General features: G+C 65.5%; 181 protein-coding genes, 5 tRNA genes and 17 pseudogenes (1 of these 203 only partly in view). 96 read left to right on the forward strand and 107 right to left on the reverse strand.

Annotated elements, in window-relative coordinates:
• From OL239_RS18215 to OL239_RS18345, 28 genes and pseudogenes are all read right to left on the reverse strand, one after another.
• Positions 1–112: the beginning of an EscU/YscU/HrcU family type III secretion system export apparatus switch protein gene (locus tag OL239_RS18215; RefSeq protein ID WP_442864320.1), read on the reverse strand. It extends 965 nt beyond the left edge of the window; the window shows 112 of its 1,077 coding nt (coding positions 1–112); its start codon is at positions 110–112; the stop codon falls past the left edge of the window.
• Positions 113–162: 50 nt separating this feature from the next.
• A pseudogene (locus tag OL239_RS18220) lies at positions 163–920 on the reverse strand (flagellar biosynthetic protein FliR).
• 1 nt (position 921) lies between these two features.
• A complete protein-coding gene (gene fliQ, locus OL239_RS18225; RefSeq protein WP_268910065.1) occupies positions 922–1,197 on the reverse strand; it encodes a flagellar biosynthesis protein FliQ in 276 nt (91 codons plus the stop codon).
• On the reverse strand, positions 1,197–1,979 hold the full coding sequence (fliP, locus tag OL239_RS18230; RefSeq protein WP_268911819.1) for a flagellar type III secretion system pore protein FliP: 783 nt from the start codon (positions 1,977–1,979) through the stop codon (positions 1,197–1,199). Before fliP ends, fliQ begins: the two co-directional genes overlap by 1 nt.
• A 71-nt stretch (positions 1,980–2,050) precedes the next feature.
• Complete coding sequence (locus OL239_RS18235; RefSeq protein ID WP_268910066.1) at positions 2,051–2,512, reverse strand: FliO/MopB family protein; 462 nt, start codon at positions 2,510–2,512, stop codon at positions 2,051–2,053.
• Positions 2,513–3,208 (reverse strand): flagellar motor switch protein FliN, encoded by a 696-nt coding sequence (fliN, locus tag OL239_RS18240; RefSeq protein ID WP_268910067.1) that lies wholly within the window; start codon positions 3,206–3,208, stop codon positions 2,513–2,515.
• Positions 3,205–4,113 (reverse strand): flagellar motor switch protein FliM, encoded by a 909-nt coding sequence (locus tag OL239_RS18245; RefSeq protein ID WP_268910068.1) that lies wholly within the window; start codon positions 4,111–4,113, stop codon positions 3,205–3,207. Before OL239_RS18245 ends, fliN begins: the two co-directional genes overlap by 4 nt.
• A gap of 65 nt (positions 4,114–4,178) precedes the next feature.
• The gene (locus tag OL239_RS18250; protein ID WP_268910069.1) at positions 4,179–5,048 is read right to left on the reverse strand and encodes an OmpA/MotB family protein; all 870 of its coding nucleotides are present in this window, start codon (positions 5,046–5,048) and stop codon (positions 4,179–4,181) included.
• Positions 5,045–5,851 (reverse strand): motility protein A, encoded by an 807-nt coding sequence (locus tag OL239_RS18255; protein ID WP_268910070.1) that lies wholly within the window; start codon positions 5,849–5,851, stop codon positions 5,045–5,047. Before OL239_RS18255 ends, OL239_RS18250 begins: the two co-directional genes overlap by 4 nt.
• Entirely contained in the window at positions 5,851–6,177 is a 327-nt protein-coding gene (locus OL239_RS18260; RefSeq protein ID WP_268910071.1) for a flagellar FlbD family protein, read from the reverse strand. The genes OL239_RS18255 and OL239_RS18260 overlap by 1 nt, the downstream gene beginning before the upstream one ends.
• A 144-nt stretch (positions 6,178–6,321) precedes the next feature.
• Positions 6,322–7,488: a flagellar hook protein FlgE gene (locus OL239_RS18265; RefSeq protein WP_268910072.1), complete on the reverse strand. Its 1,167-nt coding sequence runs from the start codon at positions 7,486–7,488 to the stop codon at positions 6,322–6,324.
• Between the two features lie 12 nt (positions 7,489–7,500).
• Positions 7,501–8,049: a flagellar hook assembly protein FlgD gene (locus OL239_RS18270; protein ID WP_268910073.1), complete on the reverse strand. Its 549-nt coding sequence runs from the start codon at positions 8,047–8,049 to the stop codon at positions 7,501–7,503.
• Positions 7,944–8,801: a flagellar hook-length control protein FliK gene (locus OL239_RS20355; protein WP_442864176.1), complete on the reverse strand. Its 858-nt coding sequence runs from the start codon at positions 8,799–8,801 to the stop codon at positions 7,944–7,946. Before OL239_RS20355 ends, OL239_RS18270 begins: the two co-directional genes overlap by 106 nt.
• Positions 8,802–9,594: 793 nt before the next feature.
• Positions 9,595–10,281 carry a C40 family peptidase gene (locus tag OL239_RS18275; protein WP_268910074.1) on the reverse strand — a complete coding sequence of 229 codons (687 nt, stop codon included), beginning with the start codon at positions 10,279–10,281 and terminating at the stop codon, positions 9,595–9,597.
• Positions 10,278–10,712 carry a flagellar FliJ family protein gene (locus OL239_RS18280; protein WP_268910075.1) on the reverse strand — a complete coding sequence of 145 codons (435 nt, stop codon included), beginning with the start codon at positions 10,710–10,712 and terminating at the stop codon, positions 10,278–10,280. Before OL239_RS18280 ends, OL239_RS18275 begins: the two co-directional genes overlap by 4 nt.
• Positions 10,709–12,078 (reverse strand): annotated as a pseudogene (locus OL239_RS18285) (FliI/YscN family ATPase). Before OL239_RS18285 ends, OL239_RS18280 begins: the two are co-directional and overlap by 4 nt.
• Entirely contained in the window at positions 12,075–12,689 is a 615-nt protein-coding gene (locus OL239_RS18290) for a FliH/SctL family protein (RefSeq protein ID WP_268910076.1), read from the reverse strand. The pseudogene OL239_RS18285 and the gene OL239_RS18290 overlap by 4 nt, the downstream one beginning before the upstream one ends.
• A complete protein-coding gene (gene fliG, locus OL239_RS18295; RefSeq protein WP_268911820.1) occupies positions 12,679–13,677 on the reverse strand; it encodes a flagellar motor switch protein FliG in 999 nt (332 codons plus the stop codon). Before fliG ends, OL239_RS18290 begins: the two co-directional genes overlap by 11 nt.
• Positions 13,678–13,766: 89 nt before the next feature.
• Positions 13,767–15,371: a flagellar basal-body MS-ring/collar protein FliF gene (fliF, locus tag OL239_RS18300; RefSeq protein WP_329609296.1), complete on the reverse strand. Its 1,605-nt coding sequence runs from the start codon at positions 15,369–15,371 to the stop codon at positions 13,767–13,769.
• An 11-nt stretch (positions 15,372–15,382) separates the two neighbouring features.
• Positions 15,383–15,688: a flagellar hook-basal body complex protein FliE gene (gene fliE / locus OL239_RS18305; RefSeq protein ID WP_268910078.1), complete on the reverse strand. Its 306-nt coding sequence runs from the start codon at positions 15,686–15,688 to the stop codon at positions 15,383–15,385.
• Positions 15,688–16,080: a flagellar basal body rod protein FlgC gene (gene flgC / locus OL239_RS18310; protein ID WP_268910079.1), complete on the reverse strand. Its 393-nt coding sequence runs from the start codon at positions 16,078–16,080 to the stop codon at positions 15,688–15,690. Before flgC ends, fliE begins: the two co-directional genes overlap by 1 nt.
• Entirely contained in the window at positions 16,077–16,421 is a 345-nt protein-coding gene (locus OL239_RS18315) for a flagellar basal body rod protein FlgB (RefSeq protein WP_268910080.1), read from the reverse strand. Before OL239_RS18315 ends, flgC begins: the two co-directional genes overlap by 4 nt.
• A 181-nt stretch (positions 16,422–16,602) precedes the next feature.
• Positions 16,603–16,947, reverse strand: coding sequence for a hypothetical protein (locus OL239_RS18320; RefSeq protein WP_268910081.1), 345 nt, complete (start codon positions 16,945–16,947; stop codon positions 16,603–16,605).
• Positions 16,937–17,371, reverse strand: coding sequence for a flagellar export chaperone FliS (gene fliS / locus OL239_RS18325; RefSeq protein ID WP_268910082.1), 435 nt, complete (start codon positions 17,369–17,371; stop codon positions 16,937–16,939). The genes OL239_RS18320 and fliS overlap by 11 nt, the downstream gene beginning before the upstream one ends.
• Positions 17,368–17,967 (reverse strand): flagellar filament capping protein FliD, encoded by a 600-nt coding sequence (gene fliD, locus OL239_RS18330; protein ID WP_268910083.1) that lies wholly within the window; start codon positions 17,965–17,967, stop codon positions 17,368–17,370. The genes fliS and fliD overlap by 4 nt, the downstream gene beginning before the upstream one ends.
• Before the next feature lie 2 nt (positions 17,968–17,969).
• Positions 17,970–18,728 carry a flagellar cap protein FliD N-terminal domain-containing protein gene (locus OL239_RS18335; RefSeq protein WP_268910084.1) on the reverse strand — a complete coding sequence of 253 codons (759 nt, stop codon included), beginning with the start codon at positions 18,726–18,728 and terminating at the stop codon, positions 17,970–17,972.
• A 132-nt stretch (positions 18,729–18,860) separates the two neighbouring features.
• Complete coding sequence (locus OL239_RS18340) at positions 18,861–19,766, reverse strand: flagellin N-terminal helical domain-containing protein (RefSeq protein WP_268910085.1); 906 nt, start codon at positions 19,764–19,766, stop codon at positions 18,861–18,863.
• Between the two features lie 127 nt (positions 19,767–19,893).
• On the reverse strand, positions 19,894–20,721 hold the full coding sequence (locus tag OL239_RS18345) for a sigma-70 family RNA polymerase sigma factor (protein WP_268910086.1): 828 nt from the start codon (positions 20,719–20,721) through the stop codon (positions 19,894–19,896).
• A 214-nt stretch (positions 20,722–20,935) separates the two neighbouring features.
• Between OL239_RS18345 and flgN the strand changes: the two genes are divergently transcribed.
• The 6 genes and pseudogenes from flgN to OL239_RS18370 all read left to right on the forward strand — a co-directional run bounded on the left by flgN (position 20,936) and on the right by OL239_RS18370 (position 24,123).
• Positions 20,936–21,241, forward strand: a complete 306-nt coding sequence (gene flgN / locus OL239_RS19830) for a flagellar export chaperone FlgN (protein WP_329609297.1) — start codon at positions 20,936–20,938, stop codon at positions 21,239–21,241.
• Positions 21,238–21,426: a hypothetical protein gene (locus tag OL239_RS19835; protein ID WP_329609298.1), complete on the forward strand. Its 189-nt coding sequence runs from the start codon at positions 21,238–21,240 to the stop codon at positions 21,424–21,426. The genes flgN and OL239_RS19835 overlap by 4 nt, the downstream gene beginning before the upstream one ends.
• An 11-nt stretch (positions 21,427–21,437) precedes the next feature.
• A pseudogene (locus OL239_RS18355) lies at positions 21,438–21,506 on the forward strand (hypothetical protein); the annotation flags it as partial.
• A gap of 107 nt (positions 21,507–21,613) precedes the next feature.
• A complete protein-coding gene (flgK, locus tag OL239_RS18360; protein ID WP_268910087.1) occupies positions 21,614–22,840 on the forward strand; it encodes a flagellar hook-associated protein FlgK in 1,227 nt (408 codons plus the stop codon).
• Positions 22,841–22,843: 3 nt separating this feature from the next.
• Positions 22,844–23,731, forward strand: a complete 888-nt coding sequence (gene flgL / locus OL239_RS18365) for a flagellar hook-associated protein FlgL (RefSeq protein WP_268910088.1) — start codon at positions 22,844–22,846, stop codon at positions 23,729–23,731.
• On the forward strand, positions 23,728–24,123 hold the full coding sequence (locus OL239_RS18370; RefSeq protein ID WP_268910089.1) for a flagellar assembly protein FliW: 396 nt from the start codon (positions 23,728–23,730) through the stop codon (positions 24,121–24,123). Before flgL ends, OL239_RS18370 begins: the two co-directional genes overlap by 4 nt.
• Positions 24,124–24,189: 66 nt before the next feature.
• Here the strand turns inward: OL239_RS18370 and OL239_RS18375 are convergent, their stop codons facing one another.
• The 7 genes and pseudogenes from OL239_RS18375 to OL239_RS18405 all read right to left on the reverse strand — a co-directional run bounded on the left by OL239_RS18375 (position 24,190) and on the right by OL239_RS18405 (position 30,479).
• Positions 24,190–25,026 carry an aldo/keto reductase gene (locus tag OL239_RS18375; protein WP_268910090.1) on the reverse strand — a complete coding sequence of 279 codons (837 nt, stop codon included), beginning with the start codon at positions 25,024–25,026 and terminating at the stop codon, positions 24,190–24,192.
• 103 nt (positions 25,027–25,129) lie between these two features.
• A complete protein-coding gene (locus OL239_RS18380) occupies positions 25,130–25,603 on the reverse strand; it encodes a hypothetical protein (protein WP_268910091.1) in 474 nt (157 codons plus the stop codon).
• 5 nt (positions 25,604–25,608) lie between these two features.
• Positions 25,609–26,355 carry a bacterial proteasome activator family protein gene (locus OL239_RS18385; RefSeq protein WP_268910092.1) on the reverse strand — a complete coding sequence of 249 codons (747 nt, stop codon included), beginning with the start codon at positions 26,353–26,355 and terminating at the stop codon, positions 25,609–25,611.
• Between the two features lie 43 nt (positions 26,356–26,398).
• On the reverse strand, positions 26,399–26,659 hold the full coding sequence (locus OL239_RS18390; RefSeq protein ID WP_268910093.1) for a hypothetical protein: 261 nt from the start codon (positions 26,657–26,659) through the stop codon (positions 26,399–26,401).
• Positions 26,660–26,872: 213 nt separating this feature from the next.
• The gene (locus OL239_RS18395) at positions 26,873–27,031 is read right to left on the reverse strand and encodes a CstA-like transporter-associated (seleno)protein (RefSeq protein ID WP_442864321.1); all 159 of its coding nucleotides are present in this window, start codon (positions 27,029–27,031) and stop codon (positions 26,873–26,875) included.
• 35 nt (positions 27,032–27,066) lie between these two features.
• Positions 27,067–29,357: pseudogene (locus OL239_RS18400) on the reverse strand (carbon starvation CstA family protein).
• A gap of 144 nt (positions 29,358–29,501) precedes the next feature.
• Positions 29,502–30,479 (reverse strand): NAD(P)H-quinone oxidoreductase, encoded by a 978-nt coding sequence (locus tag OL239_RS18405; protein WP_268910095.1) that lies wholly within the window; start codon positions 30,477–30,479, stop codon positions 29,502–29,504.
• A gap of 63 nt (positions 30,480–30,542) precedes the next feature.
• On the opposite strand from OL239_RS18405, the gene OL239_RS18410 reads away from it, so the two are divergent.
• Positions 30,543–30,630 (forward strand) — tRNA-Ser (locus OL239_RS18410).
• A gap of 215 nt (positions 30,631–30,845) precedes the next feature.
• Here OL239_RS18410 and galK read toward each other — a convergent pair.
• From galK to OL239_RS18435, 5 genes are read right to left on the reverse strand one after another with little or no spacing between them, the layout of a single operon-like run.
• Positions 30,846–32,045 carry a galactokinase gene (gene galK / locus OL239_RS18415; protein WP_268910096.1) on the reverse strand — a complete coding sequence of 400 codons (1,200 nt, stop codon included), beginning with the start codon at positions 32,043–32,045 and terminating at the stop codon, positions 30,846–30,848.
• A complete protein-coding gene (gene galT / locus OL239_RS18420) occupies positions 32,042–33,157 on the reverse strand; it encodes a galactose-1-phosphate uridylyltransferase (protein WP_268911821.1) in 1,116 nt (371 codons plus the stop codon). The genes galK and galT overlap by 4 nt, the downstream gene beginning before the upstream one ends.
• A 33-nt stretch (positions 33,158–33,190) precedes the next feature.
• Positions 33,191–34,153 (reverse strand): carbohydrate ABC transporter permease, encoded by a 963-nt coding sequence (locus OL239_RS18425; protein WP_268910097.1) that lies wholly within the window; start codon positions 34,151–34,153, stop codon positions 33,191–33,193.
• Position 34,154: 1 nt separating this feature from the next.
• Positions 34,155–35,108, reverse strand: coding sequence for a carbohydrate ABC transporter permease (locus OL239_RS18430; RefSeq protein WP_268910098.1), 954 nt, complete (start codon positions 35,106–35,108; stop codon positions 34,155–34,157).
• 10 nt (positions 35,109–35,118) lie between these two features.
• Positions 35,119–36,444, reverse strand: coding sequence for an extracellular solute-binding protein (locus tag OL239_RS18435; RefSeq protein WP_268910099.1), 1,326 nt, complete (start codon positions 36,442–36,444; stop codon positions 35,119–35,121).
• A gap of 211 nt (positions 36,445–36,655) precedes the next feature.
• Between OL239_RS18435 and OL239_RS18440 the strand changes: the two genes are divergently transcribed.
• The 3 genes from OL239_RS18440 (at position 36,656) to OL239_RS18450 (ending at position 44,393) form a co-directional block, all read left to right on the forward strand.
• Positions 36,656–37,621: a LacI family DNA-binding transcriptional regulator gene (locus tag OL239_RS18440; protein ID WP_268910100.1), complete on the forward strand. Its 966-nt coding sequence runs from the start codon at positions 36,656–36,658 to the stop codon at positions 37,619–37,621.
• 133 nt (positions 37,622–37,754) lie between these two features.
• Positions 37,755–39,647, forward strand: coding sequence for a glycoside hydrolase family 2 protein (locus OL239_RS18445; RefSeq protein ID WP_268910101.1), 1,893 nt, complete (start codon positions 37,755–37,757; stop codon positions 39,645–39,647).
• A gap of 252 nt (positions 39,648–39,899) precedes the next feature.
• Positions 39,900–44,393 carry an ExeM/NucH family extracellular endonuclease gene (locus OL239_RS18450; protein ID WP_268910102.1) on the forward strand — a complete coding sequence of 1,498 codons (4,494 nt, stop codon included), beginning with the start codon at positions 39,900–39,902 and terminating at the stop codon, positions 44,391–44,393.
• 122 nt (positions 44,394–44,515) lie between these two features.
• Here the strand turns inward: OL239_RS18450 and OL239_RS18455 are convergent, their stop codons facing one another.
• Positions 44,516–45,463, reverse strand: coding sequence for a zinc-binding dehydrogenase (locus tag OL239_RS18455; RefSeq protein WP_268910103.1), 948 nt, complete (start codon positions 45,461–45,463; stop codon positions 44,516–44,518).
• A 156-nt stretch (positions 45,464–45,619) separates the two neighbouring features.
• Positions 45,620–47,374, reverse strand: coding sequence for an aa3-type cytochrome oxidase subunit I (gene ctaD, locus OL239_RS18460; RefSeq protein WP_268910104.1), 1,755 nt, complete (start codon positions 47,372–47,374; stop codon positions 45,620–45,622).
• A gap of 224 nt (positions 47,375–47,598) precedes the next feature.
• Here ctaD and OL239_RS18465 point away from each other — a divergent pair, with 224 nt between their 5' ends.
• The 5 genes and pseudogenes from OL239_RS18465 to OL239_RS18480 all read left to right on the forward strand — a co-directional run bounded on the left by OL239_RS18465 (position 47,599) and on the right by OL239_RS18480 (position 51,662).
• Positions 47,599–49,092, forward strand: coding sequence for an aldehyde dehydrogenase family protein (locus tag OL239_RS18465; RefSeq protein ID WP_268910105.1), 1,494 nt, complete (start codon positions 47,599–47,601; stop codon positions 49,090–49,092).
• 142 nt (positions 49,093–49,234) lie between these two features.
• A pseudogene (locus OL239_RS20360) lies at positions 49,235–49,648 on the forward strand (alpha/beta fold hydrolase); the annotation flags it as partial.
• Between the two features lie 50 nt (positions 49,649–49,698).
• On the forward strand, positions 49,699–50,115 hold the full coding sequence (locus OL239_RS18470) for a hypothetical protein (RefSeq protein WP_268910106.1): 417 nt from the start codon (positions 49,699–49,701) through the stop codon (positions 50,113–50,115).
• 177 nt (positions 50,116–50,292) lie between these two features.
• Positions 50,293–50,805, forward strand: a complete 513-nt coding sequence (locus OL239_RS18475) for a VOC family protein (protein ID WP_268910107.1) — start codon at positions 50,293–50,295, stop codon at positions 50,803–50,805.
• A 38-nt stretch (positions 50,806–50,843) separates the two neighbouring features.
• Positions 50,844–51,662, forward strand: a complete 819-nt coding sequence (locus OL239_RS18480; protein ID WP_268910108.1) for a MerR family transcriptional regulator — start codon at positions 50,844–50,846, stop codon at positions 51,660–51,662.
• Between the two features lie 34 nt (positions 51,663–51,696).
• On the opposite strand, the gene OL239_RS18485 is transcribed toward OL239_RS18480, so the two are convergent.
• From OL239_RS18485 to OL239_RS19845, 4 genes are all read right to left on the reverse strand, one after another.
• Positions 51,697–52,269 carry an MFS transporter gene (locus tag OL239_RS18485; RefSeq protein WP_268910109.1) on the reverse strand — a complete coding sequence of 191 codons (573 nt, stop codon included), beginning with the start codon at positions 52,267–52,269 and terminating at the stop codon, positions 51,697–51,699.
• Positions 52,263–52,868, reverse strand: coding sequence for an MFS transporter (locus tag OL239_RS18490; protein WP_268910110.1), 606 nt, complete (start codon positions 52,866–52,868; stop codon positions 52,263–52,265). The genes OL239_RS18485 and OL239_RS18490 overlap by 7 nt, the downstream gene beginning before the upstream one ends.
• A gap of 167 nt (positions 52,869–53,035) precedes the next feature.
• Positions 53,036–54,217, reverse strand: coding sequence for a hypothetical protein (locus OL239_RS19840; protein WP_329609299.1), 1,182 nt, complete (start codon positions 54,215–54,217; stop codon positions 53,036–53,038).
• Between the two features lie 93 nt (positions 54,218–54,310).
• Complete coding sequence (locus OL239_RS19845; RefSeq protein ID WP_329609300.1) at positions 54,311–55,063, reverse strand: FAD/NAD(P)-binding protein; 753 nt, start codon at positions 55,061–55,063, stop codon at positions 54,311–54,313.
• A 144-nt stretch (positions 55,064–55,207) separates the two neighbouring features.
• Between OL239_RS19845 and OL239_RS18500 the strand changes: the two genes are divergently transcribed.
• The 4 genes from OL239_RS18500 to OL239_RS18515 all read left to right on the forward strand — a co-directional run bounded on the left by OL239_RS18500 (position 55,208) and on the right by OL239_RS18515 (position 59,063).
• A complete protein-coding gene (locus OL239_RS18500) occupies positions 55,208–55,555 on the forward strand; it encodes a hypothetical protein (protein ID WP_268910111.1) in 348 nt (115 codons plus the stop codon).
• A 19-nt stretch (positions 55,556–55,574) separates the two neighbouring features.
• The gene (locus OL239_RS18505) at positions 55,575–57,695 is read left to right on the forward strand and encodes a prolyl oligopeptidase family serine peptidase (protein ID WP_268910112.1); all 2,121 of its coding nucleotides are present in this window, start codon (positions 55,575–55,577) and stop codon (positions 57,693–57,695) included.
• 113 nt (positions 57,696–57,808) lie between these two features.
• Positions 57,809–57,896, forward strand: a tRNA-Ser gene (locus tag OL239_RS18510).
• Positions 57,897–58,040: 144 nt separating this feature from the next.
• The gene (locus tag OL239_RS18515; protein ID WP_268910113.1) at positions 58,041–59,063 is read left to right on the forward strand and encodes an aldo/keto reductase; all 1,023 of its coding nucleotides are present in this window, start codon (positions 58,041–58,043) and stop codon (positions 59,061–59,063) included.
• A gap of 59 nt (positions 59,064–59,122) precedes the next feature.
• On the opposite strand, the gene OL239_RS18520 is transcribed toward OL239_RS18515, so the two are convergent.
• On the reverse strand, positions 59,123–59,881 hold the full coding sequence (locus OL239_RS18520; protein WP_268910114.1) for a hypothetical protein: 759 nt from the start codon (positions 59,879–59,881) through the stop codon (positions 59,123–59,125).
• A gap of 87 nt (positions 59,882–59,968) precedes the next feature.
• On the opposite strand from OL239_RS18520, the gene OL239_RS18525 reads away from it, so the two are divergent.
• Together OL239_RS18525 and OL239_RS18530 are read left to right on the forward strand one after the other, a co-directional pair.
• On the forward strand, positions 59,969–60,793 hold the full coding sequence (locus OL239_RS18525) for a crotonase/enoyl-CoA hydratase family protein (RefSeq protein WP_268910115.1): 825 nt from the start codon (positions 59,969–59,971) through the stop codon (positions 60,791–60,793).
• An 83-nt stretch (positions 60,794–60,876) separates the two neighbouring features.
• A pseudogene (locus tag OL239_RS18530) lies at positions 60,877–61,503 on the forward strand (FadR/GntR family transcriptional regulator); the annotation flags it as partial.
• A gap of 303 nt (positions 61,504–61,806) precedes the next feature.
• On the opposite strand, the pseudogene OL239_RS18535 reads toward OL239_RS18530, so the two are convergent.
• Positions 61,807–63,998, reverse strand: a pseudogene (locus OL239_RS18535) (RecQ family ATP-dependent DNA helicase).
• A 169-nt stretch (positions 63,999–64,167) separates the two neighbouring features.
• On the opposite strand from OL239_RS18535, the pseudogene OL239_RS18540 reads away from it, so the two are divergent.
• Together OL239_RS18540 and OL239_RS18545 are read left to right on the forward strand one after the other, a co-directional pair.
• Positions 64,168–65,573, forward strand: a pseudogene (locus OL239_RS18540) (phosphomannomutase/phosphoglucomutase).
• Between the two features lie 5 nt (positions 65,574–65,578).
• Positions 65,579–66,046, forward strand: coding sequence for a hypothetical protein (locus tag OL239_RS18545; RefSeq protein ID WP_268910116.1), 468 nt, complete (start codon positions 65,579–65,581; stop codon positions 66,044–66,046).
• A 101-nt stretch (positions 66,047–66,147) separates the two neighbouring features.
• Here the strand turns inward: OL239_RS18545 and OL239_RS18550 are convergent, their stop codons facing one another.
• The gene (locus OL239_RS18550) at positions 66,148–67,950 is read right to left on the reverse strand and encodes a phosphoenolpyruvate carboxykinase (GTP) (protein ID WP_442864322.1); all 1,803 of its coding nucleotides are present in this window, start codon (positions 67,948–67,950) and stop codon (positions 66,148–66,150) included.
• 396 nt (positions 67,951–68,346) lie between these two features.
• Between OL239_RS18550 and OL239_RS18555 the strand changes: the two genes are divergently transcribed.
• Positions 68,347–68,419, forward strand: a tRNA-Arg gene (locus OL239_RS18555).
• A 122-nt stretch (positions 68,420–68,541) separates the two neighbouring features.
• On the opposite strand, the gene OL239_RS18560 is transcribed toward OL239_RS18555, so the two are convergent.
• Positions 68,542–69,324 (reverse strand): FAD-dependent oxidoreductase, encoded by a 783-nt coding sequence (locus tag OL239_RS18560; RefSeq protein WP_268910118.1) that lies wholly within the window; start codon positions 69,322–69,324, stop codon positions 68,542–68,544.
• The gene (locus OL239_RS18565) at positions 69,294–69,752 is read right to left on the reverse strand and encodes an FAD-dependent oxidoreductase (protein ID WP_268910119.1); all 459 of its coding nucleotides are present in this window, start codon (positions 69,750–69,752) and stop codon (positions 69,294–69,296) included. The genes OL239_RS18560 and OL239_RS18565 overlap by 31 nt, the downstream gene beginning before the upstream one ends.
• 145 nt (positions 69,753–69,897) lie before the next feature.
• On the opposite strand from OL239_RS18565, the gene OL239_RS18570 reads away from it, so the two are divergent.
• Positions 69,898–71,430, forward strand: coding sequence for a dihydrolipoyl dehydrogenase family protein (locus OL239_RS18570; RefSeq protein WP_268910120.1), 1,533 nt, complete (start codon positions 69,898–69,900; stop codon positions 71,428–71,430).
• Positions 71,431–71,477: 47 nt separating this feature from the next.
• Here OL239_RS18570 and OL239_RS18575 read toward each other — a convergent pair.
• The 3 genes and pseudogenes from OL239_RS18575 to upp all read right to left on the reverse strand — a co-directional run bounded on the left by OL239_RS18575 (position 71,478) and on the right by upp (position 74,092).
• A pseudogene (locus OL239_RS18575) lies at positions 71,478–72,000 on the reverse strand (SixA phosphatase family protein).
• Positions 72,001–72,058: 58 nt separating this feature from the next.
• On the reverse strand, positions 72,059–72,922 hold the full coding sequence (locus tag OL239_RS18580; protein WP_268910121.1) for a winged helix-turn-helix domain-containing protein: 864 nt from the start codon (positions 72,920–72,922) through the stop codon (positions 72,059–72,061).
• 534 nt (positions 72,923–73,456) lie between these two features.
• A complete protein-coding gene (gene upp / locus OL239_RS18585; RefSeq protein WP_268910122.1) occupies positions 73,457–74,092 on the reverse strand; it encodes a uracil phosphoribosyltransferase in 636 nt (211 codons plus the stop codon).
• A gap of 106 nt (positions 74,093–74,198) precedes the next feature.
• Here upp and tadA point away from each other — a divergent pair, with 106 nt between their 5' ends.
• The 4 genes from tadA to OL239_RS18600 all read left to right on the forward strand — a co-directional run bounded on the left by tadA (position 74,199) and on the right by OL239_RS18600 (position 75,375).
• A complete protein-coding gene (gene tadA / locus OL239_RS18590; protein WP_442864177.1) occupies positions 74,199–74,669 on the forward strand; it encodes a tRNA adenosine(34) deaminase TadA in 471 nt (156 codons plus the stop codon).
• A 60-nt stretch (positions 74,670–74,729) separates the two neighbouring features.
• Positions 74,730–74,921, forward strand: a complete 192-nt coding sequence (locus OL239_RS20365; protein WP_442864178.1) for a pyridoxamine 5'-phosphate oxidase family protein — start codon at positions 74,730–74,732, stop codon at positions 74,919–74,921.
• Positions 74,873–75,214 (forward strand): pyridoxamine 5'-phosphate oxidase family protein, encoded by a 342-nt coding sequence (locus OL239_RS18595; RefSeq protein ID WP_442864323.1) that lies wholly within the window; start codon positions 74,873–74,875, stop codon positions 75,212–75,214. Before OL239_RS20365 ends, OL239_RS18595 begins: the two co-directional genes overlap by 49 nt.
• Before the next feature lie 73 nt (positions 75,215–75,287).
• Positions 75,288–75,375: transfer RNA gene (locus OL239_RS18600), tRNA-Ser, on the forward strand.
• Positions 75,376–75,470: 95 nt separating this feature from the next.
• Here OL239_RS18600 and OL239_RS18605 read toward each other — a convergent pair.
• From OL239_RS18605 to OL239_RS18615, 3 genes are read right to left on the reverse strand one after another with little or no spacing between them, the layout of a single operon-like run.
• Positions 75,471–76,463: a phosphatidate cytidylyltransferase gene (locus OL239_RS18605; RefSeq protein WP_268910123.1), complete on the reverse strand. Its 993-nt coding sequence runs from the start codon at positions 76,461–76,463 to the stop codon at positions 75,471–75,473.
• A complete protein-coding gene (locus OL239_RS18610; RefSeq protein WP_268910124.1) occupies positions 76,460–77,200 on the reverse strand; it encodes a lysophospholipid acyltransferase family protein in 741 nt (246 codons plus the stop codon). The genes OL239_RS18605 and OL239_RS18610 overlap by 4 nt, the downstream gene beginning before the upstream one ends.
• Positions 77,197–77,892 (reverse strand): CDP-alcohol phosphatidyltransferase family protein, encoded by a 696-nt coding sequence (locus OL239_RS18615; RefSeq protein ID WP_268910125.1) that lies wholly within the window; start codon positions 77,890–77,892, stop codon positions 77,197–77,199. Before OL239_RS18615 ends, OL239_RS18610 begins: the two co-directional genes overlap by 4 nt.
• Positions 77,893–78,016: 124 nt before the next feature.
• On the opposite strand from OL239_RS18615, the gene OL239_RS18620 reads away from it, so the two are divergent.
• The gene (locus OL239_RS18620) at positions 78,017–78,469 is read left to right on the forward strand and encodes a hypothetical protein (RefSeq protein WP_268910126.1); all 453 of its coding nucleotides are present in this window, start codon (positions 78,017–78,019) and stop codon (positions 78,467–78,469) included.
• Positions 78,470–78,917: 448 nt separating this feature from the next.
• Here the strand turns inward: OL239_RS18620 and OL239_RS18625 are convergent, their stop codons facing one another.
• Positions 78,918–79,469 (reverse strand): hypothetical protein, encoded by a 552-nt coding sequence (locus OL239_RS18625; RefSeq protein WP_268910127.1) that lies wholly within the window; start codon positions 79,467–79,469, stop codon positions 78,918–78,920.
• 144 nt (positions 79,470–79,613) lie between these two features.
• Here OL239_RS18625 and OL239_RS18630 point away from each other — a divergent pair, with 144 nt between their 5' ends.
• On the forward strand, positions 79,614–79,889 hold the full coding sequence (locus OL239_RS18630) for a hypothetical protein (RefSeq protein ID WP_268910128.1): 276 nt from the start codon (positions 79,614–79,616) through the stop codon (positions 79,887–79,889).
• A 33-nt stretch (positions 79,890–79,922) separates the two neighbouring features.
• Here OL239_RS18630 and OL239_RS18635 read toward each other — a convergent pair whose 3' ends face one another.
• The 4 genes from OL239_RS18635 to OL239_RS19855 form a co-directional block, all read right to left on the reverse strand.
• A complete protein-coding gene (locus OL239_RS18635) occupies positions 79,923–80,756 on the reverse strand; it encodes a GAF and ANTAR domain-containing protein (protein ID WP_268910129.1) in 834 nt (277 codons plus the stop codon).
• Between the two features lie 118 nt (positions 80,757–80,874).
• On the reverse strand, positions 80,875–81,363 hold the full coding sequence (locus tag OL239_RS18640) for a DUF4383 domain-containing protein (protein ID WP_268910130.1): 489 nt from the start codon (positions 81,361–81,363) through the stop codon (positions 80,875–80,877).
• Between the two features lie 253 nt (positions 81,364–81,616).
• Positions 81,617–82,108 carry a patatin-like phospholipase family protein gene (locus tag OL239_RS19850; protein ID WP_329609301.1) on the reverse strand — a complete coding sequence of 164 codons (492 nt, stop codon included), beginning with the start codon at positions 82,106–82,108 and terminating at the stop codon, positions 81,617–81,619.
• Positions 82,105–82,494 carry a patatin-like phospholipase family protein gene (locus tag OL239_RS19855; RefSeq protein WP_329609302.1) on the reverse strand — a complete coding sequence of 130 codons (390 nt, stop codon included), beginning with the start codon at positions 82,492–82,494 and terminating at the stop codon, positions 82,105–82,107. The genes OL239_RS19850 and OL239_RS19855 overlap by 4 nt, the downstream gene beginning before the upstream one ends.
• Before the next feature lie 78 nt (positions 82,495–82,572).
• Between OL239_RS19855 and OL239_RS18650 the strand changes: the two genes are divergently transcribed.
• The 13 genes and pseudogenes from OL239_RS18650 (at position 82,573) to OL239_RS18700 (ending at position 96,919) form a co-directional block, all read left to right on the forward strand.
• Positions 82,573–83,028: a 23S rRNA (pseudouridine(1915)-N(3))-methyltransferase RlmH gene (locus OL239_RS18650; RefSeq protein ID WP_268910131.1), complete on the forward strand. Its 456-nt coding sequence runs from the start codon at positions 82,573–82,575 to the stop codon at positions 83,026–83,028.
• 107 nt (positions 83,029–83,135) lie between these two features.
• The gene (locus OL239_RS18655; RefSeq protein ID WP_268910132.1) at positions 83,136–83,834 is read left to right on the forward strand and encodes a YcnI family protein; all 699 of its coding nucleotides are present in this window, start codon (positions 83,136–83,138) and stop codon (positions 83,832–83,834) included.
• Between the two features lie 124 nt (positions 83,835–83,958).
• The gene (locus OL239_RS20370; RefSeq protein WP_442864179.1) at positions 83,959–84,537 is read left to right on the forward strand and encodes a DUF4232 domain-containing protein; all 579 of its coding nucleotides are present in this window, start codon (positions 83,959–83,961) and stop codon (positions 84,535–84,537) included.
• A complete protein-coding gene (locus OL239_RS18660; RefSeq protein WP_268910133.1) occupies positions 84,480–84,614 on the forward strand; it encodes a hypothetical protein in 135 nt (44 codons plus the stop codon). The genes OL239_RS20370 and OL239_RS18660 overlap by 58 nt, the downstream gene beginning before the upstream one ends.
• 423 nt (positions 84,615–85,037) lie before the next feature.
• Complete coding sequence (locus tag OL239_RS18665; RefSeq protein ID WP_268910134.1) at positions 85,038–86,642, forward strand: HNH endonuclease signature motif containing protein; 1,605 nt, start codon at positions 85,038–85,040, stop codon at positions 86,640–86,642.
• Positions 86,643–86,726: 84 nt separating this feature from the next.
• A pseudogene (locus OL239_RS18670) lies at positions 86,727–91,208 on the forward strand (DNA glycosylase AlkZ-like family protein).
• A complete protein-coding gene (locus OL239_RS20375; RefSeq protein ID WP_442864180.1) occupies positions 91,148–91,789 on the forward strand; it encodes an Lhr family helicase in 642 nt (213 codons plus the stop codon). Before OL239_RS18670 ends, OL239_RS20375 begins: the two are co-directional and overlap by 61 nt.
• Positions 91,790–91,917: 128 nt before the next feature.
• A pseudogene (locus OL239_RS18675) lies at positions 91,918–92,726 on the forward strand (Fpg/Nei family DNA glycosylase).
• Positions 92,727–92,946: 220 nt separating this feature from the next.
• Complete coding sequence (locus OL239_RS18680) at positions 92,947–93,408, forward strand: MarR family winged helix-turn-helix transcriptional regulator (RefSeq protein WP_268910135.1); 462 nt, start codon at positions 92,947–92,949, stop codon at positions 93,406–93,408.
• A 91-nt stretch (positions 93,409–93,499) separates the two neighbouring features.
• On the forward strand, positions 93,500–94,438 hold the full coding sequence (locus OL239_RS18685) for an RluA family pseudouridine synthase (RefSeq protein ID WP_268910136.1): 939 nt from the start codon (positions 93,500–93,502) through the stop codon (positions 94,436–94,438).
• Positions 94,439–94,493: 55 nt separating this feature from the next.
• The gene (locus tag OL239_RS18690) at positions 94,494–95,831 is read left to right on the forward strand and encodes a hypothetical protein (protein ID WP_268910137.1); all 1,338 of its coding nucleotides are present in this window, start codon (positions 94,494–94,496) and stop codon (positions 95,829–95,831) included.
• Between the two features lie 159 nt (positions 95,832–95,990).
• On the forward strand, positions 95,991–96,644 hold the full coding sequence (locus OL239_RS18695; protein WP_268910138.1) for an NADP-dependent oxidoreductase: 654 nt from the start codon (positions 95,991–95,993) through the stop codon (positions 96,642–96,644).
• On the forward strand, positions 96,644–96,919 hold the full coding sequence (locus OL239_RS18700) for a zinc-binding dehydrogenase (protein ID WP_268910139.1): 276 nt from the start codon (positions 96,644–96,646) through the stop codon (positions 96,917–96,919). The genes OL239_RS18695 and OL239_RS18700 overlap by 1 nt, the downstream gene beginning before the upstream one ends.
• On the opposite strand, the gene OL239_RS18705 is transcribed toward OL239_RS18700, so the two are convergent.
• The 4 genes from OL239_RS18705 to OL239_RS18720 form a co-directional block, all read right to left on the reverse strand.
• Positions 96,916–97,221, reverse strand: a complete 306-nt coding sequence (locus tag OL239_RS18705) for a hypothetical protein (protein ID WP_268910140.1) — start codon at positions 97,219–97,221, stop codon at positions 96,916–96,918. The two genes, OL239_RS18700 and OL239_RS18705, sit on opposite strands and share 4 nt — an antisense overlap.
• Positions 97,222–97,320: 99 nt before the next feature.
• Positions 97,321–97,827, reverse strand: a complete 507-nt coding sequence (locus tag OL239_RS18710) for a hypothetical protein (RefSeq protein ID WP_268910141.1) — start codon at positions 97,825–97,827, stop codon at positions 97,321–97,323.
• Between the two features lie 147 nt (positions 97,828–97,974).
• Positions 97,975–99,225, reverse strand: coding sequence for an acyl-CoA dehydrogenase family protein (locus tag OL239_RS18715; protein ID WP_268910142.1), 1,251 nt, complete (start codon positions 99,223–99,225; stop codon positions 97,975–97,977).
• Between the two features lies 1 nt (position 99,226).
• The gene (locus tag OL239_RS18720; RefSeq protein ID WP_268910143.1) at positions 99,227–100,000 is read right to left on the reverse strand and encodes a 3-hydroxyacyl-CoA dehydrogenase; all 774 of its coding nucleotides are present in this window, start codon (positions 99,998–100,000) and stop codon (positions 99,227–99,229) included.
• A 334-nt stretch (positions 100,001–100,334) separates the two neighbouring features.
• Here OL239_RS18720 and OL239_RS18725 point away from each other — a divergent pair, with 334 nt between their 5' ends.
• Together OL239_RS18725 and OL239_RS18730 are read left to right on the forward strand one after the other, a co-directional pair.
• Positions 100,335–100,673 carry a hypothetical protein gene (locus OL239_RS18725; RefSeq protein ID WP_268910144.1) on the forward strand — a complete coding sequence of 113 codons (339 nt, stop codon included), beginning with the start codon at positions 100,335–100,337 and terminating at the stop codon, positions 100,671–100,673.
• A complete protein-coding gene (locus OL239_RS18730; RefSeq protein WP_268910145.1) occupies positions 100,658–101,362 on the forward strand; it encodes a glycoside hydrolase family 76 protein in 705 nt (234 codons plus the stop codon). The genes OL239_RS18725 and OL239_RS18730 overlap by 16 nt, the downstream gene beginning before the upstream one ends.
• A 90-nt stretch (positions 101,363–101,452) precedes the next feature.
• Here the strand turns inward: OL239_RS18730 and OL239_RS18735 are convergent, their stop codons facing one another.
• Together OL239_RS18735 and OL239_RS18740 are read right to left on the reverse strand one after the other, a co-directional pair.
• Positions 101,453–102,331, reverse strand: a complete 879-nt coding sequence (locus OL239_RS18735; protein WP_268910146.1) for a class II glutamine amidotransferase — start codon at positions 102,329–102,331, stop codon at positions 101,453–101,455.
• A gap of 137 nt (positions 102,332–102,468) precedes the next feature.
• Positions 102,469–103,098, reverse strand: a complete 630-nt coding sequence (locus tag OL239_RS18740) for a YdeI/OmpD-associated family protein (protein ID WP_268910147.1) — start codon at positions 103,096–103,098, stop codon at positions 102,469–102,471.
• 121 nt (positions 103,099–103,219) lie between these two features.
• Between OL239_RS18740 and OL239_RS18745 the strand changes: the two genes are divergently transcribed.
• A complete protein-coding gene (locus OL239_RS18745) occupies positions 103,220–103,759 on the forward strand; it encodes an NUDIX hydrolase family protein (RefSeq protein WP_268910148.1) in 540 nt (179 codons plus the stop codon).
• A gap of 60 nt (positions 103,760–103,819) precedes the next feature.
• Positions 103,820–104,691: pseudogene (locus OL239_RS19860) on the forward strand (DUF6707 family protein).
• On the opposite strand, the gene OL239_RS18760 reads toward OL239_RS19860, so the two are convergent.
• The gene (locus tag OL239_RS18760) at positions 104,688–105,752 is read right to left on the reverse strand and encodes an FUSC family protein (protein WP_268910151.1); all 1,065 of its coding nucleotides are present in this window, start codon (positions 105,750–105,752) and stop codon (positions 104,688–104,690) included. The pseudogene OL239_RS19860 and the gene OL239_RS18760 overlap by 4 nt on opposite strands.
• 240 nt (positions 105,753–105,992) lie before the next feature.
• Here OL239_RS18760 and tgt point away from each other — a divergent pair, with 240 nt between their 5' ends.
• Positions 105,993–107,261 carry a tRNA guanosine(34) transglycosylase Tgt gene (gene tgt, locus OL239_RS18765; protein WP_268910152.1) on the forward strand — a complete coding sequence of 423 codons (1,269 nt, stop codon included), beginning with the start codon at positions 105,993–105,995 and terminating at the stop codon, positions 107,259–107,261.
• Between the two features lie 27 nt (positions 107,262–107,288).
• Here the strand turns inward: tgt and OL239_RS18770 are convergent, their stop codons facing one another.
• Both OL239_RS18770 and OL239_RS18775 read right to left on the reverse strand, forming a co-directional pair.
• Positions 107,289–107,555, reverse strand: a complete 267-nt coding sequence (locus OL239_RS18770) for a hypothetical protein (RefSeq protein ID WP_268910153.1) — start codon at positions 107,553–107,555, stop codon at positions 107,289–107,291.
• 206 nt (positions 107,556–107,761) lie between these two features.
• Positions 107,762–108,502, reverse strand: coding sequence for a queuosine precursor transporter (locus OL239_RS18775; RefSeq protein ID WP_268910154.1), 741 nt, complete (start codon positions 108,500–108,502; stop codon positions 107,762–107,764).
• Between the two features lie 273 nt (positions 108,503–108,775).
• Here OL239_RS18775 and OL239_RS18780 point away from each other — a divergent pair, with 273 nt between their 5' ends.
• The 3 genes from OL239_RS18780 to OL239_RS18790 all read left to right on the forward strand — a co-directional run bounded on the left by OL239_RS18780 (position 108,776) and on the right by OL239_RS18790 (position 110,852).
• Positions 108,776–109,033 carry a TetR/AcrR family transcriptional regulator gene (locus tag OL239_RS18780; RefSeq protein WP_268910155.1) on the forward strand — a complete coding sequence of 86 codons (258 nt, stop codon included), beginning with the start codon at positions 108,776–108,778 and terminating at the stop codon, positions 109,031–109,033.
• A 29-nt stretch (positions 109,034–109,062) separates the two neighbouring features.
• Positions 109,063–109,905, forward strand: a complete 843-nt coding sequence (locus OL239_RS18785) for a hypothetical protein (RefSeq protein WP_268911823.1) — start codon at positions 109,063–109,065, stop codon at positions 109,903–109,905.
• Between the two features lie 101 nt (positions 109,906–110,006).
• Positions 110,007–110,852, forward strand: a complete 846-nt coding sequence (locus OL239_RS18790; RefSeq protein WP_268910156.1) for a hydroxymethylpyrimidine/phosphomethylpyrimidine kinase — start codon at positions 110,007–110,009, stop codon at positions 110,850–110,852.
• A 185-nt stretch (positions 110,853–111,037) separates the two neighbouring features.
• Here the strand turns inward: OL239_RS18790 and OL239_RS18795 are convergent, their stop codons facing one another.
• The 4 genes from OL239_RS18795 to OL239_RS18810 all read right to left on the reverse strand — a co-directional run bounded on the left by OL239_RS18795 (position 111,038) and on the right by OL239_RS18810 (position 114,237).
• Positions 111,038–112,246, reverse strand: coding sequence for a polysaccharide pyruvyl transferase family protein (locus OL239_RS18795; protein WP_329609423.1), 1,209 nt, complete (start codon positions 112,244–112,246; stop codon positions 111,038–111,040).
• The gene (locus tag OL239_RS18800) at positions 112,177–112,461 is read right to left on the reverse strand and encodes a hypothetical protein (RefSeq protein ID WP_268910158.1); all 285 of its coding nucleotides are present in this window, start codon (positions 112,459–112,461) and stop codon (positions 112,177–112,179) included. The genes OL239_RS18795 and OL239_RS18800 overlap by 70 nt, the downstream gene beginning before the upstream one ends.
• A complete protein-coding gene (locus OL239_RS18805) occupies positions 112,458–113,417 on the reverse strand; it encodes a glycosyltransferase family 2 protein (protein ID WP_268910159.1) in 960 nt (319 codons plus the stop codon). Before OL239_RS18805 ends, OL239_RS18800 begins: the two co-directional genes overlap by 4 nt.
• A gap of 694 nt (positions 113,418–114,111) precedes the next feature.
• On the reverse strand, positions 114,112–114,237 hold the full coding sequence (locus tag OL239_RS18810; RefSeq protein WP_268910160.1) for a hypothetical protein: 126 nt from the start codon (positions 114,235–114,237) through the stop codon (positions 114,112–114,114).
• A 36-nt stretch (positions 114,238–114,273) separates the two neighbouring features.
• On the opposite strand from OL239_RS18810, the gene OL239_RS18815 reads away from it, so the two are divergent.
• Positions 114,274–117,636, forward strand: a complete 3,363-nt coding sequence (locus OL239_RS18815; RefSeq protein WP_268910161.1) for a S8 family serine peptidase — start codon at positions 114,274–114,276, stop codon at positions 117,634–117,636.
• A gap of 158 nt (positions 117,637–117,794) precedes the next feature.
• Here the strand turns inward: OL239_RS18815 and OL239_RS18820 are convergent, their stop codons facing one another.
• Positions 117,795–118,694 (reverse strand): Fpg/Nei family DNA glycosylase, encoded by a 900-nt coding sequence (locus tag OL239_RS18820; RefSeq protein ID WP_268910162.1) that lies wholly within the window; start codon positions 118,692–118,694, stop codon positions 117,795–117,797.
• Between the two features lie 9 nt (positions 118,695–118,703).
• Positions 118,704–120,251 carry a helix-turn-helix transcriptional regulator gene (locus OL239_RS18825; protein ID WP_268910163.1) on the reverse strand — a complete coding sequence of 516 codons (1,548 nt, stop codon included), beginning with the start codon at positions 120,249–120,251 and terminating at the stop codon, positions 118,704–118,706.
• A gap of 147 nt (positions 120,252–120,398) precedes the next feature.
• On the opposite strand from OL239_RS18825, the gene aceA reads away from it, so the two are divergent.
• The 4 genes and pseudogenes from aceA to OL239_RS18845 all read left to right on the forward strand — a co-directional run bounded on the left by aceA (position 120,399) and on the right by OL239_RS18845 (position 125,835).
• Positions 120,399–121,712, forward strand: a complete 1,314-nt coding sequence (gene aceA / locus OL239_RS18830) for an isocitrate lyase (RefSeq protein ID WP_268910164.1) — start codon at positions 120,399–120,401, stop codon at positions 121,710–121,712.
• A 48-nt stretch (positions 121,713–121,760) separates the two neighbouring features.
• A complete protein-coding gene (gene aceB / locus OL239_RS18835; RefSeq protein ID WP_268910165.1) occupies positions 121,761–123,392 on the forward strand; it encodes a malate synthase A in 1,632 nt (543 codons plus the stop codon).
• A 239-nt stretch (positions 123,393–123,631) separates the two neighbouring features.
• Complete coding sequence (locus OL239_RS18840) at positions 123,632–125,107, forward strand: amino acid permease (protein WP_268910166.1); 1,476 nt, start codon at positions 123,632–123,634, stop codon at positions 125,105–125,107.
• 12 nt (positions 125,108–125,119) lie between these two features.
• Positions 125,120–125,835: pseudogene (locus tag OL239_RS18845) on the forward strand (DsbA family oxidoreductase).
• Between the two features lie 73 nt (positions 125,836–125,908).
• On the opposite strand, the pseudogene OL239_RS18850 reads toward OL239_RS18845, so the two are convergent.
• Positions 125,909–127,140: pseudogene (locus OL239_RS18850) on the reverse strand (ROK family transcriptional regulator).
• Positions 127,141–127,369: 229 nt separating this feature from the next.
• Here OL239_RS18850 and OL239_RS18855 point away from each other — a divergent pair.
• The 3 genes from OL239_RS18855 (at position 127,370) to OL239_RS18865 (ending at position 130,491) form a co-directional block, all read left to right on the forward strand.
• A complete protein-coding gene (locus OL239_RS18855) occupies positions 127,370–128,110 on the forward strand; it encodes a sugar phosphate isomerase/epimerase family protein (protein WP_268910167.1) in 741 nt (246 codons plus the stop codon).
• Positions 128,107–129,216, forward strand: a complete 1,110-nt coding sequence (locus tag OL239_RS18860; protein WP_268910168.1) for a Gfo/Idh/MocA family protein — start codon at positions 128,107–128,109, stop codon at positions 129,214–129,216. Before OL239_RS18855 ends, OL239_RS18860 begins: the two co-directional genes overlap by 4 nt.
• Before the next feature lie 96 nt (positions 129,217–129,312).
• Entirely contained in the window at positions 129,313–130,491 is a 1,179-nt protein-coding gene (locus OL239_RS18865; RefSeq protein WP_268910169.1) for a Gfo/Idh/MocA family protein, read from the forward strand.
• 2 nt (positions 130,492–130,493) lie between these two features.
• Here OL239_RS18865 and OL239_RS18870 read toward each other — a convergent pair whose 3' ends face one another.
• Entirely contained in the window at positions 130,494–131,180 is a 687-nt protein-coding gene (locus OL239_RS18870) for a LytR C-terminal domain-containing protein (RefSeq protein WP_268910170.1), read from the reverse strand.
• A 5-nt stretch (positions 131,181–131,185) separates the two neighbouring features.
• Positions 131,186–131,485, reverse strand: a complete 300-nt coding sequence (locus OL239_RS18875) for a type II toxin-antitoxin system VapB family antitoxin (RefSeq protein WP_152222701.1) — start codon at positions 131,483–131,485, stop codon at positions 131,186–131,188.
• 171 nt (positions 131,486–131,656) lie between these two features.
• Between OL239_RS18875 and OL239_RS18880 the strand changes: the two genes are divergently transcribed.
• Complete coding sequence (locus OL239_RS18880; RefSeq protein WP_268910171.1) at positions 131,657–132,565, forward strand: hypothetical protein; 909 nt, start codon at positions 131,657–131,659, stop codon at positions 132,563–132,565.
• 34 nt (positions 132,566–132,599) lie between these two features.
• Here the strand turns inward: OL239_RS18880 and OL239_RS18885 are convergent, their stop codons facing one another.
• Entirely contained in the window at positions 132,600–133,472 is an 873-nt protein-coding gene (locus OL239_RS18885) for a LysR family transcriptional regulator ArgP (protein WP_268910172.1), read from the reverse strand.
• Between the two features lie 71 nt (positions 133,473–133,543).
• On the opposite strand from OL239_RS18885, the gene OL239_RS18890 reads away from it, so the two are divergent.
• Positions 133,544–134,140, forward strand: coding sequence for a LysE/ArgO family amino acid transporter (locus tag OL239_RS18890; protein ID WP_268910173.1), 597 nt, complete (start codon positions 133,544–133,546; stop codon positions 134,138–134,140).
• Between the two features lie 8 nt (positions 134,141–134,148).
• Here the strand turns inward: OL239_RS18890 and OL239_RS18895 are convergent, their stop codons facing one another.
• Genes OL239_RS18895 through OL239_RS18910 form a run of 4 tightly spaced genes read right to left on the reverse strand, consistent with a single transcriptional unit; the run spans position 134,149 to position 138,776 of the window.
• The gene (locus OL239_RS18895) at positions 134,149–135,552 is read right to left on the reverse strand and encodes a hypothetical protein (RefSeq protein WP_268910174.1); all 1,404 of its coding nucleotides are present in this window, start codon (positions 135,550–135,552) and stop codon (positions 134,149–134,151) included.
• Positions 135,549–136,484, reverse strand: a complete 936-nt coding sequence (locus OL239_RS18900) for an ABC transporter ATP-binding protein (RefSeq protein ID WP_268910175.1) — start codon at positions 136,482–136,484, stop codon at positions 135,549–135,551. Before OL239_RS18900 ends, OL239_RS18895 begins: the two co-directional genes overlap by 4 nt.
• Entirely contained in the window at positions 136,481–137,665 is a 1,185-nt protein-coding gene (locus OL239_RS18905; RefSeq protein ID WP_268910176.1) for a FecCD family ABC transporter permease, read from the reverse strand. Before OL239_RS18905 ends, OL239_RS18900 begins: the two co-directional genes overlap by 4 nt.
• Positions 137,646–138,776, reverse strand: a complete 1,131-nt coding sequence (locus OL239_RS18910; RefSeq protein WP_268910177.1) for an ABC transporter substrate-binding protein — start codon at positions 138,774–138,776, stop codon at positions 137,646–137,648. Before OL239_RS18910 ends, OL239_RS18905 begins: the two co-directional genes overlap by 20 nt.
• Positions 138,777–139,097: 321 nt before the next feature.
• Between OL239_RS18910 and OL239_RS18915 the strand changes: the two genes are divergently transcribed.
• Positions 139,098–140,129: an isopenicillin N synthase family dioxygenase gene (locus OL239_RS18915; RefSeq protein ID WP_268910178.1), complete on the forward strand. Its 1,032-nt coding sequence runs from the start codon at positions 139,098–139,100 to the stop codon at positions 140,127–140,129.
• A gap of 280 nt (positions 140,130–140,409) precedes the next feature.
• Here the strand turns inward: OL239_RS18915 and OL239_RS18920 are convergent, their stop codons facing one another.
• The 4 genes from OL239_RS18920 to OL239_RS18935 all read right to left on the reverse strand — a co-directional run bounded on the left by OL239_RS18920 (position 140,410) and on the right by OL239_RS18935 (position 142,330).
• Complete coding sequence (locus tag OL239_RS18920; protein WP_268910179.1) at positions 140,410–140,844, reverse strand: HAAS signaling domain-containing protein; 435 nt, start codon at positions 140,842–140,844, stop codon at positions 140,410–140,412.
• The gene (locus tag OL239_RS18925) at positions 140,841–141,101 is read right to left on the reverse strand and encodes a PadR family transcriptional regulator (protein ID WP_329609425.1); all 261 of its coding nucleotides are present in this window, start codon (positions 141,099–141,101) and stop codon (positions 140,841–140,843) included. Before OL239_RS18925 ends, OL239_RS18920 begins: the two co-directional genes overlap by 4 nt.
• Before the next feature lie 145 nt (positions 141,102–141,246).
• Positions 141,247–141,648 (reverse strand): hypothetical protein, encoded by a 402-nt coding sequence (locus OL239_RS18930; RefSeq protein WP_268910180.1) that lies wholly within the window; start codon positions 141,646–141,648, stop codon positions 141,247–141,249.
• 76 nt (positions 141,649–141,724) lie between these two features.
• The gene (locus OL239_RS18935) at positions 141,725–142,330 is read right to left on the reverse strand and encodes a class I SAM-dependent methyltransferase (protein ID WP_268910181.1); all 606 of its coding nucleotides are present in this window, start codon (positions 142,328–142,330) and stop codon (positions 141,725–141,727) included.
• Positions 142,331–142,607: 277 nt separating this feature from the next.
• Here OL239_RS18935 and OL239_RS18940 point away from each other — a divergent pair, with 277 nt between their 5' ends.
• The 3 genes from OL239_RS18940 (at position 142,608) to OL239_RS18950 (ending at position 144,407) form a co-directional block, all read left to right on the forward strand.
• Entirely contained in the window at positions 142,608–143,030 is a 423-nt protein-coding gene (locus OL239_RS18940; protein ID WP_268910182.1) for a TetR/AcrR family transcriptional regulator C-terminal domain-containing protein, read from the forward strand.
• A gap of 93 nt (positions 143,031–143,123) precedes the next feature.
• Complete coding sequence (locus OL239_RS18945; RefSeq protein WP_268911824.1) at positions 143,124–144,146, forward strand: NADPH:quinone reductase; 1,023 nt, start codon at positions 143,124–143,126, stop codon at positions 144,144–144,146.
• 132 nt (positions 144,147–144,278) lie between these two features.
• Entirely contained in the window at positions 144,279–144,407 is a 129-nt protein-coding gene (locus OL239_RS18950; RefSeq protein WP_268910183.1) for a hypothetical protein, read from the forward strand.
• Positions 144,408–144,492: 85 nt separating this feature from the next.
• Here OL239_RS18950 and OL239_RS18955 read toward each other — a convergent pair whose 3' ends face one another.
• Both OL239_RS18955 and OL239_RS18960 read right to left on the reverse strand, forming a co-directional pair.
• Entirely contained in the window at positions 144,493–145,041 is a 549-nt protein-coding gene (locus OL239_RS18955) for a hypothetical protein (RefSeq protein WP_268910184.1), read from the reverse strand.
• A gap of 330 nt (positions 145,042–145,371) precedes the next feature.
• The gene (locus OL239_RS18960; RefSeq protein ID WP_268910185.1) at positions 145,372–146,220 is read right to left on the reverse strand and encodes a helix-turn-helix transcriptional regulator; all 849 of its coding nucleotides are present in this window, start codon (positions 146,218–146,220) and stop codon (positions 145,372–145,374) included.
• A 217-nt stretch (positions 146,221–146,437) separates the two neighbouring features.
• Between OL239_RS18960 and OL239_RS18965 the strand changes: the two genes are divergently transcribed.
• From OL239_RS18965 to OL239_RS18995, 7 genes are all read left to right on the forward strand, one after another.
• Entirely contained in the window at positions 146,438–147,298 is an 861-nt protein-coding gene (locus OL239_RS18965) for an SDR family oxidoreductase (protein ID WP_268910186.1), read from the forward strand.
• Between the two features lie 70 nt (positions 147,299–147,368).
• Entirely contained in the window at positions 147,369–148,442 is a 1,074-nt protein-coding gene (locus tag OL239_RS18970) for a DNA polymerase IV (protein WP_268910187.1), read from the forward strand.
• 241 nt (positions 148,443–148,683) lie between these two features.
• Positions 148,684–150,132, forward strand: coding sequence for a basic amino acid/polyamine antiporter (locus OL239_RS18975; protein ID WP_268910188.1), 1,449 nt, complete (start codon positions 148,684–148,686; stop codon positions 150,130–150,132).
• A gap of 37 nt (positions 150,133–150,169) precedes the next feature.
• Positions 150,170–150,709: an arginine deiminase family protein gene (locus tag OL239_RS18980; RefSeq protein ID WP_268910189.1), complete on the forward strand. Its 540-nt coding sequence runs from the start codon at positions 150,170–150,172 to the stop codon at positions 150,707–150,709.
• Positions 150,688–151,425, forward strand: a complete 738-nt coding sequence (locus OL239_RS18985; RefSeq protein ID WP_268911825.1) for an arginine deiminase family protein — start codon at positions 150,688–150,690, stop codon at positions 151,423–151,425. Before OL239_RS18980 ends, OL239_RS18985 begins: the two co-directional genes overlap by 22 nt.
• Positions 151,425–151,784, forward strand: coding sequence for a hypothetical protein (locus tag OL239_RS18990; RefSeq protein ID WP_268910190.1), 360 nt, complete (start codon positions 151,425–151,427; stop codon positions 151,782–151,784). Before OL239_RS18985 ends, OL239_RS18990 begins: the two co-directional genes overlap by 1 nt.
• Positions 151,748–152,542, forward strand: coding sequence for an AI-2E family transporter (locus tag OL239_RS18995; protein WP_268910191.1), 795 nt, complete (start codon positions 151,748–151,750; stop codon positions 152,540–152,542). Before OL239_RS18990 ends, OL239_RS18995 begins: the two co-directional genes overlap by 37 nt.
• A gap of 21 nt (positions 152,543–152,563) precedes the next feature.
• On the opposite strand, the gene OL239_RS19000 is transcribed toward OL239_RS18995, so the two are convergent.
• A complete protein-coding gene (locus OL239_RS19000; RefSeq protein WP_268910192.1) occupies positions 152,564–153,499 on the reverse strand; it encodes a phosphatase PAP2 family protein in 936 nt (311 codons plus the stop codon).
• 77 nt (positions 153,500–153,576) lie between these two features.
• On the opposite strand from OL239_RS19000, the gene OL239_RS19005 reads away from it, so the two are divergent.
• The 3 genes from OL239_RS19005 (at position 153,577) to OL239_RS19015 (ending at position 156,162) form a co-directional block, all read left to right on the forward strand.
• The gene (locus OL239_RS19005) at positions 153,577–153,897 is read left to right on the forward strand and encodes a hypothetical protein (protein WP_268910193.1); all 321 of its coding nucleotides are present in this window, start codon (positions 153,577–153,579) and stop codon (positions 153,895–153,897) included.
• A gap of 17 nt (positions 153,898–153,914) precedes the next feature.
• On the forward strand, positions 153,915–154,676 hold the full coding sequence (locus OL239_RS19010) for a YdcF family protein (RefSeq protein WP_268910194.1): 762 nt from the start codon (positions 153,915–153,917) through the stop codon (positions 154,674–154,676).
• Between the two features lie 100 nt (positions 154,677–154,776).
• Positions 154,777–156,162, forward strand: a complete 1,386-nt coding sequence (locus tag OL239_RS19015) for an acetamidase/formamidase family protein (protein WP_268910195.1) — start codon at positions 154,777–154,779, stop codon at positions 156,160–156,162.
• 105 nt (positions 156,163–156,267) lie between these two features.
• On the opposite strand, the gene OL239_RS19020 is transcribed toward OL239_RS19015, so the two are convergent.
• The 9 genes and pseudogenes from OL239_RS19020 to OL239_RS19875 form a co-directional block, all read right to left on the reverse strand.
• On the reverse strand, positions 156,268–156,735 hold the full coding sequence (locus tag OL239_RS19020) for a hypothetical protein (protein WP_268910196.1): 468 nt from the start codon (positions 156,733–156,735) through the stop codon (positions 156,268–156,270).
• Positions 156,732–156,854 (reverse strand): hypothetical protein, encoded by a 123-nt coding sequence (locus tag OL239_RS19025; RefSeq protein WP_268910197.1) that lies wholly within the window; start codon positions 156,852–156,854, stop codon positions 156,732–156,734. The genes OL239_RS19020 and OL239_RS19025 overlap by 4 nt, the downstream gene beginning before the upstream one ends.
• Positions 156,855–157,148: 294 nt before the next feature.
• Positions 157,149–157,282: pseudogene (locus OL239_RS19030) on the reverse strand (VOC family protein); the annotation flags it as partial.
• A gap of 91 nt (positions 157,283–157,373) precedes the next feature.
• A complete protein-coding gene (locus tag OL239_RS19035) occupies positions 157,374–158,081 on the reverse strand; it encodes an EAL domain-containing protein (RefSeq protein WP_268910198.1) in 708 nt (235 codons plus the stop codon).
• A 99-nt stretch (positions 158,082–158,180) separates the two neighbouring features.
• Positions 158,181–158,834, reverse strand: coding sequence for a maleylpyruvate isomerase family mycothiol-dependent enzyme (locus tag OL239_RS19040; RefSeq protein WP_268910199.1), 654 nt, complete (start codon positions 158,832–158,834; stop codon positions 158,181–158,183).
• A gap of 193 nt (positions 158,835–159,027) precedes the next feature.
• Entirely contained in the window at positions 159,028–160,533 is a 1,506-nt protein-coding gene (locus OL239_RS19045; protein ID WP_268910200.1) for a tripartite tricarboxylate transporter permease, read from the reverse strand.
• 1 nt (position 160,534) lies between these two features.
• Positions 160,535–161,110, reverse strand: coding sequence for a tripartite tricarboxylate transporter TctB family protein (locus OL239_RS19050; protein WP_268910201.1), 576 nt, complete (start codon positions 161,108–161,110; stop codon positions 160,535–160,537).
• A complete protein-coding gene (locus tag OL239_RS19870) occupies positions 161,110–161,520 on the reverse strand; it encodes a Bug family tripartite tricarboxylate transporter substrate binding protein (RefSeq protein ID WP_329609426.1) in 411 nt (136 codons plus the stop codon). The genes OL239_RS19050 and OL239_RS19870 overlap by 1 nt, the downstream gene beginning before the upstream one ends.
• A gap of 77 nt (positions 161,521–161,597) precedes the next feature.
• A pseudogene (locus tag OL239_RS19875) lies at positions 161,598–161,921 on the reverse strand (tripartite tricarboxylate transporter substrate-binding protein); the annotation flags it as partial.
• Between the two features lie 437 nt (positions 161,922–162,358).
• Between OL239_RS19875 and OL239_RS19060 the strand changes: the two are divergent.
• On the forward strand, positions 162,359–162,778 hold the full coding sequence (locus OL239_RS19060) for a universal stress protein (protein ID WP_329609304.1): 420 nt from the start codon (positions 162,359–162,361) through the stop codon (positions 162,776–162,778).
• A gap of 310 nt (positions 162,779–163,088) precedes the next feature.
• Here the strand turns inward: OL239_RS19060 and OL239_RS19065 are convergent, their stop codons facing one another.
• Complete coding sequence (locus OL239_RS19065; RefSeq protein WP_268910202.1) at positions 163,089–163,790, reverse strand: SDR family oxidoreductase; 702 nt, start codon at positions 163,788–163,790, stop codon at positions 163,089–163,091.
• A 104-nt stretch (positions 163,791–163,894) separates the two neighbouring features.
• Between OL239_RS19065 and OL239_RS20380 the strand changes: the two are divergent.
• Positions 163,895–164,032 (forward strand): annotated as a pseudogene (locus tag OL239_RS20380) (MerR family DNA-binding transcriptional regulator); the annotation flags it as partial.
• A gap of 282 nt (positions 164,033–164,314) precedes the next feature.
• On the opposite strand, the gene poxB reads toward OL239_RS20380, so the two are convergent.
• Entirely contained in the window at positions 164,315–166,033 is a 1,719-nt protein-coding gene (gene poxB / locus OL239_RS19075) for a ubiquinone-dependent pyruvate dehydrogenase (RefSeq protein WP_268910204.1), read from the reverse strand.
• A 1,097-nt stretch (positions 166,034–167,130) separates the two neighbouring features.
• Positions 167,131–167,445 (reverse strand): hypothetical protein, encoded by a 315-nt coding sequence (locus tag OL239_RS19080; RefSeq protein ID WP_268910205.1) that lies wholly within the window; start codon positions 167,443–167,445, stop codon positions 167,131–167,133.
• 134 nt (positions 167,446–167,579) lie between these two features.
• Here OL239_RS19080 and OL239_RS19085 point away from each other — a divergent pair, with 134 nt between their 5' ends.
• The 5 genes from OL239_RS19085 to OL239_RS19105 all read left to right on the forward strand — a co-directional run bounded on the left by OL239_RS19085 (position 167,580) and on the right by OL239_RS19105 (position 170,860).
• Complete coding sequence (locus OL239_RS19085; protein WP_268910206.1) at positions 167,580–168,200, forward strand: DUF998 domain-containing protein; 621 nt, start codon at positions 167,580–167,582, stop codon at positions 168,198–168,200.
• 62 nt (positions 168,201–168,262) lie between these two features.
• Positions 168,263–169,192 carry an acetamidase/formamidase family protein gene (locus tag OL239_RS19090; RefSeq protein ID WP_268910207.1) on the forward strand — a complete coding sequence of 310 codons (930 nt, stop codon included), beginning with the start codon at positions 168,263–168,265 and terminating at the stop codon, positions 169,190–169,192.
• Positions 169,193–169,321: 129 nt separating this feature from the next.
• On the forward strand, positions 169,322–169,492 hold the full coding sequence (locus tag OL239_RS19095) for a hypothetical protein (protein ID WP_268910208.1): 171 nt from the start codon (positions 169,322–169,324) through the stop codon (positions 169,490–169,492).
• Between the two features lie 356 nt (positions 169,493–169,848).
• Positions 169,849–170,619 (forward strand): hypothetical protein, encoded by a 771-nt coding sequence (locus OL239_RS19100; protein ID WP_268910209.1) that lies wholly within the window; start codon positions 169,849–169,851, stop codon positions 170,617–170,619.
• Positions 170,620–170,641: 22 nt separating this feature from the next.
• Positions 170,642–170,860 (forward strand): hypothetical protein, encoded by a 219-nt coding sequence (locus OL239_RS19105; RefSeq protein ID WP_268910210.1) that lies wholly within the window; start codon positions 170,642–170,644, stop codon positions 170,858–170,860.
• A gap of 313 nt (positions 170,861–171,173) precedes the next feature.
• Here the strand turns inward: OL239_RS19105 and OL239_RS19110 are convergent, their stop codons facing one another.
• Complete coding sequence (locus tag OL239_RS19110; protein ID WP_268910211.1) at positions 171,174–171,452, reverse strand: hypothetical protein; 279 nt, start codon at positions 171,450–171,452, stop codon at positions 171,174–171,176.
• A gap of 455 nt (positions 171,453–171,907) precedes the next feature.
• On the opposite strand from OL239_RS19110, the gene OL239_RS20385 reads away from it, so the two are divergent.
• The 13 genes from OL239_RS20385 to OL239_RS19175 all read left to right on the forward strand — a co-directional run bounded on the left by OL239_RS20385 (position 171,908) and on the right by OL239_RS19175 (position 186,430).
• On the forward strand, positions 171,908–172,087 hold the full coding sequence (locus tag OL239_RS20385; RefSeq protein WP_442864324.1) for a KUP/HAK/KT family potassium transporter: 180 nt from the start codon (positions 171,908–171,910) through the stop codon (positions 172,085–172,087).
• A 684-nt stretch (positions 172,088–172,771) separates the two neighbouring features.
• The gene (locus OL239_RS19120) at positions 172,772–173,146 is read left to right on the forward strand and encodes a hypothetical protein (RefSeq protein ID WP_268910212.1); all 375 of its coding nucleotides are present in this window, start codon (positions 172,772–172,774) and stop codon (positions 173,144–173,146) included.
• Positions 173,147–173,303: 157 nt separating this feature from the next.
• On the forward strand, positions 173,304–173,987 hold the full coding sequence (locus OL239_RS19125; protein ID WP_268910213.1) for a hypothetical protein: 684 nt from the start codon (positions 173,304–173,306) through the stop codon (positions 173,985–173,987).
• 20 nt (positions 173,988–174,007) lie between these two features.
• Positions 174,008–175,330 (forward strand): DUF4041 domain-containing protein, encoded by a 1,323-nt coding sequence (locus tag OL239_RS19130; protein WP_268910214.1) that lies wholly within the window; start codon positions 174,008–174,010, stop codon positions 175,328–175,330.
• An 850-nt stretch (positions 175,331–176,180) separates the two neighbouring features.
• Positions 176,181–176,420, forward strand: coding sequence for a DUF2188 domain-containing protein (locus OL239_RS19135; protein ID WP_268910215.1), 240 nt, complete (start codon positions 176,181–176,183; stop codon positions 176,418–176,420).
• A 195-nt stretch (positions 176,421–176,615) separates the two neighbouring features.
• Positions 176,616–178,118, forward strand: coding sequence for a DUF3375 domain-containing protein (locus tag OL239_RS19140; RefSeq protein ID WP_268910216.1), 1,503 nt, complete (start codon positions 176,616–176,618; stop codon positions 178,116–178,118).
• A complete protein-coding gene (locus tag OL239_RS19145) occupies positions 178,111–178,323 on the forward strand; it encodes a hypothetical protein (protein WP_268910217.1) in 213 nt (70 codons plus the stop codon). The genes OL239_RS19140 and OL239_RS19145 overlap by 8 nt, the downstream gene beginning before the upstream one ends.
• A complete protein-coding gene (locus OL239_RS19150; RefSeq protein WP_268910218.1) occupies positions 178,275–178,961 on the forward strand; it encodes a DUF4194 domain-containing protein in 687 nt (228 codons plus the stop codon). Before OL239_RS19145 ends, OL239_RS19150 begins: the two co-directional genes overlap by 49 nt.
• Positions 178,958–182,311 (forward strand): ATP-binding protein, encoded by a 3,354-nt coding sequence (locus tag OL239_RS19155; protein ID WP_268910219.1) that lies wholly within the window; start codon positions 178,958–178,960, stop codon positions 182,309–182,311. The genes OL239_RS19150 and OL239_RS19155 overlap by 4 nt, the downstream gene beginning before the upstream one ends.
• 88 nt (positions 182,312–182,399) lie before the next feature.
• The gene (locus OL239_RS19160) at positions 182,400–182,573 is read left to right on the forward strand and encodes a hypothetical protein (protein ID WP_268910220.1); all 174 of its coding nucleotides are present in this window, start codon (positions 182,400–182,402) and stop codon (positions 182,571–182,573) included.
• Positions 182,574–182,671: 98 nt separating this feature from the next.
• A complete protein-coding gene (locus OL239_RS19165) occupies positions 182,672–183,580 on the forward strand; it encodes an oxygenase MpaB family protein (protein ID WP_268910221.1) in 909 nt (302 codons plus the stop codon).
• Between the two features lie 806 nt (positions 183,581–184,386).
• Positions 184,387–185,586 carry a DUF222 domain-containing protein gene (locus tag OL239_RS19170; protein ID WP_268910222.1) on the forward strand — a complete coding sequence of 400 codons (1,200 nt, stop codon included), beginning with the start codon at positions 184,387–184,389 and terminating at the stop codon, positions 185,584–185,586.
• 154 nt (positions 185,587–185,740) lie between these two features.
• A complete protein-coding gene (locus OL239_RS19175; protein WP_268910223.1) occupies positions 185,741–186,430 on the forward strand; it encodes a DsbA family protein in 690 nt (229 codons plus the stop codon).
• Positions 186,431–186,569: 139 nt separating this feature from the next.
• On the opposite strand, the gene OL239_RS19180 is transcribed toward OL239_RS19175, so the two are convergent.
• Positions 186,570–186,657, reverse strand: a tRNA-Ser gene (locus tag OL239_RS19180).
• Positions 186,658–186,724: 67 nt separating this feature from the next.
• Positions 186,725–187,378 (reverse strand): TMEM175 family protein, encoded by a 654-nt coding sequence (locus tag OL239_RS19185; RefSeq protein ID WP_268910224.1) that lies wholly within the window; start codon positions 187,376–187,378, stop codon positions 186,725–186,727.
• Between the last annotated feature and the right edge of the window lie 125 nt (positions 187,379–187,503).

Below are 187,503 nucleotides of genomic sequence, written 5' to 3' on the forward strand. Positions count from 1 at the left end.
GCGCCCCGCGGTCAATAGTCATGGGCATCATCACCGCCGCCATACCCACCCCCACCCATGCGGTGAGATCCTCTGAGCGGGACAGCTGCCCTTTGGAGCGCACCTCCTTCATGCGTTTAGGGGTGGCCTGCTCAGTGCGTTCGCCGGTACCTTCCTCCGCCACTAGCCAACCCCCGTCAGAGCCCGCACGATTTGCTGCACGATGGCAGACACGATGCGGGGCAGGGCAACGAACACGACTCCGGCCAGGGTCAGCGTCAGGAAGATCTTCAATGGAAAGCCAAGGGCGAACGCGTTCAGGGCCGGCGCCACGCGCGTGAGCAGCCCCAGCCCGGCATCCGCCAGAAAAAGGACTACGAGCAGCGGTCCGGCGATCTGCACCGCTGCCACGAACATCTGGGAGACCCCCGCCGCCAGGGCCGAGACCGGGCTCGCCAAATCGATGCCGCCGCCCAGCGGCAAGGCCGTGAAACTGCGCACCAGTCCGCCGATAATCAGCTGGTAACCGTCCGATGCGAACAGCAGCGCCAGTGCCGCCATTTGGAAAAGCCGGGTGAACTGGGCTCCGTTGACCATGGACTGGGGATCGAACCCCTGGGCCAGACTGAACCCGCCGAACAGGTCGATCAGGTTTCCCGCGGACTGCAGTGCGGAGAAAATGACCAGCACCAGGAAACCCAGCACAAATCCCACGCCCAGTTCCAGGACCAGCGCGGTGAAGTACGCTGCCGTCCCCAGCGAGGTGTAGCCGTCACTGGCCACCGGAGCGACCGCAAGGGCCAGGCCAATGCCGAGCATGGCTTTGACCCGTGCGGGGATCGCGTTGTAGGAAAAGGGGGCGCCACCACCAGGAACGCGACCATTCGCGCACCGGCCAGCATGACGGCTTCCAGCCATTCCTGGTTGACGCTGATGCCCATCTCAGCCGCCGCCCAGCAGCTGCGGAATCTTGGCGAACATTTCGTTGGTGAACGAAACCATCTCCGCAATCATCCAGTGGCCGCAGACCAGCAGGGCAACCCCGACAGCGATGGCCTTGGGCACGAAGGACAGCGTGACTTCCTGGATTTGGGTGATGGACTGCACCAGCGACACGGCGAACCCCACCACAAGGGCGGTAATGAGCACGGGTGCCGACAGCTTGGCCGCGATCCAAAGCCCCTGCAGACCGATGTCGAGGACGGCGTTGGTATCCATCAGGTGCCGCCCTGATAACTGTTGACCAGGGACGTGATGATCAGTCCCCACCCGTCAACGAGGATAAAAAGCAGAATCTTGAACGGCAGGGAGATCATCACCGGCGGCAGCATCATCATGCCCATGGACATCAGCGCCGCCGAGACCACCAGGTCAATCACGAGGAAAGGAATGAAGATGACAAAACCGATGATGAAGGCGGCGCGCAGCTCCGAAATCATGAACGCGGGAATCAGCGTCAGCAGCGGGACGTCCTCAGGGCTATCCGGGTTTTCACGGTCCGCGGCGCGGGTCATCAGCGCCACGTCCTCTTCCCGGGTATGAGCGAGCATGAACTGCCTCAGCGGGCCTGATCCGGTGTCAAGGGCGCCCTCGAAGGTGAGCTCGCCGTTCAGGAACGGCTGCACGGCAAGGGTGTTAATCTCCGTCAGGACCGGAGCCATGATGAACAGGGACAGGAACAGGGCCAGTCCCGCCAGCACCTGGTTCGGCGGGATCGACGGCAGGGACAGTGCGTTGCGGGTCATGGCCAGCACCACGAAGATCTTCGTGAACGAGGTCATCATCAACAGCAGTGCCGGAGCCACTGAAAGCAGGGTGATCCCGATCAGCGTGACCACGGCGGTGGACGGGCCGCCGTCGGCGCCGTTGATGTCGATGCTCAGGCCTTCGCCGTCGTCGGGCGCGGCAGGGTCGGTGGGGGCCGCGGGATCGGCGGGCGCTGACGGGTCGAAGGTCACGGCGTGGGATGGGGCCGCGGCGGCCAGCGAGAGTGCCAGCATGACGACGAAGACGAGCAGAATGATCGAGAGGAACCCGATCAGCCGTGGCTGCGGCCGGCGGTAGGCGACACTCACCCGTTCCTGCCCCGGCGAAGTGCAGCGGCGCCCTGCCGCCACGTGGCCGGCGAGAGCACTGATCCTGCGAGGAGCGAACTGCCCTCCGGCTGCTGCCCGTTCAGGGCATGGGCAGGGCCCTCGGCACGGCGGCGCGGCCCCGTACGGCGGACCGGGCCGCCGGAGCTTGCAGCTTCCAAATACGTCTCGAAAGGAAGATCCTCGGGCTTCTCCGCTTCGGAGGTGTGGAGTACATTCACCGAGGCTTCGGTGACTCCCAGGAGAAAGCGCTGTCCGCCGGTCTCCACCACCACCACCGATGCTTTGGGAGTGATGGCCTGCCGGGTCACCACCTTCACGAGGGGTTCTGCTCCGGACACCCGTGCGTCCCGGGTGATCCTTCGCTGGAACCACCAGACCAGGGCCAGGACCGCGCCGAGCGAGACCAGGACCCGGAGGATGAGGGCGGCGGTTTCCACCTAGCTAAGCCCTTCGGCAACGTCGAGGATCTTGGTGATGCGAACGGCGTAGTCCTGGTCAATGACCACCACCTCGCCGTTGGCGATCAGACGCCCGTTCAGGAGGATGTCCGCGGGCGCTCCTGCGGAACGGTCGAGTTCGACCACCCGTCCCGGTTCCAGGTTCAGGACATCCCGGACGGCCATCCGGGTGTGGCCAATGGCCACGGTCAACGCCATTTCGACGTTGTTAATGCGGCTCAGCTTGCCGGCCAGCGCGGCGTCGCTGCCGATTCCGTGGGGAGTATCGCGCAGCCGGATGGCGAACCAGCCGGCACGGCCCTCCGGTGCGTGCAGTTCAAAAATCACGGTGGACGGGTGGCTGAAAAGCGCTGAAGCGTCATCGATCCTGGTGTCACCCAAGACACCGACGCCGAGGGTCGAGCCCGCCGCCTCCAAGGCGGGACGCAGGATATCGGCTTCCGAGAGCAACGGCGACGTGGAACCGGCAACGTCGGCGAGCGGCGTGCTGCTGTCCAGTACCAGCGCCAGGTCCGCGGACTCGGAGCCCACGAAGGAAGCAGTGACGGCCGCGGCTGTCTCTTCCATCGGCACGCCGACGCCGGGGTAGGGCAGCGGCTCCAGCACGATCGAAGTGGGAAGCAGGCGGACAAGCGCTGAGGCGGCGTCCGTGTGCAGGGATGTGGGGATGCTCATGTATTACTCTCCTCGGTACTGACGATGACGCCGGCAAGGCGTGAACCGCTGGATCCCGCAGCCGCCTGGGCCAGCCGGTGGCCCCCGACGGTTACGTTCAGCGGGCGGTGGCGGGCGTGTCCCAGATTCAGGACATCTCCGACGGCAAGGTTCAGGACCATTGCCGGTTTCACCGGAATCGAATCCAACTGCAGCAGGACCTCCACCGGGACGTGGGCGAGCTGTCCGCGGATAAGTTCCGCCGGGGCTGCGGATGAGCCGGTGTTTCCCACCGGGTCAAGCTGCGGCAGCAGCGCTGCAGCGGGAATGGCCACGGTTGCCGGGACCGCGTTATCCCCCACCACCATTTCGAACCTTGCCACGATCATGGGGTCGGCGGAGGCAGCTGCCTGCGCAAACTGTGAGTTGTATTGGATGGAGGCGGGCGTCATCGGCGAGCGCAGGAGCGTCCCCAGAGCGTAGTGCAGCCCGTCCAGCGCGTCGTCCATGATGCGTTCCAGGAGCGCCTGCTCGATTTGGGTAAACTTCCGCTCCGGGGTTCCCTGAGCTCCGCTGGCACCGAGCATGTGTCCCACCCAGGACAATGCTGCCGCGGTGGGGAACTGGATGACAGCCTTCGCCCCAACGTTGGGAACATTGAACAGAACCATGCCCGTGACAGCCGGAAGCCCCGCGGCGTATTCGTCGTAGCTGAGAATCTCGACCCGCTCACTGGTTACTTGGGACAGCACCCTGACTTTGGCTGTCAGTTGGGTGCCCCACTGCCTGCCGAACGTGTCAAAGGCCATTTCCAGTACCCGGGCATGCTCGCGGGCAAGAGTGGTGGGACGGCGGAAATCGTAAGCCTCCGGAGAGGCGGCGTTTGCGGGCACGCCAAGGGCAGTTGTTTCATGATGGACCGTCACAGGTGCCACTATCGGCACCGCCACCGGCTCCGTAAGCCGTTAGACCCTGCTTTCGGCGGACGGGACTACTGCTGGGCGGCGGGCGCTTGTCCGGAAACGATGCCCGGAATTAGTTGCCGGACCTCTTCTGTTTGTCCGGAAAGCACCACTATGTCCACCCGGCGGTTCTGCGCCAGCTCCTCAGCGGACGTGCCCGACGTCAGCGGCCGGGATTCCCCATACCCCACGGCTCGAACCCGGCTGAACTCGACTCCCGATTCCTCCACCAGGTAACGCAGCACCTTCACGGCACGGGAACTGGACAGTTCCCAGTCCAGGGCATTGTCGGTGATCTGGCGGACCTGGGCGGTGTGCCCCTCCACCGAGGCGTGATAAGCGGTGGGAGCGACGATGGGGCCAATGGTCTGCAAAACCTGCACGGCCTGGCCCGTGAGATCGGCGGCGTCGGGGGCGAAGAACATTTCCGAGCTCACCAGGCGGATGGTCAGCCCGCGGTCATCAATTTCAAACCGTACGGTGTCGTCCAGTCCCTGCTCCTGGAGACCGGCCCTGATGCGCTCCTGGAGCAGGGACAAATCCTGTACCTCCGCGGCGGCCAGGGCGGCCGGGTCCGCCGCGTCCGGAATTTCCAGTTCCGCTTCTCCCGCCCCGGGCAGAGCGGCATCCGGCTCCAGGGCTTCTTTGTCATCCACCTGCTCCGGTGAGGCAATGACACCGACGGCGGTGTCCACGGTGTTGGACTCAACCACGCCAAAGCCGGTGGCCAGGGAATCCCGAAGCTGTTCAAACTTCTGCTGGTCCACGGTGGACATGGCGAACAGGACGATGAACATGCACATCAGCACCGTCACCATGTCCATGTACGACGCCATCCACCGTTCGTCCGGGTGGCTGTCCTCATCCTCTTTGGGACGACGGCGCCGCGGGGCGCTCATGCCGCCTCTTTGCCGTCTTTGAGGCTGGAGTCTTTGGGCTCTTTGGCACCAGTCAGAGCGTGGGCCGGAACCATGGCCCGCAGCCGCTCGCCGAGCAGCCTCGGCTGGCTCCCCGCCTGCAGTGCCAGGACGCCCTCCATCAGCAGCACCATCTCATCGGCTTCCAGATCCGCCAGCCGCTTGAGCCGGGTGCTGATCGGAAGCCACAGGAAATTGGCGGAGAGCAAACCCCAGAGGGTGGCCACGAAAGCGGTGGCGATCATGGGTCCCAGTGTTGCGGGAGTGTCCAGGTTTTCCAGAACGTGCGTCAGGGACACCACGGTGCCGATGATGCCGATTGTGGGCGCGTAGCCGCCCAGCGCGTTGTAGAACTTGACAGGTACCTTGTCCGTCGCCGTCTTGGTGGCAATCTCATCTTCAAGCAGCACCCGCAGCTCCTCACCGTCGGTGCCGTCGGCAATATTCTGGAGGGCTGTTCGCATAAAAGGGTTGGTTGCTTCGCCGGCATCCTGTTCCAGCGACAGCAGACCCTCGCTGCGGGCCTTTTCTGCCAGGGAGACCACTGAGGAAATCGTCTCCCGTGGATCCGGGGTTCGGCCCGTGAAGGCCCGGGGCAGTGCCTTGATGGACAGGATGAAGTCTTTGAGCGTGCCGCCGGCCAGGCCCACGGCCAGAGTTGCCCCGAACACCAGGATCATGGGTGCCGGGATGAGGATGGACGTGAGGTGTGCTCCCTCAAGGGTGATCATCGCAAAGAGTGATCCAAAGGCCAGGAGCAGCCCGATGATTGTTGCGGGATCCATTACATTTTCCTTGGACGAAGTGGCGCGGTACCGCCGTCCGTCCGGCTCCCGCCGGACGGTGGGGTGTTGGACGGGCCGGGGACCAGTCCGAGTGCCGGTCCCGGGCGGACGTCGCCGCCGCCGCCGGCGGGAATATCCCGTGCCATGGAGATGACCCGTGCCCGGTAGGCGGCTATCAGTTCAATGACCTCGGCCAGAGTCTCAGTCACAATATATTTGGCGCCGTCGACCATCACGAGAGTGGTGTCCGGGGTGGAGTGAATCCGCTCGATGAGGTCCGGATTGATGGCAAACCGGGCATCGTTCAGCCGCGTTAGAACAATCATGAGCCCGTCCCGGTTGAGTGGCTGGCTTCAGGAGCCATCACTTCTACATTCGGCTTCCCGGCCCTCTTCGTTAGGAACGGCGAGCTTTCCGCCTGGACGGAAGCCCCACCGGCCCGTTTTCAGCAGGCCGGTGAGGCGGATCGCTTATCGCTTGAGGTTCGTCAGTTCCTGCAGGACTTCATCTGAGGTCGTGATGATTCGGGCGTTCGCCTGGAACCCCCGCTGGGCAACGATCAGGTTGGTGAATTCCTGTGAAAGGTCCACGTTGGACATTTCCAGGGAGCCGGCGGTCACGGCACCGTTCCCGCCCGCACCCGGTCCGCCGATGACGGCCGCGCCGGAGTTTGCCGTTGCGGCGTAAGAAGAGCCGCCGACCTTTTCCAACCCCGACGGATTGGTGAATCCGGCAAGCACGATGCGGCCCAGGGCCTGCTTGGATCCGTTGGAGAAGGAACCAATGAGGGTGCCGTCCGCTGCCATGGACCAGGAATCGAGGGTGCCTGCGCTGCGGCCGTTCTGGGCGGTCACCGCCACGGTGTCGACGTCGGCGTAACCGGTGATGCCGGAGAGGTCCACGGCGACGCCGTCGACGGTAAGGGTGGGGTTGGCGGGCCCGGTCAGCTTGCCCTCGGAGAAGGTCAGGGAGACGGGTGCTGCCCCGTCAGCGGACACATCCCATCCATCCTCAGTGCGCGCAAACGTGACCGGCACCGACGAGGAATTGCCGTTGGCGTCGAAGACTTCAAGGTCACGGACAAGCGTGGTGCCCGGCTCGGAGTCCTCGGGCAGGTTTCCGGCCAGCGCGGCGGTGGTGGTCGCCGCTGCCGGCGCAATGGCTCCCGAAGGAACCGTGATGTCGGTGAGCGCTCCGCCGGTGGCAACTACGCCGTCGGTGGCTCCCCAGCCCTGGACCAGGCTGCCGTCGGCCGTGACCAGGCGGCCGCTGGCATCAACGTTGAAGGCTCCCGCACGCGTGTACTGGGTCTGTCCGCCCTGCCGGGTGACAAAAAAACCGTCGCCGTCGATCATCAGGTCGGTGCCGCGGCCGGTTGCCTGCGCCGAGCCCTGGGCGAAATTGGTGCTGATCCCGGCGACCTGCACGCCGAGCCCCACCTGGGAGGGATTTCCACCGCCGGCGTCGGCGCCCGGGGCTGTGGCGCCCTGGGTGAGCTGTGACAGGGTGTCCTGGAACTGCACTGCAGTGGCTTTGTAGCCGGCGGTGTTGACATTGGCGATGTTGTTGCCGGTGACGTCAAGCATGGTCTGGTGCGAACGAAGTCCGGATATGCCGGAGTACAGGGAACGGAGCATGGGAAACGCCTTTCAACTACTGGGAAGGGGGGATGGGGAGGAACCGGACGGTGCGGCAGGGGCTTCCCCGGGATCCGGCGATGGAGCCGGAGGTGTTTCGGGGGATGGGTCAGGAGATGTTCCCGGCGCTGGTTCGGCTGGTGGGACGGCGGTGGCATCGACAACGCCGGAAATCCAGTCGAGCTGGATTTCCTTGCCGCCCACAGTGACGGCGGGCACGGCGTTGACGAAGGAGACCGAGGTCGCGACTCCGGTCACTTCGACGCCGTCCGGGCCGGTGTAGCTAACGGTCCGGCCGATCAGGGCTGCGGCGGAGGTCCTCATCTGCAGGGAGAAGTTCTCCTCGTCCAGCCCGGCCATGGTGGTCAGCTGCTCCATCATGGCCAGTTCCGTGGTTTGGGAAATCATTTGATTGGTGTCCATGGGTGAGCTGGGGTCCTGGTTGCGCAGCTGCGTCACCAGAAGGTGCATAAAGACCTCACTGTCCATGGTCTGTTTCGGATCACGCGGTGCTCCGGCGGCATAAACGCCGCTGGAGGGTGACACTGCCTCAATGGGCACGGGTGTTTCTCCTTAGTGTGTTCATGCCATGACGTCCAGGGCAGTGGTCCCGCCGCCGGTGACCCCGGAGCGTTGGAGTGGTGTGTCAGCAGGCCGGCCGGCTCCCCGGGAGCCTCTGCGGCTTCCTCGCGGTGGGAGGAAGCCGCCCGGCCGCTGCGGTCCTCTGCCTGCGCCGCACTGCCTCCCGACCCGTTCCCCGGGTGGTTCTGGTCCGAGAGTGTGAGGGTCGCAGGCATCCCGGCGCCGCCGCCGGCAAGATCCCGCCGCAGATCCGCGAGAATGTGCCGCAGCGCTTCCCGCGCCGTCTCCGTGGGCGCAAACATTTCCACGCGCACTCCCTCGCTGCTGATCAGGGCACGGACGGTCACGGGCCCCAGGTTCTCCGGAGTGACGCTGAGCGTCATCACGTGTTCCCCGGGCGCCGCGGCAGCCAGCCGAACCAAAGGCTGGGAAACCTGGTTCAGCAGCTGCGGCGAATGGACGGCGGGTGCGGGTACGGCGGCTGGGACGGCGGCTGGGAAAAAGGATGCCCCTGCGGGAGCGGGGACACCAACCGGCGGTTGCACCACTGATCCGTCCGTGGTCTGGACCTCCAGTCCGGCATACCCGGTGCCGGCGCCGGCGGAAACCGGTGCCGTCCGCGCGGTTCCACCCGGAGTCCGGGGTCTGCACTTGGAGCAGCCCCCGCCTGCACGGGGTGCCCGCCTGCACGGGGGTGCCCGGGGCAGGCAAAGGCGTGGCGGAGGCCGCACCGGACTGCTCTGACGCGGCCGGCGGTTCCGGCGTGCTTGGCCCGGTGACAACTGCAGGGGCCTCCGCAGTCCCGGTTCCCGCGGCGCGGTGACCAGGGACGGGGTTCGCTGCCGGGTGCGTTGGGAGGGCCGGCGGCGCGGTGCCCAAAGACGTTGCGGCCGTGCCGGGTACTGCGGCCGGCTCGGTTGTGGCGTCCGGGACCGGTGAAGGAACGGGAACAGCGGCGGAACCCGGCGGTACGTGATCCTGCGAACCAGCAGATGGCGGCATTCGTCCCGGTACCGTTACGGATGCGTCCGCCGGAGCAGCGGCAGCCGGCGCGGTTGGGAGAGGCAATGAACCCGGTACCGGCGTGTTTCCCTCCGGGCCAGGGGCGGTGAGGGAAAGCTGCGAAACGCCGGGAACCGAAGCGGGAACATCCAGGGACGCGGGAGATGTCTCCGCCAAGTTGGCTCCGGCACCCAGGAGTTCAGTGGGCACGTACTGTCGGGAACGCCAGTCGATCAGCGACCGGGCAGGGTGCTGCCAGCTTCCGTCCCCGGGCCCATATCGGCTTCGGACGCGGGTGCCTCCTGCACGTTACCGGTGCCGGTTGCTCCGGCATCGGTGCCGGCAGCCGAGGCATGCTCCGCCGGCGTGCCGGGAGCTGAAACCGTCCCGGCGGAGAGGTCCCGCACCGCGGCGGCAAAGGCGGCCGCCGTGGCGGGGTCACTTTGCCGGACGATGCAGGGCGGCCGTAGTCACCGCGGTGATGTGTTCCAACAACAAGCGGGGCCGCGCCAGCGTGCGTGCTCATGAGAATGCTCCTGTCAGGGAGGCCTGTGCCGCGCGGGCGGCCGCCACGACGTCGGCCACCGGCGCAGGAGCAGCCCCGGCAGCCTCGGCCGGCAGGATTCGGCGGATGGTCGTCAGGTTGGCGTCCGTTTCCCAGGCATCGCGGATTTGGATGGTCTGCCCGGGCTGTGGAGCGTCCACGGCCTTGCCGTTGCCCAAATAGATCGCCACGTGGCCGCCGTCGTGGCTGATCAGCAGGTCACCGGGCTGGGCCTGCGCTATCGAAGGCACTTCGGTTCCGGAGTTCATCTGGTCCCAAGTGACCCGGGGCAGCGAATATCCCAGGTCTTTGTAAACGTTCTGGACGAAGGAAGAACAATCCAGCCCGACAGCCGGGTCATTTCCGCCCCACACGTACGGCAGGCCCAGGTACTTTTGCACGGCGTCCAGGACTTTGCCGGAGGCGGCCGTTCCTCCGGTCCCGGCTGCCGTGGCTGCCGTGGCCGCGGCCGCCGGCTGCGTACCGGTGCCCGTCAGCGCCGCCAGGGTCGAGGCAAAGTCGCTGCCGTTCCCGCCGGCGCTCCCCGCCGCGGCGAGGACTCCCGGGGACGCTGCTGCCGGGGCTGCTGCCGCAGGTACGGCGGAGAGCTGCTGCAGCGTGCTGCGGATTTCCGCTACGCGTCCTATCGCATCGGTCATGCTCATGGCATAGCTTCCTTCTGCCGGCGCTGCCAGGCGGTTCCCGCGAGTTCGTCCAGAACGGTTTGTTCTGCACGCAAATCTTCGGCGGCCACGACACCGGCGTGCCGTGCCTCCAGTTTTTCCAGCCCAACCGACTCCGCCCGTGCAGCGGAGAAGGCGGCCTGCGCCGCGGCGGCCTCGGCGGCGTGCCGGGATCCCAGGGCTGCAAGGTCCGCCAGCATGGCCCGCGAGGAGGCCCGGGCTGCCGAGACGGCATGCAGCGTCGCGCTGTCTGTCGCCGCCAGGGGGCTCTCCGTCAGCGCCTGATAGACGCCCGCATGCTCGGCGGAGGTTTCCCGTACCCGGGCATTGGCTGCTGCGAGCTTTCCCGCTGCAGCTTCTTCCTGAAGCCGGCGCAGCCGGAGCAGCCCGGCCAGGGGAAACGTCCGGTTCATCGCTGTCCCTCCAGCATCCGGGTCAGCTGATGCAGTTGGTTCCACGCGGAGTCAGCAGGGTCTGCTCGTCCATCCCCTGCTGCAGGAACCTGTTGATCGCATCCTGGTGGTCCACTGCGGCGTCCACCAACGGGTTCGAGCCGCGCTGGTAGGCGCCAACGTCCAGCAGATCCTGGGCTGCCCGGCGCGCGGCCAGAACCTTGCGGAGCATTCCGGCCGCCTGGCTGTTCTCCCGGGCAGTCACCCGGGAGGCAACCCGGGAAATCGATCCCAGGGCGTCCACGGAGGGAAAGTGTCCGGACACGGCCAGCTTCCGGTCCAGCACGACGTGGCCGTCAAGAATGGAGCGGGCAGCATCAGCAATCGGCTCATTGTGGTCGTCGCCGTCGACCAGGACCGTGTAGATTCCCGTCACCGAGCCCTGTGCGCCGGTGCCGGCCCGCTCGAGCAGCCGGGCCAGCAGGGAAAACGTGGACGGCGGATAGCCGCGCGTTGCGGGCGGCTCCCCTGCGGACAAGCCAATTTCACGCTGCGCCATCGCCACACGGGTCAGGGAGTCCATCATCAGCACGACGTCGGAGCCGCCGTCGCGAAAAGATTCTGCGATGCGGGTCGCCAGGAAAGCGGCGCGCAGCCGAACCACTGCGGGCTCATCGGAGGTGGAGACAACGACGACGGAGCGGGCCAGACCTGCCGCGCCAAGGTCATCTTCGAGGAATTCGCGGACTTCGCGCCCGCGCTCCCCCACCAGGGCAATCACGGACACTTCGGCGTCCGTGCCCCGGGCAATCATGGACAGCAGTGAGGACTTCCCGACACCCGACCCGGCGAAGAGCCCCATACGCTGGCCCTTACCAACGGTCGTCAGCGTGTCCATCACCCGGACGCCGAGCTGCAGCGGGGTGGTAATCCGCGTCCGCTGCATGGCGTGCGGGCTTTCATTGTCGAGCGGCACTTTGGGTCCGCTGGCGATCGGCCCCTTGCCGTCAATGGGGTTTCCCAGCCCGTCAATGACGCGGCCCAGCAGCTGGCTTCCGGTGGGAACCAACAGAGGCCGGCCCAGCGACCGGGCGGCGGTTCCCGCCGACAATCCCACCATTCGTCCGTACGGCATGCAGCGGATGCCGTCGCGGGATGCCGCAACAACCTCGGCTTGGATGGCGGATGTGCCTTCCCCGATGGTGACGACGTCGCCAACTCCGGCATCGAGGCCGGTGATGTCCAGGCCCAGACCCAGGACGGACGTCACGGAGCCCACGCGGATGGGAGCGGCTGCCCGCACTGCGTCCCTGAAACCCGGCGGACGCCGGTCGGTTGCCTGATCGCCGAAGGCCGGCACGGCGCCCGCACCGGCAATGACCGTCATCGTGCGTCCGTCAAGAGTGCGGACCGGGCGCGCTCCACGGCGGAGGCCAGTGTGGCGTCGAGGTAGCCGTGGGTGAAGTCGGTGACGGCGTCACCGGGGCTTAGCATGGGGTCCGCTTTCAACCGGACGTCCGCAGTGGAAATTGTTTCCAGATCCAGGGCTGCCAGGTCACGCGGATGCAAACGCACCGAACGTATCTCGCTGTGGGGCACGCCGCTCAGGGCCCGGGCAAGTGCTGCCCGGGCAGAGGTTTCGGAGTCTTTCAATTCCTGGCCCAGCAGCGCTTCAGCCAGCTCGACTGCCGCGGCCGCGAGATCGTGCTGAAGTGTCTCTGCCGCCGGGAGCACCGCCTGTTCCAGGCTGCGCACAGCCCGGTTCAGGACGTCAACGGCACGGTGAATTTCAGTCCGCCCCGCTGCCAGGGCTGCTTCATGCTCGGCGAGCAGCCGCGACCGGACCAACTCGGTTTCGGCTGCGGCAGCCCGCAGCCCGGCAGCATAGCCGGCGGCGTGTCCGCGTACCTGCTCCTGCAGGCTGCCCCGCGGAGAGGTCACGTCCTCCAGCGCAGGGTACTGCATGCGGGAATAGGCCGGGGCAGGTTCAGCTGACATATTCGTCCTCATCCGTGTGGTGGACCGTGATGATGCCCTGGCCTTCAAGGTCGCGGATGACGCGCACGATGGTGGCCCGCGCTTCCTCGACCTGCGAGAGCCGTGCCGGGCCCGAGGCGTTGATCTCGTCGTCGAGCATCTCCCGGTTGCGTTCGGACACGTTGCTTCGGATGCTGTCGGTAACGTTGTCGGGGGCACCCTTCATCGCCAGCGCCAGAATGCTCACGTCGATGCCCCGCAGGATGAGCTGGACGTCCCGGCGTTCCAGCTTCACCAAGTCTCCGAAGGTGAGCATCCGCGAACGCACTTCCTCTGCCAGGTCGGGGTCGCGTGCTTCCAGCGCGTCCAGGAGGGCCCGCTCCGTGGCTGCGTCCGCCCGGTTGATGATGTCCACCAGCGGCTGGATGCCGCCGATGGCATTTGCTGAGTCACGTGCCGCTCCAACGGCGGCGGCGCGGTCCCGGAGCGTGTCTGCGACGATTCGGACGGCTTCCGGGGTTGCCCGGGACATTGTGGCAATAGCCTGCGCGACGTCGGCGCGCATGGTGCTTCCCAGTCCCGCGAGGATGGCCGAGGCGTGCTGCGGCCGCAGGTGGGCCAGCACGAGGGCCACGGTCTGGGCGAGTTCGCCTTCCAGGAGGGCAACGATTTGGGCAGGTTCCGCCCGTTCCAGGAAATCAAAGGATGCCCCTGCCAGCGAGGAGGCCAGCCGGTCCATAACGCCCGAGGCGCGTTCACTGCCGAAGGAAGCTTCGAGGATTCCCATGGCAACATCCCGCCCGCCGTGGGCCAGATGCTTGCCCTCGGCAGTTAGTTCGTGGAAATCCAGCAGGACGCGTTCCGCGACGTCCGGTGACACCCTGCGCATCCTGACAATTTCGGCGGCGATTTCCTGGGCTTCCGCTTCAGTGAACTGCTTCAGGACACCGGCTGCGCGGCCGGTGTCCATCTGCATCAGCACGATGGCGGCCCTGCGCGCGCCGCTCATGACAGCGACGGCTGCGGCCGCCGGGTCGATGGCGGCATCAGGGATCTCGGCCACGGCGGTGGTTACCGGGGCAGCGGCTGAGGACTCACTCATGCCTGCTGTCCTTCATCCATGAAGGTCCGCAGGTATTCCGCCGTGCGGGCGGGGTCCTGGCCGGCCAGGACATCCACTTCCGCCCGCTTGCGTTCCGTGGAGTCCTTAGCCGGCGGCAGCACGGGCAGTCCGGCAGTGTCGGTGGGGATGCTGATGGCAGTGGTGGCAGGCTCGCTGCGGCCGATCATCGCCAGTTTCGCGGGCGGCGCCAGCGGATCAAGTTCGGGCAGTTCGCCGATGTCGATGGCTTCCCGGTTCTGGCGGCGGGACCGCATGGCGTAGAAAACCATGGCAGCCAGCACGGCCAGCACGATTCCGGCGGTTCGGATGATGTTGTTCACGAGCTGGGCCCGGCGCTCTTCATCAGCGGCTTCCGCCGCAGCGGCCAGTGCGTCCTGGGCTTCGGCGGCGCCGCCGGTGTTGAAGGCCACCATTTCCACGGTGAGCTGGTCTCCGCGGTCCGCGTTGATGCCCGCGGCCGTTGCCACGAGGGCTTCGACGTTGTTCAGGTTCAAGCCGGCCGCTGCCTCGGTGTTCAAGGCAACGGAGACGGTTTGCCGGTTCAGGGCGCCGGCCGGGATGTCCCGGGTTTCCGTCACCTTGTTGACTGCATTGTTGCGGGTGCTCGTCTCGGAGTTGAAGGTACCGTCGCCGGCTCCGTCGTCGGGGACGGCTATGTTGTCCGGGCCCAGGACACCGGCAGCGCCGCCTGCGTTCCCGCCCGTATAGGCCTCCGTGGTGGTGGCCTCATTCAGCGCCGGAGCGTTCTCCGGACTCGCGAAGGACTCCTCCACCCGGTTGGCGGATTCATAACTCATGTCCGCAGCCACAGCCACGGTGGCGTTGCCGGGACCCACAACGCGGTCCAGCATGGTCTGCACCGAGGCGCCCACGCGTTCTTCATAGTCTGAGGACTGCTTGTCCGCTGAACCGGTGGCTCCAACGCCTACGGCTGAGAGGACGGTGCCGGCTGAATCGATGACAGCCACGTCTGTGGCATCCATGCCGTCAATCGAGGCCGAGGTCAGATGGACGATGGCCTGGATCTGATCTGTGCCCAGGGTCACGCCGTTGTCGGTCTCCACGAATACCGAAGCTGTCGGGTCCGCCTTTTCGGAGACGAAGACCGTGTCTTCCGGAATGGCGAGCTGGACGCTGGCTGCTTTGACGCCGTCGAGCGCTCCCACCGTCTTGGCAAGTTCGCCCTCCAGCGCCCGCTTATACGTGACGGACTGCTGGAATTCGGAGGAGGTGACGCCCATATCGTCCAGGAGCGAGTAGCCGCCGGTGGACGACGCCGGAAGGCCGGCGCCGGCCGCCTTCAGCCGCTGGTCATAGACGTCAGCTTCCGGCACCAGGACGGTGCCGCCGCCGCTGGCAATCTCGTACGGGACGCCGTCGGTCTTGAGCTGCTCCACGATGGTGTTCGCGTCCGCTGCTGACAGTCCCGAAAAGAGCGGGGTGTAGGCCGGTTTGCTGGCCCAGCTGACCAGCAGGGTAATTCCCAGCGCCAAGACGGCGACGCCGATGATGGTGATGGTTTTCTGCGCCAGCGAAAAGCCGCGCACCGTCGCGCCGATGCGGCCGAATGCGGCGTTCATGGACCCCGCCATCAGGCCTGCATCCGCATGATCTCGTTGAAGGCGTCAACGGCCTTGTTGCGCACCCCTGCCACCAGCTCAAGGGTCAGCGCTGAACGCGTGGACGCAATGGACGCACTGTGAATGTCCTCGAGGTCCCCGGTCACGGCCTGCACCGCAAGGGTCTTGGAGGCAGACTGCAGCTGCGAAATGTTGTCCACAGCTCCCGTCAGGGACGCCGCGAAGGCCGAGCCGTCCGTGGCTGCCGTTGCGGGTACGGCGTCGAGATAACTGGTGGGCGTCACGCCGGAGACGGCGGGAAGAGGGGGAACGGGCATCAGGATCGTCCAATCTGAAGGGCTGCTTCGTAGGTGGCCTTGGCCCGGTCCACCACGGCGGCGTTCGCTTCGTAGCCCCGCTGCGCCAATATCAGGCTGCTCATTTGTTCAGACATGTCAATGTCGGGATACCGGACGTAACCGTCCGCGTCGGCCAGGGCGTGGTCCGGCTGGTAGACCATCCGGCCCTCGGCATCGCCGTATTCCACGCCGGACACGTACACGCCGCTGACGTCCTGGCCTTCCTGAGCCACCACGTAACGGGCCTGGAACGCGGCGCCGTCGGTGCTGGAGACGTTGTTGGCGTTGGCCAGGTTGTCCGAAACGGCGTCCAGCCATTTACGGTGCGCGGTCAGCCCGGTGGCGGCTATTCCGATGGCGTCAAAGGTCACGAGGAGGTCCTCAGTGCAGTGCGCAGGGAATTCGCTTCTCCACCCACAGCCTGTGTGGCGAATTGGTACCGCAGCACAGTGTCGATATTGGAAAGGGTTTCAGTGTCGAGATTGACGTTGCTGCCGTCCAGTCTGGTGGGCTCCATCGACCGTTCAGTGGTGGCTTCTGCAACACCGGAACCGGCACGAACGGATTTGGCGAGTGCGTCTTCGAAACTCACCCGCTGGGCTTGGTAGCCGGGCGTATTAACATTGGCAATGTTGTTGGCAATGGTGCGCTGGCGCAAAGCCAATCCGTCCAGGGCGCTTTGCAGCGCAATTGAGGACACGGAATCGAACACGGAAAACCCGCTTCTCGCTGAGGGACTGTGCGGCCGATCCGTGGCCTGGAAATGAGCATTCCTTGCTCGGTAATGGTTATCGGCGCCTCAGCTGGCTATGTAAGTAGTTTTTTCCGAGTAGTTTTGCCGGGCATTACAAGCAATTTAGTAAGCCGTATGAGTACTTTTGCGGAAGAGGAATCTATCCTGCCACATCCAAATAGACGGCGGCGCTCGACGGGCCGGGGACGCTGCTGATTAACGCCGACTGCCGCCGGTTTTTCCGGGACTCTCCGCGGAGCTGAACGTAGGCCTTTTCCTGGGCCAGGGCCAGCATGCGGGAACGGGACGCGAACTCAACCGGCATCGGCCCGAGGTTGGCCGGCGGCTGCCAGCTGAGGGCCAGTTCCCGGGCCTTTTCGGAAACCCCGGCCGAATTGGAGAAGGCTTCCAGGTTGTCTTCGAGTTCGGTGAGTACGCGTTCCCACAACGCCAGGTTCGCTGCGTCCTCGGCTGAAAGTCCGGGTCCGACCGCTTCAGCCGACACCGAGTGTTCCTCCTGCAGTGTGCGGGGTGGAAACCTGCGCGGGCACCTGAGCGGCAGCTTCATGCCAGGCCAGCCGCAGCGGTTCCAGCAGGTCGATGCACTCACGGGTGCGTTCGGCGCTGCGGTGGATGTTGGCGTCCATCATGGTGGTCAGGCAGTAGGCATAGAGTGCCTTGAGGTTCTCGGCCCCGTCCCACACGTCCGTCTTCAGCGTGCCGGTCAGTTCCGACACGATGGCCTGGGCATGCACCAGGTTTTCCGATGCCACCGGCCAGTTGCCGGACTGCTGGGCGGCTTCGGCACGGCTCAGGTCCAGCAGGAGCCGGTCGTAGAGCATAGTCAGCAGCCGTGCGGGCGTGGCGGACAAAACAGCATTGCGGGCGTACTCGGCGCGCTTGGCGGCCAGTCCGTAGGTCAAACTCATTTCTTGCTCCCTGAAGAGAAGTTTAGTGAATCGATTTGGGAGGTTAGCCATTCCTGCTGGGACTGCAGCTGGCCCAGCTTTACTTCCAAGTTGGACCACACGCTCTGCAGGGTGGACTGACGTGATGCGAGCCTGCGGTCCCAGTCCTCGATCTGCGTGGTCAGGGATCGGACTTCGGATTCCTGGCCCGTGATCCGCTGCGTGATGGTGCCATCGTATTTGTCCGATGCCAGTTTGCCGGCCGCTTCCACCCGGCCGGCAATGGTCTGCAGCGTCGCCTGGGTCTTGCCCGGATCGGCGGCCAGGGCTGCGGCGAACTTCTCGGCGTCGAATTCCACCGTGCCGTCCTTGGTGATGACAATGCCGATCTCCGACGGCGAGCGTCCGTCCACCGGAGAGGTGGCAGCGGACATCATGCTCTGCTTGATATCGCGGATGCCGGAGTCGCCGGTGAAGAGCCCGCCCGTGGCCTTCGTGGAGCCGGAGGACGTAGACGTGGTGACCGCTGAGTTCCGGTTCACGAAGGAGAAAAGATCAACAAGCCCGGCGACCAGCCCCGCGGCGACGTCGGTGATTGCCTTGTCATCCCGGACCACGGTCAGGGTGACGGGAGTTTCGAGGCTGAGCTGACCGTCACGTCCACGCCGGGCATTAACCCGGTGAAGGTGTTTGTGGCCGAGGAGATGGTGGTTTCCGCGCCCGGCACTCCGGCCCAAAGCGTAACTTCGGCATTCTGCGCGGCCTTCAGGGGCATTCCTCCGCCTGCGGTGCTGAACGGGTCGGTTCCGTTGGAAGTCAGGCTGAAGGCGGCGTCCGCTCCGGTTGCTGTCGAGGTGAGCTGGATGCGGTACTGAGCTGCACCGGTGTCATCGACTCCGGCGGCGATCTTGACCGCGGTGACGCCTTTGTTGGACTTATTGACTTCGGAGACCACCTCGTCGAGGGATTTCCCGCCGACGTTCAGGGTGGTGCTGGTACCGGCCGCATTGATGGTGATTTCCGTGGCGTCAGTGGGCCAGGACGTCAGTGCTCCGGAGAGGCTGACCTGGGCCGAAGCGGTCTGCTTCACCACCATATCCAGTGATCCGGCGGCGGTGCCGGTGGTGGTGACGGCGGTGACTTTGTCCGAGCTGCTGGCGGCGGAGAAAAGATCGGTGCCGGCCGGCTTGGCGACCTTGCCGGCGGCTTCTGCCAAGGCGGCCATTCTGGTGTTCAGCTGCTGCAGTGCGCTGACGAAGGTCTGGTTGGCCGCAACCTTGGACTTCAGGATGTTCTGCGGGCGCGCCTCAATCTGCATGAGACTGGCGATCATCTCACTGGTCTTCAGACCACTGATGAGGCCGTCGATTCCTACCATGTGTGCTGATCTCCTGGGACGGATGCGGATGAGGCAGGAGATGAGCCGGCGGCGGAGAGTGTGAGGTCCAAGTCAGTTTCTCCGCCGCCGGCGGTCATTTACCTGCCGGTGCTGCTGTTAATGCTGTTACTGCTACTGCAGGAGCTGCATCACGCCGGAGTTCATCTGATTGGCCTGGGACAGCATTGCGGTGCCGGCCTGGGAAAGGATCTGCGAGCGGGTGAAGTTGGCCATTTCCGAAGCCATGTCCGTGTCGCGGATCCGGGATCCGGCGGAGGACAGGTTCTCGATGGACACGTTCAGGCTCTTGATCGTGGATTCCAGGCGGTTCTGGGAAGCACCAAGCTCCGAGCGCTGGCTGGAGATGGCTCCGATCGCCGCATCCAGGTCCTTAATCGTCTGGCTGGCCTCGGCTGAGGTAGCAACGTTGAATGCAGCCGCCCCGTCCGTGGCGTCTGCGAAGGAGGCCGCGGTGCCGCCAGCGGCGGGTGTCGTCATCAGGCTGGTGGTGACGTTCCCCAAATCAACCTCAATGGTGTCGGAGGTACCGCCACCTGCCCCGACCTGGATGCTGATCTTGGATGAGCCATTTGTCGCGTCATCACCCGGAATGGCTTGGCCGTTGAGCAGCTGAATACCGTTAAAGTTGGTCCCTGAAACGATGCGGTTGAGTTCCTTGCCGAGCTCGTCCGCTTCAGTCTTGATCGCCTCGCGAGACTCCTCGTTGTTCGAGTCGTTACCGCCCTGCACCGCCAGGTCGCGCATACGGTTCAGGATGGAGTGGACCTCGGTCAGGGCGCCTTCAGCGGTCTGGATGACGCTGATGCCGTCCTGGGCGTTGCGTGCTGCCTGAGTCATACCGGAGACCTGGTTCTTCAGGCCTTCCGAGATGGCCAGACCGGCTGCATCGTCAGCTGCACGGTTGATGCGCAGGCCGCTGGAGAGCTTTTCCAGGGACTTCGACTGTTCATTCTGGTTCAGCGTCAGGTTGCGGTACGCGTTGTTTGACGCAGTGTTGGTGTTGATTGTGAAACCCATGATGTATTCCTCCGTGAGTGGGCTGTACTGACCGGCCCATCCATGGGCCGGCACCCATAGCTATCGGCGGAGGATCACCGGGTGTTAGGAGTTCCGGACAGTTGTTTTTCCGCTGCTGCCCAAAAGGCTAGGCAGGCATCCTGCCGGAATCCGTCCGCGGGGAATGCGCCGGGAAGTGCTGGCGGGTAATGCCGCCAATCGTTCGGTCCGCCATGGTGGACAAATACGCGGCCCGGCGCGCCGGTGCGATGCGGGACGTGGCGGCGGGGACGACGTCGTCGTCCGCGTAGTGGGCGCCCAAGCCGTCGCGGAGAAGACGCACTGCTTCGGCACGCTGCTGGGACACCGCGCTGTGGGTGGCCCCCAGCTCGGCAGCAAGGTCCTTGACGCTGCGGTCCTGGAAGTACACCTGTTCCACGATGTACCGCATTTTCTCCGGCAGGGCAGCGATGGCTGCCTGCAGGTATTTCAGCTTTTCCGTTCCCAGGAGGGAACCTTCCGGAGAGGGCAGTGCGGTCGGAAGAAAATCAGTAGTGGCTTCATCGAGGCTGGACACTGTCCGGGAAGCGTCCGCCAGGGCATCCCGCACCACCGCCGGCTCCACCCCCAGGGCGGAGGCGATTTCAGCCACTTTCGGCGCGCGGCCCAGCGCGGCGGTCAGGGTTTCCTTGACCGCAAGGGTTTCCTTGATCCGCTTCCGTGCCGTTCGGGTGGCCCAGTCCACCGAGCGCATTTCATCGGCAAAAGCGCCAATAATACGGCGGCGGGCATAAGCCCCGAACGGGACACCCAGGTCAGGATTATAGGAATCAGCAGACATGACGAGTGCCACCGATCCCGCCGACGCGAGGTCATCCCGCGAGAGGTGTGTTGCTTTTGCGCATGTTTCAGAGACAAGATAACCAACCAGTGGAAGATTTTCGACCACTAGGCGGTTGCGTTCGAGATGATTCAATTTTGCGGACCCCCAAGCCCTTGTGACAGACATAAATACCTGGCACATGGCTTAGGGCTGAGACCACTAATAGAACCCCACGCGCGAGCGTATACCGTGAAAGATACCACTAACATTGCCGGCCCGGATGCCGATAGTGACTGGCAACGGACGAATCGTTATGTTTTCCCGAAAATACTGGACAGTGAAGATCAATTTAAGGAGGTGAGTGGAGATGGGTACCCAGAAATTGTCTGCACTTCTCTGGGAAGAACGCGAGTTGCTGGAGCTGCTCGTATTCAAGCTTGAAGAAGAACAGCTCCTGCTCACCTCCGGCAAAAGCCGCTGGCTGCAGCATGCCACCCGGGAAGTCGAACAGGTCCTGGAACGGCTGCGTGCTGCCGCCCTCGGGCGCGCGGTCGCCGTCGCCTCCCTGGCCGGGGACTGGGGCACCGCGGAAGATGCGACGCTTCGCGAGCTGGTGGCAGCGGCTCCCCCGGACCGTGGACCGAGATTTTTGCCGCCCACCTGCAGGCCATGACGGACCTGACCGTGAAAATCCGCGAGCTGCGGGATGTTAACGAACAGTTCCTGCGGGCGGCCGCGAGGTCGGCGCAGGAGACCCTGGCCGGACTGGATGCAGGTAACGGCACCTACACGGCATCGGGCGCCACCACCGCGTCCACTCCGGGTGCCCGCCTCGTCGACCAGCAACTTAAGCGCTAAGGACACTCTTAATGAGTACATTCAGCGGACTGAACACCGCATACACGGCGCTGACAGCTGCCCGCCGGGGACTGGACGTCATCGGGCAGAACGTAGCCAATGCCAATACGCCCGGCTACACCCGCCAGCGGTTGGAAACGTCAGCCACTGCTCCCCTTTCAGCCACGGGGTTCAGCACGGCCCCCGGGTGGGGCAGGGCGTCACGGTGGACGGCATTGCCCGGCTCGGGAGCATGCAGCTGGACGCGCGTGTTCGGGCCACCACCGCGGTATCGGGTTTTTCGGCAGTCCGCGCCAATGCGCTTTCCGCCCTGGAGGTCAGCCTCAACGAACCCGGCGACAACGGCATCTCGGCGTCCCTGGACGATTTCTGGGCCGCATGGCAGGGCGTATCGAACAAACCGGGCGACCCGGCCGCAGCGGAAGTCCTCCTTAATGAAGCCGCGACCGTGGCCAGCCGCATCTCCTCCGGGTATCTCTCCGTAGCCAACCAGTTCAAGGACGTGCGCTCGGACCTGACCTCCATGGCAGATGAACTGAACACCGCCGGAGCGCAGCTTGCCGGGCTCAACGGAGCGATTCGTTCCGCGCTATCCAACGGCGGCTCCGTTAACGAGCTCCTGGACCAGCGGAGCGCCCTGGCCTCCACTGTGGCCGCCCTGGCCGGCGGAACCGTCCGCGAGGGCGCCGACGGGATGGTGGACATCCTGGTGGACGGGAACGCCTTTGTCACCGGCGAGGTCTTCCGGCCGGTCGAAGTTACCGGAGGAACGGCATTGGGCGGCGACCCTGTCCGGTTGGTGTGGAGCCACCGGGCCGGAGATTCCGTGGCGCTGTCCAGCGGGGAAATGGCGGGCGCCCTGAGCCTGCTGGCACCCGGCGCTGACCTGGCCAAGGCTGCCGCCTCCTATAACTCGCTGGCTGAAAAGCTCGCGTCAACGGTCAACGCAGTGCACCGCACCGGAACCGCTCCCGGGGACGGAACACCGGGCAGCACCACCGGGCTGGACTTCTTTGGCCTCGACGCCGGGCAGCCGGCGCTGAGCCTGCACATCATTCCGGCCAATGCGTCCGGAATTGCCGCCGGAAACGGCACCGGCGGGTTCGACGGGTCCATCGCGGATAAGATCTCCCAGCTGGGAACCTCCGCCGACTCCCCGGACAAAATGTGGTCGGCCTTCGTCTCGGGTACGGGCGCCGCAGCCCGCAGCGAACTGCAGCAGGCCAGGCTCGCCGGCGTTGCCGCATCATCCGCCGTCGGGCTGCAGCTGGCCAACTCCTCCGTGGACATGGACGAGGAAAACATGAACCTGCTGGCTTACCAGCACGCCTACCAGGGTGCCGCGCGCGTCATGAGCGCCATTGACGAGATGCTCGACACCCTGATCAACCGCACCGGAATTGTTGGAAGGTAACCCTTGATCACCCGCACCACCAACCAGACCCTGGCCCGCAGCGCCCAGCAGAACCTGCAGGCCAACATGTCACGCATGGCCAAGCTGCAGGAACAGGTCTCCTCCTCGACCGCCATCACCCGGCCATCGGACAATCCTGCCGGGACTGCTGATGCCCTGAAGGTGCGGGCGGAAATCCGGGCCAACGCCCAATACAGCTCCAACATCAGCGACGCCGACGGCTGGCTCACCACGGTGGACTCCGCCCTGGACAACACCACCGACCTTTTGCGGCGCATCAAGGACCTGGCGCTCCGCGGCGCCAGCGCCGGGCTGTCCCCGGCTAACAAGGACGCCGTCGCCAGCGAGTTGGAGGGCCTGAAGCAGGACCTGTTGAAGGAAGCCAACACCACCTTTGCGGGGCGAAACGTGTTTGCCGGAAACTCCGATGCCAAGGGAGCCTTCACCGTTGAAGGCAGCGAATACGTCCATCACGGCACCGGAACCGGGGTAATGCGCCGGGTCGACGGCGGAGCTCCGGTCCGGGTCGACGCCGACGGCGCCGCTGTCTTCGGCACCGGACCGGCGTCCGTTTTCGCCCTGGTTGATTCCCTCGCCAAAGACCTGCGCTCCGGCGCGGATCTCACGGAACACTTAGTCGCCATCGATGCACGGGCGAACACCGTCCTGTCGCGCCACACCGAGGTGGGCGTACGCCATGCCGGAGTCCTAAAGGCCCGGGACACGAACCTGGACCAAACCGTCAGTTTGGAAGCCCGCCGCTCGGGGATCGAGGACCTGGACACTGCCAAGGTCATCCTGGACCTCAAACTGCAGGAGCTTTCCTACCAGACGGCCCTTTCCGTCACCGCACGGGCGCTGCAGCCCACCCTCATGGATTTCCTGCGATGAGCATTTCCGTGAGCTTCACGGCGCCGCCGCCCGGCTTTGCCCCGGAGATCGACTTCACCATGTCCGCCGTGGAAGGGGCCGAAGGGCTGTATTCGCTGCTCTCGAAGGAGCATTCCGGCGACACGGGCGGACTGCGGATCTTCGTACTTGACGCCGCCGTTTACCTGCCCTCATACCAGCCCGACATCACCGAGGAGCAACGGCTGCAGCTTGGCCTCACCGACGCAGCCGACGCCCAGGTCCTCATCGTGGCCAACTCCACGGAAGCCGGCACCACCGTCAATCTGCTGGCCCCCATCGTCCTGAACACGCGAACGAACTCCTGCGCGCAGGTGATCCTCGAAGGGCAGGACTGGCCGGTCCGCATCCCCCTGGACGCCGTCGCAGCGTAACGGGACCCAGAGACGCAAAAGGCGCACGCCCTGCAGGGCGTGCGCCTTTTGCGTTACTTCCGGAGCTTAGGCGAAGTCGGCCGTGGCCGGATCCGCCCCGTAGCGGGTGCCGTTGTCGAGGGCGCTGATCGCGTCGATGTCCTCGTCGCTCAGCTTCAGGTCCAAGGCGGCCCAGTTTTCCTTGATGCGGGATTCCGTGACGGACTTGGGGATGACGATGCTGCCCAGGGCCAGGTGCCAGGCGATGACCACCTGTGCCGGAGTGGCGCCGTCGTACTTCGCGGCAATCTCGGCCAGCTTCGGATCCTCGAGCAGGCCCTTGCCGGAGCCCAGCGGGGACCAGGACTCGTGCAGGATGTTGTGCTCGGCCTCGAAGGCGCGCAGCTCGGCCTGGTTCAGGTACGGGTGCGTCTCGACCTGATTCAGGACCGGCACCACGCCGGTGGCGTCGATGATTTCCTGCAGGGCCTCAATGGTGAAGTTGCAGACACCAATGGACTTCACGCGGCCCTGCTTCTGCAGTTCCACCAGTGCCTTCCAGGTGTCCACGTACTTGTTCTGCTTCGGCTGCAGCCAGTGGATCAGGTACAGGTCCAGGGTTTCCAGGCCCAGGCGCTCCATGGAAGCGTCGAACGCCTTCAGGGTTTCTTCGTAGCCCTGGTCCGCGTTCCAGACCTTGGTGGTGATGAACATGTCCTCGCGGGGAACCGGGGTGGCGGCAATGGCACGGCCGACGCCGGCCTCGTTGCCGTAGATCTTGGCGGTGTCGATGTGGCGGTACCCGGCGTCAAAAGCCTGGCCAACAACCTTTTCGGCCACTGCATCCTCGACCTGCCACACTCCGTAGCCAAGCTGGGGAATGGTGTTGCCGTCATTGAAAGTCACAAGCGGTGAAGTAGTCATTCGCCTATCCTTGCAAACCACCGGCCGAAATCCGCTTTCGGTGACGCCTCTATGCTGGACGCGAAAAAGTCCGGCCCTTATTCCCGCTTCGCGCGGAAATTTTCTACGTATTCTGCGGGGCGTCCGCGGCGGCTTTCAGCGCTCGTTCCGCCTCAAGCACGTCTTCGGCCACCAGTGCGGCGCGGCGGTGGACGTTTTCCAGGCCGGCGGAGGCAAAGCCCCACCGTTCGCCTTCCAGCCGGGACATGGCCGCCGCCTCGGCGGTGGCTGCCAGGGAGTTGCCGCTGCGCGAAAGCGCCCGGTGCACCGCGATGAGCGAGCCGGGGATATCCTGGCCGTTGCTGGGCAGGCGCCGCTGCGCGCTGACGCACACTTCACGGACGCGGGGCAGCAGTTCGGCCAGTTTGTTGGCAACCGAGACCAGCTCGTTGTACACGGCGTCGTCTTCCACGCCTTCCAGCATCTGGTGGTAGCGGTCCAGCCCGCGGGTGAAGCGGTCGTGGGCCCGGCGCCACACGCCCTTGCCCAGCTGGGTGTCATCCTTCCGCCCCTGCCGGGCGGCTGCAAAGAGTGCCATGGGTCCTACAGGTACTGGCCGGGACCGGCGTGCGGCTCGGTCTGGGAGGAGGAAGGGCGGGGCTGTCCGGCCGGGTCGGCACGCCGGGGCTCGCCGTTGTCACCGATGACGACGCCGGGGGCAAGGACGGTGCCGGGCGGCAGCTGGCGCAGCTGCAGCCTCGACGCCATTTGCTGGTTGGCCGTTTGCTGGGCGGCGATTGCGGTTTGAATGCCGCGGAACAACCCCTCCAGCCAGCCGACCAACTGGGCCTGGGCGATGCGCAGTTCGGCATCGGTGGGCACGGTTTCGTCCAGGAACGGAAGATTCACGCGGTGCAGTTCCTCGACCAGTTCAGGGGCAAGCCCGTCCTCCAGTTCCCGGAGCGAGCGTTCGTGGATTTCGGCCAGGCGGTTGCGCGCCGCGTCGTCCAGCGGCGCGTTGCGGACTTCTTCGAGAAGCTGCTTGATCATGGTGCCGATCCGCATTACTTTGGCGGGTTCATCCACCAGATCGCGCAGCTTTGCCGGGCCGGAGCTGCCTTCGCCGCTGCGGCCGGAACCGCCCGCATCCGGGCCGCCGGCAGGCAGTGCGGGTTCGTTGCCCTTGGGATCCGCTTGGGACCCGCTACCGGTTGTTGCCCGGGTGCTTACCGGCGGATTGCTCGACGGCGTTTGGCCGGCCGCGCCGGTTTCGGCGGGGTGCGCCGCAGTGTCGGAACCGGGCGCAGGCGCTACATCCGGCCGGGCGGCGGATCCGTTCTCGTCAGTCATGCGTTAATGCTCTCATGGTTGGGGTGCAAAGCCGGGGGCTGCGTCAGGTTTGGCCTTCCTCTGCCCGCGTTTTCGCGTATTCGCCGGCCGGGCTGAGCCCCGCCACCTGCTGCCCGGCGTTGAGCTGGCCGGCCGTATAGTGCCGCTCATCGAATTCCGGTCCGCCCGGATGTTCCTCTTCCGGCAGGTTGACGTCGTCGGCGAGGTGCTCGTCCTCGTTGTCCGCCGGGGGTGCCGGCAGGCTGATGTCTTCACGCAGGTGATCGTCCTGCGGCAGGTCACTGAAGTGCTGGTGTTTTCCCATCCTCCACCGTAGGCACCATGGCTGGCTCCCCTCAAGCTCCGGCAACAAAACAACATACAGCCGCCCGGCCCGTATGGCCGGGAACGACGGCGGCACCCGGGCGGGCGCCGCCGTCGTTCCCGGCCGGGTGCACAGCGCACCCGGCCGGACTGTGCCCTGCCGGCTACTGTGCCCGCTACTGTCCCGGCTACTGTCCCGGCTGTGCGCCGCGGGCTAGCAGCAGCGCCCCTCGGGGCTGGAGTCCTGCCGGTCCATCTTGTCCTTCCAGAACTCCCGCTCGTTGAGCAGCGGAGCGCTGCAGCCGGAGGACTCGTGGAAGGTGACATATTTGCGGTACGCGTCCTCCCCCATGACATCACGGAAAAACCGCACGAACCCCCGCAGCCCGTCTTTCACCGCCGCCGTGCTCATGAGTGCGCTTTCCGCACCGTTTTGCGGTCCGCCGGCAGCGCGTCCCACTGCGCCTCGATCTCCTTCTCCCCCGGCGTTGCCAGGAAGCCTGCCGGAGCAAATACGCGGGAGGCCACGGCCGGATCTTCGGCGCTGGGGCGCCTCCGGACCGGTAGGAGCGGATGCTCGCGATGACGGCAGTGATGATGACAATAATCGCCAGTGTCACGAACACGATGGACAGCGTGCCCTGGATGAAGGTGTTGCGGACAACGGCTTCCATGGCCTCGACCGTCGCCGCGGTGCCGAAGCTCGTCTCGCCCCGCTCCAGCGCCCCCTTGAAGGCGTTGTGCTGGGCCCAGTAGCCGACGGCCGGGACGGGGCTGAAGATCTTGTACATGGAGGCGGTGATGGTCACCACGGACGCGAAGGCCAGCGGCAGCACCACGATCCAGATGTACTTGAAGACGTTCTTCTTGGCGAGGATGGCCAGGCAGATGGCGAGCGCAATTGCTGCCAGCAGCTGGTTGGCGATTCCGAAGAGCGGGAACAGGGTGTTGATCCCGCCCAGCGGGTCCGTGACCCCCATGATCAGGATCGACCCCCAACCTCCCACCATCACGGCCGTACAGATCCATGCTCCGGTCCGCCAGCCGGTGTCGCGGAACTTCGGGATGAAGTTGCCGATGGAGTCCTGCAGCATAAACCGGGCCACGCGGGTGCCGGCGTCGACGGCTGTGAGGATAAACAGCGCTTCGAACATGATGGCGAAGTGGTACCAGAACGCCATCATCGAAGACCCGCCGATCAGGCTTTGCATGATCTGGGCCAGGCCGACGGCGAGGGTCGGCGCGCCGCCGGTGCGCGAGACGATGGATTCCTCGCCCACGTTTGCTGCCATGTTGGTGAGCATGTCCGGGGTGAGGCTCACTCCGGCCAGGCCCAGGCTGTTGACGAATGCGACGGCGCCTTCCACGGTGCCGCCGGTGGCGGCGGCGGAGGAGTTCATCGCGAAGTAGATGCCGCGGTCGATGGAGATGGCCGCCACCAGGGCCATGACGGCCACGAAGGATTCCATCAGCATGCCGCCGTAGCCAATGAAACGGGTCTGCCGTTCCTTTTCAATCATCTTGGGCGTGGTGCCGGAGGCAATCAGGGCGTGGAACCCGGACAGGGCGCCACAGGCGATGGTCACGAACAGGAACGGGAACAGCGGACCGGCGACAACCGGGCCGTTGTCGGTGGAGGCGAACTCGCTGATCGCCGGAACCGTGATTTCGGGCCGCACGATAATGATGGCCACCGCCAGCATGACGATGGTGCCCACCTTCATGAAGGTGGACAGGTAGTCGCGCGGGGCGAGCAGCAGCCAGACCGGCAGCACAGCGGCGATGAAGCCGTAAATGATGATGCCCCAGGCAATGACTGTCTTGTCCAGGGTCAGGGCGTCGCCCAGTGCGGTGTCGGCGATCATGCCGCCGCCGATGATGGCCAGCAGCAGCAGGACAAAACCGATGATGGACACCTCGGTGACCTTGCCCGGGCGCAGGAAGCGCAGGTAAACACCCATGAACAGTGCGATCGGGATGGTCATGCCCACGGAGAAGACACCCCACGGGCTTTCCGCCAGGGCGTTCACGACCACGAGTGCCAGGATGGCGACGATGATGATCATGATCGTCAGCGTGGCGATCAGGGCAGCGGTTCCGCCCAAGCGTCCGAGTTCCTCGCGGGCCATCTGGCCCAGCGAGCGCCCGCCGCGGCGCATGGAGAAGAACATGACCAGGTAATCCTGGACGGCACCGGCCAGGACGACGCCGATGATGATCCAGATGGTGCCGGGCAGGTAGCCCATTTGTGCGGCCAGGACCGGGCCGACCAGGGGCCCTGCGCCGGCGATGGCGGCGAAGTGGTGGCCGTAGAGCACCCGGCGGTCGGTGGCGGCATAGTCCTTGCCGTCGGCCTTGTACTCCGCGGGGGTGGCGCGCAGGTCATTGGGCTGCAGGAGCTTGCGCTCAATGAACTTGGAGTAGAAACGGTACGCAATGAAGTAGGTGCAGACTGCCGCGAAGACGAACCAGATGGCGTTGACGGTTTCCCCGCGGACCAGGGCCAGCATGTACCAGCTGACCCCGCCGAGGAGGGCAATCCCGGCCCACACGGCTATCTTCAGCGGGGTCCAGCGGCGGTCTTCGGCGTCGGCGGTTTCGGGGTCCAGCGCCACCGGCGGCAGATCGGGATCCTGCACCAGGACGTCACTGTCCTCAGGCTGTCCCGGGGCGGCCCGGCGCCCGCGATTCTCACTCATAGGGGTCCCTTTGCTTGCGGTACAACTCGGAAAAGGCCGGGCAGTGAAACCGGCCCCGGAGGCGGAAAACCCGCACTCTTGCCCCCGAGATTAGCAGTGCGGGTGTGATGCACTCCACAAGCACCCGTCCGCCGGGCGGAACACTTAGGTCGTGAGGAGGATTTTGCCGGTGTGGCGGCCGGAATCGAAGTACTCATGGGCGGCGCCGGCGTCGGCCAGCGGGAAGGTTTCGTCCACGAGGGGACGGATTTTCCCCGCCTCGACCAGCGGCCAGACGTACTGCTGAACCGCCTGCATAATGGCTGCTTTCTCTTCGGCCGGACGGGACCGCAGCGTAGTTCCAATCACCGCGAGCCGCTTGCGCATCACCTGGTTAAGGTCGATTTCCGCCTTGGTGCCGCCCTGCAGTCCGATAATCACCAACCGGCCGGAGACCGCCAGCGCTTCCAGGTTGCGCTGCAGGTACTTGGCGCCCATCACGTCCAGGATCACGTCGGCTCCGCGGCCGCCGGTGGCCTCCCGCACCCGCTCCACAAAGTCCTCGTCCCGGTAGTTGATCAGCACCCGGGCACCGAGGGACTTCGCCAGTTCCAGCTTTTCCGCCGAGCCGGCCGTCACCAGGGGCACGGCCCCGAACGCGGCCACCATTTGAATCGCCATCGTGCCGATGCCGCCGGCGCCGCCGTGGATCAGGACGGAGTCCCCCTCCGTGACCCCGGCCGCCATGAACAGGTTGGAGAAGACAGTGGCGGCCGTTTCGGGCAGCGCGGCGGCGGTCACGAGGTCCATCCCGGCGGGAACCGGAAGGACTTGGCCGGCCGGAACGTTCACCTGCTCGGCATAGCCTCCGCCGGTGAGCAGGGCGACGACGTCGGCTCCCACGGCGAGCCCTTCCACTCCTGCGCCCACTGCGGCAACCCTGCCGGATACCTCCAAGCCCGGGTACTCCGAGGCTCCGGCGGGTACGGGATAGTGGCCCTGCCGCTGCAGTACGTCGGCCCGGTTGAGGCCGGCTGCCGCCACGTCGATGAGCACTTCCCCCGGTCCGGGAACCGGCGCCGGCACGTCCTGCAGCTGCAGGGCTTCCGGGCCTCCGGGCGTAGTGATGACAACTGCTCTCATTCTGTCCTCCACGGCGTTGCTGAGATTTTGGTGAATTGCGGCTTTCTGACAGACTACTAGCGGGGAAGGTTGTCCGAGCGGCCGATGGAGCTGGTCTTGAAAACCAGTGTGCGGTAACCCCGTACCAAGGGTTCGAATCCCTTACCTTCCGCGCAGAACACAAAAGCGGGCCCTTGAGGGGCCCGCTTTTGTGCTGTCGGCGGGCGGGTTCCCGGCGGACAGCATCGACATGACGGCCGGCACCTTCTGTGAGGATGAATTCGAGCAGTTCGCGGGGCAGCCATTCGCCAAGTCTCAATGGCGCTGCCGTCCTAAAGGCTGGCAGCGCCTTGGTCTTGTTTTACAGTTCCCGCAGCGGGGCGGCCCTCATACCCGGCCTGCACCGGCAGCGGGAAGAACCGTGAAAAGAACGGGCTCCCGGAATCCCCGGCCCTGGAACGCGGCCAGCACCGCGGTGCGGACCTGTTCCTCATCAGCACATCTGATCAGAGCAATGGCCGAACCGCCGAATCCACCGCCGGTCATCCGCGCGCCGAGGGCACCGGCGGTGAGTGCTGCTTCCACGGCCAGGTCCAGCTCCGCACAGGACACTTCGAAGTCATCGCGCAGGGAGGCGTGGGATGCCGTCAGCAGCTGTCCGAGTGTGTCCATCCTGCCGGCCTGCAGCTCTGCGGCCGTTTGCCCTACCCGCCGGTTTTCGCCCAGCACGTGCCGCACCCGGCGCCGGGTCTCAGCATCAAGTCCCGACAGATCAGCATCCGCTGGCACGTCCCGCAGCGAGTCCGCTCCCAGCACGGCAGCACCGTGTTCGCAGGAGGCGCGGCGGGCGCTGTATCCGCCGTCGGAATGGCTGTGCGCCACCCGGGTGTCCATCACCAAAACTGCCAGACCGTGCTCGGCCAGCGGAAGCGGCACCGTTTCCGCTGCCAGGCTGCGGCAGTCCAGGAAGAGCGCACTGCCTTCGCGCCCCATCAGCGACGCTGATTGATCCATGATGCCGGTGGGCGCGCCCACATATCGGTTCTCGGCGTACTGAGTTAAGCGGGCCATGTCAGCGTGCTCCAGTTCCAGACCGAGCAGATCATTCAGCGCCACAATCACTGCCACTTCCACTGCGTGTGAGGAGGACAGCCCGGCGCCCACGGGAACGGTGGAATCCAGCAACAGGTCGAATGCGGGCACCGGGAACCCCGCGGCCTCCAGGGCATAGACCACGCCCGCCGGATAAGCGGCCCACCCCTCGGTGGAACCCGGGGTCAGCCCGTGGATGCTGAACTCCTCACGGGACAGGCCGTGGCCCTTGGGCGCGTATCTTGAGGCGAGGCGCACGACGCCATCCGGCACCTCCGGGTCGCGGCCCGGCGGGCGCAGCCGCACAGCTGCCAGGGCGCTGCGGTCGATCGCAAACGGCAGCACAAAGCCATTGTTATAGTCGGTGTGTTCACCGATCAGGTTCACGCGCCCGGGAGCCCGCCACACGCCGTCGGGCTCCGAGCCGTAAATTTCAGCGAACTGTCCGGTCAAAATTTGCGCGCGGGATTGGACCGCCTGGACTGCAGCACTCATACCCGGACCGCCCGTAGGCATGCCGCGGTCTGTTCCGCGTCGGTGTCGTTGATAAAGGCGCCCATAGCGGCCTCGGAACCCGCCAGGAACTTCAGTTTGTCCGCTGCCCGGCGCGGACTGGTCAGCTGCAGGTGCAGCCATCCGGCCTCCCGGTCTGCATCATTGACGGGAGTCTGGTGCCACGCCGCAATGTAGGGGGTGGGGGTGTCATACAGCCCGTCTACGCGCTGCAGCAGGTCCACATACATACCGGCGAGCTCATCGCGTTCGGCTCCGGAGAGCGCGGCCAGATCCGGAACCTGACGGTGCGGAACCAGATGGAGTTCCAGCGGCCAGCGGGCGGCATAGGGCACGTAGGCGGAAAAGTGCTCCCCCTGCAGCACCATCCGGTCCCCGGCCTCGGATTCGTCCTCCAGCAGCTCACCCATCAACGGCCGGCCGTGGGCCGCAAGATGCCGGCGTGAGCGTTCCGCAAGCCGCGCAGCGTGCGGGGCGGCGTAAGGGTAAGCGTAAATCTGTCCATGCGGATGGTGCAGGGTGACGCCGATGTCCTCGCCCCGGTTCTCGAACGGAAAAACGTGCGCGATGCCCGGCATCGCGGAGAGCTCCTGCGTGCGCTGCGCCCAGGCCTCCACCACGGTGCGCGCCCGTTCGTAAGGCAGCGAGGCGAACGAGGCCTGGTGCTCAGGCGTGAAGACCACCACCTCGCACCGCCCGAATGCCGGTGAGGGTGTGCCCCACAACTGCCGGCCGCCGTCGTCGTCCGGCAGCGTACCCAGCGCCGGTCCGAGGGAGGGGAAACGGTTTTCGAAGACCACCACGTCAAAGTCCTCGGCCGGAATTTCCGAAAGCCGCTCCGCCGTGCCCGGGCACAGCGGGCACTGATCCGCCGGCGGCAGATAGGTCCGGGCCTGCCGGTGGGCGGCAACCGCCACCCATTCCCCGCTCAAGCGGTCAAAGCGCACCTCGCCGTTGCCCGGCCGGTCCTCCAGCGGTCGCGTGTCGGTCCCCGGCTGCGCGGGACGTCCGCCCCGGTCAGTGAAGAACAGGGCCTCGCGGCCGTCGGCCAGCCGGTGGCGGTGCGGCGCAACGGGTGCCGGGTCCGCCGTCACCGGTGCCGGTGGAGAGAAAGTCCACTGGGACACTTATTGGCCTCCCATTCCCGAGGTGGCGAATCCGCGGATGATGTGGCGCTGGAAGAGCATAAAGACGATCAGGAGCGGCAGTGCTCCGATCATCGCGCTTGCCATTTCGGAGGCGTACTGCACACCGTAGGCGTTTTTCACCGTACCCAGCCCCACGGGGATCGTCATGATCTCCGGGGAATTGGTCACGATGAACGGCCACAGGAAGTTGTTCCAGGCGCTGATGAAGACAAAGATCGAGACCGCCGTAAGGATGGAGCGGGAGAGCGGCAGCACCACGGAGTAGAACACCCGGAAGTCGCTTGCCCCGTCCAGCCGGGCCGCTTCCTCCAGTTCCACCGGAATCTGGTCGAAGAAGTTCTTCATCACGATCACCATCAGCGGCATCACCACCTGCGGCAGGGCGACGCCCAGCAGCGTGTCTGAAAGCCGCAGGGCAATCATCTGGTCAAACAGGGGAACAATGAGGATCTGCGGCGGGACCATCAGCGCGGCGATGGTCAGCACAAACAGCCAGCGCCGGCCGCGGAATTTCTGCCGGGAGAAGGCATACGCCGCCAGCGCGGAGATGGTTACGGTAATCACCGTGACCAGGGTGGAGACCAGGACCGAGTTCCAGATCCACAGGGGAATGTCCCCGGCGGCCAGGACGCTGCGGTAGGCATCCGCCGTCCATCCGCCCTCGGGCCAGAACTGCAGCGGCGCAGCGGAGACATCGGCCTCGGATTTGAAGGACGAGAGCACTGCCCAAGCCATCGGCAGCGCCCATAGGGCGGCCAGGACGGCAACCACGGTGTATGCCGCGGCGCGGCCCTTCCTGCCGGGGCCAAGGGTCAGGGTGCGCAGGTGTTCTGCTTCCCGCTTTTTCTGGACCCGGGCGCGGGTGCGGGCGTCGACGTCGGGCCCGCCGGGTTCCCGGCCGGAGCCGGCCGGTGCGGTTGCCGCTGTGGTGGACGTAGCCATGTCAGGAGTCCTTCCGCTTCGCGAACCACATCTGGACCAGGGAGACCAGAACAATCAGTGCGAAGAAAATGTAGGAGGTCGCGGAGGCGTAGCCGAGCCGGTATCCGGTGAACCCGGCGTCGTAGATGTACTGCAGGATGGAGCGGGTGGCGCCGTTGGGGCCGCCGGCTGTCAGCAGGAAAATCTGGTCAAAGACCTTCAGCGAGGCGAGCGCCTGCAGCAGGATGATCAGTCCGGTGGTGCTTTTCATCATGGGCAGCGTGATGGAGAACAGCCGCCGCCAGGTGCCGGCACCGTCCAGCTGGGCCGCCTCATAGAGGTGGTCCGGGATGTTCTGCAGGGCGGAGAGGTACAGCAGGAAGTTGAAACCCACCGTCCACCACAGGGTGACCAGGGCAATGGACCACATGGCCACCTGGTCATCGCTGAGCCAGCCGACCTGGTTGATGCCGAACCGGTCCAGCAGGCCGTTGATCAGCCCGAAGTCATTGGTGAAGAGGAACGCCCAGATGGCGGTCACCACCGAGACCGGCAGCAGGAACGGGGCGAAGAACGTCAGGCGCCACAGCCACTGTCCCCTGAGGCCGGTATACACGAGGTAGGCCATGGCGAAGGAGACCAGGATCAGCGGCACCGAGGAGATGACGGTAAAGAACAGGGTGTTGCCCAGGCTGGACCACATCTGCGGGTCGGTGAGGGCCTCGGAGTAGTTGGAGAGCCCGGCAAACGAGGATTCGTCATTGACCAGGGACCGGTTGGTAAGGCTCATCCAGAGCCCGTAAAGAATCGGCCACACAAGGAAGAGTGCGAAGAAGAACAGATACGGGGCCAGGAACCAGTATCCGGTCCGGGACGGGGCCGGCTGCTTACCGGGCCGCCGCCGGGGCGCAAGGCCTGTTCCGGCTGCGGCCGGGGGACGGGGAGTGCTGGCGGGGCTGTTGGTAGTGGTTGTCATAGCTGGCTCCTCACGCAGTCGGGTTCGGGGCGGCGAGGAAACGGTCCATGGCAGAGAGCATGCCGCCGACGGCGTCCATTGGTTTCTTCAGTCCGCGGAAGGCATCGGCAAGGGCCTGGGACATCTGGTTCTGGAAGTCGGTGCCCGCTCCCGCGAACCACGCGGGCGGGTCAAACACCACGTTCGCACCGGCGGCGGCGTAGTCGGACTGCGGCCGCAGGTCCCGGTATTCGGCGGTTTCCTGTGCCGGGAGGTAGGCCGGGATGTGCCCGGCGGTACCCCACTGCGGCCCGCCGTCGCGGATGACCGAGGTGACGAATTCGTAGACCGAGCGACGGTGCTCCGCGGTCATGGACCGCTGCCGCGGCAGCACGTAGCTGTGCGAATCGGCGTATGCGGCGGGTGTGCCGAACATGGTGGGCATCGGCATGGCACCGAGGTTGGGCACGGCGGCGCCCAGGCCTGCGACTTCCCAGACACCGGAAAGGATCATTCCGACCCGTCCGCCGTTGAAGGCCGCCAGGCCGCCCTCATAGTCCAGGCTCTCCGTCAGTGCCTTGCCGTCCATCCAGGACGCCACGGATCCGATTACCTGCGCGGCTTTGTCCTCGTCCAGTCCGGCCTTCCCGCCGGGCTCGAGGCTCCATTCGCCGCCGGTCTGCCGGTACAGGCCCCAGAACAGCCGCCAGGCCTGTGCGGTATCCATTAGGTAGCCAAAGCTGATTCCGTACCCGCCGGTGACTTCCGCGAGTTTGATCCCCGCCTCGTGCAGCTGCTCCGGGGAGGAAATGTCCATGGTTCCGTCGCTGGCCAGCACTCCGGCCCGCTCGGCCAGGTCCCGGTTGAAGAAGGAAATGAAGGGGTGGGTGTCCAGGGGCAGCGAGTACAGCTTGTCCTCATACTTGCAGGACTCCCACACCGCCGGCGCGAAGTCCTTCTCGCTCACGCCCAGCTCTGCCAGCAGGTCCGTGTCCCACGGCTCCAAAAGACCGCCGGGTGCGTAGCCGGGCATTCGGGAAAGGTGCATGATGGCGGCGTCCGGAGGCTGCTGGGAGGCCGAGCTCATGGCGAGCTTGGTGTAATACGGCGAGCCCCAGGAAAGCGTGGTCGGCTCGACGCTGAGCCCGGTCCGTTCCCGGATGTCCGCGATGATGCCGCGCATGTTCGCGCCGTCGGATCCTTGGAAGGGGTCCCAGACAGTCACCGGTGTCCGGCTGCCGCCGTTCCCGCCCGGGCTGGCGCCGCAACCGGCCACTGCACCCACGCCGGCTGCCGTGACGGCAGCGGCCAGTGCTCCCCGCAGGAACTGCCTGCGGTCCGGATATCTGGTGTTCATCCTGCTCCATTCCTGGCCTTCGGTGCCGGCTCTTCGTTGAGGACAGACGCTGTGGTGAGCTGAACCACATGACGTGGATTCTAACGTTAGCAATCGGCAACCGTCTACTCTTGGTGTCGAAGCAATGAAATACCCGGCCCGGAACCTCGGGGTCCAACAAGGGAAGGGAACCGGCAAGTGAAGCGTGTGGGGATCAAGGAAGTCGCCGAGCGTGCGGGGGGTGTCCTGGAAGACCGTCTCCAACGTGATGAACAACCGCCCGGTGGTGCACCCGGAAACCCGCGCGCGCGTGCTGCAGGCCGTCGAGGAGCTGGGCTACACACCCAACCTGATCGGCCGCCAGCTGCGCCAGGGCTCCACCCGGGCCATTGCACTGGTGGTGCCGGACCTGCACAATCCCTACTTCGGCGTGCTGGCCCAGACACTGGAGCATGCAGCCAAGCAGCGCGGCTACACCATTTCCATCGAAATCTCCGGCGGCACGGTGGACATTGAACAGCACTATCTGCACGGCTGGCACGGCCGGCTGTTCGACGGCCTGATCTTCTCACCGTCAGCAGTGACCGCCGAGGCCATTGCCAAACGTACGGATCCCACCCCGCTGGTGCTCCTGGGCGAACGCATCATCAGCACCGACGTGCCCCACGTAGCCATCGATAATGTCGCCTCCAGCGTGGATCTGGTCCGCCACCTGGTAGAGGGCGGACGACGCCGGATCGCCTTCGTGGGCGCCGACAGCACCGGGGGCATCTCCACCGGCAGCCAGCGGTTCGAAGGCTACAAGGCGGCCCTGCGGTTTGCCGGCCTGCCCTTCGACCCCGCCCTGGTGGCGGCAACCGGCTCGTGGTTCCGCCAGGACGGTTATGACCTCGGGCAGCAGATCCTGGCTGCACCGGAGGTGGACGCGATTGTCTGCGCCAATGATTTGCTCGCCGTCGGCGCTCTGGCGGCGGCACGCGACCTGGGCCGGCAGGTTCCCTCCGACCTGGCGCTGGTGGGCTGGGACAACATCGACGAGGTCCGCTACACCTCCCCCGGACTGACGTCCGTGGCCCCGGATCTCGAGGCGCTGGCGGAGGCTGCACTGGATTCGGTACTCGGGGAGCTGACCGGCGAGGTGGTCATTCCCCACCGCGTGGTGGAACGGGACTCCTCCGCTCCGGCCGTTCGGGCCTGACCCGCCGCCCTCGCTGCACTCAGCCCGGCCGTGGCGGGACGGCATCTGCCGGGTGCAAAATTCTAACGTTGCAATATTGGCGCCCCTGCGGTTGACTGGGATCACAATTTTCACGCCGCCTGAAGGATGTTCCATGACCCTCCCCGCGTTTGACCCTCCCGTGACCGCTACGGATGTTCCCCGCCCCGAACACCCCCGGCCGCAGTTTGTGCGGAAGAACTGGGTGAACCTCAACGGTGCCTGGGACTTCGAGATTGATCGAAGCGACTCGGGACTGGACCGCGGCCTGCTGGAACGGCCCCTCAACTCGACCATCACCGTTCCCTTCGCACCCGAAGCAGAGCTCTCGGGCATCGGCGACACCGATTTCATGGATGCCGTCTGGTACCGCAGGAGAATCACCGTTCCGGCCGGCTGGACCGGGCTGCGCCCCATCCTGCACTTCGGCGCCGTGGACTATGACGCCACGGTGTGGGCCAACGGCACCGAAGTCGCCCGGCACCGCGGCGGGTTCACCCCCTTTGACGCGGATCTCTCCGGCATCGCAGCGCCCGGCGACGACGTCGAAATCACCGTCCGCGCCCGTGACCTGCACGGCGAGGTCCAGGCCCGCGGCAAGCAGGCCACCTGGTACGCCAACACGCACTGCCAGTACACCCGCACCACCGGAATCTGGCAGACGGTCTGGCTGGAGGGTGTTCCTCCCACGGCGGTAACCCGCATCCAGGTCACCCCGAACCTCGCCGGCCGCAGCTTCTCCGTCACCGCACCGCTGAGCGCCAACCTGCCCGGCGGCACACTGACGGCAACCCTCACCGACACCGACGGACGCACGGTCGCGGAAGCATCCGTGGGCACTGCCTACGATCTGGCTCCCTCGCTGGTGCTCACCGTGCCGGCAGAAGACGTGCGGATCTGGGATGTGGGTGATCCGCAGCTTTACGGACTCGAGATCTCGCTGCGCAACGGCGGTGCCGAGGTGGACCAGGTTCGCAGCTACACTGCACTGCGCTCGGTCGGCATTGACGGCAATTCCTTCCGGCTCAACGGCCGGCGGGTTTTCCAGCGGCTGGTCCTGGACCAGGGCTACTGGCCGGAATCGCTGATGACAGCGCCCTCGGACCAGGCGCTGATCGATGACATTGAGCTTTCCCTCGCCGCAGGGTTCAACGGCGCCCGGCTGCACCAGAAGGTCTTCGAAGAGCGGTTCCTCTTCCACGCCGACATGCGCGGCTATCTGGTCTGGGGCGAATTCGGGGACTGGGGTGTCTCCGGCCAGGGCCCGATGGGCGCCAACCAGAAGCCCGACGCCTCCTTCATCTCACAGTGGCTGGAGGCGGTACAGCGGGACATCAACCACCCCTCGATTGTGGGCTGGTGCCCGCTCAACGAGACCCATCAGGTGCTGCATGACCGCATCACGGTGCTCGACGACGTCACCCGCGCCATGTTCCTGGCCACCAAGCTGGCCGATCCTTCGCGTCCGGTGATCGATGCGTCCGGCTACTCGCACCGCGTGCCGGAGACCGATGTGTACGACTCGCACTCCTACGAGCAGGATCCGGAGGCCTTCCGTACGGAGCAGCAGGGTCTTGCCGAGGGCAGGCCATTCCTGAACCGGCCCGCCACGCTGGGCGAAATCGGTCTGCCCCACGGACAAACCGAGTACTCCGTTCCGTACGCCGGCCAGCCCTTCTTTGTCTCCGAATACGGCGGCATCTGGTGGAACGAAAAGGAAGCTGCCCAGGCGGAGCAGGAGCGCAAGGCCGTCGGCAGCGACCAGGCCGATTCATGGGGCTACGGCGACCGTGTGCGGTCCGAGGAGGAGTTCTACGCCCGGTTTGCCGGGCTGACCAATGTTCTCCTTGATGACCCCAACATGTTCGGTTATTGCTACACACAGCTGACGGACGTTTTCCAGGAAAAGAACGGACTGTACGACTTCAAGCGCGGGGACAAGTTCGACGTCGACCGGCTCCGGCGCATTCAGCAGCGGACCGCTGCCTATGAGCAGCGCACGGACTGAATCAGCTCCCTGTCAGCAAAGTGCTGTCGGCCCCAGTAGGCCGGCAGCACTTTTTTGTGTGGTGCACGTGGTTTTCCTGCTTCCCCGCCGGTTCGCTCAGCCGTTCTTTTCTCCCGTCCACCTCCAGTACACCCGTTCGTAACGCAGGACACATAGTATTACGAGCGTCACTCGCGTTACCCCCCCCCACTGCTGCCGGCTACCCGGCGGCGTTACCGTCGGCTGGCATCAGCTGACCAAGGAGCATGAGGCATGAGACCTTCAACCTGGAAGGCGGCCCTGGGAGCAACCCTGTCCGCCGGCCTGCTGGCGGCGCCAATGACGGCGCTTCCGGCCTATGCGGAAAACAGTACGGCAGCTGCCCCGGGCATCATCATCAACGAGGCCTACCTCAGCGGCGGCAGCGCCAACGCACCGTTCGCCAATAAGTTCGTGGAACTGTACAACCCGACCGGCGCAGACGTCAGCCTGGACGGCTGGTCGCTGCAGTACCGGTCAGCGGGCTCGACGGCGGCACCCACCGGCCTCGGTGCCCTCAGCGGCACGATTCCCGCCGGCGGCTATTACTTGGTTTCCGGTGCGTCCAACGGTGCCGCAGGCGCCCCGCTGCCGGCGGCGGACGCTGCCGTTGGAGCCAGCTTCAGCGGCTCCGGCGGCACCCTGATCCTCTCCAACCAGGCGACCCGGGTGGAACCGCTGCCCACCGGATCGGTTACCGGCGGCGGCGGCGTGGTGGACCTGCTCGGCTACGGCACCTCCAATACCTTCGAAACGGCTGCGGCCGCTGCCCCGGCCGGCAACACCGACCCCAAATCCCTGAACCGCACCGGGTTCACCGACTCGAACAACAACGCGGCCGATTTCACGCTCAGCGCCGACGTCACCCCCACGGGAACCGGAGGAACGGCACCGGTTGATCCCGGGCCCGAACCAACGCCGGATCCTTCCCCAACCCCTCCCGTCGATCCACCCGCGGGTGCTGTGCCGATCGCCGAGATCCAGGGCACCGGCGACGCCAGTCCCCTGATTGGCCAAACCGTCACCACCCGGGGCAAGGTCACCGGCGTCTATCCCACCGGCGGCTTCAACGGCTACTACCTGCAAACCCCTGGAACCGGCGGCACGCTCGACCCGGCCACCCACACCGCCTCGCACGGCATCTTCGTGTTCTCCGCCGACACCGTCGGTTCCGTAGCCGCGGGCGACTACGTCGAAGTCACCGGCACGGTCGGCGAGTACTACGGCCTCACCCAGCTCACGGTCTCCGCCGGCGCCATGACCCCGCTCAGCGAGCCGGCCGAGGAGGTCAAGCCCGCCGCGGTGGCGTGGCCCGCCTCCGACGCCGAACGCGAAGCCCTGGAAGGCATGCTCCTGGCACCGCAGGGCAGCTTCACCGTCACGGACAACTATTCCCTGAACCAGTACGCCGAAATCGGCCTCGCTGCCGGCGACGCGCCGCTGGTCCAGCCCACCGCGGTGGCTGCCGTCGGCACCCCCGAGCACGCCGCCGCCGTCGCCGACAACGCGGCACGCGCCGTCAAGCTCGACGACGGAGCCGGGACGAATTTCCTCAGCGCCGCCAACCAGGGAATCCCGCTGCCGTACCTGACGCTGGATAATCCGGTGCGCATAGGTGCAGCCGTCACCTTCACCACCGGCGTCATCCTGGACTTTCGCAACAGCGCCTGGAAATTCCAGCCGCTGACCGCCCTCACGGCAGCCAATGCCGCGGAGGCGGTCCCGGCGTCGTTCGAGCCCACCCGCACAGCGGCACCCGAAAGCGTCGGCGGCAATTTGAAGCTGGCCTCCTTCAACGTGCTCAACTACTTCAGCACCACCGGCACGGATCTCATCGGGTGCACCTACTACACCGACCGCGACGGCGCTCCGCTCACCGTGCGCGGCGGCTGCGACGCCCGCGGTGCCGCCAACGCGGAAAACCTCGAGCGGCAGCAGGCCAAGATCGTTGCTGCGATCAACGCACTGGGCGCAGACGTGGTGTCGCTGATGGAGGTGGAAAACTCCGCCGTGTTCGGCAAGGACCGCGATGAAGCGCTGGCTAACCTGACCGCCGCGCTGAACGAGCAGGTGCCCGGCACCTGGGATTATGTCCGCTCCCCCGCGGACCTTCCCGAAGCCGAAGACGTTATCCGCACCGCCTTTATTTTCCGCACCGCCGCAGCCGAGCCGGTGGGTGAATCCGTCATCCTGAATGACGAAACAGTGTTCTTCAACGCGCGTGAACCGCTGGCGCAGGCCTTCAAGCCCGCCGGCGGCGAGGACGGCTCCACCATCCTGGCCGTCAGTAACCACTTCAAGTCCAAGGGCTCGGCCCCGGCATCGGGCGAAAACGCCGACACCGGGCAGGGCGGCTGGAATGCAGACCGCGTCCGGCAGGCCCGCGCGCTGGCCGCCTTCGCGGACACAGTTTCGGAAGATGCCGGCACGGAGAAGGTGTTCCTGCTGGGCGATTTCAACTCCTATGCCGCCGAAGACCCAATGAACGTCCTGGCCGAGGCCGGCTACGTGAATTTGGGCAAGGCCACCGGCAAGCACTCCTACGCCTTCAGCGGGCTGGTCGGCTCCCTCGACCACATCCTGGCCTCTGAGGAAGCAGCGGAAGCCGTCACCGGCGCCGACATTTGGAACATCAACTCGGTGGAGTCGGTGGCGCTGGAATACAGCCGCTACAACACCAACGCCACCAACTACTACGCGCCGGATCCGTACCGCTCCTCGGACCACGATCCCATCCTCGTCGGGCTGGACCTGAGCCCGGCCGGAACCGAAACCGCGGAACTGAACCTGCTGAACATCAACGATTTTCACGGCCGCATTGATGCCAATACGGTCAATTTCGCCGGAACCGTCGAACAGCTCAAGGCCGCCGCACCCGAGGGCAGCTCCGTGTTCCTCTCCGCGGGCGACAACATCGGAGCGTCCCTGTTCGCTTCCTCCGTCCAGCAGGACCAGCCCACGCTGGACGTGCTGAACGCGCTGGGCCTGCGGGCCTCCGCGGTGGGCAACCACGAGTTCGACGCCGGTTACACCGACCTGACGGACCGGGTGAATCCCGCTGCGGACTTCCCGTATCTGGGGGCCAACGTGTATCTCAAGGGCACCACCACGCCTGCGCTGGACGAATACACGCTCCTGGACGTCAACGGCGTTTCCGTGGCCGTCATCGGCGCCGTCACCGAAGAGACCTCCACGCTGGTCACGCCCGGCGGAATTGCCGCGCTGGAGTTCGGCGATCCCGTGGAAGCCGTCAACCGCGTAGCCGAAAAGCTGCAGGCCGACGGAGAAGTGGACGTCATCATCGCCGAGTACCACGAGGGCGCCGGCAGCGGCACCCCCGACGGCGCCACGCTGGACCAGGAGCTGGCCGGCGGCGGGGCATTCGCCGAGATCGTCAACGGCACCAGCTCGCTGGTGGATGCCATCTACACCGGGCATACGCACAAGCAGTACGCCTGGGATGCCCCCGTTCCCGGCGTCGACGGCAAGACCCGTCCGGTGCTGCAGACCGGTTCCTACGGCGAGTTCGTCGGCCAGATCACCCTGGATTACAACCCGGCAACGGATGAGGTGCTGTCCTACACCGCCGTCAATGTTCCGCGGACCACGGAAAGCGCCGATGCACTCGTCGCCGCGTATCCCGCGGTGGCAGAGGTTCGGTCCATTGTGGACGCAGCACTGGCCTCCGCCGCGGAGATCGGAAACCAGCCGGTCGGTGCGGTGACAGCTGACATCACGACGGCGTTCAACGGCACCGTCCGCGACGACCGCGGTTCGGAATCCACGCTGGGCAATCTGGTGGCCGATTCCCTGCTGAGCACCCTGTCCACGCCCGAGCGGGGCGGCGCCGAAATTGGCGTCACCAATCCCGGCGGGCTGCGGGCCGAGCTGTACTACGGCGACGACGGCGTGATCACCTACGCCGAAGCCAACGCCGTGCTGCCGTTCGTCAACAATCTCTGGACTACTACGCTCACCGGCGCCCAGCTGAAAACGATGCTGGAGCAGCAGTGGCAGCCGGAGGGCGGATCACGTCCCTTCCTGGCGCTGGGATTGTCCGACAACGTCACCTACACCTACGACCCGGCGCAGGCTGCAGGATCCCGGATCCTGACCGTCACCGTCAACGGCGAGGCCTTGGACCCTGCTCGCGAGTACCGGGTGGGCACCTTCAGCTTCCTGGCCCAGGGCGGCGACAACTTCACGGTGTTCACTGAAGGCTCCGACACCCGGGATTCGGGGCTGGTGGACCGCGACGCCTGGATCAGCTACCTCGAAGCGAACAGCCCGCTCTCGCCGGACTTCGCCCGGCAGGGCGTGGTGGTGCAGGGCGCTCCGGCCACGGCGGCCGCCGGTGCCGCGGTGTCCTTCACCGTTTCCGGCCTGGATCTGACCTCGCTGGGCAGCCCGGCCAACACCGGTCTTGCCGCCAGCTGGGTCAATGCTGCCGGAACCGCAACCGCCCTCGGCACGGTGCCGGTGGCCAGCGGCACGGCCACGGTGAACGTGACCCTGCCGGCGGCGGCTTCCGGGCCCGGCACCCTGGTGCTTACCGCGGAGCCGTCCGGAACCGCTGTGACACTTCCCGTGACGGTCGAGGGTTCCACCGTTTCGCCGGCTCCGGTGTGCGTGGCTCCGGTTCCGCCGCAGGGTTGGTGGGACATCCGGGGCTGGGTCCGGTACGCCCTGGAATGGGCGAGGTACCTGATCTGCCTCAGCGGGCGGTAATCCCTCCGCCTGCATGAAGCCGCTCGAAAGGGCAGAAAACGGCACCGTCCGGGAGTATCTCCCGGACGGTGCCGCTCTTTCGTGTCGGGATCTGCGTTACCTGCGGGGCCCTGCGGGGAGGTTCAGTCCCCGAAACGGGCAACCAGACGCCCGAGGACCTGGTTGTTCTTCAACCGCTCCAGGCCGCCGGCGATCTGATCGAAGCCGATTTCCTCATAACCGGGACGGATTTCGCCGCGGTGCATCAGGTCGAAGACCTCCTCGATGTCCTCCACGGTTCCGCCGAGGGAACCCTCAATGGTCTTGCCCAGGATGGAGTTGGTGGCCACAGTGAAGGTGGGCCGGCCGAGGCCGACCTGCACCACTTTGCCGCCGCGCTTGATGGCGTTCACGGCCTTCTGCGTGGTGTCGAAACCGGCGTAGTCCACGATCAGGTCGAAGGTGCCCACAGGGCGCGCGCTGGAGGGATCCATCCACTCCGCGGCGTCTTTCACGCAGGAGACGGCTCCTACCTCCTTGGCCGCTGGCCAGGCCTCTTCCTTCATTTCCGCCACGTGAACTTCGGCACCGGCCAGCACCGCGGCACGCGCTCCGATCTGCCCCAGTCCGCCAAAACCGATTACGCCCACCTTCATGCCTTTGGCTGCCCCGCCCACCTTGATCATGGCGGGGTAGGAGGTCATACCGGCGTCCGTGGCGAGGGCGGCGAGGGAGAGGTCCATTCCGTCCGGGACGCGGGCGAGGTCGCGGTAGTCGGCCGCGAGTTTGTCCGCAAACCCGCCGGGGGTGAACATACCCAAAGGCGGCTGAACGCCGGAGGAGTTCACACCCACGACGTCGCCCACCTTAAACCCGGTGACTTCCGAACCCAACGCCGTAATGACGCCCGCGTTCTCATGGCCCTGTGTCATTGGCAGGAACGGCATGGCCTGGTCGCCCACCTCCATGTACATCACATCGGAGTGGCACAGGCCTGCGGCCTTGACGTCGATAATAACCTGCGTGGGTCCCGGGGCGGGTTCCGGAACTTCGTTCAGCTGGATGGGCTTCTGGTCCCCATGTACTGCCAAGCCTTCATGACTGGTGTCCTTTCCGGCGGGGTCGAGGGCGACGGACCCCGCATGCGCGCCGTGGCCGGCACGTTTCCTTCGAGACCCTCGGTTCCAGTCTAGAACCGCACAGCAGGCACTCCCGCCGGTCCACCCGCACTGGTTGTGCTCAGACAGTTAGCCGCGCGGGTCCGGATCGTTTGGCTTCTCGCTGCCCATGTCCGCGGCACCAAAGACCTTCACTACCGGGTTGTCGGTCTCATTGTTGGGCCGCGGCTTGAGCTCGGGATGGTGCAGGTCCAGCGCCGGACGTTCGGACCGGATGCGCGGCAGGGACGTGAAGTTGTGGCGCGGCGGCGGGCAGGAGGTTGCCCATTCCAGTGAGCAGCCAAAGCCCCAGGGATCGTCAACTTCCACTCTGCGGCCCCGCCGCCAGGTAATGAACACGTTCCAGAAGAACGGAATCAGGGAGGCGCCCAGGAGCATGGACGCGACCGTGGAGAGCTGGTTCATGCCGGTGAAGCGGTCCTCCACCAGGTAGTCGGCGTAGCGCCGGGGCATCCCGGATACGCCCAGCCAGTGCTGGATCATGAACGTGCCGTGGAAGCCCAGGAACAGCATCCAGAAGTGGATCTTGCCCAGGCGTTCGTTGAGCATCTTGCCGGTGAATTTCGGCCACCAGAAGTAGAAGCCGGCGAACATGGCGAACACGACCGTCCCGAAGACCACGTAGTGGAAGTGGGCGACGACGAAGTAGGTGTCGGACACCTGGTAGTCCAGCGGCGGGGAGGCCAGGATGATGCCGGTCAGCCCGCCGAACAGGAACGTGATCAGGAACCCGATGCTCCACAGCATGGGAGTCTCGAAGGTAATCGATCCCCGCCACATCGTGCCGATCCAGTTGAAGAACTTCACGCCGGTGGGCACCGCGATCAGCATGGTCATGAGGGCGAAGAAGGACTGCATGACGGCGCCCGTGACGTACATGTGGTGTGCCCAGACGGTCACGGAAAGGGCGGCAATGGCCAGGGTGGCAAACACCAGTCCCTTGTAGCCGAAGATCGGTTTTCGGCTGAAGACCGGAAGCACTTCGGAGATAATCCCGAAGAACGGCAGCGCGATGATGTAGACCTCCGGGTGGCCGAAGAACCAGAACAGGTGCTGCCACAGGATGGATCCGCCGCGTTCCGGGTCAAAGATCTGCGCGCCGAACCGGCGGTCGGCGCCCAGCGCGAACAGGGCCGCGGCCAGGGGCGGGAAGGCCATCAGGATCAGGATGGCGGTGACGAGCGTATTCCACGTGAAGATGGGCATCCGCCACATCGTCATTCCCGGAGCCCGCAGGCAAATGATGGTCGTGACGAAGTTGACCGCGCCCAGGATCGTTCCGAATCCGGACAGCGCCAGCCCGAACACCCACAGGTCCCCGCCAATGCCGGGCGAAAACGTGGTGTTCGACAGCGGCGCATAGGCTGTCCATCCGAACGACGCCGCCCCCTGCGGAGTGATGAAGCCGGCAACGGCAATGCTGCTGCCAAAAAGGAAGAACCAGAAGGCCAGCGCGTTCAGCCGGGCGAATGCGACGTCGGGGGCACCGATCTGCAGCGGCATGATGACGTTCGCGAACCCGGCGAAAAGCGGCGTCGCGAACATCAGGAGCATGATCGTGCCGTGCATGGTGAACAGCTGGTTGTACTGCTCCTTGGTCTGCAGGATTTGCATGCCCGGTTCGAAGAGTTCGGCGCGGATGATCAGCGCCATGACCCCGCCCACGCAAAAGAACACAAACGAGGCAATCAGATACATGTAGCCGATCGTCTTGTGGTCCGTCGAGGTGATCCAGTTAACGATGATGCGGCCCCGGGACAGGGGCACCACCCGCGGAGGTACGAACGTTCCGGAATCGTCTGCGGTGTATTTGAGCGTCGACATTGGATGCCATCCCTTGGGTACATCGGCCAGAACATCGTGCTGCCGGCGCTCCCCGGAATCCGCCGTATTTTGTATCGTAGGTCTCCTCTTTCCCCGTCGTCCAGAGACCGCGGGCGATGCGTTTCCCGGCCGCCGGTGATCATGCTGTTCCCGGAACCCGGGAATGAAACGGGGGCGGAGCCTGTTGCACCCGGGACAGACGTCGAGATTTCAAGGAGATGCTCATGACAACGCAGATTGAGTCCACCGCTTCCGCCCTCACCGGGTGGATCCCCGCCCAGCAGTACATCGCAGGGCAGTGGCGTGACGGACGTTCCGAGCGGACCCTCACCAACACCAGCCCTTTTGACGCCGCTGAGCTGATGAGCATCCGGCAGGCCTCCCGGGAGGACCTGGATGAGGCCTACACTGCCGCCGCGGCGGCCCAGCAGGACTGGGCGGCGCAGGCGCCGTCGGCGCGCCGCGCCGTCCTGGAACGTGCGGCGGAAATCTTTGACGAGCGACGTGAGGAGATCATTGCCTGGCTTGCCGCCGAGTCCGGCAGCACCGTGGTCAAGGCCAATATTGAAGTTGATTCCGCCCGTGCCATCACCAAGGAATCCGCGACCTTCCCGCACCGTGTGTCGGGAAGGATCCTGGAATCCGATACGCCGGGCAAGGAATCCCGCGTGTACCGCGGTCCGCTGGGTGTGGTCGGCGTCATCAGCCCCTGGAACTTCCCGCTGCACCTGTCCCAGCGCTCCGTGGCACCGGCGCTGGCGCTGGGCAACGCCGTCGTCCTCAAGCCGGCTTCCGACACCCCGGTGACCGGCGGCCTGATGATCGCCCGCATTTTCGAGGAAGCGGGCCTGCCCGCGGGAGTGCTCAGCGTCGTCGTCGGCGCCGGGTCCGAAATCGGTGACGCCTTCGTGGAACACCCGGTCCCGTCCTTCATCTCCTTCACGGGTTCGACGCCGGTGGGCAAGAACCTCGGCGCGCTGGCTGCCAGCGGCCCCACACTGAAGCACGTGGCCCTGGAACTCGGGGGCAACAGCCCGTTTGTGGTGCTGGCCGACGCGGATGTGGACCAGGCCGTCAAGGCTGCCATCATGGGCAAGTTCCTGCATCAGGGCCAGATTTGCATGGCGGTGAACCGGATCATTGTCGAGGACGCCGTGTACGACGAATTCGTGGAAAAGTTCGCCGCCCATGCCAGGACGCTGAAGTCCGGTGATCCCCGGGACCCGCAGAACTCCGTGGGACCGATCATCAATGCCAAGCAGCTGGAGGGCCTGCAGAAGAAGATTGAGCTGGCCCGTGAGCAGGGCGCACGGCTGGTGGTGGAGGGTGAAACCAACGGCCGGGTTCTCTCGCCGTACGTCTTCGCCGACGTCACCAAGGACATGGAGCTCTTCCAGGAAGAGATTTTCGGTCCGATCGCGGGCATCATCCGCGCTGCCGACGCCGAGGATGCCCTTTCGCTGGCCAATGCCAGCGATCTCGGGCTGGCCAGCTCGGTCTTCACCTCCAACCTGGACGCCGGTGTTCTGTTTGCCCGCCGCATCAAGGCGGGCATGACGCACGTCAACGACATCCCGGTCCAGGATGAAGCCCATGTTGCTTTCGGGGGCGAGAAGAACTCCGGGCTTGGCCGCTTCAACGGTGATTGGGCGATCGAGGAATTCACCACCGACCACACAGTGACCCTGCAGCGCGAATCCCGCCAGTACCCCTTCTAACCGGCAGCACCTGTTCCGGTCAGTGCTGAAAGCTGAAAGGATGCCGTCCCGGCACATGTCCGGGGCGGCATCCGGCGTTTGGGCCGGCTGCACCCCGCCTCCGGTTGAAACGCCCGTCACGATGCAGACGAAAGGAACACCGATGCAGGCAAACAGGCAGTGGACGGTGGAGAACGACGGCGCCCGGCTGGCAGTGTCCGAGTACGGACTCCCGGCAGCCCCAGGCACGCCAACCGTCCTGCTGGTCCACGGTTATCCGGATGACCACACCGTCTTCTCCAGCGTCATTGAGGACCTGGCGGCGGACCACAGGGTCCTTGCCTACGACACGCGCAATGCGGGCGCCTCCCGGGTGGATGACCAGCCGGAAAATCCGCTGGCTCCGTACCGGCTGCCCCTGCTGGTCTCCGACCTCTACGCGGTGGTGGCGTCAGCGGGTGCCGGACCCGTCCACTTGGTGGGCCATGACTGGGGATCCATCCAGTGCTGGGCCGCGGTTCGTGATTCCCGGGCGGCGGATGAGATCCTCAGCTTTACCAGTATTTCCGGACCCGACCTTGGCCACCTGCGGCGGTGGTTTGCAGACTCGCTGCGCACTCCCCGGCGGTGGCTGCTGGCGGCAGGCCAGGGCCTGCGCAGCACCTATGTCAGCTGCCGGTCCTGCCGGAACTGCTGTGGCGGCTGCTGGGACCCCGCTACGCCGTGCGTGCCGGTACCAGCGCCGAAACCGCAACCGGCAACGCGGTCCGCGGGCTGCAGTTGTACCGCGCCAACCTGCTCGGGTCCGGCGTACCCGTCCGCGGCTTTCCGCCGCTCATTGAGGTGCCGGTGCACGTGATGGTTCCGCTGCACGACCCGTTCCTGTCCCCGCGGCTGACCGACGGGCTGCGCGAGGAGGTGCGGGACCTGCGCATTAGCCCCGTTGACGGGGGCCACTGGTGGCCCACCGAAAACAGCGACGCGTTCTGCCGGTTGCTGCGGCAAACCACCATCCCGCCGGGGCCGCCGAATAAGCCGGGGTAGAGCAAACGCGCCGTTGTGGGTTTTCGAGTGTCGAGCTCATGCCCCTCCGGCCCGCCGAGTGTCGAGACGATGCGCGAATGCTTCGCTGGAACCAGCACGACCGCGACACTCGACCGGGCCAAGCAGACCGAAAAGTCCCCTTGACCCTTCCCCTGCGTCAAGGTGGAGGCTGGGTGCATGAACGAAAACTACAACGCCTTCGACATCAGTCCCGTCCCGCCCCGGGGTCCGTCGGCGGTTTCCCCCGGGGTGTACCGCGGCATCTACGGAATGCCGATGTTCGTCACCCTGCCTACCCGCGATCTGGAAGCTTCAGTGGACTTCTGGACCCGGGGCCTGGGCTTCATCGACCTGTTCACCATTCCCGGCCAGCTCACTCATGTGCGCCGGTGGGCGTTCCAGGACGCCCTGCTGGTTCCCGCCGGGGACGCGGCAGCGGAGGGTCCCGGCCCGATGACCGTCAGTTTCGCCTGCATCCTGGCTGAGATTGACGGCATCGCCGAAGCGTGTGCGGCACTGGATCCGAAGAGCGTAACCGGGCCGCGGAGTACTCCGTGGAACACCGTCGACCTCGAAGTGACCACGCCCGAGAAGACGCGGGTTATCTTCACGGCCGGGCGTGAGCTGGATCCGCACAGCGCACAGGCCGAAGACCTCCGGTCCATCGGGATTGACGTCCCGGGTCGATGACCCCCGCGAATCCGGAACAGGCCTGCAAGACTACAGGCATGAGCACAGCAGCCAACAGCAACGCCGCGGCTCCGGGCGGACAGACGGTCGGCGCGGTGGCCTCGCTGACAGGGGTCACGATCCGGACCCTCCATCACTGGGACTCGGTGGGACTGGTGAATCCGTCCGGACGGAGCCGCGGCGGGTACCGGCTCTACTCCGCGGCCGATGTGGACCGGGTCCGCCGCATTCTCCTTTACCGGGAACTCGGCATGCCGCTGCCGCGCATTGGTACGATCCTCGACGCAGCGGAATACGCACCGGGGGCGTCCCTGCAGCAGCTGCGTGCCGATCTCCTTGACTCCATTTCACGCCTGGAAACCACGGTCGAAGCCGTGGACCGGATGATCGAGGCTGCCGACGGCGGGATCCGCCTTTCCCCCGGTGAGCAGGTTGCTGTCTTCGGCAGTGCCTGGCAGCCGTCCTGGGTGGCCCGGGCCCGGGACCGCTGGGGCACCACGGACCAGTGGGCGCAGTACGCGGAGCGGTCAGCGGTTATGACAACGGCGGACTGGACCCGCAACGCGGATAGCGCCTCCGCTCTCACGCAAGCCCTGGCGGAAGCCATGAGCGCCGGCGTCGTGGCGGGCAGTCCCGAAGCGAACACCCTGGCTGAGCGCCACCGGGAATGGATCAGCGGGTACTTCGCCTGTTCACACTCCATGCAGGTGTGCGTGGCCCGGACGTATACCGCCGACGAAGGATCCGCTGCCTACTACGATGCCACCGCCCCGGGCCTCAACCGCTGGCTGCGGAACGTTATCGATGCCAGTGCGGCCGCGGCCGGCGTCGATCCCGAAACCGCGGTTTGGGAGTAGGCCATTTCCGTGCCTGCTCCGTACCGCATCTGCCTCACGGACCCGGAACAGCCGGTGATTCTTCGGCGGGGACATCAGCGACGCCAAGCCGCCGGATCGCCCACGGCCCCAGCACGGCGCCGCAGAGGATCAGCGCAGCGGAAACCAGGCAGGCGGCCTGCCAGGAACTGAACTCGTAGAGCACACCGGCAGCGATGGCACCGACAGCTCCGCTGAGCAGGCCCACGGCCGTATAAACACCCATGGCCGTGCCAACACTGTCCGGTGCCGCCTCGGCAACCACGGCCTGCTCGATCGGCATCAGCACCGCCCAGGCCACCCCGCTCAGGATCCACAGCACCGAGATCAGCACCGGGCTCGCAGCCCACGCCAGTGACACGGCAAAGATTGCACTGAAAACCGACGCGGCTATCACCGCCCGACGGCGCCCTGCGCGGAGGACGACTTTGTGCAGCAGGGGCGGCAGGACCATCAGGGCAATGGCCCCGGGCAGAAAAACGTAGGCGGCCTCAATGACCCCCAGACCGAATCCCCGCTGCAGGTGCAGCAGCAGGAGGATGGACACGGCAGCCTCAGCCGCGGTGGTAGTGGCTGAAGCAATCAGCATCGGCCGTACCCGCCGGGCAACAGCCCCGGCCCCTTGGCCGGTGTCCCAGCTCCCGATGCTCCGCCGGTTTCATTGGCGCCACTGGCACGGGCGGGGCTGGTGAACAAAACGGCCGCACCGATGAAGCACGCTGCACCGCATGCAGCGAGGACCGGAGCGAAAAGGCCCGTTTGGCCCAGCAGCATCAGCCCCGCCACGAAAGCGATCCACGATCCCGTGGCCTGCACGGACATCAGCCGGGCGAAAACACCGGAGTCGGCGGCCAGCCGTTCGCTCACTATGGCCCGCAGCGCCACCCACAGGACGGCACCGCCGATGCCGCCCAGCACGGCGGCTGCAAAGGCCATCGACAGGGAGCCTGCCACTGCATATCCCAAACAGGAGAGCCCGTAGATCACTGCGCCTATGGCAGCAATGGTGCGCCGCTCCCGGCTGTCGGCCAGCCGGCCCGCCACCGGACGGACAACCACTGAGACCAGCAGTTCAACCGCGATCAGGAGTCCCACCTGGGACGCTTCGATTCCCAGGGCAATGCCGGCCCAGAGGGGGATCAGGAAATCGATCAGCTCGGCGGGCCCGTTGGTCAGTCCGGCAGCCAACAGCGCAGACCGTTCGCGCCGCAGCGCATTCCGCGGTTCCCCCGGTACCGTTTGTGCAGGCATCGCCAAGCATAGGGAAGCACATGACCCCCGGCAAGGACCGGATTCCCACCCGCCGCGGGGCATGGCTGCCCGCTCCCGGGCAGGAAAACCCTCGGCGGCGGGGATCAGTGCGCGCTGCGAACGCCTGCCCGCAGGTGCTCATCCGCTTTATTGCTCCCGCCCGTCCGGCCTTTTCGCGGCCCGGCGCCGGCGGCGGACGCCAGGATGGCCGCGGCTATGTCATCGGCGTCCCGCAGGGTGCGGGCGCCGGCGCCCGCCGGTGAGCCGGCTTCGGCGGCAATGGCGGTGCCCCACTGCACCGATGAAAGCTGGAGCCCCAGCACGTAGAGGTCCTCCTGCGGCTCGCCGCTGATCCCCACGGGACGGTACGGCGGCAGGGTGACGTCCAGCCCGGGGGTGATCACCGCTGTTCCATCCGCTGCCATCATGACTTTCGGCCGGGCCAGGCCGTCGCGCAGCAGCCCGCCAAGCAATGGAGAAATGTTCCGGTCCACCCGGTTCGGCGGCATCATGGCCTCCACCAGCGTCCGCGCCGCATATTCAGTCCCGGACCAGGGCGAAACCCCGGTGAACACGCCGCGGGCTTCGTCGATGTCGAAGCGCGGATCCGGACCGATAAAGTGCACGACGCCGGCCCGTACCAGGGCTGCCAGCTGTTCGATGCGCTCGGGCGGAGGTCCGCTGGCCAAGCCTTCAACCAGCGGCTCGAACCAGCCCCGGAGTTCGGAAAGCCAAGACGCGTCAGCGAGTCCGCCGTCGGCCACGATGGATTTCAGCAGGGTCCGGCCGGCGTTCAACGCACCGATGGCCATCTTCAGCGGATCATCTTCCCCGGCAGCCGACCCGGCGGCGTCGTCCTCCAGGTAAGCCAGCACCGCGTCGTCCAGATCCCGGTCACCGCGGTAGGGACGCCGGCCCAGGGGCTGGGCCAGTGCTTCGAGGTTGGTGCGCCGTGCCGCCGGAACGAAGCGGTCCAGGACCTTTTCCTTGGCCGGATCCCACTCGGGGCCGGGAAGGTCCAGGGCCGCACGCAGCTCCTTAAGGAACAGCTCAGCCGGTTCCAGCAACTCATCGGCAGCCACCCGCGCCATTGTGGAGTAGTAGGCCCAGACCGCATCCCGGTGCAGCAGCGGCCAAAGGTCGTGGTCGAAACCGGGCAGGATGCCCTGCTCCTTGAAGGCGGCCGCCGCTTCCGGCGTGAAGTACCGCAGCCGCACGCTGCGCGGCACGTAGGAGTCAAGCTTTGCCTTCGCCCGGTACGGTGTTCCCCGCCGCGAAGCAGCCACGAGGACCGGCTCCCGTCCGCTGGGTTCATACCGCAGCGCGCCCTGCCGGGCCGCCGGGGATGAAGCGGCCGCCGCGGCCGGTCGTCACCTGGATCATGATGTCGAAAAAGTTGAGTCCGAGTCCGCGGACGAGCACCGGTTCCCCGCGGGGAACACGCTGAAGTCCACGTCCGAGGGCACCGCGGGAGGCAGGTAGCGCAGGTCATGGCGGTCCGCGGCGTCCCGCAGCCGGTCCTGGTCCGCGCTCAGCGCTGCAGGCAGATGGCCCAGGGCGAGCACGACGGCGTCGGCGTCCAGCGGGTCTTCGCCGGCCACTTCCAGCGACCAGCCTGAGCCGGTTTCCGGCCGGGTGAGGCTGAGGACTTCAGACCGGACATGCCTCAGGGCCACGCCGGCGGCGAGCGCGGCGTCGGCGAGCCGGGCAAAGGTCCATTCGAGGTACCGGCCGTACACGGCACGGCTCGGGAAGGACCCCGGTGTCAGCCCGGCCAGTTCCTCCCGGTCGGCAGCCGGCAGTTCCACACCGGCGGCGGTGTCCGCCATCAGCATCCTCCACTGGTCGAAGGACAGGCCGGACGGCGACGCGGGCAACTCGGCGGCTGTGGCACCGGCCGGAACCACGGTGGGAAAGAGGCAAGGCGTGTTCATCAGGAACAGCCGGGACTGTCCGGTGCGCCACACATGGCCCGGGCCGGGGTTGAACGGGTCAATGACCGCGATGTCCAGGGCGGGCCGGTCCTGCTCCGGCAGCGCCAGGTAACCGGCCAGGGTGCGTTCCACTACAGAGATACCGCGCGGACCCGCTCCGATCACGGCCACTTTGAAGCTCTGCGTGGTATTGGTCATGCTTCAAGAGTATCTGCCCGGTAGCCCTGCCCTTTCGGCGGCCGGGCAAAACCCGCAGCTTCGCTTGATGTACGGCGGGGATCACCTATCGTGGTCCGAACTACCGCCCTCCGCCACGGGTCCGCCCGGAAAGGCAGCATCATCATGGCTCCTTCCGACACAGCCCTTGCCCTTTTGCACGATGTTGCCGCCGCGCTGCAGCCGGACGGCCCCGTGACGGTTGGCACCATGTTCCGCAGTCCGGGATTGCGCACCGGTGGGGAGATCGTGGCTTTTCTCGGCTCCGATGACACGTTCATTGTGAAGCTTCCCCGGGACCGGGCCGCAGGCCTCGTCCGCGCCGGCACCGCTGAACCGGTCACCATGGGAAAACGCACCATGCGGGAGTGGATCGTCATTCCCGCGGCCGGCAGCCCCGCTGCCACGCGGGTTGTCTGGACCGGCTTTGCGAGGGAAGCCCTGCTGTATGTCCTGGGCACCCGCTCCCGGTAACCGCCCCTAGGATGGGCACATGACTTCCTCGACTCCTGACCTGCCCGCCGGCCCCGGTGCCGATGATGAGTTCCTGTGGTTGGAGGACATCTACGGGGACAAACAACTGGACTGGGTACGCGCCGAGAACAAGGTCACGGAGGATCTGCTCTCGGATACCGGCTTCGAGCAGACCGAACAGCGTTTGCTGGAAGTCCTGGATTCCACCGACCGGATTCCCATGGCGGCCAAGCGCGGCGGGCACTACTACAACTTCTGGCGCGATGCCGAGCATCCCAAGGGCCTGTGGCGGCGCACCACCTGGGAGAGCTACTGCACGGATGACCCGCAGTGGGAGATCCTGCTGGACGTGGACGAGCTGAGCCGCACCGAGGGCACGGAGTGGGTTTGGGGCGGCTCCGCGTTCCTGCGCCCCACCGGCGGCGGCCCCTACCGCCGGGCGCTGGTGGTCCTGTCCCCCGACGGCGGCGACGCCGCGCGCTACCGTGAGTTCGACGTCGTCGACCGCGCCTTTGTCCCCGGCGGCTTCGACATTCCGGCAGCAAAGAACCGGATCACCTGGGCGGGGCCGGACGAGCTCTATGTGGGGACCGATTTTGGTCCGGGCTCCATGACCACCTCCTCCTATCCGCGCACCAGCAGGATCCTGCACCGCGGCATGGACCTGGCGGACGCCGAACCGTATTTCGAGGTCCCGGAAGACCACATGATGGCGGTGGTGGCGCATGACCAGACGCCCGGCTTTGAACGCGACCTCGCCGTGGACATCGTGGACTTCTACAACAGCTCCACCTTCCTGCGCCGCGACGGGCAGTGGGTGCGCCTGGATGTTCCGCTGGACGTGACTCTGGACGTGCACCGGCAATGGCTGGTGCTGCGCCCGCGCACGGACTGGCAGCTGGGCGAAACCGTGCATGCAGCCGGATCCCTGCTGGCAGTCGAACTGGAGGCCTTCCTCGCCGGCAGCCGTGACCTGGTGACACTGTTCACCCCCGACCCCGCCACCTCGCTGCAGTCCTGGAGCTGGACCCGGGACTACCTGCTGCTGAACCTGCTGCGTGACGTTTCCTCGCAGATTTCGGTGCTGGATCCGGCCAACGGATGGAAGGCCTCAGTGCTGGAAGCCTGCCCGCCGCTGCACACCGTGGATGCATACGCCGTTGATGACGAGGACGAGGAAGCGGGCAACGACTACTGGCTGATCAGCACCGGGTTCCTCACGCCGTCCACGCTGTCCCGCGGAACCCTGGGCAGCTCCGGCAGCGCCGCCGCGGCGGTGAAGGAGTCGCCGTCGTTCTTTGATACGGCCGGGCTGACTGTGGAGCAGCACTTTGCGGTTTCCGCCGACGGCACCCGGGTGCCCTACTTCCAGGTGGGTCCGAAGGACCTGGTGCTCGACGGCGGCAACCCCACGCTGCTGAACGGGTACGGCGGTTTTGAACAGGCCCTGACCCCGGCCTACAGCGGAGTGGTGGGCCGGGGATGGCTGGAACGGAACTTCACCGACGGGCAGGGGGTGGAACGTTCGGGCGTGTACGTGCTGGCCAACATCCGCGGCGGCGGAGAGTACGGTCCCGAATGGCACCGTGCAGCGCTGCGGGAGAACCGGCACCGCGCCTATGAGGACTTCGCCGCCGTCGCCCAGGATCTGATGGACCGCGGCGTTACCTCCCGGGCGCATCTGGGCTGCACCGGCCGCAGCAACGGCGGGCTGCTGGTGGGAAACATGCTCACCTCTTATCCGCACCTGTTCGGCGCCGTATCCTGCGGTGTGCCGCTGCTGGACATGCGCCGCTACACCAAACTGTCCGCCGGCTACTCCTGGATCGCCGAATACGGTGATCCGGACGATCCGGAACAGTGGGAGTTCGTGAAGACCTTTTCGCCCTACCACCTGCTCAAGCAGGACGACTACTACCCGCCCGCGCTGATCTGGACCGCAACCAGTGATGACCGCGTGGGACCGGTGCAGGCCCGGAAGATGGCTGCCCGGATGAAGGCCCTGGGCGTGCCGAACGTGTGGTTCCACGAGGCCCTCGAGGGCGGCCATGCCGGAGCATCGGACAACCGCCAGGCTGCCCGGATGCATGCCATGTCCTACGAATTTCTGTGGGAGGCCCTGACCGGACGGCTGGGGTGAACCGGCGAGCCGCGAACCGGTGCACCGCCGCGTTCCGTTCCGTGACGTTTTGCTCTTACCCGTCCCTTATGGGTAGTCTTGTCAGGCTGGCAGCGGAAGCTACCAGGGCATTTGGAGACGTGCCAGAGCGGCCGAATGGGCTTCACTGCTAATGAAGTGTGGGCCTAAAGCCCACCGGGAGTTCAAATCTCCCCGTCTCCGCGCTAAGACCCCCGGGCAACCGGGGGTTTTTTTGTCCCCGGATCCGGACGTGTTCCCGTGCCCCGCACCACTTTCCCGGCTATGTTAGGGCCAGACAGCAGGCAGCTTCTTCGCTGCTGCTCCGCCAACTTTAGGGACCCTTCCATGGAAATGCGCTTACTGGGCCGCAGCGGCACCGTCGTCAGCACGTACGCACTCGGAACCATGACCTTCGGCAACGAATCCGATCAGCGGGTTTCGCATGATTTGTTGAACTCATTCGTGGAAGCCGGCGGCAACTTCATCGACACGGCGGACGTCTACACCGCCGGCACATCCGAGGAAATCATTGGCCACTGGCTCCAGGCCCGCCCCGAGGCGGCCCGGAATATCGTTCTGGCCACCAAGGGCAGGTTTCCGATGGGCGTGGGGCCAAACGATCTCGGAAACTCCCGCCGGCACCTGCGCACGGCGTTGGACGCCTCGCTCAAACGCCTCGGAGTGGACCACATCGACCTGTACCAGCTGCACGCCTGGGATCCGCTGACCCCGCTGGAGGAAAGCCTCGGCTTCCTGCAGGACGCCGTCACCGCCGGCAAGATCAGCTATTACGGGCTCTCCAACTTCACCGGCTGGCAGCTGACCAAGGCAGTGTTCACGGCGCGGACGCACGGCTGGAATGAGCCCGTAACCCTGCAGCCGCAGTACAACCTGCTGGAACGCGAAATCGAGTCCGAAGTGGTTCCCGCGGCGCTCGACGCCGGACTGGGCCTGCTGCCCTGGTCACCGCTCGCCGGCGGCTGGCTCACCGGAAAATACCGCCGCGAAGCGGTCCCCGCCGGCAAGACCAGGGTGGGCGACAACCCCGCCCGCCAGTTCCAGGGCTGGGACCTGCGCAGCAGCAACGACCGCACGTGGCAGATCCTTGACGCGCTAAAAGCCGTTGCTGCCGCCCACGGTGCAAGCTCGGCCCAGGTTGCCCTCGCGTGGCTTGCCGCGCAGCCGGGGGTCACTTCAGTGATTCTTGGCGCCCGCACCGTCGAACAGCTCACCGACAACCTGGGCGCGGCCTCGCTTCGGCTTTCCGATCCGGAGCTTCAGCGCCTCACCGACCTCAGCCGTCCGGCGGTGGGTAATTATCCGTACGGGGCCGACGGGCAGCACCAGAGGTCCCGGCCACTGGATTGAGCAGCTGGGACGGGCAGGTTGGGCAGCCGGGGCCGGATGCTGCTAGAAGTCTTCGGGCCTCAGGTTTTTGACCCACTTGCTGATCTCGTCTTCTTCCGGTGCGGCCGGCTTTTGCCGGCCGGTCCGCCCTGCTGGCCGGCCGGACCAGCGGCACTTTTCGACGAGGAAGTGTTGTCCGGGCCGGCGCCGGATGCCTGGGCGGCACCGGAACCGGAGCCGGCAGCGGCTGGTCCACCGGCAGCGGCTGGTCCGGCCGGAGCGGCTGGTCCGGCCGGACCAGCCGGGCCGGACGCCCTGCCGTCTTTACCCGCGCCGGAACCCTCGGCCCCGTTACTGCGGGACGCGGGAGTACCTTGACCTGCCTCATCGGAACCCGGTGAGGCGGGAGCCGGCGTGCCGGCGGCCCCTCCGGCCGGACGCGGCGGTTGGAACGGCTGGGGGTGCATGGCCAGGTTCTCCACGGCGGCGGCGGAGGCGCGCACCCCCAGCCCGGTGAACTGCGCATACAGTTTGACGGCCGCGATGGGGTGGCCCTGGGCGATGGCGGCGTACACCTGCTGGTGCTGGACGGCGTTGAGCTTGGCATTGGCTTCGCGGGCTGCCTCTGCCGACGTCCGCGCTCCGGCCGGTGCTGCTTTGGCGCCGGATGCTTTGCGCGGTGCCTTCTGCGGCTTTGCCGTACGCTGCCGGTCCTGCTCGGCGCCCTCCGCTCCGGCGGTCTCACCGGATGCGGAGTTTTTCCGGCGCTGGGCCCGGACCACCAGGAAATTGACCACGACAATGGCCACGACAAACAGAACAATCACCAGAAACTCCATACCTCGATCCTAGCTTCGCCCGCGGCACCCGCGCCTTTCCCCCGGTATATTGACGTGCAGCCCCGACCGCCGACCAACGGAGACGCCATGAGTTCCTTCCCTTCCCTGCGTTCGCTGCGGGTTCACGTTGCCGGAGGCATCGCGGAGGTTGAGCTCACCGGCCCCGGAAAAGGCAACGCCATGGGCCCGGATTTTTGGAAAGAGCTCCCGGAAGTTTTTGCTGCCCTCAGCGATGATGACAGTGTCCGCGCGGTCCTGCTGTTCGGTTCCGGCGGAAACTTCAGCTATGGCCTGGACCTGCCGGCCATGGCGCCTGTTTTTGCTCCGCTGCTTGCCGTCTGCGGAATGGACGCACGGCTCCGGGAGGATTTTCGGCGCAAGATCCGGGATATGCAGGAGGCGGTCAGCTCCCTGTCAAAGTGTTCCAAGCCGGTCATCGCAGCGGTGGACGGCTGGTGCATTGGAGGCGCAATTGATGTCATTACGGCCGCTGACATTCGCATTGCCGCGCCCACGGCCACCTTCAGCGTCCGTGAGGTCAAGGTCGCCATCGTTGCCGATTTGGGATCCCTCCAGCGGCTGCCCGGCATCATTGGCGAAGGCCCGGCCCGCCACCTCGCGCTGACCGGGGAAGACTTCGACGCCGGCCGGGCCCACCGCCTGGGCTTGGTTACGGAGGTGGCCGACGACGTCGTCGGCCGCGGCCGCGAGCTGGCAGCGGCGGTTGCCGCTAATCCTCCGCTCGTGGTCCAGGGCGTGAAGCACGTAATGAACCACGGCCGGGAACCCTCCGTCCAATCCGGGCTGGACTACGTTCAGGTGTGGAACGCGGCGTTCCTGGCCAGCCGCGACTTTAACGAGGCGGCCACGGCGTTTGCCGAACGCCGTCCCGCTGTCTTTACCGGAGACTGACGCCGGAGCACCCTGGTTTCAGGCCGGGCACAGCATGCCCACGCGTGGCCGGGACAGTGGCCGCGGGCGCTTAAGATAGTCGGGTGGCCGTTACCGATGAAGCAATCACCAAGATCAAGGAAATGCTCATCAGCGGGCAGCTGAGGGCCGGTGACCGGCTGCCGCCGGAGAATGAGCTGAGCGATCAGCTGGGTTTGTCCCGGAGCTCGCTGCGGGAAGCCGTCAAGGCCCTCGAACTGATCCGCGTCCTGGATGTTCGGCGCGGCGACGGCACCTACGTAACCAGCCTGGAGCCCGGACTGCTGACCGAAACCATGGGCTTCATGGTCGAGATTCATCAGGAATCATCCGCACCCGAACTCCTGGAAGTCCGGCGCATCCTGGAACCCGGCGCGGCCGCCCATGCCGCGGCCCGCATTAACGCCCGGGGACTGGCTGCACTTCAGACCTGTCTCGATGCCGTTCCCGCACAGGCAACGGCAGCCCAGCTGGCGGCCCACGACTTCGCCTTCCACTCACAGATCGCCCGGGCCTCCGGCAATCCTTATCTGGCGGGAATGCTGGATTCCCTTACCGGCAGCACGCTGCGGCTGCGCACCTGGCAGCGGATTATGGAAGCCGGGGCGGTATCCGCCGTCCTGGAAGAACATGCCGCCATCCTCGAGGCGCTGACGCTCGGCGACGCCGATCTGGCGCGCTCTTTGATGACGGTTCACGTGGCGTCCGCTGAACGCTGGCTGCGCCGGCCGCCCGCAGCGGTTCTCCAGCCTGCGGAGACTGCACCGGCGGGCCAGCCGCCTGCCGTGCGCGCTGTGGCGCGCACCAAAGTCCGCAAGCAGCCGCGGGCGCCCCGAACCCTTCCGGCGCGCACCCCGCCGCGGCGGGCCGCAGCGCCAGAGCCCCCGGCACCGGCTGGGAGGGCACCGGGAGCGTCTCCCGTGCAGAGCCGGCCCGCGCCGCAGATTGCTCGGATCGCTCCCGAGCCTGCCCTGTACGAACTGTTCGCTATGCCTTCAGCGCCAGCACAAAGGCAGCACGGAAGCCGCGCCGGCCTGCCTAAGTACCCGCCCTGCCTCGGTGATGGTCCAGCGGCTGTCGGCGAAGTCGTCCACCAGCAGAACCGGGCCGGGATTGGCGGCAAACCAGGCTGCTCCTTCTTCAGGGACCGCAAACTGGTCCCACACGGCGGCCAGCCGGAACGCACTGTTTCCGCCGGAACCCCCCGCCGGCCCGCCGTGCGGGAGCTCCAGCGCCCCCAAATACGGGATCCGGCCGAGGGAGGAGATGCCCTGGGCTAGAGAGCCGACCAACTGCGGACGTGACCGCGACGGAATGCTGACCACTGCAACCGGCCGTTCCTCCCAGCCCCATTGGGCGAGCACCTGCACGCAGCCCTTCAGCAGTGCGTCATCCGCTGCGGTGTCTCCGGCATCGGGAGCGAAAATCTCCCGCAGCCGTCCGCCCCAGCCGAGGTCCGTCAGGCGCGCCAGTGCCCGGCCGGTGGACAGGGCCGCGTCCGGTTTGATTTTTCCTTGACCGGCACGCCCAGCCGGTCCATGCCGGAGGGGTACATGCCGCGCGGGTCCACGTCCACTCCAACCCGGCTGAGCGCCTGGTCGGCATGATCGGTGGCTTCCACCGCCACATCGCCGGAGAACCAACGGCCGGCGCAGTTGTCGCAGCGCCCGCACGGCGCTGCAGCGGGATCGTCCAGCTGCAGGGACAGGAATTCCATCCGGCAATCCGTGGTGCTTTCATAGTCCAGCATGGCCTGCTGTTCTCGAACGCGGGCTGCCGAAATGCGCTCGTACCGCTCCCGGTCATAGCTCCACGGCTGCCCGGTGCCGCGCCAGCCGCCGGACACCCGTTCCACGGCGCCGTCCACCGCGAGGACCTTTAACAGGAGTTCCAGCGGGGAACGTTTCAGGTTCACCCGCGTTTCCAGGGCTCCGGTGGACATCACGGCCCCCGAAGCCAGTTCCGTCAGGACAGCGTTGGCCGGCCCCTCCGCGGGCATGGAGGAGGTGGCGAAGTACTCCCAAATGTCCTTGTCCTCGGTCCCGGGCAACAGCAGCACGTCGGCGCTGGGGGTGCCCCGGCCCGCCCGCCCCACCTGCTGGTAATACGCCACGGGAGAAGACGGAGCGCCCAAATGGACGACGAAGCCCAGGTCAGGCTTATCGAAGCCCATCCCAAGGGCGCTGGTGGCCACCAGTGCTTTCACCTCGTTGTTCTTCAATGCCGCTTCCGCTTGCTCCCGGTCCGCCGGGTCCGTGCGGCCGGTGTAGGCAAGCACGGGATGTCCGGCCTTCTGCAGCAGCCTCGCGGTGTCTTCGGCTGCGGATACCGTCAGGGCGTAAATAATGCCCGAACCGGGGAGCTCGTCGATGTGGGTCAGGAGCCAGCCGAGGCGGGCCTTGGGCGTGGGCAGCCGCAGCACTCCCAGGCGCAGGGACCGGCGTGCCAGCGCTCCGCGGATGGTGAAGACATCTTCGCCGCCGGAGGCCAGCTGCTCCTCGACGTCCTTTACCACCCGGGAATTGGCGGTGGCGGTGGTGGCGAGCACCGGCACCGAGGCCGGCAGCTGCTCGATCAGACTGCGGATACGGCGGTAGTCCGGGCGGAAGTCATGGCCCCAGTCCGAGATGCAGTGCGCTTCATCGATCACCAGGAGCCCGGAGCGGCGGATCAGTTCCGGCAGATGGGTTTCCCGGAAGCCGGGGTTATTGAGGCGTTCCGGGGAGACCAGCAGCACGTCCACTTCATCTGCTGCGAGCTTGGCCGAAATGTCCTGCCATTCCAGCTGGTTGGCGGAGTTGATCGCTACGGCACGGACACCTGCGCGGGCTGCGGCTGCCACCTGGTCCCGCATGAGGGCCAGGAGCGGCGACACGATCAGGGTCGGTCCGGCGCCACGGGCCCGCAGCAGCAGGCTCGCCACGAAGTACACAGCTGACTTGCCCCACCCGGTGCGCTGGACCACCAGCGCCCGCCGGCCGCCCGAAACCAGTGCCTCAATCGCTTCGTACTGCCCCTCGTGGAATTCGGCGGCCTCGTTGCCGACCAGCGCCCTGAGCAGGCCGGTGGCTTCGATCCGAAGCGCGGGGTCCGCCCCTGCGGGACCTCCGGTGGGAGCGCCGTCATTAACCTGCGCTGCTTCCGGCTCGGAGGACGGAGAATTTGGGGTGTCATGCTGGAATTCCATACCTTCCACTATTCCAGCCGCCGCTGACGATTTCCTCCAGGACGGCAAACCCCTGTGGAGACCGGCGGCTCCGCGGACGGCCTGTGGATGCCCGCGGTTTGCCGGGCCTGCGGCGGATATCCGGAGGCCGAAAGCCGGGGGATGGAAAACTGGCCTATAGACTGTCCGGGTGACTAGTGCATTCGATCTTTCCGCGTCCTTTAAGGCCTATGACGTCCGCGGCGTCGTCGGCGAGACCATCACCCCGCAGATCGTCAAAGCAGTCGGCGCCGCTTTTGTCGACGTGCTTGACCTTGCCGGTTCGACGGTGCTGGTGGGCGGCGACATGCGTCCGTCCTCCCCCGAGTTCATCAAGGACTTTGCGGCGGGAGTCACCATGCGCGGCGCCGACGTGCTCCTGCTGGACCTCATCTCCACTGACGAGCTCTACTACGCCTGCGGCGCCTGAATGCCGCCGGAGTGACGTTTACGGCAAGCCACAATCCGGCGCAGTACAACGGCATCAAGATGTCCAAGGCCGGAGCAGTCCCCATCTCCTCCGAAACCGGGCTCCACGAAATCCAGGCCCTGGCCGAGCAGTACCTGAACGAGGGCGCCATCCCCGCGGTGAAGACGCCGGGCCGGATCAGCGTCCGCGACATCCTCCGGGACTACTCCGAGTACCTGCGCAGCCTCGTGGACCTCCGCGGCATCCGTCCGCTGAAGGTCGTGGTCGACGCCGGCAACGGCATGGCCGGCTTGACCACCCCGGCGGTCCTTGGCGACACGATGCTGCCGGCCCTTCCGCTGGAAATTGTCGACCTGTACTTCGAGCTGGACGGGTCCTTCCCGAACCATCCGGCCAACCCGCTCGAACCGGAAAACCTGCGCGACCTGCAGGCAGCCGTCGTCGAGCACGGCGCGGATCTGGGCCTGGCATTCGACGGCGACGCCGACCGCTGCTTCGTGATCGATGAAAAGGGTGACCCGGTCAGCCCCTCGGCGATTACGGCGCTCGTCGCCCGCCGCGAGATTGCGCGGGCCAAGGCTGCCGGCGAACCCACGCCGGTCATCATCCACAACCTCATTACCTCCCGTGCCGTTCCCGAACTGGTGGAGGCCGACGGCGGCCGCGCCGTCCGCACCCGTGTTGGCCATTCCTTCATCAAGGCCCAGATGGCGGAGGAAGGCGCCGTGTTCGGCGGCGAGCACTCCGCGCACTACTACTTCCGCGACTTCTACAACGCTGACACCGGCATGCTCGCAGCCATGCACGTCCTCGCCGCGCTGGGAGAACAGAGCCTGCCGCTCTCGGACCTCGCCCGCGAATACGAGCCGTACTTTTCCTCCGGCGAGATCAACTCCGAACTCTCGGACGTTCCGGCGGCCGTTGCCCGGGTCCGGAGCGAATTCGAGCGCGGCGGCGTCACCGTGGACGCGCTGGACGGATTGACTTTCACCTCGGATGACGGACAGTGGTGGTTTAACCTCCGCGCGTCGAACACAGAACCCTTCCTTCGGCTCAACGCCGAAGCCGAAGACCTCCCCACCATGGTGCGGGTCCGCGACCGCGTACTTGAACTAGTTAGGAACTAAACCCAATGGCTGATGTTGAACTGAACGGCGCAGAGCCCTCCGCCCAGGTCCAGGAGGACCTGAATTCCCTGCTCGGCACCGCGCTGGGCGTCGCGCAGGAGCAGCTTGAGGCGCAGGGCGCTTTCCTGCCGGCCGCCCTGGTTGTGCAGAACGACGGCGAGCTGCGGATGATTGCCGTTGCACCCGAGGAAAGCGACGAAGACCTCGACGCCGACGCCATGATCGATGACATTTACCAGGTGCTGGGTGAGCAGAAGGCGGACAACCGTGCCGCTGCCGTGTTCTCAGACATCCACCTGCCGGATGAGGCGACGGACGCCATCCACGTAGTGGCTGAGCACTCCGAGGGTGTCTGCATTTCAGCGATCCAGACCTACTCCGAAACCGACGGCTCCTGGACCTTCAATGAACCGCAGTGGGAGTCCGGCGACCGGCTCGTCTGGGGAACCGACGAGGCTGCCGACGAGGCCTAAACGCCCCGCACGCCGAAAAAGGCCGGCGGTACCGCGCATCTGCGCAGTACCGCCGGCCTTTTCTTGCTTTAGTACCGGCTGGCTTGATTTAGTACCGGCCCTTAGGCGGCCGCAAAACGCTCCTTGAGCGTCTGCAGCTCGGCCACCAGGTCCTCCGGCAGGGACTCACCGAACCGGGCATACCACTCCTCGATGCCGGCGAGCTCCTTTTTCCATTCCTCGGGGTCGACGCGGACGGCGGCGTCCACGTCCGCCGGGCTCATGTCCAGGCCGCTCAGGTCCAGGGACTCTCCGGTGGGCACGTATCCGATCGGCGTTTCCACGGCGTCGGCGGTTCCTTCGATCCGCTCGATGACCCACTTGAGCACGCGGGAGTTGTCGCCGAACCCGGGCCAGGCGAAGCCGCCGTGAGCCGTGCGACGGAACCAGTTCACCAGGAAGATCTTGGGCAGCGTCTCCTGGTTGGCCTTGCCGCTGAGGGTAATCCAGTGCCGCAGGTAGTCGCCGGCGTCGTAGCCCATGAACGGAAGCATGGCCATCGGATCGCGGCGCACCACGCCCACCTGGCCGGCTGCGGCCGCAGTGGTCTCCGAGGACAGCGTGGAGCCCATGAAAATGCCGTTGGTCCAGTCGCGGGACTGCGTGACCAGGGGCACCGTGGTTTTGCGCCGGCCGCCGAAGAGGATGGCGGAAACCGGAACACCGTCCGGGGAATGGTATTCCTCGGCCAGCATGTCGATTTGGTCGATCGGCGTGCAGAAGCGGGAGTTCGGGTGCGCGGCGGGATGCCCGGCCTCCGGCGTCCACTCGTTGCCGAGCCAGTCGGTCAGGTGTGCGGGAGCCTCATCCGTCATGCCCTCCCACCAGACGCCGCCGGTGTCGGTCAGCGCCACGTTGGTGAAGATGGAATTGCCCTTGGCGATGGCACGCATCGCGTTGGGGTTGGTGCTCCAGCCGGTGCCGGGAGCGACGCCGAACAGGCCCGCCTCCGGGTTGGTGGCGCGCAGTTCGCCGTTGTGCCCGAAACGCATCCAGGTGATGTCGTCACCGAGGGTCTCGACCTTCCAGCCCTCAATGGTGGGATCCAGCAGCGCGAGGTTGGTCTTTCCGCAGGCGGACGGGAAGGCCGCTGCGACGAAGTAATCCTTCTTTTCCGGGCTGGTGAGCTTCAGGATCAGCATGTGCTCGGCGAGCCAGCCCTCATCGCGGGCCATGATCGAGGCGATGCGCAGGGCGTAGCATTTCTTGCCCAGCAGGGCGTTGCCGCCGTAGCCGGAGCCGTAGGACCAGATGGAGCGGTCTTCGGGGAAGTGCACAATCCACTTTTCGTCGCTGCAGGGCCAGGCGACGTCGGTGTCGCCCTCGGCCAGCGGTGCTCCGACGGAATGCAGTGCGGGCACGAAGAACGCGTCCAGCTCTTCCATCTTGCGCAGAACATCGGTGCCGATGCGGGCCATGATCCGCATCGAGGCGACCACGTAGGCGCTGTCGGTGATTTCGACGCCGAACTTGGGATCCTCGGCTTCGAGGTGACCCATCACGAAGGGAATGACGTACATGGTGCGTCCGCGCATGGAGCCGGAGAACAGGCCGTCCAGCTTGGCCCGCATCTGCGACGGTTCCATCCAGTTGTTGGTGAAACCTGCGTCATGCTTTTTCTCGGAGCAGATGAAGGTCTGCTCCTCGACGCGTGCCACGTCCTTGGGATCGGAGAACGCCGCGAAGGAGTTCGGGAACTCTTCGGGGTTCAGCCGGACCAGGGTTCCGGCGTCGACCAGTTCATCGGTCAGCCGCTTGTTTTCCGCCTCGGATCCGTCGACCCAGTACACGCGGTCGGGCTGCGTCAGCTCGGCTACCTGCTGAACCCAGGCCAGCAGGGCCTCGTGGGTGGTCGGGGCTCCCATGGAGGCCTCCGGTGTATTGCTGTCCAAATGGCTCGGAGCAGCGTTTTTGCCGCTCTCATCGAGAACTAGCTGACGCGCGTCATCGCCCATGACTCTTCCCTTCGTTGGGTCAGTGGTGTGATTGGAATGCTAGTTGTCGGCGTGCCGGCGGCTGCGGCTGGAAAGGTAGTACCTATAATGGCGGTCATGCGCTGTTTGCCTAGAATTCAACAAACTCGTGCGGCCCGGAACACGCTGATGTGACAAACGTCATATAGACCGGTCTAGTTGTCGGACGTCACGTCCGGCGATTAGGCAGCTCTCAGAAACTGGGCTATAGTTATTTACGGCCAAACAGCCACGGACAAACTTTGACGGAAAGCCTGAACGGGCTGGAACTTCAAAAATAATCCAAATGCGTGCGTAGCTCAACGGATAGAGCATCTGACTACGGATCAGAAGGTTGGGGGTTCGAATCCCTTCGCGCGCACCGGTAAAACCCGGTCTGAACAGTAGAAATACTGGTCAGACCGGGTTTTTCTTGCCCTGGAGACGCCCGGGGCCCACTGATCCGAGCTTCTTCCCCGCTTCTTCCCCGGGTTCCGCCGCCCCTTAGCGCGCCAGCTTCCGGAGGTCGACGGCGGGGTCCGCCAGCAGAGTGGGGTCCACCGGGATCCGGCGGTCGATGATGCGGCGCGCCGCCCGGACGGTGAAACCGCCGTCGATGGCGGCACATCCTGCCATCCGTCCGTACTCATCCAGCAGGAAAGCTGCGGCGGGCAGGCCGTCCTTTTCCCGGATGACCATGAGGCCCGCCCCCGCCATCGACCCCGCGCCCTCCACGCGGACTCCGTGCCGGTCGGACCAGAACCACGGGGCGCCGTGGACGGGCAGCTCCTGGCCCAGCAGTGCAGCAGCGGCCGTCGCGCCGGTGTTCCGCGCATGTTCCCAGTGTTCGGCCCGGCGCAGGAGCGTTCCGTCGGGCAGCCGGACGCGGGCGGCATCGCCGACGGCGTAGATCTTCGGGTGACTGGTGCGCTGGTGTCCGTCCACCAGGATGCCGTTGTCCGTGTCCAGGCCCGCAGCAGCGGCCAGGCCCGTTTCCGGCACGGCGCCGATCCCCGCCAGCACCAGGTCCGCATGGACGGCGGAGCCGTCCGCCAGGGTAATGCAGTGCTCCTGCCCCTCTGCCGTGACGGCCGCAGGGAACCCGGTCAGGACCCGGATCCCGCGCTCCCCATGCATCCGGTGCAGCCGGCGCGCCAATGCGGGCCCCACAGCTGGCACCAGCGGCGGATTAACCGGATCGATCAGCGTGATCTCCGCTCCGAGCGCCAGCGCTGCTGATGCGGTCTCGGCTCCAATCAGCCCCGCACCCATAACGGCCAGCCGCACGCCGGGGAAAGCCGCTTCCGCAGCGCGTCCGCATCACCGCGGTTCCTCAAGGCGAGCACCGTTTCCAGCTCACCGCCGGGAATATCAGGTTTGCGGGCGGCGGCACCGGTGGCCAGCACTATCCTGTCGGCAGCCAGTTCCCGCCCGTCTTCCAGCAGCACAAGCCCCTCGTCCGGATTCAGGGCTGCTGCCCGCGCGCTGACGACCTCGATGCCCTGCCCCAGGAACCAGTCCGCTCCGGCCAGCAGGATCTGCTCCCTGCTGCGGGTGCCGAGCAGGTAGTCCTTGCTCAGCGGAGGGCGGTCATAGGGCAGACCCTCCGGATCGATGATGCTCAGCCGTCCGCCGAAGCCGCGGGCGCGCAGCTCACGGGCCGTGGCAAATCCCGCCACGCCCCCGCCTGCAATGAGGACGGATTCAAGGGCCATAATTTTGTTCCTAGCTAACGCAGTGGGCAGTCCTACCAGCCTAGGTGCTGACCTCCCCGTTTCCCGCGGCGGCCGCCCCACCCGCCTCCCGCCGGCGCCCCGCGGAAGGGTTTCGCATTCCCGCCCCGCGTGCCAAGCTCTGTGCATGACTGAACAGGACGGCACGGAACCGGACAGCACCGGAAATGGCAGCACAGGACACAGGGAGGCCGGGCGCCGGGACGCGGATGACACATCACGCCCGCGGCGCCTGGAGACCGACGTCGTCGTCCTGGGCGGAGGTGCGGTGGGTGAGAACGCCGCGGACCGGGTGGTGCAGGACGGACTTGAGGCAGTGCTCGTGGAGCCTGCCCTGATCGGCGGCGAATGTTCCTACTGGGCCTGCATGCCGTCCAAAGCACTGCTGCGGCCCGGAACTGCACTAGCTGCCGCGAGATCCGTGGCCGGCTCCCGCGAGGCTGGGACCGGAATGCTGGATGCGCAGGCAGTGCTCGACCGCCGGAACAGCTTCACTTCCCACTGGAACGATTCCAGCCAGGCGGAATGGGTGGAGGGCGCCGGCATTGGGCTGGTGCGCGGCCGGGGCAGGCTGACCGGTCCCCGCGAGGTGACTGTTGACTACGACGACGCCGGCACCACCACCATCGTTGCCCGCCGCGCCGTCGTGCTCGCCACCGGTTCCGTCCCTACTCCGCCTCCGCTGAAGGGCCTGGACGGGGTCGAATATTGGGGCACCCGGGAGGCGACCTCGGCGCAGGAGGTGCCGCCGCGGCTGATCGTGTTTGGCGGCGGAGTCTCCGGCACCGAGCTCGCGCAGGCGTGGGCACGGCTGGGGTCCCGGGTGACCCTGGTGGCCCGGCACGACATCCTGGACTCCTATCCGGAGCAGGCCCGCGAGCTGGTCAAGGCGGGCCTGGTGTCCGACGGCGTGGATGTGCGCACGTTTACCGCAGCGGATTTTGTGCGCGGCACGGCTGACGGTGGCGTGGAATTGTGCCTGCAGGACGGTTCGGTGCTTTCCGCTGACCGGCTGCTGGTCTCCACCGGGCGGGCGCCGGCCCTGGCTCATCTGGGGCTGGAAGAACTGGGCCTGGAGGAACTGGACATGGACAGCGGGCGGCTGGAGTCGGACGACTCGGGCCTCGTGCGGGGCACTGACTGGCTTTATGTGGTGGGGGACGCTGCGGGAAAGGTGCTGCTGACCCACCAGGGCAAGTACGAGGCACGTGCCGCGGGTGCGGCGATATCGGCCCGTGCCCGCGGAGAGCTGGCTCCCGCCGCGGCTCCACGGGCCTGGAGCCGGGAAGCGTCGACGGCGAACCATGTCGCCGTGCCGCAGGTGGTCTTCACCGATCCGGAAATCGCCATGGTCGGCCGGACTGCGGAGCAGGCCCGGGCCGGCGGCGTCAATGTTTCGGAGACCTCGCTGGAGCTCTCGGTTGCCGGTTCATCGCTGTATGCCGACGATTACCGCGGCTGGGCGCAGATGGTGGTGGACGAAGACCGCAGGGTGGTTGTGGGCATGACCTTTGCCGGTCCCGGAGTCTCCGAGCTCCTGCATGCGGCGACCATTGCCATTACCGGCGAAGTGCCGCTGGAACGGCTGTGGCACGCCGTTCCCTCGTACCCCACGATTAGCGAGATCTGGCTGCGGCTGCTGGAGAAATACGGACTGTGAGTCCGGCACGGCCTGCGAACGGCCCCGGCGCCGGTTAGGCCGCTCCGTCAGGCCCGCCGGACGATGAAGTCTGTGATCCAGGCATCCCGCCCGTCGAGTTCGGCCCACGGTTTGGCCGATTCCATGACGGTCAGCCCGGACGTGGGATAGTCGGTGGCCATCTCCATTACCGCGTCCTCGTTCGACTCCACGGAGGCCAGCCGCATCGCGAGGTCCTGCACGCCCGGAAGATGGGTGATCACCAGCAGGCTGGTCACCGTTTCCGGAACATTGTTGATCACGCTGAGGATCTGCGCTGCGGCGGCGTTGTACAGGCTGTCTTCCAGCTTGGGGTTGGCCCCTTGTCGCCCAGCTCCTCGCAGATCCAGGTGCAGGTCTGCCGGGTGCGGAGGGCGGACGAACACAGGATGAAATCCGGAATGGAGTTGTTTTCCACCATCCACCGTCCGGCCAGCGGGGCGTCCCGGTGGCCGCGGCTGGACAGCGGCCGTTCGTGGTCGGAGACGTCCCGGGCCAAGCCGCCTTCGCGTGCCGCAGGAGCATCAGCTTTTTCAGGTGGTGGCCGCTCATGGGCCCAGTCTATCGGCGGTGCCGGCACCCGGTTTCCGGGCGCGGCACCGCCGATCCGTCAGATGCTGTATTCGGGCGCTGCCCAGACCACAACCTCGGGGTGCTCGTAAAAGCGGTACCCCTGACCGCGGACGGTCCGTACAGTGTTTGCCAGCCGGCCGAGCTTGGACCGCAGCCGCCGGATGTGGACGTCAATGGTCCGTTCGTTCGGCACTTCTTCGGCGTTGCGCCACAGTCCGGCCAGGAGCTCTTCGCGGCCCACGGTCCTCGCGGCGTTCTCCACCAGGTAATTGAGCAGCTCGAATTCCTTGAAGGTCAGGTTCAGGGTGTCGCCGTCAAGGTGCACTTCCCGGCGGGAAAGATCGATCAGAACTCCGGACGGGCGCGGAGCGCTCTGCGCCTGCACCGGTGCCGAAGCTTCCGGCCGGGGGCGGCGCTGGGCGGTGGGATCGCCCAGCGCCTGGCGGACGACGTCGATATCGGCTCCCGGGGCCTCTGCCGGTGCCAGCGCTACGGCTGCGTGGCTTTGCGCGCCGGGGCAGAGCGACTGAATGTAGGCACGGACTTCCTGGGCCAGTTTCGTCAGGGATGTTCCGTTGGCCGCTGCCGTGTCTTCATCGAGTCCGACATAGATGACGAACCCGCGGGCAACCGTGTCGTTGCTGACGGACTGGGGGCCGGGAATCCCGTTGGGCGTGACAACAGCCGTTGGCGCCGTCATGGGCGATGCGTCGCTGGCCTGGACTACCGGCTGCAGCGGCCGGGCCAACTGCTGACCAAACCCCTGAATCCCGTATTGGGCTCCGTACGTCGCACCGCCATACGGGCGGGGAAAGTCCCCTGCTGCACCCGGCTGAACGGCACCGGCCCGGTTCTGCGCATTGCGCAGTGAAATGTGTACGTACCCTGATGCTACTGACATGTTGCAACCTCAATGTGAATGACCGTCATCACGCTCGAATGCTGGGGGTGTGCCCGGGTCGAGATGGCGCAGTTTTCGCCCGTCGTTGGGCCTGAGTGGTGCCTGAGAAATGGGGGTGGGTAACTCAGGCGTGCATTCGACAACAGCACGTCTTCCCGCCGGCGGGGCCGGTGGGAAGGACTGCGACAGGTGCTGCCGTGTGGATGTTCACATTACGGATTATTGCATGTAACAAAGGCGTACACGCAAGTAATAATGCGGATGTTGTCTCACCATGCGGACGGAAACGCAGTAAAAGTGATGCACCTCACAGGATGCGGCGGAAAAATACGTCCCGGGACCACCCCGCGGTCAGCGCCCGGGAAGTTCGGGATTTCCGGCACGGTACGGGCGTGCAAACCCCGCAGGTGTCGGCTAATTCGACGCCGCGGGCACGAAAAAGCACCCGTCGGTAAGTAATCTTACAAACAGGTGCGAGTCAAGCACTGCGAGAGGTGTCCACATACTGGACACCTCTCTTGTTTTTCGGCGGATCTAGTCGACGACGCCGTACAGCCGGTCGCCGGCGTCACCCAGGCCGGGAACGATGTAGGACTTTTCGTCCAGCCGCTCATCAATCGAGGCCAGCACGATGGTGACGTTAGCGTCGGCCAATTCCTGCTCCAGGATTTCCAGCCCCTCGGGGGCGGCCAGCAGGCAGATGCACGTAATGTCTGCGGCGCCGCGCTTGAACAGGAATTTGATGGCCTCGCGGAGGGTCCCGCCGGTGGCCAGCATGGGGTCCAAAACAAAGACCTGGCGTCCGGTGAGGTCATCCGGAAGCCGCTCGGCATAAGTAATCGCCTCGAGGGTTTCCTCATTGCGGGCCATGCCCAGGAATCCGACCTCGGCGGTGGGAACCAGACGGGTCATGCCTTCAAGCATGCCCAAGCCGGCGCGGAGGATCGGAACCACCAGCGGGGTGGGCTTGACCAGGCCCGTGCCTACCGCTGACGTGACCGGAGTCTCGATCTGTACGGGCTCAACGCGAACGTTGCGGGTGGCTTCATAAGCCAAAAGAGTGACGAGTTCTTCCGTGAGCTGTCGAAACACCGGCGAGGGGGTGTTTTTATCCCGGAGAACGGTGAGTTTGTGGGCAACAAGGGGGTGATCCACTACAAGTACGCGCATGCTTCAAAACTACCATTCCGGAGGGGCCGCCCCCCTCTGCGGCAGCCCTGCCCGCCGGCGGCGGCGAACTGCGGGAAGACGTGGGGATCTGCGGGAAGATAGGACCATGATGCCCCCTACAGCGCAGCATGAAGCGTGGATGGACCTTGCCCTTGCCGAGGCCCGCACAGCCCTCTCCACCGGGGACGTGCCGATCGGCGCCGTCGTTATTGGTCCGGACGGGACCGTCATTGGCACCGGACGCAACGAACGTGAGGCTAGCGGTGACCCCACAGCGCACGCGGAAGTGGTGGCCATCCGCCAGGCCGCAGCCGCTGTGGGCGAATGGCGGCTCGAAGGATGCACCCTGGTGGTAACCCTCGAGCCCTGTGCCATGTGCGCCGGCGCGATTGTGCTGGCGCGGATTCCGCGGGTGGTGTTCGGTGCCTGGGATGAGAAGGCCGGAGCATCCGGTTCGGTTTTCGACATTCTCCGCGAACGCCGGCTGAACCATTGGGTGGAGGTCTTTCCCGAGGCCCGGGAGGCGGAGTGCGCGAAGCTGCTTACTGACTTTTTCGGCTCTCGGCGATCAGGCTGACAGCTGCGGGATTCATACGTAGGCTTACTAATTCAGACCCCGAATCCAAGGAGTTTCTCAATGAGTGCAGATCAGGACGGACTGGATACAGTCGTCAAAATCCTCGAACACGCCAAGATTGCGCAGCTGACCACAGTGGATGCCAGAGGTCATCTGGTGAGCCGTCCGCTGGAGCTGCAGGAAACGGATTCCGAGGGAAACCTCTGGTTCTTCACGCAGGACCCTCCCCCAAAGCTGACGAGATTCGCATGAATCCCAACGTGAACGTCTCCGTTCATGACTCCAAGGGCTACCTCTCCATCAGCGGCACGGCGTCCATCACCAAGGACGAGGCCAAGATCGAAGAACTGTGGAAGACATCGGCAGCCGCCTGGTTTGAAGCGGGCCGCGAGGATCCCTCCATCGCCCTGATCAAGGTCGACTCGGACACGGCCGAATACTGGGCCTCCGACGAACCCCGGGTGGCCAGCATGTTCAAGATCGCGAAGAGCGCCGTCACCGGGGACACCCCCAACATCGGCAGGAACGACGTCGTCGACCTCTAGTTCCTCCCCCTGCCGAAGGCGTGGAACCGGCCGTTTTGGGACCCGGCGCTTTAGCCGGTAAGGTTGACGCGTTGGTGACGTGTCCGAGCGGCCGAAGGTGCAACACTCGAAATGTTGTTTGGTGAAAGCCAACGTGGGTTCAAATCCCACCGTCACCGCCAACTGAAAAAGACCCCGCTTCCCTTGTAAATCAAGGGAAGCGGGGTCTTTTGCTTTGCCGAGAGCAGGTCCAGCGGTCTCGCAGCAGTAACCGATGTCAGGTGTAGAAGAAGCGCACGGCATGGAAGAAGACCGGTGCCGCAAAGCAGAGCGAGTCCAGGCGGTCCATGATGCCGCCGTGACCGGGGATGGTGGAGCCGAAGTCCTTGATGCCGCGGTCGCGCTTGATGGCGGACATCACCAGCCCTCCGGCGAAGCCCATCACGCAGGAGATGAAAGCCAGGAGCGCGGCCATCAACGGGGTGAACGGTGTGACCCACCATAGGGCAGCCCCCAGGGCGGTGGCCGAAAGCACTCCCCCGATGAACCCTTCCCAGGTCTTGTTGGGACTCACGCTCGGCGCGATCGGGTGCTTCCCGAGCGTCTTGCCCCACACGTACTGCAGCACATCGGATCCCTGTACCACGATCAGCAGGAACAGCAGCAGCTGCGCGCCGGTAGCCCCGCCGGTCCCGGGCGCCGAACCTTCGGCCGCATCCCGGCCTGCCTCCATGGCTACGGGAAGCTGCAGGAGCGCCGGGGCGTAACTCAAGGCATAGACGCACACCATCAGCGCCCACTGAATGGCCGCGGTCCGCTGCAGAAACCCGGTGGTCTGCCCGGCGAGTGCATTGCGCGCCGGCAGGAAGAGGAAGGCATACACCGGGATGAAGACACTGAACATGCCGTACCAGTGTTCCCACAGGAACCAGTAGTGCACCGCGGGGATGATGAACACCAGCCACACGAGCACTTTGTGGTCGCCGCGGCCGGTCGGTGAGATGGTGATGAACTCGCGCAGCGCCAGAAGCGACAGCAGCAGGAACAGCACAATCGTCACCGTCTCGCCGGCTGCCAGGACAGCGCCTATCAGGGCGACCATCAACCACCACGCGTTGATGCGCTGCTTCAGGTTCACAATGGTGCCCGTGGTGCCCAAGCGGCGGCCCAGAAGCCACGCGATCACGGTGGCTAACACCAGAACAACGACGACGCCGCCGAGGAGTTTCAGCGACGACGCGTCCAGCAAACCCAGTTCCCAGCCGCTCACAGGTCGTCCTGCCGGGCCTGGCTGTGAGAGTCCGGGACGCCGTCGTCCTGTCCAGGGGTATCTGTGGATTGCGGGCCTTGATGCTTAGCCAGGCTTTCCACGAGAACCTCCCGGGCGCGGGCCAGGAACGTCTGCCTGTCCTCATCAGGATCAAGGTGAAGGGGCTCGCCGAAGATGACAGTCGAGAGGTGCGGCACCGGGATCACCTCACCTTTGGGCAGGATCCGTCCCAGGTTGGCGAGCGTCACGGGGACCACCGGCACCTCGGGGTGGAGACGGGCCAGTTTGTAGAGTCCGCCGTGAAACGCGGCGATCGTGTCACCGTCGCCGCGGGTGCCTTCAGGGAAGATAATCAGCGAGTCCCCCGCGGCCAGCACCTCAGCCATGCCCTCCACCTGGCCCTTGGGGCTGACCCCCGAGTCAGACGTGCGCTGCCGGCGGCTGCTGGAGCCGTGGCGTTCGACCAAATAGGCGTTGAAGATTTGTTCGGCAAAAGCCTTACGCACCCCCGCGCCCCAATAGTCCTGGGCGGCCACGGGGCGGGCACGTTGCTGAAGCTCTGCCGGCAGCGCGGCCCAAATGGTGAGAAAGTCCAAATGGCTCGAATGGTTCGCATAATAGATGGCCTGCCCGGGTAGATCCAGTACAGATTCTCCAGCGGCAGTCACCACGCGCGCACCGGCGAAGGCGCTGATGAGTTTCGCGAGGCTGCGCCGGGAGGCCCTGCCGACGTTCATGCCGGCATGTCCCTGCTGCGGGCTCGCAGCGCTGCGCTGACACGGCGCAACCGGCGGGTGCAGGTGAGCAGGGAGCCCAGCGCGATGAGCGCCAGCGTCACGAACAGCGCGCTCCCTTCCGACCAGGGAAGCCACGGTTCGGCGACGCTTACCAGGACGCCGATCATCAGCAACCACATGCGGTGCGGCTTGGCCAAGGGCCCGTCGAAGAAGTTTCCCGTGCCAAGGGATGCGCCGAGGCAGCGGATGTAGGCGGTGAGTACGGCGAGTATCGCTGCAAGGAATCCCAGCGTCACCCCGAAATCGACCCCGCCGGCGGTCACCAGCCCGGCAACGGCAATGCCAGCTGCCCCCAGGAACAGCACGTCGGAGATCCGATCAGGCAATTCATTGTAGATATCGCCCACCGGTGAACTCATGCCCTTTTCTACGGCGAGCATTCCGTCGAGCATGTTCAACAGCAACCGCAGCGGTATACAAAAAGCAGCCGCGGCCAGAAGGACAGCACGAATGATCGCGTCGTCGACATGCGCCGACGAAATAAGCGCAGCGGCGCCGATTGCGGCGAACACCACTGAACCGAATGAGATTTGATTGGGGGTGAGTTTCGCCGCCGCAAGAATATCTGCAGATTTTGCCGCCCACCGGCTGCTGCGCTGCGGAATTTCCCGTCTGTCCGTTCCGTGGCTCATATGGAGTTTCCGTTCATTTGGCCCTTTGCCGTAGCTCATACGCTAATGCGAACCGCGGGGCGGAACCGGCAGCAACCCGCGATCAATCCCGTGATTCCACTTCACCATTCATTACAGTGTAATCATGAGAGCCCGGCGCAATTCAGCATTCCAGAACACCCTGCGGGACCACGCAATCGCGGGCGCCTGGGGCTTTGCCGAAGCGACGTTCTTCTTTGTTGTCCCCGATGTGTGGACATCCCGGGTGGGGCTGCGCCGGCCGAAACGCGCGCTCGGCACCACGGTCTCCGCCCTTGGCGGCGCAATGGCCGGAGGGACAGTGACCTACTGGTGGGGCCGCACGGTCGCCGCAAACACCTCGCGTAAAGCGTTGGTGAAAGTTCCGGCAGTCACGGACGCCATGATCAGCGGGGTGGAGCAGGAGATCGCCGAGTCCGGGGCCGCTTCTTTGCTGCGGGGCCCCTCCGCGGTGTCCCGTACAAGCTCTACGCGCGGGCGGCCGGCTTGCAGCGGACCCCGCTCGTGGCGTTTCTTGCCTGGAGCGTGCCTGGCCGAATGGTCCGGTTCGTGGTGGTGACAGCGGCAGTATCCGGGATTGCGGCTACGGTTCGCCGCGGGTTCCCTGAAATCCCTGAACGGCTCGCCTCGAGTGTGTTCTGGATTTGCTGGGGTGCGTTCTACTCGGTATTCATTCCACTGGCGTCGCGTCGCGGATCGACCCAGCAATCTGCCGGGCCTTTATATTGAGCGCTCCGGCGACTTTGAACACTGAGACCGGACAGCCGTTACTGCGGCTGTTCCTCGGGCGCGGTCTGCCGGCTCTCACTCATATTATTTGTTGATGCCGCCGATACGGATTGTGTGCACCGCATCAATCAGCAGGTAAGTAAACCGGAATCCTTTGAAATCCCACCGTGACCGCCATATGAGAAAGACCCCGGTTACCGTGTCAACAAAGGGCGGGTTCTAGGGGTCGTGTCAACAAAGGGAACCGGGGTCTTTCGTTTTGTCATGCGGCACTGGAGCTATCGTGCGGCGTCTTCTTGCGGCGCTTCGGGACGGACCGGCCAGCGGCCGGTGGCATGGTGAAAATCCATGGCGCGAAGTGCGGGCGTCAGGTCGAAGGTATTGATGTTCAGACTGAGTTTGGTCCCGTCGGTGAATCTCATCGTTAGGAACCGCTGGCCTTTTGCGGTGCTGACCCGGTAGCGGCCAATATCGCTGTAGGCACGGACATGCTCCTTGCCGAACACGCTGCGGAAAGCGATCTCATAGGTGCGGGGAGCCACGTAGAAGTTGCAGTAGGCACCCACAAGAGCCAGGCCGGCGGCCATGATGGCCACCGGCGCAATGCGGGCACCGAGCGCGGCGTCCGGAGAGGTGAAGGCAGCCAAACCCGTCAGGAGTCCCGCAGACGCGACCAGCCAGCCGATTATCGCCACAATTTTGGGCATGCGGATGCGTTCGGCATCGGCCGGGGAACGGTTGGGATGTTTACGTGCCCACCCGGCCAGCGCGGCAAGTGCCAGGACGATGAATGTCGTGATGCCGATTCGAAGGAACAGCGCTAATGACATTGTGGGGTTGCCTATCTAACCGGAAGTGTACGCACGGAGAGTATATTCCGCGCCCGGCTCCCTGTTCCCAGGATTACCCCGGGGGCATATTCTGGGGCCGCAGACCGGCAACCACGGATTGCCGGCATACCCGACGGAGCCGCAATGTCTGTGCGTATCCTCAGAGCAGATGGACCTGCTGAAGAACTGGATGACACCGAAGAGCTGAAATATGCGTACCAGGTGACCCGTGGAGGGAGCCTCGTCATCCTCGAATCGGCCGACGAGCGACGGTGGCTGGTGCGGAAGGAAATCTCATCGCCGCGCTGGAACGAGGTCTCCGGCCGGCGCTACATCGGTGACACCGGAATCATGGGAGGAGTGGAAGGCGGCAAAGCCGAGGGCCGTCCCAAGACAAAGCTCCCTCCGCACCGGGTGTAGCCGTCCTGCCGGGCCTGTCCGTGAACTTCGGCTCTAGTCCACGAAGTGGGTCTTCGGCTCCTGCTGGCTGACGGAAGCAACGACTGCAGCAGCCACATCACGCAGCTTCATATTCCTGGCGCTGGAGGCTGCCCTGAGAATACCCACGGCAGCGTCCTGGCCGCACCGGTTCTGGGCCATGATGATGCCGATGGCAAGGTCGATGGTGGTTCGGGAGGCCATAGCCGCCTTGAGATTCTCGCGGCCCTCGGCCAACTGCGCAATACGCACGGCAAGCCGGAGTGACTTGGAAGCGCCGCGCGCAAATTCTTCGGCTTCGCCCACCATCTCATCGGTGAATGCGCCGGCCTCCCGTACATAGATGTTCAATCCGCATTGGGCCTCGCCGTCGAGAGGAATCGGCACACCCAGGATGGATTTCAGTCCGAACTCGGAAATCGCTCCGGCATACTCCCGCCACCGGGCTTCCCGGCTTACATCCGGCACCAGCACCGTGCGGTTGCTTCGTGCTGCTTCCAGGCATGGACCGTCGTTAAACTCATACTGCACCTCGTCCATCTGCAGTGCTTCAGGACTGCTGCTTGCCACCGTTCCGGTACGGTTTGGGCGCAGCAGGGTCACACCGCAGAATATTTCCATCCCGGGCGTGGAAAGAGAGTCGACCGTCAACCGGGCCAAATCCTCAAGGAAGTTCTGAACATCGCTGGTTTCAAGGACCATGTCCTGCAGGAGCCCTGAATAATCCCTGTCCGCCTTGCCCTGAGTGCCTGGTTCCGCTTCCGTCAGTTGCACCGAGTAGCTCTCGTAGTTCGTCATGACACCGATTTCGTTGAGGGGATGAGCGCAGGGTGGTTGCTCGCTCTTCAAATTAAGCACCGAACTTCTGCCGGGCGCATCCGGAAACCAGCCCGTTCATGGGCAGAAACTCCTGAAGGCAGACGCGATGGCCGCGCCTGCCTTCAGGGAGTGGTGCTGGTATTGGTGCTTATGTTCCTGCAGCCGCGGCTTTACCGGGGCTCGGCGGTCCGGGGGTCTCCCGCTTGCGGGACAGGACGGCACCCAGCCCCACCATGCCCACGCCGAGCACCAGATGCAGCCAGTTGTCGGCACTGTTCAACGGCAGGAAGTTTGCGCTGGAGTCATGGCCGATAAACAGGCCGTAAAGCCAGAGCAGCAAATAGATGACGCCCCCGCCGATCAGGTAAATCCGTGACCCGGAGGCAGACCGTGCGAAAAGAAGGCCTGCGACACCGAAGAGCAGATGCACAATGTTGTGAAGGATCGATACCTGGAATACACCCATCAACAATGCTTCAGAGTGATGTCCGGCAAAGGTCAGCTGATCATAATTGCTGGTAATTCCCGGGATGAATCCCATGATCCCAACGAGCAGGAAAACTGCACCCACAAGCAGGGATGCGGTCTGTATCTTGGTGCGTCCGGCACTCACTGCAGTACGGTCCGATGTTGCCATGAAGCTTCTCCTATCTGCGGTTTCCATAAGCGGAGCCCCTGCACCCTTCCTGGACGGGTGCAGCCCACTTGTCCTAAGCGGTTTAGTTTCAGGCCTCCGCGGCTTCCACGCGCGATTCCCCAATATAGCAAGCATGCTTAGCAGCATGAATAAAACTGGGCGTGTCGCCGCTTTCTCAAGGGCCAGAGTTCTCGGGCGCGGATTCCGAACACGCATTGTCGAGCCGCGTCCCAGAAACTGGGCGGTGAGCCCCTCAGGCGCCCCAGAAGCGTTTCACTGCGTCAACTGCCGCCTTTCCTTGTTCCCATCCCGCCGTAGCCGAAGGACGCCGCGTGGACTCGAGCAGCACGTTGGTTCCGAAGGCAGCCACACTTGCGGCATCGGCCTCAATCAGGAACGTCTCGGAACCTTCAGAGAGCCGCTTCATGGCCTGGGGCAGTGTGGGTCCGAACGGGCTTTCCGGAGCTTCAGGTCCACATGAGAGCACCAGGACCCTGTCACAGCCGGCCGCCACGTCAGCGTTAACCGCAGAGCGCATGCCGCCGTCCATGTACGGGGTTCCGTTGATGCCGACCGGCGGCCAGGCGCCGGGCACGGTGCAGCTTGCCGCCACTGCGAGCGCCAGGTCGGCGCCTGATGCAGCGTCGAAAACCGCGAAGGCACCGTCGTCGGCATTAACCGCCGTCACCTTCAGCGGTTTGGACGGCCACGTCGGATATGGCAGCAGGGAACGGATCGTGCTCACCCACGCGTCCTCCGAAAGCCCCTGCCCCGCGGCACGCGCCAAGCACCCAGCCGTGCCCTCGCCGCCTGCTCCCCGCCCGGACCGCGGGCGGCGTCTGCCATCATGTTCAGGAACCCCTCGGTACTGAAGTGCGTCACCTCCCTCCGCTCCACGACGGCCTCCGCCGGATCGTCTTCGCGCAGCTGCGCCGCGAGCGTCTGGGGCACCACCCCGAACCGCAGGGCAGCCCCGACGACGGACCCGGCTGACGTTCCCACCACAAGGTCGGCGTCGTCCACTTGGATGCCGTGCTCCAGCAGGGCAGCCAGGACTCCCGTTTCCCATGCGATCCCTGCTACTCCGCCACCCCCAAGCACCACGGCGCGCGTCTCATGTTTGTTAGTCATGCGGGCAGTCTAGGCGTGCGCCGGGTGATGCCGCCCACAACTTTTCCGTGTCACGGTGTCGGGGTATTCAATGGAGGCATGGCATTGCGCGTATTAATGGTTGGCCGGAAACACGAAGACTGGGTTGTCGATGGTATTCGCCGCTACGAGAAAAGGCTGAAGAAGCCCTTAGACCTCACCTGGGTGTCCATACCCCATTCCGCGCGCGAGGGTGACGCCGCCCGCAAGGAGGAATCGGAACGGCTCCTGTCCAAGCTCGGCACTGACTACGTCATCCTGCTCGATGAGCGGGGCAAGACCATCACCTCTCCTGCCTTGGCGAAAACTCTGCAGAAACCCCTCGACAATTCCCGCAGTGTCACATTGATTATTGGCGGCGCGTACGGAGTCGATGACAGCGTCCATGCGCGTGCCGATTTCATCTGGTCCCTCTCCCCTTTGGTTTTCCCGCACCAGCTCGTGCGCCTCATCTTGGCCGAGCAGGTGTACCGCGCTCAGGAAATCATCGGCGGCCGCCCCTACCACCACGAGTAGCTGCCGGGCCCGTCCAAACGGTCCCGGTACAGTGGAAGCTCCCCAAATATCTCCGGCGCAGCAACCCCGCGCCGGCCATGCGCGTCCTGCGCCCCGAAAGGTTCTCCATGCATTCGCTTGTTTCCCGTTCCCTGGCGGCCGCCGGAGTAACTGCCGTCCTAATGGCTGCCGGGATGGGCGCCGCCTCTGCACATGTCCACGTCCATCCGGACTCCACGGAGGCCGGGGAGTCCGCGCTCCTTACCTTTGAGCTCTCCCACGGCTGTGCGGGTTCGCCGACGACGGCGGTGACGGTCACCCTTCCGGAACAGATCACCGATGCGACTCCGACGGCACACCCGGGGTGGACGATCAGCAAGGCTACGGAGGATTTCGCCGAGCCGCAGGTGCTGGACAACGGCACCAGCATCGGATCGCGGACGAGCCAGGTGGTCTTCACCGCCGTCGAGCCGCTGCCCGACGGCGTACGGGACACCTTTCAGCTGACCGTCCGGCTTCCGGATGCGGCGGGAGAAACGATGGCGTTCCCCGTTCTCCAGACGTGCACCAAGGGTGAAACAGACTGGGCTCAGCTTCCGGCAGAGGAGCAGTCCGACGCCGACCTCGAGTCTCCGGCGCCGGCCTTCACCATCTCCGGGGGTTCCGGAGACCACGCGGACGACGACGCGCATGGCGCCGAGGACCGCGGGGGCGCCCAAGAGGAGGACCGCGGGGCGCCGAAGAGGAGGGTGCTGTGGACGAGGACGATCTGGAAGCTGCGGCAATTGCCGGGTATGCAGGTCTGGGCGCCGGTGTGCTCGGACTGATACTGGGTGGCGTCGCACTGTTCCGCACGCGGAAAGCCTAACGTTTTGCTGCGTCATTTACCGGGAGTCCGACGCCTTGTAATTGACGCTTCCCCATCCCTGAGGACAGGGTAAGGCTATGAATATGCGGTTGTGGAAGTCTTCGTCAGTATCCGCTGTGGCCATTGGTGCCGTCTTAGCCCTTACCGGCTGCGGATCCGGCGGCGGGGAGACGGCATCGTCCGAGTCGCCGGCGCCCTCTTCTGCCTCATCGAGTGCGGGCGCACCGGCCAGTGGACCGGAAACTTCTGCTCCCGGCGCCGGAGACCCGACGGCGTCGGCGACGGCCGCGGCTCCGGCACCTTCCGCTGGCCCGGGCTCGTGTTCCGTTGCGGATCTGGCGGGCTCCGTGGAAGAGAGTATCGGTGGTGGAGCTGCGGGCAGTGTCTACCGGTCGTTGGTACTGACCAACGTGTCAACGGCACCCTGCACCGCGGCGCCGGGATACCCGGGTGTGTCCTACATAAATGCTGCGGGGCAGCAGCTGGGTGCGGCCGCTGTCCGTTCCGGCGAAGCCGTTACCGGTGAACCGATTCTTCTGGAACCGAACCAGTCTGTGGTCTCGGAACTAGGGAGACCCGTGCCGAGAATTATGGTGCTGACTGTGTGTCCGAACCGGCAACGCAGCTGGTCGTATACCCGCCCGAGGACCTTGAATCGCTGAACATCGACCACGGGATTCTTGCCTGCGCCAATCCGAACGTTGAGCTGCTGAGCATCGGACCCCTGCAAAAGCGCTAGGCACCGCGGCGCCGCATGGCGGGGATAGGCTCGCGGGCGCCGTATGGCGGGGCGCATTCCTGGCGCCGTATGGCGGGGCGCGTTCCTGGCGCCGTATGGCGGGGCGCATTCCTGGCGCCGTATGGCGGGGCGCGTTCCTCCACAGGCCCTTCAAATCCCATTGCCCCAAGGACTTATCCACTTAGGAAAATTCCTTCCGGACACTGTCCCCTATTTCCCGAACAATTGTTTTATGGAGACATCCCCTGGAGTGAAAACCGGCAAGGTACCGGTCCCGGTCCCGGTCCCGACCGGCGTGGAGCTTCCCGGCACTGCGGGGGTTACCCCGGGTTTTGTCCGGTGGATTCCTTCCTCGCCTCCGTAGGAGAAGCCGCCGAGACAGTTCAACACCTGAGCCGCCACGCTGTGCAAGCGAGTGCCCTGATGGCTCCGGCAGAAGCAGCCACCCTTGCGGCAGACATCGAAGCCATTTCCCGGCGGGTGGAATACCTCCAACTGGTGTGCGCCGGAGCTTTGGAGACACACCGCGTCACCGAAACCTTCGGAGACGACAGCGGCGCAGGAGGTCGCGATGCAGATGGCAGAGATCAAGCCGGCAGAAAGCCAGATGGTTTCGAAACGGATGCATCCGAAACCTACGCTGCCCAACCCGCTGCTCGTACACCCTCGGCTGCGGGAACTGTCGATTCCTCAGGGCGGAATAACACGCGGGGACAACCGCCGGGTTCCAGTGCGCTGCAGAGGGCTGAAAAAGTCCGTACCGAATTCCGCAGCACGGCAGATTACATGCGCTGCCGTCTGCGTATCAGCCGCGCCGAAGCACAGCGGCGGCTCAGGCTGGCCGCTTATTTGCTGCCCTCGAGCAGCACCGGCGGACAGCCCGTCCCAGCGGGCCTGCCGGCCCTCGCGGAAGGCTGCGCAAGCGGCCTGGTCTCCTCCGCGGCCGCTGCTGTTATCACCAATGCTGTGGACCGGGTCCGGCACCGTACGGATTCCGCTGCGGTTACAACCATAGAAGCCGACCTCACTGCCCTGGCGTCCCGTCAGGACACGGATTTTCTCGTCCGGGCGGCACACCGATGGGTGCTTCTGGTTGACCAGGATGGCGCCGAGCCAACGGACGAGGAACTGCGACGCTTTCAGGGAATCTTTCCGGGCCGGAAAAGGAACGGCCTCAATCATCTGAACATCTACTGCACCGATGACCAGCATGAGACGCTGCTGACGGTGATGAATGCAGCCGCAGGACCGCGGATTCAGATAATCCCCGCACCAGGTCACGGTGGAAATGATCCGGCCGCCGAAGGACTGGACGGCACACGCCCCGATCCGGCCACCGCTTCCCGTTTGAACAGCCGCAGCCGTCCCCAGCGACTGCTGGGCGGACTTATTGATGCAGCGAAAGCGGCCCTCGCAGCCGGGGGCGTGCCCGCTGCCGGTGGTCTCCGCCCACAGGTCATGGTGACGATCGATTCGGCATCCCTGCTGCAGAGCTTCGATTTCAGCTCGATCCTCAAGCCGATGAATGGGCCGGAACCCCTGCCCAACGTGACAGCAGGATCCGGAAACTTTGCCTTCTCAGGTCCTGTTCCCGCAGCGACAGTGCGAAAACTGGCCTGTGACGCCGACCTGTTGCCCGTCATGCTCTCCGGTGAAGGCAGAATCCTGGACATCGGCCGAGCCCAGCGGCTCTTCCCGCCGCACCTGCGCAAAGCCCTTCATGCCAGGGACGGAGGGTGCGCCTTCCCCGGGTGCACCATTCCTGGACCTTGGACTGAAGCCCATCACATTCGCTACTGGAACCACGGCGGGCATACCTCCACAGACAACGGGGTCCTGCTGTGCTCGCATCACCACCATGAAGTGCATAAGGAAAACTGGTGCATCAAGGTGCAGTCGGGCGTGCCGTGGTTTGTTCCACCTGCCTATGTGGATCCCGACCGCATTCCTCTGCGAAACACCTTCTTCCGTGCTGGTCTGCGGCCCGGATCCGTCCGGCACGCCTCCGAAACGGTCCAGCCGGCGTGAGGATCTCCGCCCAGGATTCGGCCTCCAGCCGAACCTCACGTGCGAGGGTCAAAAGTGTCGGGACCGTGCGGAAGAATAGGTCCCATGACGTCGGGAGTTTCGGTGCTGCAGAAGTTCACCCCCGCCACCAGGGAGTGGTTCGAGGGTGCCTTTGATGCGCCAACACCTGCCCAAACCGGAGCATGGGACGCCATCTCCGAAGGATCCAATGCGCTGGTGGTTGCGCCCACCGGCTCCGGTAAAACGCTGGCAGCGTTCCTGTGGGCCTTGGACAGTTTCATTGCCTCGGCCGCCGGCGCCGAGGCGACAGCTTCCGAAACAGCTACGAACCTGCCCGTCAGCGCTCCAGCCGGATCATCAGCATCGTCCGCATCATCAACCGCCAAACCCGGCACGCGCACCAAAACGCCCAGCCGCAAACGAAACACCGAACCGAAACGCAAAACCAGGGTTTTGTATATTTCGCCGCTGAAGGCGCTCGGTGTCGACGTCGAGCGGAACCTGCGCTCTCCCTTGATCGGCATCACCCAAACAGCAAAACGCCTGGGCCTGCCGGCACCGGGCATCACCGTAGGTGTCCGTTCGGGAGACACACCGCAGAACGAACGCCGGGCACTGCTGACCCGCCCGCCGGACATCCTCATCACCACGCCTGAATCCCTGTTCCTCATGCTGACGTCACGCGCACGGGAAACACTCGCGGAAGTGGACACGGTGATCGTCGACGAGGTGCATGCCGTGGCCGGCACCAAGCGGGGTGCACATCTTGCCGTAACGCTTGCCCGCCTGGATGCCATGCTGCCCAAACCTGTCCAGCGCATTGGCTTGTCCGCAACGGTGGAACCGCACGAAACAGTCGCTCGGTTCCTGGGCGGAAATGCTCCGGTCAGAATCGTCGCACCAGCCTCCTCCAAGTCATGGAACCTCACGGTGACGGTTCCGGTGGAGGATATGTCCGACCTGGGCGGTACGCCTCCGGCTGAAGACACGCTGGAAGGCGGCTACGCGCCTCAGGCGAGCATTTGGCCGCATGTCGAGGAAAAGATCGTGGACCTCATTGAGGCCAACCGCTCCACCATCGTCTTTGCCAACTCCCGGCGGCTGGCCGAACGGCTGACCGCAAGACTCAACGAGATCCACGCGTACCGGAAAGAGGCAGCGCAGCTGCCGGCGGCCGCTGCGGCTGCCACCGGAACCGACGACGCTCCCGGCAATGGAACCGGGACACCCCACGGGAGTGCCGCACCCGGTGCCGGCACGCACCCCGCAGGCATCACGGCCGTTGGGAACGGCACCTTCGGGAATCCACCTTCGGCAGTGCCCGCTGCCCGGCCTCCCGCGCAGCTCATGGCACAAGCAGGAGTTTCCATCCGGTACCGCGAACCGGAACCGCCGGCAGCCGAGGGCGAGAACCCGCTGCTGGCCCGCGCCCACCACGGGTCCGTCTCCAAAGACCAGCGCGCCTTGATCGAAGACGACCTGAAATCCGGACGCCTCCGCTGCGTGGTGGCCACCAGCTCCCTCGAACTGGGCATCGACATGGGTGCCGTCGACTTGGTCATCCAGGTCGAATCGCCGCCGTCCGTGGCCAGCGGACTGCAGCGCGTGGGGCGCGCCGGACACCAGGTGGGAGAAACCTCCCAGGGGGTCATGTTCCCCAAACACCGCGGCGACCTGCTCAACTCCACCGTCGTCGCCGAACGGATGCTTGCCGGACACATCGAACCCCTGTTCATCCCTGCGAACCCGCTGGACATCCTTGCCCAGCAGACCGTAGCGGCAGCAGCGCTGGGTTCCATCGACGTGGAGGAATGGTTCGACGTCGTCCGCCGTTCCGCGCCCTTCGCCGGGCTGCCGCGCTCGGCGTTTGACGCCACCCTGGATCTGCTGGCCGGCCGCTACCCGTCCGACGAGTTCGCGGAACTGCGACCGCGGATCGTATGGGACCGCACCGACGGCACCATCACCGGACGCCCCGGCGCCCAGCGGCTCGCGGTGACATCCGGAGGCACCATCCCGGACCGTGGGCTGTTCGGCGTGTATCTGGTGGGAGACTCGGAAGGCAAAAACAGCCGGCGGGTCGGTGAACTCGACGAAGAGATGGTCTATGAATCCCGCGTGGGTGATGTCTTTGCCCTCGGCGCCACCAGCTGGCGGATCGAGGACATTACCCATGACCGGGTGCTGGTTTCCCCGCCTTCGGACAGCCCGGCAAACTGCCCTTCTGGCGCGGAGACTCCCTGGGGCGGCCGGTGGAGCTGGGCCGCGCACTCGGAGCATTCGTCCGGGAAATGGCCGGCAGCGACGACGATGCTGCCCGCCGGCGCCTTGCCGCCGTCGGACTCGATGAGTGGGCCGCCGGAAACCTCATCACGTACCTGCGTGATCAGCAGCAGGCAACGGACGTGGTGCCGAACGACCGCTCGCTGGTGGTGGAGCGTTTCCACGACGAGCTCGGAGACTGGCGGATCGTCCTGCACAGCCCCTACGGCATGCCGGTGCATGCCCTGGGCTCTGGCCGTCGGCGCCCGCCTGCATCAGCGCTACGGCCTGGACGGGTCGGCAATGGCGTCCGACGACGGGATCGTGCTGCGGGTGCCGCTCATGGAAGACGAACCACCTGGTGCCGAGCTGTTCCTTTTTGAAGCGGACGAGCTCGAGTCCATTGTCACGGCGGAAGTGGGCGGATCGGCCCTGTTCGCCTCCCGGTTCCGGGAATGCGCCGCCCGGGCACTGCTCCTGCCGCGGCAGAATCCCGGAAAGCGCAGCCCGCTGTGGCAGCAGCGGCAAAGATCGGCACAGCTGCTGGATGTTGCCAAAAAGTACCCCACCTTTCCGATCGTGCTCGAAACCGTGCGCGAGTGCCTGCAGGATGTCTACGATCTGCCCGCTCTGAAGGACATCGCCGCAGGAATCGAGCGCCGCGAAATCCGGCTCGTGGAAACCACCACACCCTCGCCGTCGCCGTTTGCCCGGTCTCTCCTCTTCGGCTATGTCGGTGCGTTTCTGTACGAGGGCGATTCGCCGCTCGCTGAGCGCCGCGCCGCAGCACTGTCACTGGATCCCACGCTGCTCAATGAGCTTCTCGGCAGGGCAGAACTGCGCGAGCTCCTGGACGCACGCATCATCACGCAGATCGAACATGAGCTGCAGCGGCTGGCAGCGGACCGCCGCGTCCGGGGCGTCGAAGGAGTGGCGGACCTGCTCCGGCTGCTCGGACCGCTCACGGCAGCCGAAGCCGCGGCCCGGCTGGAGCCGGAAGGCAGCACCGCTGAGGCCGGGGACGATGCGGCGCAGCAGAATCCGGCGGCAGCACAGGAACATGCCAGCCAGGAGTATGCTGCCGGGCTCCTTGAGGAGCTGGTCCGTAACAACCGCGCCCTAAAGGTCGGCGTTGCCGGGCTCTCCCGTTATGCAGCCATCGAGGATGCCGCCCGGCTGCGTGATGCTCTGGGTGTTCCGCTGCCTATGGGGGTTCCGCTGGCCTTCATTGAGCCGGTGGCCGACCCCCTGGGCGACCTGGTCGGCCGGTACGCCCGAACCCACGGACCGTTCACGGCCGCGGAAGCCGCAGCGAGGCTGGGACTGGGGATCGCCGTCGTCACCGGCACCCTGCAGCGGCTCGCCGGTGAGGGACGGGTGGTTGAGGGCGAGTTCCGCCCTGCGGAGACCGCCGTCCTGGACGCCGCAGCCGGCGTCGACACCACACCCGGCGCGGTCATTACCGTGCCCGGCACCCCGGGAGGAACCGAATGGTGTGACGCCGACGTGCTGCGCCGCCTGCGCCGGCGTTCGCTTGCTGCGCTGCGGTCCGAAGTGGAGCCGGTGGATCCGGCCACGTTCGCCCGGTTCCTGCCCGTCTGGCAGAACGTCGGGTCCTCGCTGCGGGGGCTCGATGGCGTCGTGACCGTGATCGATCAGCTCTCCGGAGTTCCCATTCCCGCATCCGCGTGGGAACCGCTCATCCTGGCCTCCCGCGTCCGCAACTATTCGCCGTCCATGCTGGACGAACTAACGGCCACGGGAGAAGTCCTCTGGTCAGGAACCGGGTCGCTGCCCGGCAATGACGGCTGGATTGCCCTGCACCTCGCCGAAAACGCCCCCCTGACGCTCAATCCGGCAACTGATTTCGACCCCTCCGAGCTGCAGCTGCAGCTGTTGAATCTCCTGTCGGGCGGAGGGGCGTACTTTTTCCGCCAGCTGTCCGACGCGCTGGCCGCGCAGGGCACCGAATCCTCCGATGCGAACATTATTGGGGCCCTGTGGGACCTGGTGTGGTCCGGCCGGATCAGCAACGACACCTTTACCCCGGTCCGGTCGCTGCTGTCCGGCGGCAAGACAGCCCACAAGCAGCGGGCGGCGACTCCCCGTGCCCGCACCGCCCGGCTCGGGCGCATTGGCCGCGCCCCGGGGGCATCCCTCACCGGAGGGTCCATGCGCCTGGCGGCAGGAAACCAGCCGGCAGCTCTTCGCAACGCTCCCCGCTGGTGGCAGGGCGCTGGAGCATGCTGCCGCCGGTGGAAACGGACACCACCATCCACGCTCATGCAACCGCAGAACTGCTGATGGACCGGTACGGGATCCTGACCCGCGGCTCCGTTGCCAGCGAAGGAACTCCCGGCGGTTTTGGACTGCTGTACCGGGTGCTGGCCCGGCTTGAGGAGATGGGACGCTGCCGGCGCGGCTACTTCATTGAACAGCTTGGTGCTGCTCAGTTCGCGGTCCCCGCAACGGTTGACCGACTGCGGTCCTTTTCCGAGGATGCGCAGCTGCGGAAGCCGGAGCCTACAGCGGTGGCGCTGGCCGCCACCGACCCAGCCAACCCCTACGGTGCAGCACTGCCGTGGCCGGCGCTCGAGGGCGGACACCGCCCGGGCCGCAAAGCCGGGGCCCTGGTCGTTCTGGTGGACGGAAATCTCGCCCTCTATGCCGAACGCGGCGGAAAAACGCTCCTGTCATTCACGGAAGATCCGGCAGTGCTCGGGCTCTCCGCCGGAGCGCTGGTAGGGATCATCCGCCGTGGCGCCGCGGAGAAGATGGCCATCGAAAAAGTCAACGGGCAGGATGTCCTGGATACGGACGCCGCCAAAGCGTTGACTCACGCCGGTTTCTACACCACGCCAAAGGGGCTGCGGTACCGTGTCTGATTCCCGCCGAAACATCTGCGCCCCGGGCACCCTGGCTCCGCGAAGAGCCACCGGAGCGGAACCCGCCCGAAGCCGGATCGGCCCGGTTCTTTACCGGCGGATACGCCGGGCTCTGCAGGGAGGCGCCGGTGCCTGAAGGAGATACCGTTTGGCGGGCCGCACGTGAACTGAACGCAGCCCTTGCCGGCCAGACACTCACCCGGTGCGACATCCGCGTCCCAAAATTCGCCACCACTGACTTCTCGGGCCGCACAGTTGCCGACGTCCTTTCCCGCGGCAAACACCTGCTGATCCGGTTGGACGATGAGGTTACCGGCTGGATGCTGCATTCCCATCTCAAGATGGAGGGACTGTGGCATGTGTATGACCGCGGGGAACGCTGGCGGCGCCCGGCCTTCAAAGCACGCTGCGTCCTGGAAACCGCCCGGAAGCAGGTGGTTGGCTTCGACCTCGGCTTCCTGCGCGTTCTCCCCCGCGCTGAAGAAAACGACGCCGTGGGGTACCTCGGTCCGGATCTGCTCGGACCGGACTGGGATGCAGCAGAAGCGCTGCGGCGGATCCGGGCAGTTCCGGAACGACCCATCGGCTTGGCGCTGCTGGACCAGCGCAACCTGGCCGGAATCGGCAACGTGTACCGCTGCGAGATTTGCTTCCTGGCCGGGGTGCATCCGTTGACGCCCGCGGGGAAGTACCGAACCTGCCGCGGATCATCAACCTCTCCAAGCGGCTGCTCGAAGCGAACAAAACACGCAGCCGCCGGATCACCACGGGAAACCGGGGCCGGGATCCGCTGTGGGTGTACAACCGCGAAACCCGGGGGTGCCTGCGCTGCGGAACGAAAGTTGTCCACGAGCTGATCGGGGACAACGCTATGGAGTTGCGGGATCTGTATTACTGTCCGCATTGCCAGCCTGAAGTCCGCCGGCAACCCGCCTAGCACCGTGGACCAGCGGTGGACCGCTAAACAGAGCGGTTCACCGGTCCGGTGGAGCACCGCTGGCAGCCCCTGCCTCCTGGAATCAGCGCCGTCATGTCCGTGCCATATCGGGCAGGGCCATCGTGAGCGCCGTACTATATGCGCTATGTGTCCCACCAGTTCCACAGGAGTGCCAGGCTTTTGGTATGCGGGATCCCCGGATCAGGAGCCGGGGCGTGCCGTGCTCAAAGCCCTGCGGGATTATCGGGCGGCTGAACAGGATATGCGCCGGCGGGGGCGCGTCGCTTTGGGCATCAATGAGAAAGACATGCAGGCACTTCGGCACCTCATGCGTGCCCACGAGCAAGGGAACAATCTAAGCCCCACTGATGTGAGCCGGTTCCTCTCCATCTCCACCGCGTCGACCACCGCCCTCATCGACCGTCTCGTGAGCAGCGGGCATATTCGGCGAAAGCTCCATCCCACGGACCGCCGGGCGCTGGAATTGGTACCAACGGAAAAATCGAACCGCGAGATGCGTGAGCTTTTCGGACCGATGCACCAGCGAATGCTTGCCGTAGCGACCGCGCTCTCGGCAGATGAAGCGGAAGTTGTTGCCGGGTTCCTTCAGCAGCTCACCGATGTCGTCGACGAAAAACCGGCATCCACCGGCCAAACCGACGAAGTCTCCGGAGCCTGCTGATCAGTTACCGGGCCTCGCCATAGTCCTCCTGAGTCCTGCCGGCAGGAGCCCGGCGGAACTGCCCTGCGCCACTGGGTAATCTGGAAGGGTGATGCAATCTCCGCTTCCAGTGCGCAACGGCGTAAATGCCACTCGTTTGCGGTTGCCGGTTGAAGGCCCGTGGAACACTGCCATGGACTACGTTTTGTCCCGTTTCGGCCACGTCGACCCGGACGGAATCGTGGACCGTTTCGCGCGGGGTGAGGTAGTGGGTGTGGGCGGTATACCCCTGACGCAGCAGACTCCCCTCAATGAGCACACTTTCATTTGGTATTACCGCGAGCTTCCTCCCGAAAAGCGGCTCCCGGTGGAGATCAGCATCCTGCACCAGGACGAAAACCTGCTGGTTGTCGACAAACCGCACTTCCTGCCCACGACACCGGGAGGCATGTACGTGGCGGAGTCCGCACTGGTGCGGCTTCGTGTGCAGCTGGACATTCCGGACCTCATTCCCATGCACCGGCTGGACCGGATGACGGCCGGAGTTCTGCTCTTTTCCACCAATCCGGACACCCGCGGAAAGTACCAGACGCTGTTCGAAAAACGCCTTATCACCAAGGAGTACGAAGCCGTCGCTCCGGTGCGCACGGACCTTGAACTCCCCTGCGTGGTGCGCAGCCGCATGATCAAGTCACGGACTTACCTGCTGGCCCAGGAGGTGCCCGGTGAGCCCAATGCAGAAACGCACGTCGATCTTCTGGAAGCGCACGACGGCGTGGGCCGGTACCGTTTGCAGCCGCACACCGGGAAAACACACCAATTGCGGGTGCACATGGCTTCGCTGGGAATCGGCATCCTCAACGATTCCTTCTACCCGGAACTCTTGCCGCAGGCACCGGACGACTACGCCCGGCCGCTGCAGCTGCTGGCCCGGTCAGTTGAATTCGTGGACCCGCTAACGAGGCAGGAAGTGCGGTACCGGAGCGGACTGACGCTGGCCTGCGCGCCGAAGCCGCCGCAGAGTAATCGTCATTCCCCGGCGGCAGACTGAGTATCGTTCTCCGGAAAATTATCCTGCCCATCCGTTTTATCTATGGGTAGGGTGGGTGAAAACATCGGAGCAGCGCCCGCTGTCCGGCAGGGGAAGGACCCTGATGATTCCGCCGTCGACGCCGTCCGGACCGCAGCGCGGACCGAAAGAACAGCATGCTCCGGAAACGCAGCGGGACCCCGAACATCTCTCCTACCCAGACCTGCAGGATGGCCCCGATCCTGCGCCCCCGCTGAAGACCTTCAGGGCATACCCGGACCGCAAACGGATCGTTCACCCCTCGGCTCCCGGATACCGCCCTCATTCACCGGAGTCGGCAGCAGCGGCTGCGCCCGCGCCGACGCCGCCCGGGACCGCACCGGCGGCGCCGCCGCGCCCGGGCCCCGTTTCCTCCGCACCGACGGCCGGCAGCTCATCCCGTATCCTTCGCTGGAACGACCAACCGGCCCTGCTCGAGCCGGCAGAGCTGCTGACCGCAGAAATTGCAACGAGCGGAAGGGCGGCCCCACCGGAACTGTCCTCGCAGGCGCCGGGCGAACCGCCGGGCCGCCGCGCGCTGGTTTTTCCGGTTCACACGATCCGGCATATTGCACTGATCCGCAGGATCGCAGTGTCAGCAGCGGCAGCAGCAGTTGGTGCCTGCGCCGTTGCTGCAACCGTTGCGGTACGTGACGGCAATCCCCTGGCCGCGCTGAGCCCGGATGCTGTCCTAAGCCCGGCCGGATCCCTGGTCGCACCTGCGGCATGGTTATGGTGGATCTGGTTGCCGGTAGCTGCCGGATGGGTCGGGTACGCGCTCTACCAGTGGCTTCCGGAGCAGCGAACGAATCCACGGCACAGCCGGTTCGGATGGATGATCCTGGCAGCCGGGATCGTGTCGCTCGTATGGCTGCTGGCAGCCGCAACCGGCTCTGCTGCCGGCTTGCTGGCTGCCGGTGCTGCCCAAACCGCACTGGGACTCACCGGCATTCACGGTGCCAACAGCACCCCGGCGGCTACCCGAACTGAAGCGTTCCTGTCCGAAGCGCCCCTCGGGTTGTTCCTCGCCGCAGGTACTTTCACCCTGACCACTTCGCTGGCTTATTTCCTAACGCGGCAGGAGGCGGATTTGGCCGGCTGGGGCGGCACCGCGTGGGCGTTGATTGCCTTGGTTACCGTCACCGTTGGGATCACCACCGTGTGCATGACGGACCGAGGCCATCTGTCGCTGGCACTGGCCGCCGTCTTTGCCCTGGCGTGTGTGAGCGGGGAACGGCTGGCCGGGTTGCCGCAGTCCACGGTCATCGGGGCAGCCGCAGCGGCCTGCGCTTTTCTGGTCCTGGTCTCCGCCGGATCCCGGCGGCATCAGGTGGACCACGAAAGGCGAAGGAACGAACGCCGCAGCCAGCCGTAGCCGTCTCTTCGGCGCCTCGCCGCCGCAGCCAGCCGTAGCCGTCTCTTCGGCGCCTCGCCGCCGCCGCCAGCCGCAGCCGCCTCTGCGGCGCCTCGCCGCCGCACCCGACGATGCACACCGCAAGGAATACTCCGCAAACGGGATTGGTTGCCGCCGGGTATGAAGATCATTGGCGTGGAACAGTTCGGCGGCCCGGAGGCCCTGACAATGCTCGAAGCCCCCGAGCCGCACGCCGGACCGGGTGAGGTCCGGATTCGGGTCAAGGCAGCAGCGGTAAGCCCAACGGACACCGTCCTTCGCGCCGGCGGCCAGGGCCGGGGCCAGATCGAGCTTCCGGCTATTCCCGGCATGGACGCGGCAGGGATCATAGACGAGGCTAACGGGGCCGCTGAATGGAAGATTGGCGACGAGGTCATGGCCGTTGCCCTGCCCCTGGGTGCCCGGCGAGGTGCCTACGCGGAGTATCTGATTGCTCCCGCCGACTCCTTGGCCCACATCCCGGAAGGCAGCGATTTTGCCGAAGCTTCCACGCTGCCCATGAACGGACTGACCGCAGTGCAAACGCTGGAAAAGCTCAATCTGCAGCCCGGACAGTCGCTCGCCGTGACGGGTGCCGCCGGAACGCTGGGCAATTACCTGGTACAACTGGCCAAACACGCAGGCCTGGTAGTGGTGGCCGACGCCGCCGGGAAAGACCGTGCCCTGGTCGCAGGGCTGGGGCCGGACTACTTGGTGGAACGCGGTGACGATGCCGCACAGCATGTGAGGGAGTTTTCCCCGACGGGGTCGACGCCGTCGCCGACGCCGCCGTGATGAACGAAAAGGCAGTTCCTGCAGTGAAGGACGGCGGCGCTTTCGCGACCTTCCGCTGGTGGCAGGCGGAGCCGGGCCGCGGAATCACCGTACATCCCGTCGCCGTGCGGGACGAGTATCACTCAGGCCACAAGCTGGAGGCGCTGCGCCGCCTCGTCGAAGACGGAACCCTGACGCTTCGGGTCGCTGACCGGCTGCCCGCGGATCAGGCGGCCGAGGCGCACCGCCGGCTCGAAGCCGGAGGAGTCCGGGGACGCCTGGTGCTGGTCTTTTAGAGCGGAACCCACTGCCCCCGCTGGCGCCGCAGGACGCGCAAACGTTCCGCGTCCGCTATCCCCTCCACGGCATGGCGCATATTGGCTGCTGCCCGTTTCGCCTGGGAATTCTCCTGTGTCCATTCGTTGTCGGGAACCATAAAGCGCAGGGTAATGCGCGGTATCCCGCCGACAATATCGAGCTGATGAGCTTCAACGTGGTGGCTGGCACCCAGGGCGGCGACGGCAGTTTCCATCACGGCTTCAGGCAGGGTGCCGGGCTTCAGTCCCGTGATGTTCAGCTGGGCTCGGAAAGATGGCATAAGAACAGGCTAATCGGTCACCGCGGACAGGCCCGGCTGAGTTCGGGCTGGGCCGCAGGCCGCAGGCCGGCGGGATTGGGTTCCCTCAGCTCCCGGAGGTCAATCCGGTCCGGAGCCCAATCCCGGCAACCGCTTAAGCTCGTTATCCTCCGGGGTGAAGTCGGCCAGGGGATCTCCGCCAAGGTGGGCCGGATCATCGCTGCCGTCTTCTTCGTCCGCAGAGACCGGGTCGTCGAAGTCGACGTCGCCGGCTGCTTCACCGATGGTGGGCACCTCCGGAGGAATCTGGGTGTCGCCCTCTTCGAAACGCTCTTCGGCGGTTTCGTCCCGCAGCGTCTGGTCCGACAGAAGCCCGGGTTCGTTCACCATGGGATCCGTCTGCACCAGCGGGTCCTCCTGCCAGCGGTCCGGATTATCCTCTGCGGCCCCCGGGTAGCTCAGGTCTTCCGGATCGATCATTTCATCGGCGTTGGCCAGGTCATCGGCGTCCGTCAGGTCGTCCAGGGGAACTTCGGCAATTTCGTCCGGAGTTACTACGTCGGCAATGTCGTCGGCCAATACGGGGTTGGTGCCCAGTTCGGGATCGGGAATGCTTTGCTCGTCCATCAACTCTGCCTTTCCGTCTGCGTTCGCCTGCCGTTTCCCCGGAAATCACGGCCGGGGAGCGGCAGAACCTCTTTAGTAAGCCTACTGACATCTCCTGTCCGACACCACCCGGCAGAAACCCCGCCGCCCCTGAACGGCCGGTGGAACCTAGCGCAGTGCCGAAATGCCGGTGAGGTCCCGGCCCACTATGAGTGAGTTGATCTCGTAGGAGCCTTCGTAGGTGTAGATGGCTTCGGAGTCGGCAAAGACCTTGGCCATGCGGTAATCAGTTACGATTCCGTTGCCGCCCAGAATGCTGCGGCCCAGCGCCAGGGTCTCGCGCATCTTCCGGCTGGCATAGGACTTGGCCAGCGCGGCCTGGGCCATTCCGTCGGAAGCACTCCGGCCGGCCGTCCGTCCGGATGTTTCGCCGTCCGCGCCAGCCGCTGACGGGTACCCGCCGCGTTCCAGCTCAGCAACCCGCGCGAGCATGCCCGTGCTTGCCACGGTGTTGCCGAGCATTCGCACCAGCTGCTCCGCAACCAGCTGGAAGGAAGCCAGCGGGCGGCCAAACTGCCGCCGCTCCACGGCATAGGCGCGGGCAATGTCGACGGCCGCCAGCTGGGCGCCAACGGCCTGCCAGCCCACCATGATCCGGGATCCGCGCAGCAGGTGCTTGATGTCTTCAAAGCTGTCGATGCCGGCGAGCCGGTCGGCTTCGGAAACGCGGACATGAGTAAGCGTGATGTCGGCATTCTGCACGGTGCGCAATGCCGTCTTGTTCTCAATCCGGCTCCGGCGGACGCCCGGCAGCGAAGCGTCCAGGAGGAAACCGCGGATTTTTCCGGTGTCAGGTTCACGGGCCCACAGCAGCATGTAGTCGCAGAACGTTCCGTTGCCGATCCACCGCTTGCTGCCGTTGAGCAGCCAGGAATCCCCGTCCCGGACGGCAGTGGTTTCCATGCCTCCGGCGACATCGGAACCGTGCTCCGGCTCGGTCAGGGCAAAGGCTCCGGTAATCCGCAGCGCCAGTGCGTCGGCGAGCAGGCGGTTCTTTTGGTCCTCAGAGCCGAACGCATGCAGGGCTTCGACAAAAAGGTCGTGGTGGACCATGAAGAAGGTGGCGAGGGATGTGTCGGTGCGGGTCATCTCCGCGATCACGAGTCCGGCAAACAACGGACTGTAGCCCTGTTGCACCGGCGTGGACAGTTCCAGCGCAGCCAGCTTGGGCAGGATCTCGGTGGGGAAGTAGGCGTCCTGCCACCACCGGCCCGCGTGCGGAGCGACCTCTGCTGCCAGGAAGGAGCGCAGCTGAGCGAGTTTTAGTTTTTCGCGGTCACTCAGCAGGTCCTCGAAGGCGTAGAAGTCCGCGTCCGGCAGGGTCAGCTCGAACGGGGCGCCGGAAGGATCGGAAGCCACCTTAGCGCGGTCCCATACGGATGGCGCCGTCCAGCCGGATCGTCTCGCCGTTGAGCATCTGGTTTTCGATGATGTGCGAGGCCAGGGCGGCATACTCATCCGGGCGCCCAAGCCGGGAGGGATGCGGCACCTGGCTGGCCAGCGAGTCCTGGGCTTCCTGCGGAAGGCCTGCCATCATGGGCGTTTCGAAGATGCCGGGCGCAATCGTGACCACTCGGATCAAATGCCGCGCCAGCTCCCGGGCCAGCGGCAGCGTCATGGCGGCAACACCGCCCTTGGACGCCGCGTAGGCGGGCTGGCCGATCTGTCCGTCGAATGCGGCAACCGATGCGGTATTGATGATGATGCCGCGCTCGAAGGTCCCGCCGGACTCCACCGGCTCAGTCTCGGCCATCGCCTGGGCGGCAAGCCGGCTGACGTTGAAGGTTCCGATCAGGTTCACCTGGATGACACGGGCAAAGTCCTCCAGCGGCAGCACTCCGTTGCGGCCCAGCACCTTGCCGGGAGTGGCAATGCCGGCACAGTTCACGGCCACCCGCAGCGGACCGGCATTCATGGCCGCTTCCACTGCCGCAGCCATTTGCCCGGCATCGGTGACATCGCCCGGTACGAAGTGGGCGTTGTCGCCGAGCTCAGCCGCATAGGCCAGCCCGCCCGACGACGGAAGGTCAACGAGGATCACTGACGCGCCGGCGTCGTACAGCCTGCGGGCAGTAGCCCGCCCGAGCCCGGAGGCACCTCCGGTAACGAGTGCCGATGCGCCTGAAATATCCACTGAATGCTCCTGCGTAAAAGTTGCTGCCGCCCCTGCGGCGGCATGACGAGCCTACTGTGATCCGCCTTACACTGCATCTTCGGCCGGCAGCCCGCCGGTTTCCCGCCGCAGGATGGACAGGATCCCGTCCGAGGGGCCGAACAACACGCCGCCGCTGTAACGGCGGCGCGCACGGGTCTAGGGTGGAGCGCATGCTTCCCGAGGAACCGCTGCATGAAATTCAGGGCCGGGCCGACGACGCCGCAGCCTCCGTCACGGCGGCTTTCACCCGTCCGCTGCTCGGCCTGCCGGGCACCGCTCTGGCGGCCGTCGAGAGCCCGGGCGCCGCAGCCTCATGCCCGGCCCCTGGCACTATTGGTGGCAGGCCCACTATGTTGATGCACTGGTCGACGCCGCGCTGCGCGGCAATTCCGATGCGCTCCGCCGGGCCCACAAACTGGTGCGCGGCATCCGGCTGCGGAACGGGCTGCGGGCCACCAACTGGTACTTCGACGACATGGCATGGCTGGCGCTGGCCGTGAGCCGGCTTGACGCACTCGCGCCGGTCCGCCCACTGCGTCCGCAGGACACCGACGGTGCCAACGGCGCCGACGGTTCCAACGGTGCCGACGGTTCCAACGGTGCCGACGGACCGGTAGGGCACGGCCGCATCCGCGGATGCTGGCGTCGCTGACGGGAGCCCTGCGGTCCGCCCACACCACGGCCTATGGCGGCGGCTTGTACTGGAACCGGCGCCGTACCTTCAAGAACACTCCTGCCACAGCGCCGGCGGCACTGCATTTCGCGCGAAGCGGTGACCGGGAACGGGCGCAGTCACTCGTCGATTGGCTCAACGCCGTACTCCTTGACCCCCGCACCGGCCTGTACCTGGACGGCATCAAGCCAGCGGCGTCCGGCTCCAAGGATCCGATCGTGGAGCGCGCAGTTTTCACCTACAACCAGGGGCCGGTCCTCGGTGCCCTGCTGGAGCTCGGCGGTCCGGCGAATCTGGACCGGGCCGCCGAGCTGGTGGGAGCCGTACGCACCGAGCTGACCCATGCGGGCACGGCCGTGCTGATCACGCACGGCACCGGCGATGCCGGGCTGTTCACCGGCATCCTGTGCCGCTACCTGGCACTGGCTGCTGTCTCGCCAACACTTTCCATGCCGCGGCGGGACGAGGCCGCAGAGCTGGTGGCCGCCACAGCCCGGGAACTGTGGGCGGGACGGACCAAACACGGAGAACGCACGGTCTTTTCCCCGCATCCCCTCCAGCCGGCGGAACAGCAGTACCCGGCAGGGACCGCCGTCGGCCTCTCCACCCAGCTCTCGGCGTGGATGATCCTGGAGGCAGCAGCGCGCGTCCGGCGCGGGCACAGCTAACTTCCGGCGCGGCTGCGCGGTGCCGGCCCGCCGCGGACACGGCTCACGCCTACGTGTGCCTGTCCTGCCCGCCGCACCCGCGCCCCGCACCTAGTGCGTCCTGCCACCCCGGGGACGCTGCGACGTCGCAGCACGCTCGTCCAGATCCGCAAGGGTCAGCCGGTGGCGGGGCGACGGCGGCAGCGGGCTGCTGCTCGTGACCTGCAGCGACGGAGTGACGTGCAGGATTTCACCGCTAGCCATGAGCCGCCAGTTGGGGTTGTCATCCATTTTTTCGGTGGCGAGCAGCACGGCGGGCCGCTGATCTTCGCGCAGCTGCCGGCTGTGGACGCTGATCCGGGGCGTCGACATTTTGCTGTGCCGGTCCCCGGTGGAGAGCTCCAGAACGTAGAGGGGATGGGTGTCCGGATACCGCACGGCCCACAGATCGGCCTCATCGGCCAGAATGATGTTGACGGCGAAGAGCCGAAGGTTTTCGGCAATCCATCCCAGGGCGGAGGCTATTGCCGCGCCAACGTCGCCGCCGTTGCTCCGGGCTTCCGCAGTAATCAGGGCAAACACCCGCTCCGAGTCCGTTTCGCCCTTCACCAGGTCCATTCCGCCCAGCTGCCGCAGCCGGGCATCGAGCCGGTCCAGGTCCTGGACCACCCCGTTGTGGGCGAAGAGCCGGTTGTCCTGCTCGAACGGGTGGGTGTTGGCTTTCACGTCACCGCCGGTGCTGGCATACCGCACGTGGGCGACGAACGTGATGCTCTCCATGTCCCTGGCCTCGGCTGCATACGCTTGATCCTCGTACGCTGCGATGGGTGCCTTCACCATCGACGGCCGGCCCTCGCGGTCATACACCCCGATGCCGAATCCGTCGGCCTCGCGCCGGCTTTGCTCCGCAAGGCTGTCCGGGGCTGTGAGGAGCCAGAAGGTTGCTTTGACCGGTTGATTCCCGGCATGCATACCGAAGAGCCGACACATGGTGATCCTCCCGGATTTACCGCGGCACGGAGGTCCGCCGCAGGTTTCCCCTGACATGAACTGTCAATCCAGCGTCCCGCGGCGGTGTGGCAATGGCAAGGGCGCAGCCCGCCGATGCCCCGCGCAGCACAACCCCGTCACCGCGGCGGCTGCGGATAGGGCGTGAGCCCCTCTGCCAGCATCCGTACGGCCGCCTCAATCCTGCGCCCCCGGGCGGCGGGGGTCCTCACCGCGTGGAGGCGGAGGTAGAGGGCGAAGCGGTTCTGCGCGTTCAAGGCGTCATACGTGGCCTGAGCCGCAGGCACGCCCGCTATGGCGGCCAGCAGATCCTCGGGAACCCGGGCGGTTGCTGATCCTGCGTAGGCAGCGGCCCAGCGCCCGTCCGCCTTTGCCTGTTCGACGGCGGCGCGGCCGGCCTGGTGCATCCTCCCCTCCGCTTCCAACTGCTCAGCGAATCCGACATTCCGCTGGCTCCACATGCTGCGCGGACGGCGCGGGGTGAACCGCTGGAGGTAACTCTCCCCATCACGGCGGTTGGCCTGCCCGTCAATCCAGCCAAAGCACAGGGCCTCCAGAAGCGCCCCGTTGTACGACAATCCGGTGACGTTTCCTCCCTTGCGGCCCAGGACCAGCAGTACTCCCGGGGACTGTGCGTGATGGGTTTCCAGCCAGCGCCGCCATGCTGCCGCGTCCGGGAGCAGCAGTTCCGGCAGGGGTGCCTTCGTCCCTGCACCGGTGGCCGCCGGCTTCTTCGATGTGCTGTCCATGTCCATGTCCATGAGGCTATGCCTGCGCAGAGACTGCAGAAAGGGGCGGGCCAGTTCAGCCGAGGGCCAAAGCGCCGCGCGTCGGCTCAATGCGCCCGCCGGATTGCGGTAAAACACTGCTATGAGTGTTCGTACCCCTGACCCTTATCCCGGCTGGCTCTCCGAAGATGACCTGCATGACGCCAGGCAGCGTCTTCCCATGGTCTATGTGGAAGCGGTGCCGGTCCGGTGTGATCCGCTGGGTTACGTAACCGAAGTAGGCCTGCTGCTGCAGGCTACCGAGGAAGGCAAGATGGTCCGGACCTTTGTCTCCGGGCGCGTCATGTACCGGGAAACCATCCGGGCCGCCCTGCTGCGCCACCTCGAAAAGGATCTGGGGCCAATGGCCTTTCCGCAGCTGCCGCCGGCACTGACACCGTTTACCGTTGCCGAGTATTTCCCGTCGCCCTCCCAATCAGGGCTCACTGATGAACGCCAGCACGCCGTCGCACTGGCCTACCTCATTCCCGTCACCGGTGAATGCGATCCGCGGCAGGACGCCCTGGAGCTGTCCTGGCTGACACCGGAAGAGGCCCTAAGCCCCGGGATTTACGCCGAGTTTGCCGGCGGCCGGGGGGACCTCCTGCGGCAGGCGCTCGCATCAGCCAGCTGGGGACGCTAAGCGCCCGTTACCGCTTCTTTATATACTGGGGGCCGACTGCCCGAGGAGAAGGAACCTGCCATGCCAGAGAGCCAGCCGGAATCTTACACATTCCGGGTCAACGCCGAGCTGCTTGCCCCCGGACAGATTCCTGTGCATGAAAGCACCCCGCTGGCTCCGGTCCGTGACAGCTCGGTGGAGAACGACGACTTCGGCGTGCCCGCCCTCGTCCATCTGGTGCTCGAGGACGGCATGACGCTGCGGCTGGCGTACGGCTCGTCCGTCCGGGTCCAGGCCCTGCACCCTCCGGCGCGCCCGCGGATGCTGTGCGCACGGTGCCCGCTGAGGAGGAAAATTACGCCGCGGCCGTTGCAGCCGCTGCCGCCGCACACCCGGATAACAGCCGCGTGCAGGACATTTCCGTCCGGCTGGGCCGTGGCCTGAACGTAAAGTCGGGCAGCAATCTGCGGGATGTCCGGGACCTTGCCCACACGCTGTATGTGGACCTGGATGACTCCGAAAACGCGCTGCAGGTCTGTAACATCATCACCGGGCTGCCGTTCGACGGAAACTTCGGCCGGTGGACCTGGATTCAGGGTGCGCTGTCGCTGGCGGCGCACATCACGCACGAGTCCGGAGACGAGGAAACCTCAGCAGCTTATGCGCAGGCAGTCCGGGCGGGCGACGCCGCGGAAAGCGATCCGCTCAAGGCCAAGCTGGCGGCGGAGATGCTGCAGCGGCAGCTGAACGAACCCAACCTTTACGACCGCGAAATCCACCGGTCAGCCGAGGCCGGAGACGGCCACAGCGAACGGGAGTGGCGTGTCCTGCGTCTTGATCAGCTGCTGTATCTGCGGGCCCACGGCGGATCCCAGACACTTTCAGAGAGCGAACTGGACCGCCGGATCCGCAACGAACTCATCGCCGTCCGCGGCCTGAACCTGGACCTTTAGGATCCGTCCGCAGCTGCGGACTGACCCCCGTGCCGGCCCCGTCTTCGCTGGTGCTGGCTGCGGCTTCGCCAGTGCTGGACCAGCACCATGGCCATGCCCACCGATGCGCCAATGACAGTTTCCACGGCCCGGTCCGAAACCAGCAACAGCGGATTACCGGGATGCGCCAGTTCCGTACTCACCAGGGCCAGCGGCGTGACGACTACCTGGGCGAGGGCGTACTGGCGCGCAATGAGCATCTCCGCGCCGAACTGCAGCAGCGCAATCACCACCACCATCTGCCACGGCTCCAGCCCGGGCAGCAGGATGACTGCCGTCAGCAGCAGGCCGCCGAAAGTACCCAGGATCCGCTGCAGTCCCCGGTGGATCCGGTTGCGGACGGTCAGCCCGACCAACGGCACCGTAGCTGCCACCATGGCCCAGTAATTATGGCCGATGCCCATGGCCGTGGCGATCGATCCGGCCACCGCGGCCACCAGGGCATACTGTCCGGCGTCGACATAAATGGCCCTGCGCTGGGCCGGGCTGAAACGCGGCCGCTCCGGCTTTTCCCACGCCGTGCGGTGGCGGCGCAGGAACCAGCCGGAAAGTCCCAGCAGCAGGGCAAAAAGCACGGTTCCGGCCGCTGCCAGCAGTGCCTGCCAGAGAGGCGGTTGGTTCGGTACTGAGGAAATGGCGGCGTAGGCAAAGATATGGAACAGGGATCCCGCAGGACGGAGCCGCCAGAATCCCGTCGCCAGAGTACCAAGCCCTGCCACGGCCGTAGTGCCCGCCACGATGTCCCAGGGGCCGGGGTCCAGCCGGGAGGTCAGGGCGCCGGCCAGGATTACGGCGAGCATCAGCGCAGCGGCCCGCAGCTGATGGCCGAAGCGCTGGCGGTGCGGCTCGTTCCTGCCATAGATGCCCGTGAAGGCGCCAAAACTGGCAAAGATAGCCAGGTCAATGCGTCCGAACGCCAGCAGCAGAAGCAGCGGAACTCCGACGCCGAGGCCGCACCGGATCGCCACGTGGTGGTCGTTGTGGGCGGGAGCGATCCGAAACATCTCACGCAGGTGGTTCAAGGAATTCCGCTCGGCCTTTCAGGTGCGGTCAGGGACACAGGTGCGGTCGGATACCGCCGCCAAACCGCCCTGTCCACCGTACTCCCGCCCGTAACCACCACCGGAATAATGTGGTGCGCATCCCACTGCCCGGCGGCGTCAGGCACGAAACCCGGCGGCGTCGGGCACGGAGCCCGGCGGCGTCGGGCACGGAGCCCGGCGGCGCACCTGCTTCCGCGGCCCGTAGGGCAAAATGGAGGAGTGTCCTCCTCAACGTTCTCCTTTGCCCTCGGTAAGCGCCTGCGCGAAACCACTGCCCCAACAGCTACGCAGACGCAGGCCAACGGGGGTGAGTTCCAGGGCCGCACCGGCACGATCACCACACCGCACGGAGAGATCGCGACGCCGGCATTCATAGCCGTCGGAACCAAGGCCACCGTGAAGGCCGTGCTGCCCGAGTCCATGGCCGATCTGGGCGCCCAGGCACTGCTGGCTAATGCCTACCACCTGTATCTGCAGCCGGGTCCGGACGTCCTGGATGCCGCCGGCGGCCTGGGTAAGTTCATGAACTGGTCCGGCCCCACCTTCACCGATTCCGGCGGCTTCCAGGTGATGAGCCTGGGTGCCGGTTTCAAAGTCATCAATATGAACGCGGACGGCACCACCCATGCCACCGGGGCGGACGACGCCGTCGCACCGGGCAAGGAGCGCCTGGCCCACATTGACGACGACGGCGTGTGGTTCAAGTCCCACCTCAACGGTGACAAGCACCGTTTTACACCCGAAGTTTCCATGCAGGTCCAGCACCAGATCGGTGCGGACATCATGTTCGCCTTCGATGAGCTGACCACCCTGATGAACTCGCGCGAATATCAGGAAATGTCCCTGGAACGGACACGCCTTTGGGCCCAGCGCTGCATCACGGAGCATCAGCGGCTCACCGAAGAACGGGTCGGCAAGCCGTATCAGGCGCTGTTCGGGGTGCTGCAGGGCGCCCAGTACGAAGACCTTCGCCGGAAAGCCTCCCGCGATTTGGGGGCGATGGACTTTGACGGCTTCGGCATCGGCGGCGCGCTGGAAAAGGAAAACCTCGGAACCATCGTCCGCTGGTGCACCGAGGAACTGCCCGAGGATAAGCCCCGGCACCTGCTCGGCATTTCCGAACCGGATGACATCTTCACCGCCATTGAAAACGGTGCCGACACCTTCGACTGCGTCTCCCCCACCCGGGTGGCCCGCACGTCAGCGTTCTACACGCCGTACGGGCGGCTGAACCTGTCCAATGCCCGGTTCAAGAAGGACTTCAGCCCGCTGGTGGAGGGGTGCGACTGCTATGCCTGCGCTCACTACACCAAGGCCTACATCCACCATCTGTTCCGCGCCAAGGAAATGGTGGCGGCCACCCTCGTGTCGATCCACAACGAGCGTTTCACCGTAAAACTGGTCGACGACGCCCGCCTGGCCATCGAAGACGGCTCTTTCTTCGACTTCAAGGCGGACACCCTCGGAAAGTACTACAGCGCCAAGTAGCAGCGGGGCCAGCGCGGCCGCTGGTGGTTAGTTCCAGGTGCGGGGCAGCGGCGGGTTCTGGTCCGGGTCCTGCTCTCCGGTGGGACTCTGGTCGGCCTCCGGCGGATCCTCCGGCCCGCCGGACTCCGGCCCACCTGACTCTGACGCGGAGCCGCCTTTTCCTGCCTGATCCTTGCCCGCCGATTCCCCGGAAGCCAACGGGCCGGCATGGAAACCCTCGTTGTCCGCCGCTTCCCCGGCGCCTGCTGCTTCTGCAGCATCCCGTCCGGAGTTCTCCTGACCGCGCTCCTGCATCCCGTTCCTCCTCGATCACATCTGCCCGGCTGCGCCGTTTTCCGCATCCCCAACCACGCCGTTCACGCTTCCCGACCCCGGCGTTGGCCCTTCCGTGCGGCGGTGAATGCGACGCTAGAGCAAAAAGCCCGGACGCAACAGAGCGTCCCGAAAATCACCCGCAGCAGGTACCCCGGTGCCGCCGGCATACCCTCAGGCGGCGCGAATTACCCGGTGATCGGAGCCGAAGCGCCGCCGGCACCGTAACTTGGTTCACGCTTCTTGATCGCCTTGATGACGACGGCGGTCACAGGGACAAACAGGAACTCCACGAGGGTTTTGTACACGAAACCGAAGATCACGTAGTTAATGAACCCGCCGGCGTCGGTGATCCCGATGACCGGGGCAGCTATGGCGCAGAAGATCAGGGTGTCCGCGAACTCGCCGACACCGGTGGAGGCCATGAGCCTTCCAATCAGCGCCCGTTCCCGGAACCGTTCCTTCATCTTGACCAGCACCCAGGAGTTGAGGGTCTGGCCGGCCAGGAAGCCCAGCAGGCTGGCCGCCACAATCTGCCAGACCGGCCCCAGCGCCAGCTCCAGGGCCGCCTGTTTGGCCTGCCCGTAGTCGTCGTCGAAGCCGGGAAGCGCAATGATGACGGCAAAGCTGAGGGCCGCTCCGGCGGCAACCGCAAAGCCGGTAAAGATGGCGCGCCGCGCCGCCTTAAAGCCGTACACCTCGCTGATGACATCGCCCAGGATGTAGGCCAGCGGAAAGAGGAAAAAGCCTCCGTCAGTGACGATGCTGAAATCTCCAAAGATCGGACCGAGCACCACGCCCTTGGTGGCTCCGATGTTGGAGATGACGATGACGACGCACATGAGCGTCAGGATGATGTCGTAATGCGAGCTGCCGCGGGCCGCGAAGGCCAGGGCGAGCGCCGGATCGACGCCGGTGGAGGTGTGCATGGGAATTCCGTTTCGTAGTGGTTCGCCGGGGCTTTCGCCGGCTGTATTAGCACTGTGCCCGCTGCACCGGGCGGCCCTGCCGGGGGCCGCCGTCAATTCTGCCACGTTCCGGCCGGCAGCATGCGTGTGGTCACCGGCACCAACACTCATTGAACCTTTTTGAACGCGTTCAAAAAGATGATGTACTGACAGGCGTGCCGGGCCGCTGCGGGCAGATGCAGGACGCTTGACCGCGGACTGAACCCGGCCGATAACTGAAATCAAGGAGCGTTGATGGCCGCCACGGTCAAGAGTGAACAGACCCGGCGGCAGCTGATCGAGTCGGCGCTCTCCCTTTTCCGCACGCAGGGGTACGCCAAAACCACCATGCGGAGCATTGCTGAAGCCGCAGGAGTGTCAGTGGGCAACGCCTACTACTACTTCCGGTCCAAGGATGAGCTCGTAGCGGAGCTGTACCGGAGCCTCGAGGATGAACACCGCAGCCGCAGCCTGCCGCTGCTGCGCGAGGGCACAACCTGGGTGAACACCTGAGGCTTATCCTGCTGGCGCACCTGGACATCCTGGAGCCCTACCATGACTTTGGCGGCCAGTTCCTGCGGCTGGCCATGCCGCCGTCGCCGGCTCCCGAACGCCGCGGCCACCGCGGCGCGGCTGATGCGGGAATCGGACGGGCGAAATCGATCGCATTGTTCCGGCAGGCGGTCACGGTTTCCCGTCCGCAGCCGCCCCTGGCAATCCGCGACGACCTGCCCGAACTGCTGTGGCTGGTCCATATGGGTATTACCCTGTTCTGGATCTACGACCGCTCCCCGGGGCAGCGCCGGTCCCGCAGGCTCGCACACAGTGTCGCTCCCCTGACGGCAAAGCTCGTCATCCTCTCCCGCCTGCCCGTGGTGCGCAATATCGTGGAAGATGTTGTCCACTTATTCCAGGAGCCCGACGCGATGACTGACCAGGCCGACGACGAGGTCGCACCTTCCGCGCCGGCTGCAGCGAACAGCGCTCCCGGCAGTCCGCGGGTGCTTCCCGGACCGCTGGCTTCGGCCCTTGGATACCTCGTCGCATGCCTCGTCCTCGCCTCGATCGCTACCCTGGCCGTGGGCTGGGGCACGGCGCGGGATTTCTGGGGATACGCGTGGACCGTCATCGTCGCGGCATTCTATGCCGCCGGACTGGGGCTGTTTACCGCCCTGCCGGTGGCCCTGCTCCTTGGCTGGTCACTGCGCCGCGTGTTGAACCAGGGGGTCCATGTCCTGGCCTTCTTCCTCGTGCCGACGCTGCTCGCATGGCTGATCATCGGGCTCAGCGTGCAGTCGGTGACCGTGCCGCTGCTCATGGCTGCGGCCATCGGCCTGTCCATGGCCGCCGGACGCGCCGCTATCTGGCGGCTCGCGCGCGCCTAACAGCAGAGCAGCCTCCGGCACTGTGACGTCCCCATGTACAGGGCGGGGCCGTGTCACCGCACCGGTGGCACCGGTGCGCACTTTGGGTGGAAGATGGAGACATGTCTGCTAACACACACTCCGCCGGAACTGCTGCTCCGGCCGTCACCCTTACTATCGCCGGTTCCGAAGCTACCGGCGGGGCCGGCGCCCAGGCTGACCTGAAAACGTTCCAGGAATTGGGGACCTATGGGATCGCCGCGCTGACGTGCATCGTCTCATTCGATCCGAAGGACAACTGGAACCACCGGTTCGTTCCCGTCGAAGCCGGGGTGATCAGTGATCAGCTCGAAGCAATCCAGACCGCCTACGATCTGACGACCGTCAAGCTGGGCATGCTCGGAACGCCCGCCACCATCGACACCGTGGCCAAGGCACTCCAGAGCCAGGAATGGACCAATATCATCCTGGACCCGGTCCTGATCTGCAAGGGCCAGGAACCCGGCGCAGCGCTGGACACCGACCAGGCGCTGAAGGCCCAGATCCTTCCGCTGGCCACCTTTGTCACCCCGAACCATTTTGAGTCCATGTCCCTGTCGGGCATGGATGCCATCGAGAGCGTGGAGGACCTGCAGGAAGCCGCACGCCGCATCCATGAAGCCTCCGGGGCAGTGGTGCTTGCCAAGGGCGGAGTACGCCTTGAAGGCGAGGACGCCGTGGACGTGTTCTACGACGGCGAAACCATGGAGGTCCTCCGGGCACCCAAGGTGGGCGACGTTGCAGTCAGCGGTGCCGGCTGCACCCTTGCCGCGGCAATTACCGCGGAACTCGCGAAGGGCTCCACACCTCTGGCCGCCGCCAAGACCGCCAAGGCCTTCGTGACCGAAGGCATCCGCAACCGGGTGTCCTCCCACACCCCGTTCGACGCCCTGTGGCAGGGCAACGCCGGCGCCGGCCCCGCCCTCTAGGCACGGGGGCCGCCCGCCGCCGGGGTAACCGGCGTGCGGGCGGATCGGCAGCCCACCGTGCGGGCCTGCAGGTGCGGGCCGGTAGCCGGGCGGCTCCGGCAGCGCGTGAGCGGTCCCCTAGCGCCGGAAGAGCTTGGCGTACACCCGGTGCAGCGACAGGGCACTCTGGACCGTCCGCGAGGAAGTCAGCCGCCGGTGTTCGGCCTGCAGCTCCTCATGTTCGCGCGCCTGCTCCCGGGTGTAGGAGCGGAGCCGGTCCTCTTCGACGCCTTCCTGTGCCTCCACGCGGGAACGCGGATAGAACGCTGCCGCGCTTCCCTCCGCTGCTGCCACCCAGGGGCCGTGTGCCTCAAACCGCGGCACTGCGGGCAGGTCGGCGCAAGATGAACCCGAGGATCCACGGAGCGGCGGATGCCCCGACAGGACGGCGGCCGCGGCGTCCCACCAGGATTTGCTCCACGCTGTCCGGGACGGCAGTGCCGCCGTGAGATGGCCCGAAATGTCGCTGCGGCGCTGCCAGGCCTCCGTGAGTGCCGGGCCCAGCAGGTTCTCCTGCAGCGCGGGCAGGGAAGGGCAAAGTCCGCCATCCCCCAGTTTCCCATCGCCCCTGCGATCCGGACTCCGCTGTAGGTGTCCGTTGCCAAACCCACGACAGGAACTCCGGCGGAGAGCGCAAAGACCGCCGGATGGTAGCGGGAAGTTACGACCAGGGAGGCGCCGGCCGTCAGAGCCGCCACCTGCCGTGCCGGCAGGACCGGCAGCTGCTGCAACGGTGTGCTCATCGAATCCGCAATGCGGGTGTGGGACTCCAGGTCCCAGCCCCGGTCCGAGCCAACGCCCATGTGCGGAATGAAGACCGCCGGCAGTCCGGTCCGTTCGTGCAGGGCGTCCAGCTCCGCACCCAGCCGGGCAGGAAAGTCACCGGTATCCGCGGAGGTGGGGGCAACAGTCACGGCAACATAGCCGCTGTCCGGCAGTGCGTCGATGCCGCTGCCCAGTTCGGCGCCCGAAATCTCCCCGGGTTCCAGGAAGGACGCATCATCCAGGCCTGCGACGGCGGTGGCGCCCAGACTCCGCGCCAGCTGCAGGGACGCCGGCTCCCGCATCGAGCTCATCGCCGCCGATTCCAGCATCCGGGCCAGCTCGGCGGCATCCGGAGCGGTCAGCTGCGGGCCGAGTGTCTGGCCGGAAATGACCACCGGCTTTCCCAGCGCCCGGGCAACCGCGACGACGGCGGCACGCTCGTAGAGCAGCCAGCCGTAACGCGAGTTCAGGTTGCCGCCGCCGGCAACCAGGACGCCGTCGCATTCCGACAGCACACCAATCAGGGCGCGGGCCGGGTCTCCGGCCGGAAGTTCGGCGGTACCGCCGAGATGGCTGCGGATGCGCCGCAGGTAGGCTTCACGCTCGGCCGGCGGCCAGGGAAAGGAAGCGTTGCGGCGGCACGGCAGCCAAACAGCCGCTGCGTTTGTTCCGGGTTGCGGGAAAGCAGCAGCACCTGCAGTCCGCGGCGGCGCAGTTCATCAGCAGCCGCGTGTCCCATGGCTTCGTCGCCGGCGTGATAAACGTCCTGGCCGAGGTCAGCCAGGACAGCAATACGTACTGTCATCTGCGGGATTTCCCGCGCAGGGCCGTCAGGAGCACGGCCGCAGCCGTGTTGCCGCGCCGCAGGATGCCGCTGAAGCTGGTCCGGCGCGTGACCGTATCCTCCAGCCGCTGGAGGGCGTCGGTGAGCTGCGCCTGCATCGCATCCATTCGCCGCTGGTTCTCCAGCAGCAGCTCCTTCTGCTCGTTCATCATGCAGCTCACCTCTAGCAGGACTCCCAGACCCCCGTTGCTCAGGTCCCTGCGCAGGTACTCATCGCGGACATAGCGGTCGAAACGCCGATGGTCCGCAGCTTTGTCGAAGATGCTGTTGGCGTCGGCGCCACTGGCGGCAGGGCGCTGGCTCCAGAACGCAAGCACCTCTCCGTCCAGGAACCCGATCGGCTGGCGGGAGAGCACCCGAATGTTGAATTCCCAATCTCCGCAGACGTCCATTCTTTCGTCGTAATAGCCAAGTTCTTCATGCAGCGACCGCCGGTAGAGGAAGGAAATAGGGACGGCACGGTTAACCTGGAGCATCTCACCAAGTGATATTTGCTGCATATCCCCCCAGAAAGGAACGGACCCCGTCTCCCGGATTTCGTCACCGTCAATTTCTTCATAGCGTATGTTCGTCCGTACGACAACCCCCGCATCGGAAGAATCAGCCAGATAACGGACCGTCCGCTCGAGGAATTCGGGGTGCCAGAGATCGTCGTCGTCGTGAATGGCAATGTACTCGGAGTCACAGCTGCGGATACCTGCATTGGACGCTGCTTCCATCCCCCGGCTCTGCTCGTGGGTCACCACGGTGACCAGCGCCCGGGAGGCTTCGGGGAACAGGGCGAGCACATCTGCGACGCGTTCGGGGCTGCCTCCGTCATTGACGACGACCACCCGGATTCCGCGGTAGGTCTGGGAAAAGATGTTGTTGAGCGCGCGCTGCAGAAATTGCGGACGGTCCTTGGTCCTGACAATCACGGCTACTGACGGTGTTACTGGCGCTGACACTTGGCTCCCGGGGTTGACTCCACTTCCTCCTCCACGATACCGGCAGCCCGGGCGCCGCGATTATCGCCCGCCGGACCGGGCCGGGCCGCGCCCGCGGAACGATTCGCTTTTACTGTTGACATCTCTTTAGCGAGGAACAAAGGTACAGGTAGCGCCGCGGTTTGATCCTGACCAACAAATCGTGAAACTACCCGGTTCGTCTTTTAGTCAATACCTCATTGCCCAGTCTCGGTCGGTGGGATTCGGATCAAAGATTCGTCCCAGGCGTCGGCATCCTTTCTTAAAATAAGGAGAAGTATGAACAATCCAAACCATCGGAGATCAGGAAGGGCCACGCTGGCGACACTTGCCGGCCTGGCCTTGGTCTCCAGTATGTGGACCCCGGCTTCGGCCGTGGAGGGAACACGCAGGGGGACCCGACGGCACAGGGCCTGGCCCGTGTCTCGCCGGAACTTAAGGTCTCAGCTGACTTGTCCACTAAGCAGGGGCCGGTCTCAGTGTTCGTTCAGTTCACCGGCAAAGGCGCCTTTGAACAGACTCAGCCGCAGGAAGTCCGCAACGGGCTTGCCGCACCCCTGAACAAGGCATCCGAGGTGCAGCAAATCCGTGCCTCGATCGAAGCGCAGGCGCAGGAAGTTGCCGCACAGGCTTCCTCCAGCATTCTCTACACGACCACCAACACCATCCCCGGTGTCGCCATGAACGGTGACGCCGAGGCCATCCGGGCGCTGGCATCACGCAGCGACGTCGCGAAGATCACCGGCATCGTCCCGAAGACCCACGAAAACAAGGGAGGGACATTGATGTCCGCGCCCTTGATTCGTGGGTGCAGCGGGACCAGACCGGCGAGGGAATCACCATCGCCGTGCTGGATACCGGGATTGACTACACGCACTCCGACTTCGGCGGCCCCGGAACCCTGGAAGCCTTTGCCACGGCACAGGCTTCCAACGAGATGCCAGCCGCGGATTCGGGCCTGTACGATCCTGAGAAGTTTGCCGGCGGCTGGGACCTCGTCGGGGATGACTACAACGCCGACCCGACCGTTCCCGAACTCTACAACCCCGTCCCCGCGCCCGATGCAAACCCGCTGGACTGCCAGAGTCACGGTTCGCACGTCGCCGGCACTGCAGCCGGTTACGGCACCAACGCTGACGGCACCACCTTCCGGGGTGACTATTCGGAGCTGACGGCCGAGGACGTCAACGCCATGGGCATCGGCCCGGGCACCGCACCTGAGGCAAAGCTTGTCAGCGTCCGGGTGTTCGGCTGCGACGGCTCCTCCGAGGTGGTCGGCCAGGCCCTGGACTACGTCCTGGACCCCAACAACGACGGCGACTTCAGCGACCGGGCCCAGGTTGTAAACATGTCCCTGGGCTCTACCTTCCCCGCCTACGACGATCCGGAAAACGACATCGTCAACGCGTTGACCGCGCAGGGCATCCTGTCTGTGGTTTCCTCCGGCAACTCCGGCGACATCTACGACATCGGCGGCTCGCCGGGCAGCGCCGAAACAGCGCTGACCGTGGCCAACAGCGTTGGCTCGCAGACCACCCTGGACGCCGCCAGGGTCCTGGCTCCGGACACCGGAACCGCCAGCGGCCAGTACACCGCCAGCTACAATTACGCCACCGCTCCCGCGGAAGCCCTCACCGGCACCGTAGTCATGGGTCCGGAAGGCGACAACTCCGACGGGTGTGCCCCGCTTGATGCCGGGGACGATGCCGGCAAGTGGGTCTGGCTCACCTGGGATGACGACTCCACCACCCGTGAATGCGGCTCCCTGGTCCGCTGGGACAACGCAGCAAAGGCCGGCTACGCCGGCGTCGTTGTCGATTCCACCCTCAACGGTTTTGACGCCGGCGTCGGCGGCAATGCGCTGATCCCCGGCATCCAGCTCACCGCGGATTCCTCGGAAGAGCTGCGACCGGCTGCCCAGGCCGGAACCCTCGAAATCGAACTCGATCCCGCACTGGTGGGTTCGGTAACCGGAGAGTCCGGCGCGCTGGACACCCTGAACTCCAGCTCCTCGCGCGGCGTGCACGGTTCCAACGGCGTCGTCAAGCCTGACGTGGCCGCTCCGGGCACGCAGATCAAGTCCGCGCAGGTGGGCACCGGTACCGGCGCCTCCATCAAGAGCGGCACATCGATGGCCGCGCCGAATGTCGCCGGCATCGCGGCACTGGTGATCGCGGCAACCGACTACAACCCGTACGAGGTCAAGTCGATCATCATGAACACCGCCACCCACGATCTCCTGACCGCCGACGGCATCGCGTACGCACCGAACCGTGTCGGTTCGGGACGCGTCGACGCGCTGGACGCCCTCGAGACGAAGGTCCTGGCTTACGACACCGAGAATCCCCGCCTTACCTCGGTGAACTTCGGTGTCCTGGAGCTCGGTGCCAATCCGATCGAGCTCACCCGCACGGTCACCATCGAAAACAAGGGCGACTCCCCGCAGACCTTCACGGCTGAGTACCTGGCCGCGACGCAGGTTCCCGGCGTTGTCGTCAGCACCGGAACCGCACCGGTTTCCGTCCCCGCCAACGGCAAGGCCACGGTCCCCGTCACGCTCAGCATTGCTGACCCCGCGGCGCTGATCAAGACGATGGACCCGGCAGCCGACAAGATCCAGGCCGGCAATCCCCGCCAGTACATTGCCGAGGCCTCCGGCCGGCTGCAGCTAACGAGCACGACCTCCGAAACCCTCCGGGTGCCGGTGTACTCCGCTCCGAAGCCGACCGCCAACATGAAGGCCAGCTCCAAGATCACGTTCGCCGACGAGTCCGCGCTCTCCGCGCTGACCACCTTCAGCGGCCGTGGCCTGGATCAGGGCGAAGGCAGCGAGGCCTATGTTTCGCTGGTGACCCCGCTGGTTCTCGGTGCCGAGAGCGAGCGCCGCAGCGACTTGGCCCTTGAGTCCCTGTACTCGCTGGACCTGCGCACCGTAGGGGCTTCCTCCAACGTCCCGGCACTCACTGCCGTCGGCGGAGATCTGGATACCTCCACACTGAACATCGGACTGAGCACCTGGGAAAACTGGCCGTCGCTGAACAGCAACAGCCAGGTTGCCGTTGAATTCGACACCAACAATGACGGCGCAACCGACTTCCTGGCCGCCACGAGTTCAGCCTCCGGGCTGGACCAGTTGGTATTCGCGATCTATCCGGTGGTGGATGGAGAACGGGGCGATTCGATGGGTGTTCTCCCGGTCAACGGACGGCTCGGAGATGTTGATACCAACAACTTCGACACCAATGTGCTGACCCTGCCGATGCCGGCTGCCGTCCTTGGGCTGGACCTGACCAAGTCCGCCCCGATCCAGTACCGGGTAACCACATCCAATGCCCTGAGCGTTAATGAGAGCGGGCAGAATGTCCCGGTCGACACCACCGACTGGATTGGCTTCAACGTCACGGAGCCGGCCATGTGGTTCCAGGGCGCCCCGGGCACCGAGAATGTGAACCTCTTCGAGGAAGTGGACGCAGCAACCCTGGCGGTCAACCGCCAGGCCAGCACCACCGAGGGCAAGGCACTGTTCCTGCACCACCACAACGCCGAAGGCGTCAAGGACCAGGTGGCCAAGATTGAACTCGGCCCGCTGCGCTTCCCGGACGTTCCGGGCGGCATGTTCGAAGAGGACATCAACTGGATGGCCGATCAGGACCTGACCACCGGTTACGACGACGGCACCTACCGTCCGGCCGGCTCCATCAACCGTGATGCGATGGCTGCCTTCCTGTACCGTCTGGCCGGCTCCCCGGCCTACGACGCACCGGATGTATCGCCCTTCACGGACATCACACCGGACACCCAGTTCTACAAGGAAATCTCCTGGCTCGCGTCCAGCGGGATCTCCACCGGCTATCCGGACGGCACGTTCCGCCCGGTGGCACCGGTTGCGCGTGATGCGATGGCTGCCTTCATGAACCGGTTTGCCGGCGAACAGTGCTCCGTTCAGGATGCATTGGGCTACCAGGCTCCGGGCACGGCGTCGTTCACCGATGTGGACGTGAACAACCAGTTCCACAAGGAAATCTCGTGGATGAAGGACTCCGGTGTTTCCACCGGCTGGCCGGACAACACGTTCCGTCCGTACGAGGACGTGTCGCGTGAAGCCATGGCGGCGTTCATTCACCGCCTGGACACGTACAACAACGAAAACGGCGGCTGCAACTCCTTCTAACCGGGAAGGAGCCGCCACTGAAGTAACCAGCAGATAAAAAGAGCCGCGGGTCCGGGAGAAATCCGGGTCCGCGGTTCTTTGCTCGAAACCGCTTTTTACCCGCAACCGCTCTGTGCCCGCAACCGCTCTGTGCCGGAGACAGCCTCAACTGCCGCCGGTTACTTCAGCAGCTTGGACAGCCTGCGGTCAGCAAGCAGTTTGCCGCTGGTCTGGCAGGTGGGACAGTACTGCAGCGACGAGTCCGCGAAGGACACTTCCCGGACGGTGTCCCCGCAGACCGGACAGGGTTCCCCGGTGCGGCCGTGGACACGCATGGCCCGGCGTTTCGAGTCTTTCAGTTCGGCTGCCGGGCGGCCGGCCGCGTTGGCATTGGCCGATTCGAGAACGGCCCGCAGCGCCTCGTACAGCCGCGACACTTCCTCGTCCTTCAGTTTGGCCGCGACAGCAAACGGCGACAAATGGGCGGCATGCAGGATTTCGTCGCTGTAGGCGTTGCCGATGCCGGCAATGACCGACTGGTCCCGCAGCAGTCCCTTGATTTGTCCCCGGTGCGCGGCGACCAGGCCGGTGAAGGCGGCGAAGTCGACGTCGAACGCCTCCGGTCCCAGCCGCGCGATACCCGGCACGTCGGCGGGGTCCCGCACCAGATACACCGCAAGTGCTTTCCTGGTGCCGGCTTCGGTGAGGTCGAAGCCCGGCTCATCCCCGCCGTCGTGCCCCGGTCCTTCCCGCGGAGCGAAACGCACCCGCAGGGCCATGCTCCCCTTGCCGGGGCGCAGCCGTCCGGGCTTCAGCGCATCCGACCAGCGCAGCCAGCCCGCTTTGGCCAGGTGCATCACCAAGTGGACCCCACCGGTGTGAAGGACAATGAACTTGCCCCGGCGTTCGACGCCGGTCACCGGTGATCCCCGCAGGGCATCCACCGGAACGCCGGCAGTCTTCAGGACCGCGAAGGACAGCACCTCCACATCGGACACGACAGCCGGCGGAGCACCGGACGGTAGGAGCTTTTCCCGCAGGAAGTCGACGAGACCCTGCACTTCGGGCATCTCTGGCATGGACCCACCCTAACGGCTTACCGGAATCTGGTCAGTCCCCCTTGTTAGTCCCCCGTGCCCGTCCCCCGCATGCGCCTGCAGGAAGGAATACACCTCGGTCTCATCCACGCCGGGGAACGCCCCCGGCGGCAGGGCGGCCAGCAGGTGGGAGTGTGCCCGGGCGCTGGGCCAGGCGAATCCGGACCATTCCGAGGCCAGCTCCCCCGGCGGCGTGCGGCAGCAGTCCGGATCCGGGCACCGTGACTTGGACCGGGCGGCAGTGTCACGCCCGCGGAACCACTTCACATGCGCATACGGCACTCCAATACTCAGCGAAAACAGGCCGCCGGAGCTGCGCTCGGTGCGGGCCGTGCACCAGTACGTTCCGGCCGGGGTATCCGTGTACTGGTTGAACGCACTGAACTTGTCCGGCACCGCAAACACCTCCCGCGATGTCCAGTACCGGCAGATCGGCTGGCCCTCAATGGCGCCCGTGTGGTCGGCGGGGAACGTCACGCCGTCGTTCTCATAGGCCTTGTAGACAATGCCGGATTCATGGACCTTCTGGAAATGGGTGGGAATGCCCAGGTGCCGGGTGGCCAGGTTCGTGAACCGGTGGGCCGCCGTTTCATAGGACACGGCAAACGCATCACGGATGTCCTCCACCGCAATCTCCTTGGCGGCCTTGGCCCGCTGCAGAAATTCGACGGTGGCGTTCTGCGGCAGCAGCAGCGCAGCAGCGAAATAATTGGTTGCCACCCGCTGGCCCAGGAACTCCCCGTAGCTGCGCGGTGTCTGATGGCCCAGGACGTAGTGGCCCAGGGCCTGCAGCAGCACCGACCGCGGGTCATGGTCCGAGCGCTGGGACTGGGTGAGGTAGATCCGCCGGTTCTTCAGGTCGGTCACGGACCGGGTGGAGTGCGGGAGGTCGGCGACGTGATGCAGGGCGAAACCCAGATGGGCGGCAATGTCGGCGATAACATGCTGCGAGAGCGGACCCGAAGTATGCCCCACCGAGTCCAGCACCTGCTGGGCAGCCTCCTCGTACTCCGGGAAGTAGTTGTCCCGTTCCCGCATCATTTTCCGCAGCTCCCCGTTGGCCCGGCGGGCTTCCTCCGGAGTGGCCACCTGCTCGTTGAGCCGCCGCTCCAACTCTGACTGCAGCCCCACCAGGGATTCGAGCACATCCGTGGGCAGCCGGGAGCTGATCCGAACCGTGGGCAGCCCGAGGGACGCGTACAGCGGCCCGCGCTGGGCCCGCTCCAACTCAATCTCCAGGGCGGCACGCCGGCTCGGCGGCTCCGCCCCCAGCAGGGAGTCAATGCTGACGTCCAGGGCGGCGGCCAGGGACTGCATCATGCCCAGTTTGGGCTCACGCTTTCCGTTCTCGATCAATGACAACTGGGACGCCACGGTACCCACGGCGGCCCCGAGGTCATCCAGGGTCATCCCCTTGGCTTTCCGCAGGTGCCGGATGCGCCGGCCCATGCTGATCACGTCCACGGAGCGTTCCGGATCGGAGCCGGCAGCGGGCTTACGGGAGGCCGGAGCAGGCCGGTTCCATGTCGTGTTCGTCACATTTTCAGATTATGCGAAGAAGTGCCTTTCTTGCCAGAGCAAACCTCTGGAAAGGGGGTTGTTCTTGCCGCAGTGTTGGTTGCACAGCAGGAACCGCCTCGTGACACAACAGGCGGTTGACGCAAACCCCTAAAGGAGACGTTCGAAATGACCCAGGACCAGAACACCGCCCCCACGGCCGAGCAGCTCACCGCCGACTGGGAAACCAACCCCCGCTGGGAAGGCATCCAGCGCGATTACACTGCCGACGACGTCGTCCGCCTCCGCGGGCGCGTCTCCGAAGAGCACACCCTGGCCCGCCGCGGCGCGGAAAAGCTGTGGGACCAGGTGCGCAACGCCGGCGACGAGGGCTACACGAACGCCCTCGGCGCCCTCACCGGCAACCAGGCCGTGCAGCAGGTCAAGGCCGGCCTGAAGGCCATTTACCTCTCCGGCTGGCAGGTGGCCGCCGACGCGAACAACTCCGGCCACACCTACCCGGACCAGTCCCTGTACCCGGCCAACTCGGTGCCCACCGTGGTCCGCCGGATCAACAACGCACTGCTGCGCGCCGACCAGATCGAGTTCGCCGAAGGCGTCTCCACCGTGGATGACTACCTGGTGCCGATCGTCGCCGACGCGGAAGCAGGCTTCGGCGGCCCGCTGAACGCCTACGAGCTGATGAAGTCCATGATCCAGGCCGGCGCGGCCGGTGTGCACTGGGAAGACCAGCTCGCGTCGGAGAAGAAGTGCGGCCACCTCGGCGGCAAGGTGCTCATCCCCACCTCCCAGCATGTGCGCACCCTGAACGCCGCACGCCTCGCGGCCGACGTCGCCGGCACCCCCACCGTGGTCATTGCCCGTACCGACGCCGAGGCCGCCACCCTGATCACGTCCGACGTCGACGAACGGGACTCCGAGTTCATCCTCCGCGAAGACGGACAGCCCGTCCGCACTGCGGAAGGCTTCTACAAGGTCCGCAACGGCATCGAACCGTGCATCGCCCGTGCCAAGGCCTATGCACCCTATTCGGACCTGATCTGGATGGAAACCGGCACCCCGGACCTGGCCCTTGCCCGCAAGTTCTCGGAGGCTGTCCGCTCCGAGTTCCCGGACCAGATGCTGGCCTACAACTGCTCGCCGTCGTTCAACTGGAAGAAGCACCTGGACGACGACACCATCGCCAAGTTCCAGCGCGAGCTCGGGGCCATGGGCTTCAAGTTCCAGTTCATCACCCTGGCCGGCTTCCACGCCCTGAACTACTCGATGTTCGATCTGGCCCACGGCTACGCCCGCAACGGCATGAGCGCCTATGTGGAACTGCAGGAGAAGGAATTCGGCTCCGAATCCCGCGGCTACACGGCCACCAAGCACCAGCGCGAGGTTGGCACCGGCTACTTCGACGCTATTGCCACCGCACTGAACCCGAACGGCAGCACGCTGGCCCTGGCCGGGTCCACCGAGTCCGCCCAGTTCCACTAAAGTCCCGCCCACATCTTCCCTGCCTCGAAAACCCCGAAGGAGCACGCCATGAACGATCCCATCACCCTGAACGGAATATCCCTCACCGCCCCTGCCGTGCGGCGCCAGGAGGAGATCCTCACCCCGCAGGCGCTGGACTTCGTCAAGGCGCTGCACCGGGCCACCGCCAGCCGCCGGCAGGAACTGCTGCAGCAGCGCCAGGCCCGCCGGACGCAGATCTCCAACGGTGCGGACCCCGCGTACCTGGCCGAGACCCGGCACATCCGCGAAGATGGCTCCTGGCGGGTGGCCCCCACCGCCCCCGGCTTGGAAGACCGGCGCGTGGAAATCACCGGACCGGTGGACCGGAAAATGACCATTAACGCCCTGAACTCCGGTGCGAAGGTGTGGCTGGCCGACATGGAGGACTCCTCCACGCCGTCGTGGTCCAATGTCGTCAACGGTCAGCTGAACCTCCGCGACGCCCTGGACCGCCGCATCGACTTCACCTCTCCGGAGGGCAAGGACTACAAACTCAAGGGCACATCCTTGACGGACCTGCCCACCATCGTGGTCCGCCCCCGCGGCTGGCACCTGCCGGAGAAGCACATGCTGGTGGACAACACACCGATTGCCGGCGGCATCGTGGACTTCGGCCTGTACTTCTTCCACAACGCCCAGCGCCTGATCTCGCAGGGCCGCGGCCCGTACTTCTACCTGCCGAAAATCGAAAACCACCTCGAGGCCCGGCTCTGGAACGACATTTTTGTGCTGGCGCAGGATCTGCTGGGCATCCCGCAGGGCACCATCCGCGCCACGGTGCTGATCGAGACCATCACCGCCGCCTTCGAAATGGAGGAGATCCTCTACGAGCTGCGGGACCACGCCGCAGGCCTGAACGCCGGCCGCTGGGACTACATCTTCTCCGTGATCAAGAACTTCCGCACCCGCGGACCGCGGTTCGTGCTGCCGGACCGGAACATGGTGACCATGACGGCACCGTTCATGCGCTCCTACACCGAGCAGCTGGTGCGGGCGTGCCACCGCCGCGGTGCGCACGCCATCGGAGGCATGGCCGCGTTCATCCCGAACCGCAGGGACGCCGCGGCCAACGACGTCGCCATGGAGAAGGTGCGCGCGGACAAGACCCGGGAAGCGAACGACGGTTTCGACGGCTCCTGGGTGGCGCATCCGGACCTGGTGCCTGTAGCCATGGAGGTGTTCGACGGCGTGCTCGGCGAGCGGCCGAACCAGCTGGAGCGGACCCGCGAAGATGTCATCCCCAACGCCAAGGCGCTGCTGGACATCGCCTCGACCCCCGGCGTCATTACCGAGGCTGGCATCCGCAGCAACATCGAGGTGGGCGTCCGCTACATCGAATCCTGGCTTCGGGGCAACGGTGCGGCCGCCATCAATAACCTGATGGAGGACGCGGCCACGGCGGAAATCTCCCGTTCGCAGATTTGGCAGTGGATCCATGCCTCGGCCGTGACCGACGAAGGTGAGATCGTCACCCACCACTGGGTGGAGGAACTGGTGGACGAGGAGTTCGCCAACCTGCAGCGGTTTGACGGCGACCGGTTCGACGACGCCCGCGAGCTCTTCGAGGAAGTGGCCTGCGGCGAGCATTTCCCGACCTTCCTCACCGTGCCCGCCTACGCACGTTTCCTGCACGAGGCGCAGGAGCTGGCCGCCGCTTAGCGCCGCAGCGCCGAGGCGCGGCGGTCCACCGCCGCGGCTGGCGGCGGCCCTCCGGGCTGACGCCCGGCGGGCGAAGCGTCTTTCCACCAGGGTCCGGAGCCGGCAACAGCTTCGGGCCCTGTCGGCGTCCCGGGGCCCAGCTGCTGCCGTTGAGGCCCGGACAGCAGCCCGCACCGGCGTACCATGGATAGGCCCCTAGTTCGGGCCTGCTCCCCCAATCCCAAGGTGTGTTTTCTGCAATGTCCTCCTTTACCCAGGCCTTGGCCCGCGGACTGAACATCCGGCATATCCGGTTCATGGCACTTGGTTCCGCGATCGGCACCGGCCTCTTCTACGGCTCGGCCTCCGCGATCCAGTCCGCCGGTCCGGCCGTCCTGCTGGCCTACATCATCGGTGGCGCCGCCGTGTTCCTGGTCATGCGCGCACTGGGCGAAATGGCCGTCCGGCATCCGGTCTCCGGGTCCTTCGGCCAGTACGCCAGCCGCTACCTCGGCCCCTTTGCCGGCTTCATCACCGGCTGGACGTTCGCCTTTGAAATGGCCATCGTGGCCATTGCCGACGTCACGGCACTGGGCATTTACATGGGCTTCTGGTTCCCGGACGTACCGCGCTGGATCTGGATCCTCGCCGCCGTCCTGCTGATTTCAGCATTGAACCTCATGCGGGTGAAGGTGTTCGGTGAAACCGAATTCTGGCTGTCCATCATCAAGGTCACAGCCATCCTCGCCATGATCATTGGCGGCGCGGCGATCGTGGTGTTCGGCTTCGGACTGCCGGACACGGCCAATCCGGGCCTGGACACCATGCTGGGATCCGGCGGGTTCTTCGCCAACGGGTTCTGGGGCCTGCTGGCGTCCTTCGCCATCGTGATGTTCGCCTTTGGCGGCATCGAAACCGTGGGAATCACCGCCGGCGAGGCGGACAACCCCAAAAAGGCCATTCCGGCCGCGGTCAACACCGTGCCGGTGCGCATCCTGCTGTTCTACGTATGCGCCCTGGCCGTCCTGATGATGATCTTCCCGTGGCAGGACATCGACGGCGCCACCAGCCCGTTTGTGCAGATTTTCGACTCCCTGGGCATCCCCGCCGCCGCCCACATCCTCAACGCCGTGGTCATTACCGCGGCCCTCTCCGCCATCAACGCCGACATTTTCGGTGCCGGCCGCATGCTCTACGGGCTGTCCCGGCAGGGTCAGGCTCCGGCGTCGTTCGCCAAGGTCTCCCGGCACGGCGTGCCGTGGATGACGGTGGCCACGATGGCAGCGGTGCTGCTCGCCGGCGTCGTCCTCAATGCGCTGCTGCCGGAGAACCTGTTCAAGATCATCGCGTCGATCGCCACTTTCGCCACCGTGTGGGTGTGGCTGATGATCCTGCTCTCGCACATCGCGATGAAACGCGAGATGAAGCGCCGGGGCCTGCCGGCGTCCGAGTTCGGCGTGCCGTTCTGGCCGGTGGCGTCCTACGCCGCACTGGTGTTCATGGTGTTCATCGTGGTGCTGCTGGGCGTCATGCCGGACACCCGGGTGGCTTTGGTGGTGGGTGTGGTCTGGATCGGCCTGCTCTTGGTGGCCTACCGGCTCTGGGTGCGCGGCAACGGCCGGGTGCGCGCGGAGCTGGTGGACGAGACGGGCGTTGAGTGGGTGGGCGCCGGCACGGCTCAGCCCGCCGCCGGCGCGGACCACCCCGCCGCCGGGAATGCAGGCGTTACTTCCTAGGTTGCACCCGGCATGAAGGTTGAAATTTGGTCTGACATTGCCTGCCCCTGGTGCTACATCGGAAAGCGCCGCTTCGAAGCCGCACTGGCCGGGTTTGAACACCGCGACGACGTGGAGGTGTCCTGGCGCAGCTACCAGCTGGACCCGTCCCTGCCCAAGCACTACGACGGCACCGAGGTCCAGTACCTGAGCGAGCGCAAGGGCATCGACCCTGTGCAGCTCGCCGGCATGCTGGATCAGGTCACGGCACAGGCAGCGGGCGTTGGCCTGAACTATGATTTCGACTCCCTGGTGGTGGCCAACAGCTTCTCCGCGCACCGGCTGATCCATTTGGCCCGCACTGAAGCGGGGCCGCAGCGGCCGACGGCGTCAAGGAAGCCCTGCTGTCGGCCCACTTTGAGCAGGGCCTGGATATCGGCAGCACGGAGGTCCTGGCGGAGATCGGTAGCCGGACCGGACTGGACCCGGACCGGGTGCGGGCCATGCTCGCCGGCGGCGAGTTCACGGACGAGGTGAACGCCGATATCGCCGAAGCCCGCGGCCTTGGTGTCAGCGGAGTGCCGTTCTTTGTCATTGACCGCAAGTACGGCATCTCCGGGGCGCAGCCCACGGAACTGTTCACGCAGGCTTTGGGCACCGCGTGGGAGGAATCGCGGCCGCTGCAGATGGTGGCTCCGGCCGCCGCCGGATCAGCGGACGGGCCCGCCTGCGGACCGGACGGCTGCTAGCGGCCCTTCCGGCCCTGGCTGGAGCCCGGCCCGGGCCCACCCCAGCCCGGCCCCGGCCATTCCGGCCCGGCACCTATCCGGCCGCGGCGGCCAGCTCCCGCTCAACGCCGTCGGGTGAGAGCAGGTGCTCGGTCACCATCAGGCTCGCGCCCAGCAGCGCGGCGCCGTCGCCGGCCGCGGAGGCGACCACCTGCAGGCTGGACGTGGCCAGCGGCAGCGACCGCTGATAGACCACTTCCTTGACGCCGGCGAGCAGCTGCTCGCCGGCGGCCGCCATGCCGCCGCCGATTACGATCACCGACGGGTTGAGCAGGCTGACGCATGCTGCCAGCACGTCGCCCACATCCCGTCCGGCCTGCCGCAGCGCACTGATGGCGTGCAGCTCCCCGTGGCTGGCCAAATCCAGGACATCATCACCGGACTCGGCCGCCAGCCCTTCGGCACGCAGGGCCCGGGCCAGCGCCGGACCGGAGGCGAGCGCTTCCAGGCAGCCGGTGTTGCCGCACCGGCACAGCACGCCGTCGCCCCGCGGCACCCGCACGTGCCCCAGGTCCCCCGCGGTGCCGTTGGCCCCGCGCTGCAGCTGGCCGCTGCTGATCAATCCGGCTCCGATGCCGGTGGCGACCTTAATGAACAGCAAATCATCGTGTTCGGGCCAATACGACGCCCGCTCCCCAAGGCCATAATGTTGACATCGTTGTCCACCAGGACCGGAACCCGGAGGCTGCGGCGGATGTAGCCGACGACGTCGAACCCGTCCCAGCCGGGCATGATCGGCGGCTTCACCGGACGGCCGCTGCGGTGCTCCACGGGACCGGGCAGCCCGATGCCGATACCGGCGAGATCGGATTCGGGGCGGGCCGCGGCGTCGAGCATCTCCCGGCCGGCGGCGACCACCCAGTCCAGGATGCTTTCAGGGCCGGCTGACACCGGCATCGCCGTTCCGGTGCGGAAAAACTCGGCGCCCACCAGATTCGTGCCCGCCGCCCTGACATGGGTGGCGCCCACGTCCACGGCCAGGACCATCTTCGCGCCGGGATTGAAGGCAAAGCGCGACGGCGGCCGGCCGCCGGAGGACACCGCTTCACCGGCCGGGCCCACGAGTTTCGACGCCAGGAGCGCTTCAACGCGTGCTGCCACAGTGGACCGCGCCAGCCCGGTGGCCGCCGCCAGTTCGGACCGGGTGCGGGCACGCCCGTCGCGCAGGAGCTGAAACACTTCCCCGGCCTGGTGGCCGCCGGCAAAAGCTGCGGCACCGAAAACTTCGCCGCCTGCGGGTGCAGCCGGGATCCGGGAAAGTGTCATCACTAACGAATAGCACGGGCCACTTATGAATGTCATCCGGCAGAAGTATGAACGGACAACAAACTTTTGCTTGACTGCCGGCAAAAGTGTCCCTAGGTTGAAAGTGTCGTACGCCACAGTTTGCGCGGTGTCCGGCGCAGTCTTCGCCGGCACGGTTGCGGCGGACTCTTTCTTTCCACCGGTGCTGAATCCCCCATGGATACGGCCTGCACGCAACGAGGAGCGCAGAGTGACCTATTCCCTTCAGCTGTACACCGTCCGCCGAGAGCTGGAGGCGGACCTCCCGGGAACGCTCAAGGCGCTGGCTGCTGTTGGCTTCCGCCAGGTGGAACCGTACAACTTCCATGAAAACCCCGCGGATCTTGCCGCCGCACTGGAGGAGAACGGGCTGTCGGCCCCCTCCGGCCACGCCCCGCTGCTTCGCAGCGACCAGGATGCCATCTTCACCGCCGCCAACACATTGGGCATCGGCACCGTGATCGATCCGCATGTGCCCGAAGACCGGTGGAAGACCGAAGCCGACATTGCCGCCACGGCAGCGGCCCTCAACGGGGCGGCCGCCAAGGGCGCCGACTACGGGGTGCGGGTGGGATACCACAACCACTGGTGGGAGCTCGAAACCCTGCCGGACGGCCGCACCGGCCTGGAAGTCCTCGCCTCGCATCTAAATCCCGAAGTGATCCTGGAACTGGACACCTACTGGGCGGCAGTGGGCGGACAGGACGCGGCCGCACTGCTGGCCAGGCTCGGCGACCGGGTCCGGTTTATCCATATCAAGGACGGACCGGTCACGTCCGACCCCGCAGCCCAGCTGCCGGTCGGCGACGGCGTGATGCCGGTCTGGGACGTTATCGCCGCAGCAACAGCTTTGGAAACCGGCGTCGTCGAACTCGATGACTATGCCGGAAACATGATGGACGCAGTTGAGGCCAGCCTCAACTACCTCACCGCAGGAAGGCCGGCAGCATGAGCAAGCAGGGACCCGTCGGCGTCGGGATTATCGGTGCCGGAGTGATCAGCAAGGAATACCTCACGAACCTCACGTCCTTTCCCGACGTCAAGGTGCATATTGTGGCGGACCTCTACGAGGAGGTGGCCGCCGCACGCGCGGCCGAATACGGCATTGCCGAGTCCGGCGGAGTCGAGGCGGCCCTGAACCACCCCGACGTCGAGATCATCATTAACCTCACTATCCCCGCAGCCCACGTCGAGGTCGCCACGGCGGCGGTAAATGCGGGCAAGCATGTGTGGAGCGAGAAACCCTTCTCGCTGGACCGTGAATCCGGACTCGGCCTGCTCAAGGCCGCAGACGCCGCGGGCATGCGGCTGGGCTGCGCCCCGGATACGTTCCTGGGCTCGGGCCTGCAGACCGCGCGCCGCATGATCGAACGCGGCGACATCGGCACGCCGCTGACCGCCCTCACCCTGATGCAGTCACCCGGCCCGGAATCCTGGCACCCGAACCCCGCCTTCCTCTTCCAGGAAGGGGCCGGACCGCTCTTCGACATTGGCCCGTACTACCTGACGGCACTGGTGCAGACCTTCGGCTCGATCCGCAAGGTTGGCGCCTTCGGGTCGCGGTCCAAGGAAGTCCGCACCATCGGCTCCGGCCCGCGGGCCGGCGAGGAATTCGCGGTCACCGTACCCACCCATGTCAGCGCCATCGCCCAGTTTGAGGGCGGCGCATCGTCGCAGAGCATCTTCAGCTTCGAGTCCCCGTACCCGCGGCCGGGGTTCGTGGAAATCACCGGCAGCGAGGCCACCATCGCCTTTCCGGATCCCAATATGTTCGACGGCGATATCCGCATCTGCGCCGCGGGCTCCACTGACTGGACAACCATCCCGGCTCCGTCCGTACCCGGCACGCGCGGCACGGGGGTGCTGGACATGGCGCGCGCCATCCGCGAAGGACGCCCGCACCGCGCCCAGGGCGAACTGGCGTATCACGTCCTGGACGCCATGGCCTCGATCTCGGAGTCCGTGGAAACAGGAAGCTTCGTCACCGTGGAAAGCTCCGCCGCCCGGGTGCCGGCCCTGCCCGAGGACTGGGATCCGACCGCCGCGACCCTCGCCTGATCCGGTTCCGGGCCCGGCCGTCTCCGGCCGGGCCCGGAACCGCCTTATCCAGCTTTGCTCTGCCCTGATCCTTCCAACCAGCAAGGGACGTTCCGCATGCCTCACCCCTCCTCCGACCGGCCGCTGGGGGTTGCCGTTATCGGTTATGCCTTCATGGGCAAAGCCCACTCGCAGGCGTGGCGCAACGCCCGGGCCTTCTTTGACACCCCGGCCTACGAACAGAAGCTGCTCGTAGGCCGGGATGCGGAACAGGCTGCTGCGGCCGCCGGCCGGTACGGCTGGCAGGAGTCCACCACCGACTGGCGGGACGTGCTCAGCCGGGAGGACATCGACGTCGTCGACATCTGCTCCCCCGGCTATCTGCACGCGGAAATGGCAGTTGCCGCGCTGGAAGCGGGCAAGCACGTGCTGGTGGAAAAACCGCTGGCCAACACCGTGGCCGAAGCCGAAGCCATGGCCGACGCCGCGCGCCGGGCCGCAGCACACGGCGTCCGGTCGATGGTGGGCTTCAATTACCGGCGCGTTCCGGCGCTGGCACTGGCCCGGGAGCTCATTGCCGGCGGCCGGCTCGGCACCATCCGCTCCGTCCGCAGCGCCTATCTGCAGGACTGGCTCGCTGACGCGGAGTCACCCATGACCTGGCGGCTGGACAAGGAAACAGCAGGATCCGGGGCGCTCGGAGACATCGCCTCGCATCTGGTGGACCAAATCCGGTTCCTGCTGCAGGACCGCGTCACCGCCGTATCCGGACGGCTGCACACCTATATTCCGGAACGGCCCGAAGCCGCGGCTGCCGGCGCCCCGGCGGAGGCGCCCGCCCGGAAGCGGCAGGTCACGGTGGATGACGCTGCCTGGGCCACGCTGGACCTGGCCGGCGGCGCCGTTGCCAGCGTCGAGGTGTCCCGCGTCGCGCTGGGCCGCAAGAATTCCCTGCAGGTCGAGGTGTTCGGCGACCTTGGCAGCCTGTCCTTTGACCTGGAAAACCTCAACGAGCTGCAGTTCTTTGACGGTACCCTTCCCGTCCGGCAGCAGGGTTTCACCCGCATTCTGGCCACGGAACCGGAACACCCCTACCTCTCGTCCTGGTGGCCGCAGGGCCACGTCCTGGGCTGGGAGCACAGCTTCGTGCACGAAGTCGCGGACTTCCTTGGCTGCATCAGGGACGGGCAGGCGCCGTCGCCGTCGTTCGACGACGGCCTCGCCGTGCAGCGCGTGCTGGCCGGTGTGGAGGAAAGTGCGGCGGCGGGCAGCGCCCTAGTTCCGGTCGACGGCTAGTTCTAGCCGGCCGGAGCCGGCGGGGATGTCTCGGTCGTCCAGGGACAGCTCATCGGGCCGGCGGCGGTGGACATGACGTTCTCGGCCGGCACCAGCGTGGTGTATCCGGAGCCCAGCACCACGTCCACGGCGGCTCCCTCCCGGTCATCCTGGACATACTGGGTGTCCGGGATCTGCTGCTGCACAGTGAACGCGGCCGCCTCGCCCTCGGGGCCGGACATAATGATGGCGGTCATGCCTTCGCGGTTGACCGTGCTGTTGCCGACGGTTCCGCGCAGGAAACCCCGTTCGGCGAGCGCGTCGGACACCTGCCCGGCCAGCCCCGCCGCCGCCGTCGTATTGAACACGTTGACTGTGACGGTCTCGGGCGGCTGGTAGGTGAACGGACCGGCCGGGCACCCGGCGGAGGCAGTTGGCGCCGGCTCCGGCTCGGAGAGCACTATCCATCCCCTGAGCACCGACAGGGCGAAGAGCGCCCCAAGCAGCAGCGCGGACACCAGCACGGCAATCACGATCCGGTGCCGCGTGCGCCTCCGGCGGGCCAGCCGGACCCGCTCCGCTTCGTCGGCTTCGGGATCGAAAACGACTCCCAGATCGTCTTCGGTGACGATCCGGTGGCCGTGCCACTCGGTGGGGTCGGCTTTCGCCGTCCGGTTCCGGTGTGCCGCGCCGGTGCCCCTGTCAGCCATCGGAGTCAGTCATCAATGACGAGGACGCGTGCATGCAGGATGGTCCGCTGGTGCAGCGCGGTTCGAACAGCGCGGTGCAGTCCGTCTTCCAAGTACATGGTGTCCCTCCATAGCACGACGTGCGGGAATAGATCTCCGAAGAACGTGGAGTCCTCGGCCAGCAGCGCACCCAGGTCGAGCGTGCTTTTGGTGGTCACCAGTTCATCAAGCCGCACCTGCCGGGGAGGTACCGCCGCCCAGTCTTTGGGTGTTACGTATCCGTGGTCGGGGTAGGGGCGTCCGTCGCCAACAGCTTTGAAGATCACTAATACAGACTAAAGAAGAAGTGCATCCTTTGAAACAGCGGCGCCCGGCGGGGCGCACCCAATCCCGTCACATTACGGACACAGCAACGTTCCAGACCGGAAAATAGGGCTCCCACCAGCACGAACACTGTCCGGCCTCCCGGTTCTGCAGTTTTCGGCCAGCCGGGCGCAGTGGAATACTGGCACGGTGACTTCTCCCGTTTTGGCTTGCTGCTCGACGTCGACGGCCCCGTGGCCAGTCCGGTTTCCCGGACCGTTCCGCCGGGCATTGTTACCCACCTCGTGGAGCTGGCCGCCGCGGGCTGGCCCGTCATCTTCAACACCGGCCGCTCCGACGACTTCATCCGCAGGCAGGTGATGGAACCGATGATCGCCGCCGGACTGTCGGCCGGCACCACACTGCATGCCATCTGTGAGAAGGGTGCCGTGTGGTTCTCCTTCACCGGGGCCGGTCCCGGTGAACCGCAGGTCGATTCGGCCCTCGCCCTCCCCGAAACCTATGCCGACGCCGTCCGCCAGCTCGTGGCCTCCAAGTACCGCGGCCACATGTTCTACGACGAAACCAAGCGCGCCATGGTGTCGGTGGAGCAGCACGTGGACGTGGCCAACGCGGACTACCTCCGGGAACAGCAGGAGTTCGACACCGACGCCCTGGCCCTGATGCGGAAGTTCGACCTGGGCGTCTGCCGGCTGGACCATCATGCTCCGGACAGCGACGACTCGATCGACTACCGGATCGACCCCACGATCATTTCCACCGACATCGAGGCGCTCGGAGTCGGCAAGGACCTTGGCGCCCGGCGCGCTCTGTCCCTGCTCGCGGATGCCGGAACCGAAGTGCCGCGCACCTGGCGGACCGTCGGGGATTCCCGCACCGACTACGCCATGGCCGATGAGCTGCAGGCGCTCGGGTATGACGTTGCGCATGTGGACGTCCGCCCGGCCGACGGCGTGCCGGCCAAGCCCTATCCGGTGCTGACCGCCGGGGATCGGATCCACGAGGATGCCGGCGGAGCGTACTTTGCGCGCTGGGCGGCGATGGCCGCCGGCAACGCAGCGGACGACGACGGCGTCAGCTAGCTTCGATGGCGGAGGCTGGCTTCAGTGGCGGGAGCTAGGTTCTCAGCCGGGTGCCGGCCCGGCGCACCGCCGTCGTGAGCCGGTCAAGCCGGCTGGACTGCAGCGTCCAGGACTGCCAGTACAGCACGACGTCATGGTGCGCCCGGTCATCGAGCAGCACCAGGCGCCCGTCGTCGAAGTCGGAGCCGGCCTGCAGTTCCGGCAGCATGCCCCAGCCCAGCCCAGCCCGTATGGCGGCCACAAACGCTTCCGAGGACGGAACAGTGTGCATCGGCGGAGCGCCGGAAACGCGGCGGGAGGCCAGGAACCCGCGCTGCAGCTCGTCCTTGGCATTGAACTGCAGCACCGGCATCGCCTCCCAGTCCACCACGCCGTCCGCTCCGGTGAACCGGTCCCGCAGGCCCGGCGCTGCCGCGGGGACGTAGCGCATGGCTCCCAGCCGGACAGCCCGGCAGCCGTTCACCGGCGCCGGGTCCGACGTCACTGCCGCCAGCACGTCGCCCTGCCGCAGCAGCCGGCTGCTGTGGTCCTGGTCCTCCACATGCAGATCCAGAGTGGCGTCCGCCCAGCCCGCGGCGTCCACGAGCACGGGCAGAAACCAGGTGGCCAGGGAATCGGCATTCACTGCCAAGGGTGTGGCGGTCACCGCCGACGGCTGGGATCCCAGGGCTTCCCGCGCCTCGGCTTCCAGCAGCTGCACCTGCCGGGCCAGGCGCAGCAACGCCGATCCGGCGTCGGTGGCAGTGCAGGGCACGGCGCGGCGCACCACCACCCGGCCCGCCGACTTCTCGAGCGCCTTGATCCGCTGGCTGACCGCGGAGGGGCTGATGTGCAGCCGGTCCGCTGCGGCCTCGAAAGTGCCCTCGTCGATGACCGCGGCCAGGGCGCGCAGGTGCTCAAAGTTCATAAAGCAAATCTAATGCAGGGATCAAATCTTTCGTTTGTCTGCAGTTCGGAGGTGGAACTACCGTCGACTGCATGTGGAGCATTTGGGGTACCGGCCTGCTGACCGGGCTGGGGCTGATCGTCGCCATCGGAGCGCAGAACGCGTTTGTCCTGCGGCAGGGCATCCGGCGCGAACACGTCGGCGCGGTGGTGGTGCTCTGCGCAGTGAGCGACGCCGTCCTGATTCTCGCGGGCACTGCGGGCATCGGCGCGCTGGTGGAGCGCTTCCCGCAGGTCCTCAGTATCCTGCGCTGGGGCGGTGCGGCTTACCTGGTGTGGTTCGCCGTCAGGTCCTTCAGGTACGCGCTGAAACCCTCCGTATTGACCGGTGACGCTCCGCGGTCGCGCGGATCGGTCATCGGCACCACGCTGGCGCTCACCTTCCTCAACCCGCATGTCTATCTGGACACTGTGGTGCTGCTGGGCAGCCTGGCCAACCAGTACGGTGAGGCCCTGCGGTGGATCTTCGCCGCGGGGGCCGTCGCCGGCAGCGTCCTTTGGTTCTCGGGTCTCGGCTTCGGCGCCCGTGTCCTGTCCGGAGCCCTCAGCAAACCCCGCACCTGGCAGGTGTTGGACCTGCTGATCGGCGTTGTGATGCTCGCCCTGGCGGTGACACTGGTCCTGGGCTGACTCGGCCCCTAGGCCGGAACGCGCGTTGCGGTGACCCAGCGCAGCAGCGAGTACAGCAGCTGCGAGGCGCCCGGCATGAAACCTGACCCGTGGTGATAGACCGGGTCCATGGTGGTCACCAGCAGGCGGGCCGGCTGGTTCACTTCGTCCACGTAGAGCAGGGCGCCGGAATCGCTCCCGTCCTCTTCCATCACGACCAGCGAGCGCGCGCCGGCCGGCGGATGCAGCAGGCCGTGATGGTGCCAGGACACCGAGCGTTCCGTGAAGAACTCCCACAGCGGATCCCCTGGCAGCCGCAGCCGGGTGCCGTTGTCCTCTCCGGTGCGCCAGGTCCAGAACACGGTGGGCCGGAACGTGTAGCCCACGCCGGGCAGCCACTGCTCAACCTTGTTTTCGCCGAGCACGATCACTGTCTTGCCCGGATCCTGCAGCGCCTTCCGGATGGCCGGTGCGAAGCGGGCCAGCTGGCCCTGGTGCAGCCGGTCCCCCACCAGGAGGACGTCCAGGCCGGCCAGGACTGCGGGGTCGGCGTCGGGCAGGTAGACGGATTCCAGCCGGTACGGTGCCAGCGCGGGATCGGCGAGGGTGCGCAGCGCCGGGAACGTGCCGCAGTGCAGCAGGCCGATGCGCGGCGCGCTGCCGGTCCCGGACGCGACGACGGCAGCGGCAGCGGCAGCGGAGGTATTGGGGGCAGTGGGGGCAGCGGAGGTATTGCGCGGACCCGGGGCAGCGTTAATCCGCGGGCCGGCAGCGGGGACGGATTCGTTGCCGGAGCCGCCGTTCAGCCAGGCCACCAGGTTGGGGCCGAGCTTTCCGGTGGAGTATCGATCGTCGGCGAAGCTTTCCAGATCGTTGCCGCCGTGCACGAGCACCTCTCCCGCCCCCAGCCGGTAGCTGTAGTCCAGCGGCAGCGCGTACTGGCCGATTCCGGTGACGGTGCGGGCGCCGTCGGGCAGGTCCAGGTGATAGCCGCGGCCGTAGAACCCGGCGACGCCGATGTCCTCCAGCTGCTCATAGGTATGGGTGCCGGGCACACCCGTGCGGTAGTGGAGGTCCGCGTAGTCGATGCCAGACCACACCGGATGCGGCTCGACGGCGTGCGGACGGACATCCTGCGGACCTCGGAACTCCAGCTTGCGCCAGGGCGCCAGCCCGTCAATGAACGGCCGGACAACCTGCCCGTTTACCAGCACGCGTCCGCCGGCGCGGACAAAGCCGCTCAGTGCGTCCCGGTGCCGGGCCAGCAGCAGGTGGTCGGTGCCGCCGCTGATGATCAGGCCGTTGGCGGAGAGAATCCTGGTGCGGGCGGCGTCGTCGTCGAGGTCGTAAGCGTCCACGTCCGCCAGCGCGCCGCGCCAGGACGGGCCGCGCTGGCCGCGCATCGGTGCGTCGCCGATAAGCCGGTAAATCACGGGAGTTCCTTTCCAAGGGGCAGTGGAGTGGAGGAACGGGCAGGCACCGGGCAGTCCGCGCGGCAGGAGGGGCCAAAGTCGGGCACCGCAATCACGCGGTCGCCGGAGACAGTACCTACGGTGGGGGTGCAGATGGGAAGCCCGTAGACCGCGGACAGGGCGGAGCCGGTCAGCAGTTCGTCGGTGGGTCCCCACCGGGTGTCGTCGCTGCCGACAAACAGGAGCGCGTTGCGGGAAACATGCAGGGCGTGGTCCGGGTGGTGGGTGGTCATGATGACGCCCATTCCATCGGCGGCGAGGCCCGACAGCACGGTCAGCACCCGTGACTGGTTGTGCAGGTCCAGGGCGGAGGCGGGCTCATCCAGGATCAGCAGTTCGGATCCGGAGGCGAGCGCCCGGGCAATGAGCACCAGTTGCCTCTGGCCGCCGGAGAGTTCGGCATAACTGCGGTTGGCCCAGCCGGCCACCCCCACCCGTTCCATGGCGGCGCCGGCCGCTTCATGATCCTCCCGGCGCGGAGTCTGGTAGGCGCGCAGGTGGCGGCTGCGGCCCATCAGCACCATCTCGGCAACGGTGAAGCTGGTGCCTCCCGCCCCGTGGTCCTGCGGTACGTAGCCGACGGCGGGGCCGCAGCTGATCTGGCCTTCGCGGGGCGTGAGCAGGCCGGACAGGCACTTGAGCAGGGTGGTTTTGCCGCGGGCATTGGGGCCCAGGATGGACAGGATTTCCCCGCGTTCGAGGGTGAATGCCAGGTTCCGGAACAGCCATGGCCGCAGCCGTGAATAGCGGAATCCGAGCCCGGTAACGGACATCAGGGGGCCGGCCGCGGCCGGGGCATGGGCCCCGGCGGCTGTGGCGGGGGCGGCTGCGGCAAGCCCGGCGGGGGCAGCTGCGGCTGGGATTGTGGTGAGCGGGGCGGAAACGACGGTCATGACACCGCGCCTTTCTTCTGGGAACGGGCCAGCAGAGCCACAAAGACCGGTGCTCCGATGATGGCGGTAAGGATGCCCAGCGGCAGTTCGCTGCTGGACAGGGAGCGGCTGAGGGTGTCGATGAGCATCAGGTAGGTGCCGCCGAGCAGCAGCGATGCCGGCAGCAGCACCCGGTGGTCCGGGCCCACCCAGAGCCGGGCGAGGTGCGGCACCACGAGTCCCACCCAGCCGACGGCGCCGGCAACGGCCACGGTGCCTGCCGTCATCAGCGCCACGGCGCACAGCAGGACCACCCGGGAACGGTGCGGGTTGACGCCCAGGGCCGCGGCGTCGTCGTCGCCTAGGGAGAGCACGTTCAGGCGCCAGCGCATCGCCAGCACCACGGCACCGCCGATCGCCACGGGGATGAGTGCGGTGAGCACCTTGGAGTAGCTGGCGGCGGCAATGGAGCCGAGCAGCCAGTGCACGATCGAGGGGAGTTCGGAGTAGGGGTCGGCGGTGTAGGTGATGAAGGAGACCAGGGCGTTGAAGAACGCAGCCACCACGATTCCGCCGAGCACGATCATCAGCATTGGACCGCCCGTGCCGCCCATCCGGCCCAGGGCCAGCACGACGGCGAGCGCGGCCAGGCCAAATCCGAAGGCTCCGCCGACCATCCAGCCGCCGGAAAGGCCCAGGGCGAGCACGAGCACGCCGCCGAAGGAAGCGCCGGCGGTGACGCCGATGATGTCCGGGCTCACCAGTGGATTGCGGAACAGGGCCTGCAGGCAGGCGCCGCCGAGCGACAGGGCGCCGCCCACCAGGAAAGCCAGCAGGACGCGCGGCAGGCGCACGTCCAGAACCACGGTGGCTTCCTGATCGGTCCAGGTCCGCCGCACCAGGCCCTCTCCGCCACCGGCGCCGAACAGCGCGGTGGCTTCGTTGGCGAGGATGCGCAGGATCTCATTCGGCGGCACCCAGTACCGGCCGGCGGCCATGGAGATCAGAGCCACCGTGCAGAGGATCAGGACGCACAGCAGCAGCGGCAGGCGGTGGCTGCGGGCCGGCGGGCGGGAAGATTCGGGTGCCGTGGGTCCGGCCGTGGACGACGGCGGTACGGGCAGCGCAGCGTCAGCCGCCGACGTCGAGCCGGCCCCCGCCGTCGTCGGGCCCGTCGTCATCTCAGGCACGGAAGACGTCATAGCCGGCACTTCCGCTGTTCAGGTCCAGGCGGAGGGCGGCGTCGATCTGGGGCTCTGAAATGTCGTAGCCGTAGAGATAGCTGATCTTCTCGCGCATGGCCGCGCGCAGGTTGTGCGTGGTGAGCCCGGGGTGGAGCAGTTCGGCGGCCCACTGCCACATCAGCGGAGATTCCGCGCACGGAACCTCCCAGCGGTAGCCACCCAGCGGAGCCTTGTAGACCCGGCGGTTGCGCACAGCGGACACCGAAGCGAGCGACTTGTCGGCGTAGACCTCGGCCGGGGTGCGGGTATCGAAGCCGCCCAGGGTGATGACCTCGGGATCCCATTCGATGAGCTGTTCGGCGCTGACCACGTTTTCGGCGCTGATGTTGTCCGCCGCCATGTTCCGGCCCCCGGCCAGTTCCATCCAGTAATGCATATAGGCGGTCTTGTTTGACGCCGAATAGCCGTCCCCGGACTGGCTCAGATGGACCACGCGCACGGGCACCGCGGAGGCGAGCTCCTGCTGCAGGCGCTTGATCTCAGCGTGCATCCAGTCCACGATTTCGGTGCCGCGTTCCGGCTTGCCCAGAATGGTGGAGAACAGAGAGACCCAGGTTTCGAGGTATTCCTGCGTGCCGTAAAGCAGGCAGACGGTCTTGAAGCCCGCTGTTTCCAGTGGCTCCACCAGACCGTCGCCCTGGTCCGCCCACTGGAACACGACGTCGGGCTCCAGGGCGGTGAGCGTTTCGATATTGGGGGTGAAGCTGGACGGGGAAACGGTGGTGGTCGACTTCGACTCCGGATACATCTCACCGAACAGCCCCTGCCGGTTGGCCTGAAGCGTGGACTCGTTGATGCCCACGATTTTGCCATAGCCGCCGTCCACTGCCGCCAGCATGGAGGGCGAGGGGATGACCGTCGTCGCAATCCGCCGCACGGGAGCGTCGAAGGAAACCTCGACGCCGCGCATGTCAGTCACCGTGAAGCCAGCGGAGCCGGCGGCACTGCCGGTCGAAGCCACGGTCTCACGGGAGGAACAGGCGGACAGGGCGAGGGCGAGGAAACCCAGGCCGGCACCGCCGAGAAGGGTCCGGCGGGAGGTTCCACGTGGGGGGCTGGAGGGAGACAACTGCGTTCCTATCGCTAACGGTAGGTAAGGCTTACCTAAAGACTGACGTAAATATCAGACCACACCAAAGCGATTAGCGCATATTTTCGTATCGTAATTGTCTCCGAAGTTACACCCCCGGCCGCCGCCGGAACCGCCGCCGTACACCCCCGCCACCCCCGGAACCGTCCCCGGCCGCCGTCGGAAAGTGTCGCCGCAAGACCTTATATGACCCGCCCACAGCTATCCGTGCAAATAAACCCGCTGGTCAGACACCACATGGAAGGGGGACGCGTAATATTTGCTACTCACTTGACAGCGGCCGGTGATAGCTTCGCAACCATGACTCCAACCCCCTCCTCCATCCCCGTTCTGGACCTGAGCACCGCACGCAACGCCGACGGTTCCTTCAACAGCGACTTCATTGCTGCGCTGTGCGAAGCGACCCACCGGATCGGGTTTTTTCAGCTGGTGGGCTACGGCGCCGGCGAGGCCAAGGTGGATGACTTGTTTGACGTGACAAAGCGCTTCTTCAACTTGCCGCTGGAGAACCGGCTGGAGCTGGACAACCGCAACTCGCCGCACTTCCGCGGCTACACCCGGCTGGGCACCGAACTGACCCAGGGCCGCCCCGATGCCCGCGAGCAGATCGACTTCGGTCCGGAACGCGAGCCGGCGGCGGACTATCCGGCGGATCAGCCGTTCTGGCTGGTCCAGGGTCCCAACCAGTTTCCGGACGGGGTGCTGCCGCAGCTGCGGCAGCAGTCGATGGAGTGGGCGGACCTCATGTCCGAGGTGGGGGCGGAACTGCTCAGCGCCATCGCCGTATCCCTTGGGTTGCCCGAGGACCATTTCACCGAACCGTTCGAGGGCACTCCGGCATGGATGGCTAAGCTGGTCCATTACGTGGGCGGTGTGGTCAAGGAAGCGGGAACCCAGGGCGTGGGGTCGCATGCAGACTATGGCTTCGTGACGCTGCTGCTGCAGGATTCCGTGGGCGGGCTCGAAGTGCGCCCGCATGAGTCGGACACCTGGATCCCGGTGGAGCCGATCCCCGGGGCGCTCGTTGTCAACCTCGGGGAAATGCTTGAGGTGGCCACGCAGGGCTATCTTTCCGCCACCATCCACCGCGTCACGGCTCCGGCGCCGGGCGTGGACCGGTACGCCATTCCGTTCTTCTGGTCTCCGCGCCTGGACGCCGTCATCGATCCGGTGGAACTGCCCGCCGAACTCGCGGCCCAGTCCCGGGGCATTTCCGATGATCCACAGAATCCGATGCTGGCCTCCTACGGTTCCAATGTCCTTAAGGGCTGGCTGCGGGCCCATCCGCAGGTGGCCAAGCTGCACCACCCGGAACTGGTGACGGCCAAGTAGCGTGCGAAGCGCGACGGCGCCGCCCGGGCCATGTGCCGGGCGGCGCCGTTTTCGTGTCCGCACGAGGAGACGGCGGGGTTCCTCACCCTGCCTGGTGCGGCGGCAGCCCCTCCCGGGGTGGCCGCCGGACTTCGATGCCTTTGCTCCCGGCCGCAGGCGGATACTTTCGGGCATTTGCCTTCTTGAATCTGCGCAACAGGAATATGACCGTTAAAAGGAATACCGCCGTTGCGGCCACGACAATAAGAAGTGCAGTTCCTGTTTCCATAACTATCCCTCTCTAGTCCCTGCCTGCTTCGGCACGCCATGAAGACGCACTGCGTTTCGACCGCGCGCCCGCCATGAGGACAAGCACTACGAAAGCTGCGATTCCGGCCGCCCCCAGGATAACCCGGACCCACGGCGGCAGCCCCCAGAGCGTTGAAGAGGGTGAAAGCAGCCCAAAGACGCCGGAAATCAGGACATATGCTCCCCCGCCGGCCAGGACCACGGATGAAATGACCAGGGCCCAGAAGCGGACCAGCCGTGACCGCGGCGCAAAGTTGTCTGCATAGTCACCGGGTTGCCCGAACGCGGCAACAGGATCCTCTCCGGACTCCGCTGTGTGGCTTTCAACTTCACGGACTATTTGTGTTGCTGCTTCCGCGGGAACACCGCGGAATTCCAGTGCGTCCCGCAGGTCGTGGGAGTATTCCGCATAGGGTTGCTCAGTCATTGCCCCTTCTTTCCAGAAATGATCGACGTCGCGTTGCCGGAAAAGACTTCCCAATCCGCCCGCAGCGATTTGAGCCGTTCCCGGCCTGCAGGCGTAATTGCATAGTATTTCCGGCCCGGGCCGCCGTCGCCGCCGCGCCAGGTGGCCGCGAGGTCCCCGTCCTGCTCCAGGCGGGTGAGCAGCGGGTACAGCGTCCCGCCCTTAACGACGCCGAGCCCTCCTCCGCGAGCCGCTGCCCGATGAGGTATCCGTAGGATTCTTCACTGCTCACGATGGACAGGACCGCTGCGGCAAGGACGCCCCTCAACCACTCGGACGGCCACTGCGTAATTTCCATGACTAGATGATGAACCCATCTAGTTGGCAAGACAACCTAGTTGGTCGGTTTTTCCACCGGCATCCTCAGCGTTGTACTCGGGTAGTCCGGCCCATCCCGAACAGCAGAAATGCTCCGCTCATGGCGATCGTGGCAAGCGCGAGCGAGCCGTAGGACCAGGAATCTCCGGAACCGCCGAGGGACAGGCCGCTCCACCCGATGGAAATGAAGATGAGGTAGGCAGGAACAGCGGCGACGGCAACCTCCCGCAGGGCGCGCCGCCAGCCATGGGTTCGGGACTTCAGCCACGACACCGTAAAGACAACCAGAAAAAGGACACCAGACACAGCCGCAAACGGATTCAGCCCCACGAGCTTGAAGACAATGAGCAGTGCCACTCCGGCCAGGGGGACGCCTACGACGGCCCAGGCCGGAGGCCCGCCAAAGAAGCCCTTATCCGCCGGTTCCTGCCTCGTGTGAATCTGCAATTTTACGAACTCCCCCGAATGCAAATGCAAAAGATTGACTGTCAACGCCAGCGCTTGGCGGAATTACCGGGTGCCGCTAGCCCCGGCCGAACACGGCCACGAGGAAGTCGGAGTCCGGAGCGAACGGCCGAAGGTCCCAGGTCGAGAACTTCTGCTGGCAGTTCAGGCCCGCAGAGGCTGCGTCTTCCAGGAACTCGCCGAAGTCGTAGCCGCGGCCGGCGCCGAACCCTGTGACCAGACGGCCGCCGTCGGCCAAGTGGTTCCGCATCCGAACCAGCACTTCCCGCTGGGTTCCGGGGGCAACAAAGGTCATCACGTTGCCGGCACAGACAATGGCGTCGAAGGACTCGGCAATCCCTTCGGCGGGCAGGTCCAGTTCCGCCAGGTCTCCGACGAACCACTGCACATCGGGGAAGTCCTGCTTTGCTGCCTCGATTAGTTCGGCATCGACGTCGACGCCGGCAACAGTGTGCCCACGGGCCGCCAGTTCACCGCCCACGCGTCCCGGACCGCAGCCGGCATCGAGGATCCGTGCGCCGCGCGGAACCAGGGCGTCGATCAGCCTTGCCTCACCGTGCAGATCAGCGCCCTGCTCCCGCATCTGCTGAAACCGGGAGATGTACCAGGCGGAATGGCCCGGGTTCTGACGTTTTTTCGCTTCCCAGAGAGTTTCGCTTCGCATCCCTCCAGCCTACGTCCCGTATGCCCGGAGACGGGCTCTCCCACCCCTCGCGGGAAGCGGCCGGCGCGGTTAAGGAAAAACCCGGTACCGGAGGTGGGTTTCGCTGGGGAAAGCCGATGTTTCAAGACGTTCCAAGGCGACGGGCTTTTGCAGTCCCGCGAACAGCGGAATGCCTTCGCCGAGGAGCAGCGGGACAACATCCGGCTGAATTTCATCGACAAAGTCCAAGCTCGAGGCACTGCCGTGAAATGCTGCCTCCCAGCAGGCTCACCCACTGATGGCCCGCAGCGTTCTTGGCGAACTCAACCGCCTGCAGTATGTCGTCGACACCAAAAAAGTAGGGAACACCCTCCCGTTCAATTGGCTCATGTTCCGCCCGCACATGGCGGATCTGATCCGCGCCGTCATCGCTGAGTCCCCCAGGTTTCCGGAACTGCGCGGGCGGACTTTCAATTTCGGCACGCTGCCGGTGCCGACTGCGCTCAACCGCTACTTTCGGGCGGGGAACAATGCGGGAACCGCGAGCGTCAGCGACCCGGGTCTGGCGGCAGCGCAGTTCCCGGGGATGGTCGCTTCTGCCCTCTTCTGGCCCCGCCTGCTCCACGGACAAGAAGTGCCCACCGCGGAACAGACGCACCAAGTGGTCAACCAAGCCGCGCTGACGATCGCTGCACGCTACGGGGCTTCAGCCCAGCACTGATGCCTCAATCTGCCCCGTTGCCTGTGGAGTTGACGGAACCTCTAAGAGCCGGCCCGGGGGAATAGAACGCGGACTATGTCTCTTGTACCGCCAATGAAGACAATCGTGTACTCCGCCACCGGTCCATCATCCGTCCTCACCCTCGCAGACCGCGACGTCGCCGAACCCGGTCCGGGCGAAGTGCGCATCCGCGTCGCAGTCTCGGGCGTGAACCCCACCGATTGGAAGGCCCGTGCCGGCAGTGAGCTTGCCTTCCCGGAGGTGGTACCGAACCAGGACGGCGCCGGAACGGTGGACGCCGTCGGCGAAGGGGTCACAAACCTGCAGCCCGGTGACCGGGTGTGGCTGTACCTGGCGGCCCACGGACGGCCAACCGGCACGGCCTCCGAATTCACGGTGCTTCCCGCAGACCGCGCCGTGAAGCTGCCCGAGGGCATCGGATTCGACGTCGCCGCCAGCCTCGGCGTGCCGGCCATGACGGCGCACCGCGCCCTGACCGTGCATGAAAACGGCCCGTCCCGGCTCGCCCCCGGAGCGCTCAACGGACGCATGGTCCTGGTGCAGGGCGGCGCCGGAGCCGTGGGCCACGCCGCCATCCAGTTCGCCGTTTGGGCCGGTGCCACTGTCATTGCCACGGTCAGCAGCGATGCGAAGGAACAGCTCGCCCGTGCCGCCGGCGCACACCACGTAGTCCAGTACCCCGACGACGCCCTGGCCGACCGCATCCGCGAGATCGCCCCGGACGGCGTGGATTCCATCGTTGAGGTCTCCCCCGCCCAGAACGCGGCGCTGGACGTGGAGGTCATCGCCAACCACGGCAGCATCGCCTACTACGCGAACAACAACGGCGAAGAGTTCACCGCACCCATCATCGCAAGCTTCGCGAAGAACGTCCGCTGGCAGGGCGTACTCATCTATACGGTGGGCACCGAGGCCCAGCACGCCGCGGCGGAGGACATCACCGCCGCCCTGCGCGACGGCGCATTCCCGGTGGGCGAGTCCGCCGGGCTGCCGCTGACCTGGTTCCCGCTGGAGGAGACCGCCGCCGCACATGACGCCGTCGAGAACGGGACCACGGGCAAGATCCTGATCCGCGTGGCCGACGAGAGCGCATAGTCGCGGAAAATCCGGTAGTTGCCGTACCGTCCGGGGGTTACGCCGGGCGGTAAGCCGGGTGCAGGATGGGTGATACCCAACCGAGGCTGTTGGACCTGAGCCTCACCCCCACATGAGGAAAGGCAGAATCGCATGGCAGATCTAGGCGGTATGGCAGACAAGGCAAAAGACGCGGCCAAGGATCACCCCGAGCAGGTGGACCAGGCCAAGGACAAGGTCAAGGACGCTGTCGACGGCAATAAGGACGACGAGCAGAAGTAAGCGCACAGCAACAAGCCGGGCCCTTCCCGCAGGAAGGACCCGGCTTTTTGCTGCGTCCGGCGGACCTGACGCGGGACCGGCTGGCCTAGGCCTGGCTGGCCAACTTGTTTTTCCGGCCCCGGCTCACTGACTTAAAGTAAGCCCCCGACTGCGGCAGGAAGAGCAGCACTGCCGCCGCAAGTGCCAGCAGGACCGAGGCCAGGGTCACCCATGCTGCTGCCGTGACCACCGGCTCCTGGGTGAACTGAACACGCATGTTCAGCCCCGTCAGGACGACGGAGAGGACCAGCACGAAACGCGGCCACCCAAGGCCCATGCGGATCAGGACGGCGATCGCCGCGAAGACGGCAGCGGTGATGATGCCGGACCATACGTAGGCGGAACTTTCCGACGCGATCCAGTTGGGCACAATCACGTTCCTGCCGAACACCGCCTCAAGCTCGGCTTTGTACTCGTCACTGTTCACTGCACTAATTCCCACCGGGATGCGGATCAACACCGCCGCTGCGGCAGCCACCAGCAGCCAAAAGGCAATCCCCACGGTCTTGGCCCGCGCCGGAGCTGCCGGAGCGGCAACCGGTCCCCCGGCGGTACTGGAACCCTGGTTGGCGTTCTGCGCCATTTTCTCGGACATGCTTCCCCCAAAAAGCTGGACCATTCTGCGGCGGATTCGCCGCAGCGATAGGTAGCTTAGCTGAGAAGAGGATTACCGACTACCGGCATTCCTGGAACGCCGGATGCTGTATCCGCGCACCGGCAACACCAGCAGACCGACAGCGCAAACCATCGCGATCCACTGGCCGGAGGCCAGGCTTACCCATAATCCGAGACCGGTAATGAGCAGGCAGTACACCGCCGGCACGAGCACAGTGGGTTGCGTCTTTTGTGTCTGGTCAGATGTGGGCCCCATGGAGTGAGCCTAGTGGGGTCATTTCGGGACGTCCAGCCGAAGGCACAGTGCCGATTACCGTGAATCAGCCGCCATGTCCTGGGCGCCAATGGTCCCGAGCAATGCCAGTTTGCTGTCGGACTCGCTGCCGGGCTCAGCCGTGTACATCATGATCCGCAGGTCGTGGCGCTGGGTGGTGAGAATATCGCAGTCCAGGTCCATGGTGCCCACCTCGGAGTGGACAACCTGCCTGACGGCCGGACCGTGTTCGTCCACCTCGTGGCGCGACCAGAGCCGGGCGAAATGCGGACTCGCTTCCTTCAGGCGAACCACGAGCTGCTGCAGCTGGGAATCCCCGGGGTAGCGTCCGGCGCTGCGGCGCAGGTCGCCGACGAGGGACGCGTCAAGGGCTTCGGGGCTGTCGGGTCCGTGCAGATGGCAGTCGGAAGTGCCGGTGAAATGCAGCCACAACAGATTCCGGTCCGCTTCCTTCGACGACGAAGGGTCTCCCATCAGCGCCGTCCACATCGGATTCCAGAGCAGGAGGTTCCACATGGCGTCGAAGACCGCCACGGGACGTTCACCGGTGCGTTCCACCAGCCGGCGGATGCTCGCCGGCACCATCCGGGTGATGCGGCCGCCGCCGGTCGCGTGACCGGCCAGCCGGAACAGGTACTCCTGCTCCGTGTCGCTGAGCTGCAAAGCACGGGCCAGCGAAACGCAGACCTGCACCGACGGCGCCGCGGAGCGTCCCTGCTCCAACCGCACGATGTAGTCCGCGGACACCGACGCCAGCACGGCCAGCTCCTCGCGCCGCAGGCCGTTGGTGCGCCGGCTGGTGTAGGCAGGCAGGCCCGCCATCTGCGGGGTGAGGCGTTCACGCCACACCCTCAGTACCGCTGCCAGTTCTCCCGATGCACTCATGGTTAACATTGTCCCGCACAGCCTCCCGCACCGGCCCAAACAGGCTGGTACTGCCATTCCCATGATGCACCGGCACTGTCCCCACCTAGGTTCGACGGGGACAGGCCCCATACGTTGGTTGAAGGCCGTCTGGTCAGGTGCCCACCCGTCAAGCCGGCGGGGAACACCGTGATGCCGATGCCCTAACCCATCCCCCGCTGTTAGAAGGAATAAACTCATGATTGTCGTCACCGGAGCCACCGGCCAGCTCGGACACCAGGTCATCAACCACCTGCTCGCCCGGGTGCCGGCCAGCCAGATCATCGCCGTGGACCTCGAGTCCCCCAAAGCAGCGGAACTGGCCAAGTTGGGTGTCGAAGTCCGTTTTGCGGATTACAACAAGCCCGAAACCCTGATGGCGGCGTTCGCCGGCGCTGACCGGGTCCTGCTGGTGTCCTCCCCGTCGGGCCCGGACGCCGCGCGGGTCGCCCAGCACCAGGCGGGAATCGACGCCGCAATGGCCGCCGGCGTCGAGCTGCTCGCCTACACCTCCGTAACCCACGCCCCCACCAACCTGATGGGCATGGCACCCGTACACCGCGACACCGAAGAGGCCATCGCTGCCTCCGGCGTGCCCGCCGTCATTCTGCGCAACGGCTGGTATGCCGAGAACCACACCAACGGCATTGGCGCTGCCCTGCAGTACGGTGCCCTGCTCGGCAGTGCCGGCAACGGCCGGATGGCTTCGGCCAGCCGGGCGGACCTTGCCGAAGCTGCCGCCATCATCCTGACGAGCGAAGGCCAAGCGGGGAAGGTGTATGACCTCACCGGCGACACCACCTGGACCCTTGACGAGCTCGCCGCCGAGGTTGCAGCGCAGTCCGGCAAGCCCGTCACCTACACGGACCTTCCCGCCGAGGAGTACCGTCACGTCCTGCAGCAGGCAGGACTGCCCGAACACATTGTGGAACTTATCGTCGACGCTGACGTGGCGATCGCCAAGGGAACCTTGGACTACGTCACCAGTGACCTGAGCACGGTCCTTGGCCGGCCCACCACTCCGATGTCCGCCAGCGTCGCAGCGGCCCTGCAGGCCTGACCGGGGCCCGGCGCCGGGCTCGGGGCCGGAACCTGATGCCCATCCGGGACGCATAGGGCAGACTGTTCGCGTGACCGGAAACCCATGGGTCCTGCACGTTGACCTCGACCAGTTCATTGCCGCCGTCGAGGTGCTCCGGCGCCCCGAGCTGGCGGGAAAACCGGTGATTGTGGGCGGGCGGGGTGATCCGACCGAACGGGCCGTGGTGTCCACCGCCTCCTACGAGGCACGGGCCTTCGGCGTCGGCTCCGGAATGCCGCTGCGGATCGCCGCCCGCAAGGTGCCCGACGCGGTGATTCTTCCGGTCGACGCCGACGCCTACCTCGCCGCGTCCGACGTCGTCATGGCCACCCTGCGTGCCCAACCGGGCGCCGTCGTGCAGGTCCTGGGCTGGGACGAGGCCTTCGTCGGCACCTCGACGGAGGATCCGGAGGCCTATGCCCGGGATCTTCAGGCCGCCGTGCTGGAGGCGGCGCAGCTGCACTGCAGCGTGGGCATTGGCGACACCCTGGTGCGGGCCAAGAACGCCACCGGTTTCGGCAAGCCAGCCGGCGTCTTCCGCCTCACCGCGGACAACTGGCTCGATGTCATGGGCAGCCGGCCCACGCGGGAGCTCTGGGGCGTGAGCGCGAAGATCTCGGGCCGGCTGGCCAATCTCGGCATCGCCACCGTCACTGAGCTTGCCGCCGCGGATCCGGCATCGCTGGTGCCGGAGTTCGGGCCGAAAATGGGTCCCTGGTATGCGCAGCTGGGACGCGGCGACGGAACCGGAACGGTGGATGACACGCCGTGGGTGGCCCGCGGGCACAGCCGGGAAACCACCTTCCAGCAGGACCTCACCGAATCGGCCCAGGTGAACCGCGCCGTGCGGGAGCTGGCTGCGAACGTCCTGAACGACGTGGCTGCTGAGGGGCGGCCGGTGATCGGGCTGACCCTAAAGGTCCGGTACGCGCCGTTCACCACCAAGACCCACGCCCGGAAGATTCCGGAGACCTTCGACCGGGATGAGGTCCTGGCCAGGGCGCTGGATTTGGCCGGCGCCATCGACCCCGGCCGTCCGATCCGGCTGCTGGGCCTGCGGGCGGAAATGGCCATGCCCGACGACGTGCGGAAGGGACATACGCCCACGCGCGGCGGATGGTGACGCGTCGTCCAGATCCCGCTCGAGGGACTGCTCCCCTCCGCCCCGGCGCAGGGGACCGAATCTGCCATTTCAACAATTGCACTGGATCAGCCGTGCATTTAGCTTCCATAACCAGCAAAAATCCATTACGATCCCGGCAAGAAAACGGCAACAGAGTATCGGCTCCTGACCCTATTTCGATGTAGGTTTGCGGGCCACCGAAAGCATCCAGCTAAACGTTGTCCCCCCAGCAGGGAGAGATATGTCTGATTCGCATATTTTGGAAGGAAAACAAACAGCCGCGAAGCTGTCGCTGTTCACTCTCACCACCGTCGTGATCGGGTCCATGGTCGGGGCAGGAGTATTCACGCTGCCCCGGCGCTTCGCGCAGGAAACCGGTGTCCTGGGCGCAGTTATCGCATGGACCATCGCCGGCCTGGGAATGCTCACCCTGGCATTTGTCTTCCAGCGGCTGGCCATGCGCAAACCCCTGCTCGATGCGGGCGTGTTTGCTTATGCCAAGGCAGGATTCGGCGACTACGTGGGCTTCTTCTCCGCCGCCGGGTACTGGGCCAGCGCCTGCGTGGGAAACGTGACCTATTGGGTGCTCACCATGTCCACTCTGGGCGTGCTCTTCCCACAGCTCGGCGCCGGTGACACCATTCTTGCCGTGGTTCTGTCGTCGGTTGGACTGTGGGGGTTTTTCCTGCTCATCCGGCGCGGCATCAAAGAAGCCACCGCAATCAACCGCATCGTTACCGTGGCCAAGCTCGTTCCCATCATCGTGTTCGTGCTGTTGGCAGTCCTCGCGTTCGACCCCGGGGTATTTGCCCGGAACTTTGCCGGATCGGACTACACGGGCTCGCTCTTCCAGCAGGTCAGTTCCACGATGCTCGTCACCGTATTCGTCTTCCTTGGCGTGGAAGGAGCCAGCGTCTATTCCAGGCACGCGCGGCGCCGGGAAGACGTAGGGCGGGCCACAATCCTCGGTTTCCTGAGCGTCTTCGCCGTTTTCGCCTCGGTCACGATTGTGTCCTACGGGATCCTGCCGATGGGAGAAATCGCCCAGCTGCGCCAGCCCTCCATGGCCGGTGTCCTGGAGGCGGCGGTCGGGCCCTGGGGTGCCGTCTTCGTGAGCGCCGGCCTGATTATTTCGGTGCTGGGCGCGTACCTCGCCTGGAGCCTGATGGCAGCCGAAGTGCTCTATGTTGCCGCTTCCGAGGGGGACATGCCGAGGTTCCTGGCCCGGGCCACCGCTTCGGATGTACCCGTTAACGCATTGCTGCTGAGTACGGTCCTGAGTCAACTCGTGCTGATTATTACCTACTTTTCGGAAGACGCCTTCGACTTCGCACTGGATATGACGGCGGTGCTGACGCTGATTCCGTTCCTGCTTGCAGCCCTTTACGCCCTCAAGCTCTGCATCACACGGGAGACGTACCAGGACGCCATGAGCCGCGGCTGGCGCGGTGACCTCATCATCGCCGTCCTGGCCACCATCTACACCATATTCCTGATCTATGCCGCCGGACTGAGCCTGGCCCTGATCTCCCTCATTTTTTATGCTCCGGTGACGGTCATGTTCGTCATGCTGCGGCGGGAAAAGGGGCAGCAAATCTTCAGTCCGCGTGAACTGATTCTGTTCCTAATTACGCTCGCCGGTGCAATTGCCGGCGTGGTCGCCCTGTCCCAGGGCTGGATACAGCTTTGATCCGCAGCCCTGAACCACCATCTACAAGGAGAAGCGCATGATTCCCACCACCGGACAAACTTCCTCCTATGGAGTGCATTCCGAAGTCGGCAGGCTTCGCAAAGTCCTCGTCTGCTCTCCCGGTCTCGCCCATGAGCGCTTGACGCCCACCAACAGCGACGAACTACTTTTCGACGACGTGATGTGGGTCGAGAACGCCCAGCGGGACCACCTGGATTTCGTCAATAAAATGAAAAACAGAGGCGTGGACGTCGTCGAGCTCCACGACCTGCTGGGGCAGACGATGGACATGCCCGAGGCGCGGGCATGGTTGCTCGACCGGAAGGTCATCGCCAACCGGGTGGGCCTGGGGCTGGTCACCGGCACACGTGCCTTCTTGGATTCCCTCTCCGGTGCTGAACTTTCCCGGTACCTTATCGGCGGCCTGTCCACCATGGAACTTCCCGAAGACTACCGCAGCGACTACATCGGACTGGCCCGGGAATCCCAGGAAGACCCGAGTACCTCCTGCCGCCGCTTCCCAACACGCTCTACACCAGGGATACCACCAGCTGGATCTACGGCGGCCTCACCATGAACCCGCTGTACTGGCCGGCCCGCCATGACGAAACCCTGCTGATGCAGAGCATTTACCGGTTCCATCCGGACTTTGCGGCCGCGGCGGTGTGGTGGGGGGACGCGGAACTGGACTGGGGACAGGCGTTCCTGGAAGGCGGCGACGTCATGCCGGCTGGCAACGGGACGGTCCTCGTCGGAATGAGCGAACGCACGTCCCGTCAGGCGATCACACAGTTGGCGCAGGCACTGTTTAGGGCGGAAGCCGCGGAACGGATCGTGGTTGCGGGCATGCCGAAGCTTCGCGCGGCGATGCATTTGGACACGGTATTCACCTTCGCGGACAGGGATCTGGCGACTATCCACCCGGCCATCGTCGACGGTATCCACGCGTTTACCCTGCGCCCCTCCGACAAAAGTCCGGGTCTGGAAGTGACGGATGAAAAGGACCGGCGCTTCGTCGACGTCGTAGCCGAGTCCCTTGGCTACGAAAAACTGCGCATCGTGGAAACAGCCGGGGACTTCTATGCCTCGGAGAGGCAGCAGTGGGACAGCGCCAACAATGCGGTGGCGCTGGAGCCCGGCGTCGTCTTCACCTACGACCGCAACACCCAGACCAATGCGGCCCTGCGGAAGGCCGGAGTTGAGGTCATCACCATCGTCGGCGCCGAGCTTGGCCGGGGCCGCGGCGGCGGGCACTGCATGACCTGCCCGATCATGCGTGACGCTGTCGACTAATGCCTGCGAGCGGACCCGCCGGCTCATCCTTCCCGGCGGAGGCACCCCGTGCGGCGTCGTTCTTCCTCATGGCCGCCGGCATACTCATCACGTTGGCGGGGCTGCAGGAATTGTCCTGGCTGTTCGGACCGTTACTGCTGACCGCGCTGGCCATTGTGGTGGTCTATCCGGCCGGTACCTGGCTGATAAAGCGCCGTGTTCCCCGGCCACTTGCCCTCAGCGTCCTCCTGCTCATCGTGTTCGGCCTGTTGGCCGCCGTATTGGCCGTCATCATCTATTCGCTGAGCCGTCTGGCGGGTTTGCTCCTGAGTATTCCGGGCGGATGCAGGGCATCATTGCGGATCTGGCCGCTTGGCTGAATGAAGCGGGGATTCAGTCTCCACAGGCCGCTGAGCTGCTTGAGAGCATCAGCCTTCCGGAAGCCGCCTTCTGGCTGACCAGCCAAATTCCGCCGCTTTTCAGCCTCGCCACGCTTCTGGTGTTTACCGGCACCGTCCTGGTCTTCCTTGGCATCGAGGCAATGCAGATGCCACTGCGTGCACAGTGGCTTTACCGTGACTACCCTGTGCTCGCCCAGTCGTTGGCGGCCAGTCTGGGCGGCGTCCGCCGCTTTATGGGAATAACAACCGTGTTTGCCGTCGTCGTTGGAGTTCTGGACACTCTATTCCTGATGGCGCTGGGGATCCCCCTGGCGTTGCTCTGGGGCGTGCTGGCCGCTGTCTGCAATTACATTCCTTATCTTGGATTCATGATCGGAATGGCGCCGCCGGCGCTGCTCGCACTGCTGCTCGACGGATGGCAGTCGATGCTCCTGGTCATCATCGTTTACGTAATTCTGAATTTCGTCGTCACATCGGCCCTGCCCGCGAAGATCATTGGGGACGCCGTGGGCCTCTCGATGGTCGTTGAAGTGGTCTGCATTGTCTTCTGGACATGGATACTTGGTCCGCTTGGTGCAATTCTCGCGGTGCCGGTCACCATAGTGGTCAAGGCAGTCTTTGTGGACTCGGATCCACGTGCCCGCTGGCTGTACGGGTTCGTTTCCTCCGGCAAGCTCATCAGCCGAACCGCTGCACAACCGAAGCTCGCCCCGCCGGTGCCCGATAGAAGCGGTTAACGTTTACCCGCCCGGAACACCTCACTGCACTGCACCGGCTTTGGAGGGTTGGGCGGCCGTTTTGTTCTCCGTATCCAGCCGGTGCCACAGACCCCAAAAAATGAGGGCAGTTAGTCCTGAAAACCCCGCCGCCAGGGCATGCGCGCCAAGGTATGCCGTGTAGTCCCGGGTCGGGTCCGGCATGGAAAGGTCCGTATCCCGCAGCAGCGGAAGCCCCCACAGAAGTGCGCCGAGCGCCAGAAGCAGTGCGGTGAACGCAGCGATCACGGCGGCGAAGACCGTCCTGCCCCGCCGCGGGCCGCCGGAACCATAACCGAGGCTTCCACGCCGGGTCAGCCACCATGCGGCGAGGCATCCGCACAGCAGCGCGACGGCGTCGGCGCCCAAAGTGTCACTGAAGCGGTGCCACTTTGCGGTTGTCGTGTAGGCGCCGATTCCAATTGCCCACGTCAGGACCACCAGCGCGGCGAGTCCCCGCCAACGGTAGGGAACAACAATAAAGACGGCGAACAGCACGGTCATTGCAATTGTTGTGTGCCCGCTGGGAAAACTGTTCTGCGTAAAATCGCCGCTGACCTCGACCAATTCCGGCCGCGGCAGAATAAACCGCTTAAGCCCCTGGGTAATAACCTGGCCCAGCACAATGACGGCGACGCCGGCAAAGGCCAGGTCCGGACGTCGCCGGACCAGGCCCACCAGGGCGACAAGGCATACCGCCAGCGCCAGGGAATAGACGGTGATATTGTCCAGTGACTCCGCCGCGGCAGCCAGCTCCCCGTCGCTGACCTGATCGGCACCACGAAGAGCCGCATTCTCCGTTGTTTGACCGTGTTCCGTCCAAACCGCACTCAGATAACTGAAGATCAACACAAGGAGGCTCACCCCGGCGGTGACCAGCCACCGGGTACTCCGCAGGGAAGAATACTCAGCAGCACGTCCGGCTCCGGTAATTTTCATGGCAGGACCCTAGCAAGCACGTCCTTCTACGGGAAGCGCTCCATGATCCGCAGGCGGAACGATAAACGAGTATCCTCGTGGCAACTGTTGGACGTGGCACTATTGCGGCGGGGAGAGAGCTCATGACGGCTGCGGATTCCGTATCCAGCGTTTTCATCCAGGCCCTCTACAGTTTCGCCGGCTTCGCATTCTGCACGGGATTGCTCGCCTGGTCCGTGCGAAGAGACGCACGGTCGCTGCGGAACGGATTCCTGGTCGTCGTGACCGCGTACTCGCTCTTGGGGTTCGTCGCCTTTCTTGCTTCGAGGGTACCCGTACTCGACGTCGCCGCTGAGCTTGTCATTGTCGTGATCGCGGCGGTCGCTGCACTGGGGCTAATGCTGCTTCCACTACTTTAACCGCCAATGGAGTGCTGATGCTCCGCAGGGAAAGCCGGTCACTGGGCAATCTTTTGTCACTGCTGGCGGGACTCACTCTGCTGGTTTTACCTATCGTCGTTGTTTGGCTGCTTCGTCATGAAAACAGCGTGACGGGGACTCTGGCGGTAGGGCTTTTGACCCTGCAGGCGTGCGTAGGACTCCTCTTTCTCGTGTTTGCGGCGCACACCGCGGCTTACGCTTTTATCGCCCGGCGGGCCCCGGCCCAGGCGGTCATCGTGCTGGGGGCGGGATTGCTGGCCGGGCGGGTCCCTCCGCTGCTCGCCGGGCGCCTGCAGCAGGCCATCACCGCGTCCGCGCAGCGCACTGCCCCGAGAGGCAGGATCCCGATCATGCCCAGCGGCGGCCAAGGCCGTGACGAACCACAGCCGGAAGGCCAGGCAATGGGTGAGTGGCTGCGCCGGCACGGTGTCCCCGCCGAAGACATTCTCGTGGAAGACCGTGCACGAACAACCCAGGAGAACCTTCGCTACAGCGCCGAGCTGCTGCAGCAGCACGGCGTGGCACCGCCCTACCTCATCGTGACGAACAACTATCACGCCCCACGAGCGGCCATGCTGGCTCGAAAGCTCGGCATCGACGCACACGCCATCGGTTCGCCGACTGCCTTCTACTTCTGGCCCAGCGCCTATTTGCGGGAATTCGTGGCAGTGATGGCCGGCCACCGGTTCCTCATCTTCCTGGCCGGACTGCCATCGGTAATTCTGAGTGCCTTCACCTGGTTGGCTCTCACGGCTTGACTCGCCAGCGCACGTGCCCTGCACCGCCCGTTCATCCACCGGAAACAGGGCTGAAACTCCGGCTGGCTACCTTTAGGGGCACCAGCTAGAGGAGGACACGATGAACAAAATGCTGATCGGACGCGAGGCCGCCGAGGTGCTGACCAAGGGACTGGGCCGCAGGAGGTTTCTGGGTGCCGCCGCGGGTCTCGGTGCCCTGGCCTTCGCCACCGGCTGCAGTGCGGAGACTTCGCAGAGTCCTTCCCCGTCCGGAGCCGTCGGTTCCGGTGCCGGCACGCCCGGGCCGCCGGATGCGCAGCCGGGAAACATCCTCCAGCCGCACTCCGGAGAAATGCCCGGGGACCACTACCTCGCATCCGCCCCCGACGACGTGCTGTGGGGTTACGTTCCCACCGTCCATGCCAACCCCGTGGCACGGATGAAGTCCGGCCAGACCATCACCATAGATGCCCTTTCCCATGAAGGAATCCTGGAGGACCAGGGCCGCGACCCGGTGTCGTTTTTCGGCGGCCACGGCGTCGAAGCGGACAGTGTGCTGCAGGACGCCGTCGACATTGCCGCCGGCTACAACCGCACCCCGCGGAACTTCGACACCGACGGACCGCACGTGGTCACCGGCCCCGTTGCGGTGGAAGGCGCGGAGCCGGGGGACGTCCTGAAGATCGAAACCCTCGCCGCGGTGCCGCGGGTTCCGTACGGCGTCGTGTCCAGCCGGCACGGCAAGGGCTCGCTGGCCGTCCAGCAGGGACCGGCCGCTCCGGCGGGCATCACGCTGGAGGAAGTCATGCCGCCGGCCGCCACGGACAACCGCGCCTCGGGCGTGCCGACGGATTATCACAACGTCTCGGTGTTCACTGCGATCGAGGACGGCAAGGGCGTGATGACCAGCGGCGAGATGAAGGTCCGGTTTCCGCTGCGCCCGTTCATGGGCATGATGGGCGTGGCCCACGCCGAAAGCAGCGGCCTGACCGATCCGGAAGCCAACTCCGTGCCGCCCACCCTCGGCGGCGGCAACATCGACATCCGTCACCTGGGCCCGGGGTCCACGTTTTATCTGCCGGTGAAGGCCGACGGCGCACTGTTCTATGTGGGTGATCCGCACATGGGCATGGGCGATGGCGAAGTGGCCCTGACCGCGATGGAGGGATCACTGCGCGGCACCTTCCGGCTGACCGTTTGCAAACCCGGTGCCGGCGATGCCCCGGAGTTGGCCCACCGGTACCCGTTCGGGGAGACCGCCGACGCCTGGATCCCGATCGGCCTGTCCGACCCGGACGGCCTGGGCGGCGGCGGGGTCAGCAGCGACCTGAATGTGGCGATGCGGCGGGCCGTGGTCAATGCCCTGGATTTCCTCGAGCAGGAGAAGGGCATGGACCGGGCCGTGGCTTATGCGTACCTGTCCGCGGCCGCCGACTTCGCCGTGTCGCAGGTGGTGGACCGGACCGTCGGCGTTCACGGACTGATCCGCAAGGCGGACTTTGGCTGACTCTGGGGAGCCCTGCCAGGCATTGGGAATCTGCTCAAGTGGATGATGGCGCAGTGCCCCGGGCGGCGGCAGCCGGGGCCGGCATCAACTAAGCGCGTCGAGGACTTAGAAGTTTGCGGCCGAGCGGACGCCGTACAGCAGGACGGCGAGGGCGACAGCCGTACCCGACACCCACAAGGCCCCCTTCTGCAGCGGCAGGCTCCCAACATGGCGCCTCAGCCGCACGATCGCCCAGATGAGCATGGCGACCGAGAGCACCGGGATGATGAAGTAGAGCAGGCCAATGATGGAGCCGACGAGCAGCCAGATGTCGGCCCAGGGACGAGGCACGGGTGCGGCGGCGACGGGCGCCGGAGTGGCGGCGGCAGCAACCTGTTCGACGGGCCCGAAATCGGCGATGACCCGTTCCGCGGTCTCCTCGGACGCCCCGTACTGGCTGAGCATTTCTGCTGCATCCTCCCGCATTGCCTGGACCGTTTCCGCGTGCTCCCGTGCGTCGGTTCCGATCAGCGCCCGGTCGAGATCGGCGAAGTAGGCTTCCAGCAGTTCCGGCATCGGTTCAGTGGTTGTCACGAGAGTTCCTTAATCATGGTCGTGACGTCGGCGGCGAACGGGTGCCAGGTCTCGGTGAAGACCTGCAGAGCGGCGTGGCCCTCGTCAGTCAGGTGGTAGTAGCGGCGGGGGTGGTCCAACCGGTGACGGTTCCAGGGTTGTGGTCACCCACCCTGCTGCCGCAGACGTGAAAGCAGTGGGTAAAGGGTGCCACCGCTGCTGAACAGCACTTTCCCTCCCCGAGCCGTTCAGCGATCTCCAGTCCATAGGCCGGACCGGAACGCAGACAGGCGAGAGCGCAGTAGTCCACTGTGCCTTTGCGGAGTTGAGTCAGAACAGACTCGGCGGTAGGTGTCATGCACTGCACGCTACCGGTATCGTGCACTGCACGCAACCCCTGGACCCCGGACGCCGCGGCGTTCGGGGGCAGCGGTTCAGCCGCTGCAGGGGGCCTCGACGTCGATCACCCAGGTCACGCCGAAGCGGTCCGTGAGCATCCAAAACCCGGGCTCCATGCGGAGGCGGTGAGCGGCTCAATGATCCGCGCGCCATCGGCCAGTGCACCCCAGAGCGTGTTTACTTCCTCGGGCCAGCCTCCTTCCTCGACTCGCTTCCCGGATTCGCCGCCCGGATCACCGCAGCGCACCGGAATTCGATGACTACGGCCGGACCGTAACAGAGTCGGACCAAACCGGCGGAAGCTCCTCAAAGGCCGGTTTCGCAAACCAGTAGCCCTGGAACAGGCGGATGCCGGCTGCCCGAAGAACCCGAAACTCCGCCTCGGTCTCGATGCCCTCGGCGAGCAGCGTGATGTCCAGGTCCCTGGCTATTCCGACAATCCCGGCTACCACGGCCTGCCGGGCCGGGCTGGTGTCGATCCCCCGGATGAGCAACATATCGATCTTGATCAGATCCGGCTGAAAATCGACGAGAAGGCCCAGCCCCGCGTGCCCGGCACCAAAGTCGTCGACGGCGGTGGTGAACCCGTGCCTGCGGTATTCAGTGATGATGTTGGTGAGGTGGGCGGTGTCCGCAACCTCTTCGTTTTCGGTGAACTCGAACATGATGGATGACATCGGAAAACTGCGCCGCTTGGCGGCAAGCAGCGTGGCCCGAAGACAGGCCGCCGGTTCATAGACAGCCTTCGGCATGAAGTTGATGGACAGCATCAGGTTCTCGCCGGCGGGAAAGAGCCGCGAAGCCAGCTCAATGGCCTTGACGCGGCAATCCTGGTCGAAACGGTACCGCTGTTCCGGTGAAACTTGAGACAGGACCTCGAAGGCACCCTCGCCGGACATGCCCCGGACCAGTGCCTCGTAGCCCCAAACCCGGCCGGCCCCGGCGTCGTAAATCGGTTGAAAGGCCATACTGAAATCGAAGTTCAGTTGTGGCGCTGTCGTACAGCCCTCGCATGCCATGTGCTGTCCCCCCTCGCTGGATACGTCCACCGTACGGGACGGGACTGCTCAGTGAGACGTTGGGTCCAGCCTTTGGATGAACGCGGCGGCACCGGGACCGGTGAAATCTGCCTTATCGGCAGGGCGCCCCGAGACAGCCATCAGCAGCGCCAGCGCGCTTCCCCGAACCGCTGGCCCGGCGCCGTGCTGGAATTCCGAATCGGACGCCTGCAGCTGAAATCCGGCGGCGCGTTCCTTGCCGCCGCCCATTGAGGTGCCGGTTTTCAGTTGATACCGCAGGGCCGCAACGACCGGCTCATCCGGATAGGAACGTGTGAGGCCCAGGGGACGCCGAATGTCCTCGCCATGCACGATGGCTTCCACGAGCCGGGTTGCCGGAGCAGCCGGCGGCGTCTTAATTGCTCCACGCACGCGGCGGAATTCCGCCAGGGTTACTTCCGGGGTGGCGGCACGCTCCCGGGTGATGCCGGCGGCGTTGGCTTTGTCGAAGTCGAACCCGGCGGCGATCAGCCGGCGGAGAAAGCCAAGGCGGGTCGTCTTCGCGGTATCCACGAGGTGCGCGACGACGTCGTGAATGTCCCAGCCGGGGCATAGCGCGGGCTCGGACCACTGCTCCGGGGTGAGCCGTTCAAGGTCGCTGATGAGGGCGTCCCGTTCGCTGTGAACGGCCGGCCAGATGGCGGCCCGGGGTGGGGAAGGCATGCGGCAATATAACCACATAACCACGGTATCTATGCCTCGTTCCATCGCGCTCGCGTTGATCGGAAATCCGCGCGCGGTCATCCTCGACGAGCTGACCACCGGGCTCGAATCGCAACGGGTAAAGGGCACAACCGCCGAAGGGCCCCGCCGGCTGGCGGGACCCTTCGGTCGGTGTTCTGATGCGGGCGGGGACCTAGACGTCCTGCCGGGTCCGGTTCACAACCTTGGACCGGACAGTGAACGCCAGCACGATGAAGAGCAGAGCGTAGAGCACCAGCGGGATAGGCCCGTCAAAGAACACGGAGTAGTCACCGTTGGAGGACAGCAGCGCATCGCGCATACTCGTTTCCGCCAGCGGACCCAGCACCACGCCGATCATGAGCGGGGCCAGGGGCATCCCGTGGCGGCGCATAAGGAAGCCGACCATTCCGAGCCCGAGCAGCATCAGCAGGTCGAACACCGCCCCGGAAGTGGCATAGACGCCCAGGCCGCAGAAGACCGTAATCCCGGCGTACAGGTAGGGAGCCGGGATGAGGAGCAGCTTGGACCAAAGCCCCGCGAAGGGCAGGTTGATGATGAGCAACACGACCATCGCGATGAAGAAGCTCGCCAGCAGTGCCCAGACCAGGTCGGGGGACCGGTCGAAGAGCAGGGGACCCGGCTGCAGGCCGTACTGCTGGAACGCCGCCAGCATGATCGCAGCGGTGGCCGAGACCGGCAGACCCAGGGCCAGCAGAGCTCCCATGGCGGTGCCGGTGGTGGCGTTGCCCGCGGCCTCCGGAGCGGCCAGGCCGCGGATGGCGCCTTTGCCGAACTTCGGGTTCCTGCGCCGGCGGTCAATGCGCCTCTCCACGTCGTAGGAGATGAATGTCGGAATCTCGGACCCGCCGGCGGGGATGACACCGAAGGGCAGCCCGATGGCGGTGCCCCTGGCCCAGGCCGGGGCGGCCTCTTTGATCTCGGCGCGGGAGAGGAAGGGGCGGCCTGCGGAGCGGATTCGCTGGTCGGTCCGGTCGCGGCGTATCCGGGAGGCAATATGGAATACCTCGCCCAGCGCCAGAATGGCTACCGTCACGGTAATCAGGGAGATGCCGTCGAACATCTCGGGCGCACCGAAACTGAAACGTTCGGCACCCGAGAACGGGTCAATGCCCACCGTGGCGATGCCCAGACCGATCACGAGGGCCGCGAGGCCCTTCACTGCCGAGTCCGAGACCACGGATGACGTAGCGACGAAAGCGAACAGCGCCAGCGCGAAGAATTCAGCCGGACCGAAGTTCGCTGAGAAGTCAGCCAGGGCCGGGGCCAGGAAAACGACGAGAACGGAGGCCACCATGCCGCCGATGAACGCGCCGATCGCCGCGGTGGCCAGGGCCTGCGGGGCCCTGCCGTCCTTGGCCATCTTGTGCCCCTCGAACGTGGATGCAATCGCCGACGCCTGCCCCGGGGTGTTCATCAGGATGGCCATGGTTGAGTCGCCGAACATACCGCCGAAATACACCCCGGCGAACATGATGAACGCGGCAGTCGGGTCGAGGGCAAAGGTGATGGGCAGCAGCAAAGCCACCGCCATGGAAGAGCCCAATCCGGGCAGCACGCCGACGGCGGTGCCCAGCAGGCAGCCAACGAGCACCCACAGCAGGTTCATCGGGGTCAGTGCTGAGGAGAAGCCTTCCATCAGCATGTTGAGTGAATCCATGTTAGAAACCTCCTCCAAGGATGCCGGACGGGAGGTTCAGCCCCAGGCCGATAGCGAATGCCAGGTAGATTGCGCTGCTGAAGAGCAGGGCGAATGAGACGTCGAACAGTGGCCGGCGGCTGCCAAAACCCCTGGCTACACACCAGAACAGCAGGGCGGCGGCGATGATCCAGCCCAGTTTTTCCAGGGTCAGGGCGAAGAGCAGGAATCCTCCTGCCGCCCAGAGCACTGCTGACCAGTCCGTGAAGGTCCGGTACCGCTGTGCGGACGTCTCCGTGGGATGTTCCGGAGAACGCACATAGTGCAGCGCCAGCAGGGCAGCCAGGACGTAGCCGGCGACCATAAGAATGCCGGGGAAGAACTTCGGACCGGGGAAGTCCGTATCCTCCCCCACCTCCATCGTGAGGATGCCGATCAGGAGATAGGTGCTAAAGGCCACCATAACGAGCGACAGGAGCAGCCCGCTGCGGCCGCTCCACCATGAGGTGCCGGCGGGAGGCTGTCCGTCCGGAAGGCCGGCCTTTTCGCCCGGGTGCTGCTCCGCCATATCCGGGGACGAGGGCACTGGAGTACTCATCAGCCGATCTCCTTCACTAGTACGCCGATGCGCTCCTGCTCCGTAACCATGAACTCGTCGAACTCTTCTCCGGTGAGATACACATCGGCCCACTTATTGCGGTCCACTGCGTCCTGCCACTCGGGGGTCGCGATGGTTTCCTCGATCAGGGTCCGCAGCTCCGCGAATTCCTCATCCGTGATTCCCGGAGGCGCCACCAGGGCCCGCCAATTGGCGAGATCCACCTCGTAGCCCTGCTCGGTCAAGGTGGGGATGTCGACGCCGTCGAGCCGCTGCGGGGCGGCCAAGCCGAGAGCGCGCAGGCGCCCCGAGTCAATCTGGTCTGCGACATCCTTGTACCCCGAGGTGGCGGCTTTGGCGGTATCCGTGATGAGTGCCTGAGCTGCCTCTCCCCCGCCGGATTTGGGAATGTACGTCGTGTCCGAGGGTCCACTCCGGCAGCCAGGGCAAGTTCGGTCATGACCAGTTGGTCAAAGGTGCCGCCGCCGGTCCACGCGATCTCCGCCGGGCTGGCCTGCCAGGCCTGCACGAGGTCGTCGAGTGTCTGGTACGGGGAGTCGGCCGGAACCACGACGACGTCGTACTCCTCCACAATGCGGGCGATGGGCCGCACGTCGTCGTGCGTCACGGCCGAGTCCAGCTGCGCTACGCCGGCGACCAGCCCTGCGCCCGTGACCAGCAGGTTGTTTGCCTGCCCCGACATGGTGGAGAGCTGGCCGAGGCCAATGGTGCCGGCCGCCCCCGGAATGTTGACCACCTGCGTGTTATTCACCAAACCGTTGGCACGCATGGCCTGCTGCTGCTCCCGCATGAAGGTATCCCACCTCCGCCGGCACCTGCCGGAGCGATCAGGGTGAGATTAGCGCGGATGTCCGAACCGCCGGACGCGGACTGGATGGAAAAGAAGGTGGCCAAACCGATCGTGGCAACAGCCACGATGCCATAGGCGGCCACAAAGATCGGATGCTTGCGGCGCGTGCCGGCTCCGGCTCGATCTGGTGACGAACTCACGGAATTAACTTTCCTTAGTGGGGGAAGGGATATGAAAGCTGGCCAGCACTCAACGTTGCATCAGCCACCAAGAAAGCCTATGTGATCCCGGTCATGTCGATGGCATCGGGCTGGCGCGCCGTTAACAAACTGCGCCTGTTTTGCTTTTTCTCCCCGGTGCGGAGAACCTGAAGAACAAAATCACCCGCAGGATGAACTTTTCATGGTCCATCCCCACCACACCCCCTCGGAGACTTCATGACCGTCATCGTTGCCCGCACCAGCACTCCCGAGGGCGAGGCTGCGCTTACCGCCTCGATCGAAGAGGCCCGGCGCCGTCAGGAAGACCTGGTGGTTTTCAATTTGGAAGGCACCCAGCTGGACCCGGAAGGCGCCGAACTCAAGGGCGTGCCGGTCACCTACCGCATGCCGGATGCCCGCAATCACGACGCCGTGGGCGATCTTCTCGACGCCGCTGAAGAGATTGACGCCACCGCCGTGGTGATCGGCGTGAAACACCGCAGCCCGGTGGGCAAGTTCCTGCTCGGCAGCTCGGCGCAGCAGATCCTGCTCGAGGCCAACGCCCCGGTGATCGCGGTCAAGTCCCGGCGCTCTAGGGAACGCCGGAAGAGAGGCCCTGCGCTTAGCGTCGGGCTGTTCCGTCGACGCAGCCCGTGACATGGCCGCCGACCCAGATTTTCCCGTCGCGGAGACTGATGTGCACCCGGCCACGGCGTCTTCCCAGACCGGATCTCCTCCCACGAAGGCGCGCACCTCGAAAGAGGTGTCAGCCGTGGACTCGTGCGGGCCCACAACGCCGATTTCGAGATTTCCTGCCTTTCCCGAGTCGGGCTGCAGGCTCAGGACTTCCCGGGCCGAGGCCAGCCGGACACCGATCCACTGCGGGCCGTTCACCAGCCACGACGCAGCAAGTTCCGCCGGGCCGCAGCGATCCCCCGGCGTCTAGCCAGGCCTTGGTTCTTTCGCCTTACCCGTAGAGGTGGGAGGGGTCACCGGAGAGGGCGGCTTTAACGAAACGGCTCGGGTCATCGACGAGAACTTCGATTGCTCCGCCCTCAAGCCCGGCGAGACTTGCCTTCGCTACATCCGCCGGGTGGATTTTAGGACCGTCGACGCCGGCCATCATGTCCGTATCAGCGCCGCCGAGGTGGACGCCCTGTACGAGGATGTTCCGTCCGGCGAGTTCCACCCGCACCCCATTGGTCATGTTCCACTCCGCAGCTTTAGCGACCGAGTACGACCCGGAGCCAGCAGCCGTCGCCACCCAGGACAGTACGGAGAGGACATTGATTATGGCCCCGGCACCCTGACCCTCAATGACGGGTGTGAATGCCCGGATGACCCGGAGGGTACCGAAGAGATGTGTCTCCAGATCCGCCCTGATTTCCTCCAGCGGGGAAGACAGCAGATTAGCGCCCGTAGTGATGCCTGCGTTGTTGATGAGGAGGTTCACGTCCGGCGCGGCTGCAACAGCTTCCCCGATGGACCCCTCATCCAGCAGGTCAAGGCGCAGTGGAATGACCCGGGGATCATGGATGTCAACGGCGTCGATATTACGGGCGGTGGCGTACACCTTCCGTGCGCCGCCGGCCACCAGCTGCTCCACGAAGTGCTTTCCGATACCGCGGTTCGCCCCGGTGACGAGGGCGGTGGCTCCGTTGATATTCATGATCTTCCTTCTGCTTGTCGATAGGGGCTCTTTTGCCCTCTGGCGCTACGTTAGAAGTTCACGTCAACGTGAAGTGCAAACCGCCACCACAGGAAGCCTGAAGGATGCGTATAGGAGAGCTGGCACAGCGGGCCGGAGTGAGCACACGGGCGCTGCGCTACTACGAGGAACAACACCTCCTCATGCCGGACCGGAGTGTTGCCGGACACCGCATCTATGCTGAAGCTTCCGTTGCCCGGGTCCAGCTCATCCAAGAGCTCTTCGCGGCGGGCCTCAGCAGTCGGCTGCTGGTCCGGCTGCTGCCTGGGATCGATGCAAAATACCTCGAACCTGCTCTGGTAACGCATCTGGAAACCGAACACGCCCGCCTCGAGTCGAACATCGCTGCCCTCCGGTCCGCTCAGGGTCGCTTGGGAGTCCTGATCGAGCTCAGCACGCACCCGCATGATGACTTGTCCTGCCCGTCAACGCTGGACCGGGCTGCAGGTGCAGCGGAAACGGCGGGCGAGGCAGTGGACAATAGCTCAGAGCAGCTGGCGGGCGTTGGCGCGGGCGAGGTCGATGAGCTCGCGGCCGTTGCCGGCGAGCACCGTGTGCAGCGCGTAGAGCGCAAACCCCGTGGCCTGCTTCGCCTCGATCCTCGGCGGCATGGAGAGCTCCTGCCGGTCGACCGCGACTGAAACGAGCGCCGGGCCGTCGTACTCGAAGGCCCGGCGCAGGGCACCTTCGAGGTCCTCCGGACGGGTGACGCTTTCGCCGTGCATCCCGACCGCCTGTGCCACCGCACCGAAGTCCGGGTTCTCGAGCCCGGTGCCGAAGTTGACGATGCCCGCCGCCTTCATTTCCACCTCGACGAAGCTGAGCGCCGCGTTGTCGAACACCACGATCTTGATCGGCAGCCGGTGCTGCACCGCGGTCAGCAGCTCACCGAGCATCATGGCAAGGCCGCCGTCACCGGCGAGGACCACAACCTGCCGGTTCCGGTCCACCGCCTGGGCGCCCAGGCCCAGCGGGGTTGCCGCCGCCATGGTGCCGTGCCAGAAGGAGCCGATCAGCCGCCGTCGCGCGCCGATGTGCAGGTGCCGGCAGGCCCAGATGACCGGTGTGCCGACGTCGGGCAGGAAGACCGCGTCGTCGTCGGCGAGCTCGTCGATCAGGTGGGTGAGGTGCTGCGGATGGATGGTGCCGGTGCCCTGCTTCTCCAAGTCGTCGAGCTGCTTCCGGGTGCGGCGGTAGTGGTCCAGCGACTTCTCCAGGTGGGTGCGCGTCGTCTTGCGTTCGAGCAGCGGCAGCAGCGCCGACGCCGTCGCGCGCACCCCGCCGACCATGCCCTGGGTGAGCGGCACGCGGCGGCCGAGCTGCTCGCCCCTGATGTCGACCTGCAGGATCTTCGCGCGTCCCGGATAAAACTGCTGATAGGGGAAGTCGGTGCCGAGCATCAGCAGCGCGTCGCAGTCCTCCATCGCCCGGTAGCCCGACGCGAAGCCGAGGAGCCCGGTCATGCCGACGTCGAACGGGTTGTCATGCTCGATGAATTCCTTGCCGCGCAGGGCATGGACGATCGGCGCTCCCAGCGCGTCGGCGAGGGCGAGGACCTCCTCGCGTGCCCCTTCGACGCCGGCGCCCGCCAGGATCGTCACGTTTCCGCAGGAGTTCAGCGTGGCGGCGGCCTCCTGCAACTCCGCCGGGGAGGGCACGGTGACGGGGTCGGTGCGGCGGACCGTAAAGACCCGCTCATCCTTGGCATCTTCCAGCGCAGTGTCGCCGGCCATGACGAGCACGGCGACGCCCCGCTTCTCGATGGCCGTTCGCATGGCGATCTCCAGCAGCCGCGGCATCTGCTCGGGGCTCAGCACCATCTCGCAGAACACCGTGCAGTCGCGGAACAGTTCGGCGGGCCGGGTTTCCTGGAAGTACTGGCTGCCGATCTCGTCGCTTGGGATGTGCGAGGCGATCGCGAGCACGGGATCCCGGCTGCGGTGCGCGTCGTAGAGCCCGTTAATAAGGTGCATGTTGCCCGGCCCGCAGCTGCCCGCGCACACCGCCAACTCACGGGTCAGGGCCGCCTCCCCGGCGGCAGCGAATGCGGCCTCCTCCTCATGCCGGGTGAGCATCCACTCGATGCCCTTCTCCCGGCGGATGGCCTCGGTCACCGCGTTCAGGGAGTCCCCGGGAACTCCCCAGATCCGCTGGATCCCGTTGGCGGCGAGGTTGTGGACAACGGTCTCGGCGATCGTGGGCATGCTGCTCCTCTGGTCGGCGCGCTCGGCGTGCCCGTCAGTCTAAGCAGCGGGATGGGGCAGGGCCAGAGGGGCGGCGGGTGCGTGCTTGGCTCACAGCCCGTGTCGCCCAGTGGGCAGCACAGCAGAGACGCGGAGTCCGCCGTCTTTCCGTCCGGTAACTGGCGCCCCTATCGACGACGGCGTCGTCCAGGGAGTCGTCTCAGTGTTCGACGACGCCCATCCGGCAGTGGCCAACCTCGATCCGGTGCTGCTCGACGCCGTCCGTGCAGCAGCGGTGGATGCCGGAGCGGCGGGGATCGCCGTCGTCGTTACCAGCGGCTGGCGCCCTGGCATTTCGAATACCTGCCCAATGCTGTCAATGTACTCGGACCCGACGTCGGACCCGACAGAGGATCCGCGGATGAACCGGGCTGATGCCTGCACGCGGCCGCCCTGCCCTGCTCTGCCCCGCGCAGGGCAGAGAAATACCCCCGGGCCTGTGGGTGGGTCCGGGGGTGCGAGATCTAATTGTCTGGGTCAAGCGCGGCTAGGGCGGCGGCCTCAACCTCAAGCTCAAGGATCTGAACCAGGTCAAGCAGCCAGTCAATGTCTGCGGCGGCCTGCGGGCTGTCGCGGTACTTGTCTAGCGCGGCGCGGTGCCTAATCTTTGTGAGTCTGTCTCGCGTGTCTGCCGTGGGCGGGCCTCCTTTTCTCTCGCGGGTGTGGGGTGCCCACCCGGCGGGAGGAAACAAGTGCACCGGGCGGGAGTCTGCGCAGGGGCTAAATGTTCACGCGCCACCCAGTCTTGTTTGCGCGTGCTTTCGCCTTATAAGAGAAGTATTGGTACATGGCATCTCTTCATGGTTCCTCGAGACATCGTGGTCCAACTCTTTTTCCATCGTATCCGGCGCAAACCGGCCGTTCCAACCAGCCCCGAGCAGTACGGTTCAGACTCTCAGCTCCCCCTGCCGGCGCCGGATCTCAAGCCACTTGCCCTTCGTTGCCGGCGGGTGTTTTCCGGCATTGGACCTGCTAAACCGGCGCACACAACTTACCGCAGGCCCAGCGCGGGAATGCTCGGGACCAGGAACCCGGACCTCACCGCTGACCCTCTACGGTCATGCCTCAGCACTGCGGGGACGGACGTCCCAAACATGATGGAGCGCGTCGTGCAGGAAGTAGCGGGCCAGGGAATCAACGGTAAAAGCGCTGCCATTGGAACGCAGCCCGCGCCGTTCCAGCTGGGAGGGTTCGACGGCGGCAAAGGCTGCCGCTGCCGCGGGACCGGCCAGAATGTGTCGCCAATCTTCCGCGCTGTCACGGAGCAGGCCGGGGACATCGCTGAAGTCCGTGGCTGCGGCGTCGAACCCGCATTCCGGGCAGGGACGGTCCAGAACCCAGGTCCAGTTTTTCGTGTCGGGGGTTAGCGGCATGTGCACATCCCAGGGGAGCGCCGATGGCTGCCGCCGTCGAAATCTGAACGAATACCCGTCCTGACATAGACCGACTATTCTTTGTTGCCATGATACGAAACCGGTGGGGAGCCACTCTGTGGATCCTCTGCCTGGTGACCTATCCCGCGCAGATTATCGCGGCAGCTCAATGGCCCCGCCCCTATTCCTGGGTCTCCAACACGATCAGCGACCTCGGGTTTACCGCCTGTGCAACCTTTGACCCGGGAACCCGGGCGGAGCGCTACGTCTGTTCTCCCGCTCATCTGCTGGCCAATGCCGGCACCGTCGCCAACGGTTTGCTGCTAGCTGTCGGCGCCGTTCTGCTGTGGTCGGTCTGGCCACGGCAGCGGACGGGGCACGCCGCGATGGTCCTGCTGGCGCTGAGCGGGTTCCTGCTCGTGCTGGTCGGTGTCTTTCCCTGGGACGTGGATCCGCTGCTCCATAACTTGTCCGCCCTGCTCCAGGCCCCAGTTCAATGGGCCGGCATGATCGTCCTGGTTTTCGCCCTGCGGGGCAATCCGGACGGACGTGGGGCATCGGTGCTCACCATTGCCTGCCTGGTTATCTCCATTGCGGGCTTCGTCTTGTTCGTTGATGCGGTGGGCGGCGGCCCCTCAGCTGCCATCGGTCTCGGCCTCACCGAACGCATCTCCTTCGACATCCTCACCTTATGGAGCGCAGCAATCGGCGTGCTGCTCCTCACCTCAAAAACCAGCAGCGGCAGCACCGCGTAAGCACACGCGCCCGGATGGCTTGCAGACCCTCATTTGAAACCCCGACATAAAGCGAGACATCAATGACGCACCACGACATACCTGACACCTATAACCGACTGTGGACTCCCCGGCATGATCCCGTCCTGACGATCAGCAGCGGTGACACCATTAGCTTTGATGTTCGGGATGCGGCCGACGGACAACTGGACGACTACCAAAACGGAGATCCCATCCCCGATCGCGATCCCGCCCGGAGCTATCCGCTGCGGGGACCGGTCATGGTGAACGGTGCGCTGCCCGGCGACGTACTGGAAATCGAGCCCCTGGAGTTCACCCCTCTGGGGTGGGGCTTTACTGCCAGCCGTCCCGGTGCCGGACTTCTCCCGGAGGACTTCACTGAACCCTTCACCTACAAATGGGATCTTTCCACCGGCCCCACCACCGGGTTCCTGGACGTAGCGACGGTTCCCCTGCGCCCCTTCCTGGGAGTGATGGCCTGCACTCCCGCAACCGCGGACCCCCTCCCCGTGATGCCTCCGGGAAACTTCGGCGGCAACATGGACATTCGGGATTTGGTGGTGGGAACCAAGATTTTCCTGCCGGTCAGCCTTCCCGGAGCCCGGCTCATGTTCGGTGACCCCCATGCAGCTCAGGGGGACGGTGAAGTGTGCGTCACCGCCATCGAGGCACCCCTCAGCGGAGCACTCAAGGTAACCCTGCACAAAGGACGCTCCATCCCCTCACCGCAGTTCCAAACCTCGGGACCGCTTAGGCCGGGTATCGAGGATCAGGGGTACTACGCCACCACGGGGGTGGGACCGGATCTTCTCGAGGCAGCCCGCAACGCGCTTCGGCACATGATTGACCACATGTGCTTCACCTACGGCATCGAGCCGCACGAGGCTTATCTGCTGTCCTCGGTCATCGTTGATCTGAAGATCAGTGAAGTTGTTGATGCACCCAATTGGATCGTCAGCGCGTACCTCCCGCTCTCCATGATGAACCGGTGATTCGGTTCGCCGTAGGGCCGGTCCGCAGGTGGGTAGGAGTGCAGCCAGCGCATAGACGGTGATCTAAAGGAAACGCGGACCATCGACCGGTTCAAGTGCGGCAACGATGGCATGCCCGCTGGCTGCACAATGAGGTCGACCCCTGCTCGCCGCGAACCGGCACCGATGCTCGTGGTGCTGCGGGCGGGAGCGAGCGGCTACCTGTCCAAAGGCGGCGCCCGGCGGAAATCCGACAGCGTGACGATTGGCGTCATCGGCGCCGTGATCATCACGATCATTCGAGCGGCCGCCCTTGCATGATTCCCTTGAATCCCCGCCATGTCTCCGTTCGCTGACACCCACCTCTCCTGCACGCTAAACACCTGGTAAAGCGACTGATAGGGATCCCAGAAAGTGCCTGAGATTCTGCCCAAAATCGATTCAGAAAAACTATGCATTCGTATGTAATACGTATCCGCGGGACCACGGTGAAACCGCCGTATAGGCGCACCTTATTGATTGAAGCTCTGAGTTAAATGACATTTCTAAGAGCCCGTAAGGGGTTGACGTAGAGATTCAAGGTGACTACCGTCGAATTTCATCACCAGAAATATACGTAACCAATTTCATAATTTGAACGCAACTCACAAGAAAAGCACTGGGAAGGATACCTTGTCATGAAACCGACGAGAAGAATCCAATCTATATTTGCTTCATTGGCAGGAATGGCCCTAGTAGTATCGACGGCGGGCGCTGCACACGCAACGCCCGGCACCACGGAATCACCGGAGCAAAGCATGGCGCAGGCCAGCGCACAGTCGTCACTGACAACGGTGGCAGTGGGAGCAGAGGAAGCGGCAGAGATAACCTCCGAAGTCCTCTCGTCGCTCTCCAGCGGTGAAGTGACCATTGAGGCCCCGCTGAGCGCGGTGAAGGCATCCGAAAGCAAAGTGAGCACCGCCTCCACCGATGACGGTGTTTTTACCACTGTGACATTGCCGGTGGGTGGTCCGTACAGCCTCACGAGTAATGTCTCCATGATCTTGGACAGCTCCGGTGAACGGCTCCAGTACACAGAGACTCTGGTCAGCGAAAACGCCGTCGGGAATTTCAAAGTGACGTCCTATGTGGATGGCGTGCTGACAAGCGACCAGGACACCGACCTCACTTTTATGTCCGACGATGAACTAAAAGCCGACATGGCGAACGCCAAGTCACAGGCCCCGGGAGCCGGAGGAGGCATGCAGCTGGCTGAGAAGAACACCGGTGCCTGCATCGCTACCGTTCTCGGCGTCGGCGGTGTTGTCGGAGGCATCATCGCTTACGCCTGCGCCGGCGCTTGCGCCGCAGCGGCAATCGGAGTCGGCGTCCCCTTCTGCGTCGCCTGCATCGCCGGTTTTGCCACCGTCGGTGGCGCTTCCGTCACCGCTGTAGCAAGCTGTTTCTAAGAACCAGCATTAAGGACCAGTAATGAACAACAAAACCAATCGAGTTCTCCTGGGTTTGTTAGTTGCCATGGCATTGGCAGCATCGGCCCTAGTCCTCACCATCCCGGCGCTCTTTGGCCCGCACGAGCCGCATCAGTTCTGGCTGACGGCGGTCCTGGGAGGCATTACCGCAATTCTGGGAATAGCCCTAATCCTTCTTCGACCCGGCAGGAACAACTCAATATCAACGCCGCATAAATAGCACTGAATAAGCGTTAAATCGTATGATGGCCTCCTACTCAAAGTAGGAGGCCATCATACGTTATTACCGTGCTAACAAAATGGGACCGGAAAAGCCCAACGCTGTACACCCTGCGCGAGCGCCTGCTTTTCTGCCACCGCCAACAATGGATACGGGACATACACCGTCCTGCTTCGCCTCGATCCTCGTCATTTCCACCTCGACAAAGCTGAGCGCCGCATTGTCAAACACCACGATCTTGATCGGCAACCGATGCTGCACCTGAACGACGCCGGCCAGAATGCCCTGCCGCGGCCGTCACTGCTGCAGGGCGTCAGCCCAGTCCGCGCTGGCGCTCCACTTCCTCGGCCACTTTGTCCTCCCGGATCCGGAAGGGGAATCTGCCGTACAGCGCCAACCCCCACAGCAGTGCTGCCACAGACAGGCCCAGCGCGGGCCAGACGGGCCAGAAGTAGCCCTCGGGTGTCGTCGACCACCAGATAATTAGCATGCCGACCACGGCGACGCCCCAGACGACGAGCATCACCTTGTACACGGTGCGGGCGATCACGATGACGCGAGCGCGGCGTTCCATCTCTGAGTCGCTGTTCATCTTCTGCCTTCCTTGCTCGTACTGCGGCCCCGCCTGCCGCCAGGCAACGACAGGCAGCCGGAGCATCCGTCCCGTTTTGAAGGAGCGGGCTCACATCAGTTGTCCTTTCGCGGGTCGTGGTTCCTCCTGCGGGCTTGTTTCCACGCTATGGACGCTCCTGAGCTGCTGCCAGTGCCCCACTCAGCCCGGGGTCTGGCAGGACCCCCTCAACGACTGTTCGGGCGGCCGCGCAAGGCCTACGCTGAGCTCGACCGCTATCGAATTCTCTCCGACCGCGTGATCCTGATGTCGGTCCGGATTGCCGGCACGCCGTACGGGCGCACCACGCAGATCCATGGACTCACTGACGGGATAACGGCTGTCGATGTGGAGTTCGGTTACCGGGAACCGCTGCGGGTTTTCGATGCGCTTTTTCAGCCGCGGAACGCCCCGCCAGCCCCTTCACCGTGTCGCAGGTGGCGGAGGCCACCTTCGTGCTCTCCGCTGAAACCGCTGTGCCCAGCCGCGGATCAGCTCTGCCCTATTGGCAGCAACGGCTCTTTATCGCCCTCCAACGCAGGGAGCAGCCCTGGTCTGCGCATGCCCAGCTGCCACCCAGCCAGACGGTGATCATCGGGCGGGAAGTCTCGCTTTGATGTGTCCTGCCGGTGTCTTCGCTACAGACTGGAAGATCGGCGGGATGAGCCTGGGCTGGGATCCGACGACGGCGCGGCTCGTCATCGACGCCTACCCCTTTGGAGAGGTGGATGAGGACGATGGGGACCATCGGGTCAAGGAGTCCAAATCAGAATGTCAGCCAAGCGTAGGAGCGACAACCGGTGTCCGTCCAGTGTCGGGGTTCCACGGACACCATTCAAGCTGCCCAGGCACGCCCAGGCGTTGAGCAGCTTGGTACGGCCGTCGGAGAAAGGCGGAATTTCCGCCCCTTAGCGGCAGATTTCGACGATCCTGAGCATGGTCATGATCGGCAGACCTTTACCGCGACGGTAACCGTCTATGTACTGCTCAACGAGGGGCCCAACAGCGGCAATGCCGCGACTCAGCTGGGAGGAGCCATCATCGCTGGCAGCGCGACCGAGGTGGGATGCCCAGAGGAACAAGGAGGGATCCGAGGGAAAGGATGCTGCGGCGAATAGCGGTGATCGACGTCGACGTCAACGATGCGGACCGCAAGCGCTGGAGATTTTGTGGCTAGGATCCGCGAGACGCTGAGGCTTTCACTGCATCCTAAGCGGCATTTTCCATCCCGCCACTTGGTAATGTGAATCCCAACTAATGAAGGGTGAATTGTGGCGCGCAAACGAGGATTTCTAGCTGAGATGCAGCACCAGGCCAAGCTGGCCGAGCAACGGCAGAGGGCCGCCGTCCGCGAGCAGGCTGCAGCCGTCCGAAGGGCTGAGCAGGCGAAGAATGCAGCGCTGAGGTCGGCGGCGGCCGCGGCTCGCGCTTCCGAGGCTGACCGCAAACGGCTGGAGAAAGAAGCCGCCGCGGCTCACGTTGCCGCCCGTCAGGCTGAGGTTGAGAAACTCAACGCCCAGCTGGCTGCCACCTACGATGCCGTCGACAGCCTCCTTGAAGCGACCTTGGCTGTAGATGATTATGTGGATCTTAATGATCTACGCCGCACTGCCAAGCATCCGCGTTTCGACCGCGAAGACCTCCGCAGGCCCATACCGACGCCTCCCCCTGCCTGACCCAGAGCCCCCAGTCCTTCAGACACCGGAATCACCAACGGGGATATTCGGACGGAAGAGGAAGCTCGCGGAGGCCCACGCTCAAGCCGAGGAAGAGTTCGCACAAGCCCATGCCTTATGGGAAGAAGAGATACAGCAGCTCCCGGCCCGGCGCCGCTTGATTCAGGAGCAACACGCTGCGGCGCAACAAGCGCGGGCAGAAGCACTGCGGATTGAGGTTGACCGCTACAAAGAAGAATGCGCAAAACGCGATAAGGAAGTAGCTGAACATAACGCTTCAATCGACCAGTTCATAACCAACCTCAGCTACGGTGCAGTGGATGCAGTGCAGGAGTATATTTCCATCGTCCTGGCCAACTCAATTTACCCCGAGGGTTTCGAGGTCGAGCACGAAGCCGAGTTCGACCCTGAAAACGCTGAGCTTGCGTTGCGCGTTCTCATTCCGGCGCCGAACTCAATTCCATCGATAAAATCCTATCGCTATGTGAAAGCCAGTGATGAAATAGCGCCTGTGGCGCTCGCCCAGAAGGATGCCAAAGACCGTTATGCGGGCGTGGTACACCAGATTGCCCTACGAACCTTGCACGAAGTTTTTGAATCGGACCGTCGTGCGCTTATTCAGACCATTTCCCTTGAAGTGGGAACGGAGACAATAAACCCCGCGACCGGTAGGGAAACCTATGTATTATTGGCGGCAGTGGGCGCTCCCAGGGATGCGTTCTCCGAGGTTGAGCTGTCCGGTGTCATACCATCCGCGACACTCGAGCACTTCGGCGCTTCTGTGTCAAAGAATCCGCTAGGGCTTGTTCCGGCCAACAGTGCTGGTGTGCGTCGATCCTAATGGCCGATGAGAGACCGCTCATGTTTAACCCCCCACCAGGTTGGCCGCAGCCTCCAGCCGGTTGGCGGCCACCTGTCGGATGGACCCCAGACCCTCTTTGGCCTGATCCTCCAAAGGGTTGGCAGCTGTGGATATCACCCTCGGCCTCCGAGGACTCGAAAAACGCGGTTCCTGAAGAGCTTGCGCTTCCTGCCGTAACTGATTCTTCCACTTCGGGCCCCACCTCGGAACAAACCCGCATTGCTCTGCTCGAGGCAGAGAACGCTGCCCTGAAGAACCAACTAGCCAAGGTTAACGAGTCCGGGACCAACGTCGAACTCGATGACTCACTCATCCTCCAGGAAGTGGGGATATATCGCTACCATCATCCGCTAGAAAATGCCGCAGCTTTCCACATCAAGCTGGATGAGATCGAGATGCAGATAACGGAGATGATCAAACTCGATCGGGCGATAGTAAAGTCCAACCTCTTTACCTACGACAATTCGCTTGCTAAGGGCCGAAAAATGTCCGGCGACTTAGCGAAGCTCATGCTTCGTGCGTACAACGCTGAGGCAGACAACAGCATCCGGTCATTGAAGGTCGGCAACGTGTTGACGGCCAAACGCCGACTAGAGGCATCCCGGACGGCCATCGCGAAACTCGGTTCCATGATGGAAATGCGCATCAGTGACGACTTCCACGCTTTGCGTAACCAGGAAATCGAGCTAACGGGCGACTGGCTGATGAAGAAGCAGGAGGAAAGGGAAGCTGCGCGGGAGGAGCGCGCAAGATTACGTGAGGAACGGCGAGTCGAACGCGAATTAGCCGAGGAACGCGCACGTCTTGATAAGGAACGCAACCACATCCTGAACGCCCTGACTGCACTTCACGCTTCGGGTCAAGGAGACGCCGATCTGGAGCAGCGACTCGAAGCGATTGACGATGCGATAACTCAAAACGACTTCCGTGCGGCAAACATCCGTGCTGGCTATATCTATGTGATCTCCAATCGCGGGGCATTCGGCGAAGATGTGGTCAAAATTGGACTCACACGACGCCTTGAACCTACCGACCGGGTGGCGGAACTTAGCGGTGCATCTGTCCCCTTCCGCTTCGACATCCATACACTTTTCTTCTCCGAGGACGCCGTCACTCTCGAGAATGAATTGCACAAGCACTTTGCTACAAGGCGGCTAAATCAAGCGAATTCCCGTAAGGAGTTTTTCTTCGCGTCCCCTGCCGAAGTACGTGACGTCCTCCTCTCGAAAGTGGGGAACATATTGGAGTTCAGCGAGTCTGCAGACGCCACTGAGTACCTCCAATCACTCAACCTATGGCCACAGCGCTTTCAGGAGCGGTAACCCTAACTAGTGTGAGGATGGATTCACAAACCCCCAATCCACCCTTGAGGCAGAGCCGTTTTCTACTTGCTGGCGCTGTCCGCGCTCATTATCTTCACCGTGTTTCTAGTTCTCCCCCGATGCTTCGGCTGCCCTTCTAATTTCACTAGCTGGGTGTGCTTTCTGCTGTTCTTCTCGTCCGCCCTAGATATGGTCTGGACAGCGGTCAAGAATAGGACGCTCTACAACCTGACGTTTTGGGATAGTTCCGGGCCGATCACAAAACATCATCACTGCCGCCGTAATGGCAGGTGCTCCCTGAGCGTAGTGAGCGCAGGAGCTTGAACCGCAGCACGCGGGATCGAACACGTAATATCAGCCAGCGGCGCGCACTCTGCAATCCTGCACCGGCGAACCGACGGTCCCTGGACCTCCATCCGCGGTGCGCGTCCGATCCAGCGGGACAACAGGAACTCAAACTTTCCCCGTTTGGGTATCCGCTGGTATTTAGGTTGCATCATCTCCCGCGACAGGCCGGATATGGGGCCATCCTGCCAGGTAAAGGAGCCCTCGGACATACTCGCGTCCGCCACCCGGCACGCAGCGGCGAAGCATTTCCAAGAACCTAGCGCTTTCCACGCTTTCGCGCACGGCATTGTCTAGTGTATGCCTGGATCGAAAATATTAAGGATTGACCAAATCCCAAAGCTAAACGCAAGAAACGGCCAGCAACTCAATATTGGGTAAATATTATTGCAAGAATCAATAAGAACGGCATAGCAGTACGTAGTATTTAATTTCGTTCAGATAATCTGAAGAGACTTCACGGCGGGTGGAGCACTGACATTCCTTCAACTTTAAGGAGAAACCATTGACCAATCAGAACAATCGACACGTAGTACCTAATATCGCGGGTGGCTGGGATGTTAAGGCACCGGGTGCCAAGCGGGTCAGCGCGCATACTGATACGCAGGCGGACGCCATTCAGCGAGCTAAGGCGATCGTTCATAACCAGGGCGGTGGCGAGGTTCGCATCCACGGCAAAGACGGTCAGATCCGAAACAACGACACTGGCAAGCCGGGAAACGATCCCTTCCCACCGAAGGGATAAACCCTTCCGTGTACCAGCGCCGAGGCGCTGGTACACGGCGCTGGTGGGACGAGTTCGACGGTCAAATCATCGTAGGTGTGCAGGTCAAGGATCCCCCTCCACATATGAGCTCAGGTGTCTCGCCTCATGCCCCTTCGCGACTCGGCTAAAATCAAGACGGCCCGTTTGTCCTGTTCCCCGGGCGGAAAGCGCAGCATGTCCTTCACTGAAAACGCGGTTGCCCACTGGGCTGAACTGCAGCGGCTTCAAGCCACCCCGGGTTGGAAACTCACCACCGCAAACCCCTGGGTGCTGGCGCTGTTTCGGGAGGCGTTTTCCCGCACCCGGCCGCAGGTTCCGCTGGAGGAATTCCACAAGATGACGGACGGGGTCCTAAACCAGCTGCGCATCTCCGGCGTTTCCCTGCGTGAAGAGTGGACCGGAAAGAACTACGCCGATGACTGGGTGGCCCGCCGCTTCCTGGCCCGCCCCCGCGCCGACGGAAAGTTCGTCTACGAACTCACCGAATCCTCTGTCCGCTTCCTCTCCTATTTGGATGGCTTCACCTCCGACAAAACCAGCCTGAACTCCTCCCGGCTGGCCACCCTGCTGGACCGGGTGGAAAACCTGGCACACGAAACCAATCCAGATCCCGCCGCCCGCATCGCCGTGCTCAAGGAAGAGGTGGCCCGCCGCGAGGAGCAGATCCGCGCCCTGGAAGCCGGAGACGCCCCAGCCCCCGTGGACGGAGAGGCCGCTGTTGAGGCCGCATCGGACATCCTGGATCTGGCCGCAGCACTGCCGGCGGACTTCAAGCGGATGCGCGATGGCCTGGAAAAGATGCTGCACGCCCTGCGCCAGGAAATGGTGGAATCCAACGCCGCCAAGGGCCTGACCATGGGTGAAATCCTGGACGCGGACCGCCGGCTGCGCAACACCCCCGAGGGCCGCACCTACGAAAGCTTCACCGCCTTCCTGAACGACGCCGACCAGCAGGACCGCTTCCGGTCCGCCATCGCCGAGGTGCTGGAACGGGACTTCGCCGAAGACATGAGCCCCGAGGACCGGCAGAGCCTGCACCGGCTGATCAGCGACATGCGCGGCCAGGCCACCGAAATCCACCGGATCTACGGCCGGCTCTCCGAATCCATGCACACCTACGTGCAGAGCGACGAGTACCGCGAATCGGTCCAGCTGCGCCAGCTCATCCGCGCCGCGGAAACCGCAGTCCACAAGGCACCGCGCACCAAGCGCCGCACCGCCGAGGTCCCCGGGCCGCTGCTGCACGGAGCCGCCTTCGAATCCCTGGGCATGGTGCGCCTGTTCAACCCCGAGGACCACGCCCCGCCGCCCAAGCTGCCGGCACCGCCGTCGTTCTCCGAGGCGGACATCCACCGCTCCCACCGCACGCCCAAGGCCAACCGGCGGGCACTGCGCGACGCCGTCACCCGCGCCGCGGGCAAGCGCGGGACAGCCACGGTGGGTGAGATCTTCGCCGAACTCGCCCCCGAAGACCGGCACCTGAACAGCATCCGGGCCCTGCTCTCGGCCGCTCTCGAGGCCGGTTCCGCCGACTTCACCCCCGATGCCAACGGCGGCAGCACCGCCGCCGGACTGGCCGCCCGCCCCGAATCCATCACCTTCACCCAGATCGACGGCAGCGAGCGCACCGCGCTGCTGCCCGCCGTCGCCGTCGCGAAAGCTCCCATCAATGAGTGACACCCCCGCCGAAGACGCGTTCCTGCCCGGCCCCGCCCCCGCCGCCACCGACACGGACTACCGCGCGGCTCCGGACACCGACGACGCCCGGGACCCCTATGACTCCTGGGACGACGACGGCGAGCGCACCCCGCCCGCGGCACCCGCAACGTCTTGGTGGACGGACCCGAACTGTTCCCCGGCGACACCGGCACCCTGTCCCTGAAACTGCGCCAGGCCCTGGTCCGGTTACTGCGCGGCCCGTACCTGGACGCCTCCAGCTCCGACAACGTCTACAACACGGTGGTGGACAACCAGGAAGAGCTGCGCACCCGGCTCAGCGAACTGTTCCTGACCCTGGTCATCGACGAAGACCGCAAGGTTGCCCTGCTGCGCCCCGTGGACATGCCCGAGCCGCACACCGCTGTGCTGCAGCGCCAGCGCGAAATGACCCGCGAGGAAACGCTGCTGCTGCTGCGCATGCGGCTGATCCTGGACCGGCACACCGGCACCGGCAATGACGCGGTGATTGCCCGCACCGACATCCTGGAAATCATCGAAGGCTATGTGGATCCGGGCCAGCGCGATGCCAAGTCCGTGGAGGACCTGGCCGACGCCGCCATCCGCAAGCTCGTACAGGAACGCCGGCTGCTGCTGCCCACCGAGGTGGCGGACGTCTGGGTCATCTCCGGCGCGCTGCCGCTGGCCCTGCCCTATGAGCACATCGGCGACATTATCACCTTCATGCAGGCCCTCTCGGACGCTTCCGGCGAACTGCCCGAGCCCGAATTGCCGGACCCCGAGCAGCCGGAGCAGCCCAAACTTGAACCGGCCACAGCCAACGACGGCGAGGAGCCCGCGTGAGCATCGAAACCACCCTTCCCATGGGCGACCTGATCAACCCCGGCCAGAACCGGCTCTCCTCCGTGCAGATCGTGAACTGGGGAACCTTCGACGGCGCACACACCATTTACGTGGACCGCGCCGGCACCCTGCTCACCGGCGACTCCGGCGTGGGCAAGTCCACCATCTTCGACGCGATGCTCCAGGTCATGGACGCCCGCCCGAAAATGAACGAGGCCGCGCAGAACAACGGCGGCTCCCTGGCTGAGGAGAAGCGCACCGCGTTCTCCTACATGCGCGGCCGGCTCGGCACGCAGGGTTCAGGCAATGGCACCGGGCCCAACGACGGCGGCACCTCCGCCGCCGACGGCACCGCCTACCAGCGCCCCGGCGCCACTTGGTCCGCCGTCTGCCTGACCTTCGACAACGGCCTGGGCCAGATCACCAGCCTCTCCGTCCTGATGGACCTGCCCGCCAACGGCACCGAGCACCACGTGGGCCGCTTCTACGCGGTCCACAACCGGCCGCTGGACATCCGCGCCCTGGAAACCGAAATGCGCGGCCGCTTCACCAAGGGCAATCTGGAAGCCCTGCTGCCCGGCGCCAGCATCTTCGATTCGCACAAGATGTTCGCCGAGCGCTACCGCACTGCCCTCGGGGTGGAGGATGAAAAGGCCTTTGGCCTGCTGCGCATCCTGCAGACCGGCAAGGGCCTGGGCGGAACCGTCAATGACTTCTTCCGCACCAACGTGCTGGACACTCCCAAGACCCTGGCCGCGGCCGATGAGGCGGTGGAGGACTTCAGCCACCTGCGCAGCATCCGCCGGCAGCTCGAACGCGCCCGCCAGCAGCGCGACCACCTGGCCGATGTGCCGGAGCTGCACGCCCTGTTCCAGAAGACCGACACCGCGCTGCGGCACAACCGTGCCCTCACCAAGGACGGACTGCCCGCGTACCGGCAGCGCCTGACCCTGGCCAGCCACGAGCGCGACGTCGCCCGGCTCACCGCCGCCGAGGAAACCGGTGCCCGGGAACTGGCCGGAGCGGAAATCCGACGCAATGACCTGAAGAAGAAGATGGACGCCCTGGCCGCCCGGTACAGCGAAGAGGGCGGCGGCACCATCGCCACGCTCGAGCGCGAACTGGCCGCCGCCGTCGTGCACCTGAACTCCCGGGTGGCGCTGGAGGAAGCGGCCCGCGGCGAACTCGCCGCCGCCGGGATCGACGTCGACTTCTCCCCCGCCGGGCTGGTCACCGCCCGCAGCCGCGCCGCGGAGCTGGTCAAGTCCCTGACCGCCGAGGTGGAGGCCGCCCGCGAGGCCAGCTCCGACGCGCACGGACAGGCTTGGCAGCTCAAGGGTGCCATTGCCAAGCTGGAGAACGACATTGGCTCCTTCCGCCGCCGCACCTCCAACATCCGGCAGGAATCCCTGGACCAGCGGGCCAAGATCTGCGCCGCCACCGGCCTGGACGAGGCGGACCTGCCCTTCGCCGCCGAACTGATTGACCTGGAGCCGGAACACCAGCAGTGGCGCCCGGCCGCCGAGCGCACCCTGCGCTCCCTGGCCACCGCCCTGCTGGTGCCCGGCGAGCACATGCGCGCCGTCACCCGGTACCTGTCCGAAACCAACCTCAACGGGTTCCTGCGCTGCATCGACGTCAGCGTGCCCGTGGACGGACCGTCCGAGCCCGGACCGCGGGACCTGATCACCAAGCTCGTCACCCAGGACTCCGAGATGGGCCGCTGGGTGGCCCGCAAGATCACCGCACACTACGACTTTGTCTGCGTGGAGGATCCCGATGAGCTCGCCGGGGTTTCCCGCGGCGTGAGCCTGGGCGGTGCCGTGAAGCGCAACTCCTCCACCACGGAGAAGGACGACCGGCACGCCAAGGCCTCGGACAACGTGCTCGGCTTCGACAATAAGGACACCGTCGCCGCGCTGGGCAACGAACTGTTGACCCTGCGGGAGAAGTACACCGAGGCGGACACCCGTTCCCAGGCCCAGGCCCAGACGCAGGCGGAGCTGGTCAGCCGGCTTGGCGCCGTGCGCCGCATCGCCGCGGACACCCGCTCCTGGGAGGAACTCTCCGCCTCCGCGCAGCGCGATGCCGTGGCTGCCGCCACCGAGGCGCTGGATTCGGCCCGGGACGCCAACACGGACCTGGACCAGATCCGGTTCGAGCTGGACACCGCCGAGCTGGACCACACCGCGGCCATCGAGAGGATCGGTGTGCTCAAGGGTGACCTGGCCCGCACCCGGGAGCAGCTGGCCGCCGCCACGAACCGCCGGGACACCCTCGCGGCCAAGGCCCTGGGCGTGCTGGATGCCGGACTGCAGGAGGCACTGGAGGAACTCTTTGCCCCCTTCGGCGAGATCACCGACGTCGTGCGCCTGCAGGAAGCCGCCTCCGAGGTGGAGCGGAACCTGATCACCGAAGGCGCCCGGCTGGAAAAGACCCTGCTGGAAACCAAGAACCGGCTCGAGCGCACCTTCGAGACGTTCACTGACAAGTGGGGCTCGGACTTCGGTACCTCGGTGGACGCCGCCGGCGCCTACGCGGAGCGGTTCGAGAGCATCATTTCCGAGGGCCTGCCGCAGCACGAAACCGAGTTCCGGGAATACTTCAACAACCGCACCTATGAGCGGTTCAGCGATCTGCTGGCCCTGCTGGATGAGGAACGGCGCAGCATTTCCTCGCGCCTGCTGCCACTGAATTCGGTGCTGCAGCGGGTCGAGTACCACGTGGACAGCCACCTGGAGATTGAAGTACAGACCACCGTTCCCGACGCCGCGCACAAGTTCCGCACCGAACTGAAGAACGCGCTGCCCATGATGGGTTCGCGGCAGAACAAGGCGGACATGGACGCCCGGTACTCCGCGCTGGAGGCGCTGGTGGACCGGCTGAAGGATCCGGAGGAGCGCCGCTGGCGGGCCGAGGTGCTGGACGTGCGCTCCCACGTGACCATCACCTGCACGCACCGCCTCGCCAACGGGCAGGCGTACACCAACCTGCAGGCGTCGCTGATGTCCGGCGGCGAGGGCCAGCGGTTCACCGCGTTCATCATGGCCTCCGCGCTGGCGTACCAGTTGGGCATTGTCAGCCAGGGGTTCAGCACGTACGGAACGGTGATGATGGATGAGGCGTTCGTTAAGTCGTCCCTGTCCTTCGCCGAGGCGTCCATCAACGCGCTGCACGAGTTCGGCTTCCAGCTGCTGCTCGCCGCGCCCGAGGACAAGGTGGACCTGTCCCGGTTCCTGGGCTCGGTCACCGAAATCCTGCGCGACGACGCCGTCAACCGCTCCGGCGTGCTGGAACGGGACATCCGCCGCGGGCCGGTGTCGCAGCCGGTGAACATCCTGCTGCGGTAAGTTCCGGCCGGAGCAGTGAGGCCTTTGCGCCGCCGCTGCCGGACACCAACAAACTTGTGGTGCGCGCGCCTTGTTAGCATGGAGATATATGAAACAAAAGCATTTGGTGAATGTCATCATTGTCGCCGGAGTTCTATGCATCCTGCTGGGAACTCTCGGACCGCTCGGAAACCTTGCCGGTGTCCTTTGGCCGGCTGCCCTGGTGCTCTTTGTTGCCGCCGTTGCTGCCGCCTTCCGGTTCGGAACCAGCGACGCGCCCTGAGTGGTGCTTCGACCCGGAAGCTGTAGCAGCTTCGGGTAACTCGGATTGATCGGTGCAGCTGCCAGTCTGCATTCAGCAGCCGGGGCCATACTGGGACGATGGGCAACCTCGTTTCCACCTGGCGCCGGCAGCTGATCGGCACCTTCAGCAACAACGCCACCGAGATTCCGCAGTGGGAGCTGGATCTGGCCAAGGGCGACGACGCCGGCCACTTTGGTCCGGTGTCCGCCGTCTGGGCAGTGCACGGGTCCATGACGCCCATCATCGCCGGCATCCGCGCACTGCTGCTGCAGGCGCTGCATCCCGGCGCGATGGCGGGGGTGCACGATTTTTCCGACTACAAGAACGATCCGCTGGGCCGGCTCGCCGGTACCATCCGGTGGATTTTCACGGTTACCTACGGGGATACGGCGGCGGCGAAGGCGGGTTCCGACTGGGTGCTGCACCTGCACGAACGTGTGCACGGCACCTACGAGGACGCCGCCGGCGTCGAACGCCCCTACTCGGCGAACGATCCGGAGATTGCCCGCTGGGTGCATCTGGCGTTCGCCGATGCGTTCCTGAGCTCGCACCAGCGCTTTGGCGGGCCGATTCCGGGCGGCCCTGACGCTTACGTGGCGGAGTGGGCGGTGGCCGGAGAACTGATGGGCATCGATAACCCGCCGCGCTCCGAGGCGGAGCTGCGGGCACAGATGGCGGAGTACGACGGCGAACTGCGGAACAGTGCCTACGTCCGGGAAGCCGTGGGTTTCCTGCGCCGGCCGCCTCTGCCGCGCTCCCAGCTGATCGGGTACCGGGTGTTGTTTGCCGGCGCCGTCGCATCCCTGGAGCCGAAGCACCGGGAGCTGTTGGGGTTGAAGGAGCCGCGGCTCGGTCCGTTCCGGGTCCCGATGCGGTTGCCGGTTAGGGCGGTGCTGGGCGTGATTCGGTTGGGTCTTGGACCGATGGGGCCGAGCGAACGGTCGGCCCGGGAGCGGATTGAACGGTTGCAGCGGCAGGACGGCTGACGGCCCGGGGATGACGGGTGCGACGGCTGCACGGGAGGCAGGACGGCTGACGGCCCGGGGATGACGCTTACGCCCGGCCGCGTGGCGTGACGAGGCCCGCGGCCCGGGTGGACGGCGCGGTGGTGCGGGACGGCTGGGCGGCAGGCTGGATGGCGCGGTGGTGCGGGACGGCTGGGCGGCAGGCTGGATGGCGCGGTGGTGCGGGACGGCCGTGCGGCGGTTTCTGATGGCAAGTAGAGGGCTCAAAAGACAGGTATTTAAAAGTTTCCGGTAGACCGTTTTCGGCCCTTTTTGGGCCCGGAAATGTCAGTGCCGGATGAAATCCTCAGGTATGGATCAGAACGGGAACACCCAGCGAATACCCGGAGAGCCGGACAGCAAAGACCCGCCGAGCGGAGGGCCAGCCGACCAAACGGATGCGCCCTCCGCTACGCCTACCCTGCCGTTTATCGTGCCGATCCGGCAGCTACTTCTACTGCTCGACCCGCAGAGTCTGGGGCAGCAGTTGACTCCGAGGGTTGTGCCGAGAGCTCCGGGAGTCGCGCCGAGAGTTCCGGAGGTTGTGCCGAGAGCTCCGACGCCCGCCATCCGATTGGCTTTACCGGGACGCTGACGCTGGCGAACCTTGAATCCTTCGATGAAAAGGCCACGGGCGATGCTCTGAGCCGGGTGGCACACCTCATGGCGTGGGCCCAGGCGCAGCAGGCCCGGCTGATAAACCGGATGGAAGCGATTTTCCAGGAGGGTTACGCCGCAGCCCCTGGGCACGCGGAGCAGGGTATGGCGTTCAGCCTTGCAGCCTCCGAATGCGCCACCATCCTGTGTGTTCCGCAAATGACCGGGCAGCGGTTGATGTCCGAGGCCGGACGTCTTTGCGGCTCCCATCCCGCCACTCTAAACGCCCTCGCGGACGGCAGGCTCAGTTACGCGCATGCGCAGGTGGTCCTGGACCAGAGCCAGAATGTCCCCGCTGCCCAGCTGCCCGGGTTCGAAACGGATCTGCTGGCCGCCGCCGAAGGACAGACCCGGGCACAGTTCTCCTGCCGGGCCCGGCGGCTGCGCGAAAGAAGTATCCGGAAACCGTTCCCGAACGGCACCAGAGTGCGTTCGAGCAACGTCGGGTCGCTCTGGATTCGGGTGAGGATGGCATGTCGTGGCTGTCGGCCTTTCTGCCGGCGCCTGAAGCCCAGCAGATCTACACCGCCCTGAGCACCGCCGCCCGGGGAGAACAGACAGCTGGGGACCCTCGGACCAGAGACCAGCTGCGCGCGGACATCCTGACACAACTGCTGATGGGCGGCCGCAGCGGCAATACATTGGGTGCAGTTGCCCGGACGGCCGGTGCCGGAGTGACCGGTGCCGATGATCTGGACCGCGGAGACGCCGGTGCCCTGCCACGGGCTGAAATCATGGTCCTCATCAATGCCGAAACCCTCTTCGGTGCTGACGAACAACCCGCCGAACTGCACGGCTACGGCCCCATCAGCGCCGAGGCCGCACGCCGGCTCGCCCGCAGCGCCACCCGGTGGACCGGTCTGGTCCGCAACCCCCGCACCGGTGAAATCCTGGGCGTCGGCCGACGGCGGAAAGTCCCGGCCGGACTCGCCCGCTGGCTGCGCGCACGGGACGGAACCTGCAGGTTCCCCGGTTGCCGCGTCAGTACGGCTTCTACGGAAATTGACCACACCACCGACTGGGCACATGGCGGCAACACCGATCATGGGAACCTGGCGCATCTGTGCCGGCGGCATCACCGGTTCAAGACACTGGGCTACTGGAAGGCGTGCCAGCCCGTTCCCGGAGTGCTGGAATGGACCTCGCCTACCGGCCGGGTTTACCGGACCAAACCCTTCCTGGAATTGGCCAATCCGGTAGTTTCGGCTCCGTCTTCAACCCCGTCTTCATCTTCGGCCCGGTCTTCATTGTCACCCCTTCTTCACCACCGGATCAAGAGACTGAGCCCAAACCGGACGACGCCGACGCTCCGTTCTAAAGGTCGGCAGTAATTTCCGCCACGTGACCGCAGGCTCAAAATCACAGGACAGGACCGGAGCACACCCTTTCGAACCCCCGGACTCGGGTGGAATCATTTAACGTAAGGCAACTGCCCAACAGCAGCCGGCCGTGTGGCGCACGGCCGTTCCCCGACGGAAAGGAACTATGCGCAGGACTGCCCCTTCCCTGGTACTCGCGTCAGTGCTCGCCCTCGGCGGCGTCGCTTCCTGTGCCGCACCCGATCCGGCACCCGAAGCAACCGTCACGGCAGAAGCATCGGCCAGCGCACCAGCCGAAACAACATTCTCCGCAGAGCAGATGGACAAGGTCGCTCCCGCGGACGCGCGAGCCATCAGCAATCCGGATAACCCCGAGGCCACACTGGTCCTCTTCACGGACTACCAGTGCCCGTACTGCGCCATGATGGACAGCGTGATCCAGCAGGCGCAGGAGGATTACGGCGACTCTGTCCGCATCTTGGTGCGGAACTACCCGCTGCCCAAGCACCTGAATGCAGAGCCCGCTGCCCGCGCCGTGGAAGCAGCAGCCGAGCAGGGCGCGCTGGAGGACATGGCTGCAGCCGTCTTTGAACACCAGGAGGATTGGAAGACCGCCGACGACGTGGACGGCCTCTTCGCCTCCTACGCCGAGGAGCTGAATCTGGACATGGACCGGTTCCGCACCGACTATGACTCCGAGGCGATCAAGGACCGTGTGGCGCAGGACCTGCAGGTTGCCCAGGACCTGGAACTCAAAGGCACTCCCACCCTGATCCTGAACGACCAGGAGCTCCAGCTGGAGACCGGTGAATACAGCGAGATCCAGGAACCGCTGGATCAGGCCTTGGCCAACTGAGGCGCTGGCCCATCGAGGCTGGCCGAGACCGCCGTCCGGAAGCTGGAAGCCGGTACCCGCTGGACCGTGGGCCGCGCCGAAGAAGCGCGCCGTTAAACGAAACAAGCCCCGTCACCGGAAACCGGTGACGGGGCTTGAGTGGCGGAGGATGGGGGATTTGAACCCCCGAGGGCGTTAACCCAACACGCGTTCCAGGCGTGCGCCATAGGCCGCTAGGCGAATCCTCCAGGCATTGCTCCGTAAGAAGCAGATATAAGACTACCCGACACTGACCCAATACAACGAATCGGCGCCTCAATCCGCGGCCAACTCGGGGCCCGGCAGCTTCCGGCCCCACAGGCGAAGCCCCAGATTGATTAGCGGAATGGCCAGCCAGATAAGTATGCCGGCCAATGGATTGAGGAACGCCACGGGAATGGACAGCAGGAACACCGCCGGGGTTACCGGGGCACGGACGCGGGCGTAGGTAATCAGCCGCGCATCCACATCATCCTTGAACATCCGCTGACGGCCCGCATAGAGCCACAAGGACGTGTTGGCTGCGCCGATGAGCCCAAGCGTGGCCGCGTAAATGACGACGCCGATCACCTGATCCGAATGAAACGCCAGCATATCGGTGGCATAACTGAGCAGGCCGATAAAGAACAGCAGCACCAGGTTCAGCCGCTGGAGCCCGGCGGTGAACCCCTTGAGCAGCCGAAAGAGCCGGTGATGACTGAGCCAGTAGGTGCCGGCAACGGCGAAGGACAGCAGATAGGCGGCGAACTCCGGCCACTGCTCAGCGACCGCCCGGCCCAGGTCGCCGTCCGGAACCTGCGGAATCTTGATGTCCACGGCCACGAGCGTCATGGCAATGGCAAAGACGGCGTCACTGAAGAAGGTGGTGCGTTCGACGTCGGAGCCGGAAGTAATACGGCGGGTGTAGGACTTATGCATATTCCCTGGCACACGTCCATCCTTGCCGGTGCCCCGAGAGGCGTCACCCCGGGATGCCCGGATCAGCGTCTGCGGACGGGAATTCGCGTGCACGGAAGCGGCCGGCTCAAGCAAGCATGGACGGTTAGACAAAGCGT

Source organism: Arthrobacter sp. ATA002 (genome assembly GCF_026898095.1).
Classification (GTDB): Bacteria; Actinomycetota; Actinomycetes; order Actinomycetales; family Micrococcaceae; genus Arthrobacter_B.

What these genes read in the sequence shown, in the direction of transcription:
- OL239_RS18465 (WP_268910105.1), top strand. Translation starts at nt 47,599, where the DNA reads ATGACAACGCAGATTGAGTCCACCGCTTCCGCCCTCACCGGGTGGATC.
- OL239_RS18620 (WP_268910126.1), top strand. Translation starts at nt 78,017, where the DNA reads ATGAGAGCCCGGCGCAATTCAGCATTCCAGAACACCCTGCGGGACCAC.
- fliF (WP_329609296.1), bottom strand. Translation starts at nt 15,371, where the DNA reads ATGAACGCCGCATTCGGCCGCATCGGCGCGACGGTGCGCGGCTTTTCG.
- OL239_RS18385 (WP_268910092.1), bottom strand. Translation starts at nt 26,355, where the DNA reads ATGACTGACGAGAACGGATCCGCCGCCCGGCCGGATGTAGCGCCTGCG.
- OL239_RS18265 (WP_268910072.1), bottom strand. Translation starts at nt 7,488, where the DNA reads ATGCTCCGTTCCCTGTACTCCGGCATATCCGGACTTCGTTCGCACCAG.
- OL239_RS19060 (WP_329609304.1), top strand. Translation starts at nt 162,359, where the DNA reads ATGACCGTCATCGTTGCCCGCACCAGCACTCCCGAGGGCGAGGCTGCG.
- OL239_RS18945 (WP_268911824.1), top strand. Translation starts at nt 143,124, where the DNA reads ATGAAGACAATCGTGTACTCCGCCACCGGTCCATCATCCGTCCTCACC.
- OL239_RS19100 (WP_268910209.1), top strand. Translation starts at nt 169,849, where the DNA reads ATGAAACCGACGAGAAGAATCCAATCTATATTTGCTTCATTGGCAGGA.
- OL239_RS18740 (WP_268910147.1), bottom strand. Translation starts at nt 103,098, where the DNA reads ATGGACAGCACATCGAAGAAGCCGGCGGCCACCGGTGCAGGGACGAAG.
- OL239_RS18445 (WP_268910101.1), top strand. Translation starts at nt 37,755, where the DNA reads ATGACCCTCCCCGCGTTTGACCCTCCCGTGACCGCTACGGATGTTCCC.
- OL239_RS18610 (WP_268910124.1), bottom strand. Translation starts at nt 77,200, where the DNA reads ATGAACGTCGGCAGGGCCTCCCGGCGCAGCCTCGCGAAACTCATCAGC.
- OL239_RS18255 (WP_268910070.1), bottom strand. Translation starts at nt 5,851, where the DNA reads ATGGATCCCGCAACAATCATCGGGCTGCTCCTGGCCTTTGGATCACTC.
- OL239_RS18920 (WP_268910179.1), bottom strand. Translation starts at nt 140,844, where the DNA reads ATGACTGAGCAACCCTATGCGGAATACTCCCACGACCTGCGGGACGCA.
- OL239_RS18965 (WP_268910186.1), top strand. Translation starts at nt 146,438, where the DNA reads ATGATTGTCGTCACCGGAGCCACCGGCCAGCTCGGACACCAGGTCATC.
- OL239_RS18290 (WP_268910076.1), bottom strand. Translation starts at nt 12,689, where the DNA reads ATGTCAGCTGAACCTGCCCCGGCCTATTCCCGCATGCAGTACCCTGCG.
- OL239_RS19130 (WP_268910214.1), top strand. Translation starts at nt 174,008, where the DNA reads ATGTTTAACCCCCCACCAGGTTGGCCGCAGCCTCCAGCCGGTTGGCGG.
- tadA (WP_442864177.1), top strand. Translation starts at nt 74,199, where the DNA reads ATGATGCCCCCTACAGCGCAGCATGAAGCGTGGATGGACCTTGCCCTT.
- OL239_RS18865 (WP_268910169.1), top strand. Translation starts at nt 129,313, where the DNA reads ATGCCTCACCCCTCCTCCGACCGGCCGCTGGGGGTTGCCGTTATCGGT.
- OL239_RS18870 (WP_268910170.1), bottom strand. Translation starts at nt 131,180, where the DNA reads ATGGCTGACAGGGGCACCGGCGCGGCACACCGGAACCGGACGGCGAAA.
- OL239_RS18940 (WP_268910182.1), top strand. Translation starts at nt 142,608, where the DNA reads ATGGCCCGCAGCGTTCTTGGCGAACTCAACCGCCTGCAGTATGTCGTC.
- OL239_RS18650 (WP_268910131.1), top strand. Translation starts at nt 82,573, where the DNA reads ATGGCATTGCGCGTATTAATGGTTGGCCGGAAACACGAAGACTGGGTT.
- OL239_RS18935 (WP_268910181.1), bottom strand. Translation starts at nt 142,330, where the DNA reads ATGCGAAGCGAAACTCTCTGGGAAGCGAAAAAACGTCAGAACCCGGGC.
- OL239_RS18685 (WP_268910136.1), top strand. Translation starts at nt 93,500, where the DNA reads ATGCAATCTCCGCTTCCAGTGCGCAACGGCGTAAATGCCACTCGTTTG.
- OL239_RS18745 (WP_268910148.1), top strand. Translation starts at nt 103,220, where the DNA reads ATGAGTGTTCGTACCCCTGACCCTTATCCCGGCTGGCTCTCCGAAGAT.
- OL239_RS18515 (WP_268910113.1), top strand. Translation starts at nt 58,041, where the DNA reads ATGGAAATGCGCTTACTGGGCCGCAGCGGCACCGTCGTCAGCACGTAC.
- OL239_RS18625 (WP_268910127.1), bottom strand. Translation starts at nt 79,469, where the DNA reads ATGTCATTAGCGCTGTTCCTTCGAATCGGCATCACGACATTCATCGTC.
- OL239_RS20375 (WP_442864180.1), top strand. Translation starts at nt 91,148, where the DNA reads ATGCTGCCGCCGGTGGAAACGGACACCACCATCCACGCTCATGCAACC.
- OL239_RS19845 (WP_329609300.1), bottom strand. Translation starts at nt 55,063, where the DNA reads ATGACCAATACCACGCAGAGCTTCAAAGTGGCCGTGATCGGAGCGGGT.
- OL239_RS20370 (WP_442864179.1), top strand. Translation starts at nt 83,959, where the DNA reads ATGCGGTTGTGGAAGTCTTCGTCAGTATCCGCTGTGGCCATTGGTGCC.
- OL239_RS19175 (WP_268910223.1), top strand. Translation starts at nt 185,741, where the DNA reads ATGCGCAGGACTGCCCCTTCCCTGGTACTCGCGTCAGTGCTCGCCCTC.
- galK (WP_268910096.1), bottom strand. Translation starts at nt 32,045, where the DNA reads ATGAGTGCTGCAGTCCAGGCGGTCCAATCCCGCGCGCAAATTTTGACC.
- OL239_RS19080 (WP_268910205.1), bottom strand. Translation starts at nt 167,445, where the DNA reads ATGCCGCTAACCCCCGACACGAAAAACTGGACCTGGGTTCTGGACCGT.
- OL239_RS18980 (WP_268910189.1), top strand. Translation starts at nt 150,170, where the DNA reads ATGATTCCCACCACCGGACAAACTTCCTCCTATGGAGTGCATTCCGAA.
- OL239_RS18525 (WP_268910115.1), top strand. Translation starts at nt 59,969, where the DNA reads ATGAGTTCCTTCCCTTCCCTGCGTTCGCTGCGGGTTCACGTTGCCGGA.
- OL239_RS18665 (WP_268910134.1), top strand. Translation starts at nt 85,038, where the DNA reads ATGGCTCCGGCAGAAGCAGCCACCCTTGCGGCAGACATCGAAGCCATT.
- OL239_RS18820 (WP_268910162.1), bottom strand. Translation starts at nt 118,694, where the DNA reads ATGCCAGAGATGCCCGAAGTGCAGGGTCTCGTCGACTTCCTGCGGGAA.
- OL239_RS18960 (WP_268910185.1), bottom strand. Translation starts at nt 146,220, where the DNA reads ATGAGTGCATCGGGAGAACTGGCAGCGGTACTGAGGGTGTGGCGTGAA.
- OL239_RS18250 (WP_268910069.1), bottom strand. Translation starts at nt 5,048, where the DNA reads ATGAGCGCCCCGCGGCGCCGTCGTCCCAAAGAGGATGAGGACAGCCAC.
- OL239_RS18570 (WP_268910120.1), top strand. Translation starts at nt 69,898, where the DNA reads ATGACTGAACAGGACGGCACGGAACCGGACAGCACCGGAAATGGCAGC.
- OL239_RS18550 (WP_442864322.1), bottom strand. Translation starts at nt 67,950, where the DNA reads ATGGGAGCCCCGACCACCCACGAGGCCCTGCTGGCCTGGGTTCAGCAG.
- OL239_RS18975 (WP_268910188.1), top strand. Translation starts at nt 148,684, where the DNA reads ATGTCTGATTCGCATATTTTGGAAGGAAAACAAACAGCCGCGAAGCTG.
- OL239_RS18375 (WP_268910090.1), bottom strand. Translation starts at nt 25,026, where the DNA reads ATGACTACTTCACCGCTTGTGACTTTCAATGACGGCAACACCATTCCC.
- OL239_RS19040 (WP_268910199.1), bottom strand. Translation starts at nt 158,834, where the DNA reads ATGCCTTCCCCACCCCGGGCCGCCATCTGGCCGGCCGTTCACAGCGAA.
- OL239_RS19110 (WP_268910211.1), bottom strand. Translation starts at nt 171,452, where the DNA reads ATGAACAGCGACTCAGAGATGGAACGCCGCGCTCGCGTCATCGTGATC.
- OL239_RS18640 (WP_268910130.1), bottom strand. Translation starts at nt 81,363, where the DNA reads ATGGCAACATCGGACCGTACTGCAGTGAGTGCCGGACGCACCAAGATA.
- OL239_RS19145 (WP_268910217.1), top strand. Translation starts at nt 178,111, where the DNA reads ATGAGTGACACCCCCGCCGAAGACGCGTTCCTGCCCGGCCCCGCCCCC.
- OL239_RS18340 (WP_268910085.1), bottom strand. Translation starts at nt 19,766, where the DNA reads ATGGGTTTCACAATCAACACCAACACTGCGTCAAACAACGCGTACCGC.
- OL239_RS18725 (WP_268910144.1), top strand. Translation starts at nt 100,335, where the DNA reads ATGCCCGGCCCCTGGCACTATTGGTGGCAGGCCCACTATGTTGATGCA.
- aceB (WP_268910165.1), top strand. Translation starts at nt 121,761, where the DNA reads ATGAACGATCCCATCACCCTGAACGGAATATCCCTCACCGCCCCTGCC.
- OL239_RS18860 (WP_268910168.1), top strand. Translation starts at nt 128,107, where the DNA reads ATGAGCAAGCAGGGACCCGTCGGCGTCGGGATTATCGGTGCCGGAGTG.
- OL239_RS18790 (WP_268910156.1), top strand. Translation starts at nt 110,007, where the DNA reads ATGTCTGCTAACACACACTCCGCCGGAACTGCTGCTCCGGCCGTCACC.
- OL239_RS18505 (WP_268910112.1), top strand. Translation starts at nt 55,575, where the DNA reads ATGACTTCCTCGACTCCTGACCTGCCCGCCGGCCCCGGTGCCGATGAT.
- OL239_RS18705 (WP_268910140.1), bottom strand. Translation starts at nt 97,221, where the DNA reads ATGCCATCTTTCCGAGCCCAGCTGAACATCACGGGACTGAAGCCCGGC.
- OL239_RS19015 (WP_268910195.1), top strand. Translation starts at nt 154,777, where the DNA reads ATGAACAAAATGCTGATCGGACGCGAGGCCGCCGAGGTGCTGACCAAG.
- OL239_RS19160 (WP_268910220.1), top strand. Translation starts at nt 182,400, where the DNA reads ATGAAACAAAAGCATTTGGTGAATGTCATCATTGTCGCCGGAGTTCTA.
- fliE (WP_268910078.1), bottom strand. Translation starts at nt 15,688, where the DNA reads ATGCCCGTTCCCCCTCTTCCCGCCGTCTCCGGCGTGACGCCCACCAGT.
- OL239_RS18955 (WP_268910184.1), bottom strand. Translation starts at nt 145,041, where the DNA reads ATGTCCGAGAAAATGGCGCAGAACGCCAACCAGGGTTCCAGTACCGCC.
- OL239_RS18565 (WP_268910119.1), bottom strand. Translation starts at nt 69,752, where the DNA reads ATGGCCCTTGAATCCGTCCTCATTGCAGGCGGGGGCGTGGCGGGATTT.
- OL239_RS18995 (WP_268910191.1), top strand. Translation starts at nt 151,748, where the DNA reads ATGCAGGGCATCATTGCGGATCTGGCCGCTTGGCTGAATGAAGCGGGG.
- OL239_RS19050 (WP_268910201.1), bottom strand. Translation starts at nt 161,110, where the DNA reads ATGAGTACTCCAGTGCCCTCGTCCCCGGATATGGCGGAGCAGCACCCG.
- OL239_RS19065 (WP_268910202.1), bottom strand. Translation starts at nt 163,790, where the DNA reads ATGAATATCAACGGAGCCACCGCCCTCGTCACCGGGGCGAACCGCGGT.
- OL239_RS18580 (WP_268910121.1), bottom strand. Translation starts at nt 72,922, where the DNA reads ATGTCAGTAGCATCAGGGTACGTACACATTTCACTGCGCAATGCGCAG.
- OL239_RS18630 (WP_268910128.1), top strand. Translation starts at nt 79,614, where the DNA reads ATGTCTGTGCGTATCCTCAGAGCAGATGGACCTGCTGAAGAACTGGAT.
- OL239_RS19120 (WP_268910212.1), top strand. Translation starts at nt 172,772, where the DNA reads ATGCAGCACCAGGCCAAGCTGGCCGAGCAACGGCAGAGGGCCGCCGTC.
- OL239_RS18770 (WP_268910153.1), bottom strand. Translation starts at nt 107,555, where the DNA reads ATGCAGGAGCGCGGTCAGGAGAACTCCGGACGGGATGCTGCAGAAGCA.
- OL239_RS18545 (WP_268910116.1), top strand. Translation starts at nt 65,579, where the DNA reads ATGGCTGATGTTGAACTGAACGGCGCAGAGCCCTCCGCCCAGGTCCAG.
- OL239_RS18915 (WP_268910178.1), top strand. Translation starts at nt 139,098, where the DNA reads ATGACTCCAACCCCCTCCTCCATCCCCGTTCTGGACCTGAGCACCGCA.
- OL239_RS19095 (WP_268910208.1), top strand. Translation starts at nt 169,322, where the DNA reads ATGAGGTCGACCCCTGCTCGCCGCGAACCGGCACCGATGCTCGTGGTG.
- OL239_RS18615 (WP_268910125.1), bottom strand. Translation starts at nt 77,892, where the DNA reads ATGAGCCACGGAACGGACAGACGGGAAATTCCGCAGCGCAGCAGCCGG.
- OL239_RS18775 (WP_268910154.1), bottom strand. Translation starts at nt 108,502, where the DNA reads ATGCACACCTCCACCGGCGTCGATCCGGCGCTCGCCCTGGCCTTCGCG.
- OL239_RS19140 (WP_268910216.1), top strand. Translation starts at nt 176,616, where the DNA reads ATGTCCTTCACTGAAAACGCGGTTGCCCACTGGGCTGAACTGCAGCGG.
- OL239_RS19105 (WP_268910210.1), top strand. Translation starts at nt 170,642, where the DNA reads ATGAACAACAAAACCAATCGAGTTCTCCTGGGTTTGTTAGTTGCCATG.
- OL239_RS18840 (WP_268910166.1), top strand. Translation starts at nt 123,632, where the DNA reads ATGTCCTCCTTTACCCAGGCCTTGGCCCGCGGACTGAACATCCGGCAT.
- OL239_RS18405 (WP_268910095.1), bottom strand. Translation starts at nt 30,479, where the DNA reads ATGAGAGCAGTTGTCATCACTACGCCCGGAGGCCCGGAAGCCCTGCAG.
- OL239_RS18425 (WP_268910097.1), bottom strand. Translation starts at nt 34,153, where the DNA reads ATGGCTACGTCCACCACAGCGGCAACCGCACCGGCCGGCTCCGGCCGG.
- OL239_RS18655 (WP_268910132.1), top strand. Translation starts at nt 83,136, where the DNA reads ATGCATTCGCTTGTTTCCCGTTCCCTGGCGGCCGCCGGAGTAACTGCC.
- OL239_RS18735 (WP_268910146.1), bottom strand. Translation starts at nt 102,331, where the DNA reads ATGTGTCGGCTCTTCGGTATGCATGCCGGGAATCAACCGGTCAAAGCA.
- OL239_RS18780 (WP_268910155.1), top strand. Translation starts at nt 108,776, where the DNA reads ATGGCCGCCACGGTCAAGAGTGAACAGACCCGGCGGCAGCTGATCGAG.
- OL239_RS18885 (WP_268910172.1), bottom strand. Translation starts at nt 133,472, where the DNA reads ATGAACTTTGAGCACCTGCGCGCCCTGGCCGCGGTCATCGACGAGGGC.
- OL239_RS18900 (WP_268910175.1), bottom strand. Translation starts at nt 136,484, where the DNA reads ATGACCGTCGTTTCCGCCCCGCTCACCACAATCCCAGCCGCAGCTGCC.
- OL239_RS18950 (WP_268910183.1), top strand. Translation starts at nt 144,279, where the DNA reads ATGGCAGATCTAGGCGGTATGGCAGACAAGGCAAAAGACGCGGCCAAG.
- aceA (WP_268910164.1), top strand. Translation starts at nt 120,399, where the DNA reads ATGACCCAGGACCAGAACACCGCCCCCACGGCCGAGCAGCTCACCGCC.
- fliQ (WP_268910065.1), bottom strand. Translation starts at nt 1,197, where the DNA reads ATGGATACCAACGCCGTCCTCGACATCGGTCTGCAGGGGCTTTGGATC.
- OL239_RS18730 (WP_268910145.1), top strand. Translation starts at nt 100,658, where the DNA reads ATGCTGGCGTCGCTGACGGGAGCCCTGCGGTCCGCCCACACCACGGCC.
- OL239_RS18380 (WP_268910091.1), bottom strand. Translation starts at nt 25,603, where the DNA reads ATGGCACTCTTTGCAGCCGCCCGGCAGGGGCGGAAGGATGACACCCAG.
- OL239_RS18990 (WP_268910190.1), top strand. Translation starts at nt 151,425, where the DNA reads ATGCCTGCGAGCGGACCCGCCGGCTCATCCTTCCCGGCGGAGGCACCC.
- OL239_RS19035 (WP_268910198.1), bottom strand. Translation starts at nt 158,081, where the DNA reads ATGGCCTTTCAACCGATTTACGACGCCGGGGCCGGCCGGGTTTGGGGC.
- upp (WP_268910122.1), bottom strand. Translation starts at nt 74,092, where the DNA reads ATGCGCGTACTTGTAGTGGATCACCCCCTTGTTGCCCACAAACTCACC.
- OL239_RS18890 (WP_268910173.1), top strand. Translation starts at nt 133,544, where the DNA reads ATGTGGAGCATTTGGGGTACCGGCCTGCTGACCGGGCTGGGGCTGATC.
- OL239_RS18710 (WP_268910141.1), bottom strand. Translation starts at nt 97,827, where the DNA reads ATGGACGAGCAAAGCATTCCCGATCCCGAACTGGGCACCAACCCCGTA.
- flgN (WP_329609297.1), top strand. Translation starts at nt 20,936, where the DNA reads ATGGGTACCCAGAAATTGTCTGCACTTCTCTGGGAAGAACGCGAGTTG.
- OL239_RS18430 (WP_268910098.1), bottom strand. Translation starts at nt 35,108, where the DNA reads ATGACAACCACTACCAACAGCCCCGCCAGCACTCCCCGTCCCCCGGCC.
- OL239_RS18700 (WP_268910139.1), top strand. Translation starts at nt 96,644, where the DNA reads ATGAACGAAAAGGCAGTTCCTGCAGTGAAGGACGGCGGCGCTTTCGCG.
- OL239_RS18275 (WP_268910074.1), bottom strand. Translation starts at nt 10,281, where the DNA reads ATGAGCATGACCGATGCGATAGGACGCGTAGCGGAAATCCGCAGCACG.
- OL239_RS18520 (WP_268910114.1), bottom strand. Translation starts at nt 59,881, where the DNA reads ATGGAGTTTCTGGTGATTGTTCTGTTTGTCGTGGCCATTGTCGTGGTC.
- OL239_RS19165 (WP_268910221.1), top strand. Translation starts at nt 182,672, where the DNA reads ATGGGCAACCTCGTTTCCACCTGGCGCCGGCAGCTGATCGGCACCTTC.
- OL239_RS20365 (WP_442864178.1), top strand. Translation starts at nt 74,730, where the DNA reads ATGAGTGCAGATCAGGACGGACTGGATACAGTCGTCAAAATCCTCGAA.
- OL239_RS18390 (WP_268910093.1), bottom strand. Translation starts at nt 26,659, where the DNA reads ATGGGAAAACACCAGCACTTCAGTGACCTGCCGCAGGACGATCACCTG.
- OL239_RS18450 (WP_268910102.1), top strand. Translation starts at nt 39,900, where the DNA reads ATGAGACCTTCAACCTGGAAGGCGGCCCTGGGAGCAACCCTGTCCGCC.
- fliS (WP_268910082.1), bottom strand. Translation starts at nt 17,371, where the DNA reads ATGAGTTTGACCTACGGACTGGCCGCCAAGCGCGCCGAGTACGCCCGC.
- poxB (WP_268910204.1), bottom strand. Translation starts at nt 166,033, where the DNA reads ATGCCCACGATCGCCGAGACCGTTGTCCACAACCTCGCCGCCAACGGG.
- fliP (WP_268911819.1), bottom strand. Translation starts at nt 1,979, where the DNA reads ATGCTGGCACTCTCGCTGGCCGCCGCGGCCCCATCCCACGCCGTGACC.
- OL239_RS18905 (WP_268910176.1), bottom strand. Translation starts at nt 137,665, where the DNA reads ATGACGTCTTCCGTGCCTGAGATGACGACGGGCCCGACGACGGCGGGG.
- OL239_RS18480 (WP_268910108.1), top strand. Translation starts at nt 50,844, where the DNA reads ATGAGCACAGCAGCCAACAGCAACGCCGCGGCTCCGGGCGGACAGACG.
- OL239_RS19090 (WP_268910207.1), top strand. Translation starts at nt 168,263, where the DNA reads ATGACGCACCACGACATACCTGACACCTATAACCGACTGTGGACTCCC.
- fliG (WP_268911820.1), bottom strand. Translation starts at nt 13,677, where the DNA reads ATGAGCGGCGCGCGCAGGGCCGCCATCGTGCTGATGCAGATGGACACC.
- OL239_RS19010 (WP_268910194.1), top strand. Translation starts at nt 153,915, where the DNA reads ATGCTCCGCAGGGAAAGCCGGTCACTGGGCAATCTTTTGTCACTGCTG.
- OL239_RS19045 (WP_268910200.1), bottom strand. Translation starts at nt 160,533, where the DNA reads ATGGATTCACTCAACATGCTGATGGAAGGCTTCTCCTCAGCACTGACC.
- OL239_RS18695 (WP_268910138.1), top strand. Translation starts at nt 95,991, where the DNA reads ATGAAGATCATTGGCGTGGAACAGTTCGGCGGCCCGGAGGCCCTGACA.
- OL239_RS18280 (WP_268910075.1), bottom strand. Translation starts at nt 10,712, where the DNA reads ATGAACCGGACGTTTCCCCTGGCCGGGCTGCTCCGGCTGCGCCGGCTT.
- OL239_RS18500 (WP_268910111.1), top strand. Translation starts at nt 55,208, where the DNA reads ATGGCTCCTTCCGACACAGCCCTTGCCCTTTTGCACGATGTTGCCGCC.
- OL239_RS18435 (WP_268910099.1), bottom strand. Translation starts at nt 36,444, where the DNA reads ATGAACACCAGATATCCGGACCGCAGGCAGTTCCTGCGGGGAGCACTG.
- OL239_RS18800 (WP_268910158.1), bottom strand. Translation starts at nt 112,461, where the DNA reads ATGACAGTACGTATTGCTGTCCTGGCTGACCTCGGCCAGGACGTTTAT.
- OL239_RS18475 (WP_268910107.1), top strand. Translation starts at nt 50,293, where the DNA reads ATGAACGAAAACTACAACGCCTTCGACATCAGTCCCGTCCCGCCCCGG.
- fliN (WP_268910067.1), bottom strand. Translation starts at nt 3,208, where the DNA reads ATGAGCATCCCCACATCCCTGCACACGGACGCCGCCTCAGCGCTTGTC.
- OL239_RS19855 (WP_329609302.1), bottom strand. Translation starts at nt 82,494, where the DNA reads ATGACTAACAAACATGAGACGCGCGCCGTGGTGCTTGGGGGTGGCGGA.
- OL239_RS19000 (WP_268910192.1), bottom strand. Translation starts at nt 153,499, where the DNA reads ATGAAAATTACCGGAGCCGGACGTGCTGCTGAGTATTCTTCCCTGCGG.
- OL239_RS18335 (WP_268910084.1), bottom strand. Translation starts at nt 18,728, where the DNA reads ATGGTAGGAATCGACGGCCTCATCAGTGGTCTGAAGACCAGTGAGATG.
- OL239_RS19170 (WP_268910222.1), top strand. Translation starts at nt 184,387, where the DNA reads ATGCGCCACCATCCTGTGTGTTCCGCAAATGACCGGGCAGCGGTTGAT.
- OL239_RS18370 (WP_268910089.1), top strand. Translation starts at nt 23,728, where the DNA reads ATGAGCATTTCCGTGAGCTTCACGGCGCCGCCGCCCGGCTTTGCCCCG.
- OL239_RS18485 (WP_268910109.1), bottom strand. Translation starts at nt 52,269, where the DNA reads ATGCTGATTGCTTCAGCCACTACCACCGCGGCTGAGGCTGCCGTGTCC.
- OL239_RS18260 (WP_268910071.1), bottom strand. Translation starts at nt 6,177, where the DNA reads ATGATTGTTCTAACGCGGCTGAACGATGCCCGGTTTGCCATCAATCCG.
- OL239_RS19835 (WP_329609298.1), top strand. Translation starts at nt 21,238, where the DNA reads ATGACGGACCTGACCGTGAAAATCCGCGAGCTGCGGGATGTTAACGAA.
- ctaD (WP_268910104.1), bottom strand. Translation starts at nt 47,374, where the DNA reads ATGTCGACGCTCAAATACACCGCAGACGATTCCGGAACGTTCGTACCT.